Genomic DNA, 230,686 nt, shown 5'->3' with positions numbered 1-230,686 from the left:
CCACCCAGCGAGCCACCGGCGATGATCGCCTTTAAACGTGCCGAAGGATTGGCCATGCTTACTCTCCTGCGTCAATGGATGCCCGATCGATGGCCGGATGTGCTTCGGCCAGACCGGTGAGTTCTTCGGCGGGGAAATTCAGTTCGATGGTCACGCCGGACGGGTCCTCGATGAACACCTGATGCAGGCCAAGGCTCGGCACCGTGCGATCGCGCCAGGCGACGCCTTCGGCTTGCAAGGTTTTCCACATGTCTTCGACACCCGTCGCAAGAAATGCGATGTGGTCGACCGTGCCGGTCCCGCTGGCGGGGAGTGCCTTGTCGCCGAGATAGGCGGTGAGTCCGGCGGGATTGTCTGGATCGACGCCAATGATGTGGACGGTGCCGAAGTCGGCCTCATCGCCGCCCTTGTAAAGCCACGCGCCGGGAAAATCGAAGGGCGGGCGGTAGCCCCGCTTGAAACCGAGAATCCGCTCGTAGAAACGACAGGATTTCTCGAGGTCCATGGTGCGGATCGAGTAGTGCGCAAGTTTTGACACGGGCATAAGGAACTCCTGACATGCTATTTATCGATCGATTAGTGATCGATGGATAAATTGTAGGCGAACGCGTCGGCAGGAGAAAGCGGCGTAGCGACGGTGTTTACCCTGAAAAACGCACAGGAGGCTGCGCGATGGGCGATGAAGCGAGCGGCCGGCTGTGATTCCGGCCGGCGTCAGGCTTTGGCTTTGCTGGACGCTTTCGTTGCGTGCTTGAGCGCGTCAGGCACGCCATTGAGGAAGGCGTCGACCTGGCGCGCGATGTGGTCTTCGACGTTGTCGCTGACCGGTAGCCCGTAGATCCATTTCCGGACGCCGAGATAGAAGATGCTGGCGTGCAGGCTCCAGATCAGCTCCAGATCGATGTCGCGCTGCTTCGTGCTGGACGATGCCGGGAGGTCATAGGCCAAACGGATTTCCGCCATGACGGGCAGGAACACGCGTTCGCGCAGCCGCGACAGATATTTGGAGTTGATGCCTTCGCGCGTCAACCCGGCGAAGATGAAAATCCGGATCCATTCGCGCCGCAGAATCACGCTGGCGTACGACGAGTAGAACCTGACCATCCGTTCCTGGATCGGCACGGAGCGGTCCTTGATCAGGCTTTCCCAACGCGTGTCCCATTGATAGACCTCTTCGTACACACGGTCGATCAAGGCTTCCTTGCTCGGAAAGTAGCGGTAGAGAAGCGGTTGAGTCACGCCGAGTTGGCGCGCGAGTTCGCGGGTGCTGCCGGAGAATCCGTGGGTGGCGAAGTGGTCGACGGCCTTCAGCACGATCTGGCGCTCCCGCACTTCGGGGGCAAGGCGTCGCGTGATGCCCTTCTCGATGTCATGCACCTCGCTCGTCGACGCTGCGCCGACCGTCCGTACTTTTCTCGGCATGGTGTGTTCGGTACCCAGGATGTTGGGACGCATCATACAAAGATTACCCCGGTCTGGCTAGGCGAAGGCGCCTTGCGGCCGCGCTTGTCGAGCATGCCCGATGCGGGCGATCGTCGAAGGAAGAGCGACGAGACTGTCGAACTGGCACGAGCCACGTACGCTGGCCGCACGCAGAACTGACGAGTAGCTCACGGCCATGGTTTCGTGCGTCATCGTCATGATGCACCGCGTAAGCGGTCACTGAGGGCGGCCGGCCAGTTCGGACACGAAATCGATAAACGCATTGACTCTTCGCGACCCCCGCTGATTGGGCAGATACAGTGCGCTCACGACAGCCCGTGCGTCGTTCGGTCCCGCCTCGAACTCGGCAAACAGCCGGGTGAGGGCGCCTGACTGAACATCCGACGCCACCAGCCAGTCGGGAAGCAACGCGATGCCCATACCGTCCAATGCCGCTTCGCGCAACACTTCGGAACTGTTCGCCTTGAGTCTGCCCGTCACCGGCACGCGTTTTTCTTCCTTGTCACGCGAAAACGTCCAGACTTGAGGTTCTGTCGTGTAGGTGAATCGAAGGCATTCATGGTCGATCAATTCGTCAGGAGACGCGGGATAGCCTGCCCGATCGAGATATTCGCTGCTCGCGACAAGATAACGAGTGAAGATGCCGACGCGCTTGCTGACGACGTCGGCCATGGCAGCGACCTCACCAAGGCGAATAGCGACGTCTATGCGCTCGCTCACCAGATCGACAAAGGCATCGCTAAGTTTGACGTCCAACTCCAGCTTTGGATATTTTTGCAGGAACACCGTGAGGGACGGTGCGATCCGTCGGGATCCGAATGCGACGGGCACGGACACGCGCAGTGGGCCTGACGGTTCGCCGCTTCTGTCCGAAACCGATGCATCGGCGTCGGCCAGATCTTCGAGCAGCTTTTTCGCCTTGGCGTAGTAGGCGGTCCCTGCGTCGGATAAGGTCACCTGGCGGGTGGTCCGATTCAGGAGTACCGCGCCCAGTTCCTTCTCAAGCGAATCGACAGAGCGCATGACCGAGGATGTTGCCAGATCGAGGCGTCGTGCCGCACTCGAAAAACCGCCTGCCTCAGCGACTTCCACGAACGCCCGAAGCGACAATAGCTTGTCCATAACCTTGGCCCATACAGTTTCGGGTTTGCGGTGGGCGCGCCATGCGGCGAGCGCGGTCATCGTTCCCAATGTATCAGAACCATTAATTATCATATGAATAATTGTGGTCAAACCGACGCCCGGCAATTGCAGGCAGTTTTTTGACTTGGGGGATTACCCGGATTGGCCCACCGCTTCTAAGTATCGATCTCCAGCAGCGCTACCGCTGGGCTCCGTATCGAGGACCTTCACCTTTCCGGTCAGGCACTCGCGGCGAAGCATTCACAATGCGCTCACTCGTGGTGTGCCGAGCGGCGAAAAGCGGCTCCGTGCGCGAGATGAGTTGTTCCAGGCAGACTACGCCGTTCGCCCCATCTCATTGCATGCCACGCAAAAGAACGTTGCCTCGCGTTGCCATTCCGATCGGCCGGTGGCCGCGCTATCGTTTGTTGTGCAAACAATCCCTTTTGGAGAAGGTCGATGAATGCGCTGAATATCGAGGTCACATACGATTTCATTTGTCCCTGGTGCTGGAATTCAACCATGCGCTGGCGAAGCGCACGCCGAACACGCTCGCCGCGCATCGGCTTGTATGGGTGTTGCAGCAAAGGCATGATGTAACGGCGCTAGTGGAGGCGATCTTCCATGCGTATTTTTCCGCTGGCCGCGATATTGGAGACGTCGCCGTGTTGACGGAGATCGCTGCGGCGACGTGTTTCAAGAAAGACAAGGTCGAAGCGTTTTTTGCGTCGGACAGGGGTGTAGACGAAGTGCGCGCGCTTGAAGCTCGGGCGATCGAGCGTGGCGTGAACTCGGTACCGTCGGTGAAGATTGGCGACGAAATTATCAGCGGCGCACAGTCTGTCGCGCTATTTCGGGCAACCCTTGAGAACGCCCTGAAACCCAGCGCCACCGTGGCGTAAGCAGAGCCGCGCTGACTATGGGCTGCTTCGGCTGCTCGCCTCGAAGCTGGGGTGGCAGCCCGGCTCGCGCTGCGCATAGCGGCGTCAATGCCCATGCCCCCCATGGCTGCCGCCACTGCTCCACGATTCGCCGCCGTTGCCGTGGGAGCCGCCACCACCGCCGTGCCAGCCGCCTCCGTGCCACCCTCCGCCATGCCACCCGCCGCCGTGCCAATACCCGCCATGCCCATGGTAGTAATAACAGCACGGGCCACCACCCCAACCGCCCCAGATGTCGACCGTACCGTAAGCCGGTCCATACACCGGCCCGTAGGCATAACCGTAGCCGGGGTAATAGGGTTGCGCGTAGGTGTAGTCGTAGCCCGGCGCAACCACGCAGCCGGTGAGACCTGCCGCCACGGCCAACATCGCGACTGATGCAATGAGCCTGCTCACGATTTTCTCCCACGTATGAGAATGAGAAAAACGGCGTGCCCGGGAGTTCAGCAGGATTTGTGTCCGCAAATTACGGGGCGGATGCGCCATCGCGCCTGCCTGACACCGCCGTGGCGATCCAACGCCATAGCGGCCGCGCATTGCGACGGTCTTCCGAATCATGACGGAATCATGGCGGTGTAATAGTTCGTTAAATTTTCGAAGCATAACTGTAAGGCGCGCCTGATAGTTTCCCGTCAGACAATTTCCCTTTGAATCGAGACCGATGCTTGTGCTGACGCTGGACGAAGAAGAGCGCATGCGACATTGCCGGGCCGCCCGGTGCGAAGCCTGAAAAGAACCTGGCCGTCAATGAAGCACGATCCACAGCCTGCGACCGCATCAGAATGGCGCGCCGAAGGCGACGCCTGCGCCGCTCGCGGCGAACTTGAGGCCGCACTCCAGTGTTTCGAAGCAGCGCGTGTGCTCGATCCGGTCGACGCCGTCGTCCTTGAACGCCTCGCCGCGACGCTCGCCGCGCTGAACCATTTTTCCGAAGCCGTCGTCCGCTATCATGAAGCAACCATGTTCGATCCGCGGAACGCCGATTTGCACCACGGCCTCGGCTGGTCGCTCGAGCAGATGCATCGGCTCGAGCAGGCGGTAGACGCCTATCGCGAGGCGGTCCGGCTCAATCCGAAAGCCGACGGCTCGTACAACAACATGGGCAACTGTCTGCAGGCACTCGGTCGTTTCGACGAGTCGCACGAAGCCTATCGCCGCGCGATCGAGGCGGCCCCGCAGGTGCCGCTGTATTACCGCAACTTCGTTCAGTCCAAGCGCCTTACCGCCGACGATCCGGTGTTCGTCGCGCTCGAGCAACTCGCCGGCGTTGCCGCTTCGCTCACACTCGTCGATCAGGCGGAGATGCACTTCGCGTATGGCCAGGCGCTGTCCGATGTGGGCCGCAACGATGCGTCGTTCGATCACTTCCTGAAGGCCAACGCATTGCATCGCACCGGCGTGCGTTATGACGAAGCCGCGTCGCTCAGTCTGTTCGCCCATTTGCCTGAGGTACTGACGTCAGAGGAGCTGGCGGCCAAACGTGGTCTGGGCGACCCGTCGGCTGCACCGATTTTTATCGTCGGGATGCCGCGCTCCGGTTCGACCCTGATCGAACAGATTCTCGCGAGTCATCCGCACGTTTTCGGCGCGGGTGAGCGCACGGAGTTCGGCGAGGCACTGGTGAATTGCATCGGCCACCATGTAGACGACCCGTTGCGCATCGATATCGAAGCATTGCAGGGCGTCGGTGCAACGCAATTGCGCGCGCTCGGCGCCGATTATTTGCGCCGCATGCGCATGTCGCTGCCGGAAATACCAAGCGGAGCGCCGGGTTACACGCACTTCACCGACAAGTATCCGTTCAATTTCATCAACGTCGGGCTGATTCATCTGGCGTTGCCGAATGCGCGCTTCATTCATAGCAGCCGCTCGCCGTTGCAAAGCTGCCTGTCGATCTTCTCGCGAATTTTTCACGACGTGCCGTTCAGTTACGATCTCGGTGAGCTGGGTCGCTACTATCGCGCGTACGACGCGCTGATGGCACATTGGCAACGCGCGTTGCCCGAGGGTACGATGATCCAAATCAAATACGAAGAGCTGGTCGAAGATCTCGAAGGCAATGTCCGGCGTTTGCTCGCGCATTGCGGACTCGACTGGGACGCGCGCTGCCTATCGTTTCACCAGACCACGCGGCAGGTGAACACGGCAAGCGCGGCGCAGGTGCGCCGCCCGCTCTACAAGACGTCGGTGCAGCGCTGGCAGCCGCGGCAGGTGTTGTTGCAACCCTTGTTCGACGGCCTGGGACCGGAGTTGGCGCCGGCTGACAGCGTCGGCGCGCAGCAGCGTGCACCTCTGGCAGATGCCGACGCGGCGGCTGCGGGCACGGAGCGGAAGTCATGAGCGCTATCCGCGGGGCCGTCATATGGATGACCGGTTTGTCCGGCGCCGGTAAATCGACCTTGGCCGACGCGTTGCACCAGCGTCTGAAACAAGCCGGGCATGCTTCGATCGTGCTCGACGGCGACGTGCTGCGACGGGGCCTGACCGCCGGCCTCGGCTTCACACCCGAAGACCGCGCCGAGAATCTGCGGCGGGTCGCGCACGTCGCGGCGCTGGTCATGCAACAGGGTTTCATTGCGATTGCCGCGGTGATCTCGCCGGAGCATCAGCATCGGCGCATGGCTCGCGAGATCGTTGGCGGCGGGTTCGTCGAAGTATTCGTGAAGGCGCCGCTGACGGTGTGCGAAGCGCGCGATGTCAAAGGCCTCTACGCGCGTGCACGGCGCGGCGAGATTCCCCATTTCACCGGTATTTCGGGGCCGTTCGATGTGCCGCTCGACCCCGATGTCATGATCGAAACCGATCGGGTGTCGATCGACGAGGCAGTAGACCGCTTGCTCGTGCATCTGCGCGCCATGGGTTGCCTGCCCAGGGAACGCGGGCTCGGCAAGCCTCGTCTCGCGAAATAGTTAGCGCTTGCGCAAAGGCTCGATCAGCGACGACAAGCCGTTGTGATCGATCTCGTGCATCAAAGCCAGCAGGCGGCCGATTTCGCCCGGCGGAAAGCCCTGGCTCGCAAACCAGTTCAGATAGTGACCGGGCAGGTCTGCGATCAGCCGGCCCTTGTATTTTCCGTAAGGCATCACGCGCGTGACCAGGAGTTCGAGGTGTTCGGGATTCATCGCAGACGGGGTGACGGAAAATTCATTGAGCGCGCTGGTGCGAGCGCCTGCTAAAGCAGCATTTTAGCCGCGCTGCAGGCATTGCGCCGGCATGGTAACGTCAGCGCTTTCCGTTTACACACAACAGGACAGGTTCGATGGAATACCGCAGACTCGGCGACTCGGATGTGAAGGTTAGCCTGATCGGTCTGGGCACCATGACATGGGGCGAGCAGAACACCGAGCAGGAAGCGCACGCACAGATCGATTACGCGCTCGACCGCGGCGTCAATCTGATCGACGCCGCGGAAATGTACCCGGTGCCGCCGCGTCCCGAGACGCAAGGCTCGACCGAACGCTATATCGGGTCATGGATCGCGCAGCATCGCAGCGCACGCGAGAAGATCGTGCTGGCCACCAAGATCGCCGGCCCGGCGCGCCAGCCGCACAATCCGCGCCATATTCGCGGCGAGGGCAACCAGTTCGACCGCAAGAATCTGACCGAAGCGTTGAACGATAGTCTGAAGCGCCTGCAAACGGACTATGTCGATCTGTACCAGTTGCACTGGCCGGATCGCAGCACGATGACGTTCGGCCGTCCCGCCTATCCGTGGGTCGACGACGCGTACACGGTGCCGATCGAAGAAACGTTGTCGGTGCTCGCCGAATTCGTCAAGGCGGGCAAGATCCGCCATATCGGCGTGTCGAACGAAACGCCGTGGGGTATGGCGCAGTTTCTGCGCGCCGCGGAAAACCTCGGCTTGCCGCGCATCGTTAGCATCCAGAATCCGTATAGTCTGTTGAACCGCACGTACGAAGTGGGTCTGTCCGAGTACGCGCATCGCGACAACATCGGCTTGCTGGCGTATTCGCCGCTGGCCTTCGGCTGGTTGTCGGGCAAGTATGAAGGCGGCGCGCGTCCGGCAGGCGCCCGCATTTCGCTGTTCGAGCGCTTTCAACGCTACAGCAAGCCGCAAGCGGTTCAGGCAACCACGCGCTACGTGGAACTGGCGAAGCGTCACGGGTTGTCGCCCGCGCAGTTCGCGCTGGCCTTCGTCAACAGCCGGCCGTTTTTGACCAGCAATCTGATTGGCGCCACGTCGCTCGATCAGCTGAAGGAAAACATCGCCAGCGTCGAGGTGAAACTCTCGCCGGAAGCGCTAGCGGACATCGACAAGCTGCATGAGCTGCAGCCCAATCCGGCGCCTTGACGCGGTTGCGCTTGCGCGCGGTGAGTTCTCGCCGAGATCCCGGAACAGTCCCGCCATGATCTGCAGACCCTCGCGTACCACCGGCCCGAGCAGATGCTCGTTCGGCGCGTGCTGCGAGCACGCCGACGACGGCTTCGTCGCGATACCGCTGACGCACCCGCAGATGCGTCAGCACAGCATCCAGGTGCTGACGATGGCCGGACTGGCGTTGCCGCCGTCGGTGAAGGCGTTCCGCGACCATTTGATTGCAGAGATTGGCGGCGCGAAACCTTCGGATGCTGCGGCGCCGAAGCCGGCTCGAAAGTGCGGCCAGACGCATTGATTGCATTGAACAGCAAATCTCTCTGCCGGACGGCGAATCACGTCCTAAACTGTGGGGACGGAGCGGGCTGGACGGCCTCCAGTGCGTGGCTCGCGTTGCCGCGGCCCATACCAGTGGTAGGATTCAGCCCGAAAAATGGAGAGCGGTACGCGCTGAATGGGCGTGCCGTTCACAACAGAGCGATAGGACTCAGGACATCGAATGGCGCAACAAAAAACAAACCCAAAACTTGAGCAGGCGCTGACGCGCGGGGATCTTGCAATTCGCCAGGCCAACTCGGCTCGGGCGACGGCGTTGCTGCGCGCGTTGGGCAAGATGATCGTCGATGCGTCGGCGACGATCGGCGTGGAGGCCTTCACGCTGATTCCGGACGGCGACAAGATTTACGATCCCACCGACGGGCTGTGGCCACAGGAATTGCAGGTTTCGCTCGACGGCCCGGTCGAGGAGGCCGATCCGGATGAAGTTCGAACTGTGCGATTGATTGCTGATGATCCGGGCACGGTGTTCAGGGTCGAATGGCAGCGGGCAGATGGAAAGATCGGGCGTCAGGATGGGGGGCCGTTTGCAACGGTGGCTTTTATTTCCGATGTGGATATTCCCTGGACGGATGATGAGGATTGAAAAGGGTTTTGGCCTTTCCATGAATTGATATTGGATGATTGGCGTCGCCCCTGTGCGGGGCGGGCAGCTGTTTTTGTTCGCCTGCCGCAAAGAAGAGCGCGGTACGCATACTGGAAAAGTCCAACGCCACAGGCGCACAAAAGAACACCACCGCCAAAGGCAAAAACCCCACCACCGCCAAAGGCAAAAAAACCACCATAACGCCAGGCCGCCACCGGCCACCACGATCGACCGCTACAATATTCTTTTAACCTGCGGCTTCGAGACCCAAAGATGTCCACCCCAACGCCCCGCGCTCCGATGCTCTCCACCGCCGAAGCGTTGACGACTCTGCTCAGCGCGGCGACCCCGATCACCGGAACGGAATCGATCCCCACACTAGACGCGCTCAACCGGGTGCTATCGGCAGACGTCATTTCGCCGCTGGACGTCCCTCCCATGAACACCAGTTCAATGGACGGCTACGCGATCCGCACTGAAGATCTGACAACCGATGGCAACCGCCGCCTGCCGGTCTCGCAACGCATTCCAGCCGGTCACGCGCCCGAGCCGTTAGAGCGAGGCACGGCCGCCCGCATCTTCACCGGCGCCACGGTGCCGCCGGGCGCCGACGCCATCGTGATGCAGGAGCAAACCGAGGCCGCCGGCAACGAAGTCACAATCCTCCACAGCCCGGCATCCGGCGAATGGATCACGGGCCAAGGCGCGGACATCCGTAGCGGCTCGATCATTCTTCCCGCGGGCACGCGGCTGACGCCGCAAGCATTGGGGCTCGCCGCCTCGGTCGGTTGCGCCGAACTCCAGGTGCGCCGCCGCGCAAAGGTTGCCGTGTTCTTCACCGGCGACGAACTGACCATGCCTGGCGAACCGCTGAAACCGGGCGCAATCTACAACTCGAACCGTTTCACGCTGCGCGGGCTGCTGGAAAAATTAGGCTGCGACGTCACCGACTACGGCATCGTCCCCGATAAGCTTGACGCCACCCGAACAACACTGCGCGAAGCCGCGCAGGCACACGATCTGATCCTGACTTGCGGCGGCGTGTCGGTCGGCGAGGAAGATCACGTCAAGCCGGCGGTCGAGGCCGAAGGGCGCCTGTCGATGTGGCAGATCGCGATGAAACCGGGTAAGCCGCTCGCGTTCGGCGCAGTGCGCCGCGCCGCTCAGCAGGCAGATGCGGCTGCATCAGACGAAACCTTTTTCATCGGCCTGCCGGGCAACCCTGTTTCCAGTTTCGTGACATTTCTACTGTTCGTGCGTCCGTTCGTCCTGCGTCTGGCCGGCATGCAGACGGTGGCGCCGCGCGCGCTGTCGCTGCGCGCGGATTTCACGCAGAACAAGGCCGACCGCCGCAACGAATTCCTGCGCGCGCGCGTCAATGCGGCCGGCGGCCTCGATCTGTTTCCCAATCAGAGCTCCGCTGTACTGACATCGACCGTATGGGGCGACGGCCTGATCGACAATCCGCCGAACCACGCAATCAGCGTCGGCGAGACCGTGCGTTTCATCCCCTTTTCCGAATTGCTGAACTGAGGCCGGCAACAGCCGGCAGCTTCCCGATGAAGATTCAACTCCGATATTTTGCAAGCGTGCGCGAAGCGCTTGAAACCGCCGACGAAACGGTCGATTTGCCCGACGGCATCGCGACCGTCGGCGACGTGCGCGCCTGGTTGCGCGTGCGCGGCGGCGTCTGGGCCGATACCCTCGCCGAAGGCCGCGCGCTGCGCATGGCCTGCAACCACGTGATGACCGATGCTGGCACGCGCATCACCGAAGATTGCGAAGTCGCGTTCTTTCCGCCCGTCACTGGCGGGTGAGCCGCCCCGACGGCCGCAAAAAGCCGCGCTAAAGCACGCCAACCGGCTAAGCCGCGCTGAGCCGCACTAACCCGCACAGGAGCCAGAGATGCCCGTTCGCGTCCAGACGGAAGATTTCGACCTCACCGCCGAGGTTGCCGCGTTACGCGCGCGCAATCCGAAGATCGGCGCGGTGGCCTGTTTTGTCGGCACCGTGCGCGATCTGAACGACGGCAGCGCGGTCGAAACAATGGAGCTCGAACACTATCCGGGCATGACGGAGAAGTCGCTGGAAGCGATCGTCGTGAGCGCGCGCGAGCGCTGGCCGGGGATCGAGGTGCTGATCGTGCATCGGGTCGGCAAGCTTTATCCGCTCGACCAGATCGTGCTGGTGGCGACCACCGCCGCACATCGGGGCGAGGCTTTCGCGTCGTGCGAGTTCGTGATGGACTACCTGAAGACCCAGGCGCCGTTCTGGAAGAAAGAGAAGACCGAAGAAGGCGAGCGCTGGGTCGATGCCCGCGTCACCGACGACGCGGCGCTGGCCAGATGGGGCATCGAATCGGATAACCAGGACGCGGATTAGGGCGCGCGCTTCTCAAGCGCCCGCGTCAATCGTCGTTCGCTTTCCCGATGATCCGCGTCGGAAACGGTTCACCAGGCGGCCGTGTCGGGGCGACCCCGGCGTGCTCGTCGTCGCGCGGACGCCGCTTCGGTGCGACGCGCTCCAGCAACGCCTGTTGTTCCTCCGGAATCTTGTAATTCCAGCCGAAGCGGCTCAATTGCAAACTCTGCGCGATACGCAGCGCCGGTTCCATGAAGCGGACCGCCGCCGCCGGCTGATAGCGCGACTCCACCGTATCCAGAAACAGATACAGCCAGCGGCTGAAATGCTGCGGCTCGACACCCTCGAGCGGCTGATGCGCCTGCTGCACATTGCCGCGGTATTGCTTCGCGCCCAGCACAAGACTACCCCAGAACGTGCACATCTTGGGCAAGTGGTCGTCCCAACGGCCCGCAAGCGTCGCGTCGAACACGGGGCCCAGCAGCGGATCGGCGCGCACGCGGTCGTAAAAGCCGTAGACGAGCTCGCGAATATTCGCCTCGGTAGGCTCGGCGGCGCGCTCGACAACCGGTGCGGCAGGGAAAGACGGATTCATGCAAATTCCAGATAATGCAGTGATTCATTGTGGATCGTCGCGCGGTGCCACAGACGGTCGGGAATGGCCTCAAACTGTGTCCAAACGAAAGGAAGTAGGCTGCGAATGCCCCGCTTTTCGGATGAATGGCCTATGCGGGAGACGTTACCATTGCTGCCGAAAGACAAACACCGCCTGTCAGCGCAGAATGACAAAATATGCGCGGCGCCTGCATCTTAGGGCGAAGCGACGGCCCCTCGCAACCCTTGCATCGACGCGGTTATCCCCGGATCGCGGCTTGCGCTCATCGTGACACCTGCACTTATGAGACTGACCGACTATACGGATTACGCATTACGCGTCCTGTTATACCTCGCCGTCCGTGGCGAAGGCTTATCGACCATCCAGGACATCTCGGACGCGTACGGGATATCCAAGAACCATTTGATGAAGGTGGTGCAGCAACTCGGCGAACTCGGCTGGGTCGAGACCGTGCGCGGCCGTAACGGCGGCCTGCGGCTCGCCGAACAAACCAACGCGTTGACCGTGGGCGAGATCGTGCGGGCCACGGAAACCGACTTTGCACTGGTCGGCTGCTTCCCGGACCCGCAGGGTGAGCGCCGGGCCTGTGTCATTACACCGCAATGCCGTATTCGCGGCGCGCTCGAGGCAGCACGCAACGCGTTCCTCGCCGAACTCGACCGCTACACGATCGGCGAGGTTGCGAAGCCGCACCGCCCGCTGGCTGCGCTGCTTGGTTTAAGCACCATCATTCCGATTGTGCCGGTCGCACCTGCTGGCGGCGAAGCCGGGCCGCCATCCTGAAATCCGCCGGCAAGTTCTCGTGCGTCAAATGTTAAATAGTTGTTGCTGATGCAAAAAAACGCTTGAAACCTGCGTAAAACGCCTCAATTTGGTGGTAATCGAAAATTGGAGGTCTCTTGATGAGAATCGACAAACTTACCACTAAATTTCAGGAAGCACTGGCCGACGCACAGAGTCTTGCCGTCGGTCATGACAATCAATACATCGAACCGGTTCATGTCCTGTCGGCGCTCATCGCCCAGCAGGACGGTTCGGCGCGTTCGCTGCTCTCGCGTGCCGGCGTCCATGTGCAGGCACTGCAAACCGCGCTGAACGATGCCATCACGCGCCTGCCGCAAGTGCAGGGCACCGACGGCAATGTGCAGATCGGCCGCGAACTGACCGGCTTGCTGAACCAGGCGGACAAGGAAGCACAAAAACTCGACGACACGTTTATCGCGAGCGAGATGTTTCTGCTTGCGGTCGCCGACGATAAAGGCGAGGCCGGCCGTCTCGCGCGTCAGCACGGTCTGTCGCGCAAGTCACTGGAAAGCGCGATCGCGGCGGTGCGCGGCGGTTCGCAGGTGCATAGCCAGGACGCCGAAAGCCAGCGCGAAGCGCTGAAAAAGTACACCGTCGATCTGACCGAGCGTGCGCGGGCGGGCAAGCTCGACCCCGTGATCGGCCGCGACGACGAAATCCGCCGTTCGATCCAGATCCTGCAGCGCCGCACCAAGAACAATCCGGTGCTGATCGGCGAACCGGGCGTGGGTAAGACCGCGATCGTCGAAGGGCTCGCGCAGCGGATCGTCAACGGCGAAGTGCCGGAAACGCTCAAGGGCAAGCGCGTGCTGTCTTTGGACATGGCGGCGTTGCTGGCCGGCGCCAAATACCGCGGCGAGTTCGAAGAACGCCTGAAGGCCGTGCTGCACGACATCGCGAAGGACGAAGGCCAGACCATCGTCTTCATCGACGAAATCCATACGATGGTTGGCGCGGGCAAGGCCGAAGGCGCGATGGACGCAGGCAATATGCTCAAGCCGGCGCTCTCGCGCGGCGAACTGCATTGCGTCGGCGCCACCACGCTCGACGAATATCGCAAGTACATCGAAAAGGACGCCGCGCTCGAACGCCGCTTCCAGAAGGTGCTGGTCGACGAACCGTCGGTCGAGGCAACCATCGCGATCCTGCGCGGCTTGCAGGAGAAGTACGAACTGCATCACGGCGTCGATATCACCGACCCGGCGATCGTCGCCGCAGCCGAATTGTCGCATCGCTACATCACGGATCGTTTCCTGCCGGACAAGGCCATCGATCTGATCGACGAAGCTGCTTCGAAGATCAAGATGGAAATCGACTCCAAGCCGGAAGAGATGGATCGGCTCGACCGTCGATTGATCCAGTTGAAGATCGAGCGCGAAGCCGTCAAGAAGGAAAAGGACGAAGCGTCGCAAAAGCGTTTGCAACTGATCGAAGAGGAAATCGAGCGCCTCGACCGCGAATATTCGGATCTCGAAGAAATCTGGACCGCGGAAAAAGCGGCGGTGCAGGGCAGCGCGCAGTTGAAGGAAGACATCGAGAAAACGCGCGCGGAAATCACACGCTTGCAGCGCGAAGGCAAGCTCGAGAAGGTTGCCGAGTTGCAGTACGGCAAGCTGCCGGGTCTCGAGGCGCAGTTGAAGGAAGTGACCAAGGCCGAAGCGAACGAGCAGAACAACCCGACCCGGCCGCGTCTGTTGCGCACTCAGGTGGGCGCAGAGGAAATCGCAGAAGTCGTCTCGCGTTCCACTGGCATCCCGGTGTCGCGCATGATGCAAGGCGAGCGCGAAAAGCTGCTGCAGATCGAAGAGAAACTGCACGACCGCGTGGTCGGTCAGGACGAGGCGATCACCGCGGTGGCGGATGCGATTCGCCGCTCGCGTGCGGGTCTGGCGGATCCGAACCGGCCGTACGGCTCGTTCCTGTTCCTCGGGCCGACCGGTGTGGGTAAAACCGAACTGTGTAAGGCGCTGGCGTCGTTCCTGTTCGATTCGGAAGATCATCTGATCCGCATCGACATGAGCGAATTCGTGGAGAAGCATAGCGTCGCGCGGTTGATCGGCGCGCCGCCGGGCTACGTCGGTTACGAGGAAGGCGGTTATCTGACCGAAGCCGTGCGCCGCAAGCCGTACAGCGTGATCCTGCTCGACGAAATCGAGAAGGCGCATCCGGACGTGTTCAACGTCCTGCTGCAGGTGCTCGACGACGGCCGTATGACTGATGGCCAGGGTCGTACCGTGGACTTCAAGAACACGGTGATCGTGATGACGTCAAACCTCGGCTCGCAGGTGATTCAGGCGATGGTCGGCGAACCGCAGGAAGTGGTGAAGGACGCGGTCTGGGAAGAAGTGAAACTGCATTTCCGGCCCGAGTTCCTGAACCGGATCGACGACGTCGTGGTGTTCCATGCACTCGATCGTTCGAACATCCAGTCGATCGCGCGGATTCAGCTGCAACGTCTGCAAGAACGGCTTGCCAAGCTCGACATGCAACTGCTGGTGTCGGACGCGGCGCTCGAGCACGTCGGCAAGGTCGGCTACGATCCGCAGTTTGGGGCGCGGCCATTGAAGCGTGCGATCCAGCAGGAGATCGAGAACCCGGTCGCCAAACTGATACTCGCCGGGAAGTTCGGTCCGAAGGATGTGATTCCGGTCGAAGTGGAAGACGGCAGGCTGGTATTCGACCGCGTCGTGCACTAAGCGACAGGCGTTCGGCAGACCTTAGGTAGACCTTAGGTAGGAAGTGGCTGCGGTACAAGCCGAGCCTCCCAAACGCATTTGCCAAACGCGTCTGCCAAAAATCAGAAGCGGCAACGAAGATGACTTCGTTGCCGCTTTTTTTTCGCCTTTTGGCGGGTGCTCAGGACATCTGACGAGGCCGCTTACGCGTTGCCCTTGCCGAACAGTGCCGACAGACCGCCAAGCGCGCCGAGCACAGTCGTCGAATTCAGTGTGCCTTCGGCGGGCACTTCGCCTTCCGGCGTCGCTGCGTTGACGACGTGCGGCAGAATCTGCGACAACAGGCCCGTGACCTGATCCGGCTGCACGCCAGCTTTCGCCGCGAGGCTGGCGACAGCATCCGAGCCGAGCACGCTATGGAGTGCATCGGGTGTGATCGGCTGGTTCTCACCGTTACCGACCCACGACGACACAACGTCGCCGAGCCCCTTTTCCCTGAAGCTGCTGATCAGGCCGTTCAGGCCGCCCGGCTGGCTGTTGACGAATTCGAGTGCGGCGGAAACCAGGGCTTGCTGGCCGCCGTCTTCGGGCGATTTGCCAACCAGGGAACCGATAGTGTCGAGTAGGCTCATGACGGACTCTCTTGAATGCCGACGCGTGCTTGACGGGTCGGCGGGTGAAAACGCTGCGCGGTTGCGCGGCGTTGGGGAGGCGGGACGGACGGCGACGGGGCGGCTTATATGCGCCATCGCGCGATCATCGCGCTGCCGATGCTCAAGCCAAATATTACGCGCCGGAGGCTGCGGCAGCCGATGCAGCCTTGCTCGTCTTCGCCTTCTTCTTCGAGGCCTTGGTGCCGGACGCGTCGGCCGGCGTGCTGGCTGCGGCGGCCGTGGCCGGTGCCGAAGCGGCAGCCGCGTCGGACGCCGCGGCCTTGCTCTTCTTCTTCGATTTCGATGCCTTTGTGCCTGACGCTTCGGCCGGCGCTGCGGTCGCCGTCGGGGCCGGTGTCGCGGCCGGCGTGGTGGCAGCGGGTGCCGCCGCCGGTGCCGCCTTGGTGCTCGCGGCGCCGGTCGACTTCGCGGCTGCCTTGGCGCCGGTCGGCGGTGTGGACGAGCCGTTGACGGTCAAACCCGCCGCTTCGAGATTAGCCACTGATTTGGTGCCGAGGCCTTTGACGCGAGTAGAGAGATCGTCAGCATCCTTGAACGGGCCGTTCTTGGTGCGTTCGTCGATGATCGCTTTCGCATGCACCGGGCCGATACCCTTGACCGATTCGAGCGCGGCCTGATCGGCGGAATTCACTTCGACGGCAGCCGCAAATCCGGCCGACAGCGACAAAGCCAAAGCAACGCAAAGCATCAAAAGCTTCTTCAGCATGGCAAGCACTCCATTGAGGGCGAAAAAGTTGGCCGCAAAGGGAAAAACTCGGGACGACGCAGCCTGTCAGCAGGCGCTGCGCTTAAGCATAGAACAAATTGCGCGCCCTTATTTGCAAACGCCGACGATTTATACCGATCGATTCATGACAAGTAAATCAGGCTGGACAATATTTAAAGCTTTTGCCTGGCGATTAAGCAGTATTGAGTTTATCGATCAACGCAGCGAGTCGTAAAAATGACAGTCCGGACAAATGACAGCGTCTTCCACTTGACTTAGAGTGCACTCGAAGTCCCAACCTGAGTTCCGTCATGTCGAAAATGTCAAAGGCACTCACCATCGGCGAGGTCGCCGGGACGATCGGCGTCTCCACCCACACGCTGCGCTACTACGAACAGGCCGGCCTGATTCGGGCGGTTGGGCGCACGCAGGCGGGGCATCGCCTGTATTCGCCGGCCGAGCTGGGCTTTCCACGAAGGGGGCAATTTTGCGGCGATCTCCGTCGCGTCAAACCGCCGAATCCACCCTGACCACCGGCTCGGCGCGCAAATACCGCTTGCTCACGCCACGCCAGTACAACAGCAAACCGATGCCGGCAATCGCCAGGCTCGCCGTATTGGCGACCCAAAAGCCGCGCGCGCCGGTCAGCCATTCCGGCGTGGTGCCGGAGACATTGAAGCCGAGCAGATATCCGCCGCCGAGTCCCACGCCCCACAGCGCAACCGCATAGATGACGGTTGGCACGACCGCCACCTTGTACGCGCGCAGCACGAACGCGGTGGTGATCTGCAAGGCATCGAACAGGTGATAGCAGACGACGATCAGCACCAGCGGCATCGCTGCCGCCGCGACCTGCGCATTCGGCGTATAGCCTTCGATCACATACGGCCGCAGCACCAGCACGATCGCGCCGTAACAGCAGGCGATCGCCACGGCCATCATGATGCCGTGCCGCGACAGCGTGCGCGCCGCTTCCGGGCGACGCGCGCCCAGTGCCTGAGCGACCAGCGTAGACGAAGCGATCCCGATCGACAGCGGCGTCATGTAGAGCACTGCGCCGATGTTGCCTGCGATCTGGTGTCCGGCGAGCGTCGTTGTGCCGAAGCGTGCAATGAAGAGCGCCATGAACGTGTACGAGGTGACTTCGATCAGGTAAGACAGACCCATCGGAATGCCCAGGCGCAGCTGCGCCGCCTGCCGGCGCCAGACCGGCCAGCAGAAGTGCGCAAAGATCGCGAACGGCTTGAAAACGTAGACGCGTGTCAGCAGCAGCATCCCAACCACGGCCAGCCCCCAGTTGATCGCGGTGCTGGCAAGCGCGCAGCCCGGGCCGCCGAGCGCCGGCACGCCGAGTCCGCCAAAGATGAACCATGTGTTGAGCGGAAACTTGAGCAGCAGCGCGCCGATCTGCAGGATCATCACGAGCCGCGGTTTGCCGACCGCATTGGTGATCGAGCTGTAGACGCGAAAGGCGAGGCCGGCCGGCAAGCCGAATGCCAGAATCTGCAGGTAGGCGACCGTGCGCTCATGCAGCGCTTCGGGCACACGAGCCAACTGCAGCACCGGCCCTGGAAAATAGAGAATCAGAAAGCCGATCACGGTCAACGCGAGCGCGAGCCACAAAGCCTGGCGCACTTCTTCGCCGATCTCGACGTACCGGCGCGCGCCATAGAGTTGCGCGGTGATCGGTTGCAGCGCGGTGAGGATGCCGGTCAGACCGATGTAGACGGAAATATAGATCGACGAGCCGAGGCCGAGTGCGGCGAGATCGACGGCCGAATAGCGGCCGACCATCGCCGTGTCGATTACGCCGAACGCGATGATCGCCAGCTGGCCGATCAGCACAGGCCATGCGAGCCCGGCGATTTTTCGCACGTCGGCGAACATGATCAGTCTGGCTTTTTATGCCAGCTGCGGCGTTTGACGACTGGCGGCTTCGGACGGTCGATCCGCACATACAGGCGGAAGCGTTCGTCGCGGTCGGCCACGCGGCGGCCTTCCCACACCAGCTTCCACATGAAGTCCGACATCGCGCTCGGATCGCCGAAGTCCTGGGTGTCCTGACGCAGGATCACGTCGCAGTCCTCGTTGAACGAGAAATGCATATCGCCGAAATAGGCGAAAGTCGCGATCTGCGCGTTACCGAGGCGCACCGGCGAGATACAGGTGTAGTCATCCGGCAGATGGCTTGCGATCTGCTGGGCGACGTCCTTATAGGTCCGGCTGTAGTTGACGACCGGCAGCCACAGCGTCATCAGCAGCACCCACATCAGCGTCGTGCCGGCGCTCGAGAGCACCACGCTGCGCCACAGAACTTTCGGATGACGGGCGAGGCGCCATTGCACTAGCACGAACCAGCAGATCGTCACGGCGACCGCGCACATGAACGACAGGATCTTGAACTGCGGCGCAAAACCCGGGGCGAGACGCGCGAGGTTGCGCGCGAGCGGATGCGGGAAGCCGGTCAGCCCGGCGATGTACACCAGCCAGACGAAGCTGCCGAGGATCGTGAAGCTCAACAGTGCGAACCAGTCGATCGCATTGATCGCGCCGCGTTTGAGCGTGGGCAGCGCGAAGGTGGCCAGCACTGCGAGCGGCGGCAGCAACAGCATGTAAAGCCGGTTCGACTGATGGCTCTGCAACACGACCAGAGCCAGCAGCGGCCCGATCACCGACAGCGGAATCGCCACGTGCGGTGCGCGCCGCAGGCCCGACCAGCTGAACCACGCCCAGAGCGCGAGCGGCCAGGCCGGCCACGTGAAGAGCGGGAGATTCTTGAGCGCGTAGGCGGCCACCGAGCCGGGCGGCCCGGCGAATGACGACAGGCTGACGTGCACCCACTGGTTCAGATACCAGACGGCGTCATCGGGATAGGCGGCGAGCGCGGCGATCGGCCACGCAACCGACAGCAGGAGCGCCACTGGCAAACCGGCCAGCAGCAGCCAGCGCGTACGCGCGTTGCGCACGATCAGCGCCATCGCGAGGGTGCCGAGCAACAGCGCGCCGACCAGCACGGGGGTGCTGGAGAGCGCAACCAGACCGAGCGCCAGGCCCCAGATCAGCGCGCCCTGGATCGGCTTGTCGATCATCCGCACGAGCCCATAGACGAGCATGGCGATGCCGAAGAACTGCGCCAGTTGCGGCGTGGTTTCGTGGCCGCGCTCGGCAAGGCCGAAGCAGGCGAGCAGGATCAGCAGCGCGCCATCGGCGAGGGTGCGGCCGTAGTCGCGCGGTTCCGGCTCGCCGCCGAACGCGTATTTGAACGGCTGCACTTCGGCGCGCCGGCCGAGCAGATAAGCCGCATACCAGACGAATGCACAGGCCGCGCAAAACAGCAGGCCCGTAAACACGCGTGAGGCATTGCTCGCGTCGACCCACGGCGCGAGCGCGCGGATCGCGCTGGCGCCGAGCCAGTAACCGAACGGCCCGTCTTCCGTCATGTACTTGCCGACCAGGTTCGGCAACAGCCAGTCGTGCGTGCCGCCGTTCGCCATCGTCCACATGACGCCGAAGCCGGCTGCGTCCTCGTTCTTCCACGGATCCCGGCCAAACAGGCCAAAGAAGGCATAGACGATACAGATGGTCAGCAGCAGCCAGCGCGGCAACGCACTGGTCGCGGAGGCAGTGAGGCGAACGGCAGGTCTCATGCGGTGTGTGGATATCGGATAAGCGGTGCAGCCGGGACCAGACGGAAAGTCCGGCGGGAATGGCCAATTTGGAGCATCCGGCATTGTAGTCGTGCCGTGCGCTGCGCGTCACGGCCGGTAACGGCTGGCAACGTGAATGGGATGCCTGTAACACGGCGCCGCAACGGGCGACGAATCGCCGGGCGACGCTTCGCATCCGGGCGTCCAGAGTCGGCGACAAAAAAAGGCGACAAAAAAGGGCAGCGTGAGCTGCCCTTTTTCGCTGCTGCTTCGTTGCAGGCCAAGGCCGGCGACGAAGCGGGTATTACTTCGCTGCTGCCTTGCCGGTAGCGCGCGTGCCGAACTTCTTGTTGAACTTCTCGACGCGGCCTGCCGTGTCCATGATCTTTTGTTGGCCGGTGTAGAACGGATGCGATTCCGACGACACTTCGATCTTGGCGAGCGGGTAGGTCTTGCCGTTGAATTCGGCGGTTTCACGCGTCTGGATGGTCGAGCGCGTCACAAACTTGAAGTCGATCGACATGTCGACGAACAGGACTTCGCGGTAATCCGGGTGAATGCCTTCTTTCATGGTCTTTCCTTTAATCTGGCGGTAGCCAACCCGCGTGCAGCCGCTATGAAGGCGGACAGCATCTAGGCGCGAGCCACTTGCCTATGGTCGAAAAACGGCGATTATGCCAGAAAATCAGTCGCTTGACGACCTTTCTACGACCTTTTTGCCCGTCTTTTGCCGCGTTTTCGCCGCCTTTGCGCCGGTTGTTTCTCGCCGGCTGGTGCGTGGCTGGAGTGGCGCCCCTCCACCGGCACGCCCTTGCGTGGTGGCGCGGCAGACCTCTCAGGCCGGCGGGAAAGTCAACCCGGCCCGCGCCGGATCCTGGCGGTAATACCGCGCCAGCAAGCGGTATAGCTCGGGATATTCCGCCTCGAAGGCGTGCGGCTGGACGAACAACGCTTCGCTGCAAACGGCAAAAAATTCCGACGGATGGTCCGCCGCATACGGATCGATCAGCGAATCGCGCTCGAAACGTGCCCAGCGCCGATCCGGCACCGCGTCCACTTTGGCGCAGAACTGGTCGTAGGCATGGTCGAAAATGTCGGCCCATGCCTGTGAATCGAGCGGTGCATGCCAGCGGCGCATGAGCGGTGGATGGCCGTCCGCCTCGCCGGTCAGCATGTCGATCTTGTGCGCGAATTCGTGAATCACAACGTTATAGGCGTCCGTGCCGCCGGTCATCTGCGCGTCTTCCCACGACAACACCACCGGGCCGCCTTCCCACGCTTCGCCGCTCGCGTCGTGCTCGACCTCGTGCACCACGCCGTCTTCGTCCTCGACCGTCTTGCGGATCACGAACTCGCCCGGATAGACGATCACGCCGACCCAGCCGCGATACAGGTCGAGGCTCAGGTTCAGCACCGGCAAACACGCTTGCGCGGCGATCGCCACGGTCATGGCGTCGGTTAGCTCGAGGTCGTGCGCGGTTGAAAATTCCTTTTGCGCGATAAAAAGGCTGGTCAGCTCGCGCAGACGCACGCGATCCGGCGCGTCGAGGTGGGCGAGGAACGGCAGGCCGTCGAGCGTGGCCTGCCAGAGGGCGTCCTCGATCGCGTAGTCGCGCAGCGCGCGGTCGCGGCGGCGCGTGCCGAACCATTGGGTGAGTTTCGAGAGCATGGCCTGATGAAACCTTTAGTCGATCTGTTTTTGCCGCGCGGCGAACATGCCGCCGCATATCGCAATGCCGATCAGAAAGTAGAAGCCGTCCAGCGATGTCAGGAAGCTAGCCTGCTGCGTCACCGTCCGGCTGATTTCGACCAGCGCAAGCGCATGTGCCTCGGACGGCGAGCCGCCGGCTGCGCTCAAGCCACTGGTCAGCGCCGCAAGCGAATTCTGGAACAACGGATTGTACGGATTCACGAACTTCGCGAGGCGAGCTTGATGCAGTGCCTGCCGATGTTGTTCGACGATGATCACCGAGGCCGTCGCGAACGAGATCGTCAGTTGCCGCACGATGTTTTTCAGCCGGTAGCCGTGCGTGAATTCTTCAATAGCGAAGATTCTAAACGTCAGATTGGCGACCGGCAGCACGATGAACAGCAGCAAGCCACGCAGCAGCATGGGCGCGATCAGCGCGGCCTGGCCGACGCCCGGCGACATGCGCGTCATCCACAACGGTGCGCGAGAGGATGTGGCGCTCATGCGGAGTTCGCCGGCATTTGAATCGGGCGGCAGTGGTTTGTCGTTGCACATGCCGCGGACGAAAAAAAACCGCTCGTTTGCAGCGAGCGGCTTTCTTCTGCGATGCGGGTAGTTGCTCCCGGCGCAGCGTTGCGGCTTAAGCGTTAGCTGCCGCCGCCACGACGCATCATGTCGAAGAACTCGGAGTTGCTCTTCGTCTGGCGAATCTTGTCGAGCAGGAATTCCATCGACTCGACTTCGTCCATGTCGTGAATGAACTTGCGCAGCACCCAGATCTTTTGCAGCACTTCGGGCTTGATCAGCAGTTCTTCACGGCGCGTGCCGGACTTGTTCAGGTTGATCGACGGATAGACGCGCTTTTCAGCAAGGCGACGCTCCAGGTGCACTTCCATGTTGCCGGTGCCCTTGAATTCTTCGTAGATCACGTCGTCCATGCGGCTGCCGGTTTCGATCAGCGCCGTACCGATGATGGTCAGCGAACCGCCTTCCTCGATATTGCGCGCCGCGCCGAAGAAGCGCTTCGGACGTTGCAGCGCGTTCGCGTCGACACCACCCGTCAGCACCTTGCCCGAGGCCGGCACGACTGTGTTGTACGCACGCGCAAGACGCGTGATCGAGTCGAGCAGAATCACCACGTCGTTCTTCATTTCGACGAGGCGCTTGGCTTTTTCGATCACCATTTCGGCGACCTGGACGTGACGCGCAGCCGGTTCGTCGAACGTGGAGGCGATCACTTCGCCGGCCACCGAACGCTGCATTTCGGTCACTTCTTCCGGGCGTTCGTCGATCAGCAGCACGAACAGCACGACATCCGGATGGTTTTGCTTAATGGCGTGCGCGATGTGCTGCAGCATCACGGTCTTACCGGACTTCGGCGACGCAACCAGCAGACCGCGCTGGCCTTTGCCGATCGGCGCGATCATGTCGATGATGCGGCCCGTGACGTTTTCTTCGCCACGCATTTCACGTTCGAGCAGCAGCACCTTGTTCGGGTGCAGCGGCGTCAGGTTTTCGAACATGATCTTGTGCTTCGAGGCTTCCGGCGGCTGGCCGTTGACCTTGTCCACCTTCACCAGCGCGAAATAGCGTTCGCCGTCTTTCGGCGTACGCACTTCGCCTTCGATCGTGTCGCCCGTGTGCAGGTTGAAGCGGCGGATTTGCGACGGGCTGATGTAAATATCGTCCGTGCTGGCGAGATACGAGGTTTCCGGCGAACGCAGGAAGCCGAAGCCGTCCGGCAGCACTTCGAGCGTGCCGTCGCCGAAGATCGTGTCGCCCGTTTTGGCTCGTTTTTTTAGAATGGCAAACATCAATTCCTGCTTGCGCAGGCGGTTTGCACTTTCGATCTCGAGGCCATTGGCCATCTCGATCAATTCGGACACGTGCAGAGTCTTAAGCTCGGATAAATGCATACGGAGAACCCGCAGGAGAAGGTGCGACGAAATGAAATCTGGGAGGAGGGTGAGCGGAACCGCTCAAGGACTTACACGTCTTTTCGACGTTTTGCGGATTCTAGCATAGCACACGCCAATTTCCGCCAGTGCGACGGCATGGCATCTTTCTTATTTATCAGGCGTGTTGTCGCTGGACAACACGCCTAAGACAGCGCGCCTATAGGTCTCAAGGGAATCAGGAGCACCCCGACGCGCCGGGCGCCGCTTTACAGGTTGCCGTCGAGGAACGCGGTGAGTTGCGACTTCGACAGTGCGCCGACCTTCTGCGCGGCGACAGCGCCGTTCTTGAAGAGGATCAGCGTGGGGATGCCGCGCACGCCGAACTTGACCGGCGTCGATTGATGTTCGTCGACGTTGATCTTGGCGATCTGCAGGCGATCGGCGTAATCCTTGGCGACTTCGTCGAGGATCGGCGCGATCATCTTGCAGGGACCGCACCATTCAGCCCAGAAATCGAGCAGCACGGGTTTATCGGATTTCACGACGTCCTGTTCGAACGATGCGTCGCTAATATGCTTGATTGATTCGCTCATTGTATGAATACCTCTATCGGTTCGAGGCCCGCCTGAATTGCTCGCCACGATACGTCAAAATCTAGGGAAACTTCCATTCGCTTTGCCGCAACCGGAGCCTTGCCGGCACACCCCTGAAAAGGTCGAAAGACCCTGTCCGGAATGTGTGGAAAGCTCGCGCTTGCGGGTCATCCGTATGGCAGTTTAGCTTAATTCGCTATGCGTTGCCGGTGGTGATAGTACTCATCAAGGGCAGTGGGGCCAATGGCCGCCGGTGCCGTGTCACCCCGTTTTAACAACCGCGACGCAGTCTATCTGGAGACAGGCAGCGCAAACTCAAGTACCCGAACGCGTACTGCCGGGCTGCTGCCTATATAGTGCGAAGCGCCTGATTCGGCGCGTCGATGTCGGTTTGGCCGTATTAACAGTCGCGCGACGGCCCAAGCGGTGATAGAATGTTTCGTGACGGGCCTCCTCGCATGGAGGGATGGTCAACCTGGTCAGGTCGGGAACGAAGCAGCCACAGCCGTTTTCCACCAGTGCCGAGGGTCAGGCTCGTCACCTTCCTTTTTTTTGTCCGCATTTTCGTCGCATTTTCGTCAGTAGCACCTCCCATCTCCTGTTTTGCCTTAGGCATGCCTCACAGGCGCTGCAGCGGCATTCCCCGCGCGCTTCATCTATTTTTTTCTATCGGTCCGTTAGCCAGTTTCAATGAAGCGGCAACACGCGTTCGTGCGCCGTCTCGATTCGGTTTTGCGCGCCATCGTTACTGATACAATTTCCGGATGACCTATCAAGTTCTCGCACGCAAATGGCGGCCGAAGGATTTCGCTTCGCTCGTCGGACAGGAGCACGTGGTGCGCGCGCTCACGCACGCGCTCGACGGTGGCCGTCTGCATCACGCCTATCTGTTTACCGGCACCCGCGGCGTCGGTAAGACCACGCTGTCGCGCATCTTCGCCAAGGCGCTGAATTGCGAAACCGGCGTGACCTCCACGCCGTGCGGCGTGTGCCGCGCGTGCCGCGAAATCGATGAGGGCCGCTTTGTCGATTATGTCGAGATGGACGCGGCGAGTAACCGCGGTGTCGACGAAATGGCGGCGCTGCTGGAGCGCGCGGTTTACGCACCGGTCGACGCGCGCTTCAAGGTCTACATGATCGACGAAGTGCACATGCTGACCAACCACGCCTTCAACGCGATGTTGAAGACGCTGGAAGAGCCGCCTTCGCACGTCAAATTCATTCTTGCTACTACCGATCCGCAGAAGATTCCGGTCACGGTGCTGTCGCGCTGTCTGCAGTTCAACTTGAAGCAGATGCCGGCCGGGCACATCGTGTCGCATCTCGAGCACATTCTCGGTGAAGAGAAGGTGCCGTTCGACGCCCAGGCATTGCGCCTGCTCGCGCGCGCGGCCGACGGCTCGATGCGCGACGCGCTCTCGCTCACCGATCAGGCGATCGCCTATTCGGCCAATCAGGTGAATGAAGAAGCGGTGCGCGGCATGCTCGGCGCGCTCGATCAAAGCTATCTGATTCGACTGCTCGACGCGCTGGCCGATGGCGACGGCGCCGCCGTGCTGGCGGTCGCGGACGAGATGGCGTTGCGCAGCCTGTCGTTTTCGACGGCGTTGCAGGATCTGGCGAGCCTGTTGCACCGAATCGCGTGGGCGCAGTTCGCGCCGTCGTCGGTGTTGGACGAGTGGCCGGAAGCGGGGGAGCTGCGTCGTTTCGCCGAAGCGTTGAGCGCCGAGCAGGTGCAGTTGTTCTATCAGATTGCGACCATCGGCCGTAGCGAACTGGGTCTCGCGCCCGACGAATATGCCGGTTTTACGATGACGCTGCTGCGCATGCTGGCGTTCGAACCGGCGCCCATCGGCGGTGGCGGCGCGACTGCCGCGCGTCCGGCAGGGCCGGCGGGGGTGGGTGGCGCTAAACGCGCTGGCTCGCCGGCGGTCGCTGCGCAACAGGCGGTGGCGCCGTCGCGTGCGGTTGAAGCTGCTGCTGCCGTGCCGGTACGCTCGCCTAATCCGCTGGCGGAAACGAAGCCCGCCACGGCCGATTCGCGGCACCTGGCGTCGGCGGGGGCTGCTGAAAATGCTGACACGCCGAAGGCATCTACTGGTGAAGCAGCAATCGTTTCCAGGTCCGTAGCTGTATCCGAATCGGCCTCTGGCGAAGCGAGCGCGGCGCCTGCGCCCAAGGCGGCCGACGTCATCGTCGCACCGGCTTTAGCGCCGTGGCAGGAAGAGGCTTCCGCCGAACCGATTCCGAGCGATCCGATGTCGGCACCTACGGACGCGAGCGCGCCCCGAGGGGCCCCGATGCCCGAAGCAACGCCCCTGGCGTCGGCAGTCGTGACGACCGAACCGATCGCAGCACCGAAAGTAGCGACCGCGCCGGCTTTGGCACCGTGGGACGACGCACCCACCGAGCCAGTCCCGAATGAATCACCCGCTGCGGCCGCTTCTCAGGAATCGGCGCCCGCGTCTTCGCTCGCTGCTCCGGCCGCAGCCGCGTTCGCACAGGCAGAAGAGGCCGCACCCGCGCCGGCATCGCAAGAATCGCCGCCCGCGGCCAACATTCCGCTCCGCCGTGCAGGCGGCGCGGCCGACGCGCTCAATGTATTGCGCAGCGCCGGCTTGAAAGTGTCGTCGGACCGTGGCCGCGCCACGGCGGCAGCCACCGCCAAGCCGGCAGCAGCCCCGGCTACGCCGAAGCCTGCCGCACCGCGCGTTGTCGTCAATGTGCCGACGCCGGGCGCGCCGCAACAAGACGCAGCTGCGGGCGCGCGTGCGCCGTCGGCGCAGGCCCAGGAGCAGACCGGCTCGTCGAGCGCGCCGTGGGACGACATGCCGCCCGACGAATACATGCCGCTCACGGCAGCGGACGAGGGCTACTACGGCCTGCCGGACGACAACTACGTGCCGGTGTTCGACAGCGGACCCGACGACGTCCGCGTAAACGCGGCGCCTGCGTCCACACCTGCACCAGCGGTCGACAAGCGGCCGTTGCCGCCCGCCGTGCCGCTCGATCCGCTGGGTTTTCAGGGCGACTGGCCCGCGCTCGCCGTCGACCTGCCGCTCAAGGGTATTTCGTATCAACTCGCGTTCAACAGCGAACTGATGGCACTCGAAGGCGGCACGCTCAAACTGAACGTGCCGGTGCCCCAGTACGCGGAAGCCTCGCAGGTCGCTAAACTGAAAGCCGCGCTCGCTGACAGGCTCGGCCAGACCGTCGACGTATTGGTCGAAGTCGGCCCGGCGCGCCGCACGGCGGCCGCGCACGACGCCGCCATGCGCGCCCAGCGCCAGCAGGAAGCGGAGCGCGAAATCGGCGCCGATCCGTTCGTGCAGTCGCTGATCCGCGAGTTCGGCGCGAGCATCGTGCCCGGCTCGATTCGGCCGATTACGCAGGACGCCGGCCCGAACGGCGCGCCGTCCGTCCACTGATTCGCCGCGCCCTGTGGCGCACCCGATTTCCGGATTTCACGCTATCAAGAAGGAGCATGTCCATGATGAAAGGCCAACTCGCCGGGCTGATGAAGCAGGCCCAGCAGATGCAGGAAAACATGAAGAAGATGCAGGAGCAGCTTGCATTGATCGAAGTCGAGGGGCAGTCGGGCGCCGGTCTCGTCAAGGTGACGATGACCTGCAAGAACGACGTGCGCCGCGTGTCGATCGATCCGAGCCTGCTCGCCGACGACAAGGACATGCTGGAAGACCTGGTCGCCGCTGCGTTCAACGACGCCGTGCGCAAGGCCGAAGCCACCGCTCAGGAAAAGATGGGCGGTATGACTTCGGGTCTGCCGTTGCCGCCGGGCTTCAAGCTGCCGTTCTGAGCGACGTCGCTGCAAGAAGAAGGAGAAGGACTCACGCCGCTGCGTTGACCGCGGCGTGATAACCGCATCGCCACCCGCGTACCGGACCCTACCAGGCAACACCCACTTCGACACCGCCGATCCGCATGAAACAACCTTCCGCCTTGTCGGCGCTCGTCGAAGCGCTGCGCGTGCTGCCCGGTGTCGGGCCTAAGTCCGCGCAACGCATGGCGTACCACCTGATGCAGCACGACCGCGACGGCGCCGAAAAACTCGGCCGCTCGTTGCTGTTCGCGACTGAACATCTGCAGCACTGCGAGAAGTGCAACACCTTTACCGAAGCGCAGATCTGCGAGGTCTGTCTCGACGAGGAGCGCGATCCGGCGCTGTTGTGCGTCGTCGAGACGCCCGCCGACCAGATCATGCTCGAACAGACGATGACCTATCGCGGCCTCTATTTCGTTCTGATGGGGCGGCTCAGTCCGCTCGACGGCATCGGTCCGAAGGAAATCCATTTCGACCGGCTGGTCAAACGCGCTTCGGACGGCATCGTCAAGGAAGTTGTGCTCGCAACCAATTTCACCAATGAAGGCGAGGCCACCGCGCATTACCTCGGGCAGACGCTCAAGGCGCGCGGTCTTGCCGTGACGCGCCTCGCGCGCGGCGTGCCGGTGGGCGGTGAACTCGAGTATGTCGACGCCGGCACCATCGCCCGTGCGATGCTCGACCGGCGCTCGATGTAGCGCGACGTCACGGAAAGCGCCACGTCGCGGCGCCTGCCATGTCTGAGCGAGCCGCGCGAGACCGGTCCGCATCGCCTCGCGCCGCGCGCCGCCTTGGCAAGAACAGAACACAGAGGAGACACATGAGCGTCAACCCCGATCCCAGCGCCACCGCCACGCCGAAAGGCCCGCTTGCCGGCGTCAAGGTGCTCGAACTCGGCACGCTGATCGCCGGCCCGTTCGCCGCGCGCTTTCTCGGCGAGTTTGGCGCCGACGTCATCAAGATCGAAGATCCCAAAGGCGGCGACCCGCTGCGCAAGTGGCGCAAGCTCTATCCGGAAGTCGGTGGCACGTCGCTGTGGTGGGCCGTTCAGGCGCGCAACAAGAAATCCGTCACGATCAATCTGAAAGCCGAGGAGGGCAAGGAGATCGTGCGGCGTCTGGCGAAAGAAGCCGATATCGTCGTCGAAAATTTCCGGCCGGGTTTGTTGGAGAAGCTCGGTCTCGGTTATGACGTCTTGTCGGCGGAGAACCCGGGGCTCGTGATGGTGCGTCTGTCCGGCTATGGCCAGAGCGGGCCGTATCGCGACCGGCCTGGATTCGGAGCGATCGCCGAATCGATGGGCGGTTTGCGCCACATCACCGGCTACCCGGATTTGCCGCCGCCGCGCATCGGCATTTCGATCGGCGATTCGATTGCCGCGCTGCACGGCGTAATCGGCGCATTGATGGCGCTGCATCACAAGCAGGTGAACGGCGGCAAAGGGCAGGTCGTCGACGTCGCGCTGTACGAGGCGGTCTTCAACATGATGGAGAGCGTGGTGCCGGAGTACGGCGTGTACGGCATGGTGCGCGAGCGTACCGGCGCGTCGCTGCCGGGCATCGTGCCGTCGAACACATATCCTTGCCGCGACGGCAGCATCGTGATCGGCGGCAATAGCGACCCGATCTTCAGGCGCTTGATGATCGCCATCGAACGAGAAGATCTGGCGAACGATCCCGCGTTGGCGCACAACGACGGCCGCGTGCCGCGCACGCAGGAAATCGACGGTGCGATCGCTGCGTGGCTCGCCACGCGCACCATCGACGAGGCGCTCGCCGTGCTGAACGCCGCCGACGTGCCGGTCGGCCGTATTTACAGCGTCGCGGACATGTTCACCGATCCGCAATTCATGGCGCGCCAGATGATCCAGCGCTTCAGGTGGCAGGACGGTCAGGAAATCACGCTTCCCGCGGTGACGCCGAAGCTCTCGGAAACACCCGGCGAAACGCGCTGGCTAGGCCCGGAACTGGGTGAACATACCGATGAAGTCCTGCAATCGCTAGGTTATGATTCTGACCACATTGCAAGGTTGCGTGCGCAACTGATTGTGTAAGTGAGCGCGCTGCAAAAAAGACAACAAAAGTTTGGAGACAACAGACCATGCAACGCAGAACCTTCCTCGCCGGTACCGCCGCACTCGCGGGCGCCACGTTCGCTGCCACGCCGCTCGCCTTCGCGCAGGGCAAACCTGAAACCACCAAGGTGGCGATCGCCGTCGGCGGCAAGAATCTGTTCTATTACTTGCCGCTCACGATTGCCGAGCGCCGCAATTACTTCAAGGACGAAGGGCTCGACGTCGAAATCTCGGATTTCGCCGGCGGCTCGCAAGCGCTGAAGGCGGCAGTGGGCGGCAGTGCGGATGTGGTCTCCGGCGCGTTCGAACACACCTTGCTGCTGCAGGCGCAAAAGCAGGCGTTCCGCGAATTCGTGCTGCAAGGGCGTGCGCCGCAGATCGTACTCGCGGTCTCGAAGAAGGCGATGCCGAACTATAAGTCGATCGCCGATCTGAAGGGCAAGAAAATCGGCGTGACCGCGCCGGGTTCGTCGACCTCGATCATGGCGAGTTTCGTGCTGGCGAAAGCCGGGCTGACCGCGAAAGACGTCGCGTTCATCGGTGTGGGCGCAGGGGCGGGGGCGATCGCGGCGCTGCAGTCGGGCCAGATCGACGCCATCGCCAATCTCGACCCGGTGATGACGAAGCTCGAACGCAGCGGCGAGATTCGCGTCGTATCGGACACGCGGACCTTGGCCGACACGCGCAGCGTGTTTGGCGGCGACATGCCGGCGGGGTGCCTGTACGCGTCGCAGAGCTTCATCACGAAGAATCCGAACACCACCCAGGCGCTGACCAATGCGATGGTGCGCGCACTCAAGTGGTTGCAAACGGCGACCGGCAGCGCGCTGATCGACACGGTGCCGGAAGGCTATCTGCTCGGCGACCGCGCGGTGTATCTGGACGCGTGGCAGCACGTGAAGGAAGCGATGTCTCCGGATGGCCTGATGCCCGCCGACGGCCCGGCCACGTCGCTGAAGACCTTGCAGGCATTCGATCCGAACGTGCAGGGCAAGCCGATCGATTTGTCGAAGACGTGGACCAACGACTTCGTCAAGAAAGCACTGGCGACGGTCAAGGCCTGAGCGCCGTAAGTGTGGAGCCGGGGGCGGTACGTGCCGCGCTTGCCTCAACCATCGCCGTCATGACGGCATGACAAACCGAAACCGATCTTCGAAGCGAGTCGAACGATGACCGTTGCCGCCCTGGCGCTCGACAACATCACCTGCACGTTCGCTGCGCGGGACAACCGCGCGCAGCGCTATACGGCGGTCAAGGACACGACCTTGCGCATCGCGCCGGGCGAATTCGTCTCGGTGGTCGGCCCGACCGGTTGCGGCAAATCCACCTTGCTGAACGTCGGCGCGGGTTTGCTGGGGCCGTCGTCGGGCACGGTCAGTGTATTCGGCGAGCCGCTCAAGGGGATCAACCGGCGCGCCGGCTATATGTTCCAGGCTGACGCACTGATGCCGTGGCGCTCGGCCATCGACAACGTGATGGCCGGCCTGGCATTCCGCGGCGTGCCGCCGGCCGAAGCGCGCAGCAAAGCCGACGAATGGTTGAAGCGCGTGGGCCTCGGCGGTTTCGGCGACCGCTATCCGCATCAACTGTCGGGCGGCATGCGCAAGCGCGTCGCGATGGCACAGACGCTGATCCTCGATCCGGACATCATCCTGATGGACGAGCCGTTTTCCGCGCTCGATATCCAGACGCGTCAGTTGATGGAGAACGAGTTGCTCGACCTGTGGGCCGCCAAACGCAAAGCGGTGCTATTCATCACGCACGATCTCGACGAAGCGATCTCGATGTCCGACCGCGTGGTGGTGCTGTCGGCGGGGCCGGGCACGCATCCGATCGGCGAATTCACGATCGATCTGCCGCGTCCGCGCGACGTCGCCGAGATCCGCGCGCATCCGCGTTTCGTCGAATTGCATGCGCAGATCTGGAGCGTGCTGCGCGATGAGGTGCTCAAGGGCTACCAGCAGCAACTGACGGCCGTTTAATCGCGGCTCACGGTCGGGTCTCGCAGTTGGGTGACACATTTGCGTCTTGCTGTTGCGTTCGCAAGTTACGTTCGGCAGTAGCGTCGATCAATCGTCTAAGGCAAACCGAGTCATGTGGAAGACGTTACGCCCGAACCGGGCGAACCTGGTGATCTGGCAGTGGCTGCTGCTCGTACTGTGCTTCGTGCTCTGGTACGTGCTGACCAGTCCGACACTGCTGCCGCCGTTCTATTTCGACGACCCGAACAAGGCCGCGTTCTTCTTCGGCGAGCCGCAGAACGTACTGCAGCGCATCTGGGAGTGGTTCACGGGCGGCGAAATCTATCTGCACCTGTGGATCACCCTCGTCGAAACGGTGCTCGCGTTCGCGCTCGGCACCGCGCTCGGACTCGGCGTCGGTCTGTGGCTTGCGCTGTCGCCGCTCGCGAGCGCGCTATTCGATCCCTATATCAAGGCGGCCAACTCGATGCCGCGGGTGATTCTTGCGCCGATCTTCGGCGTGTGGTTTGGCCTCGGCATCTGGTCGAAGGTGGCGCTAGGCGTCACGCTGGTGTTCTTTATCGTGTTCTTTAACGTCTACCAGGGCGTGAAGGAAGTGAGCCCGGTTGTGCTCGCCAACGCGCGTATGCTCGGCGCCAACCGCAAGCAGTTGCTGCGTTTCGTCTATCTGCCAAGCGCGATGAGCTGGGTGTTTTCGAGCTTGCATACATCGGTGGGCCTGGCGTTCGTCGGCTCGGTGGTGGGGGAATATCTCGGCTCGGCGCGCGGCGTCGGCTATCTGATTCTGCAAGCCGAGGGCACTTTCGATATCAATACCGTGTTCGCCGGCATTCTGGTGTTGACGGCGTTCGCGCTGATTCTCGATGCCATCGTCGGGCTGGGCGAGCGGCGGCTGATGAAGTGGCAGCCAAAGTCGGGTGATACGGAAAAGCTGTAGGCACACGAGCGCTGGGCGCAGCAAAAACGGCGCGCGGTTTTAAAACCTCGCGCCGTTTTCATTTGTCGCTCGATGAAGCGCACGTTGAGCGCGCGACGGCTAACGGTTAAGGCGTAATCACTACCTTCCCGATCACGCGCCGCTCGGCCATGTCGCGCAACGCGCGGCCGGTGTCTTCGAGCGAATAACGTTCCGATACATAGGGCTTGAGCTTGCCTTCGCCAATCCAGCCGGTCATTTGCTGGAACGCGGCGTGATTGTGCTGCGGCTCGCGTTTCGCAAAGTCTCCCCAGAACACACCGACCAGACTTGCGCCTTTGAGCAGCGTCAGGTTGAGCGGCAACTTCGGGATCTCGCCATTTGCAAAGCCGACCACCAGATAACGACCGCGCCAGCCGATGCTGCGAAACGCCGGTTCCGCATACACGCCGCCGACCGGATCGTAGATCACGTCCGGACCCTTGCCATCGGTCAGCGCCTTGATGCGCTCGCGCAGATCTTCGGTGCTGTAGTTGATGGTCGCGTCCGCGCCATGCTTCACGCAGGTGGCGAGCTTCTCGTCGCTCGACGCCGCCGCGATCACGCGCGCACCGAGCGCCTTGCCGATCTCGACCGCGGCAAGCCCGACGCCGCCCGCCGCGCCCAACACCAGCATCGTTTCACCGGCCTTCAACTGGCCGCGGTCGACCACTGCGTGATGCGACGTGCCATAGGCGAGCGTGAACGCGGCGGCCAGTTCGAATTCGACGCCGTCCGCCAGCGGCACGCACGCCTCGACAGGCGCCAGGGCCTGCTCGGCAAACCCGCCTGAGCCGGTGAACGCGACCACCCGCGAGCCCGGCCTGAACTGCGTCACCCCGGCGCCGACCGCGCGCACGACGCCCGCGACTTCCGAGCCGGGCGTAAAGGGCAGGGGCGGTTTGAACTGGTACTTGTTCTCGATGATCAGCACATCGGGAAAGTTGACCGCCGCCGCTTTGACGTCGATCACGACGTGGCCGGGTGGCGGCTCGAGGTCAGGCAGATTTTCGACGACCAGGCTCTCCGGCGGCCCGTATTGATTGCAGCGAATCGCGCGCATCGTGTCTCCATATCGATCAGGGTTCCCCAAGGGACTTCCTTCGGGGCATCGCAACTATTCTGAGTGTAAAACAATCAGCACGACCGTGCGTTTTTATTGCTCGAAGCCGGCTGCCTGTGCGCTCGATACCCGTCGCCGCGAGGCCCGGCGCGCGCGCTTTGCATGGGATGCGCGCAGCGCCTGCCGTGTCGTTCGCGTGCCTTCTTTCCTCGGTTACAATCGCCGCATGCGAATCCTACTCAGCAATGACGACGGCTATCTGGCGCCAGGCCTTGCGGCGCTTTACGAAGCGCTCAAGCCGATCGCGGACGTCACCGTGATGGCCCCCGAGCAGAACTGCAGCGGCGCGTCGAATTCCTTGACGCTGTCGCGCCCGCTTTCGGTGCTGCGCTCGGCGAACGGCTTCTACTACGTCAACGGCACGCCAACCGATTCGGTGCACATCGCGCTGACCGGTATGCTGGACCACACGCCCGACCTCGTCGTCTCAGGCATCAACAACGGCCAGAACATGGGCGAAGACACGCTCTATTCGGGTACCGTCGCCGCCGCCACCGAAGGCATCATGTTCGGTGTGCCGGCCATCGCCTTTTCGCTGGTCGACAAAGACTGGGTGCACCTCGAAGATGCTGCGCGCGTGGCCGCCGAGATCGTCGCGCACTACCTCGAGCACCCGTTGCCGGGGCATCCGCTTCTGAACGTCAATATTCCGAACCTGCCGTATGAGCAAATCGGCGGCTGGCATATCACGCGTCTTGGCAAGCGGCATCCGTCGCAGCCGGTGATCCGCCAGACCAACCCGCGCGGCGAACCGATCTACTGGATCGGTCCGTCTGGCAGCGCGCGCGACGCGAGCGAAGGCACCGATTTTCACGCCGTCGCCAACGGCCTGGTGTCGATCACGCCGTTGCAACTCGACCTGACCCACACGCAGATGCTGCCCGCGGCGCGCGACTGGGCGCGCGCCGGCAGCGGCACCTCATGACCAGCGAGCGCGCAAAGCGCTTTCCGCTCGGCCTCGAGGACCTGGTGCGCGAACCGCGCCGGACTGAAGGACGTCCGGGCGAAATGCGCGCGGCGGCACTCGCCGCGAGCGCGGCGCTGAACGCACGCCAGCAACCGGCGAAGAACCCGGCACCTGGCTCCGCGGGGAAAATCCAGGCGAAGCCGCCGGCGAGGGCACAGGCCCAAGCGCAGGCGCCGTCGCTTGCAAAGCCGCAAGAAAAGCCGCAAGCGAAGGCGTCGGCGAGCCCGCCGGTCAATGCCCAAGCCAAGTCGCAAGCCAAACCACCCGCAACAGCCGTCGCGCAAAGTGCGGCGGTGCGCGCCGCGCCAAAACCGGCGCCGGTGAACAAGCCAGTGGCCAAACTCAACGAGCGGACCGCCGTGCCGAATGTCGCGTTGAACGGCGCTTTGGCACTGACTTCGGAACGGGTTCGCGAACGGATGGTCGAACGGCTGCGTGCGAACGGTGTGACCGATCAGCGCGTGTTGAACGCGATGTCGGTGGTGCCGCGTCACATGTTCGTCGACCCGGGCCTCGCGGCCCAGGCCTATGAAGATGCCGCGCTGCCGATCGGCCATCACCAGACGATTTCCAAGCCCTCTGTGGTCGCGCGGATGATCGAACTGGCGGCCGCCGGCCGCGCATTGAACAACGTGCTCGAAATCGGCACAGGTTGCGGCTATCAGGCAGCGGTACTGAGCCAGGTCGCGCGGGATGTTTATTCGATCGAGCGCATCAAGCCGCTATCCGAGCGCGCGAAGACAAACTTGCGTCCGCTGCGCATTCCGAACATTCGGCTGCACTACGGCGATGGCCGTCTGGGGCTGCCGTCGGCAGCGCCGTTCGATGCGATCGTGATCGCCGCGGCCGGACTCGACGTACCGCAAGCATTACTTGAACAACTCGCGATCGGCGGCCGTCTGGTCGCGCCGGTCGGCTCGCAGGAAGGCCAGAACCAGGTGCTGACCCTGGTCGAACGCCTCGGACCCGCGCAGTGGCGCGAGTCGCGGCTTGATCGCGTTTTCTTTGTACCCTTAAAATCCGGAGTGATTTGACACCGATGAGTATGTTGCGCGCGATGCAAAGAACCAGACTGACTACCCCCATGACCGTAACCCAGCGTAGCGTGTGCGTGCTCGCCTTGTCCCTGTTGATGTCGGCCTGTGCGACCCGCTTCGATCAGGCGCCGGTCGTCGACCGTTCCGGCAGCGGTGCGCTCGGCACGCAAGCCGCGCAACAGCCGGCCGTGCCGCTCGGACCGCCGCCGCCGGGCTACTACCGCGTGAAGCCGGGCGATACGCTGTACCGGATCGCGTTGGAGAACGGTCAGAACTACCGCGATATCTCGACGTGGAACAATCTCACGAACCCGAATCAGATTGAAGTCGATCAGTTGCTGCGCGTCGTGCCGCCGGGTGCGAACACCGCCGCCCTGACGCCGGGCGTGTCGACGGCGCCGATCGGCGGTGGCGCGGTGCAGAGCGCGCCGCTTGGCAGCACGCCACCGTCGGGCGGTGCCGCAGCAGGCGTCGCGGCACCGCCGATCTATGGTTCGGGTGCGAACAACGCGTCGCTGACGGCACCGGCCAACCCGGCTGGCGCGAGCGATTCGAGCACCGGCGCGTCCGGCAACGTTGCGTTCGCATGGCCGGTGCGGGGGCCGATGCTCGGCACGTTCAACGATTCGACCAACAAGGGCATCAATATCGGTGGCGCGGCTGGCGATCCAGTTAAGGCTTCGGCGGATGGACGCGTGGTTTATGCCGGAAATGGGCTGCGTGGTTACGGTAATCTCATTATCATCAAGCATGATGCAACTTATCTCACGGCGTACGCACACAACCGCTCTTTGATGGTAAAAGAGGGGGATGCGGTGACCAAAGGGCAGAAGATCGCCGAGATGGGCAATAGCGATTCCGACCGCGTGATGTTGCATTTCGAAGTTCGCCGGCAGGGTAAACCTGTCGACCCACTGAAGTATTTGCCGCCGCAATAAGCGATACGACCATGCCGAAATCGAAGCGCCGCCTGCCGCAAGCCGAGTCTGAGACGATTAGCCGCGTCACGTCCGCTTCGGTGGAGGAGGGCGGCGCTTCGGAAGCGGAAGACGAGATCGTCGAGGAGCGCGATCTCGACGAACGCCAGGGCAGCATGGAAGAAGCTGGCGAGGCCCGCGAAGGCGCGAGCGAAGCGCCGCCCGACGTAGACGATTTCCGCGCGTTGCTGCAAGCCGAGCTGACGGCCGACACGATTCAGCATTACCTGAACCGCATCAGCGTCAAGCCGCTTCTGACCGTCGAGGAAGAGCAGAAGTATTCGCGCCTGGCGAAGGCGGGCGAGTTCGAAGCGCGGCAAGTGATGATCGAACGTAATCTGCGGCTCGTCGTCAGCATCGCGAAGGGGTACCTGAACCGCGGCGTGCCGCTGCTCGATCTGATCGAAGAGGGCAACCTCGGCCTGATGCACGCCATCGAGAAATTCGATCCCACGCGTGGCTTCCGTTTCTCCACGTATGCCACCTGGTGGATCCGCCAGAGCATCGAGCGCGCGATCATGAACCAGGCGCGCACGGTGCGTTTGCCGGTGCACGTGATCCGTGAGCTCAACCAGGTGCTGCGCGCAAAGCGCCATCTGGAAAAGAATTCGATGAATTCCGGCGAAGCAGCCGAGCGCCGCGACGCCAGCATCGACGACATCGCCTATCTGACCGGCAAGACCACCGACGAAGTCACCGACATTCTCGCGCTGAACGAACACACCGCATCGCTCGATGCGCCGCTCGATCTCGACCCGGCGAGCAGCCTGCTCGATCTGCTGTCCGACGACCAAAGCCAGTCGCCGGACGCCGAAGTGCAGCATCGCGAGCTGGAAACGCTTACACGCGCATGGCTCGCGCGCCTGTCGGACAAACATCGTCATGTGATCGAGCGCCGCTTCGGGCTGAACCACATCGAGCCCGCCACGCTTGAAGAGCTGGCCGACGAAATGGGCCTCACGCGCGAGCGTGTACGCCAGATCCAACAGGAAGCGCTGGTGCGGCTAAAGCGCTTCTTTGCCTCCAACGGTGTTCGGAAGGACGCCGTTCTATAACCTGATGACACCGATTCTTGTTTTCGACATCGAGACGATTCCCGATGTCGCCGGCATTCGCCGCCTCGAAGATCTGCCTGCCACGCTGAGCGACGCCGAAGTCGCCGAGCACGCTTTTGCGGCGCGCCGCGAAAAGACCGGCAGCGATTTCCTGCCGCACCACCTGCAACGGATCGCGGCGATTTCCTGTGTGTTCCGCGACCACAACGGCTTCCGCGTGCGCTCGCTCGGCACGCTGGAAGACGGCGAGGCGGCGCTCGTGCAGTCGTTTTATCGCGTGATCGAAAAGTACACGCCGCAGCTCGTGTCGTGGAACGGCGGCGGATTCGACCTGCCGGTGCTGAACTACCGCGCGCTGGTCAACGGCATTCCGGCCTCCCGTTTCTGGGACCTCGGCGAGGACGACCGCGAGTTCAAGTGGAACAACTACATCAGCCGGTATCACGCGCGTCACACCGATCTGATGGACGTGCTGGCGATGTATCAGGCGCGCGCCAACGCGCCCCTCGACGCGCTCGCCAAGATGTGCGGCTTCCCCGGCAAGATGGGGATGGACGGCAGCCAGGTGTGGCACGCGTACCAGCAAGGGCGCATCGAGGAAATCCGCAATTATTGCGAGACCGACGTCGTCAATACGTACCTGCTGTATTGCCGCTTCCAGCTGATCCGCGGCGCGTTTTCGGCCGAAGAGTATGCTGACGAGATCAACCTGGTCAAGAATGCGTTAGCGCTGGAAACGGCGCCGCAATGGGCGGAGTATCTGGCCGCATTCGATCAATAGGTCGCAGTATTGTGATAACGAAGCGGTTCGCCGCACGCGAATCGGCTACGGCGCGGGTAGGCAGGCGCTAGCCGCCGCAGCTGCGCCAAATCGTTGGCGACAGCGGCGCTTCGTCTACAATCTCGCCTTTCCCCAAGTTTGTCAGGAAGTCGCAGGTGTCCCGAACTGCCCCCCACCGTCGCTCGCCCAAGCACCAGAAGGCGCCCGCTCCGGTCAAAGCGCACGTCATTACCGGCAATGAGCCGATCATCGAAATCGTTTCGCTCGATATGGAAGCGCGCGGCGTGGGCCGCATCGAGAGCGAAGACGGCACGCCCGGCAAGGTGATTTTTGTCGAAGGCGCGTTGCCCGGCGAACGTGTCAGCTACTCGACGCATCGCAGCAAGCCGAAATTCGAGCAGGCCGAGGTTGTCCAGGTGTTCCGCGAAAGCGTGCTTCGCACCAAACCGAAATGCACCTACTTCGATATCTGCGGCGGTTGTTCGATGCAGCATCTCGACATCCGCGCCCAGATCGCCGTCAAGCAGCGCGTGCTCGAAGACAATTTCCAGCATCTGGCGAAGCTGCGCCCGGAGACGGTGTTCCGGCCCATTCACGGGCCGGCCTGGGGTTACCGCTACCGCGCGCGTCTGGCTGTGCGTTATCTGCCGGAAAAGGGCGGCATGCGGATCGGCTTCCACGAGAAGAAGAGCAGCTACATCGCCGATATGAAGACCTGCGAGGTGCTGCCGCCGCACATTTCGGCGATGCTGATGCCGCTGCGTTTCATGGTCCGCAAGCTGTCGATTTACGATCGTATGCCGCAAATCGAGCTCGCGGTCGGCTCCTCGGTCACCGCGCTGGTGCTGCGCAATCTCGCGCCGATCACCGCCGCCGACGAGCAGGTGCTGCGCGATTTCGCGGACGAACACAAGATCCAGTGGTGGTTGCAGCCGGGCGGTCCTGACACGGTCACGCCGTTCTATCCGCTCGACATGCAGCTCGACTACACGCTGCCGGAATTCAACATCCGGATGCCGTTCAAGCCGACCGATTTCACCCAGGTGAATCACGCCATCAATCGCGTGCTGGTGAGCCGCGCGCTGCGTCTGCTCGCCCCGGCCAGCACCGACCGCGTGCTCGATCTGTTCTGCGGAATCGGCAACTTCACGCTGCCGCTCGCGCGGATTTCGAAGGAAGTGGTGGGCATCGAAGGCAGTGACGTGCTGACTTCGCGTGCGCTTGCCAATGCCGAGCTGAACGGCGTAGCGGGCCATACGTCGTTTGCTTGCCGCAACCTGTTCGAAGTCACCGCCGACGACATGCGCGCGCTCGGCCATTTCGACAAGTTCCTCATCGACCCGCCGCGCGAAGGCGCGCTGGCCGTCGCCAAGGCACTCGCGGAGATCGCGCAGAGCGGCAATGGGCCGCTGCCCAGGCGGATCGTCTACGTGTCGTGCAACCCGGCGACGCTCGCACGCGATTCAGGTCTGCTGGTGCATGAGGCCGGCTATCGGCTGGTAGGCGCGGGCGTGGTGAACATGTTCCCGCATACGTCGCATGTGGAGTCGATTGCGATGTTCGAGCGGGACTGAGCGCACCTGCCTGATATCCGCTTGTGATGCATAGCTGGCGATGCTGTCCAAACAAAAACGCCACGACCGAAGTCGTGGCGTTTTTGTTTGCAGCGGATTCTCAGTGCGTGGTGCGGCTTAGAACTGCCACCACGACTTTTCCTTACCCGGCCTTGCATGGCCCGTGATGTACGGGCTGTCGGGGAAGGTGCCTGCCAGAATGCGCTTCGTGTCGTCGGCCAGTTGCGGCTGATTCAGCTTCTCGTACGAGAGCATCATGATGTGCAGTGCGTCTTCGATAGCCGGCGCGTTTTTGTATTCCCTCAACGCCAGTTGCGCGCGGTTGATCGCGGCGACGTAGGCGCCACGGCGGTAGTAATAATCCGCCGCGTGGACTTCGTGCGACGCCAGCGCGTTCACGATATAGCGCATGCGTTGCGCGGCGTCCGGCGCATACTTGCTGTTCGGGTACTTGTCGACCACGACCTTGAACGCGTCATACGACTCGCGCAGCGACTTCGGATCGCGCTCGCTCATGTCCTGGCCGGAGAAGCGGCCGAACAGACCGAGGTCGTCGTTGAAGTGGATCATGCCTTTCAGGTAGTAGGCGTAGGCGATGTCCGGGTGATCCGGGTGCAACTGGATGAAGCGGTCGATCGCCTGGTCGGCGGCGGCGTTTTCGTTATCTTTCCAGTTGCAATACGCGACGTTGATCTGCGCTTGCTGGGCAAAGTGGCCGAACGGATCGCGGCCTTCGAGCATCTCGAAATACTTGGCGCACTTGCCGAAATCACCACCGGTCAGAGCGTCGTTCGCCTCCGTATATAATTTGTTGTTGTTCCACGTAGCCGTCTCGTCGGTTTTTTCCGGCAGGCCGTGACAAGCCGCAATAATGGCGACGGCTGCGGCGCACGCAATGTATCCGGCCACTTTCCGGGCCGCCTTCTTGATGGCCGCCAAATTGAGCGCCGTTTTAGTGATGGTGTTCAAGGCTCGCATTTTCCAGTCTAGCTTTACGTCCAGGTGACCCAGACTCAATGACCCGCTCAAATACTCCAGGCGCCGCAACCGGTGCCGGGAATAGCAACAAAGATTATAGCGTAAGCGCTGACCCCTCCGACGCGTTGGGCGTCGATTCACTCGACGACGATCTCGGCAGCGACGCGCTCGCCGCCGTCGGCCCGCAAAGCAGGGTGCCGACGGTGGCGAGCCGTGTGGCGGACGAGTCGCCGCGCAGCGTCGTCGTGCCCGACGAACTGGCCGGCGAACGGCTCGACAAGGTGCTCGCCCGGGTCTTTCCGGAGTTTTCACGTAACCGGCTGCAAAGCTGGATCGAGTCGGAGCGGGTGCGCATCGACGGCAAGCCGGCGAAGATCCGCCAGCCGGTGCCGCTTGGCGCGACCATCGAGCTCGTGCCCGATCTGCTGCCGGAGCAGCTCGCGTTCACACCCGAGCCGGTGCCGCTCGAGATTGTCTACGAGGACGACACGCTCGTGGTCATCAACAAGCCGGCTGGCATGGTCGTGCATCCGGCCGCCGGCAACTGGAGCGGCACCGTTCTGAACGGTCTGCTGTACCGCTATGGCGACGCTGCGGCCGGCCTGCCGCGTGCGGGTATCGTCCATCGGCTCGATAAGGAAACGTCCGGTCTGATGGTGGTGGCGCGCACGCTCGAGGCGCAGACCGATCTGGTGCGCCAGCTCCAGGCACGCACGGTGAAGCGCCGCTATCTCGCGCTGGTGTGGGGCAACATGCCCGAAGAGGGCACCATCGACGCGCCGATCGGCCGCGATCCGCGCGAACGCACGCGCATGGCGGTGGTGACGAGCGCATCGGGCAAAGCGGCACGCACGCATTTCCGGCGCGTGGACACCGCGATCTGGCAGCGTCAGCCGGTCACCGCGATTCATTGCGATCTGGAAACCGGCCGCACCCATCAGATTCGCGTGCATTGCGCGCACATCGGCCATCCGCTGCTCGGCGATCCGGTTTATGGGCGCGCGCGCGGCAAGCGCTCGGTGACGCCGTTGCCAGACGGTTTCGCACGCCAGGCGCTGCATGCGTGGCGCCTCGGCCTGATCCACCCGCAAACCGGCCGCACCATGCAATGGCGTGCCGATGCACCGGAAGACATGCAGGTGCTGTCGGCGGCGCTCGGCCTCGGGCGTGACGACGCGGGCGAGTTCGACGAGACATACTACGAGGAAGACGATTACGACGCCTCGCCGGGCGACGCCTCGCCGGGCGACGCTTCGCTGGACGACTACGCCGACGAAGACGAAGCACACGGTGGCGGCGATTACGACGAAGGCGACGAAGACGACAATCGCGCCGAGCACGACGAACCCAACGAGGACGGTCACGCATGAGCTTGCCCGCGCTGAGCTTTGCCGATGTCGTGCAACCGGCATGGAACGTGTCGCCACGGGTGCGTGCGCTCGTCACCACGCGCAACGGCGGCGTGAGCGAGCCGCCGTTCGGCCGCTGGCAGGATGGCGTGGACCAGCCCGGCGGCCTGAATCTGGGGATGAAAGCGGGCGACGATCCCGCCGCGGTCGCAACCAATCGCGCGCGGCTGCTGAGTCTGGCAGGCGTAGGCGAGGCCGCGTGGCTCGAACAGATTCACGGCGCCGGCATCGTGCGGGCTGAAGATGCGCTTGCTCAGGCTCACGCCAGCGGCGCGCCGACACGAGCGGACGCCAGTGTCACCGATCGGGCCGGCACGGTGTGTGTCGTGATGGTCGCCGATTGCATGCCGGTGCTGTTATGCGACGAAGCAGGGCGTGCGGTCGGTGCGGCCCATGCCGGCTGGCGTGGCCTGGCAGCGGGCATCGTCGAACAAACCGCAGAGCGCGTCGCCGGTCTCGCCGGCGTGGAGGCCGCATCGTTGCACGCCTATCTCGGCCCGGCGATCGGGCCGGGCGCCTTCGAGGTGGGTGCAGATGTGCGTGACGCCTTCATGAATGGCGTGGACGGCGCGCAACGCGAGGCCACCGCGGATGCATTCGTTACGCATCCGCAAAACCCGGGCAAATATCTTGCCGATCTCGCGGCGCTGGCGCGTTTGCGCTTGCAGCGGCTCGGCGTCACGCGCATTGTCGGCGGCGATCTGTGCACGGTCACGCAACATGAGCGTTTCTATTCCTATCGCCGCGATCGCGAGACTGGGCGCATGGCCGCGCTGATCTGGCTGGACGATCAGGCGCAGACGATCGCGGAATAGGCTGACCGCTCCGGCGCCCGCTACGGTGGGCGCGACGCCTTCCAGCGAGCACGCGTATGAGGGTTTATTCGGGGGCGCGGCACGCTTTTTTGCTGCGCTGCCGGAATTCGCCGCGCAGGCATAAATCTGCCGCCGGAAATGTTCGTTTGCGAACGGCAAAATGTACATAAACCCATGCATTATGGGCGTTTTTTCGCTTGCGCCGGCACTTGTCAACTCAGGTCCCAAAAGCGCGATCTACCACACAGGGAAAACGATAATTAAAAAACTATCGCACTGCGGCAAAATCGGGAACAAGCATTGACATGCCTTGCGATGGGGAGCAAGAATGTTCCTCACAGCTCCTCGTACATGGGACAGGGCGTGACGAGGTCGCGAGCAATCGCCCACGTGCGCATGAACCTGCCTCTCAACCCGTCCGCAAGGACTTACCGGTCAAAAGCAGGTATGGCAGCTTCACATTCTTCAACCTCCCCCAACACTGACTCCTCGACGGAGCACACGCAGCAGGCTAGTACGAGCGGCGCAACGCCGGCCGCAGGCATGCAGCAGTTACTCGACGCCTGGACGAACGCGTGGCGTTCGCTCGGCGCGTCGCCAGGCGGCAATGGCATGCCTTTCCCGATGCCGCAGATGCCACAGATGCCGCACATGGGCTTGCCGCAGATGCCGTCGTTTCCGGGCATGCCCGACTTCAGCAAACTGGCTGCGGGATCCCTGCCGCCAATGCCTTCATTCGCCGGACTCAATGTTCCGGGCGCCGCGATTCCAACGGAGCGTCTGCAAAAACTGCAAGCCGATTATTCGCGCGAGGCGATGGAGTTGATCCAGCAGGCGGCCACTTCCACGACGAAAGCCCCCGAACTCAAGGACCGCCGCTTCAGTTCCGACGCGTGGAGCGCGGCGCCCGCCTACGCATTTACCGCGGCGTGGTATCTGTTGAACGCGCGCTATCTGCAGGAAATGGTCGACGCGCTCGAAACGGAACCGAAGATGCGCGAGCGCGTCCGTTTCGCCGTTCAGCAATGGACCGCGGCGGCGTCGCCCAGCAACTTCTTCGCATTGAATCCGGAAGCGCAAAAGACCTTGGTGGATAGCCAGGGCGAGAGCTTGCGGCAGGGCGTGATGAATCTGCTGGGCGACCTGCAGCGCGGCAAGATTTCGCAGACGGACGAATCGCGTTTCGTGGTCGGCGAAAATCTCGCGACTACCGAAGGCTCGGTCGTGTTCGAGAACGACCTGATGCAGTTGATCCAGTACAAGCCGCGCACGGCCACCGTGCGTGAGCGGCCGCTGCTGATCGTGCCGCCTTGCATCAACAAGTTCTACATTCTCGATCTGCAGCCGGAGAACTCGCTGGTCGCGCACGGGCTCGATTCGGGTCATCAGGTGTTCCTGATTTCGTGGCGTAATGCGGATGCATCGGTCGCCAGCAAGACGTGGGACGACTACATCGGCGAGGGCGTCCTCGAGGCGATCGACACGGTCAGCAAGATCAGCGGCCGCGAGCAGATCAACACGCTGGGTTTCTGCGTGGGCGGCACCATGCTGGCCACGGCGCTGGCGGTGGCGGCAGCGCGCGGCCAGCATCCGGCCGCGTCGATGACCTTGCTCACCGCAATGCTCGACTTCTCCGACACGGGCGTGCTCGACGTGTTCGTCGACGAGGCGCATGTGCAGATGCGCGAGCAGACCATCGGCGGCAAGAACGGCAGCGTTCCCGGCTTGATGCGCGGCATCGAATTCGCCAACACCTTCTCGTTCCTGCGGCCGAACGATCTGGTGTGGAACTACGTCGTCGACAATTACCTCAAGGGGCGCACGCCGGTGCCGTTCGATCTGCTGTACTGGAACAGCGATTCGACCAGTCTGCCGGGCCCGATGTATGTCTGGTATCTGCGTAACACGTATCTCGAGAATCGTCTGCGCGAGCCGGGTGCGTTGACCACCTGCGGCGAGCCGATCGACCTCTCGAAGATCGATGTGCCCACCTTCATCTACGGTTCACGCGAAGACCATATCGTGCCGTGGCAAACCGCCTATGCGTCGGTGCCGCTGCTCACCGGGCCGCTGAAGTTCGTGCTCGGCGCGTCGGGTCATATCGCAGGGGTGATCAATCCGCCGGCGAAGAAAAAGCGCAACTACTGGACCCTGGAAGGCGACGTCAGGACGTTGCCGGAAAGTCCGGACGAATGGCTCGACCAGGCGGCCGAAGTGCCTGGCAGCTGGTGGCCCGAATGGACCACGTGGCTCGACCAGTATGGCGGCAAGAAGGTGAAGCCGCGCACCGAAGCCGGCTCCGCGGAATTCCCGGTGATCGAGCCCGCGCCTGGGCGGTATGTGCGGCAACGGGAGTAGGCTGTAGCGCGCCTGAAGGCGCGGATCGTTTGGCGGTATGAATGCGCGTCCGGATAGGCAAGGGCGCATGAGCAACAAGATTTTTAACTTGACGGGCTGCGGCGGATTCGGCCGAGGTGCCCGGAGGACATGGAAATGACTGATGTTGTGATCGTATCGGCCGCCCGTACGGCAGTTGGCAAATTCGGTGGGGCGCTGGCGAAGATCGCCGCGCCCGAACTCGGCGCGACGGTGATTCGCGCCGTGCTCGAACGGTCTGGTCTGAAGCCTGAGCAGGTCAGCGAAGTTATCCTGGGGCAGGTGCTGACGGCAGGTTCGGGCCAGAACCCGGCGCGTCAGTCGCTGATCAAGGCGGGGCTGCCAACGGCCGTGCCCGGCATGACGATCAACGTGGTGTGCGGCTCGGGCCTGAAGGCTGTGATGCTGGCGGCCAACGCGATCATCGCGGGCGATGCCGACATCGTGATTGCCGGTGGTCAGGAAAACATGAGCGCGGCGCCGCACGTGCTGCCGGGCTCGCGCGACGGTTTCCGCATGGGCGACGCGAAGCTGATCGACTCGATGATCGTCGACGGCCTGTGGGACGTCTACAACCAGTACCACATGGGCGTGACGGCGGAGAACGTCGCCAAGGAATACGGCATTACGCGCGAGCAGCAGGACGCGTTCGCGGCGCTGTCGCAGAACAAGGCGGAAGCCGCGCAGAAGTCGGGCCGCTTCAACGACGAAATCGTGCCGGTCGAGATTCCGCAACGCAAGGGCGAGCCGCTGCGTTTCGCAACCGACGAGTTCGTGCGTCACGGCGTGACGGCTGAATCGCTGGCGGGTCTGAAGCCGGCTTTCTCGAAGGAAGGCACGGTCACGGCGGCCAACGCGTCGGGCCTGAACGACGGCGCGGCGGCCGTGCTGGTGATGTCGGCGAAGAAGGCCGAAGCGCTCGGCCTCACGCCGCTCGCGCGCATCAAGGCTTATGCCACCTCGGGTCTGGATCCGAAGGTGATGGGCATGGGCCCGGTTCCTGCGTCGCGCCGCTGTCTCGAGCGCGCGGGCTGGACGCCGGCCGATCTCGACCTGATGGAAATCAACGAAGCGTTCGCTGCGCAGGCGGTAGCCGTGAATCAGCAGATGGGCTGGGACGCGTCGAAGATCAACGTGAACGGCGGCGCGATTGCGATCGGCCACCCGATCGGCGCGTCCGGTTGCCGGATTCTCGTCACGCTGCTGCACGAAATGCAGAAGCGCGATGCGAAGAAGGGTCTGGCGTCGTTGTGTATCGGCGGCGGCATGGGCGTGGCGCTGGCGCTCGAGCGCGCTTGACGAGCCTCAAATCCGAGCCTCAAATCCGAGCCTCGAGCAGGCTCAAGTGGGCTCGGTAGGTTTTAGCAGGCGCTAAAGCAGGGTTGCCGCGCGTCACCTGGCAACAGGTGGTGCGCGGCGAGCAATGGCCTCGTCGGCCGGTCGCCCGGCGGCAGTGGAGATGATCCACCAGGCGAGGGAAGAGGCAGCCGGTCGGCGCCTCGAAAACGAAAAACGGAGTGTAGTTTATGACACAGCGAATTGCGTACGTAACGGGCGGGATGGGCGGTATCGGCACGAGCATTTGCCAACGGCTGCACAAAGAGGGTTTCAAGGTCGTTGCAGGTTGTGGCCCGAACTCGCCGCGCCGCGTGAAGTGGCTCGAAGAGCAGAAGGCGCTCGGCTACGATTTCATTGCGTCCGAAGGCAATGTCGGTGACTGGGAATCGACCAAGGCGGCGTTCGACAAGGTCAAGGCCGAAGTCGGCGAGATCGATGTACTGGTGAACAACGCCGGGATTACGCGCGACGTCGTGTTCCGCAAGATGACACACGAAGACTGGACGGCGGTGATCGACACTAACCTGACCAGCCTGTTCAACGTCACCAAGCAGGTGATCGACGGCATGGTCGAGCGCGGCTTCGGGCGAGTCATCAACATTTCGTCGGTGAATGGCCAGAAGGGCCAGTTCGGCCAGACCAACTACTCGACCGCGAAGGCCGGCATTCACGGCTTCACGATGTCGCTGGCGCAGGAAGTGGCCACCAAAGGCGTGACGGTGAACACCGTGTCGCCGGGCTACATTGGTACGGATATGGTCAAGTCGATCCGCCCGGATGTGCTGGAAAAGATCGTCGCGACGATTCCGGTGCGCCGTCTCGGCCAGCCGGGTGAAATCGGTTCGATCGTGGCATGGCTCGCCTCGGACGAATCGGGTTTCTCCACGGGCGCGGATTTTTCGCTGAATGGCGGTTTGCATATGGGCTGAGTCATCGGCGCGCCGCTCACAAGGCGGCGTGCTTCTGCTCAGATGGTTCCGGCGGCGTCTCGACTGTGCGATTGCCCGATTGCGCAGTCGGTATGACGCCGTTTCCGCGCTCAACTTGCGCTCAAAGGCGTTACATGACTACTACTACAAAGAAAACAGCCGAACGATTGATCAAGAAGTATCCGAATCGTCGACTCTACGATACCGAGACAAGCACGTACATCACGCTGACGGACGTTAAGCAGCTCGTGCTGGATCAGGAGGATTTCAAGGTCATCGATGCGAAGAGCAACGAGGATCTGACGCGCGCCATCCTGTTGCAGATCATTCTCGAAGAGGAAAGCGGCGGCTTGCCGATGTTTTCGTCGTCGATGCTGTCGCAGATCATCCGTTTCTACGGCCATGCGATGCAGGGCATGATGGGCACGTATCTGGAAAAGAACATCCAGGCCTTCATCGACATTCAGGCGAAGCTCGCCGACCAGTCGAAGAACCTGTACGAAGGCAAGGCGATGAACCCCGAAGTCTGGTCGCAGTTCATGAACATGCAGGCGCCGATGATGCAGGGCATGATGACCAGCTATATCGAGCAGTCGAAGAACATGTTCGTGCAGATGCAGGAGCAGATGCAGAACCAGGCGAAATCGATGTTCGCCACCTTCCCGTTCACGCCGGGTGGCCCGGTGAATGCGGCCGGCGCGCCGGTCACGCCGGCTACTAATCCGCAAAGCAACCCGGAACCGGAGAAGAAGTAACCCGCAGCACGGCGCCGACGCGACGAGCGCGTCTTGGCGAGTCCGCCTCACGGACCGTGGCGGCGGCCGGGTGTGCACGTCGCGCCGGGCGGTGCCGGGTGCGACCCCGGTGGCCCGCGCGCCGGGCGCAAGCGGACGGTCGCGGGCACGGTACAATCGCGGGTTGCGTGCGCTTGTCGCGGGGCGCGGATCTCATGATCCTGTCACCTCTTAGCCCTTGCCGCACCGTCCCCATTTGCCGCTGTCGCCACCGCTGTATGTCCGCCCCATCTATGTCGCAGACCCGTTTTCCTATCTCGCCTACGCCTTCGATTCCGAGGGCCGGATTTGTCAGCCTTGGTTGACCGTAAGATTCGCAAAAGCAGCTTAGGCGTCGTTCTCGCATGAGCCAGCTGTTTCTTGCGCCCATGGAAGGGCTTGCGGACTACGTATTGCGCGACGTGCTGACCAGCACGGGCGGATTCGACGGGTGCGTGTCCGAATTCGTCAGGGTGACGGGCTCGGTGCTTCCCGAGCGAGTCTACGAGAGGGATACGCCCGAAGTCCTTCACGGAGGCCGTACACCCAGCGGCACGCCGATGGTGATCCAGTTGCTCGGCAGCGACCCTGAATGGATGGCGCTGAATGCGGCCCAGGCGGCTAGTTTGTCGCCGCATGGACTCGATCTGAACTTCGGTTGTCCCGCCAAAGTCGTCAACCGGCACGGTGGCGGCGCGATGCTGCTGGCTCACCCTGAGCAGCTGAACCGGATCGTTTCGTCCGTTCGCGCCGCGGTGGCCGCCGACATCGCCGTAACAGCAAAAATGCGGCTCGGCGTGTCCGATACCGCGCTCGCGATCGACTGCGCCACGGCGCTAGCGGAAGGTGGCGCGGCCTCGATCGTCGTGCATGCCAGAACGCGTGACCATGGCTACCGGCCGCCGGCCCACTGGGAGTGGATCGCGCGGATCGACGCCGCCGTGGACGTGCCGGTCATTGCCAACGGAGAAGTCTGGACGGTGGACGACTGGGAGCGGTGCAGGGCGGTCAGCGGCTGCGCTGACGTGATGATCGGGCGCGGCGCCGTGTCGGATCCTTTCCTGGCCTTGCGCATACGCGGGCTGATGGACCGGACGCCTTCCGGCGAGGAATGGCCGGCCGTGCTGGGGCAGCTCGCCGGCTACCTGAAAAAACTGCAAGCCCGTGTCGCGGGGCGCCATGAGCACGGACGCGTCAAAATGTGGCTCAGCTATCTGAAGCGGACGTGGCCGCAGGCCGCCGAGCTGCATGCAGCTATCCGGCGCCTGCATGATTCGCGCGAAATTCTTGAAGTGATCCAGCGCGCCCCGGCACTCAACGACTTGATACCGGCATATCAATGCGCGGCCGTCGGCCTGCCCGGTCCGGCAACGCCTCGCCACTTGACCGGCTGCACGGTCGTCGGCGCGGTACAATAAAGGGTTGCGTGCGCGGGACACTGTCCGGGCTGTGGGCTTTATGATTTATGGCCAACGGACCCATGAGCCTTGCCGCACCGTCCCCATTTGTCGCATCGTCACCGCTATACGCCGGACCCATCTATGTCGCAGACCATTTCCTCCGCCGTGCCGACCCCTTCGACTCCGAAGGTCGGATTCGTCAGCCTCGGCTGCCCTAAAGCGCTAGTCGATTCCGAACAGATCATTACGCAGCTGCGCGCCGAGGGATACGAGATCTCCGGCACGTACGACGGCGCGGACCTCGTCGTCGTCAACACTTGCGGCTTCATCGACGAAGCGGTGCAGGAAAGCCTCGACGCGATCGGTGAAGCGCTCAGCGAAAACGGCAAGGTGATCGTCACGGGCTGCCTGGGTGCCAAGCAGAGTGCGAGCGGCTCGAACCTGATCGAAGAAGTGCATCCGAAGGTGCTGGCCGTGACTGGCCCGCATGCGCTCGGCGAAGTGATGCAGGCGGTCCACAATCATCTGCCGAAGCCGCACGATCCGTTCATCGATCTGGTGCCGGCTGCCGGCGTGAAGCTCACGCCGCGCCACTATGCGTACCTGAAAATTTCCGAAGGCTGCAACCACCGCTGCACGTTCTGCATCATCCCGTCGATGCGCGGCGACCTCGTGTCGCGCCCGGTCGCCGAAGTGATGCTCGAAGCGGAGAACCTGTTCAAGTCCGGCGTGAAAGAACTGCTGGTGATTTCGCAGGACACGAGCGCCTATGGCGTCGACGTCAAATACCGCACCGGTTTCTGGAACGGCAAGCCGATCAAGACGCGCATGACCGATCTGGTCGGCGCGCTCGGCGAACTCGCGGCGCAATACGGCGCATGGGTGCGCTTGCATTACGTGTATCCGTATCCGAGCGTCGATGAAGTCATTCCGATGATGGCCGAAGGTCCGTTCAAGGGCCACGTGCTGCCGTATCTGGATGTGCCGTTCCAGCACGCGCATCCAGAAGTGCTGAAGCGCATGAAGCGTCCGGCCAACGCCGAGAAAGTGATGGAGCGCGTGAAGGCGTGGCGCGAAATATGTCCCGATCTGACGATCCGCAGCACGTTCATCGCCGGCTTCCCGGGCGAGACTGAAGAGCAATTCCAGACGCTGCTCGATTTCATCCGCGAGGCGGAACTGGATCGGGTCGGCTGCTTTGCTTACTCGCCAGTCGAAGGCGCGAGCGCCAACGAACTCGACGGCGCATTGCCCGACGAAGTGCGCGAAGAACGCCGCGCGCGTTTCATGGAAGTGGCCGAAGAAGTGTCGGCCAAACGGATCGCGAAGAAGGTCGGCAAGACGCTGAAAGTGCTGGTCGACGAGATCAATGCCGACGGCGGCATCGGCCGCACGGCGGCGGATGCGCCCGAGATCGACGGCGTCGTGTATATCGCACCGGCCACCAAGGCGTCCAAGCGTTACAAGGTCGGCGATTTCGTCTCGGTGAAGATCACCGGCGCCGACGGCCACGACCTGTGGGGCGAGGTCTAAGCGATGACGGTGAGCATGGCTGACGCGCCAGACGGCCGGCCTTCGGCAGCCCGGCCCGCGGACCGCCGCCCCCCGGCAGCCCGGCGCCCGGAAGGCCGCCCCCCGGAAGGCCGGCCCCCGGCAGCCCGGCGCCCGGAAATCCTCGCGCTCGGCGAGGCAATGATCGAGTTCAACCAGTCGGCTAAAGATCAGCCGAACTAAGCGGCGCGTTATGCGAACGTGGCTGCGGCCCTGTCCACGCAAGGTTACGGCGCGGTTGCGCCGATCCCTTCGCGGGCGACGGTCGAACATAGTCTGGGCGGCTGATCACAACGCGCAGCGAGGCGCGCCCCGCAGCCCGGCAAGGCAGATTCATCTTGAGACACGAAAGAGAGGAGCGAGCGATGCAACGGGACGTAGTGGTGGTAAGCGGTGTGCGGACGGCAATCGGTGCTTTTGGCGGCAGTCTGAAGGATTTTCCGCCGACGGATCTTGGCGCACGTGTCGTGCGTGAAGCGCTGGCGCGCGCGAACGTGTCGGGCGACGAGGTCGGACACGTGGTGTTCGGCAACGTCGTGCATACCGAACCGAAAGACATGTATCTGGCCCGCGTGGCGGCGATCAACGGCGGTGTCGCGCAACATGCGCCCGCGTTGACGGTCAACCGCCTGTGCGGCTCGGGCCTGCAGGCCATCGTCTCGGCCGCGCAAAGCGTGCTGCTCGGCGACGCCGACATCGCGATCGGCGGCGGCGCGGAAAACATGAGCCGCGCGCCGTATTCCATGCCGGCTGCGCGCTTCGGTCAGCGCATGGGCGATGCGCGCCTTGTCGACATGCTGGTCGGCGCGCTGAACGACCCGTTCCAGCAGATCCATATGGGCGTGACGGCGGAGAACGTCGCGCGCAAATACGAGATCTCGCGCGAAACGCAGGATGCGCTCGCGCTCGAATCGCATCGGCGCGCGGCCAACGCGATTGCGAATGGCTACTTCAAGGACCAGATCCTGCCGATCACGATTCCGTCGAAGAAGGGCGACGTCGTGTTCGATACGGATGAGCACGCGCGCATGAACGCAACGGCGGAAGACTTCTCCAAGTTGAAGCCGGTGTTCGCGAAGGAAAACGGCACGGTGACAGCCGGTAACGCGTCGGGCATCAACGATGCCGCCGCGGCGGTCGTGCTGATGGAGCGCAGCGTCGCTGAAAAGCGCGGCATCAAGCCGCTGGCACGGCTGGTTTCGTACGCGCATGCTGGCGTCGATCCGGCCTACATGGGCATCGGCCCGGTGCCGGCGACGCGCAAGGCGCTCGAGCGCGCCGGCCTGACGGTCGCCGATCTGGATGTGATCGAAGCGAACGAGGCGTTTGCCGCTCAGGCGTGCGCGGTCAGCAAGGAACTCGGCTTCGATCCGGCCAAGGTCAATCCGAACGGCTCGGGCATTTCGCTCGGCCACCCGATCGGCGCGACCGGCGCACTGATCACCGTCAAGGCGCTGTATGAATTGCAGCGGGTCGGCGGCCGCTATGCGCTCGTGACGATGTGTATCGGCGGCGGGCAGGGCATCGCGGCGATCTTCGAGCGGATCTGAGGCCGAGGCGGGGCAACGCGACGCAGCGCAGCACGCCGGCTTTCCCCGCTGCACGAAGCTAGGCAGCAAGCAGGTAGCAAACCAGTATCGAGCAGTATCGGGCAATAAGGAAAGAACGGATGCAGGAATCGAAAGCGATGAAGGGTGCGATGCGTCAGCGCGGTTGGGCAGTTCCCCGGAGGGACTTCCTTCGGGGCGTAGTGGGCGCGGCCGCATTGCTGTGTGCCGGCGCCGGGGCTCTGCTGCCCACGCAGGGGTGGGCGGAAAGCGACGCAGTGAAGCAACTGGCGGCGCCTCCGCCGATTCAGTTGCCGCTCAAGCCGAGCCCCGAATTCGCGAAGTTTCCGCGCTACGCCGGCATGCTGGGCGCGCGTCAGATCGTGCTGCGGCTCGGCGCGAAAACCGGCGACCCCGCCGACGATTCCGCCGGCGTGCACGGCGAGTATCAGTACACCGATACCGGCGAGGTGATCCTGATCGCGGGCGACCGCGACGGCGATACGCTCGAAGTCGAGGAATCGAACGACGGCACGCATATCACCGGCAACTGGGTGGGCAAGTTTGCCGCCGACGGTTCGGTGGCGGGCGACCGGATGAACGTCGATGATTCGGACCCGCAGCCGTTCGATCTGAAACCACTGGCAGCGGGGCAGGCCGTGCCGGCTGCGTCAGCGGGTGCCAGTGCGGCGGCCGGTAAGGCGGCCGCCGCGCCGCAGCCGTCCGCCGGCAGCGCTGCAGCGCCCGCCTCGGCGACGAGCAGCGGTCACGCCGTCGGTGGAGTTAGCAATCTGCAAATCGGCGAATGAAGCCTACATACACCATGACCCAATCCAAACTCAAACGCGGCCTGCAAACCCGCATCGTGCGTGCCGAAGATCAGCTCACACCAGGCTTCGAGTCGTTCTCGATGCCGGTCACGCGCGCTTCGACGGTCGTATTCCCCGATCTCGCGACGATGCGCGCGCTCGACTGGAAAAACGACGCGCAATGGCGCTATGGCCTGCACGCCACGCCGACTTCGCTCGCACTGGCGCAGCGGCTTGCCACCATCGAAGGTGGCAATCACGCGTTGTTGCAGCCTTCGGGGTTATCGTCGATTTCGAACGTGTACTTCGGCCTCGTGAAGGCCGGCGACGACGTGCTGATTCCCGATAATGTCTACTCGCCGAACCGCGATCACGGCGACTGGCTGGCACGCGATTTCGGTATTGCCGCGCGCTACTACGATCCGATGATCGGTGCGGGGATCGCGGATCTGATCCAGCCGAATACGCGCCTGATCTGGATCGAGGCACCAGGTTCGGTCACGATGGAAGTGCCCGACGTGCCCGCCATCACCGCGGTGGCGCGCGCGCGCAACGTCGTCACGGCAATCGACAATACCTGGTCCGCGGGGCTTGGTTTCCGGCCGTTCGAGCACGGCGTCGATATCTCGGTGCAGGCGTTGACCAAGTACCAGTCGGGTGGCGGCGACGTGCTGATGGGCGCGACGATCACCGTCGATCGCGAGTTGCATCTGAAGCTGAAGGCGGCGCGCATGCGCATGGGTATCGGCGTGTCGTCGGATGACTGTTCGCTGATTCTGCGCAGTCTGCCGACCATGCAACTGCGCTTCGAACAGCATGACCGCGCGGCGCTCGGCCTCGCCACCTGGCTGAAGACCCGTCCGGAAATCGCCGCGGTCTTGCACCCGGCATTTCCCGACTGTCCGGGGCATGAGTTTTTCAAACGCGACTTTACGGGGGCGGGCGGACTGTTCTCAGTGGTGTTCGACGCACGTTACAGCGCGGCGCAAATCGACACGTTCTGCGAGTCGCTCGAGCTGTTTTCGCTCGGCTGGAGCTGGGGCGGCGCGCACAGTCTCGCAATGCCGTACGACGTCGCCTCGATGCGCACGGAAGGTCAATGGCCGTACCGCGGTACGCTGGTGCGGTTCTATATCGGTCTGGAAGCGGAGGCCGATTTGCGCGCGGATATCGAACAGTGTCTGGTGGCGCTGGGTTAAGCGCCTGAGCGCCGATTGCGGATTGCTGAAGGCAGATTGCTGAAGGTTGGATAAGCCCATTGGGACGCGTTTCCGATGGGCTTTTTTCTTGTCAAGACAGCCAGTAAGCCTAACCATTCGGCCGAATGGTCGTCCCCGGATCTCGACGCTACGATGGTGCACATCCCGACTAACGGTTACTGCGCAATGGTGAGCTTCGATGAATCTATTTTTCTGAATGTTGCTGAATCTTGGCGTGCCGATTGTCGGCCCGATCTTTACGCTAGCGCTCGTCGCACCCACGCACGGCTGGCGCGTCGCGAAGACGTTGATCGCCGTATCGGTGAAAGACGGCCAACTGTTCTGGTGTGCGATCGGGCTATGTGCGGCCGCGGTTTATGAAGCGGTGACCGCGCTGGAGCGCGGAAGTGGCGCGGCGCCGACCTTGGCGTTCGCCATTGTTGGATTTTGCATGCTGGCGTTTTCCTGTTCCAATATCGTGATGTCGGCCTCGGTCAATGCACATCATGACCGGGCGGCTCCAATCGCCTGCAATAGGCAGACACCGTTCGTTTCCGGTTCATTGTCGCCCGTAGCAATCGGCGCTTCGATTTTTACAACGTCCGTCGCTGCAGTTCTGTTTGCAATCCTACACGTGTGCTTGATTTAGTTTTTTTAGATAGCGCAGCAATTATACTGGTCAGCTTACGGGAGGAACTCATGCACAAACTATTTGCGTTTCTGGAATCTGACGAAAATTTCGCTCGTGTTGTGAAGTGGACGAACGTCGTGGTAGGCACCGTTGGGATCTGCATGTTGGGCGTGTTCCTGATAGCGTTTCTGAACAAGTAACCCTCGTGCCAGCGCTGGCCACCGTTGCGCAGGCCAGCGCAAATTTAAGACTTCAGAACAACCGCAGCAACCCATCCAGCCCAACGTGGTTGAACGCCACGCTGGCTGCTTCGCGCACCACTGGCTTCGCGCGGAATGCTACGGAAAGTCCCGCAGCGGCCATCATTTTCAGATCGTTCGAACCATCACCCATCGCAATCGCGCGGGTCGGCGCGATGCCCAGTTGGGCGCACGTCTCGCGAAGTGTGCGTGCTTTGACGTCGGCGCTGACGATCTCGCCGATTACATTGCCGGTCAACTTGCCATCAACGATTTCGAGCGTGTTCGCGAGCGTGAAATCGAGGCCGAGCCGGGCCTTCAGTTTTTCGGTGAAGAACGTGAATCCGCCGGACACCAGCAGCGTTTTCAACCCTGCCGCTTTCGCGCCGGCCAGCATCTGTTCGGCGCCCGGCGAGAGTTGCAGCCGCTCTTCATAAACGCGTTCGAGCGCGCCGGCGTCGAGTCCCTTGAGCAGCGCCACGCGGCGCGTCAGACTCTCGTTGAAGTCCTTGATTTCGCCGCGCATCGACGCTTCGGTGATCGCGGCGACTTCGGCTTTCAAGCCGCAGAAGTCGGCGATTTCATCAATGCATTCGATCGTGATCAGCGTCGAATCCATGTCCATCGCGACGAGCCCAAAGTCACGCAGCTGGCGGCCGGCTTCGACAAACGCGTAGTCCAGTTGATGCGTGCCGCAATAGACCTCGAGGTCGGCGCGTTGCGCAATGTTCGCCTCGGCGATGCGAATCGCGTTCGCGTCGACGACGGCGGCGTGCGAACCACGGGCGAGCGCAACGAGCGTTTTGTGATGGTCGGCGGAAAGGGGCGCGGTGCTTTGGATGACGAGGTTCATGGACGACGCATTGACGCAGAAAAGGGCGGCCGCGCGGCGCGCGCGGAAAACTCCGCCATTGTAACGGTTCGGCGGCACGCAGCCGGTCGGGCAGCCTGCAACCGGATAGCCGGCAAGCCGCTAGCAGACGAAGGAGCAGCGGACGACAGCTGGCCAGGCGTTCCGCCAGCAACCCGCCGCGTGCTTCGTCAGGCAATCCGCAGTGCAATCATCAGGTGCCCGCGTCATACTGGCGCTTCGAACGACGCCCCGCAGCCCATCGAGCCTGTCGATCCCGCCGCGCCTGTGAGGCGGCGTGTGCCACACCGCACGCGGCACCCATTGGCACCAGCGACGAGGCGCGCCACCACGGAGACAAGTCATGCCCCCCGCGACCGCCAGCGACGCGCTCACCCTTGCGCGCGACTTCGATCTGCGCCATCTGAGCCCTGCGTTCTATGCCGATCCGTACCCGGTCTACCATGCGCTGCGCGCCCACGAGCCGGTCAAACGCATGCCGGACGGTTCGCTGTTTCTGACGCGTTTTCGCGACGTGCAGGCGGTCTACCGCGACCCGAAAACGTTCAGTTCCGACAAGGCCGTCGAATTCAAGCCGAAGTACGGCGACTCGCCGCTCTACGCGCATCACACCACCAGTCTCGTCTTCAACGATCCGCCGCGTCACACGCGGGTTCGCAAACTGATCGCCGGCGCGCTGACGGCGCGCGCGATCGCGGCCATGGAGCCGGGGCTGATCCGCCTCGTCGATGGCTTGCTCGATGCTGCCGCGGCGCGTGGCCGGATCGATCTGATTGGCGAGTTCGCGTCGGCGATCCCGGTCGAAATCATCGGCAATCTGCTGGCTGTGCCGCACGCTGAGCGCGCGCCGTTGCGCGGCTGGTCGCTGGCGATACTTGGCGCGCTCGAACCCTCGCTGAACGAGGCGCAGCTCGAACGGGGAAACCGCGCGGTCAGCGAATTTGTCGACTATTTGCGCGCTCTGGTGGCGCAGCGCCGGCGTGAACCCGGCGATCCTCAGCATGACGTATTGACGCGCCTGATCCAGGGCGAGCAGGGAGAACAGGGCGGCGAGCAATTGTCGGAAGCCGAGCTTCTGCAAAACTGCATCTTCATTCTGAACGCCGGTCATGAGACCACCACGAATCTGATCGGCAACGGTCTCGTTACGCTCGCCGACTGGCCGGAGCAGCGCGCCGCATTACTGCGCGAGCCGTCGCTGATCGAATCGGCGATCGAAGAGTGTTTGCGATTCGAGAGCTCGAATCAGCTAGGCAACCGGATGGCAACTGTCGACACGGAAGTCGGCGGTGTCGCGGTGGCACGCGGTACGCCCGTCACGTTGTGCATCGGCGCGGCCAATCGCGATCCCGAACAGTTCGCAGATCCGGACCGCTTCGACATGCGCCGCGATCCGAACCGGCATCTGGCGTTCGGCTTCGGCATTCACCAGTGTGTGGGGTTGTCGCTTGCGCGACTCGAGGCGCGCATCGCCATCGGACGCTTCGTGCGGCGCTTTCCGGCATATCGGCTCGACGGCGAACCGACGCGCGGCGGACGCGTGCGGTTTCGCGGCTTCGCAGCGGTGCCGGTCGAACTCGAGCCGGCGAGCGCGGACTGACGCCGGCGGCCAGGCAAGGCCGCGACGCATGCCGCACAGACCGCATGCTTGCGCAACGCTCGGCCTCCGTATCTTTTGCCGACATGACGCAAGACTTACAGCCGATGCCGGTGGCAGCCAGCACGGCGCCGCGCCAGTCATAGCGCCAAAACCGTGGCACGCTTGCTGCTTCATCGAATGAAGGTCTGGGGCTCTGGAGAGCGCGCGATGGCACACATGATTTGGAAGGGCGCAATCAGCTTCGGCCTTGTCCACGTACCGGTGCAGTTGTATCCGGCGACTCAGTCGCAGAAAGTCGGCTTCAATCTGCTGGACAAGCGCACGATCGATCCGATCGGCTACAAGCAGATCAACAAGCGCACCGGCAAGGACGTGGCGCGCGAGAACATCGTGCGCGGCTTCGAGTACGAAAAGGACAAGTACGTCGTACTTTCGGACGAGGAGATTCGCGCGGCCAATCCCGAGTCGACGCAGACGGTCGATATCCTCGCATTCGTCGACGCACCGGACATTTCGTTCCTCTATCTCGACACGCCGTACTTTCTGACGCCCGATCGCAAGGGCGAAAAGGTGTACGCGCTGCTGCGCGAAGCAATGAAGGCATCGGGCAAGATCGGCGTGGCGAGCGTCGTGCTGCACAACAAGCAGCATCTCGCGGCGCTGATTCCGGTTGGGCAGATGCTCGCGTTGAACACCCTGCGCTGGGCCGGCGAGGTTCGCGACTTCGACGAATTCAAGCTGCCGCCCGAAAGTATGAAGGCAGCCGGCGTTACCGCGCGCGAACTCGACATGGCGAAAAAGCTGATCAGCGACATGAGCGACAAGTGGGATCCATCGCAGTATCACGACACATTCCACGACGACATCATGGCGCTGGTCGACCGAAAGATTCGCTCGGGTAAGACCGAGGAAATTACCGAAGTCGAGACGCCGCACGAATCGCGTCGATCCGCCGACATTCTTGATCTCTCCGACCTGCTCAAGCGCAGCCTTGGCCGCGGCAAAGCCAGGCCGGCGGCCGGTGCGCGCAAGCATGCAGTGGGTGATGACGACGAGGCCACCGATACCAATACCGAGCCAACTGCGCCAGCCCATAAGAAGCCGCGCTCGGCGCGCTCGGTGGGTACGCGCCGCAGCGGGGGCAGGAGCGGAGGCGCCAGTGCCAAGGCGGCGCCGGCTGCACGCAAACGGCGTGCGGCCGCCTGAGTGCTCATTTGATCGATAGCGCCGCGCTCGCTCGACCCACGACGAGGTCACCTCGATGAACGACAGGCTCGATCCCTACAACCGCAAGCGCCGCTTCGACGAAACACCGGAGCCGTCGGGGGCGGCTGCGCGTAAGCAAGCCGGCCGCGGGACGGCGGCGCGTGACGCGGCGCGCGCATCGAATGGAGCGCTGTCGTATGTGATCCAGGAGCACGACGCGCGGCGCTTGCATTACGACTTCCGGCTCGAACTGAACGGCACGTTACTGTCGTGGGCGGTGCCCAAGGGGCCGAGCCTCGACCCGTCGGTGAAACGGCTTGCGGTGCATGTGGAAGATCATCCTGTCGAATATGGCTCGTTCGAAGGCGAGATCCCGCCTGGCAACTACGGCGCGGGAACGGTGATCGTGTGGGACCGTGGCACGTGGGAGCCGGTCGGCGGCGCGGCGGAGGCGGCCAGATCGTATCAAGCGGGCAAGCTCAAATTCCGGCTCTTCGGCGAAAAGCTGCACGGCGGCTGGACGCTGGTACGCAGTCGTATGCGTGGCAGCGGCGACAAGGAGCAGTGGCTGCTGATCAAGGAGCGTGACGACGAAGCCCGCAAGGAGAGCGAATACGACGTCCTGAAGGAGCGCCCAGGCAGTGTGCTGGATGGCAGTGTGCCGACCGGCAGGGGCGCAGGGTCTACGAGGCGCGCGACGGGAAAGACCGCGAGCGGGTCTACACACGGGAGCGCAAGCGCAAAGAGGGTGGCGAGCACCACGCAGGCGTTTGCCGCATCCCCCTCGATCAAAGGCGCGCTCAAAGCCGCGTTGCCCGCTACCTTCAAGCCGCAACTGGCGACGCTCGTCGACGCCGCGCCACCTGGCGATGAATGGGTGTACGAAATCAAGTTCGACGGCTATCGCGTGCTGGTCCGCATCGATCGAAAGGCAAAGGGCCGCGCGGTCAAGGTGTTCACGCGCTCGGGCAACGATTGGACCGCGAAGTTCGGCAAGCAGGTGAAGGCGCTTGAACAACTCGACGTCGAAAGCGCGTGGCTTGACGGCGAAGCCGTGGTGCTCGATGAAAACGGCGTGCCAGGTTTTCAGGCGCTGCAAAACGCGTTCGACTCGAACCGCCCGCAGGACATTGTCATCTATCTGTTCGACATTCCGTTTCTTAACGGCTATGACTTGCGCGGCGTGCCGCTCGAACAACGCCGCACGATCTTGCGTGCGCTGATTGACGGGAACGACGAGGATGGGCACGACGACAGCGTTTTGCGCTTCTCCAGCGACTTCGCGTTCAGTGCAGGCGAACTATTGAAGAGCGCGTGCGATATGGCGCTCGAAGGGATCATCGGCAAACGGCGTGATAGCGGTTACGCATCGGGACGCTCGTCCGCGTGGATCAAATTGAAGTGCCGGCGGCGCCAGGAGTTCGTGATCGGCGGCTATTCGGAGCCGTCCGGCAGCCGCGCGGCGTTCGGTGCGCTGTTGCTTGGCGTCTACGACGACACCGGCAAACTGCAATACGCCGGACGGGTCGGCACGGGTTTCGACGCCGCGTCGCTGCGCTCAGTCAAGAAGGAACTCGGCGCGCACGAGATCGAGCACATGCCGTTCGCCAGCGCGCCGCGCGAGCGCAGCCGCACGGCGGTGCATTGGGTCGAACCGGTACTCGTCTGCGAATGCAATTTCGCCGAATGGACGAGCGATGGCATCGTGCGACAGGCGTCGTTCGTGAGTCTGCGCAACGACAAACCGGCGCGGCAGATCATCAGGGAAGCAGCCCGCAAAGGAGCCGACGTGCAACAGCAAACCGATACCGCTTCCGACGACGTGCCGAAAAAGCGCACGACGAGAAAGGCCGTCGAGGCTCTCGCAGCCGAGCCCGCTAAAAAAAGCGCGACGAAATCGAAAACTGCCGCGACGCCGGCCGAAGTCGCCGGCGTCCGCGTATCCCATCCCGACCGCATCATCGACAAGCGCACCGGCACGCGCAAAATCAATCTCGTGCGGTACTACGAAGCGGTCGCCGACTGGATGCTGCCATATCTGCGGGACCGGCCGGTGTCGCTGGTGCGCGCGCCCGAGGACATCGGCGGCGAGCTGTTTTTCCAGAGGCACAGTCAGAAGCTGTCGATTCCCAACGTCACGCAACATCCCGGACTGGACCCGGGGCATCCGCCGCTGATCACCGTCGATACGCTGAAGGCTGTGGTCGGCGCCGCGCAAATGGGCACCGTCGAATTTCATACATGGAATGCCGTGGTGTCGAACATAGAAAAACCCGATCGCATGGTGTTCGATCTCGACCCCGATGCGTCGCTCGCCTGGGAGCGGATGATCGAGGCTGCGCAACTGACGCGCTCGCTGCTCGAGGAACTTGGCCTGACCTCGTTCTGCAAGACGAGCGGAGGTAAAGGGTTCCACGTGGTGGTGCCGCTCGCGAAGCACGCCGGCTGGGACGAAGTGAAAGCGTTTTCGCAAGCGGTCGCGCAGCATATGGCGGCAACGCTGCCCAGGTACTTTAGCGCGAAGATGGGCGCGCAGAATCGCAAGCGGAAGATCTTCGTCGATTACCTGCGCAACAACCGTGGCTCGAGCACGGTGGCCGCATTTTCGGCACGCGCCAGGCCGGGCCTGGGCGTTTCGGTACCCCTCTCGTGGGACGAAGTCGCCACCACGACGAGCGGCGATCAATGGACCATCGAAAATGTGCACGAGCGTCTCCAGGATCTTAAGCGCGACCCGTGGGCGGGCTACGCGAAGACGCGGCAGCGCATTACCGCGGCAATGAAAAAACGTCTGGATGAAGCGCACACGAACGTCAATTCCGATGGCGAGGCACCGGGTGGCGGCCGCCGCGGCACGCACTGACGGCGCGCTGGGCGTGAGGACCGGCCCGGACACGGCGGTCGCTTCAGGATCTGCGGCCTTCAGTCCGGCTGATTCCGGCTGATTCCGGCTGATTCCGGCTGATTCCGGCTGATTCCGGCTGATTCCGGCTCAGCGTCCCAATAAGGCGGATCGCCGAAATGTGCAGCAAGGAACTCGATAAACGCGAGCGCTCTCGGCGGCACGAACGCACGGCTGGGATAGACCGCCCAGATCGCCACCTTCTCCGCGAGCGGATAGGTATCGAGCACGCTTACCAGTTCGCCGCTGCGCAGATACGGCGCTACGTCCCAGGTCGATTTGAGCGCGATGCCGAAACCGGCCAGCAAGGCGTCGCGAATCACTTCACCGTTGTCGACGACGAGGCGTCCGCTCACGCGTACCTCGAGCGAACCGGCGGGCGTGACGAAGGCCCAGTCGCGCTGGTCTGACAGGATTATGCATTCGTGCTGCGCGAGGTCCGCAGGATGATGCGGCGTTCCACGCGCGGCGAGGTAAGCGGGCGCGGCGCACAGCACGCGGCGGTTCACAGCCAGGCGCCGCGCCACCAGCGACGAATCCTTGAGCACGCCGACGCGGATCGCCACGTCGATACCCGCATCGACCAGGTCGATCACCTGATCCGTCAGTCGCAGATCGACGCTCACGCCGGGATAGCGGCGCAGAAATTCGCTGATCACCGGCGATATGTGCTGCCGCCCGAACGACGACGGCATGGATACCCGCAAGCGCCCCTGCGGCTCGGCCTGCGCGCGGCCCACCGAGGCGCGTGCGGCATCGGCCGCGTCGAGCAGCGCCTCGGCGTGTGTCATGAACACTTCGCCGTCCTGCGTAAGACTGATGCGCCGGGTGGTCCGATGCAGCAGGCGCGCGCCGAGGCGCTTTTCCAGCTGTGCGATGCGCGAGCTCGCCACCGCCGCCGACAGGCCGAATTCGCGACCGGCTGCCGACACATTGGCGAGCAGGGCGGCCCGCACGAACAGGGCGACGTCGAGCAGATCGAGTCGCTCCCGCTCGCCGGACGAGGGCTTGTCAGCGGGCTTTGCAGCGGCTGTTTCGGGATCGGCAGGATGGTCCATTCTTCTGAAATTCAAAAAGATGTTTCAGTCATTATGATGGTTTTATGAGAATAAGATCCGCCTTAGGATGACACCAATACGATCGATTGGCCCGCATGGCGCGAGGCGCCGTCCGCATCGATCGCCAGTCTCTCAACCTCATCTGAAAGAACAGGAGCTGTGATGAAAGCTGTAGGCCTCCATCGCTATTTGCCGATCGATCAAGCCGAGTCCCTGGTCGACGTCGACATTCCCCAACCCGAAGCCACCGGCCGCGACCTGCTGGTGAAGGTCGAAGCCATCTCCGTCAACCCGGTCGACACCAAGGTGCGTGCCCCGAAAGACACCGTCGAGAAAGCGCCGCGTGTGCTCGGCTGGGACGCCGCCGGCACCGTGGTGGCGGTCGGCCCGGACGTTACGCTGTTCAGGGTCGGCGACCCGGTTTTCTATGCGGGCAGCATCACGCGGCCGGGCGCGAATAGCGAGTTCCATCTGGTCGACGAACGCATTGTCGGGCGCAAGCCGGCGTCGCTCGATTTCACGCACGCAGCCGCATTGCCGTTGACCGCGATCACGGCCTGGGAGGCGCTCTTCGACCGCCTCGGCGTGTCGCCGCAAGGCGCGGACGAAGGCCGCACGGTGCTGATCGTCGGCGGGGCGGGCGGGGTCGGCTCGATCGGCATCCAGCTGGCCAAACAACTAGCGAAACTGACTGTGATTGCGACCGCCTCGCGTCCCGAATCGGCGAAGTGGGCGACGGCGCTGGGCGCGGATCATATCGTCGATCACTTCGGCGATATGCCCGCGCAGTTGAAAAAGCTCGGCATCGACCAGGTCGACTACGTGCTGATCTTCAACGATACCGACCGGAATTTCCCGGCGGCCGCCGAAGTGATCAAGCCGCAAGGCGGCATTTGCACAATCGTCGAAAACAGTCAGCCGCTGCCGGTCGAACTATTGAAGGCGAAAAGCGCCGCGTTCCATTGGGAGTTCATGTTCACGCGCTCGATGTTCGAAACGCCGGACATGATCGAGCAGCATAAGCTGCTAACCGAGGTGGCGCGTCTCGTCGATGCGGGCACGTTGCGCACGACGGTCGGCCAGGATCTCGGCAAGATCAACGCCGAAAATTTGCGCCGGGCGCATCGACTGCTCGAAGACGGCCGCGCGATTGGCAAGCTGGTCCTGACGGGGTTCTAAACCGTGCAGGGTGTGCACAGGGTCTGGCGGGTCTGTTATATCGCACACGCAGAAAACGCCTCCTTGCAAGCGGGGTAACACCCGATTCGTATGAGGCGCGCAGAGCGCTGCTTGGCGGTAGACTGGTGGGGCATCATGCCAAAACAGTTGCGTGTCTCGCGGCTCGTCTGGGCAGGCCTCAACCCGGTATTAATCAGGCATCAGTCAGGCATCGACCAGACTTCGCTCAGACGGCGCATTGGCAGTAACGCTTAAGCGAGTACGCAGCGGCACAACAACGAGGTGACAGTATGAGCTCCAGCTTCAAACTTTCCGCCGTTTCAGTTGTCGCTTCTCTCGCCTGCGCGCTCGCGCCCGGCATGCTCGTCACGGCGGCGCACGCAGCCACGCCGATCACGGTGACGTCGCAGTCCGCCCTCGACGGTCCGATCCGCTACACGGTCCGCGTCACGTCGAAACAGTTCGGCAATTCACAGGAAACGCGCACGATCCGCTCCGGCGAATCGGACGACTTCACGTGGAAAACCGTGCCGCCGGGCGGCCCCGTGCCCGCAGCGGATGCCTGCCCGAATTATGCGTCGCTGCCGACCGATACCAACGGCGCAATGATTCGTCAGACACAGATCCGCTTTGCGCCGGTCGTCGCTGCTGACGGCACCGCGTCCGTGCAACTGAGCTTTCAGGCGCAGACGCCGCACGGCGTGAAGACGGTGACGAGCGGCGGCAAAACGCTCAAGTGTCCGAACGACGTGAGCGTCAGCCAGATTCTGCGTTTTACGATGCCGACCAACGGCAGCACGAAAACGCTGACGCTCAATGACGGCACCGAAGTGGCGGTCACAGCGAAACGTTGAGGGTTGCGCGCGCGAAGTCAGCCAGATGGCCGCCGCATGGCGCCGCAGCGGCAGGGCGGCTATTTGCCGGCAGCGGCCAGCCAGCTTCGCGCATTGCTCGTCCCACGCTATCGCACCTGTGGCGTGTGGCCGATGAGATAGACCGCGAACAGGCGACGCAAGTCGCGCTGCGCATCCGCGTGCCCTCTCAACGCTGCGCCGCCGCCCGCTCCACCAGCCGCGCCGACAGAAACCGGTGCTCCGCCGAGAAGAGCCGCCGATACGTGAGCAGCACCGCGCCCACCGTCCCCAAGGCGGACGCCGCCGCGATCAGGAACATGATCACGATCTGATAGCGCACCGCCTGCAACGGCGACTGACCGGCCAGCACCTGCCCGGTCATCATGCCGGGCAAACTCACCACGCCGACCACGGCCATCTGATTGAGCATGGGCATCATGCCCGCGCGCACCGCCTGGCGCGCCGGCGCCTGCGCCGCTTCCCAACGGGTCGCGCCGAGCGCGAGCGCCATGTCCACACGGTCACGCCGCGCGGTCAATTCCTCGGTCATCCGTTCGATGCCGAGCGACACGCCTGTCAGCGTATTGCCGAGGATCATGCCGAGAATCGGAATCGCGTACTGCGGCTCGTACCACGGGTGAATGCGGATCACGACGAAGAGCCCAACCGCGGCCACCAGCCACGAACTGACCCAGATCGACAGCACGCTATCCGCACGCTGGCCGGCATAGGTGCGGCTGCCGCGCTGCGCGCCCGCGAAGCCGGCGATCAGCGTCATCACGACCATCAAGGGCAGCACCACGAACCAGTGGGCGTATCGGAACACCCAGCCGAGCACATAGCCGATCGCCAGCAACTGCACGACGGTGCGTACCGCTGCCCACGCGAGCTTGCGTTCGAGGTCCAGCTTGAGCGCCACCGACACCACGCCGTTCACCACGATCAGCAACGCGGCGATCGCGACGTCCCAGAGACTCAGGTTCTGCAGTGTCATGGGTCGATCTCCTGAGGCGCGGGCGCCGCCACGGATTCGTCGAGCACACCGGCGCGCATCGTGAGGTGCCGGGCGCTCATGCGCGCCGCTTGCGCCGGATCGTGCGATACCCACATCGACGCATGCCGCCCAGGGTCGTCCGCGAACCACGCGTGCACCAGCGCCTCGATCGCGCGCGACGATTCCGGATCGAGCGACGCAGTGGGTTCATCCAGCAGCAGCACTTCGGGTGCGAGTTGCAATACGCGAATCAGCGCGGTGATCTGCGCTTCTCCGCCGGACAACTCGCTCGCACGCTTGTCGAGAAAGTCGCTGCCGCGGCCGGCCTGCGCGGCGAGACTTGCCGCGCGCGCGCGATCGAAGCGCACGTCGCGGTAGGCGTGCAATTCGAACGGGTAGCGCAGATTGTCTTCGACGCTGCCGTCGAGCAGCGCGGGCCGCTGGCGGATATACGCGACGTTGCGGCGGTAACGCGGAATGGCGGCGCGTTCGACCGGCGCGCCGTGCCACATGATGCGTCCCGCATCGAGCGGATCGAGCAGGGCGAGAGCGCGCAGAAACACGCTCTTGCCCGAACCCGACGGCCCGGTGACAGCGACGCGGTCGCTGGCGCCGAGGGCGAAGGTGGTCGGTTGCAGCAATGTCTGCCCGCGCAATGCATCGCGCCGGGCGATGCCGTCGGCGAGGACGAAGGGAACATCGGTCATGAGTGGGTTCGCGGTGGATTTTTGCGTGGATTCGGGGGCCGCCATGACATTCCCTTACGTTTCCATGGAAGAGAACCCTGTGCCCAAACTGTGCGGCATGATAAAACGCCTCCTATTGGACAATACTACCGGGCACGCTGCGTGCTGCCCCATGCACAACGAAGAACAAAGGCGGAGTTTCTCAATGGCGGTGTCGAGCACGATTGGAAGGCGGCTAGGAAAAATCATCGCATGGCTGGTGGCGATCATCGTCATTCTGATTGTCGCGCTGACAATTTTCATTTTGACCTTTGACTGGAACCGGGCCCGGCCTTACATCAACGACAAGGTCACGCAGGCGATCGGCCGGCCGTTCGCGATCAACGGCGATCTGAAAGTAGGGTGGCAGCACCCGGTCGGCGAGACCGGCTGGCGCGGCTGGGTGCCCTGGCCGCGTTTTTCGGCGGCCAATATCACGGTAGGCAATCCCGACTGGACCCAACAGCCGCACTTCGCGGCGCTCGATGAAATCGACTTCGAGGTCAAGGTGCTGCCGCTGCTCGCGCACGACATTGTGATTCCCGCGATCAATCTCGTGAATCCCTCGGTCGACCTTGAACGGCTGCTCGATGGCCGTGATAACTGGACTTTCAAGCTGGCATCGTCCGGTGGACCTTCCGAATGGAGGCTCGATTTGCACGACATCGCATTTGCGAAGGGCAATATCGCGCTGTCCGATCAGCAGAAGAAGCTTGAGATGCAGGTGGCCATCGACACGCTCGGCCAGCCGATTCCGATCGGCGAGGCGATGAAGGAGCAGGAGGCGGCGTCGCGCAGCGCGTCGGCGGAGGCGGTCGGCAAGGCCGGCGCGAGCAAGCTTGCCGCACAGGCTAACGCGCAGGCCGCATCGGAAACCGCAGCCGCGGCTTCCGGCTCTTCGTCGACGGAGATCACCGCTTCGGGCGCGACAGCGGCGAATGGCGCGTCGGGTGCGCTGCTTGCCAGTGGAGCGAACGGTGCAAGCGAGGGCGCAAGCGGAGCAGCGGTGGCCTCGGCGTCGAGCGCCAGCGAGGCAGGCACGGCGAACGGTACGAAACCCGGGATCCCTCCTTACGCGATCGGTTGGACCGTCAAAGGTATCTACAACAAGACGCCGGTGTCCGGCAGCGGCAAGGTAGGCGGCGTGCTGGCGTTGCAGGACGCGAACCGGCCGTTCCCGGTGCAGGCCGATGTGAAAGCTGGCGATCTGCGCGTCGGGCTCGTGGGCACGCTCATCGATCCGGCGCATCTTGCCGCAGTCGATTTGCGCCTCTGGCTGCAAGGCAACAGCCTGGCGCGGCTGTATTCGCTGACGGGCGTGACCTTGCCCGACACGCCGCCGTATGCGACCGAGGGGCGCCTCATTGGTCAGTTCAAGTCCGGCGGCAGCGTATTCAAGTATGAAAATTTTACGGGCCGGGTGGGCGGCAGCGATCTGAATGGCTCGCTGACCTACACGGCCCGTGAGCCGCGTCCGCTGTTGCAGGGCGAACTGGTGTCGCATCTGCTGCAGTTCGCCGATCTGGCGCCGGTCATCGGCGCGGACTCGAAAGCCAGCAAGGCGAAGCGCGGCGACGCGACGGCGCAGCCGGCCAATAAAGCGTTGCCAGTGGAAGAGTTCCGCACCGACCGCTGGAAGGCAATCGACGCCGACGTGAAGTTCACGGGGCGCCGCATCGTCAAGGACACCAACCTGCCGATCACGGACCTGTACACGCACGTCGTGATGACCGACGGCGTGCTGTCGCTCGAGCCGCTGAAGTTCGGCGTGGCGGGTGGCTCGCTGTCGTCGGATATTCATCTGGACGGCAGCACGACGCCGCTGAAGGGCCGCTTCGCGACGTCGGCGCGGCATCTGAAGCTCAAGCAGTTGTTCCCGGACTTCAAGTCGATGCAGAACGCGCTCGGCGAAATCAACGGCGACGCCGCGCTGACCGCGACCGGCAATTCGCCGGCGGCGTTAGCGGCGACCTCGAACGGCGAGCTGAAGGCCTTGATCACGGACGGGACGGTGAGCCGCCTGCTGATGGAAGCTGCGGGACTGAACGTGGCGAACGTGGTCTATGAAAAGCTGTTTGGCAATCGCGACGTGAAGATCAATTGCGCGGCGGCGGATTTTGTCGCGACGAACGGCGTGCTGGATTCGCGCGTCTTCGCGCTCGACACGGACGACGCGGTGATCAATATCGACGGCAATGTGAATCTGCGCGACGAATCGATGGATCTTGGCGTGCATCCGCATACCAAGGGCTTCCGGGTGTTTTCGCTGCGCTCGCCGCTGTATGTGAAGGGGACCTTCAAGGACCCGCACGTGGGGGTGAATGCCGCCGCGCTGGCGCTGCGAGGCGGCGCCGTGATCGGGCTCGGATTGATCAATCCGTTTGCCGCGCTGATTCCGCTGCTTGCGCCTAGCAATAACAAACCGCTGCCGTGCGGGCAGTTGCTGTCGCAGGCTCGTCAGGCGCCGAGCGCGCCGCCGCCGGGCGTGAAGCAGCAGCCTAAGCCGGCCATTTCCCTCAACGGTGCGCCGGTGAACAAATAACGAAAAGGAAAGAAACGAACTACCTCAACGAGCGCGGAGCGGCGTCCCCCGCCGCATCCTGCCTGCGAACCCCTCGCCGGGCGCCGCCAATGCGGGTGGCGCCAAACTCCATCAGAATCTTGCCTCGAGCCCGGCTGGCAAAGACCAGGAAGCCAAACCCATCGGCTTCATACCAATACCCGCCGTTCTCGAGCCCATCGAGCGGCTGCTCCAATGCATTGGTAATGGATTCGATACAACGCCGCCGCAATTCGGCGGGCGCGGGATAGGGTGGCTGCGCGCCGCGTACGCTGCATAGGAGAACGTCGAGCCCGGGCAGCACATGTGCATAGAGCACCGGTTCGTCCTGCGCGCGAGCGCGCGCAATTTTGGTGTCGAGCTGACTGAACGGCTTGAAATGCCGTAGGACCGCGAGGAACGACTCATCGCCGTCCACCTTCGCGCGTCTACGCTTTTTCGGGAAGGACATAAAAATTCGCCTGAAAAAGAATTGCAAGAAACGCAGCGTCCTCATGCGACAACTCCCGGCTTCGCGCGCCGCACGTCGATCTTTTATAGCATACGACAAGGCCGGATTCACGGTGATTCGGCGCCTGCGCCTTCCCACCGCCTCCCGCACGAATCATGCCGAACCGCCTCGCCGCGCGCTTTCGCTTCCCAGCACATCTGTCTCCATCATAGACGCACGCGCCGCCGAAAAAACATCCCGTAGCAATAAAAAAGTCATTTTTATGTGGGCGAGCGCATCTTGCCGCTACGTTGAAATATCTCACGTTCACGTCGATAATGGCCCGTCCGGCAGCACCGCGGTGTGCTTTCCAGTCCTGCGCCGCGACGGGCCGTCCGCGTGGTGAGGCGAGGGGCGCGGGCCGTGCCGGACTGGCAAGCACGCCGCGGCTTGAACGACCCTTCGGGCGAACATGAAACTATTCACCAAGGGTCTGCTGCTGATTGCAGTGCCGAGCGCGGTCGAGCTGGCGCTTCTGGGCGTCGTCTTCGATACCCAGGAGCAAACGGCGCAGGCCGCGCAGTGGGTCAGCAACAGCAAGCAGATCCTTTACCAGTCGTCGGCCATGGTCGATCCGCTGCTGCGTCAGGCCGCACGGGTCCGTACGGGTATGGTCGTCGGCGATCCGTTGTTTATCGACCGCCACACGGTATGGGTCGACCTCGGCGACCGGCTTTCGAACCTCGAAGCGCTGGTGGCCGATACGCCGCAACAGGTCGGGCGCGTGCGCAAGATGCAACAGGCGATCGAGGCGTATCGCGCGCAGGCTGCCAGGATCTCGCAGGCGCTGCACGCAGGACGCAACCTGAATTCGTTTGCCGCCCAGGATACGGGCGCGCTCCCTCAGCAGATCGCGCTGTTCCGCGATCAGCTCGCTGAATTTGGTAGCGAGGCCTCGCGGCTCGACGCCGAGCGCGGCGCGGCTCTGGCGCGGCGCCACGAACGCCAGCAATATGCGCTGATCGCCGCGGTGTTGGGGTCGATGCTGATCTGGGCGGTCACCGCCGTGGTGTTTGCGCGCAGCATCGGCCAGCGTCTGGAAGTGTTGACGGGCAACGCCGAACGTCTGGGCCGCGGGCGGGAGCTCGCAGCGCCGCTGTCCGGCAGCGACGAAATTGCCGCGCTCGACGCGGTGCTGCATCAGACGGGCGCGCGCCTGCGCGAGGCCGACGGCGAACAGGCCATGCTGAAAGCGCGGCTCGAAGCGCGCGCGCGGGAACTGGCGGGCGTCAACGAAGAACTGCGCCAGGAGACGCAAGACAACGAAATGTTCATCTATAGCGTGTCGCACGATCTGCGCTCGCCGCTGGTGAATCTGCAAGGCTTTTCGAAAGAATTGCAGGTGTCATGCGACGAACTGGGCAGCATCGTCGAGGCGGCGAGACTGCCGGAGGCGGAGCATCGGCGCATGGTGCATATCCTCGACGGCGACGTGCGCGAGTCTCTGCAATATCTACGCGCAGCGGTGACGCAGGCGGCGGCGATCATCGACGCGCTATTGCGGATTTCGCGCGCCGGCCGGCGCGAATACCAGTGGCAGCGGGTGAGTGTCGGACGGGTGGTGAGCCGCGTGGTCGACGCGCTGCAAGGCGCGATCAGGCAGCGTGCGGCGGTGGTCACCGTGCGCGAGTTGCCGCCCGCATGGGGCGACCCGGGTGCGATCGAGCAGATTTTCAGCAACCTGGTCGGTAACGCGCTCAATTATCTCGATCCGGCGCGCAATGGGCGCATCGAGATCGGCGTGCTGGCGCCGGAGCCGGAACCGGTCGACGAGACGGAGCCGCGCGCGTTGCGCACGCGCACTTATTATGTGCGCGACAACGGCCTCGGGATTCCAGCGGCGTATATGTCGAAGGTGTTCCGCGCGTTTCAGCGTTTGCACGGCGACGTCGCGAACGGCGACGGCATTGGCCTCGCGGTGGTGCGCCGTATGGTCGAACGGCATGGCGGCCGCGTTTGGGTCGAGTCGGCGGAAGGCGCGGGCTCGACGTTTTTCGTCGTGTTGCCGGAACAGCCGGCGCGTCATTGAGCCGGGACAGTCACGAGGAGAAACGGTGGGGACAATTAAAAGCACGATGCAAAAATGGATCGTCGGCACGGAGGGCATATGAGTCACGGGGAAACGGTCAGTATCGTGCTGATCGAAGACGACGACGGCCACGCGACGCTGGTCGAGCGCAATCTGCGCCGTGCCGGCATTTCGAACGGTTTCGTACGCTTTCGAGATGGCCAGCAGGCGCTCGATTACTTCTTCGGGCCGGTGCCGGCGGACTCGGCGGCCAGCCCTTACCCGCCTCGTGAAGATCTGACGAATTTCGTCGTGCTGCTCGATCTGAAAATGCCGCGCGTGGATGGTTTCGAGGTATTGCGGCGTTTGAAGGATTCGCCGCAGACAGCCGCGGTGCCCGTGATCGTGCTGACCACGACCGACGATCCGCGCGAAATCGCACGTTGTTACGAACTCGGCTGCAACGTCTATATCACCAAGCCGGTCGAATACGACGCGTTCATCGAAGCCGTGCGCCGTCTCGGCTTCTTCCTGCAGGTGGTCAAGCTGCCGCCGGGCCACCGGCTGGCCCCGCCGTGACGGAAACTTCATGTGAAGGCGCTCCGAAAGCGGCCCATGACAAGATAGCCACACCAGATCTAGCCAAAGAAGACTCTGCATGACCGAAGAAGTGTCCCCGCAGCCTGCCGCTTATGTGCTGGTCGTCGACGACGACGAAGGCATCTTGCGGCTTGCGCGCAAGTCGCTCGAGCGCGCCGGCTGCCGGGTTGCAATCTGCGCCGGTGTCGAAGCCGCCCGCGAGCGGCTCGCTGCGGGCGCGCCCGATCTGCTCGTGCTCGACTACCAGCTCAGCGGGCCGGAGACCGGCCTCGACTTCTTTCGCCGCTTGCGGGCGGAAGGCGTGCGGATTCCCGCCATCCTCGTGACCGGTTTCACCGACGAATCCCGCGTAATCGAAGCGTTGCGCGCGGGCGTATCCGATGTGGTGCCGAAATCCGGCGACTACCTTGATTACTTGCCCGAAGCGGTGGACCGGGTGCTGTCCCAGGTGCGTTTGCAGAAAGCCTCGGACGAAGCCTTGTTGCTGCGCGATCGCGAACAGCATTACCGCACCTTGTCAGAGGCGTTGCCGCACCTCGTGCTGACCTGCAACGCCGCGGGCGATTGCGATTTCCTGTCGAAGCAGTGGTTCGACTACACGGGGTTGGCGGAAAGCAGTTCGTACGGTCTTGCGTGGCTCGCCGCGGTCCATCCCGACGATCGTGAAGAGATTCGCCGCACCTGGCTCAAGGCGGTGACGAGCGGCGCCGCCGATTATCGGCACGAACTGCGGATTCGCCGCCACGACGGCGAATATCGCTGGTTCGACGTCCGCGCGGTCGCCATGCGCGATCCCGAGGGCAATGTCAGCAAATGGTTCGGCAGTTGCACGGATATTCATCCCCAGCGCGCGGCGATCGAGGAGCGCGAGCGGCTGCTCGCCTCGGAGCAGGGCGCCCGCCAGACCGCTGAAGAAGCCAATCGTGCGAAAGACCGCTTCCTCGCCATGCTGTCGCACGAATTGCGCACGCCGCTCACGCCTGTACTGGCGGGCGCCAGCGTTCTGGAGATGATCCCGGATCTGCCCGATCAGGCACGCGCGAGCGTGCGCATGATCCGTCGCAACGTCGAACTCGAAGCGCGCTTGATCGACGATCTCCTCGATCTCACGCGCGTGGCGAACGGCAAGCTGCGTTTGTCGCTCGAAACCGTCGACGTGCATGAGGTGATGGACAGCGTGCTCGAACTCTTTCGCAGCGAGATCCAGGTCAAGCAGCAGGACGTGCATGTCCACAAGAACGCGCAACACCATTACGTGCTCGCCGACCGCGCACGGCTGCAACAGATGCTGTGGAACCTGATACGCAACGCCGCCAAGTTCACGCCGGACGGCGGCCATATCTACGTGCGCACGCATGATGAACGCATGCACGTGCAGATCTCGGTCGAGGATACGGGCATCGGCATCGAGCCCGGGCAGATCGGCAAACTGTTCAACGCGTTCGAGCAGGGCAACCAGAACATGACGCGGCAATTCGGCGGCTTGGGCCTGGGTCTCGCGATCACCAAGGCACTGACCGATGTGCACGGCGGCACGGTGATCGCACAGAGCCCGGGCGCGCACTGCGGCGCGACTTTCACGATCACGCTGCCGACCGCCGCCGCGCCTGCGGAATCGACGCCCGTTGCAGCGCCTGATGAGGTGCGTCCGCCCGGCCTGTTGACCATTTTGCTGATCGAAGACCATGTGGATACCGCCGAGGTGATGGCGCAGCTGATTCGCAGCCTCGGGCACGAGGTGACCACGGTAGGCCGTGTGGACGAGGCATTGGCCGCCACCGAGTCGCAGACCTTCGATCTGGTGATTAGCGATGTGGGCTTGCCCGATGGCACCGGCCTTGATTTCATCAAAGCGTTTCGCGAGCATTCGGATGCGCCGGCGGTTGCGTTGACCGGTTTCGGTACTGACGAAGATGTGCGGCGTTGCCTGAGCGCGGGCTTTACTTCGCATCTGACCAAGCCTGTCAATTTCGGACAGCTCGAAACGATGATCGAAAGCGCGCTGAGTCAGAAGGCGGAAAAGGACGCTTAATGAGTTCGCAGCGTCAACTGGGCCGGCGTAATTTGCACGCGCCATGAAAAAGGCCTGTGGGGATTTTCTCGGCGATTTTCTCGCAACAGGCCTTTTTTATTCGCGCCGGCTAATGTGCTGGTGCGAATGCGTAACGCGGTGAAAGTGGCTTAACGCGGGTGGCTTACCACGGGCGCCTTAACGCGGCGATGAGTTCTTCAGCGAATCGCGAATCTCACGCAGCAGCACGACTTCTTCGGGCGTCGGCGGCGGCTCTGCCGGCGCGGCTTCAGCCGGCTTGCGCAGATTGTTGATGAACTTGACCATCAGGAAAATGATGAACGCGAGGATCACGAAGTTGATGGCCACGGTGATGAACGAGCCATAACCGAACACCGCCACGCCTGCCGTCTGCAAGTCTTTATACGACTCGGGACTGCCTTTGAAGCTCGCGGGAATATCGCCGAGGCGAACGAATTTGTTGGAGAAATCGAGGCCGCCGGTGGCAACGCCGACAACCGGCATGATCAGGTCTTTAACAATTGAATTGACGATGGTGGAAAATGCGCCGCCGATAATCACCCCGACGGCGAGATCCATCACGTTGCCTTTAAGGGCAAATTCCTTGAATTCCTTAATCATGCTCATATACGTTCCTCCCAGAAGTCGATATTCGAATCATACCAATCCAAGAAGGATAGGCTAGTTTTGTGCCCTGGAAAGAGCAGCTTGGCTTTATTCTGGAAACTGTGACTGGCTATGGCGCGCCCGTTCGATATGCGCGGCAAAACTGACCGGGTCGGTATTGGTGCCGCACAGCAGCACGCCTACGCGTTTGCCTTGCAGCGTTTCGCGCAGCGGTCCCAGCAGCGCCGCCGTAGCTGCGGCGCAGGCCGGTTCCACGGCTAGCTTAAGTTGTCCGAACAAGGTCAGCATGGCCGCGCGCAACTGGTCGTCGGATACGGTGACGAGCTGGTCGATATGACGGCGGCACAACTCGTAGCTGTATTCCTCGGTATGCGGCGACGCCAATGAATCGGCAATGGTGTGCATGTGGCCCAGCTTGACCGTGTGATTGGCGGCAAAGCTTTTGCCCATCGCATCCGATCCTTCCGGTTCGACGCCGTACACATGCACCCGCGGATTCGCGAGCCGCATGGCGGTGGCCACACCGGCAGCGAGACCGCCACCGCCGATTGGCACGATCACCGCTTCGAGGTCGGGCGTTTGCGTGACCCATTCATAGCCGAGCGTGGCCGAGCCCAGCACAGTGCGATAACCGTTGAACGGGTGTACGAAGTAGCGGCCTTCCTCCGCCTCGATACGGCGCACCAGTTCGAATGCTTCGGCAATGTTCTCCGCGAACACGATGTCGGCGCGATATTGCCGGCACAAGGCGACGCGTGCCGGATTGGCCGCCCGGAACAGCACGACCTTCGCGCTGATACCGAGACGCATCGCTGCGTACGCGACCGCCACGGCGTGATTGCCGCCCGACACACAGGTGACGCCCGCGCTGCGTTGCGCTTCGTCGAGCGCAAGCAGGTTGGTGAACGCGCCGCGCGCCTTGAAGCTGCCGCCCGCTTGCAACAACTCGAACTTGAAGTTCACGACCGTGCCTTCCAGCGACGGAAAGTCGAGCCGGTCGAACACCGGCGTTCGCGTGACCCACGGCGTCAACGCAAAGTGCTGCGTGGCGATGTCGTCGAGTGTGGGGATCGGCTCGCCGTCGATCGTATGGTCGGTATGCTGCGGCGTGGCGCTTGACATGGCGTGGGCGTGTTGTTTCTCGATATGGCTAAGACTGTTTTTGCAGCGGTCAGTTTCAGTGCGCGTGTGCGTCCCTCCTGTGCGAAAGGGGACTTCCTACGAAGCGTCAACCGACATGCTGTGAATGAATTTTTGCAGGAAACGTTCGCACGCCACGAGCTGATCCAGCGCCACGAACTCGTTGGCTTTGTGCGCCTGCTGGATATCGCCGGGGCCGCACACAATGCTCGGAATGCCCGCCAGCGAGAACAGCCCGGCTTCGGTGCCGTACGCGACCTTGCGCTTGTCCTGATCGGCGGTCAGCGCGCGCACGAGTTGCGTGATCGCGGCTTGTTCAGACGAATCGAGGCCTGGCGCGGCAGCGATCTTCGTAATCTCGATCGCCGCAGATGGATGCTCGCGCAACATTTTCGGCAGCAGTGTTTCGCGTGCATATTGGTCGATGCGCGCGAAGATCGGCTCGGGGTCGAGCGTCGGCAGATTGCGGAATTCGAACTGGAACGTGCATTCGGCCGGCACGGTATTGAGCGCATTGCCACCCATGATCGTGCTGGTTTGCGCCGTGGTGAAGGGCACGTCATACAGTTCGTCGAACGGGCCTTGCGCGCGGAATTGATCGGCCATATCGCGGATGTAGCAAATCAAACGCGCGGCGTATTCGATGGCATTCAAGCCCTTCGGCGTGAGCGACGAATGCGCGGCCTGCCCGCGCACGCAGCACTGATACGCGTTGATGCCTTTGTGCGCGACGATCGGGCGCATGCTGGTCGGTTCGCCGACAATGCAGCCGTCCGGCTTCACGCCGCGCTTCATCAGATCGGCGATCAGGAGCGGTGCGCCGGCACAGCCCACTTCCTCGTCGAACGACAAGGCGAAGTGAATCGGCTTGGCGAGCCTGGTGCGCTGCATGTCGGGCACGAGTGTCAGCGCCGCGCCGATGAAGCCTTTCATGTCGCAGGTGCCGCGGCCGTACAGTTTATCGCCGCGAATTTCCGGCTTGAACGGATCGCTGTCCCATTGCTGACCGTCCACAGGCACGACGTCTGTATGGCCCGACAGCACGACGCCGCCGTTCGTCTCGCCGTTGTGCGCGGGAATCGTTGCGAACAGATTGGCCCATTTGCCGCTTTCGTCGTGAGTGAGCGTGGCTTCGATGCCGACCGCGCGCAATTCGTCGCGCACGGTTTCGATCAGGCCGAGATTCGGATTGCGGCTTACCGTGTCCATCGACACGAGACGGGTTACCCAGGGAAGTGAGGCAGGCGAGGAAGTATTCGATTCAGAGGCGGACGCTTGCGGGGACTGCGCTGATTCAGCGACGTGAGACATGACAAGACTCCGGCATTTGAGTCTTTCGATCATACCCAAAAAAACCGCACCCGTATGCTGCGGTGCGCGTTTGCGCACCGCAGCATGAGCGCACAGCGCCGAGACGTACCCGTTTTTTTGGGGCCCGGGATAGGTGCCAGCGCGGGTGCCGGTGCGGGTGCCAATAGCGGCGCCGATGTTGACGCGATACCGGCGCGTTAGCACGCAACGGCGCGACACGTTAGCGCGCAGCAACCGTGGCCGCCGTGCCGCGACTGGGCGATCCCAATGCGCGCAAGGTCTCTTTCACCGTCGCCACACGCACGGCCAGATCCGGGCTGCGCGTTTCAATACGCAGCTTGTCCTGGCCCGCGAGCTTGATGTGCTTGTGCTTCTGCACCATCTCGATGATCCGCATTGCATCGATCGGCGGGTTGGGGATGAACTGCAAGCCGATCACGGATTCGCCCGCATCGATTTTCGAAATGCCCAAAGGCTTGGCCGCCAACCGCAGACGATGCGTCTCGACAAGCGCATGCGCTTGCGGCGGCAACTTGCCGAAGCGATCGATCAGCTCTTCCTGAATGCCGTCGATCGAATCGTTGTGTTCGCAATTAGCCAGGCGCTTGTAGAGCGACAGACGTTCCTGCACGTCGCCGCAATAGTCCGCGGGCAGAATCGCGGGCGCGTGCAGGTTGATCTCGGTGGTTGCGGCGAGCGGCGCGGTGAGGTCCGGCTCCTTGCCTTCCTTGAGCGCCTTCACGGCATCGTTCAGCATGTCGGTATAGAGCTGGAAACCGATCTCCTGAATCTCGCCCGATTGCTTGTCGCCGAGCACTTCACCCGTGCCGCGAATCTCGAGGTCGTGCATCGCGAGATAGAAGCCCGAACCGAGTTCCTCCATCTGCTGGATCGCTTCGAGACGGCGCTGCGCCTGCTTGGTCAGTCCTTGCGGGTCATGCACCAGCAGATACGAGTACGCCTGGTGATGCGAACGGCCGACGCGGCCACGCAACTGGTGCAACTGCGCGAGGCCGAACTTGTCGGAGCGGTGAATCAGAATCGTGTTGGCACTCGGCACGTCGATGCCGGTTTCGATAATCGTCGTGCACAGCAGAACGTTCGCGCGTTGGGCAACGAAATCACGCATCACGCGTTCGAGTTCGCGCTCATGCATCTGTCCATGCGCGACGGCGATACGCGCTTCGGGCACGAGCGCTTCAAGCATGTGCCGACGATTCTCGATCGTCTCGACTTCGTTATGCAGGAAGTACACCTGGCCGCCACGTTTCAATTCGCGCAACATCGCTTCGCGAATCACGCCGTCTTCTTCGCGACGCACGAAGGTTTTGATCGCGAGGCGCTTTTGCGGCGCGGTGGCGATCACGGAGAAATCGCGCAGACCTTCGAGCGCCATGCCGAGCGTACGTGGGATCGGCGTGGCGGTCAGCGTGAGCACGTCGACCTCGGCGCGCAACGCTTTCAACGCCTCTTTCTGACGCACACCGAAACGGTGTTCCTCGTCGATGATCACGAGCCCCAGCCGTTTGAACTGCACGTCCGACGACAGCAGCTTGTGCGTGCCGATCACGATATCGACCGTGCCTTCGTTGATCTGCTGGATTGCCGCGTTGACTTCCTTGGTCGACTTGAAGCGCGACAATTCGGCGATGCGCACCGGCCAATCGGAGAAACGGTCAGTGAAGGTTTGCGTGTGCTGTTCGGCGAGCAGCGTGGTGGGCGAGAGCAGCGCAACCTGCTTGCCGCCCATCACCGCAATGAACGCCGCGCGCAATGCCACTTCGGTCTTGCCGAAACCGACGTCGCCGCACACGAGGCGGTCCATCGGCTTGCCGCTCGTCATGTCGCCGATCACAGCGGCAATCGCCGCGGCCTGGTCCGGGGTTTCCTCGAAGCCGAAGCTCTCGGCGAACTTCACATAGTCTTTCGGTTCAAGCGCGAACGCATGGCCTTCGCGCAGGGCGCGACGCGCATACAGGTTCAGCAGTTCTGCCGCGGTGTCGCGAATCTGCTGCGCGGCCTTGCGTTTGGCCTTTTCCCACTGGCCTGATCCGAGGGAATGCAACGGCGCGCTTTCCGGATCCGCGCCGCTGTAGCGCGAGATCACATGCAACTGCGCGACCGGCACGTAGAGCTTGCTGTCGCTCGCGTATTCGAGGTGCAGGAATTCGGTCTCGCCTTCGCCGAGATCCATCGTGACGAGGCCCATATAGCGGCCGATGCCGTGCTGCGAATGCACGACCGGATCGCCGATCTTCAACTCGGACAGATCGCGCACCATCGAATCGACGTTGCTCGCCTGTTCCTGACGGCGGCGTCCCGCGCGGCGCGCGAGCGGGCCGTAAAGCTCCGTCTCGGTGATGATCGCGATGCCGTCGACCGGAACCGCAAAACCGTTGGCCAGCGGTGCGACGCCAAGCGAGAAACGTGTGTCGCCCGTGAGCCAGCTTTGGAACGTGTCGCTCGACGCCGGCTTCAGATGATTGTCGGCGAGCAACTGCAACAGCGTTTCGCGCCGGCCGGCCGACTCAGTGGCAAAGAGCACGCGGTTCGGCGTGGTGTCGAGATAGGCGCGTAAGGCCGAGAGCGGATCCTCCGCGTGACGGTCGATCGCAAGATTCGGCAATGGGGTTGACCAGCCGCCGCCCGCGTTGGCGGGCAAGGCGAGCCGCGCGAACGGCTTGGCGAACGTGAAGAAATCCTCGTCCGACAGGAACAGACGCTGCGGCTCCAGAATCGGCCGGTCGCGATCGTGCGACAGGAAGTTGTAGCGTTGTTTGGTGTCGTTGGTGAAGCGCCGGATCGCCGCGTCCAGATCGCCCACGAACGCCAGTTGCGCACCTTCGGGGAGATAGTGGAAGAGCGTCGCCGTCTCGTCGAAGAAGAGCGGCAGATAGTATTCGATGCCTGCTGAGGGCACGCCGTTGCCAATGTCCTTATAAATCGACGCGCGGCTCGGATCGCCCTCGAAGGTTTCGCGCCAGCGGCTGCGGAAGGCGGTGCGGGCGGCCTCGTCGAACGGGAATTCGCGGCCGGGCAGCAGGCGCACGTCCTTCACGGGATAGAGGCTGCGCTGCGTGTCCGGATCGAATGCACGGATCGAGTCGACCTGGTCGTCGAACAGGTCGATCCGGTATGGCAGCGGCGAACCCATCGGAAAGAGGTCGAGCAGCGAGCCGCGCACGCAGTATTCGCCCGGACGCACCACCTGGCTCACATGCTCGTAGCCGGCCAGCGTCAACTGCGCTTTGAGCCTGGCCTCGTCAAGGCGCTCGCCTTGCGAGAAGGAGAACGTGTAGCCCGCCATGAACGAGGCAGGCGGCATCCGGTACAAAGCGGTGGTGGCCGGCACCAGCAGGATGTCGCAGCGGCCGTCGCCGAGATCGTGCAGCGTGGCGAGGCGCTCGGAGACCAGATCCTGGTGGGGCGAAAAGGTATCGTAAGGCAGCGTTTCCCAGTCGGGCAGCAAACGCACGCGTGCCTCGGGCGCGAAAAAGCCGATTTCCTGCGACAGCCGCTGCGCGTCGACAGCGTTTTCGCAGACGACCGCGAGGAGCGGCACCTTCTCGCGATAGGCCAGATGGTAGCGGGCGATCAGCAGCGCGTCGGACGAGCCGTGCGTGCCGTCGAAGGCGAAACGCTGGCCGGGCTTGACGAGCGCGACGGGCGGGGCGTACTGCGATGATGCGGCAATGTCTGGCATAGAAGAGAAAAGGCGGCCTCGGGCTCACACGTAATCGGCAAGTTTACGCGTGTCGGGGCGTAGATGCGAAGGAGGTATTATAAAATCCGTCCTTTACTTTAACTTCGCGGCTTCCGCACTCGTGACTTCCCGTCTATTTGCCCTGATTCCGTGCGCAGGCATCGGCAGCCGTTCCGGCGCCGCGATGCCCAAACAATATCGCACTGTCGCCGGCCGCGACATGTTGCATTACTCGCTGGCGGCTTTCGACGCCTGCAGCGAGTTTGCGCAAACCCTTGTCGTGATTGCCCCCGAAGACCAGCACTTCGACGCCCGCCGCTTCAGCGGCTTGCGTTTCGCCGTGCGCCGCTCTGGCGGGGCGTCGCGCCAGGCGTCGGTGCTGAACGGACTGCATGCGCTGGCCGAGTTTGGCGCGCACGACGACGACTGGGTACTCGTGCACGACGCCGCGCGGCCCGGCATCACGCCTGGCTTGATCCGCACGCTGATCGCCTCGCTGAAGGACGACGCGGTGGGCGGCATCATGGCGTTGCCGGTGGCGGATACCTTGAAGCGGATCGACTCGGGTTCGTCCGACGGGCGGATTGCCCGCACCGAAGCGCGCGACGGCTTGTGGCAGGCGCAGACGCCGCAGATGTTCCGCATCGGCATGTTGCGCGAGGCGATTTTGCGCGCGCAGGCGGACGGTCACGACCTGACCGACGAAGCGAGCGCGCTCGAGTGGCTGGGGCACGCGCCCAGGTTGGTGCAGGGGAGTTTGCGTAACTTCAAGGTCACTTATCCGGAAGACTTCGATTTGGCCGAGGCGATTTTGTGCCGGCCGTCGTCGGCTTCCTGAATGGATAAATCAGATTTAAATTAACGGACTTGACGGATATGGATTTCAGAATTGGGCAGGGTTATGACGTGCATGCGCTGGTGCCGGGGCGTCCGTTGATTATCGGCGGCGTGACGATTCCCTACGAGCGCGGGTTGCTCGGGCATTCGGATGCGGATGTGCTGCTGCATGCGATTACCGATGCTATTTTCGGCGCGGCCGCGATGGGCGATATCGGGCGGCATTTCTCCGATACCGATGCCAGATTTGCTGGCGCGGATAGCCGGGTTTTGCTGCGTGAGTGTTTCGCTCGCGTTAGAGCTGCGGGGTTTTCCGTTGCTAATGTGGATAGCAGTGTGGTTGCTCAGGCGCCTAAGCTGGCGCCGCATATCGAGGGGATGCGGGCTAATATCGCTGCGGATCTTAACCTGCCGGTTGAGCGGGTTAATGTTAAGGCCAAGACTAATGAGAAGCTGGGTTACCTTGGGCGAGGCGAAGGCATTGAAGCGCAGGCTGCGGTTTTGTTGATCAAGAATTGATATTAGGTTTTTTGCCTGCGCAGCGAAAAAACCTTAACCCTGCTGCGCTCGCAAAAAAACTATTTCCTTCAGCAGCAATACACTGCGCAGCAGCGTTATCCACTGCCGCAATGCGGCCAACATCCCGCAATTGCGCAGATTCAGCCGAATGTCCTTGGCGTAGTCAGGTACATGTGCCTTAATCGAAGGCAAGAATTCCATTGAAATATTCTATCGGCTTGTCGACAAAAAAGCCCGCTGCCGTTTTCAAGCGTAGCGGGCTTCTGACAGCGTGGCTTACAGCGTTGCGCCGCCGACCGCCCAGTTGCAAGGACACGGTTCGTCCGTTTGCAGGCCGTCGAGAATACGCAGCACTTCTTTCGGGTTGCGGCCGACGTTCAGGTTGTTCACTGAAACGTGTTGAATCGTATTGTCCGGATCGACAATGAACGTTGCGCGCAGCGCCACGCCGGCTTCCTTGTCGCGCACGCCGAGCTGGTCGATCAACTCGCCCTTCACGTCACCAAACGAATAGTGGTTGAGCTTGCTCAGGTCCTTGTGCTCGCGGCGCCAGGCCAGCTTGACGAATTCATTGTCCACGCTGCCGCCGAGCAATACCGCGTCGCGCTCCTCGAAATCCTTGGCCAGCTTGCCGAACTCGACGATTTCCGTCGGGCACACGAACGTGAAATCCTTCGGGTAGAAATAGATGATCTTCCACTTGCCCGGAAACGACTGTTCCGTGATCTCCTCGAACGCCGATACGCCGTTTTCTTCATGGTTGTTGAAGCCCGGCTTGGCCGCAGTGACGGTGAACGCTTCGACTTTATCGCCAACGGTTTTCATGCAAGTGCTCCTTCGTTTGACGGAAAAACAGCATGTTGAGGCTATCAGCTCGTCGTAACGAGCACGTTACACGGTTTCGAATATGGCAATATCAAACTATTCGCTCAATAGTTTTATCCTAACCCCTTGGGGAGTTTTTATTCAACGCGGCCGGCGGTCGCACTGGCAGGGCAATGCCCCTTTGGTCAGGCGCCTTTTGCCAGCGGAAACTCGATCGTGACCTCGAGCCCCGGGCCTGGCGTGCGATTGCGCAGGCGCAACGCGCCGCGATAACGGCCTACCAGCCGCTGCACAATGGCCATGCCGAGGCCGGTGCCGTTCGCCTGGGTGCGCGCAGAGTTCACGCGATAGAACGGTCGTGTGACAAGAGCCAGTTGGTCTTCGGGAATTCCGGGCCCTTCGTCGACCACCGACAATTCGACCCGTGAGTGTGATACCCGCGTTTCCAGAATCACATGCGGTATGCCGTCGGCGTCGCTCAAACCATACTTGCGCGCGTTCTCCAGCAGATTGCCGACCACGCGACGCATGTCGGTTTCATCCGCCTCGATCACCGCAGACGGCGCGAGGCGTGTGATCAGGCGCATGCTGTCTTCGCTCTGCATGCGCGCGGCAAGCTCACCTGCGATCACCGACAGATCGACGGGCTCCGGCACCCGCTGCACCGGACGAGCGTAATCGAGGAACCGGCCGATGATCATGTCCATCTGCTCGATGTCGTCGACCATCGCATCTTTGGTGGCCTGGTCGGACGGGCTCATTTCGGTTTCGAGCCGCAGCCGCGCAAGCGGGGTGCGCAGATCGTGCGAAATGCCGGCGAGCATCAGCGCGCGGTCGGCCTCGAGCTGTTCGAGGTCCTGCACCATCTGGTTGAAGCTGCGATTGGTCTCGGCGGCCACGCCCATGCCGCGCTCGGGCAGCGGCTCCGGTAACTGGCCGGAGCCGACTTTGCGCGCGGCCATGGCGAGCCGGGCGAACGGACGGTTCACGAGACTGGTGATGAAGGCCGCGCCGAACAGCGACAGCGCCAGCGCAAACACGCCCCAACCGGCCCACTGCAAGCCCGTCGCGTTGTCCAGTTGATCGCGGTCGAGCGCCACCCAGTAGTCGTCGTCGTCGATCTTGAAGCTGATCCAGACGCCGGGGATGTCGTTGACGCTCTGTGCAATCACCGTGTCGTCGCCGAGGCGGCCGCGAATGTCATGTTCGATCAGCCGATTCAGCGACTCGTTGGGCTGGAGTCTGTACTTGTCGGTGGTTTCGCGAGGGTACACGCGCACCCCTTCATTGCTCTCCAGATCCTGCAGCAGGGCGCGCCGCAGGTCGGGATCGGAATAGAGGAGTGCAGTGCGCGTGAGCTTGACGATGGCGACCAGTTGCAACGCCACGCGCTGTGCGCGCGGCTCGCGTTCGATCACCCGAAAGCTCTGGAACCACGCGGCGAGACTGACTGCGATCAACAGCGCGATCAACAGAAAGGTCCGCCAGAAAAGGCCACCGAACGCGAGCGTCAGGAGGCGCCGGTCGATCCGCATGGGCCCTTCTTATCTGGAACTATCTTGCATGGAACCAGAGTAAGCGCTTTGCATGGGACCAGAGTAATCGCGCTGAAGCGCGAATTCTGGTCGACAGCTAAAGAGCCAACTCTGGCCGACTGCTTTGCATGGGACCAGAGATAAGGCGCTAAAGCGCCAACTCTGGTCGACTGCTTTGCATGGGACCAGAGATAAGGCGCTAAAGCGCCAACTCTGGTCGACCGCTTTGCATGGGACCAGAGGTAAGGCGCTAAAGCGCCAACTCTGGTCGACCGCTTTGCATGGGACCAGAGATAAGGCGCTAAAGCGCCAACTCTGGTCGACACATAACGTGAGGGCAAACTCAGGCTGCACCGTCAGGAATGAACACGTAGCCAAGACCCCAGACGGTTTGAATGAAACGCGGGCTGCCCGGATCAGGTTCGATCAGCTTGCGCAGACGCGAAATCTGCACGTCGAGACTGCGGTCGAAGACTTCATATTCACGGCCACGCGCCAATTCCATCAGCTTTTCACGCGACAGCGGCTGACGCGGGTGACGCGCAAACACCTTCAGCACCGAAAACTCACCCGTGGTCAGCGGAATTTCCTGGCCGGCCTTGGTGAGTGTGCGGGTGGCGAGATTCAGCGCGAACTCGCCGAACTCGAACACTTCGGTGGTTTCGGACGGCGCGCCCGGCAACTCCGACGGCGACTGGCGGCGCAGCACCGCGTGAATCCGCGCGACCAGTTCGCGCGGGTTGAACGGCTTGGGCAGATAGTCGTCGGCGCCCATTTCGAGCCCGACGATACGATCGACGTCTTCACCCTTTGCCGTCAGCATGATGATCGGCGTGCGGTCGTTGCTGCCGCGCAAGCGGCGGCAAATCGACAGGCCGTCTTCGCCGGGCAGCATCAGATCGAGCACCAGCAAGTCGAAGCGCTCACGCACCCAGAGCTTGTTCATGGACGGCGCGTTCTCGGCAACATAGACATTAAAGCCCTGTTCACCGAGGTAGCGGCGCAGCAGATCGCGCAGGCGCGGATCGTCGTCGACGACGAGGATTTTCGAAGGGTTTTTGGTTTCCATGGTCGGCATCTTAGCGCGATTAGAAAGTGGTGCGCGGTTGCATCGTTTACCGGGTTACAGTCAGTTACAAAATTTACCCGCACTGTGGCACGACGTAAAGCACGGGCAGGTAGACTCCTTTACTGAATGCGGCTGTTCGGTGGATACTTCACTCGACTAAAACTCTCGCACCCGGCTCGCTACCGGGGTCTGTATACGCATTTAAGGTAGCCGGTTGCCGCGCCACGAAGGGAACAACATGAAGGGAGGGGTTTGGCCGAATGTGCGCCTAAGCGTAATTGTACTGGCGGTAGCCGGGACGCTTGCAGGCACACTGGGACCAACGCTCGCCCACGCCCAGCCTTCGGCCGACAGAGCGGTGACCGAACGCGTGCCCAAGCCGGCTAATTTCAGGGCGAATCGCCGTAACTCCAACCCTGGCAGCGACCGCCCTGCGTCAGACGTGATATTGCGCACTGCAGTTCCCCCCGATCTTGATCAACGCCGTCGTGATGGCCATATGACGCCCGACGAGCGGCGTCTCTTACGGCAGCACATCGAAGACGCTGTGCGCGAGCTCTACAAGCGGTAGCTATTTCCGTGCCCGCTCGCGGCACGCCAGTCGCGCTTTCTCCGCGCGCGAAAGATTTCGTTGCACTTCCCTGGTCAATTTTTTCCTTTCATCTGCCGTTGAGCCGCCAGAGCACAGCGGCTTTTGCATGCGCGAATGCCTTTTCGTGACGCCCCGCAACCGGATGGTCGACGATGAAAGTGACAGGCGGTAAGGGTGGGCGCTGGCTGGCAGTCACAGCCACTGCGCTCGTCGTCGTGACGTGGTGTGCGCCGGCACCGGCCGTGCAGCAAGGCGCTGCTCATGCTCCCCACAACAAGCATCGCGCGCCGTCTGCCGCGTCTGCTGTTTCCGCAGCCGACCAGGACATCCTCGACGCCGACGACGCGCGTTTCTTCCTGACGCGCGTCGGCTTTGCGCCCGACAGTGGCGAGGTCGCGCAATACCTTGGACTCACGCGCGAGCAGGCCGTCGACAAAGTGCTGGCCACAGCCCGAACCGAAACCGTCACGCCACTGCCGGACTGGGTGCTCGAACCAATCCCGACACGCGAAATCCGCAAGACGTGGACGGACGATCAACGCCGCAAAGAGCAGGGGCTGCGTGGCCAGCGTTACGAAATATTACGTGCATGGTGGGTACGCGAGATGTTGAGCACGCCGTCGCCACTGACCGAACGCATGACGCTCTTCTGGCATAACCACTTCGCGTCGGGGCAGGACAAAGTCCAGTATCCGCAGCAGATGGCGCAGCAGAACATGCTGTTGCGCCGTGACGCGCTCGGCAACTTCGGCGAGCTGTTGCACGGCGTCGCGAAAGATCCGGCGATGCTCCAATACCTGGATGGCGCGAGCAATCGCAAGGGCAAGCCCAATGAAAACTTCGCGCGTGAAGTGATGGAGTTGTTCACGCTCGGCGAAGGGCACTACACGCAGCGCGACGTATCGGAAGCCGCGCGTGCCTACACAGGGTGGAGCCTCGATCCCGACACGCAGACGTATGTGTGGCGTGCCACCCAGCACGATGACGGCGACAAGACCGTACTCGGTCAAACCGGTCCGTTCGACGGCGATGGGGTGCTCGACATCCTGCTAGCGCGGCCGGAAACGGCGACCTTCGTCACGTCCAGACTGTGGCGCGAGTTTGTCTCCGACACACCGGACCCCGCCCGCATCGCACCGATCGCCGCGCAGTTTCGCGCGAGTCACTACGATATCAAGGTCGCATTGCGCGGCCTCTTCATGAGCGACGCGTTCTGGGACGACGACGATCGCGGCGTCCTTGTGAAATCGCCGGTGGAGTTCGTCGTCGGGACACTGCGTGCGTTCGATATCGGTTATGACGACACGGCACCGTTCGCCGCGCAGATCCGCACGCTTGGCGAGAACCTGTTCTACCCGCCGAACGTCAAAGGATGGCCGGGCGGCACGATATGGATCAATAGTTCGACACTGCTTGCCCGCAAGCAATTCGTCGAGCAACTGTTTCGCGCGTCTGAAACCGCCGGTCAGCGGCGTATGAACAATCCAACGAGTGCAAAGCTCGCGGCGAGCGGGACACCGGGCACTATGCAGGCGAATCCGCCAATGCAGCGCGCGATGGCGCGAGTCGGCCAGACGGGCCAAGGTGGCGTACGCTTTGACATCGACACGTGGCTTGCGCAATACAACACCGCGCCGACGGCGAAGCCGGGGCTGTCGGTGGAGCTTCAACTGCAGCACGCGGTTTTGCCGCTCGCGCCGGTTGACGCGATCGAAACCGATTCGACCGCCAGTGCTTATCTGGAGGCGTTGCTGATGGACCCGGCGTATCAGTTGAAGTGAGCAACCGGGTGATCTGTTGAGGTGAGCGACTGACGTGAGCGGCTGCGACGGGCGACGGAATCGAGCCGTTCAACCGTTTAAGTCAGATCGGCCGCGCCAATGAGCGGTCCGTCGACGGCGGCAAGACAGGCGTCATGGCAATCGAACGAGGTGAAGGATGAAACGACGCAGCTTTCTGTCGATCAGTGCAGCCGCCGGCGCGACGCTCTGGTTGCCACGCGCGTTCGGTGCGCAGGCGGCAACTCCCGGCGGTTCAACGAATCCCCGCTATAGCAACCTGCTGATCCTCGTCGAGTTGAAGGGCGGTAACGACGGTTTGAATACCGTGATTCCGTTTGCCGATCCCACTTACTATCAGCTGCGTAAAAACATTGGCATCAAACGCGAGCAGGCGATTCAGCTCGACGAGCGCACCGCGCTGCACCCGTCGTTGCAACCGCTGATGCCGCTTTGGCAGAGCCAGCAACTGGCGATCGTTCAGGGCGTCAGCTATGCGCAACCGAACCTGTCGCATTTCCGCTCGATCGAGATCTGGGATACCGCGTCGCGTTCGGATCAATACTTGCGCGAGGGCTGGCTCACACGCGCATTTGCGCAAGCTCCGGTGCCGGCCGGTTTTGCCGCCGACGGCGTGGTGATCGGCAGCGCCGAAATGGGGCCGCTCGCCAACGGCGCGCGCGCGATCGCGCTGGTCAACCCGGCGCAGTTCGTCAAGGCCTCGCGTCTCGCCACACCGGTGTCGCTGCACGAGCGTAATCCGGAACTGGCGCACATTCTCGACGTCGAGAACGAGATCGTGAAAGCCGCCGACCGCCTACGTCCCATACAAGGTCAGCCGCAATTGAAGACGGTGTTTCCCGGCGGTGCATTCGGCAGTTCGATCAAGACCGCGATGCAGGTGCTCGCCGCTGGCGACGCCCCCCAAGGAAGTCCCCTTGGCGGGCGCCCCCCAGGAAGTCCCCTTGGGGAACACGCCGCGAGGGCAGCCGAAGCGCGGCCCGGGCGTCGCGGTGATCCGTTTGACGCTGAACGGTTTCGATACGCATCAGAACCAGCCTGGTCAGCAGGCAGCGCTGCTCAAGCAGCTGGCCGAAGGGTTTGCGTCGATGAAGTCGGCGCTGGTGGAACTCGGCCGCTGGAATGAGACGCTGGTGATGACCTACGCCGAATTCGGCCGGCGCCCGAGTGGGAATCAGAGCAACGGTACCGACCACGGCACAGTGGCGCCGCATTTCGTCATGGGCGGGCGAGTGCAGGGCGGCTTGTATGGCGTGCCGCCGGTGCTCACGCGGCTAGACAGCAACGGCAACTTGCCGGTGGGCGTCGATTTCCAGCAACTCTACGCGACCGTGCTTGGACCCTGGTGGGGGCTCGACGCGCCCGCGATCCTGCAGCAGCGGTTCGAGCCGCTGCCCCTCCTACGCGTCTGATAGTGGACTGCGCTTTCTTCTCTGCATAAGGTGGCGGCCGGCGTGCCGCCCGCTTATCTGGCGCGCCACGCGATCCAGAGTTTGCGGATCGGCGTCAACGCGATGCGTTGATGCAGCACGTGATAGCCGTCACGTTCGATTTCATCCAGCAGCGCCAGGGCAAGTGCCGCCTGCGCCACCAGCGTGCGCTGCGAGCGGCGCTCATGCACGGGCATGGCGGCGAGCGCCGCTTGCAACGCATCGCGGGCCCGCTTGGTCTCGAAGCGCATCAGCTCGGTAAACGCGTCGGAATATTTTCGATTGATCAGATCCGCAGCAGTGACATTAAAGCGCTGCATTTCGTCGATCGGAATATAGATGCGGCCGTGACGCGCATCATTGCCGGTTTCGACGACGAACTGCGCAAGCTGCAGCGCCTCGCCGAGCGGCCCGGACCAGTTCGACGCCTGTGCGCTGTCTTTCGCCGTAGCACGCGCGAGCAGCGACGCGAAGGTGCCGCCCACGCCCTGCACGTAGCGCCGCAGATTCGGATAGTCGAGGTAGCGCGCCTGGTCGAGGTCCATTTCGAAACCGGCGAGCAGCGCCTGTAATGCCGGATACGCGGTCTGCACGTCGGGCAAATAAGCCGCCAGCGCCTTTGAAACCGGATGCGACGGCGAGCCCGAAGCCAGCGCGGCGATCTCGTTTTGCCACCACGCGAGTTTGGTGCGGCCGATGGCCGGATCGCTGGTTTCTTTTACGGTTTCCTCGAACTCGCGGCGCAGGGCAAACAGCGCGGTCAGGAGCGGCTGGCTTGCCGCGGGCGCCTGCCGAAGCGCATAGTAAGTGCTCGATCCGGGCGGCGCCGCTTTCTGCTGGCAATATTCGTCGAAATTCACGGGATTGGAATGTGGGGAAGGGCAGGCGAAGAGGGGCACGGCGTGCGTGCCTTTGGCCGAAAATTGTAGCATCCACGCTCCTCGGGCAGATGCATGAGCAAATGCAGACAAGTGCGAATCAATCGGTTAGAATCTCGCGCTTACACTTTCGGGCGCGGGGTTTTACGCGGCCGTGAGCAGGCAGGACATCGGGCAGAACGCGTAGCGGCTTTGCCCGGCTGCGAGGGTGGCGAAATTGGTAGACGCACCAGGTTTAGGTCCTGACGCCCGCAAGGGTGTAGGGGTTCGAGTCCCCTCCCTCGCACCATCCCTATGTAGCAGAGAACCCCGTTAAGTCTTCGGACTGACGGGGTTTTTTGTTTTCCGTGTGACTTGCGCCGGGCCGCGCGTGCCCGGCAGCGCTCAGGCGTCCGGTGCGGGCGATTGCTGTTCGGCTTGTGCGCCCGGCAACTCGGCTTGTGCGGCGCCTTCGAGAAAGCGGCGGGTCGATCCGAATGCCTGCAGCATCGGATCGGGCCATGGCGTTTGCAGCATGACCGCCTGGTGGTTTTCGAACGCCGACGACAACAATTTTGCCAGTTCAGGCGAGCGCAGATGACGCAGCAGCACACTGACGGCGATCGCCGTCGCCTGGCTTGCGCCGGCGGTTTGAAGTTCTGAGGCGGTGAGGGCCGCTAGCTGTTTGTTGATGTCCACTGAAACTTCCCTGGGTGAAATGTGGGTGACTGAGGTGGTGACTGAAGGCCCGGTGGCCGATCCCGAATTTTGACATGGTTGACGGGTTGCCGTGAACGCGGCGGCCTGGCCGGCTCCGCCGTGCTCGAAGCGTGACGAAGGTGTTCAGCGCAGTTACTCTATTAAACGTCGTTGACGCAATACTCGCGGATTAATACGTGCGACAAACGGATCTCGCAACAGAAGACAATAAAAGAGGGATGCGATGAACGTGATATTTGCCGTGATCGGCGCGATCGTCGGGGTGTTGGCCGCCTTGTCGAACGATTTCCCGATCGGCTACGGTGCGCTGATGGGCGGGGTGGCCGGCTTTGCGCTCGCACGTCTGCTGCAAAAGAAGTCCTTGGGTGCCGCGAACGAACCCGCGTCCAAACCGGCGGCGACCGATAGCGGGAGTCCAATCCGCAGCCCATCCAGCGAACTGGCCGCGCGCGTCGAGCGACTCGAGCGCGAGATCGTCGTTCTGCGCGGCGAGATCCGCGAATGGCGGGCCAGCGTCACGGGGGCATCGGCGACCGGGAGCGTGGATGGCGAGCCGGCAGCGTTCAAACTGCGTCCGGCCGATGATGTGCCGCATCCCTACGCGATGCCAGCCGCGACAGAGCAGAAGCCGCCGCGCGAGCCTGCGGCAACGCCGGCGCAACCGGCCGCCATACACCTGACGGTGAGCGCCAGTGCGGTCAGGCCGTCCGCGTCGGCCGGTGCGCTTTCATCGAGCGAACCGCTGCCAGCGCAGACCCCGTCCGCACCACCGTCTCCGCCCGTACCGCCGCGCGGCGCCGGTCCCGATCTCGCCGAGCGCCTCCTCAAACGCGGACGCGACTGGCTATACGGCGGCAACACGGTCGTGCGGGCCGGCGTCGTCGTGTTGTTCTTCGGCATTGCGTTCCTGCTCAAATACGCCGCCGACAACAGCCTGCTGCCGATCGAATTCCGCCTCGCCGGTGTGGCGCTTGCCGCGACCGTCCTGATCGGGCTCGGGTGGCGCATCGGCGAGCGTCGCGGCGCGTACGGGCTGATCTTGCAGGGCGGCGGCGTCGGTGCGCTCTATCTGACCGTGTTCGCCGCCACCAGGCTCTACCATTTGCTGCCGGCGGCCGCCGCCTTGCCGCTGATGCTCGCGATCTGCGGCTTGAGCGCCTTTCTGGCGGTGCGGCAGAACGCGTCGTCGCTGGCCTTCATGGGCAGCGCGGGCGGCTTCCTCGCGACGGTGCTCCTGTCGACGGGCGGCGGCAATCACGTGATGCTGTTCAGCTACTACGCGCTGCTCAACGCGGGCATTTTCGCGATCGCGTGGTTCAAGGCGTGGCGGCCGCTGAATCTGCTTGGCTTTGTGTTCACGTTTTCGATCGGCGCTGTGTGGGGCGTAACGGCTTACCGGCCTGAGTTGCTTGCCAGCACCGAGCCGTTCCTGATTCTGTTCTTCCTGATGTATGTCGGCATCGCGTTGCTCTACGCGGTGCGCCGCGAGGTCGCGCTCAAGCATTACGTCGACGGCACGCTGGTGTTCGGCACGCCGCTCGTCGCGATCGGTCTGCAAGCGGCGCTGATGAAGGGCACCGAGTTCGGTCTGGCGTGGAGCGCGGTGGCGCTGGCGGCGCTCTACCTCGCGATCGCGGGCTGGCTGGCGCGGCGGCACGCGCGCCTTGGCATGATGTTCGAGGCCATGCTCGCGCTGGCCGTGATCTTCGTCACGCTCGCTGTGCCGCTCGCTTTCACCGGACCGACCACGAGCGCGGCCTGGGCAATTGAAGGCGCCGCGATCACCTGGCTCGCTGTGCGTCAGCGGCGCCTGATCGCGTTTGGCTTCGGCTTGCTGATGCAACTGGCCGCGGCGGGCGCGTATGTTGTCGGCATGCTCGCGCAGATCGATGGCGCGCATGCGTGGCCGGTCCTGAACGGCGCGTACATCGCGACCGTGCTGATCGCGATCGCGGGCATCTTCACGGGATGGCGGTTGCATGGGCGCAGCGAAGCGGGCGCGTGGCACGCATGGATGCCGCAGATCGGCCTCGTCGCCAGCGTGTGGGGGCTGTCGTGGTGGATATCGGGCGGTCTCCACGAGATCCACGCCTACGTGCAGGCGCATCTTGCGTATGGCCATGATCGTTTCGAAACCGCCGTCGTCGCGCTGTTCGCCGTTCTAACAGCATGGCTCGCGCACGGCGCGCGCCGCGAGCTGCGTTGGCCGCTCGCCGAACTGCCGGCACTGGCGCTCGTGCCGGTCCTCGCTCTGCTGACCTTGAGTCTATTCATGCTGAGCATGGTCCCGGTCAGCAGTTACGGTTGGCTGGCTTGCACGGTCGTCGCAGCGTCCACCTACCTGCTGCTTTGGCGTCAGCAGTGCGACGTCGGCGATCGTGTGCTCGCGCCCCTGCATACGCTGATGTTCTGGACGGCCGGCGCGCTCGTCGCGCTCGAAGGCTACTGGGGCTTGCGCGCCTACGTGCCGGAAGGCGCATGGAGCTGGAGCGCGTGGGCTTATGGCGTCGGCATTCTGCTGCTATTGGTGGCGGGCGTCGGGCATCGTTTGCGCTGGCCGGTCGCGCGCTTCGTAGAGGCCTATCAGGTGTGGGCCACGGCGCCGCTCGCCGCCTTGCTCTGGATCTGGAGCATCGCGAGCGTGACGAGCGACGGCAGCGCCGCGCCCCTTTTCTGGCTGCCGATCGCGAATCCGCTGGATGTGGCGCAGATCCTTGCGTTTATCGCCTGCGCCGTGTGGCTGCGGCGCCTGCGCGCACTGGGCGTGCACGGGCGTCCGCGGGCTTTCGACTACGCGGTGCTCGCGACCTTGTTCCTGTGGTTCAACGCGTTGCTGCTGCGCACACTGCATCATTGGATCGGCGTGCCGTACCAGCTCGACGAAATGTCACACTCGATGCTGGTGCAGGCTTCGGTATCGGTGTTCTGGACGGTCTGCGCGTTGGCTGTGATGATCTGGGCGACTCGGCGGGCCAGCCGGATATTCTGGTTCATCGGCGGCGGCCTGCTGGCGGCGACCGTCGTCAAACTATTCCTGTTCGACCTGTCGCACGTGACCGGTATCGAGCGGATTGTGTCGTTCATCGGTATCGGCCTGATGTTGCTCCTGATTGGCTACTTCTCGCCGTTGCCGCCTAAAGCGGCTGTTCTGGAAACTGAGCAATGAAGCGTGTCTTGATAGTGACGGGGTGGTGTCTTGCGATCTCGTCCGTATGGGTGTCGACGGCGGCCGTAGCGGCCGATCGGTTTGCGCAGCGCTTTGCGCTCGAACTCGAGAGCGGCGCCGCCTATTACAGCGTGACGCTTCCGGCTGCCGTCTACGCCGCCAGCCAGCGCGGGGATCTCGGCGACGTGCGCGTGTTCAATGGCGCCGGCGAACCGGTGCCGTATTCGCTCGAGGCGCCGCGCGAGCCTTCCAGCGCACCGGCCGCCTTGCGTCCGGTGCGCTGGTTTCCGTTGCCGTCCGCCGCTTCCGGCAGCAGTAGCGGCGCGCCACTCGGCGTGACGATTGCCGCCGACGGATCGCTGCGTGCAACGTCAGCGCCACCGGACCGCGCGCAACATGACGCCGACCTGATCGACGTCGCGCGCGAGACGCGAGGGGAGGCTCAGATCGACGCATTGGTCGTCCATGTGCGTGACGACAATTATCAGGGGCGAGTCAGCGTCGAATCGAGTGACGATTTGCGCAACTGGCAACCCGCCGGCGAGGCGCAACTGCTCAAGGTGAGCTACAACGGCAGCACGCTGAGCCAGGACCGTATCGAGTTCAACGGCATGCGCGCACGTTACCTGCGTTTGCATTGGCTCGACGGCGAGCCGTACATCGAGTCGATCGACGCTCAGGTGCAGGCGGCCAGCGCCGGCAATGCACAGCGCGCGGATACCCAGCGGGAATGGCGCGAAGGCATCGTCGCCCACGCGGGTCCGAAAGCCGGCGAGTATTTCTTCGAGACCGGCGGCCCTTATCCCATCGATCGTTTGCGCCTGAATCTGCCGCAGCCGAATACTGTGGCGCCCGCTGTCGTCTACTCGCGTGCGGGACTGGAGTCGGCCTGGAGAGAAGTATCGAGCGCGATGCTCTTCCGGTTGCACAACGGCACGGTGGAGCAAAGCAATCCATCGCTTGAAATGGCGCTCGACACCGATCGTCAGTGGCGCGTGGTGGTCGATACGCGCAATGGCGGTTTGGGAAGCGGCACGTTGACTGTCGCAGCGGGCTGGCGTCCGGCGGCACTCACTTTCGTCGCGCGCGGGGCCGCGCCATTCACGCTGGCGGTGGGGAGTGCGGCCGCGGTGTCGTCAGCGGTGAGCCGGGCGGATCTGCTGATGGGCGCTTCGTCGGTCGCCGTCACGGCGCGGCTGGGCGAGGCGTTGCCCGTTGGGCTGGAGGGCGATGCGCAGTCGCCGGGCAAAGACCACGATGCAATGCGGCGCTATATGTTGTGGGCGGCGTTGTTGCTGGCTGTCGGCTTGCTCGGTGCGATCGCCTGGCGGCTTGCGCGTGGCGCTCAGGTGCAGGCCGGAGCCCAGGCTGGCGGTGTGGCTGGAGGAGTGGCCGATGGCGGCGCAGGAGCGGGCGGCGCTGGCGGATCGGCAGGTGGTGCGCCCAGCGGGTCAGGTGCAGCAAGCGCTACAGCTAACGATGCAGGCGCGGCTGGCGCTGATGGTCAAAACACCGGAAAGCGCTGACTTCGGCGCGGGCGTATTCCGACGTGGGGGATTGCACAGAGCCGGAAGATTGGGACGCGCCGAGGGATTGCACTGCGCGGGCACCTGGCGCTGGCGCGTCGTTACTTACTCCTCGCGCTCCGACATCGAATTGATGATCTTGTCGAGCGCCTGGCCGAACGCGAGCTTCTCCTGCTCGTCGAGGCAGTCGAACATATCCCCGTTCCACTTACGCGCGATCGGCATCACCTTGCGATAGAGCGCGCGGCCTTCAGGGGTCAGCGACACCAGCACGACGCGGCCGTCTTCAGCGCTCGGCTCGCGTTTCACGAGTCCTTGCTTGATCAACGCCTCGGCCGCACGGCTCGCCTGACTCTTGTCGAGGTTGGCGTGCCGCGCCAGTTCCATGATCGAAAACGGTCCGAACGAGCCCACCGACGCAATCACCCGTGCTTCAGGCAATGTCACGCCCAATTTGTCCTGATAGCGCACGCCGATGCCACGCTCCGCGAGTTTGTTCAGGACATGCAGACGGTACGTCAAGAACTGTTCGAGTCCGGTTTTGGCGGAGGCCTTCATGCTCTTCCCGTGATGAGTGGCGCGGTCGCGGCGCTGTGATTGTTGCCGCAACCGTCCTGCCGGTCAACGCGCGCCGTATTTCAGGCGCGTCAACTGTTCGGCTGCGTCGGCCAAAAGACGCGCCGCGTCGCGAATTGCAACATCGAGGGTGATCGGCCCGGGGGCCGGCGAGAAGCAGCCACTGAAGTATTCGGCAAGGCGCGGTAGCGCCGCGGAGTCGACCGCACCGGAGAGCAGCGTGGCCGGCACGCCCGCTGCCTGCGCATGACGGCAAGCGATGAACGGCGCTTTGCCGTGCAGCGTTTGCACGTCCGAGCGGCCTTCGCCGGTGATCAGCCAGTTCGCGCCTCCAAGCGCCGCGTCCAGGCCGATCTGCCGTGCGACGGTTTCCGCCCCCGGCTCGAACTGCGCGTCCAGCATGTGCAGCGCGAAGCCGAGACCGCCGGCCGCACCCGCGCCGGGTTGGTTGCGTGCGGAGCGCCCCAGCGCCGCCTCGAGCAGATCGGCGAAGCGGGTGAGGGCGGCGTCGATGGGGGCAACCTGTTCCGGCTTCACCCCCTTTTGCGGTCCGAACACAGCGGTCGCGCCGTGCTCGCCGGTCAGCGGGTTGTCCACATCCGACATGCCGACGAACTGCGTGTCCGCGAGACGGGCGTCCAGTTGCGAGACGTCGAGGCGCGCGACGCGAGCGAGTTGTTCGGGCGTGGCGTCAAGTTCCTTGCCTTCCGCGTCGAAAAATTTCAGGCCGAGACCGGCCAGCAAGCCGGCGCCGCCGTCGTTCGTGCTGCTGCCGCCGAGCGCGACGAAAAAGCGCCGCACGCCCGCGTCGAGCAGTGCGCGAATCGCTTCGCCCATACCGCGGGTGCTGCGCGCCTCGACCGGCACGCCCATGCCGACCGGATCGGTAATGCCGACGATTTCCGCTGTTTCGATGATCGCGCTGCCATCCGCAAGCAGGCCAGTGAGTGCCTCGCGCACTGGACCGGCCGCGCCGCGCACGCTCAGCGTGCGGCGTTCGCCGCCGCTTGTGAGCATGGCGTCGAGCGTGCCTTCGCCGCCATCGGCCATCGGGCAGATGCGCACAGTGGCGTCCGGCCGGGCGCGCTGGATGCCGGACGCAATCGCCTGCGCGACCTGTTCCGCGCTGAGCGAACCTTTGAAGGAATCGGGAGCAATGACGACGACAGGCGAGGACGGCAGGTTCGGCATGGTGTCTCTGAATGGTTGGAGTCGTTGCTAGGGCGGGTGGCATAAACAGATAGAGGCGCAGCCCCGAGCGCGTCCACTAGCTTATCAGCATGGGCGCACCGACTGAATATGTCGAATGGCATAGCCGGGATTGTCCGCCGGAAGGCGTGTGGGAATCATGAGTGGAAACGCGAGCGGCAAGCGCGGCATTGTCGGCCACGCAGGTCCTTCTGGCGGATTCGGCACCGGTGAAAGGGGCCGCTAAACTGCCACAAGCACCGCCGCAAGCAGGCTGGAAACTGGCAGGGAGTGGGCGCAAGGCAGGGCCACCAGGCAGCCGCCAAGCGAGCCGCAAAGAGGTGAAAAACAGTGCGGAAAGCGGCTTGAACCCCGATAAAAACGCGCGCAATCATCGAATCCCGGCTAGGCGCGCAAATAGTTTGCTAAAATATTCGGCTCTTTAGACCCAAACCGTGCTGCCGGTGGCCTGCAAGGCCGCGGCGCAGGCGCTGAATCGATCAGACGCGCGATGCGAAGCGACATCGAAAAGCGGCACGTAGAAGATAACTGATTCGCTCGAATAATTTTAGGACGATTGAAGCCATGGCTAACGTTGTTGAAAACCTCGGCAAGCTCGAACGCCGCGTCACGATTTCCCTGCCGAAGGACGCCGTGCAGAAGGAAGTGGACTCGCGTATCCGCCAACTCGCGAAGAACGTGCGCATGCCGGGTTTTCGCCCGGGCAAGGTGCCGCTCAAGATGGTCACCCAACAGTATTCGGGCCAGGTGGAAGCCGAAGTCCTGAGCGACAAGGTCGGCAAGGAGTTTTTCGACATCAGCCGCGCCGAAAACCTGCGCGTTGCCGGCCAGCCGAGCTTCGCGCCGAAGGCCGACGTTGCTGAAGGCGACTACGCGTTCGACGCGACCTTCGAGGTGTATCCGGAAGTGAAGCTGGGCGACGTCGCCACGGCTGAAATCGAACGCACCACGACCACCATCAGCGAAGCGGAAATCGACCGCACGCTGGACATCCTGCGCAAGCAGCGCGTGCACTTCCACGCTCGCGGCGACTCTGGCGAACACGGCGACGGCGGCGCGGACACGGCGGCTAAAGACGGCGACCGCGTGACGGTCGACTTCGTCGGCAAGATCGACGGTGAAGTGTTCCAGGGCGGCAGCGCAGAAGACTTCGCATTCGTGCTGGGCGAAGGCCGCATGCTGCCGGAATTCGAAAAGGCGGCGCTCGGCCTGAAGGGCGGCGAGTCGAAGGAATTCGACCTGGCTTTCCCGGCTGACTATCACGGCAAGGATGTCGCGGGCAAGACCGCGCAATTCACGATCACGATGAAGAAGATCGAGTGGCCGCATCTGCCGGACATCGACGCCGAGTTCGCGAAATCGCTCGGTATCGAAGACGGCGATCTGGTCAAGATGCGCGCTGAGATCAAAGACAATCTCGAGCGCGAAGCGAAGCGCCGCACGCAAGCTATTGTCAAGAACCAGGTCATGGACGCGCTCCTGAAGATTTCGGAACTCGACGTGCCGAATGCGCTGATCGAACAGGATCAGGAGCGTCTGGTCGGCATGGCGCGTCAGGACCTCGAGCAACGTGGCGTGCCGAACGCTGCCGACGCACCGATCCCGGCTGAAATGTTCAAGGAACAGGCTGAGCGTCGCGTGAAGCTGGGCCTCGTGCTGGCCGAGCTGGTCAAGGCTAACGAGCTGCAAGCCAAGCCGGAGCAGATTCGTGCCGAAGTCGACGAATTCGCGAAAAGCTACGAAGACCCGAAGGAAGTCGTCCGCTGGTATTATTCCAATCAGCAACGTCTTGCCGAAATGGAAGCGTACGTCGTTGAAGCCAACGTCGTCGATTTCGTCCTCAGCAAGGCCAAGGTGACGGACAAGGAAGTAAGCTTCGAAGAACTGGCAAGCGCAACGGCGCAAGCATAAGCGTCGCTGCAACGGCGTGCCGGCTGTCGGAGCGACGGCTCGCACGCCGTTTTTTTGTGCTGTGAAAGTACGTGCGTTTTGCACGGCGTGTTTCGCCCAGCGCCGCACACCGCGTTTGTGCTGATCGCGCACTTGAATATGGGCTCGTCGACTACACCTGTCTAGCATCTAATATTTAGAATATCTCCAGACAAGGATCCATTGCATGACCTTTCGCGCCCAAATGCTGGACACGTTGACCTCCCAGTCGTCGCGGGATCTCGAAGCGCAGGCGCTCGGACTGGTGCCGATCGTCGTGGAAACGAGCGGCCGCGGCGAGCGCTCGTATGACATCTATTCACGTCTGCTGAAGGAACGCATCGTGTTCCTGGTCGGCGAAGTGAACGACCAGACGGCCAACCTCGTCGTCGCGCAAATGTTGTTCCTTGAAAGCGAAAATCCGGACAAGGACATCAGCTTCTACATCAACAGCCCGGGCGGTTCCGTCTCGGCTGGGATGGCAATCTACGACACGATGCAGTTCATCAAGCCGGACGTGTCGACGCTGTGCATGGGCCTCGCGGCCAGTATGGGCGCGTTCCTGCTGGCGGCCGGCGCAAAGGGCAAGCGTTTTGCGCTGCCGAATTCGCGCGTGATGATTCACCAGCCGCTGGGCGGCGCGCGCGGTCAGGCGTCGGACATTGAAATCCAGGCGCGCGAAATCCTGTACCTGAAGGAAAGGCTGAATCATCTGCTCGCGCATCACACTGGCCAACCTGTCGAGCGTATCGCCCGTGACACCGACCGGGACAATTTCATGTCTGGCGATGACGCGCAAGCTTACGGTCTGGTTGACCAGGTGGCGCACAAGCGTCCTTGAAGTGTCCTTGAATCGCCGGTGCGGTCTTGCCCCAAAACGGGACGAGGCCGTCATCGGACCGGTTGTGAAATAATCAAGACTCGTCCGAGCGCCTGCGGCAAACGCCGTCACCTTGGCTCAAGCCCTGCCGCGCCCAAACTGCGAGGCCGGGGCAAACGGCGTATCATGTAATCGAGTGTCCGGAGGCTCACACATCTATGGCGGACAAGAAAGGTTCTAACAGCGAAAAGCTGTTGTATTGCTCGTTCTGCGGCAAGAGCCAGCATGAAGTCAAAAAGCTGATTGCAGGCCCGTCGGTGTTCATCTGTGATGAATGTATCGACCTGTGCAACGAAATCATTCGCGATGAAGCTGCAGGCGCGGGCATTGAGGCGGGCTTGTCCAAGTCCGATCTGCCGAGTCCGCAGGAAATCCGTGAAATCCTCGACCAGTACGTGATCGGTCAGGAGCGCGCGAAGAAGATTCTCGCGGTTGCGGTGTACAACCACTACAAGCGCCTCAAGCATCTCGACAAGAAAGACGAGATCGAACTGTCCAAGAGCAACATCCTGCTGATCGGCCCGACCGGTTCCGGCAAGACCTTGCTCGCGCAGACGCTCGCGCGTCTTCTGAACGTCCCGTTCGTCATTGCGGATGCAACGACGCTGACGGAAGCCGGCTACGTCGGCGAAGACGTCGAGAACATCATCCAGAAGCTGCTGCAGAACTGCAATTACGAAGTCGACAAGGCCCAGCGCGGCATTGTCTACATCGACGAAATCGACAAGATCAGCCGCAAGTCCGACAACCCGTCGATCACCCGCGATGTGTCGGGCGAAGGCGTGCAACAGGCTTTGCTGAAACTGGTTGAAGGCACGATGGCGTCGGTGCCGCCGCAGGGTGGCCGTAAGCATCCGAATCAGGACTTTATCCAGGTCGACACCACCAATATTCTGTTCATTTGCGGTGGCGCATTCGACGGTCTCGAGAAGGTCATTGTCGACCGTACCGAGAAGACCGGCATCGGCTTCGGCGCGAGCGTGAAGAGCAAGCAGGACCGCGACGCCGGCGAAGTGCTGCGCGAAGTGGAGCCGGAAGATCTGATCAAGTTCGGCCTGATTCCGGAACTGATCGGTCGTCTGCCGGTGGTGGCGACGCTCGGCAAGCTCGACGAAACGGCGCTGATGAAGATCCTCGTCGAACCGAAGAATGCCTTGGTGAAGCAATACCACAAGCTGTTCAACATGGAACGCGTCGAACTCGAAATTCGCCCGGCTGCGCTGCAGGCTGTTGCGCGTAAGGCGATTCGTCGCAAGACAGGCGCCCGGGGGCTGCGTTCGATCCTGGAGCAGGCGCTGCTTGATGTCATGTACGACTTGCCGCAAATGAAAGGCGTTAGCAAGGTCATCATCGACGACAACGTAATTGACGGCGACGGCAAACCGTTACTGATCTACGAAGACGCGCCAAAAGTGGCGGGTTCGAACTGATCGGCTTTCGGGTTCTGCAAAAAAAGCCGTTCATGGCGACGTGAACGGCTTTTTTCGTTTATCGTGTGGTCAGGATGGTTGTTTTCACTATGGAGTCACTGAACCTTCGGAGTCACTGAACTTTTCCCACACGCGGAGGCTTGCAATCTTTTCTGCTGGCCTCACCTATCGAACGAACTGATTCCACTCATGGGGAAATGAAATGTCAGGAACCCAACTCCTTCCGCCGGAACGCATTACGCTCCCGCTGCTCCCGCTGCGTGACGTAGTCGTCTTCCCGCACATGGTGATTCCGCTCTTCGTAGGCCGCCCGAAGTCGATCAAGGCTCTCGAAGCAGCGATGGAAGGCGGCAAGCACATCATGCTCGTCGCCCAGAAAACGGCTGCGAAAGATGAGCCGACCGAAAAGGACATGTACGAAGTAGGGTGTGTTGCCAACATCCTGCAAATGCTGAAGCTGCCCGACGGCACCGTTAAGGTGCTCGTCGAAGGCTTGCAGCGCGCAAAAACGCTTTCCATCGAAGAACAGGAAACGCAGTTTTCGTGCGAAGTCATGCCGCTCGAACCCGACCACGCCGACAGCGCTGAAACTGAAGCGCTGCGCCGCGCGATCGTGTCGCAGTTCGACCAGTATGTGAAACTGAACAAGAAGATTCCGCCGGAGATCCTGACGTCGCTGTCGGGCATCGACGAGGCTGGGCGTCTGGCCGATACGATCGCGGCGCATCTGCCGCTCAAGCTCGACCAGAAGCAGCACATCCTCGAAATGTTCCCGGTGATCGAGCGCCTCGAGCATCTGCTCGCGCAACTCGAAGCCGAGATCGACATCCTGCAGGTCGAAAAGCGCATCCGTGGGCGTGTGAAACGCCAGATGGAGAAGAGTCAGCGCGAGTACTACCTGAACGAACAGGTCAAGGCGATCCAGAAGGAACTGGGCGAAGGCGAAGAAGGTGCGGATCTCGAGGAACTCGAGAAGCGCATCACGGCTGCCCGCATGCCGAAGGAAGCGAAGAAGAAGGCCGACGCCGAGCTGAAGAAACTCAAGCTGATGTCACCGATGTCGGCTGAAGCAACGGTCGTGCGCAACTACATCGATACGCTGATCGGCTTGCCGTGGCGCAAGAAGAGCAAGGTCAACAACGACCTCTCGAATGCGGAACGCGTGCTCGACGAAGACCACTTCGGTCTCGAGAAAGTGAAGGAACGCATTCTCGAGTATCTCGCGGTCCAGCAACGTGTCGACAAGGTGAAAGCGCCGATCCTGTGTCTCGTTGGGCCTCCGGGTGTTGGTAAGACGTCGCTGGGTCAGTCGATCGCTCGCGCTACGAACCGCAAGTTCGTGCGTATGGCGCTCGGCGGCGTGCGCGACGAAGCCGAGATTCGCGGTCACCGTCGTACGTACATCGGTTCGATGCCCGGCAAGATCCTGCAAAGCCTGACCAAGGTCGGCGTGCGCAATCCGCTCTTCCTGCTCGACGAAGTCGACAAGATGGGCCAGGATTTCCGCGGCGATCCGTCCTCGGCTCTGCTGGAAGTGCTCGATCCGGAACAGAACCATACGTTCGCCGATCACTACGTCGAAGTCGACTTCGATCTGTCGGACGTGATGTTCGTGGCGACGTCGAACTCGCTGAACATACCGCCGCCGCTGCTCGACCGGATGGAAGTGATCCGTCTGTCGGGTTACACGGAAGACGAGAAGGTCAGCATCGCGCAACGTTATCTTTTGCCCAAGCAGAAGAAGAACAACGGCCTCAAGGATGGCGAGGTCGATGTGACGGAAACCGCGATCCGCGACATCATTCGTTACTACACGCGTGAAGCGGGCGTCCGTTCGCTCGAGCGTGAAATTTCGAAGATCTGTCGCAAGGTCGTGAAGATGCTTCTGCTGAAGAAGGCGGCAGGCGCGGTGACGGTCGACGGCAGCAATATCGACACCTTCCTCGGCGTGCGCAAGTACGACTTCGGTCTGGCCGCGAAGGAAAATCAGGTTGGCCAGGTCACGGGTCTTGCGTGGACAGAAGTGGGCGGCGATCTGCTGACCATCGAAGCCGCGGTGATGCCGGGTAAGGGCAATGTGATCCGCACGGGTTCGCTCGGCGACGTGATGAAGGAATCCGTCGAAGCTGCGCGCTCGGTGGTCCGCTCGCGTTCGCGCCGTCTGGGCGTCAAGGACGAAGCGTTCGAGAAGCAGGACATTCACATCCACGTGCCGGAAGGCGCGACGCCGAAAGACGGTCCGTCGGCCGGTATCGCGATGACAACCGCGCTGGTGTCGGTGTTGACCGGTATTCCGGTTCGTGCCGATGTCGCGATGACGGGCGAAATCACGTTGCGTGGCGAAGTCCTGCCGATCGGCGGCCTGAAGGAAAAACTGCTGGCAGCGCATCGCGGCGGTATCAAGCTGGTGCTGATTCCGGAAGAAAACGTCAAAGACTTGACGGAAATTCCGGACAACGTGAAGAACGCAATCGAAATCGTGCCGGTCCGGTGGATCGACAAGGTGCTCGAGTTGGCGCTGGAGCGCGTGCCTCAGGCATTGCCGGAAGAAGAGCCGAAGCCGGCTGCGCCTGTCGCAGCGGCTGAGCCAGGCAAGGAAGCCGGTGCGACGGAAGTCGTGAAGCACTAAGTTAGCCAGCGGCGAAAGCTGTTTGCTGCAAAGAACCCGCGATCTGAACGGTCGCGGGTTTTTTATTGCCGGCGAGATATAGAAAGACACGTCTGAAACGCACGCAATCCCACCTTTTGAGCAAAGAGCGCTCTCAGCCGCAGACTGGTTGTGCGCGCATCGATTTGCGGCAAGATCGGGTTATAAGCAGCGTCATCCAGAGCCGCTCGAATCAGGCTCAACCCCGCTTGACACAAGGGTTTCGGCCAATTCTAATGAGTCGGCTTGGCGTTGGCCGCCAGCCGCGTGATACTAGGTGCTGTAGAGCACCGTCACGATTGCCATAAACATTCTCGGGGGTTGGAATGAATAAAACGGAATTGATCGATCACATTGCGCAGCAAGCCGATATTTCGAAGGCCGCTGCAGGCCGTGCACTGGATGCGGTGATCGGTGGGGTCAAAGGTGCGTTGAAGCAAGGCGGTTCGGTGACTTTGGTCGGTTTCGGTACGTTTGCCGTGGGCAAGCGTACTGCGCGTACAGGACGCAATCCGCGCACCGGCGCTGCCATCAAGATCAAGGCAGCGAAGATTCCTAAATTTAGGCCTGGCAAAGCTCTGAAGGATGCGCTAAACTAATGGGCTTGCTGCTTGAGGAGCTGCGGATTCGTTAGAAAGAAGTGCGGCGAATTCTGTGTGACTTGCTCCAGGTGATGCGCAATTGCATGAGTTAGGGTGCAAGTTGATAAATCGGGCAGCAAATGCAGGAGCACGGTGAATCGCGAAACGGGTGCTTAGCTCAGTTGGTAGAGCGGCGCCCTTACAAGGCGTAGGTCGGGAGTTCGAGCCTCTCAGCACCCACCATTTCCGTTTCGTGAGGACGTCCATAAGCGTCCATAGATGTCCGGAGCAATCCGCTGAAACCCGCATGGCTAATGGCTCTGCGGGTTTTTTATTGCCTGTCGCCAATTAAAAGACGAAATGGCTGGTCACGGCTTTCGTGCAACTGGTCGTGCCCTTATTCGAGAGCGCCTTGGGTATGCCAAAGAAATCGTCGAGCGACATCTTGCCCACGGCCGTGACGAGGAACTTGGGGATGCATACGATCGAGCCCAGTTCCCGGAAATCGCCCAATCTATTACACATTCTCTTGAATACGGCGGAGCGATCCAAACGCTTTCCCGCTCCTGTATCGAGCAATATGACGAAACAGGGAATCACCATGCTGAAATTATCAAAAAAATTTCTATCGCACATATTGCTCGCTGAGCAAAGACCGCATTAGGATGGGGCACCCTGGTGCGCGGTGAAATAGCGGCAAGTGCCCCGGTTCCCGGATAGGTGCACGGGCTTTCTTCCTCTTCCCGATGGAGCAAGGTCCGAGTGAAAGTGAACGGCCATTGCAGCGACTGGTCATTCCGCACTGCTTGATGTTGTCCGTAAGCAGTGTATGCACCCAGAAGGCCGACGGAATTAGCCTCGGCCAGATGATTGAAGTGCAGTCTCGAAAAAAGCTCCGAATACGGCTAGTTGCTCAGTTTCGGATGCACAAGGCTGGTGGCCGATGCTGCGAGGACGCGTAGGGAGAAACTACATGTTCCCGAGATTCAGATCAGGCGTCCCTGTCTTTCTTCTGATGCTCGTCGCCTTGGGCAGTACGGCATCCGAATCAATGGCGCAAACCGCCCGGCAACTGGTCACCCAGGTCATTGACGAGCGCCAAACCGTCGAACTGGCCGGCAAGACCCGCCCCGAGGTGAGCGCTGGGGGTGATCGCGAACGCGTCGAAGACACGCTCATTCTTGAGCGCATGCAGCTCCTCCTGAAGCGTCCGGCCGAGAGGGAAGCCGCACTCGTTCGCTTCATCGACCAGCTCCACGATTCGAAGTCACCCTATTTCCAAGCTATTCGAAGGCCTACGGCACCGGTGCGGGTTGGAACTTTGCCACCGGTATCGGCGCGGCCAACGTCACCAATCTGGTGAACGCGCGGCCGCGTTGACAAGGATCCCGAGGTCCAGGAAGACCTGGATGAGATGGGTGACTTCGTTCCGGTTCTGATAATCATGCTGGAGTGGATAGCCCCCGTCACTTCGTCGTCTGAGCTTGTGCTTGTTGCGCAGCCAACGGTCTTCGCCCTGCGGGCCGATCCCATTGGCCACGTAACGGGTCCGTATATTCATCAGGGTCGCGGTTTCGGTAAATTTGTCTTACGATAATCGTGCGCCGACGACCATCGATATCAGTTCCGGATGCGGGCAGTTCCCCCTCACTTTGGGTTGCCATGTCAGAGATCTCGAAATCTGCCAGCCTCTCGCTGCCCGCTGGGGCCAGCGGCCCGGTGCCGATATGGAGCGGGATCGGGCCGCGTCTGTCGCTACTCGTCGCAACCGGCGGCAGCGCTCTTGTCCTGGTAGCCGCGGTTCTGTTCGGGGAGTACGGTGCGACTCGCGCGCTGGCGGCCCATGAGCGGCTGATCGGCAACGATCTGGTCGCGTCCGTCGACCGTATATTGAACGACGTCAGGGCGCGCCGGCGGACCGAACTGGTAGCTCTCGTGGGACGACCGTGTGGCGATGTCCGACGTCCCCTGGCGCAGTTGCAGACATATGTGCGGTACGTTCGTGGTCTGAATCTTGTGGTCGACGGGCGGGTTTATTGTTCCTCCGGCCTGGGACAGATCGACGTTCCGCTGTCGGTCTATGTCAGGTCGACCGCGACGGGCACCAGTATCAACCTGCTGCCGCAGACCCCGTTCCATCCAGGCGATCCGGTCCTCACGATGTTCGATGCGACCGGCCAGGGCACCGGCATCCTGTACCTGATCGCGGGCACCTATATTGCGGATGCGCTCGCGCACGGAGTGAGATTCAGTGCACAGCATGTCGCCCTGTCGATAGCTGGCGTCGGGCTTCTGACGGACAACGACGGGTTCGTGCCGGTCGCGAAATCCGCGCCGTCTTACACGACAAATGTAACTTCTGGCGCGTGGCCGTTTTCCATCACGTTGTCCTCGTCGCCCGAATTCGCTTCCCAGCTGCGCTGGCAGTACCGGCTATATTCTGGCGCTGCGGGCGTCCTGCTGGACATGCTCATCATCACCCTGTATCTGCTCGCGTTTGCTCCAGACCGTCTGCTCCTGAACGCGGTTCGCCGCGGGTTACGGCAACACGAGTTTCACGTCGTTTATCAACCCATCGTCGACGTCGCCAGTCGGGACACGGTCGGCGTGGAGGCCCTGTTACGCTGGGATCATCCGAAGAAGGGGCCTATCGGTCCGTCCTTTTTCATGGCCGAGGTCGAGACCAGTTCGCTTCTTGCCGTGGTGACGGGATTCGTGCTGCGCACCGCAGTGGCGGAGATGAGCCGTCACGCGCCAACGCTGCCGTTGCGCGTAGCGGTCAATATCGCACCAGGGGACCTGGAGAGAAAGGGTTTTGCAGCGGAAGTGTTGGCCGTGAGCAGAACGCTGCCGGGAGGCATCAGTCTGGTCCTGGAGCTGACTGAACGGTTCCTTCTGAACGAAAGCGCCCATACCATGGCTGCCTTCAGGGCACTCAAGGCAGGCGGTGTCAGATTCGCTATCGATGACTTCGGGACGCACCATAGCAACCTTGATCTCCTCAGCCGGTTTCCTTTCGACTACGTGAAGATCGACCGTCAGTTTGTGAGTCAGGCCGATACAGGTGGCGCCGGGCTGATCAAGGCCGTCGTGTCCGTTGCGCATCATTTCGGCTTGCAGGTCATCGCCGAAGGTGTGGAAACCGAGGAGCAGCATCGGGCGTTGCGAGCCGTAGGCGTGTCGCTCGGTCAGGGTTATCTCTATCAGAGACCCCTGCGAGCGGAACAACTCGTAAGGCAGAAGGAACGCCGGTAAGCGGTGCGGCGAGTGTCGTACCGAACTGCATGTACCGGCCGGCCCGCTTGTTCCGGCCCGCAGGCGTGTCCACGCAGGGAAGAGCTTCACCGTCTACCGCATGTCCCATAACGCGCGGCCGACGGCGACACGTATTGCACCCCAGCCTTGACATTGACTCAAATTTATTGATCATAAAGTATGAACACGATGCGGTCAGCCTGGGCCTCGATACGACATGAAGACTGAAACCTTACCGCGCTGGTCGAAGGCGTCGGTGGCGGCAATGCCGCCGGTCTGGCTGATATTCGTGTTGCCTACGGCCTATTTCCTGGCCGCGTTCATTTCCATTTCCTTTTTTGGCACCGATACGCCGATCTGGGCGTCCAACGCCTTCGCGGTAGCGGCCCTGCTGCGCAACCCACGCCGAACCTGGCCGGTTCTGTTGGCGCTGGCGGCCTGCGCTGACTATCTCGCCCTCGCCATTACCGGTACGCCGGTCATCGCCTTCGGGATCATTCTGTGTGATGCCTTCGAAATATCATCGGTCGCCTTCCTGGTGCAACTCACCGGCGCGTCAGCGTTGAGCGAAAGCATGTGGGCCATGGCAAAACTCGCGGCGATCTGCACGCTGGTGCCGCTCATCAGTTCGACGGGCGGCGCGCTGCTGGTGGCCCTGAGCTTCGGCGCGCCATTCGTCGCCACCTGGCTCACCTGGTATCTATCCGTCACCTGCGGGCTGATCACGGTCACTCCGCTGCTGCTGGCCTGGACCGACAAACGGTTGTGGCAGGAGGAGCGCAAGTCGTGGCAGGCCATCCTGCAGGTCCTGACCATCGCGCTGGCCGTGGGCGCACTGGGCTATCTCGATTTCCGCTACCACGTCACCGGGATGGACCTGTCCGTGCCGTTTCTCCTTCTGGCAACATTTGGTGGCGGGCTGCTCGGCGCCACCACCGCATCCGCGGCGCTGGCCATTGCGACGATCCTGGTTACGATGGCGGGCCACGGGCCCATAGCGGTCTCCGCGGGGACCGACACCATCAAGGAAATTCAGGGTATCCAGATTTTCATCGCCTACATTCTGCTAATCGCGCTGCCCGTGGGCGCGATTCTGGAGCAGCGCCAGCGCATGAACGTGCAGCTGCGGGAGCGGCAGCGCGATGTGCAAAGAGCCGCGCAGGCCAAGTCCGATTTCCTGGCTGTCATGAGCCATGAGATCCGCACGCCGCTGACCAGCGTGCTGGGGGTCGCGGATCTCTTGTACCAGGACGACCTGTCCCCGCAGCACCGGACCTATGTGAAACAGATCCAATCCTCCGGCCGCTATCTCCTCTCCGTTATCAACGACATCCTCGACTTCTCCCGTCTTGACGCCGGCAAGATGGAGGTCGAGACGATCGACTTCGAGCTACCGCGGATGATCGAGCCTGTGCGCTCGCAGATGGCGCCCCTGGCCACGGAGCGGCATCTGGCGCTGCACTTCGAGCTGGACAACGTGCCGCCGCTGAAGGGGGATCCGACCAAGCTGCGTCAGATTCTCACCAATCTCATCGCCAACGCGATCAAGTTTACCTCGCAAGGGGTCGTGACCGTTACCGGCGTTTGGCAGCCCACAGGCGCAGAGCGTGGAATATGCCGGTTCGAAGTGCGCGATACGGGAATCGGCATCCCGGTGGAAAAGCAGGCTCACCTGTTCGACGCCTTCAGTCAGGCCGATACCTCGACGACGCGCCGCTACGGCGGCAGCGGCCTTGGCCTTGCCATCTGTAAGCGTCTCGTTGAGGCACTGGGCGGAACGATAGGTGTGGAAAGTCTCTCGGGTGTGGGCAGCCGGTTCTGGTTCGAGGTGCCAATGACACTGGGCAAACCCACCGGGTTGGAGGAGTCGGAAAAATTGGGCATGATGACACGCAGCCCGCAACGCGTGCTCCTGGCAGAGGATGTGGAGACCAACAGGATGCTGGTCACAAGAATGCTGCGCACGCAGGGCTATCAGCTGGTGGCGGTGGAAACGGGCGAGCAGGCGCTGGCGGCGGCCACGGACGAGGATTTCGACCTGATCCTGATGGATGTGAACATGCCGGTCATGGACGGGATGGAGGCGACGCGGCGCATTCGCACCCTGCCGGCGCCGCGCGGCAGGGTGCCCATTCTGGCACTGACGGCCAACGTTTTGCCGGAAGACCTGCTGCGCTACCAGGCCGCCGGCATGACCACGACGATCACGAAACCGATCGACTGGCAGCGGCTGTTCGACGCCATGGCCCGCTATGGCCAGAACGGCCGGGGGGCGGACGCGCCGCACACTGGCCTGTCCGCCGTCGGACAGGAACTGCGCGAGCAGCTGCACCGGCTTGACGACGGTACGGGCGCGGGCATGAGGGACATTGCCCGCCTGTTCATTCAAGACACGCAGCGGCGCCTCTCGGAGCTTGGCCCGACGCTGGAAGCGGCCGACGCCGACGGGGTCGCCAGGTTGGCGCATGCGATCAAGGGCAGCGCGGGGAATCTCGGCCTGCGGCGTCTGGCGAGCCTGTGCGACGAGATCGAGACCGCGGCTCGCACCGCCGAGCTTGAGGCCGTGCCCGTACGCCTGGATGATGCCGAAGCCGAATTCGCCGGAATTTGCGAGGCTCTCGCGCAACTCAACACTGAACCGCTCCCGCCATGCGCGTCCTGATTGCCGAAGACGACGCTTCCTCGCGCTTGATCCTGGAAATCCAGATGCGGCGGCTGAAGCATGAGCTCGTGTCCGCCAGCGCCGGTGAGGAGGCGTGGCGACTATTCCAGGACAACGATGTCGATGTCGTCATCAGCGACCGGGAAATGCCCGGCATGGATGGGCTGGAACTTTGCCGGCGGATCCGCGCCTCCACCCGGCTGGAAAAATATGTTTACTTCATCTTCATTACGTCGTCGGGCAGCAAAGTCAATATCCTCGACGGAATGCAGGCCGGCGCGGACGATTATCTCGCCAAACCACTCGACCCCGACCAGTTGGCCATACGTCTTCTGGTGGCGCACAGGATTACCGCGCTGCACAGGCAACTCGCCACCCAGCAGAGGGAGCTGGAGCATTTCAATGCGCGGCTGTTCGAGCTGGCGCGCACCGACCCGCTGACGGAACTGTATAACCGCCTCAGGCTCCGCGAGGATCTCAGCCTGTTTCCGGCATGGGCTCCCAGCGGGCCGCACGGGTTCTGCGCCATCATGCTCGACGTCGATTATTTCAAAGCGTACAACGACCATTGCGGGCATTTCGCCGGTGACGCGGTGCTCAAAGCTGTGGCCGGTGTGTTGCACCAGAACATGCGCCCGGGCGGGCGCGGCTACCGTTTCGGCGGCGAGGAATTTCTCGTTATCCTGCCGGCGCAATCGTTGCGCGATGGCTGTCAGGCGGCGGAGAATTTTCGCGAGACGGTCGCGGCAATGGCGCTGCCGCACATGGGAAGTCCCAGCGGAGTGCTTACTGTTTCTGCGGGCGTGGCCGAGTGGCCGCGCGACGGCATGATGGTGAACGCGTGGCTGAAGCGGGCGGATGAAGCGCTGTACCTGGCAAAGGCGCAGGGCCGGAATCGGGTTCATCCGGCGCCCGATGATCCGCAAGCGTAGGGCCTATCCATTCTTAACGACCGCCTTAACGGATATGCGACAGATTGATGCGCGGTCGAAACGCCTTGAGGGTGCAGGGGCCGCTCCCTGCGGCGATTACAGGAACGATTCAAGTGTCACTCGAGGGCCTTGAGCGTTAACAAGTCCGCCTCCCACGCGGCGATTTTCTCTGCCCATTCCCGCGCCTGTTTGTCATGCTTGTCGGCGGCTTCCTGACCATCCCTATATTCTCCCGCGACGTACCCATACCAAATGGCGGCAGCAAGCAGCGCCGGAAGGACCCCGGGCCCGAGCCGGTACGCAAGCACGAACACCAAAAACGTCGTGGCCGCCCGGAAGGCCGTATTGTATGTGGACCTCGCCATCGGTTGCGCGTTCGGCGCGCTGCAGGAGATGCTTGCTTCTAACAACCGTATTGCTCTCGCTCGGTACTGGCTGCGGATGCCGGTGTCCCGAATCAGCTTCGCCGTCTGGGAAAAGTCCATCCAGTTCAGTTCGGCATCCAACCTGCCGAGCCGCGGTTTGACGATGGTTGCGAAATACTCGCTGAACGCTTTCTGCGCTAACGCGAACTGTTCGTGCTGGTTGCACGTGCTTGTCGCCATGGCTTCTCCCGAATCCTCACGCCTTGCGGCCCTTGGTGCAGCACGACGGCTGCATGACATCGATACCCCCTAACGCCCTTGCGTGGCGAAGTGCCGTGATCGCCCATTGCTCGGGCTTGGCTACAACCGTCCACTGACGCCTGCCGATGCCGCTGTCGAGCGCGGCATGCCGTGATGCGGCCGCTCGAGCTCGGAAAGGCTTTGGTCCGCCGACCCGGCCCACACCGCCGCCTGCGCGGCTAGCTCAGCCAGGTTAGGGGTGGTCGGGGACGCGATCTGCTCGGCGATGCAATCGAACCGGTCCCAATTGCCGAGCTCCAGCGCTTCGATGGCACTCAAGAGCGTTCCGAGCACGCCCTCGCGACGCAATAGGGCCGCGCGAACCGTGTCCGACACGGGAAAGTCCCGGATCGTGTGATCGAGGGAGTCTCCCGAGGCCGCCTCCACCAGGGAAAGCACGCCGGTGAGAAATGCGCATTCGGCGTCGTCAGCGTCGACATCTGGCATTCGGTCAACGGCCAGTTCCATGAAACGGGCCCGCGTCAAGGCGAGCTGAGCGAGCGGATTGTGCTCGAGCGAGGCGATGCTGTCGTCCGCGTAGAGTAGTAATTGAGCCCAGCGTCCCAGACGGCTCGTGCCAATCGCACTGATGGCGTCGCGCAGCGTTGTCGATGATGTGGGACCGTGCCGGCACGCCTGCAGGTTGGCCATGCGCATCACGTGCGTGGTGAGCGCCGGGACCCGCTTCAATTCCGCTTCAATCTCGGTCAGGGATGGGTCCAGTTCGATCAACCGCAACAGCCGAAGCAATGAATGACGCGGTGTATGGACGCGGCGCGTCGTCAGGATCTCGGGGTGGGCAAAGAAGTACCCCTGAAACAGGTCGAATCCGCACTTGCGCGTTGCTTCAAATGCGGCCATCGTTTCCACTTTCAGGGCAATCAGTGTCTTTCCTCTTGCCTTCAATGCACGCACGAGGACCGTTTGCGTTTCCGGGTGGCAACGGCTGACATCAATCTTGATCGCCTCCGCGAAAGGCAGAAGCAGCGCGAAGGTCTCATCCGGCCGCGTGATTGCGTCCAGCACGAACCGATAACGCTTGGCGCGCAACTCGGCGAGCCGCTGCAGCAACGTTTCGTCGACGTGCAGATCCGGCGGCAGCTCCAGCATGAAACGGTCGGGCGCAACAACGTCGAACGAATCGCTCAACAATATCTCGCGACTCACGTTCAAGTATCCGACGTGCTTGCCCAGCACGCTTTCTATCCCGATTTCGCCGATAACGCGTTTGATGACTCTCGCCGTGGCGGCTCGCAAGTCGTCGATGGCCGCGTAGTTGGAGGCGTCTTCGCGCACGAGCAATTCGTATCCGCAAAGATTGCCCTCCCGATCGAGCAGCGGCTGTCGGGCGAGATAGGTGCGGTCAGGGGCTGATGCGGCCTCGGCGCGTGCTGGCATTGGGTGTCCCTCATGCAGTAACAAAAGGCTGGCCAAAGTTCGAGCAAATCGTGTGCCAATGCAGGCGACGTGAGACCGGGCGCGAGTTCGAACCGCGCGTTCGCGACGCGTGAAAACTGCGCGACTATGTGCGGCGTGCCGTTTGGCCCTTCCGTGCGGGACCTGGCAGATCCGAGGGGGTGCGTTCGCGCATTGGCTACGTTCAAGCGCGGGCTCTGGCATTACGTAACAAATGACGCGGCGTTCCCGAGCATCCGTAACATGGCCGCAGGCGCAGACCCGACAGATGTCGCGACAGCGTGTCACGACGCCGAACCATCTGTGGCTGGCGCGCTCAGCAGGGACGAGCCGCATAATTCCCGCAGTTACGGGAGTCGCGGAACAGGGGCAAGGTCACTTTGCCAGGTTGCGAGTAGCATAAGAGGCGCGATGCCTTCAGGTTAGCTGCACGGCCAGATTTCCGTTGCCAAGTAGCTACATTTGCGGCAGAATCCCGGATCGTTGTATTTTTCGTTGTATCCGCTGGATCGAATTGCGTGGGCGTTTTACCCCATAAGGCTTTGCTGGGTGTTTTCGAGCCCATCGGCATTTCAGATTCGGCTAAGTGTTTCAGCTCAGTTGCAGTATAAGGAGTGGTAGTTCAGTCGGTTAGAATACCGGCCTGTCACGCCGGGGGTCGCGGGTTCGAGTCCCGTCCACTCCGCCAGCATCCACGAAAGGCGAACTCCGGTTCGCCTTTTTTATTGCCCGCTGTTGTAAGATCGGGCGTTCTGTTTTGGGCACTCCTTACGCATGCTCGATTTTTTCCGCAATCACAAACGCCTGATGATGTTCATGCTCATCCTCGTCATTGTGCCGGGGTTGGGTTTTGTAGGTATTCAAGGCTTCCGCGGCTTCTTTGACGAAAGTGCAAACGTCGCCAGCGTCAACGGTCACAAGATCACGCGCGCAGAGTATGACGACGCGACGCGTCAGCAACTCGACCGCGCCCGTCAGATGCTCGGCGCGCAGTTCGACATGAAGTCGTTCGACACGCCTGAGCGCCGTCGCGAAATGCTCGACGGTCTGATCGAGCAGCGTGTGCTGGCCGACGAAACACAGCGCCTGCATCTGACCGCATCTGACGACGCCGTGCGCCGCGTGCTGCTGAACGATCCGGTGATCTCGTCGCTGAAGAATCCTGACGGCTCGATCGACGTCGACCGCTACAAGCAGTTGCTCGCGATGCAGGGCATGACGCCCGATCAATACGACGAACGTGTGCGCTACAGCCTCGCCACGCAGCAGTTGCCTGCGAGCATTCAAGGCAGCGCCTTCACGTCGAAGACCCTCGCACAGCATTTGACCGAGCTCGCCGAACAGCAGCGCGAAGTGCAGGGCATCGCGTTCCATCCGCGTGACTATGCAGCCAAGGTGCAGCCGACGGATGCGCAACTGCAGGCGTACTACGACGCGCATCGCAACGACTTCGCCACGCCGGCCACGGCGACGATCCAGTATCTGGTGATGTCGCCGGCAACCTTGTCTGCAGCCGTGCAGCCGAGCGACGCCGACCTGAAGAAGTACTACGACGACAACATCGCGCATTACCGCACGGACGGCCAGGTGCGCGCGAGCCACATCCTGATTGCCGCGCCGAAAGATGCCAGCGCGGCTGACAAGGCCAAGGCGAAGCAGAAGGCCGAAGAGTTGCTCGCGCAGATCAAGGCGCATCCGGACCAGTTCGCGCAAATCGCGCAGCAGAACTCGCAGGATCCGGGTTCGGCGTCGAAGGGCGGCGACCTGGGCTACTTCGGCCGCGGCATGATCGCAGGCGGCCAGGTGTTCGACGACGCCGTGTTCGGCCTCAAGAAAGACGAAGTCAGCGGCATCGTGCAAACCGACTTCGGCTATCACATCGTCAAGGTCACGGACGTGAAGCCGGCCGTCACAAAACCGTTCGACGAAGTGAAAGATCAGATCGCAAAAGACCTGAAGACACAGCTGGCAAGCAAGGCATTCAGCGACGACTCGGAAGGCTTCACGTCGGTCGTCTACGAGAAGGCGAAGAGCCTGCAGCCTGCCGCCGACAAGTACAAGCTGCAACTGCAAACGGCCACCGTGACGCCGCAGCCGGATCCGAAGCTGCCGCCTGACAGCCCGCTGAACAATGCGAAGTTACTGGCTGCGGTCTTCGCAAACGATGCGGTCACTGCACGCAACAACACGCAAGCGATCGACGTCGGCAGTAACACGCTGATCGCGGCACGCGTGACCGATTACAAGGCTGCAGCCGTGCCGGCGCTCGACGCCGTCAAGGACGCAGTGCGTCAGAAAGTGATTGCGGCTCAGTCGAACGATGCAGCTCACAAGGACGGCATCGCGAAGCTGGCTGAGTTCGACAAGTCGAAGGCCACGACAGGCTTCTCGTCGCCACTGAAAGTTTCGCGCAACGACGCGCAAGGCGTGCCACCGGCTGCATTGAGTGCAATCTACAAAGCGGACGCACAAAAGTTACCCGCCTACGTCGGTGTGGATCTGGGTGACGACGGCTATGCGATCTATCGCGTGAACGCAGTTGTTGCCGGTGCCTCGATCGATCCGAAGCGTTTGGCTGCCGCGCAGCAGCAGATTGCGCAAGTCGACGCTCAGTCCGAAGCAGAGGCGTACGTCGAGGCGCTGCGCGCGCGTTCGAAGGTGAAGTTCTATGGCTCGCTCGACAGCAGCAATGCTCAGGCGAGCGGCGAATAAGATCCAGCTTCAACTCCTGCACGCAAGCAAGTAAAGCGCGCAGATGCAAAAAAGCCCCGCAAATTTTGCGGGGCTTTTTCAATTGACGCGCGCAAAGCGCGTCAATTGGTTTGCCTGAGTGCGCGGCTTATTATGCCGTCAGCCGCTTACAGGCAAGCGCTGATCGAGCTGGTGGCATCGCTCCCCGCAGCGCCATTGGCGCGGAACCCGACCCATGAACCCGGGCCGGTATAGGAGGGCCGTACGACGGCGGCGGCGCCGTCAGGCGGCTGCTGACCCGGCACATAGACATCCATTGCCTGATCGTTAGCCAGGATGTCTTGCGACACGACTTGCTGTTGCGAACTATCGGCCCACTTGTGCGCAATGCACGTCGCGACGACCTTCGGCGGCTGCTGGCTTTGGCCCACGGATTGGACGCCGGTAGGCGGTTGAGCGGCGCCTGCAGAAATTGCCACGGTCAAAGCGATTAACGGTAAATATTTCACGTTATCTCCTCAAAAGTCGCTCAGAATCGAGCCGGGTTACACGGGATTACGAAAGTGCCGGATCGACTTCATCGATCCGCTTACCGATCCGCGTTCCCCAATTACCGGAAACAAGTTGCTAGCGAGCTTTTCAGTGCGGCGAACTTGTGCGAAGGAGTGGCTTGACAGCTGGCCACACGTTATTGAGTAGCACTGGCTGTGCCTGCTGCGTGGGATGGATCTGGTCCGCCTGAAACATGTCCGGTTTGTCGGCGATACCGGCCAGCAGGAAGGGCACCAGCGGCACGCGCAATTGCTTCGAGAGTTCGCCGTACAGGCCGTGGAACTTTTGCGTGTAGTCGGGGCCGTAATTGGGTGGCACATACATGCCAATCAGCACGACCTTCGCGTGACTCTGTTGAGCCTGCTCGATGATCGTACGCAGGTTGTCTTCGGTCGTTGCGAGCGGCACGCCGCGCAACGCATCGTTGGCACCGAGCTCGACGATCACGATGCTCGGCTTGAGCCGCTGCAGGAGCGCCGGCAAGCGGGCCCGGCCACCGCTCGTAGTGTCGCCGCTGATGCTCGCATTGGCGACGCTATAATCGATTCGCTCATCGGTGAGGCGCTGGCGCATCAAGGCAACCCAGCCAGTGTCGCGGGGCAAGCCGTATTCGGCGGAGATGCTGTCGCCGAGTACGACGATCACCGGCTTGGCCTGTTCGGGTGCGTTGGCCGCACGGGCTGGGAAGGCCAGCGAAAACAGGGTGGCGGCCAGCACGGCCGAGCCGAATGCCGTAGTCAGCGCCAGCGCGCGAGGCGCTACGGCGCGCACTTTCAACCTACGCTTCACCATGCTAAACAAAACTGATCCAGTCATTGCAGTGCGGGGTTTGTGCAAGAAGGTTAAGGATGCAACGGGTGAACTGACGATTCTCGAAGACATCGATCTTGCTATCGATGCCGGCAGCAGTGTGGCGATCGTCGGTGCATCCGGGTCGGGCAAGTCTACGCTGCTCGGCTTGCTCGCAGGATTGGACAGCGCGAGCTCCGGCTCGGTTCGGCTGCTCGGTCGCGAACTCACCGAACTGAACGAAGACGAGCGCGCCGCGTTGCGCAGCGGCTCGGTCGGTTTCGTGTTCCAGTCGTTTCAATTGATGCCGCATTTGACGGCGCTTGAAAACGTCACCTTGCCGCTCGAACTGCAAGGCGGCATCGGGACGCGTGAGGCTGCGGCGCGTGCGCGCGGCTTGCTGGAGCAGGTAGGACTCGCTCAGCGCACGGGGCACTATCCGAAGCTGCTGTCGGGCGGCGAACAGCAGCGGGTTGCGCTTGCGCGCGCGTTTGTTACGCATCCGGCGATCCTGTTCGCCGACGAGCCGACCGGCAGTCTTGATGCAGCCACTGGTCACGCAGTGATCGATCTGATGTTCGAGATGAACCGTGCGAACGGCGCCACGCTGATCCTCGTCACGCACGACGTCGAGCTGGCGCGCCGCTGCGATACGACGGTGACCATCGAAGCGGGGCGTCTGGCCTGAGCGTGCGAGCAACACATCGCTCGTTCGTACAAAGCAAAGCGGACCACAAGAGCCCGCTTTGCTTTCCATCTGATGCAACTCGATAACACAAAGCCGCTAACCAGGCGCGCGTGAACAATCAGCGCATGCGGCACGAACAAGCGCGTCGCTCACGCTCAGCGCTTCAATGCAGCACGCGCCCGCGCGATCAACGCCGACGTCGAGGAGTCGTGCTTCTTTTCATCGACGCTGGCCGACGTCAGATCCGCCTCGACCACCTTGCCGAGGATCTTGCCCAACTCGACGCCCCATTGATCGAACGGATTGATGTCCCATACCGATGCCTGCACCAGCACCTTGTGCTCGTACAACGCGATCAATGCGCCAAGCGAACGCGCCGTGAGGGCATCGACCAGCAGCGTCGAGGTCGGACGGTTGCCCGGAAACACCAGGTGCGGCGCCAGTTCAGGCTTGTCCGCACCGGCAACCTTCTTCGCTTCTTCGAGCGTGCGTCCCAGCATCAGCGCTTCGCTTTGCGCGAAGCAGTTCGCCAGCAGCTTCGGATGATGACTGACAAGCGGATGCTCCGGCGTCAACACTGCGATGAAGTCGATCGGCACGATGGTCGGACCCTGGTGCAGCATCTGGAAGAACGCATGCTGTCCGTTCGTACCCGGTTCACCCCACGTCACCGCAGAGGTCGGATAGTCGACCATCACGCCATCCAGGCGCGCCGACTTGCCGTTGCTCTCCATTTCGAGTTGTTGCAGATACGACGGCAGGAAATGCAGCGCTTCCGAATACGGCGCGACCAGATAGCTTTGCGAGCCGAAGAAGTTGCGATACCAGATGCCGATCATGCCGAGCAGCACCGGCAAATTCTTGTCGAGCGGGGCGTCGCGGAAATGCTGATCCATCTCGTTGGCGCCGGCCAGCAGTTCGCCGAACTGTTGCGGGCCGATCGCGATCATGATCGATAGACCCACCGCCGACCACAGCGAATACCGCCCGCCGACCCAGTCCCACATCTCGAACACGTTCTCTTTCGCGATGCCGAACTTGACTACCTCAGCCGGGTTCGCCGACACGCCGACGAAGTGCTTCGCCAGTGCGCTTTCCGGGCAGCCTTTCTCGATGAACCAGTCACGCAGCGAGCGCGCGTTGGTCATCGTTTCGAGCGTGGTGAAGGTCTTGGAGACGATGATCGCGAGTGTCTCTTCGGGATCGATCATCTGCATCACGTTGTACAGATCCGCGCCGTCCACATTCGACACGAAATGCGTGGTGATCTCGGGCGCGGCCAGATGATGCAGCGCATGCACGACCATCTTCGGCCCGAGATCCGAGCCGCCGATGCCGATGTTCACGACGTAGCGAATCCGCTTGCCCGTATAGCCGGTCCACTCGCCGCTGCGGACCTTGTCGGCGAACGCGGCCATCCTGGCGCGTTCGGCCTGGATTTGTGCATGGAACGGCGCCTTCGGATCGGTGGCGCGCAGCGCGGTGTGCAAGGCGGCGCGGCCTTCGGTCGGGTTGACGATTGCGCCCGCGAACATCGCGTCGCGGCGTTTCTCGACGCCGGCTTCGCGCGCGAGTTGCACCAGCAGTTTCAGGGTTTCGTCGGTGATGCGGTTCTTCGAGAAATCGGCCGCGAGACCGCCGCCCGCGAACGCCAAGCGCTCAGCACGGGTAGGGGCGGGATCGTTCTCGGGGGCGAACCAGTCGCGCATGTGCGCATCGCGAATCTTCTCGTAATGCGTTTGCAGCGAGGACCAGGAGGGGAGCGAGTTCTGGGTCATAGCGTCCGTCTAACGAAGGGGCACGAAGAATGGCGCACGCGTGAAGCGCTGCCGGGGATGATGCAACGATGCTGTTAGAGCGATGCCGCGCGGCCGGGTTCGCGGTGGGTTGCCGCGAGCCTTCGCAAGCCTGCCTGGAGGTCGAACCGGCTCGCTGAAGGTTCGCTGCAACCCGCGACGACCCGGCGCGCGGCGCAGTCGATCAGTATAGCGGCGTTGCATGACAGGTGGCAGCGGTTTGGACGTCCCGGTCACACTGTGGGATGGGTGGGTTCATTCAGCCGCTGCGGGATAGAACATGCGGTTTAGCAAAGTCCGCACCATCGGGGCGAGTTCGCCCGCCGTCAAACCTGCCGGGCCGTGGCCTTGCGCGCTCAGCGTGTCGGCGGCGAGGCCGTGCAGGTAGACGCCTGCTAGCGCGGCTTCGTAACGCGGCACATGCTGGGCGAGCAATGCACCGATGATGCCGCCGAGCACATCGCCTGTGCCGCCCGTCGCGAGTGCGGCATTGCCGGTCGGATTGATCGCGACGCGGCCGTCCGGCGCGGCGATGACGGTGCCCGTGCCTTTCAGCACGACCACGGCGGCAAAGCGCGCAGCCAGTGCGCGCGCGGCGGCGAGGCGGTCGCGTTGCACGCCCGGCGCGTCGGTGCCGAGCAGGCGCGCGGCTTCGAGCGGGTGCGGCGTCAGCACGCACGGGTCGCCTTGCACGCCGCGCGCGGTGACTTCGGCCGCGAGCGACGGGTCTGTCGAAATCAGATTGAGCGCGTCGGCGTCGAACAGTTTGGGCATGTCGAGCGGCAACACGTCGTGCATGACACGCGTGGCACGATCGCGCAGACCCATGCCGCAACCGATGGCGAGTGCGTCCATCTTGTCGAGCGGCAGATCGTCAATGGCATGCAGCATCAGTTCGGGGTGCGGCGGATCGTAGGGTGGGGCGCCGTCGCCGAGCAAGGCGACGTGCACTTTACCCGCACCGGTGTAGAGCGCCGCGCGCGAGGCAAGGATCGGCGCGCCGCACATGCCGGTGTCGCCGCCGACCACGGCAAGGCTGCCGAAGGTGCCCTTGTTGGTGGCGAAGTCACGCGGCGGCAGGAAGGCGGCGAACAGTCCGGGCGCGTTGAGTTGGGCAGCCGCGCGGGTGGTGCTGTCGATGCCGATCGGCGCCACGATCACCCTGCCGGCGAGATCGCGGCCCTGTGCGGTGAAGAGGCCGGGTTTCGCGCCGATGAAGGTAATCGTGTGGGTGGCGTGGACCGCGAGGCCATGGCTCTGATTTTCGCTTCGTCCTTTGCCTTGATCCAACCCTTCGCCGACTACCGTGCCGGTGTCGCCGTCGAGACCGCTTGGCGTGTCGAGTGCCAGAACGCCGCCTCTTCCGGGCTTTGCTTTCGTGCGCTGCGAGAGTTGCCGGGCGATGGTGGCAAAGATGCCTTCCAGCGGGCGGGTCAGGCCGATGCCGAACATGCCGTCCACCAGCCACGTGTAGCTGTCCAGCGAGGCCGGCGGTGCGGTGGTGATGGCTACGCCCGCCGCGCGGGCTGTGTCGAGCGCCCAGCGGGCGTCGTCCGGCTTGACTTCAAGCGGCATGCACAGCTCTACGGCGATGCCGGACCGATGCAGCTCCGCGGCCATGATCAATGCGTCGCCGCCGTTGTTGCCGGGGCCCGCCACGACCCATACCTTGTGCTTCGCTTTTTCGGTCGATGTGTCGCGGGCGATCTGTTCTTGCAGGTAGCTGGCGGCGGCTTTGCCGGCGCGGGACATCAGCGTGTGCTGAGGCAGTGTTGCCGCTGCCTGGGTCTCGAGGATTCGCAGGTCGGTTAGCGTGAGCAGCGGCAAGGCCCGGTTGCGCGGGCTGATTAACGTCGGGAGCGTGGATTCGGGTGCAGTCATGGCGAGGCTTGACGTTCACCTTGGGCAAGGCGAGGAAGCTTTGGGAGCCACTATGGTAGTGCCGATAGGCTCCGGGCGGGTCTGCCGTTTACTGGAATCGGTCCGCGCGCAGCGCAGCCAGGGTGTCTGCGGGGACGTCGGGGGTCTTGCCCGAGATCAGGTCGGCGATCAGTTTGCCCGAACCGCATGCGAGGCCCCAGCCGGCAGGCCCGTGCCCAGCGTTGACGAACAGACGCGGATGAAGCGCATTGCCGATCACCGGCAAACCGTCTGGCGACAGCAGTTTTACGCCTTCCCATGGCAAGGCCGCGGAGATCCGGGCCGCGCCCGGGATCCAGTCGTGCGTCGCTTGGCCCAGCAGCGCCAGCGCTTCCTTCGTCAATGCCTCGCCGAGCGGCTTGTCGATCTGTCCGGCGCTCTGCAGGACCGCACCGCCCGCAACCCGCAGGCGATGATTCATGCGGCTGACCGTAATCCGCTTGACCGCATCCACTATTGCGACGTGCGGCGCGCATTCCTCATGTGCAATCGGCGCCACCAGGTTATGCAGGCGCAGCGGGTGCAGCGGCAGCCGCAGGCCCAGGCGTTCGAGCAGCGCGAGGCTGCCGTAACCCGCGGCGACGACAATCGCGTCGGCGTTGATCACGTCGACTTCGCGTGAGCGCGCTGCGGTGGCGCTGGCGCCCGGCCGTCGCGCCAGTTCCACCGCGGCGCGCTGACCTTCGAGACGGATCGCCGAGACTTCGCAGCCCAGCATGAATTGCACGCCGCCCTGCGTATCGAGGCTCTGCTTGATCAGTTTCGCGAAAAGCGGGCAATTGGCCGTGCGCTCATGGTCGAACAGCACGCCGCCGGCGAATTCCGGCTCGGTCCGCACGGAATGCTCGAACGCGGCGCATTCGGCCGGCGTCAGCACGTGATGCGGGACTTCGTATTGGCGCAGCAGATCGAGCGCAGTCTGTGTCTGCCGCCACTCCTGCTCGGAACGCACCAGATAGAGCAGGCCGCTTGCCTGTTCGAATTCCAGGCCGAAGCGCGCTTCGATATCGGCCATCGCGTCACGCGATGCTTCGATCAGCGGACGCAGCCGCGCGTACTGGCGGCTGAACGCCTCGGGCTCCTGCAAAGCGGCCAGCTGCTTGATGAACTGGCGTGCCGCGCCGTTAAAGCCGGCCTTGCTGATCACGCCGTTTTTGGCGCCCTGACGGCTCGCCATGAAGGTCGGGCCAAACCAGACGTCGAGCGGGGTCGGCAGCACGCTGCCGCCGTGCCCATAAGTCGCGCCTTGCGCGACCGTAGCGTGGCGTTCGACGACGCATACCCGGTGGCCGGCCGCGCGCAGTTGATAAGCGGTGGCGACGCCCGCAATCCCGCCGCCGATGACGATGACATCCATGATCTGATTCGATTTGCCGGCGGGACGCCGAAACGCCGCGGTCCCGTTAAGCGTGGCATGCGGCGCGTTGCCCGGCATTGCTCGGGCGGCTCGCGCCGATTTGGTGAAAGGGCGAATGATAGCAGTCAAACGGATGGCTCCGCCACGCGAGCGCCACGCCGGAGCGCCGCAGCGGCGCGCCCGAGCCGCCATGCGGAGCGCGCCAAAACCCTGGTGCGAAGCCCGCTGGAAGCCCGTTCCCGGGGTATAATCCCGGACTTCCTTTCCGCCTCACGTCGCCTTCACGCGCGACTCATCGGCATCACTCATCGGCATCATTAGCGACGCAACGTCAAGTCCATGGCCCACTTCTCGTGTTTCCCCGGCGCTTCGGCCCTTTCCGATTTCCGTCAAACCCGCCTGCTCGAAACGCTTACGCGCATCGACCCCAACATCACGGGCGTGCGCGGCCAGTATCTGCACTTCGTCAACGCGCAAACCCCGTTGTCCGCGGAAGACAACGCGAAGATCGAAGCGCTGATGCACTACGGCGATCCGCTCGAAGAAACCAAAGAGCGCGGCACGGCCGAAACCTTCCTCGTGGTGCCGCGCTTCGGCACAGTGTCGCCATGGGCCAGCAAGGCAACCGATATTGCCCACCTCTGCGGCCTCGCGCAGGTGCGCCGCATCGAGCGCGGCGTCGAATACACGGTCACGCTGAAGAGCGGCCTGCTGGGCGGCAAGAAGGCGCTCTCGGACGAAGCCCGCGCGGCCGTCGCCGCGGCGCTGCACGACCGTATGACCGAGAGCGTGTCGCCCTCGCGTGACCATGCGATGCATCTGTTCGACGAACTGCCGGCCAAGCCGCTGCAAACCGTCGACGTGCTGAGCAACGGCCGCGGCGCGCTGGAAGCGGCGAACACGGAACTGGGCCTCGCGCTCGCCGACGACGAAATCGACTACCTCGTCGACGCCTTCACGAAACTCGGCCGCAACCCGACCGACGTCGAACTGATGATGTTCGCGCAGGCCAACAGCGAACACTGCCGTCACAAGATCTTCAACGCGGAATGGACGATCGACGGCGAGAAGCAGGACATCTCGCTGTTCAACATGATCCGCAACACGGAGAAGCTGAACCCGCAGGGCACCATCGTCGCGTATTCGGACAACTCGGCGATCATGGCGGGCGGCGTGGCCGAGCGCTGGTTCCCGCACACGCCGGCTGAACCCGGCGCGCTGCCCGAACACTACCGCCGCAACGTCGAACTGACGCACACCTTGATGAAGGTGGAGACGCACAACCACCCAACCGCGATCTCGCCGTTCCCGGGCGCCTCGACCGGCGCGGGCGGTGAAATCCGCGACGAAGGCGCGACCGGCCGCGGCGCGCGTCCGAAGGCGGGTCTGGCGGGCTTCACGGTGTCGAATCTGGAATTGCCGGACGGCGTCGAAGCATGGGAAAACGCGCGCGACGCCGCTCAGCCGTTGGCGCACCGGAACCCGGACGACAAGCACGAAGCGTATGGCCGTCCTGACCGCATCGCGTCGCCGCTGCAAATCATGATCGACGGCCCGCTCGGCGGCGCCGCGTTCAATAACGAATTCGGCCGGCCGAATCTGGGTGGCTATTTCCGCGCTTACGAGCAGAACGTCGCGGGTCTGGTGCGTGGTTATCACAAGCCCATCATGATCGCTGGCGGCATCGGCAATATCTCCGACCAGCACACGCACAAGCACGATCTGCCGGAAGGGTCGCTGCTGATCCAGATCGGCGGCCCGGGTATGCGCATCGGCATGGGCGGCGGCGCCGCCAGCTCGATGGCGACCGGCACCAACACGGCCGAACTCGACTTCGACTCGGTCCAGCGCGGCAATCCGGAAATCGAGCGCCGTGCGCAGGAAGTGATCAACGCGTGCTGGCAGCTTGGCGAGAAGAACCCGATTCTGAGCATTCACGACGTGGGCGCGGGCGGTCTGTCGAACGCGTTCCCGGAAGTGGTGGACGGCGCCAGCAAGGGCGCGATCTTCGATCTGCGCAAAATCCAGCTGGAAGAGAGCGGTTTGTCGCCGCGCGAAATCTGGTCGAACGAAGCGCAGGAGCGTTACGTGCTGGCGATTGCGCCGGCCGATCTGCCGGCCTTCGAAGCGATGTGCAAGCGCGAGCGCTGCCCGTTCGCGGTGGTCGGCACGGCCACGGCCGAGCGTCAACTGAAAGTGATCGATTCTGAGTCGAACGACAACGTCGCGCACGAGCCTGTCGACATGCCGATGGAAGTGCTGCTAGGCAAGGCGCCACGCATGCATCGCGACGTGAAGCGCGTCGAGCAGAAACTCGAACCGGTGGACGTCACCGGCATCGCGTTGTCGGAAGTCGCGGTCAGCGTGCTGCGTCACCCTACGGTTGCCAGCAAGTCGTTCCTGATCACGATCGGCGACCGCTCGGTCGGCGGCACGACCGCGCGCGACCAGATGGTCGGCCCGTGGCAAGTGCCGGTGGCCGACGTCGCCATCACGACGATGGATTACGCGGGCTTCCGCGGCGAAGCGATGACCATGGCCGAGCGTACGCCGCTCGCCGTGATCAACGCGCCGGCCTCGGGCCGCATGGCGGTCGGCGAGGCAGTCACGAACATTGCGGCGGCGCCGATTGCGTCGCTCGATAAGCTCAAGCTGTCGGCCAACTGGATGGCCGCGTGCGGCGCAGCGGGCGAAGACGCCGCGCTGTACGACACGGTCAAGGCCATCGGCATGGAGTTGTGCCCCGCGCTCGGCATCAGCATTCCGGTCGGCAAGGATTCGCTGTCCATGCGCACCAAGTGGGAAGACCGTGGCGTGGCGAAGGAAGTGGTCGCGCCGGTCTCGCTGATCATCTCGGCATTCGCGCCGGTCGAAGACGTGCGCAAACACCTCACGCCGCAACTGCGCCGCGCGAGCGAGGTGGGCGATTCCGTGCTGATCGCGATCGACCTTGGCCGCGCCAGGCATCGCCTGGGCGGCAGTATTCTCGCGCAAGTCACGCAGCAGGTCGGCGACACGGTGCCGGACGTCGACGACCCTGAGGATCTGAAGCGTTTCTTCACTGCGATCCAGTCGCTCAATAGCGACGGCAAGCTGCTCGCCTACCACGACCGTTCGGATGGCGGCCTGTGGGCGACGGTTTGCGAAATGGCGTTTGCGGGTCACGTTGGCGTGTCGCTGAATGTCGACATGCTGGTGCTCGATCCGAACCACGAATCCGATTACGGCGACGCGAAAGACTGGGCGAAGCAGACCAGCGGCCGTCGTGAAGACCGCACGATCCGCGCGCTCTTCAGCGAGGAGCTTGGCGCGGTGATTCAGGTGCGCGCGACGGATCGCGACCCGGTGCTGGGCGCGTTGCGCGAACACGGTCTGTCGGCATGCTCGCATGTGATCGGCAAGACCAACGAGCGCGACACGATCGAAATCTATCGCGACGCGAAGAAGATCTACGAGGCACCGCGTACCGAATTGCATCGCGCGTGGAGCGAAGTGAGCTGGCGTATTTCGCGTCTGCGCGACAACCCCGCTTGTGCCGATGCCGAATACGATGCGCTCTCCGACGCCGCCGATCCGGGCATTTCGCCGATCCTCACGTTCGATCCGAAGGAAGACGTCGCCGCGCCGTTCATCAACACGAGTGCACGCCCGCGTGTCGCGATCCTGCGTGAGCAGGGCGTGAACTCGCACCTCGAAACGGCTTATGCCTTCGACCGCGCCGGCTTCGACGCGCACGACGTGCACATGAGCGACCTGCTGGCCGGCCGCGCCAACCTGGCGGATTTCGCCGGTGCGGTGGCGTGCGGCGGCTTCTCGTACGGCGATACGCTGGGCGCCGGTGAAGGCTGGGCGAAGGCGATCCGCTTCAACTCGCAACTGGCCGATATGTTCGCCGCGTTCTTCGGCCGCGAAGACACGTTTGCGCTGGGCATCTGCAATGGCTGCCAGATGATGAGCAGCCTCGCGTCGATGATTCCGGGCGCCGAAGCCTGGCCGAAGTTCACGCGTAACAAGTCGGAGAAATTCGAAGCGCGCTTCTCGCTGGTCGAAGTGCAGGCTTCGCCGTCGATTTTCTTTGCCGGCATGGAAGGCTCGCGCATTCCGGTGGCGATTGCGCACGGCGAGGGTTACGCGGACTTCTCGCAGCAGGGCGATGCGTCGAAGGTGGCCGTGGCGATGCGTTACGTCGATCACCGTGGTCAGGCAACGGAGCAGTATCCGTTCAACCCGAACGGTTCGCCGGACGGCATCACGTCGGTTACGACAGCCGATGGCCGCTTCACGGTGCTGATGCCGCACACCGAGCGCGTGCACCGTGCGGTGCAGATGAGCTGGCATCCGGAAGGCTGGGGCGAAGGCAGCACGGACGCGAGTCCGTGGCTGCGCGTGTTCCAGAACGCACGCCGCTGGCTGGGGTGATGATGTAGTACAGGCTGCCGCGTTATCCACGCGCGGCAGCTTGCCGGTGCTACGGCTGCGATGTCGCGGTCGAAAACCGCCGATAGATAGCACCCGAAGCGCCGACCCGAAGCGGACGCAGAAACAAAAAACCGCCCGAGGGCGGTTTCTTTTTTAGGGCAGCGAAAAACGCCTACTGAATCTTCGCGTTCTTACGCAGACCTTCTTCGAACGCCTGCAGCTTCTCCTGCTGGATCTGCTGCACGATCTGCGGGCGCACTTGCTCGAGCGGCGGCGGTGTGATGTTGCGCACGTCGTCGACACGGATGATGTGCCAGCCGAACTGCGTATGAACCGGTGCGTCGGTCATCTGGCCTTTCTGCAGATGCGTGGCCGCGTCCGCGAATTCAGGCACGTAGGCCTTCGGGTCCGACCAGTCCAGGTCGCCGCCGTTCTTGCCCGATCCCGGGTCCTTCGAGTATTGCTTGGCGAGATCTTCGAAGCTAGCGCCAGCCTTGATCTTGGCGATCAGATCCTTGGCTTGCTCTTCGTTGTCCACCAGGATGTGGTGCAGGTGATATTCCTTGCCGCCCGCGTCCTTGATCAGCGAGTTGTAGCGCGCAGTGATTTCGGCATCGGTTGGCGCGTTGTTCTTCACGAAGTCTTCGATCAGCGCGCGCAGCACGACCGTTTGCTGTGCAACGGCGATTTGCGCCTTGATGTCCGGACGATTCGGCAGGCCGCGGCGCAGCGCTTCCTGCATCAGGATTTCGCGGTTCACCAGCTCTTCGCGCACGGCCATTTGCAACTGCGGCGTGTTTTGCTGGCCTTGATGAACCAGTTGATCGACCAGTGCGTCGGCGCGCGCTTTCGGAATCGGCGTACCGTTCACGACAGCGATGTTCTGTGCAAATGCAGGTGCGGCAGCAAATGCAGCCAGCAATACCCAAAGGTGGGTTTTCTTCAAGGTCATCAGAAATTTTCCTAGCGGGGCAACAAAGCGAATTCTTCGGGCGTGTACGCCGTGATTGCAAGGGCGTGAATGCCGCGCTGCATGGCATCGGCCAGCGCATCATACACCATGCGATGCCGCGCCACGCGGGCCTTGCCGGCGAATGCGGCCGCCACGATCGTGACAGTGAAATGACCGCCAGCCGAGGCGCCGGCGTGGCCTGCGTGCTGCGCGCTGTCATCCGTGATCTGGATCGAGGCAACCGGCGCGAGCGCCGCGGTGAGGCGCGCCTCGATCAGCGCGGCGCGCTCGGCGGTGGTGGCGTGCATGAACACATCGCTTGTCATGTCATTCTTCCTTCATATACTTCGACAGCCACAAACTCTGTCCGACGATGAATACCACGAGGCACCCGGTCGCGCCGAACAGCTTGAAATTGACCCACTGGTCGGTCGTGTAGTGATACGCGACGAACAGGTTCACCAGCCCCAGCAGCACGAAGAAAATCGCCCAAACGATATTCAGCTTGCCCCAGATCGCGTGCGGCAGCGTGATCTGCTTGCCCATCATCGCTTCGATCAGGTTCTTGCTGAAGGCCAGTTGCGAGATGATCAAAGCGACCGAAAACGCCCAGTACAGCACGGTCGGCTTCCATTTGATAAAGGTGTCGTTGTGCAGCACGAGCGTCGCTCCGCCAAAGACGGTGACGACACCGAGGCTCACCCACAGCATCGGATCGACCTTGCGGTGGCGGAACGCCACCCACGCGATCTGCACCAGGGTGGCAACGATCGCCACAGCCGTCGCCGTGAAAATGCCCCATAGCTTGAAGGCGACGAAAAACAGGATGATCGGGAACAGATCGAACAGGAATTTCATTATCTGGTCGGGAATTCGGAGAGTAGGTCGGAGAGTTTGAGAAACAGGGACGCGGCGCGCCCGGTGGCATGGAGGCGGCAGAAACCCGACACGGCAGCCGGGAACTGCGCGTTGCGCCATTCGTCGCCTGATTGCCGCGCCGGGTTGACCGCTGGCTTGGCCGCTGGCTTGGCCGCTGCCTTGACCGGTTTGCAAGCCGGATGAAGGGTGTCGCGGCCAACAGGCGCCTTACGACAGCCGCCGGCCGGCCATGCGCCGAACTCCGCGCTGCGTTACTTGGGCTCGAATTGTAACGCAGCCGAATTGATGCAGTAACGCAGGCCGGTCGGCGCCGGTCCGTCTTCGAACACGTGGCCCAGATGCGCGCCGCAGTTCTTGCACTGCACCTCGATGCGCAGCATGCCGTGCGTGCGGTCGGTTTTCTCGGCGATCACTTCGCCGTTGATCGGCTTGAAGTAGCTCGGCCAGCCGCAACCGGCGTCGAACTTGGTGTCCGATTCGAACAGTGGCGTACCGCAGCAGACGCAGTCATAGATGCCGCGGTCCCAGTGGTCGTGGTAGCGGCCAGTGAAGGGGCGCTCCGTGGCCGCGTGGCGTGTCACCTGGTATTCGATGTCGGAGAGTCGCTTGCGCCATTCGGCGTCGTCTTTCTGCACGGCGGGGGCGTCGGTATTGAGGTCGTCGGGCTTGTTCATGGTCGGGGTTCCTGTCTCGAGATTGTTTTGGGGGCTCGTCACGAAGAGCAACTCACTTCCAGCGAGCTGGCCCAATCCGGCGGCAGCCCCGCATACGCTTCGTGTTCCGGCTGCTCGTCGAACGGACGGCGCAGGACTGCGGCCAGACGCTCCACTTCGGAGAAGTCCTTCTCTTTCGCACGCCGGATTGCCGTTTCCGCCAGATGATTACGAAGTACGAATTTGGGGTTCACACGGTTCATTGCAATGGCGCGCGCGGCGTTGTCGCGTGTTTCTTCGGACAGGCGCGCGCGGTAGTCGTTCACCCACGCATCGAACGCGGCGCGGTCGAGAAACAGGTCGCGCACCGGCGTGTCGCCGCTCGCATCGTGCTTCGAAATGCGCGCCAGATTGCGGAACGTCAGCGTGAAATCCGCACGGTTGGCATGCATCACTTCGAACAGGCGGTTGACCAACGTATCGTCTCCCTCGCGCTCGCTTTCCAGGCCGAGTTTCGCACGCATGCGTTTTTCCAACGCCGGTGCGAAACGCTCTTTGAAGCCGCCGAGCACGCGCTGGGCGTCTTCGATCGCCTTGTCGCCGCGCACGCTTTCGTCATGTTGTTCACCCAATAGCGGCAGCAGGCCTTGCGCGAGGCAAAAGAGATTCCAGTACGCGATCTGTGGCTGCATCTTGTACGCGTAGCGGCCTTGCGAGTCAGAGTGATTGCAGATGTAGCCGGCGTCGAAGCCGTCCATGAAACCGAACGGGCCGTAGTCGATCGTGAGACCGAGGATTGACATGTTGTCGGTATTCATCACGCCGTGGCAGAAACCGACGGCTTGCCATTCGACCATTAGATCGGCCGTCGACATCACCGCTTCATTCAGCAGCGCGAGATACGGATCGTCGGCTTCGCGGCAATGCGGATAGAAGCGTTCGATCACGTGATCGGCGAGCGCGCGCAGCGCATCGACGCGATCGTTCGAATAGAAATGCTCGAAGTGTCCGAAGCGCACGAAACTCGGCGCCACGCGTGTGACGACCGCTGCGGTTTCGACTTCCTCGCGGCGCACCGGCTGGTCGGAGCCGATCACGCACAGCGCGCGCGTGGTTGGAATGCCGAGGTGATGCATCGCCTCCGAACACAGATATTCGCGGATCGACGAACGCAGCACGGCGCGGCCGTCGCCCATGCGCGAATAGGGCGTGCGGCCCGCGCCTTTGAGCTGCAGCTCGAAGCGCTGGCCATTGTGTGCGACTTCGCCGAGACCGAGCGCGCGGCCGTCGCCGAGCTGGCCGGCCCACACGCCGAACTGATGCCCCGAATATACCGACGCATACGGCAGCGCTTCGGAGGGCCATTCACGCGTGGCGTTGCCGGAGAACAGTTCGGCGAAGCCCGGATCATTCTGGAGCCCATGCTCTAAACCGAGCAACGCAGCGGTTGCTTCGGAGAACCCGACCACGTACGGCGCGCTCAGCGGCGCGGCGGGCAGCCGCGTCAGAAATGCGCTGCCGAGGCGCGCAAACGCGCTTTCGGGCAAGGTGACAAGTGCGTTGGAAAGAGCCGACAAAGGCCCGGATAACCCTGCAATGCTTGGGGAAAACGACATGTTGAGCGCCTCTGGATTAACCGATATTGTAAGTCCGCACCCGCGGAACTGCTGGGCGGCCCTTAGCCCAAGGTTTAGCCCGACACGCGCCTGCGTGCCGGGCGTCTCCTGCCGGAGCGCACCGCGCCGTCTCGGAGCACGCCGCGCGGACCCGCCGGAGCGTTTCGCGCGACTCCTTCGCGCGACTCAAGCAGAGCGCCCCGCGCGGCCCCGAACTACAACCCCAATGACGCAAACAAGGCGAGGAGACCTCTCTTTATGACGACGCCGCTGCTTGGACAGATGATGGACGTGCCGCTCACTGTGCCCTCGTTGCTCGCGCATGCCGCGCGGCATTTCGGCGACACCGAGATCGTGTCGCGGCGCATCGAAGGCGACGTGCATCGCTATACCTACCGCGACTGCGAAAAACGCGCGAAGCAGTTGGCGCAGGCGCTGATCGCGCTTGGCGTCGAGCCTGGCGAGCGGGTGGCCACGCTGGCCTGGAACGGCTACCGGCACCTGGAAGCGTATTACGGCACGACGGGCTTCGGCGCTGTGTGCCACACGATCAATCCGCGCCTGTTTACCGACCAGATCGCCTACATCGTCAACCACGCCGACGACGCCTACGTGCTGTTCGACACCACGTTCGCACCACTCGTCGATGCGCTCGCGCCGCAGTGCCCAAAAGTGCGCGGCTGGATCGCACTGGCCGACGAAACCCATCTGCCGAAGATGCAAACGCCGGTGCTGAGCTACGAAACCCTGGTCGAAGCGCAGGATGGCGCTTACGAATGGCCGGCCATCGACGAACGGCAGGCGTCTTACCTCTGCTATACGTCGGGCACCACAGGCAACCCGAAAGGCGCGCTGTACTCACACCGCTCGACCGTGCTGCACGCGTTCGGCGCGTCGCTGCCCGATGCGATGAGTCTGTCCGCGCGCGACTCCGTGCTGCCGGTCGTGCCGATGTTCCATGTGAACGCCTGGGGCATCCCGCACGCCGCGCCACTGACCGGCGCGAAGCTGGTCTTTCCCGGCAAGGATCTCGACGGCAAATCGCTCCATGAGCTAATGGAAAGCGAACGCGTCACGTATTCGGCCGGCGTGCCGACCGTGTGGCTCGGCTTGCTCAACTACCTGCGCGAGGCCGGGGTGCGCTTCTCTTCGCTGAATCGCACGGTGATCGGCGGGTCAGCCTGTCCGCCGGCCATGCTGCGCGCCTTCGAGGACGAGTACGGTGTGCAGGTGATCCATGCATGGGGCATGACGGAAATGTCGCCGCTCGGCACCTTGTCGAAGCTGACGTGGGAGCAGAGTCAGCGTCCGTTGGCAGAGCAGCGCAAACTGCTCGAAAAGCAGGGCCATGCGCTGTACGGCGTCGATATGAAGATCGTCGGCGAAGACGGGCGCGATCTGCCGTGGGACGGGGTGGCATTCGGCGATCTGCACGTGCGCGGCCCTTGGGTGATCGACCGGTATTTCCGCAAGGACGATTCGCCGCTGGTCGATGGCTGGTTCCCGACTGGCGACGTCGCCACCATTGACCGCGACAGCTTCCTGCACATCACGGATCGCTCGAAAGACGTGATCAAGTCCGGCGGCGAGTGGATCAGTTCGATCGACATCGAGAACGTCGCGATCGCGCATCCGGCGGTGGCCGAAGCCGCGTGCATCGCCTGCGCGCATCCGAAGTGGACCGAGCGGCCGCTGCTGGTGGTCGTCAAGCGGGCGGGTTTCGACGTGACGCGCGAAGAACTGCTCGCGTTCTACGACGGCAAGGTCGCCAAATGGTGGATTCCCGACGACGTCGTCTTCGTCGACGAGCTCCCGCATACGGCCACCGGCAAGCTGCAGAAGCTCAAACTGCGCGATATCTTTCGCGACCACATCCTGCCGTCCGCGCTCGAAGACGAAAAGGATTGCCTCCTTACTTCGCTTGCCAGGGGAAACCCCATCTAACGATAAATTGAACGAGCGTGCTTTTTTGTGTATTCTGCCTGCTGACTCCGGGAACATCGGAGAGAAAGTCGGTCAACGAGCCGGCTCGATCAACCGGACGGGCGGCGCGTCATGCGCCGCCTCATCGCATGGAGGCTGGCAGATGGCAGTGGACTACACAACTCATGACGGCGTGGCCGTCATCACGCTGAACAATCCCCCCGTAAACGGTCTCGGCCTCTCGACGCGGGCCGGTATCGTCGAAGGGGTCGAGCGCGCGCAGAACGATCCGGCCATCAAGGCGATCGTGCTGACGGGCGCCGGCAAAGCCTTCTCGGGCGGTGCCGATATCACGGAATTCAACACGCCGAAGGCGACCCAGGAGCCGACGCTCGCCACGGTCATCAAAACCGTCGAGTCAAGCGCCAAGCCGGTTATCGCCGCGATTCATAGCGTCGCCATGGGCGGCGGGCTTGAGTTGGCGCTCGGCGCGCATTACCGCATCGCCGCCTCCGGCGCGCAGATCGCGCTGCCGGAAGTGAAGCTCGGCATCCTGCCAGGCGCGGGCGGCACGCAGCGTCTGCCGCGTGCAATCGGTCTTGAAGCCGCGCTCAACATGATCGTCTCGGGTGCGCCGGTGATGTCGGAGAAGCTGGCCGACTCTGGCCTCTTCGACGAAGTCGTGGAGGGCGATCTGGCAGAAGCCGCGCTCGCGTTTGCCCGCAAGGTCGGCGCGAAAGCGGGTCCGCATCCGAAGGTGCGCGACCGCAAGATCGAGCATCCGAATGCTGCCGGTTTCATTCAGTTCGCGCGCAATAGCGTCGCGGCTGTCGCGAAGAATTTCCCGGCGCCGCAGAAATGTATCGACGCAGTGGAAGCGGGCGTGCAGAACGGTTTCGATAAGGGCCTCGCATTCGAACGCGAATGCTTCATCGCGCTCGTGCAGACGCCCGAAAGCCATGCGCTGCGTCATGCGTTCTTTGGCGAACGCGCGGCAAGCAAGATTCCCGATGTGCCGTCGGACACTGTTGCTCGCGAGATCAGGCAGGTGGCCGTGATCGGCGCCGGCACGATGGGCGGCGGTATCGCGATGAACTTTATCAACGCGGGCATTCCGGTCACGCTGCTGGAAACCAAACAGGAAGCGTTGGACCGCGGCATCGCCACGATCCGCAAGAATTACGAAGCCACCGTCAAGAAAGGTAAGCTCAAGCCCGAAGCGCTGGAACAGCGCATGGCGCTGATCACGCCTACGCTCTCCTACGACAACCTGAAAAACGCCGACCTGATCGTCGAAGCGGTGTTCGAAGAACTCGGCGTCAAGAAGCAGGTATTCAAGCAGCTCGACGAAGTGGCGAAGCCCGGCGCGATCCTCGCATCGAACACGTCCACGCTGGACGTCGACAAGATCGCCGCTTTCACGAAGCGTCCGCAGGACGTGGTCGGCATGCACTTCTTCAGCCCGGCTAACGTGATGAAGCTGCTCGAAGTCGTGCGCGGCAAGGAAACGGCGAAAGACGTGCTCGCCACCGTCATGAAACTCGCCAGGAAGATCAAAAAGACCGCCGTGGTCTCGGGCGTGTGCGACGGCTTCATCGGCAACCGGATGATCGAGCAGTACATCCGTCAAGCGCTCTTCATGCTTGAAGAAGGCGCGTTGCCCGCGCAAGTGGACAAGGCTATCGAGAAGTTCGGCTTCGCGATGGGCCCGTTCCGCATGAGCGATCTGGCGGGCAACGACATCGGCTGGGCGATCCGCAAGCGCCGCTATCAGGAACATCCGGACATGCACTACTCGAAGATCGCCGATCGTCTCTGCGAGATGGGGCGCTTCGGCCAGAAGACCGGTGGCGGCTGGTACGACTACAAGGCGGGCGACCGCACCGCGTATCCGTCGAAAGTGGTCGACGAGATGATCGCGGCGTTCTCGAAGGAAACCGACGCCGAGCGCCGCAAGATCAGCGACGAGGAAATCGTCGAGCGCCTCGTGTTCGCGCTCGTGAACGAAGGCGCGAAGATTCTCGAGGAAGGCATTGCGTCGAAGGCGTCGGACATCGACATGGTTTATCTGACCGGCTACGGCTTCCCGCTCTATCGCGGCGGTCCGATGCTGTACGCGGATACGGTCGGCCTCTACAACGTCGAGCGTGCGATTCGCCGCTATGCGTCGCGGCCGAATGGCGACGCGTGGCAACTGGCGCCGAGCATCGCGGAGCTGGCGGCGAAGGGCCGTGGGTTCAACGGCTGAATCGCCGCTGCCTGGGCGAAACGAGTGGAATGAGTGAAGTGGGGCGACTGTGCGATCCGCCAGCGCGCCCACCATCAACGTCTGGAAGTACCAGCCAACTTGCATGGGACCGGAGTAAGCGCTAAAGCGCTAACTCCGGTCGACACAGGAGAGATGCATGACTGATGCCGTAATCGTATCGACCGCCCGTACGGGCCTCGCCAAATCATGGCGCGGCGGTTTCAACATGACGCACGGCGCGACGCTAGGCGGCCATGCGACGCAGGCCGCTGTCGAGCGCGCAAAGCTGGACCCGGCGCGCATCGAAGACGTGATCATGGGCTGCGCGAATCCGGAAGGCGCAACGGGCATGAACATCGCGCGCCAGATCGCACTGCGCGCCGGTTTGCCGGTTAGCGTGCCGGGTATGACGGTGAACCGTTTCTGCTCGTCGGGTTTGCAGACCATCGCACTGGCCGCGCAGCGCGTGATCGCCGGTGAGGGCGATGTGTTCGTCGCGGGGGGCGTGGAGTCGATCTCGTGCGTGCAGAACGAGATGAACGACCACATGATGACCGAAGGCTGGCTCAGCAAGAACAAGCCGGAAATCTACTGGTCGATGTTGCAGACCGCAGAGAACGTTGCGAAGCGCTACTCGATCTCGAAGGAGCGTCAGGACGAATACGGCGTGCGCTCGCAACAGCGTGCCGCGGCCGCACTCGAAGCCGGCAAGTTCAAGGACGAGATCGTGCCGCTGACGGTGTTGGCCGGCGTCGCCGACAAAGCGACCGGCCGTCTCTACACGAAGGAAGTGACCGTCAGCGCCGACGAGGGCATTCGTGCCGACACGACGCTCGAAGGCGTGTCGAAGATTCGTACTGCGATGCCGGGCGGCGTGATCACCGCAGGTAATGCGAGCCAGTTTTCGGACGGCGCGTCGGCTTGCGTCGTGATGAACGCGAAAGTCGCGGAGCGCGAAGGTCTGCAACCGCTCGGCATTTTCCGCGGCTTTGCGGTGGCCGGCTGCGAGCCGGACGAGATGGGCATCGGCCCGGTGTTCGCCGTGCCGAAGCTGCTCAAGCAGGCAGGCCTGAAAGTCGAAGATATCGACCTGTGGGAGTTGAACGAAGCGTTTGCGGTGCAGGTGCTGTATTGCGCCGACAAGCTCGGCATTCCGCACGACCGCCTGAACGTGAACGGCGGCGCGATTGCGGTGGGCCATCCGTATGGGGTGTCGGGCGCGCGTTTGACCGGCCATGCGCTGATCGAAGGCAAGCGGCGCGGTGCGAAGCTAGTCGTCGTGACGATGTGTATCGGCGGTGGCCAAGGTGCGGCGGGCCTGTTCGAAGTGGTTTGATCAGGCGCGAATCGGCGGCATCGACTGGCGGCGCAGACCGGGGTCAGGGCAAAGCCATGCCGAGTGCCGGCAGGCTCAACGTGCCTTGATAGACGAAGCGGGTCGTGCCTGTCAGGCCGCCGGCGAGCTTGCCGCGCAAGATGTACGGAATCTGTCCCGCCTGCACGGCGCCCGCAAAGGCGAAAGCCTGGCGAACTGCGGCGAAGGCGGGCACCGTCAACGGCACATTGACGACCGTTTCGCCAAAGCGCGGCACGCTGCCGCTCTGATCGCTGACACCGCTGGCGAACGGCTTGCCGTTCAGTTCGAGATCGAGCGACACGCCGTCGAAGTTGACAGCGGATTCATTGGGATTCTGGATACGCAGTTTGACGTTGAAGCGCATCTCCAGGCCCTGAGCGTCGACCGGTTCGATGCCGGCCACGTTGACGCGCAAAGGGTCGCCGCCGAACAGACCTGCGCAGCCGTTGAGCGTCAGCGTGACGACGGCGAGGATCGCGGCCAGACGGGCGTGACGGCGGGACAGCAGTACGCGAAAGAAGGACATGACCGGCACCTCGAGGGAAGCGGCGTGGATCATGCATTGTAGCGGGCCGTTCTGCGGCGGTAGAGACGTTTCAGGTGGCGCATGCACGAACGCTATAGCGGTTATCATTTGCGATTGCGCGCGTGCGCCGTTTCAGCGGACGCAAAGCCCCAGTTCAATGAATTGACTCGAACAAGGTAATCCCGTGATCCGTCATATTGTGATGTGGAAGCTCAGAGAGCACGCAGAAGGTGCCTCGCGTGCTGAGAACGCCCTGAAGCTGAAGGACAAGCTCGAAGGCTGCCGCGACATCGTTCCCGGCATCCTCAAACTCGAAGTTGGCATCGCGGCAGCGGGCCTCGAATCGACCTATGACATCGTGCTGGTGTCGGACTTTACCGACAAAGCCGCGCTCGACGCCTACCAGGTCCATCCGACGCACACGGCACTGAAGGGCTTCGTGGGTGCGGTGCGCGAATCGCGTGAATGTGTCGACTACGAAATCTGAAATCAGCAATGACCGATTCACCCTCATTTAAAACGGGCAACGCGTCGTTGCCTGAAAGTCCCTTCGCCGACCGGCTTGGCGCGCAACTCGTGTCGGCGGGCGACGGCATCAGCGAAGTCGTGCTGCCGTTGCAGTCCGATCACATGAACGCGTGGGATGTCGCGCACGGCGGCGTGACCATGACGCTCGCCGACGTCGCACTCGCGATGGCCGCGCGCAGTCTGGCCGGCGACGGCGTCGGCGTGGTCACCATCGAGATGAAGGTCAACTTCATGCAACCGGGCCGCGGCGAACTGCGCGCCACCGGCCGCGTGCTGCACCGCTCGACCACCATGGCCTATTGCGAAGGCGAGATCCGCGACAGCGAAGGCCACTTCGTCGCCAAAGCGCTCGGCACCTTCAAATACATGCGGCGTCTCGCCGTGGGCCGCGACGTGACGCAACAGCGTCTGCGCAGCGATCCTTCGGCGAAACCCGGCCCAAGCGACGGCTAATCACCGGATGACCCGCGCGCGCGTTGAGTGCCTCGCGCGCCGGATCCTGTTGTTGCAAATACCGTTCGTTCAAACTATTCGCCGATCACATCGGTAACCCATGGAGACGATCGTCATGCCCCAGATCAACCGTCAACTCGTGCTGGCTTCGCGTCCGCAAGGCGCTGTTACGTCCGATAACTTCAAGCTCGTCGAAACGCCGCTTGCGCCGCTGGCCGATGGCGAAGTGCGCGTGCGCAATCACTTCCTGTCGCTGGATCCGTACATGCGCGGCCGCATGAACGACAGCAAGTCGTATGCGGCGCCGCAGCCGCTGAACGAGGTGATGATCGGCGGCACGGTGGGCGAAGTGGTGGAGTCGAAGAATCCGAAATTCGCGCTCGGCGACAAGGTCGTCGCGATGTTCGGCTGGCAGGAGTACGGCACCTCGAACGGTGCGGGCGTGCAGAAGGTCGACGCTACGCACGTGCCGCTGTCGGCGTATCTCGGCTCGGTCGGCATGCCCGGCGTGACGGCCTGGTATGGCCTGAACAAAATTATCGTACCGAAAGCAGGCGAGACGGTGGTGGTCAGCGCGGCGAGCGGCGCCGTGGGCAGCGTAGTCGGGCAACTGGCGAAGCTGGCCGGCGCACGCGCGGTCGGCATCGCGGGCGGCGCGGATAAGTGCCGCTACGTGGTCGAGACGCTCGGCTTCGACGCCTGCGTCGACTACAAGGCCGGCAATCTGTATCAGGACCTCAAAGCCGTGACGCCGGATGGCGTCGATGGCTACTTCGAGAACGTCGGCGGCGAAGTGCTCGACGCAACGCTCGCACGCATGAACGCGTTCGGCCGCATTGCGTTGTGTGGATTTATTGCCGGCTACGACGGCCAGCCGCTGCCGCTCAAGTATCCGTCGCTAATGCTCACGCAGCGGTTGCTGGTGCAGGGCTTCATCGTCAGCGAGCATATGGACGTGTGGCCCGAAGCGCTCACGCAACTCGGCACCCTGGTCGCGCAGAAGAAGCTGCAATATCGCGAGACCATCGCGCAAGGGCTCGATGCGACGCCCGAGGCGTTCATCGGTCTCCTGAAGGGCAAGAACTTCGGCAAGCAGCTCGTCAAGCTGATCTGAGCACGGCGGCTGTCGAACCGCGCATGTGGTAGATGTCGATGAAGCCCAGCCGATAAACGTATCGGCTGGCGGCTCTCGGCCGATCATCCCGAGCTGATCAACCCAGGAGAGAAACGATGTTCGAATTCGCCGGCAAGGTGGCGGTGATCACCGGTGCCGCAAGCGGTTTCGGCCGGGCGTTCGCGGAGAAGGGTGCCTCGCTCGGCATGAAGCTCGTGCTCGCCGACGTGAATCCCGAGGCGCTTCTTCAAACCGTCGGCGCATTGCGCGCCGGCGGCGCCGAGGCAATCGGCGTGCCGACGGACGTGTCTGACGCCGCCCAGGTCGAAGCGCTCGCGCAAGCGGCGCTCGGCGCCTTCGGCAAGGTGCATCTTCTGTTCAACAACGCGGGCGTGGGCTCGGGCGGCTTCCTCTGGGAAAGCTCGGCGAACGACTGGGCGTGGGTGTTCAACGTCAACGTGATGGGCGTCGCGCACGGCGTGCGCGCCTTCACGCCAATCATGCTGCGGCAGAACGAGCCTGCGCATATCGTCAACACGGCGTCGGTGGCGGGTTTGCTGTCGCCGCCCGCGATGGGCATCTACAACGCCTCGAAGCACGCCGTGGTGTCGCTGACCGAGACGCTCTATCACGACCTGCAACTCGCACAGGCGGCGGGGGGCGGCGAGGTCGGCTGTTCGCTGTTATGTCCGGCCTTCGTGCCGACCGGCATCGCCGACGCGGAACGCGCACGGCCCGCGGAACTGCGCAACGATAGCGGGCCGACCCGCTCGCAGATCGCCGCCGGCAAACAACTGCAACGCGCGGTGCAATCGGGCAAGCTGAGCGCGGCCGACGTCGCCGACATCACGTTCGAAGCGATTGCCGCGCGGCGCTTTTACATCGTCACGCACCCGGGCATCATGGCGTCGGTGAAACTGCGTCACGAGGATATCGAGCAGTTGCGCAACCCGACTGATCCGATGTCGCTGAAGCCCGAAGTGAAGAATGTGAGCTAGGGGCTGCTTACCCATTTTTTGACCCACTAATTGTCGGCGCCCACGCGCCACCAGAAGCCCAATGCCGCTGAATCCGAAGATCGAGCAGGTGCTCGACATGATCGCGCGCGCGAAACGCCCGCAACTTCACGAGTTGAGCCCGCAAGCGGCGCGAGCGTCCTACGAGAAAAGCGCGCCGATTCTGGAGATCGCGAGCGCGCCCATGTTCGCGGTCGAAGACCTGCAGGTGCCGACGCGCGACGGCGCGACAATTCGCGCGCGTCTTTATCAGCCTGTCGAGCCGAGCTGGGCCGAGCCTGCGCCGGCGGTAGTGTATTACCACGGCGGCGGCTTCACGGTCGGCAGTGTCGATACGCACGATGCGTTGTGCCGGATGTTCGCGCGCGATGGCAAGTGCACGGTGTTGTCGGTCGATTATCGGCTCGCGCCGGAGTACAAATTTCCCACCGCCGTTGACGACGCGTTCGATGCGCTGACCTGGCTGCACGCGCATGCCGCGGAATACGGCGTCGATGCAGAGCGGCTGGCGGTGGGTGGCGATAGCGCGGGCGGCACACTGGCAACGGTGTGCGCGGTGCTGGCACGCGACGCGGGTATCAAACTCGTGCTGCAACTGTTGATCTACCCGGGCGCCACGGGCCATCAGCAAACCGATTCGCACTCGCGCCTCGCCGATGGTTTCCTGCTGTCGGGCGACACGATTCAATGGTTCTTCGAGCAATACGTGCGGGACAAGAGCGACCGCGACGACTGGCGTTTCGCGCCGCTCGATGGTCCCCGCGGCGCGCCCGATTTCCGCGGCCTCGCGCCAGGATGGATCGCGACCGCCGAATACGATCCTTTAAGCGACGAGGGCGATGCGTATGCGGAGAAACTGCGTGCGGCGGGCAATCAGGTCACGCTGCAACGCTATCCAGGCATGATTCACGAGTTCTTCAAGATGGGCGGCTACGTGCCCGACGTTGCGCAGGCACATGAGGATGCCGCCGCGGCATTGCGGGCGGCGTTCGGCGTTGAGTAATCGCCGCTGCCCGCGGCTCGTCAGGCAATCTCGCGTTCAACGTTGAACGCAAAACTACGCTCGAAGTCGCCGGGTCGCACGATCCGGTGCGAGCCGTTGTCGTCGCTGCGCTCGGCGGCTGCTACGCTGATGACCTCGCCATGCGCGACCACGCGCACCGCGGTCGTGCCGCGCGTGCCGTACTCCGGCGTTTCGATAAACGCCGCCGACAACGACCGCTCGCGTTCGAGCGGAATGCCGGTGGACGGCAATTCGTCGTCGCGCGCGAGGCGCGGATCGCGCATCAGATCGATCAGGCGTTCGAGCGGCGGCATCGCCTCACGTGTGAGCATGGCGCCCAGTTCCGCGCGCTTTTTAACCAGCTTTGGCCAGGCGGTATCGAGCACCGCATTCGAGATACCGTGCGTACCGGGCGTAAGCAGCGTGGGCGCAATGTTCGACCGGTTGCAGTACCACCCGAGTTCACGGCGCGTCCAGTCGCCGATAATCAGATTGAAGCCGTTATAGATATCACCGGTTCGCGCGACATGTTGCAGATAGTCGAGCGGCGTTTCGTGCTGGCCATTGTCCGGGCCGCTTGCGGAGCCGCTGAGCCAATCGCTGACAAGCGTGCCGCGGGTCGGCGCATCGGCGCGCATTTCATGCGGTGCGCGGTAGTTGGTCAGCGCGGCGAAGCGGCCATCGCGCGACATGCCGAGCCACGTGCCGCCACCCAGCAGATCGCGGCCGGCCAGCACGGTCGGCGCGTCATGCCACCAGCTGATCGGCTCGGCGGTACGGCGAAAGAATTCGTCGCGATTCGCGGCGAGCGTGAAGAGCGGTCCGTCGACCGCATCGGGTCGCCAATCGAAGACGATCAGGCACATCGGGGGAGTCTCCCGGGAGGTAGTTAGAGTGCCGGCACCGACTGGGCAGCGAATGGATTGCGGATCTTTATGGAGCAGCGGAGTGTTTAAACCTCAGCCGGCAACCCATACGGCAACGCCAGGAACGTCAGCGCCGGACCGTCTGCTGCGCCCAGATGCACCGAGCCGCCTTCGAGCGCAGCCAGCTTGATCTCCACCAGCACATCGACGCCACCCTCCGGCGCCGACGCCGCGTTCACCACCATCCCGCATGGCTGGCCCGGATCGTCCGAGTGAAACAGTTCCGCGCCGGCCTTGACCGTTTCCAGTTCGCCCGCCACGTTCGCGAGCGAGGTGCGCCGCTTGATCGTGCCGCGATACTGGCTGCGCGCCACCACTTCCTGACCCGGATAGCAGCCTTTGCGGAAATTGACCGCGCCGAGTACGTCGAAATTGACCATTTGCGGCACGAACTGCTCGACCACCGGTTGCGTGATGCGGGGTTCGCCCGCGCGAATGTCGAGCCAATCCCATACCGCCGGCGACACGCGCTTGAGCTTTCCATCGAGCAGGGGCAACTGCGCCTCGATCGCGGCCTTCGGACCCACCCACAGATAGCGCAGCCGGCCGAGCGCGTCCGGAACGCGAATCAGCGAACCCGCCGTGCCGTCCACCTGCACATGCACGCCGTCGGGCAAAGCATCGAACACGCCGGAAAGCGCTTTGCGCACGTCGCCGGCGAGGCCCACCACCGCCAGTTCGCCGCTCGCATCCACGAGCCTGGCCTTGGCGCGCAGAACGAACATGGACAGCCGCTTTTGCACGGCGGCCTGCACGTCTTTCGACACCAGCAGGCGGATCCTGTCGCTCGTGCGCCACGTCAGAAACGACGCCAGCAATCGGCCCTTCGCCGAACAGTAGCCCGCAAGGCGCGCATTGGCGGCGTCGAGATGCTGGGTGTCGTTGGTCAACTGGCCATGCAGGAAGCTCGCCGCGTCGTCGCCGGTGACGTCGATCACGCCGAACTGGGTCAGCGGCATGTAGGCGCCGTGTTGAATGACGGCGTCGAATTCATCAGCGGCGGGGCGCGGCAAGACAGGGAGTCTGACGGGCGCGGAGGCCTGTGCCGCGGCAGCCGTGCCCGTGTGAGCAACTGCGGGCGCAACTGAAGGGGTGCCTGAAGCGGTAGCGAGCGGTGTGTTCATGGATTCCGAGAACAGTCAATTCTGACTTTAGCTAAGGCAAACAAGTATTATATGAGGTCCAACCCAGCCACGTTTCGCATGTCCCTTCTGAAGAAATGTTTCGTCGCCGGCTCAATCGTCGTTGTGCTGGCCGCAGCCGCCATCGCAGGCGGCTATCACTGGGCCACCAGCCCACTTGATTTAACCCCCGCGCAACTCGATGTCACCGTCAAACCGCACAGCAGCTTGCGCAGCGTCACGCTGCAGCTCAACCGTGGCGGCGTGCCGGTCCAGCCTGAACTGTTCGTCATCATGACGCGCTTGCTCGGGCTGCAAGGCAATCTCAAATCCGGCAACTACGAGTTCAAGACAGGCATCACGCCGTACGAAGTGCTGCAGAAAATCGCGCTCGGCGACGTCAATGAATACGTGGCGACCATCATCGAAGGGTGGACGTTCAAGCGCATGCGCGCCGAACTGGATGCCAATCCGGCGCTCAAGCACGACTCGATCGGCATGAGCGATACCGATCTGATGAACGCGATCGGCGCACCGGAAGCGTCGATCGGCAATGGCGAGGGGCTGTTTTTCCCGGACACCTATCTGTTCGACAAGGACACCAGCGATCTGGACATCTATCGCCGCGCCTACCGGCTGATGCGCGTGCGTCTCGATGAGGCGTGGATTGCCCGCGCGTCGAACCTGCCGTACAAGACCCCGTACGATGCATTGACGATGGCATCGATCATCGAAAAGGAAACTGGCAAGCCATCGGACCGGTCAATGGTGGCGGCCGTGTTCGCGAACCGTTTGCGGGTGGGCATGCCGCTGCAAACCGACCCGACCGTGATCTACGGCATGGGCGATGGCTACACCGGCCACATCAGGAAGAAAGACCTGCAGACCGACACTCCCTACAATACCTACACCCGGATGGGGCTTCCGCCAACCCCCATCTCGCTGCCCGGTGTCGCATCGCTGCAGGCGGCGATGAACCCGGCGCAATCCACCGCGCTGTACTTCGTGTCGCGCGGCGACGGCAGCAGTATCTTTTCTGACACCCTCGGCGATCACAACAAAGCCGTGGACAAATACATTCGAGGGCAATGATGGCGCGGGGCAAATTCATCACGTTTGAGGGCATCGACGGTGCCGGCAAGACCACCCACCTGGGCTGGTTTCGCGAACGCCTCGAAGAGAAGGTCGCGAGCACCGGCCGCTCGGTTGTCATGACGCGCGAGCCGGGCGGCACATCGCTCGGCGAACAGATTCGCGAGATCGTGCTGCATCAGAAGATGGACCTCGAAACCGAAGCGTTGCTCATGTTCGCGCTGCGCCGTCAGCATCTGGCCGAAGTGATCGAGCCGGCGCTGGCGCGCGGCGACTGGGTGCTGTCCGACCGTTTTACCGACGCGACCTTCGCCTACCAGGGCGGCGGCCGCGGCCTGCCGCGCGACAAGCTGGAAACACTCGAACGCTGGGTGCAGGGCGGTTTTCAGCCGGAGCTAACGGTGCTGTTCGACCTCGCGCCGGAAATCGCTAGCGAACGGCGCAGCGCCGCGCGCGATCCGGACCGGTTCGAAAGCGAGTCGGAGGCATTTTTCAACCGCACCCGCGCCGAATATCTGCGCCGCGCGGAAGAAGCCCCGTACCGGTTCGCTATCATTGACTCTTCGCAGAGCATCGCACGAATTCAGAAGCAACTCGAAGAACTGATCGCAGTTCTTTGATTCTTAAAGAATATAATCCTGAATTATAACGGCGGCAGAGTTCGCTTGGTGTCTCATCAAGTGTCGTCAACCGATTGATTTAAAAGAGAAACGATGATTTATCCGTGGCAAGCCGATGACTGGAATCGCCTGCAGCAGTTGCGTGGGCACTGGCCGCACGCCTTGCTGCTGCATGGCCAAGCGGGGATCGGCAAGCTGCGCTTCGCGCAGCACCTCGCGCAAGGGCTTTTGTGCGAGGCCCAGCAGGCCAACGGCGAGCCCTGCGGCGCGTGCGTGGCGTGCAACTGGTTCACGCAGGGCAATCATCCGGACTATCGGATCGTTGTGCCCGAAGCGCTGGCCGCCGAAGCCGGCCTCGGTAACGCCGCCGCGGACGAAAAAGCCGAGAAGGCCGAGGGCGACGAAGGCAAGAAGAGCCGCGCGCCCAGCAAGGAAATCAAGATCGAGCAGATTCGCGGCCTGCTCGATTTCGTCGGCGTCGGTTCGCACCGTGGCGGCGCGCGCGTGGTCGTGCTGTATCCCGCCGAGGGGCTCAACATCGCCGCAGCCAACGCACTCCTGAAAACGCTGGAGGAACCGCCGGCGGGCGTGGTGTTTTTGATGGTGTCGGCGCGCATCGACCGCCTGCTGCCCACCATTATCAGCCGCTGCCGCCAGTGGCCGATGACGATGCCCGCGCCAGAGGTCGCCACGAAATGGCTGGCCGCGCAAGGTGTCGCCGAAGCGCCCGCGCTGCTCGCCGAGGCCGGCGGTGCGCCGCTCACGGCCCTCGCACTGGCGAGCGACGAGAACCGCACGCTGCGTGACTGGACCCTCAAGCAACTCGCCGCCGGCGCCGAGTGCGACGCCTTTGCTTGCGGCGAGGCGCTGCAGAAGCTGCCGGTGCCGCTCGTGCTCGGCTGGCTGCAGCGCTGGATGTACGATTTGCTGGCACAGCGCACGGCCGGCGTGCCGCGCTATTTTCCGCAGGCGTCGACCGCATTGACGCGCTGTGCAGCGCAAGCCGACGCCAGCGCGTTCGCGCGCTTCATGCGCACCGTGACACGCCAGCGCGCCGTCGAGAACCATCCGCTGAACGCGCGGTTGGTGTTCGAAGAACTGTTTATCGGCTATCGCGAGCTGTTTGCGTAGTCTGCAGATGGCGGCCGGTCCGGCCCGGGGCTGGCGTGCCTTACCGCGCCGCGCCCACCGGTGAGTGCGTCCGCTGATTCATCTTCCATCTCACGTTCAAAGCACCATGAGCCTTTCCTACCGCGATGCCACGCTCGACGATCTGCCCGCGATCGTCGCCATCTACAACTCGACCGTGCCGTCGCGGCAAGTCACCGCAGATCTCGAACCGGTGAGCGTCGAAAGCCGTCTGGCGTGGTTTCACGCGCACGGCCCGCAAAAGCGCCCGCTGTGGGTGGTGGAAGATCCGCAGCAGCCCGGCCGGGTGATCGCGTGGCTGAGCTTCTCGGACTTCTACGGCCGCCCGGCCTATCTGCGCACCGCCGAAGTCAGCATCTATCTGGACGAAAGCGCGCGCGGCAAGGGGCTCGGCAAGCAACTGCTGGCGGCCTCGCTCGCGGCGGCGCCGGCGCTCGGCATCGACACGGTGCTGGGCTTTATCTTCGGCCACAATGACGCGAGCCTGCGCCTGTTCCGCGCGTTCGGTTTCGACACGTGGGGGTCGCTGCCGCGCGTCGCGGTGCTGGACGGCGTGGAGCGCGATCTGGTGATTGTCGGCAAGCGGCTCGACGCGGCCGCCGTCTGACTGGCAAGCGGATTCACCGCCTGTTCGGCGGCCAGATTCACACCCAGCTATTTATCAGCAGGACACCATCATGTTTGTCGATTCGCACTGCCATATCAACTTCGAAGGACTCGCCGACCGCCTGCCTCAGGTGCTCGAGAACATGCGCAGCCATTCGGTCACGCATGCGCTGTGCGTCTCGGTCGACCTGGAGACGCTGCCCTCTGTCCTCGCGATCGCCAGCCAGCACGAGAACGTGTTTGCATCGGTCGGGGTGCATCCGGATCACGAGGACATGCGCGAGCCGAGCCTCGCCGAACTCGTCGAACTGGCCGCGCATCCGAAGGTGGTCGCGATCGGCGAGACCGGCCTCGACTACTATCGCCTGGAAGGCCGCACGATCGCCGATATGGAATGGCAGCGGGAGCGCTTCCGCACCCATATCCGCGCGGCGCACGCCACGAAGAAGCCGCTGATCATTCACACGCGTTCATCGGCGGAAGACACGCTGCGCATCATGGCCGAGGAGCGCGCGAGCGAGCCGGGCGGCGTGATGCACTGCTTCACCGAACCGTGGGCGATTGCCGAACAGGCGCTGGCGCAGAATTTTTACATTTCGCTGTCGGGCATCGTCACGTTCAAGAGCGCGACCGACGTGCAGGACGTCGCGCGGCGCGTGCCGCTCGAGCGCTTGCTGATCGAAACCGACTCGCCGTATCTCGCGCCCGTGCCGTATCGCGGCAAGCCTAATGAACCTGCGTACGTAAGTTATGTCGGACGCTTCATCGCGCAGCAACGCGACATACCGGAGACGGCGCTGGGCGCCGCGACGACACAAAACTTCTTCCGGCTCTTCAAGATCCCCACGCCAGCTGGCATGTGATTGGCAAAGCCGATAAATATCAAAAGGATAGGGACGTTTCCTAAAGTAAGACATGACAAATTATTCGACTTCGGCCGCAGCGTTGCAAGAGACTTCGGCGGTGCAAACCGCCTTCGGTTCGGCACGCCGCGGCGCATCGCGCCTCGCGCTGGCCGCCACGCTCGCCTGCGCCGCATTGACTTCGCTGCTCGCCTCGCCGGTTCAGGCCGCGCCGATCGACTCGCTGATCAAGTCGGTTAAATTCGACGACGTCGACAGCGTCAACAAGCTGCTCGCCAAGGGCATGGACCCGAACAGCGTCGACAACCAGGGCTTCCCGCTGCTGGTGATCGCCGCGCGCGAGAAGTCGGACAAGGTGGGCGCCGCGCTGCTCGCCAATCCGAAGACCAACATTGAGATCCAGGATAGGGCCGGCGAGAACGCGATGATGATGGCCGCGCTGACCGGCGACCTCGATTTCGTCAACCTGCTGATCGCGAAGGACGCCGAAGTCAACAAGAAGGGCTGGGCACCGCTGCACTACGCGGCTGCGAACGGCAACGACGCTATCGTCAAGGTGCTGCTCGATCATTCGGCCTACGTCGACGCCGGCTCGCCGAACGGCACCACGCCGTTGATGATGGCCGCGCGTGGCGGTCACGTGTCGACGGTGAAGCTCCTGCTCGACAACGGCGCGGATCTCACGGTGAAGAACCAGATCGGCATGACCGCGCTCGATTTCGCGAAGACCTACAAGGAACCGGACGTGGTCGAAGGACTCACCGCGCGCCTGCAGCAGATGCAGCAGAAGTGAACTGCGCGAAGAACCGGCGCATCGGCGGCCGGCGCGCTCGCCGCACGAGCGCGGGCCGCCGGATTGCTGGAACGCCGGCTGCCAGTTCACACATTTGCCCGCACATAGCGGTTGTCGGCATGCCTGCCGCTTCGCAAAACAGTGCAGAATGACGGCTTGGCGCGCTACGAGGTGCGCCGGTTCGATGCGGCGCAAGACCGCCTGATAAACGACCCTGGAAAGGAACACCATGCTGCGGGCTTTGATTTTCGCCAGCGCGCTTGCCGTACCGCTATCGGCAGCCGCGTTTACAGGGGGCGACCTCAACAAGCTGTGCACGAAGACCGATATTGCATCGCGTAGTGCGTGTGCCGCGTATATCGAAGGCGCTGCCGACGGTATCTTCAACACGATCGACGCAATCGGCGGCACCACCGGCCCGCGCGTCGGCCAGTACTACTGCCTGCCGGCGGACGCGCGCTCGGCGCAACTGACCGACGCGGTACGCAAGTACATCGCCGAGAACCCGATCGTTGCGGGCTATAACGCCAGTACGGCGATCTCGCTGGGACTCGGCAAGGCATTTCCTTGCAGAAGCGGCAACTGATCACGCACTAAAGCAGTCGAACCGTCGATCTGATCCACGAACCTGGCGTGGTTTTGTCTGCGCGGCCTGCTTCACCGGCTAGATTCCTCTGAGGCGTTGTCGTGCCGGAGCAGGCGAAGTGTTTACAGCACATCGGCCGCGCCGTGCGAACCAAGGAGGGCTGCCAACATGGGCCGACTGATCGTCGTGTCGAATCGCGTCGCAACACCGACGGAAACCAAAGGATCGGCGGGTGGCCTTGCGGTCGGCGTGTTCGGCGCGCTGAAGGATGCAGGAGGCGTGTGGTTCGGCTGGAGCGGCGACGTGGTGAGCGAGACCGTCGCCAACGCTGGTCCGACGCTGGAGCAGGACGGTGCCGTGACCTTCGCGACCGTCGGGCTGACGCGCAAGGACTACGACCAGTACTACCGCGGCTTTTCGAATGCGACGCTGTGGCCGGTATTCCACTATCGCAACGACCTCGCGCGTTACGAGCGCGAAGAGTACGCGGGCTACCGGCGCGTCAACGCGTGGCTCGCGCACAAGCTGATCAGGCTGCTCGAAGCCGATGACGTGCTCTGGATTCACGACTACCATCTGATCCCGTTCGCCGAAGCGCTGCGCTCCGAAGGCGTCACGAACCGCATCGGCTTTTTCCTGCACATTCCGTTTCCCGCGCCGCAGATTCTGCTCAACATTCCACCGCACGAAGAGTTGGTGAAATCGCTGTCGTGCTATGACCTGCTGGGCTTCCAGACCACGACCGATGAACTCGCTTTCCACGACTACGTGACACGCCACGCGCGCGGCACCGTCAGCGGCGGCAATCAGGTCGAAGCCTTCGGCCGCAAGTTGCGTACGGGCGTCTATCGGATCGGCGTATTCCCCGATGAAATCGCCGAACAGGCCAAGCGCTACGAAAGTCGCCAGCACGTACTCGATCTGAAGCAGAGTCTGGAGGGCCGCAAGCTGATCATGAGCGTCGACCGGCTCGATTACTCGAAGGGGCTCGTTGAACGGTTTCGTGCGTTCGAGCAGTTGCTGGAACGCTCGCCCGAATGGCGCGGCAACGTCACGCTTGTGCAGATTGCGCCGCCGACCCGGTCGGACGTCGCCACGTATCAGAAGATCCGCCAGGATCTTGAATACGAAGCGGGGCGCATCAACGGCCGTTATTCGGGCCTCGACTACACGCCGATCCGCTATCTGAATCAGCAGTACGACCGCTGGAAGCTGATGTCGCTGTTTCGCGAGTCGCAGATCGGCTTTGTGACGCCCTTGCACGACGGTATGAACCTGGTCGCGAAGGAGTACGTCGCCGCGCAAAATCCTGACGATCCGGGCGTGCTGGTGTTGTCGATCTTCGCGGGCGCGGCCGCGGAGCTGACCGGCGCGCTGCTGGTCAATCCGCACGATGCGATCGGCATGTGCGAGGCCTTGCAGCGTGCCTTGCAAATGCCGCTCGATGCGCGCCAGCAGCGTCACGAGATCAACATGGCGGCGCTGCGCAAGAACGATCTCGGCGTGTGGCGCGATACCTTCCTGAACGATTTGCGCAATGTGCCCGTGCAGAAGCCGGGCAAAGGCGGTGGGCATAAGTGATGGTGCGTTTGAACGATGTAGTGTCAGCGGGCGCCCGGTGGTGCGCGTCGGTTCGAAAGCCGTCTGCGTGCCGAGGGCGTTGGCCATTGCGGGGTATCGGTCGCTGCGCGAGTTGATCGTATCGCTCGGGCAGTTGAGATAGGGCCACCCGGTTCCTTCTCGACCATGTAAGCTGAATGTAACAGCGCACAGGAATTGCAAAGCCGAGGGCTTTTTTGTTGCGCCCTGGTGAATAATGCTTTGATGCGGATGGTGCAGGAGGACACCCGGCGTTCACTGCATCAATGGAGAGGGACCGGCGCTGTCATACGCAGCGCCGCTGACGTGCACCGCCATTGGCGCAAGCCGTCAGTTCACGGAGACAAAATATGAAGATTGCGCAGATCGCCCCTTTGACCGAATCGGTGCCGCCAAAGCTATACGGCGGCACAGAGCGCGTCGTGTCCTACATCACCGAGGCGCTGGTCGACCTCGGCCATGACGTTACGCTATTCGCGAGCGGCGATTCCGTCACGAGCGCAAAGCTCGAACCGGTATGGCCGCGCGCGCTGCGTCTGGATCCGGGGATCCGCGATCGCATCGCGCCCCATATGCTGTTGATGGAACTGGTGCGCCGCCAGGCCGAAAACTTCGACGTGCTGCATTTTCACCTCGACTACTACTCGTTTTCGGTCTTCAAGCGTCAGGAGACCCCCTTCGTCACGACGATGCATGGCCGCCTCGACTTGCCCGAGCAGCAGCCGGTATTCGACACTTTCAATACCGCGCCGGTGATCTCGATTTCGAATTCGCAGCGTCATCCGTTGCCGCAGGCCAAGTGGCTCACAACCGTCTATCACGGTCTGCCGGAGCAGCTCTACACGCCGCAGCCCGTCGAGCAGAAGTACCTCGCGTTTCTGGGCCGTATCTCGCCGGAAAAACGGGTCGATACCGCAATCCGGATTGCCGGGCGCTGCGGGATGCCGATTCGCATCGCCGCGAAGGTGGATGCCGCCGACCACGAATATTTCGAGCGTGAGATCCGGCCGTTGCTGGACTTGCCGCATGTCGAGTTCATCGGCGAGATCGCGGATAACCAGAAGGCCGAGTTTCTATCGGGCGCGCATGCGCTGCTCTTCCCGATCGACTGGCCGGAGCCGTTCGGCCTCGTGATGATCGAAGCGATGGCGTGCGGCACGCCGGTGATTGCGTTTAACCGCGGCTCGGTGCCGGAAGTGCTGGACGACGGTGTGACCGGCTTTATCGTCGAAGACGAGATCGGTGCGGTGGCGGCGGTCAATCGCCTGCATAAAGTGCCGCGGGCGGGTGTGCGGCAACGCTTCGAAGAGCGCTTCACGTCGCACCGGATGGCGCAGCAGTATGTTGACGCGTATCAGTCGGTGATTCGCGCGCAGAAGCGCTCGCGCTTCAAGGTGATCGATACGTCGGGGAGCTGAGCGCGTAGCGTCGCCTCACGCGGCAAAAGAGCGGCGTAGCGTCGCCTCACGCGGCAAAACGAAAAAGAACGGCGACGTGCCATGCGCATCGCCGTTTTTTATTGCTGCGGCGCTCAGGGCCGGCCAATGGAGCGCGGGCCTAGATTTTCAGGCGCGACACCTTGGTGCCCTGCAGCGAGATATCGGCCATCAGGCCGGAGTTGGTCAGCACGAATACTTCGACCGGGGCGGTTGCCGTGGTCGTGTCGATCGCGCCGTTGGCGCCCATCTTCACCAGCGCGACGGAGGCGTCGCCGCCCGCCGACCAGCCGTCGGCGTTGCGGAATGTGTCGAGCGAGTCCTGCGTCATGAACAGGAAGATGATGGCCTTCGACTGCGCGCCTGCCGTCAGACCGAGCGAGCCGGAAACCGTGCTGTAGTAACCCACTGTGCCGCCGCCGACGCGCAGCGCACCTTCGCCATACTGGCCGCCGACGATGAAGCCCGCTTGCAGCACCGACGGGAACACCAGTACGCCGCGCGCCTTGGAGACGAGTTCGCGCGAACCTTTCACGGTCGTGAACAGGCGCGAGATGGTGCCGTCGACGCTGGCATCGATCGACTGGCGTTTGGATGCATCAGTGGAGGGCGTGCTTGGACTGCTGCTGGTGGTCGTGCAACCGGTGAGGGCAAGGCCTCCGAAAGCGAGCGCAGCGGTCGTCTTCAACATGAAGTTTCGTCTTTGCATCGTTTTTCTCCGTCGTGGTTCCTGGGCACAACCTCATGGGTGTTGCCGGGTTGCCTTTAAGTTATATCACACGCAAGCGGGGAAGGCGTACTTCGCCGTTCGGCGAAAAGCCTTGTGTGGCGGGGGTTTGCGACCCATCGCAGGGCGGGTTGATGTAATTTTGACCGGCTGCGGGAGAGCGTTAAAACGACGCTCGGACAGGGCGTTCGAATGGGTCCCCGACGAATCGTGCCGGGCAGGGGCGGGCTCGCCGGCGGGTGCACTGGACCGTCTCAAGGACCCGTTTTTACCGATTTTTCGCGGTCACGATTCGCGTTGAAATCGAACTGAAAGTGTTGCCTTCGCGCTGCATCCGCATCCTCACCCGTGGTTCACCGGACTTTTGACAGGCGGGCGCCGCAGCGCGCGGCGAATCATCCCGATCAACACGCCGATCAGGAACAGCGTGATAGCCGGCACGATCCAGTAGCCAACGAACGCATGCCAGAGGTAAGCCATGAGCGTAGAGCGGCGCACGCCATATTCGTTGCGGGCGTCCTGCTGGCGCGGCGCATTGGCGGCCAGCACATCGGCCGGGCAGCCGGCGGATTGCGCCTCGTCAGGCTTGCCATGGCAGCGCGCGGGCGCGCCGGCGGCGCGTTGTGCGTCGGTGAAATTCCAGGTGGTCAGCGCGCGGTCGAGGTCGACGGCGTTGTACGCCATTTCCTCCCGGATCTCGCTGACCGCAACGATCGCCACGGGCACGGCCCAGAATATGATGACGACCAGCCACCGCCTCAACCAGCGGTTTTTATGCTTCGATACCATCCTTGCCTCCGATGGGTGCTCTGCAGCACCAACGACAAGATGGCGGCCCGTCTAATGTTGTGTGTGGGGGTGGGCCGTCTCCGCAGCCATCATAGAAGAAAAATGGCGCATTCGCGCGGATGGACAGCGAAGGAATCTGTGGCGCGAGAGCGGTTGCCGGGGAAATGAACTGCGAAGAAGAGCAGGAGTAAGGACCGAAGCAAGGACCGAAGCAAGGACCGAAGCAAGGACCGAAGAACGGCTGCCGCCGCGCCGGACAGCGGCGCGGCCCCGTTCGAGCAATGCGCCGTTGAACGCGCGGCGTGTGGGCTGCGCCGATTGCCTCGCGTTCAGTTAGCCGGCGCGGACGACAGGCAGGTCTTCATGAACGTCTTGCGGTCGTCGCCCTTCTTGTCGCCGGCTTGCGTGTTGCACGCCTTCATCTTGTCCTGCTGGCTCATCGGTGCTGCGGCAGCCGGCTTGGCGGACAGGCAGGTCTTCATGAACGCCTTGCGGTCGTCGCCTTTCTTGTCGCCGGCCTGCTTGTTACAGTCGGCCATTTTCGTTTGCTGGCTGTTCTGCGCGAACACCGGCGATACGAGGACAGCACCCAGCACCAGCGTAGCGATAGCGGATTGGATTTTCATGTGACACTCCATCGGTGGTGAAAACGTTTTTTTGGCGGCTCATGCGCACGGGCGTCAAGGGCGTCCAGGGCGCCTCGCGCACGTCCGTTATGGCAAATGCTGTCCAGGGCGCATCGGCACGTCCGTTATGGCAAATGCTGTCTGCCAGAACGGACAAAGGCGTGCTCCGGTTGACAAGCGCTCACGCTGGTTTTCACCTACACCGCAAGGATGGCGATGCTCCGGCGAATGAAACGGCTGAATCGCAGCAGTGCAGAAATATGATATGCAATCCGGAATAATTGGCGCGGCGCATGCCAATGAATTGGCTCACCGTCATTTGAAATAGGTGATCAAATATTAAGCATTAGATCCACATTGCTGCAGATGCAAATGAATAGGAAATCCGCGAAAAATACCATTGACTACCCTATGGGTAATCTTGACTCGAATTCCTGCGCCGATGCGCCGCCCACCGTCTTCGTCACGCGAACCAAAGGAGGCTCGCCATGCACTATCTGTTGATCTATGACCTCGTACCGGACTACCTCGAACGGCGTGGCGCGTATCGCGACGCCCATCTGACGCTCGCCTGGGCAGCAGCGGCGCGCGGTGAATTACAACTGGCCGGCGCGTTGACCGAGCCCGTGGACACTGCCGTGCTGCTCTTCGAAGGCGACTCTCCTGCAGCCGCCGAAGCTTTTGCCAGAGCCGATCCGTATGTGCTCGCGGGGCTCGTGGCGAACTGGCGCGTACGCCAATGGATGACTGTGGTGGGTGCGGGCGCGGCGAACCCGGTGCGCTAGAAGCAAGCCGCTCGGCCACGCTCGCGCGGCGCCGAGAGGAAGGCGAACAGCATGAAGAAGCGCCGCGTTCGCTTGCGCGGCCCGTGCGCCTCGATGCCAGTCAGGTGCTGGCCATCCGCTGCGCCCGCGCGCTTCCCGGCCGGGGAAAAATACGCCAAAAGCACATGAAAATGCATTGTGGATCAAATGCCTGTTTCGTAAAGACAATTCGCCGAATTTGTCGTGTCATTGTGCTGTGCAATAGTGTCTTTCGAAGCTGGAACCGACAGCCGTTCTGTTACAGCAATGCGTGAAATGACGCAGCAAAAAGGACAAGATTGTTTCCATCCGTAACACTTGTCTCAACGATATTCATGCAAACCCTGGTGATGGTATGCTTCGTGCACAAATTCTCCCACGCACGAGTGAGACCACGTTTTGTGCTTCGCAATAGGGACAAATCGCACTAAGTCAGTGCGATATTGACCAACAGACAGAACGTACAAAACATATTTGTGCAACCGAGGGCTGCACACGGATCGTGAAAGTTGAATCCGTGGCCGCCCAAAGCCGCGGCCCGGCCAGGCTGCGTGGAGAAAACCCCATGTTTTTTGATGAGCTAAGCAATGACGAATGGGCGCTGCTAGCAGCGCTTGTGTCCGATGAGCCGGCCGTTCGTCTGAACCGACGCGGACGGCCCCGCGCCGAACCGCGCATCGTGGCGAATGCCGTCCTGTGGATTTTGACAACTGGCGAACCCTGGTCGAAGCTGCCGGGGCGCTATCCGTCGGGCCCCACATGCCGGCGCCGTTTTGAAGAATGGCAGTTGAACGGCACCCTCCTCGAGATGGTTCGGCTGTTGTCGCAAACCGGGCGCACCTTCGCGTACGTCCCGCAACCGGCACCGCCCGTCACGGCCAAACCGGCAGCACCGGTAGCGGAAACCCCCAGCGTGCGCGACGAAAGTCTGCGTGGTGTGTCGTGGAAGAGCCCCGAATCGTGGCAAGCGCCCGGTGTCTCGAGCAGCCTGAGCAACTGGCGTCCGGCCGATCCGATCGCCGATATCACACGCCAGTTGTCCGGGCTGACGAACGTGCCGCCGGTGTCCCGTGCATCTTCGGCGTCTTCGTCGCCCTCGTCACTCGCAGCACGGCCTGCCGTGCGCGCCGGTGTGCAAGGCACGCACGAAGCGCGAGCGGTGGACGCGGCCATGCATAGTCTGGATTCGGCCATTGCTTCGGCACGCCGCACGCAACAGCTTGAGGAGCAGCGCAGCCCGCTGTCGATGAATCTCGCGCCGCGCGGCACGCAGGTCGCCGACCGGCGCGGCTATGTGATCTACGTTGCGGCGGAGCAGGTTCCCAACGCCATGTATCGCGCGTGGGCGGAGATCATGAAGGACGGCAAACGCGTCGAGCGTTCCGGCCTCGTCGGCCCGCGCTTTGAAGAGGCCGACGAAGCGGAGCGATACGCGCTCGAATGGGCGCGGCAGTGGATCGACCGCGAATGCCGCACACAGGCTGCAGCCGACGCCGCACCGGCAGTCAACGCGGCGGCGGCGCGCCCGTTGCCGGCCATGCGTCATGTACCGGCGCCGGTCACGGTGAATCACGGCGGCCCTTTGCACAGTCCTTTCAATGCGTTCCGTGGACCGCTGCGCCGTTACCCCAGCGAACCGGCAGCGCCTGCGACCGAAAGCAGTGAATCAGATCGTTTCCCGCTGTACCCGGAACTCATCTCCCAAGCGGGATGAGCACGGCTGTAAGCGCGGCGGCTAGCGCAGCAGCACCCCGCGGCCGTTAGGAGCAACCGCCGCAGGTTCCCGCTTCATCCGTTGTGAATCATTGACGTCCATACGTGTCGTCGAAGCGCACGATATCGTCTTCGCCGAGATACGAACCCGACTGCACCTCGATCATTTCGAGCGGCATCTTGCCCGGGTTCTCGAGACGGTGGGTGACGCCCAGCGGAATATAAGCCGATTCGTTTTCGGAGACGATGAAGCGCTCTTCACCCCGCGTGACGAGCGCGGTGCCGCGCACGACGATCCAGTGTTCCGCGCGGTGATGATGCATTTGCAACGAGAGCCGTGCACCGGGTTTCACGACGATGCGTTTCACCTGGAAGCGCTCGCCGGTGTCGACGGAATCGTAGTTGCCCCACGGGCGATGCACCTTGCGATGGTTGGCCGCCTCCAGCCCGCCATCGTTGCGAATCCGTCCGACAATCTTCTTGACGTCCTGCACGCGCGATTTGTCCGCGACCAGAATCGCATCGGCCGTTTCGACCACCACGAGATCCTGCGTGCCGACGCAGGCAATCAGGCGTCCTTCCGAATGCGCGAAGGTCGAAGCCGCCCCTTCGAACATCACGCGGCCGCGGCCCACGTTCTGGTGGGCGTCTTTCTCCGAGATGTCCCAGATCGCGTCCCACGAGCCCACGTCCGACCAGCCCGCCTGCAGTGGCACGACCACGCCGGACGCGGCGGTCTGATCGTTACCCAGTTGCTCCATCACCGCGTAGTCGATCGAATTCGACGGCGAGGCGCTGAACGCGTCGCGTTGCAGGCGGAAGAAATCGCCGTCCGCTTTGCCGCCTGCGAACGCCGCTTCGCAGGCTTCGTGAATCGCCGGCTGGAAGTGGCGGATCGCCTTCAGCCAGGTCGACGCGCGCATGATGAAAATGCCGCTGTTCCACCAGTACTCCTGCGATTCGATATAACGCTGCGCCAATTCCAGATGGGGCTTTTCGACGAAGCGATCGAGCTTGTGCGCGCCGATCTTGCCGGCTGCATCGGCGTCTGTTGCGCGAGCGTCGTTAGGCATGCAGAGCGCTGCGCCGATGCGGATGTAGCCATAGCCTGTTTCCGCACGCGTCGGCACGATGCCCATTGTCACGATATGGCCGGCAGCCGCATGCTGTACGCCGGCGGCCACTGCCGCATGAAAACCGTCGATATCGGTCACGGCGTGATCGGCGGGCATCACGACCATGATGCCGTCCTCGTCCTGCGCGGCGATCGAAAGGGCGGCCACCGTCAGCGCCGGCGCCGTGTCGCGCCCGGCGGGCTCGAGAATCAGCCGGGTCGGCTTGCCGCTCGTGCGCAATTGCTCGGCGGTGGTGAAACGCTGTTCCTCGTTGGCCACGACGACGAGCTGCTCCGCGAGCGGGTGGCCGGCTTCGAGCCCGTCGAGCCGACGAGTGGTCGACTGCAGCAGCGAGTCGTCGCCGAGCAGGCCAATCAGTTGTTTCGGATGCTGTTCGCGCGACATCGGCCACAACCGTGTACCGGAGCCGCCCGCCAGAATCACGGGATGAACCTTGAGTTTGACGTTAAGGGGCATAGCTTGCGTGGACCGGGTGTCGGCGGGAGTGGCCGTAACCGGAGCTGTCATGATGGACTCCTCGAGGCTGGGTGAATGCGTCGATTTTTATCACGAAGTAAGGAATCAATAAAAGCGCGTTAAATAGAAACTATATAAAACGTCCAATAAATTTAGCCGTTTCATGAAGGAAAAATGTCCGATTAATTTTTAAAAAAGAAAAATTACCCGAAAAAAATAGCGGGCAATTTTTTTCTCGATGGAACGATGGAAAATGGAGGCGAACGACGCGATGTAAGCTTCGTAGGAAAACAGGAAAATTGACTCACTGCCGCCTCCAGAAAGGCGATAAAAGGATATCTCAAACGCCAATTCGGTAACAATTGCCGTACAAAATTCAGAAAAAATACCGAAATTTTGACCGATACATTTTGAGATATTTTGCTGTCTTGCAGTCCGAATTTTAATGTCGCTTTATCTATACCTGTACAAGGGTATTCACTCATTCAGACACCTGATTTCCAAATCGCCAGTTCAGGAATTTTTTATCTGGAAGGTGGCAGGGCAATTAGCACCGGTTCAATCAGTTTCGCGTCGCGCATGTATCTGGCGGGCGCGAATACCGGCGTTGCGCCCCCGGCGGCAGGACTTGTGAGTGTGACGGGAATTCAATCAACCAACGGATGGCACTTGACTGACGAACTGAGGGGCACCGCATGCTGAGCGTTCTATCGAGAATCATCGACATCGCAATGGTCGCGCTAGGCGCCGCCATTGCGACGGCCGTGCACAGCGGGAAATTGGTGTGGCTGGACGACGTCCAAAGCGTGTCGCTCGCGTTCGACTGCTTGCTGGTGGTGGTGTTTTTTCCCGCGCTGGGGATCTATCAGTCGTGGCGCGGCAAGCCGCTCTACGACCTGCTGTGGCGCGTCGCGGGCGGTTGGGTGATGGTCGAAGTCACCGGCGTGCTGATCAGCTTCAGCCTGCACCGCTCGGACAGCCTGTCGCGGCTATGGCTCGTGTACTGGGCAGTCGCCACGATCGCGCTGCTGATCGTCACCAAGGTGATCGTCTATTCGATCCTGCGCGGACTGCGCCGCGAAGGCTTCAATCAGCGCGCGGTGGCGATCGTCGGCGGCGCACCGTACGGGCGGTTCCTGATCGAACAGATGCGCAGCCGTCCGGAAGCGGGCTTTAGTCCCGTCGTGGTGTTCGATGAGGACGGCACGATCAACCCTTACGAAGACCCCGACGCGAGTGACTCGATCGAAGGCGTGCCGGTGGAGCGCGATTACGCGCGGATGCTTCAACTGGTGCGTCAGCGCGCGATTCGCGAGCTGTGGCTCGCGCTGCCGATCTCGAAGGAGAAGGCGATCCACCGTTTCGTGATGGACCTGAAGAACGACTTCGTGAACATCCGCTTCATTCCGGACGTGCGCAGCCTCACGCTCTTCAATCAGCCGATGGTCGATCTGCTCGGTGTGCCGGCGATCAACCTGGCCGCCTCGCCGATCACCGATCTGCGCGTGCTGCCCAAGCGCGTGTTCGACCGTCTGTTCGCGCTGGCGGCATTGACCGCGCTGTCGCCGGCGATGCTGCTGATCGCGGTGATGGTGAAGCTGAGCTCGCCGGGCCCGGTGTTTTTCCGCCAGAAGCGCAAAGGTATCGACGGCAACCAGTTCGAGATCTACAAGTTTCGCTCGATGAAGATGCACAAGGAAGAGGCCGGCCGGATCACCCAGGCCACGCGGCGCGATCCGCGCATCACGGCGGTCGGCGCGTTCCTGCGGCGTACCAGCCTCGACGAATTGCCGCAATTCATCAACGTGCTGCGCGGCGAGATGTCCGTGGTCGGTCCGCGCCCCCACGCGCTCGAACACGACGACATCTACAAGGATCTGGTGAAGGGCTACATGCACCGTTACCGGATCAAGCCGGGCATCACCGGATGGGCGCAGATCAACGGCTATCGCGGCGAAACCGACCGCATCGAAAAGATGATGGGCCGCGTCAAGCTCGATCTGTACTACATGCAGCACTGGACCTTCTGGCTCGACATCAAGATCGTCGTGCTGACGCTGTGGAAGGGCTTTGTGGGCAGCAACGCTTACTGAGCGCCGTATTGACCGTTTATCGGGCAGTGGCTGCGCAACGCATCGCGCGACGGCTCTTCTGAATCAATTCCATTTTCCGAGGTGTAATAGATGAACCTGACGATCATCGGTAGTGGCTACGTAGGCCTCGTAACGGGCGCATGTCTGGCCGACATCGGCCACGACGTGTTCTGTCTCGACGTCGATCAGCGCAAGATCGACGTGCTCAACAACGGCGGCGTGCCGATCCATGAACCGGGTCTGCAGGAGATCATTGCGCGCAATCGCAAAGCAGGCCGTCTGACGTTTTCGACCGACATCAAGGCCGCGGTCGCGCACGGCGACATCCAGTTCATCGCGGTCGGGACGCCCTCCGACGAAGACGGCTCCGCCGACCTGCAATACGTGCTGGCCGCCGCACGCAACATCGGCCGCCATATGACGGGCTTCAAGGTGATCGTCGACAAATCGACGGTGCCGGTCGGCACGGCTTCGCGCGTGCGCGACGTAATCGCCGAGGAACTGGCTGCGCGCAACGCGAGCCACATGTTCTCCGTGGTGTCGAATCCGGAGTTCCTGAAAGAAGGCGCGGCCGTGGAAGATTTCACGCGGCCCGATCGCATCGTGCTCGGCTGCGACGAAGACGCGCCGGGCGAAAAAGCGCGCGAACTGATGAAGCGCCTCTATGCCCCGTTCAACCGCAATCGCGAGCGCACGCTGTACATGGACGTGCGCTCGGCCGAGTTCACCAAGTACGCGGCCAACGCGATGCTCGCCACACGTATCTCGTACATGAACGAACTCGCGAATCTCGCCGACCGCGTTGGCGCGGATATCGAAGCGGTGCGCCGCGGCATCGGTTCCGATCCACGGATCGGCTACGACTTCCTGTATGCCGGTTGCGGTTACGGCGGTTCGTGCTTCCCGAAAGACGTGCAGGCGCTGATTCGCACGGCAGCCGACCACAAGGCCAACTTGCGCATTCTCGAGGCGGTGGAAGCCGTCAACGACACGCAGAAAAAAATCCTCGCGCACAAGATCGTCGATCGTTTGGGCGAAGACCTGTCGGATCGCACCTTCGGCGTGTGGGGTCTCGCCTTCAAGCCGAACACGGACGACATGCGCGAAGCGCCGAGCCGTCCGCTGATCGCCGAACTGCTGCGCCGCGGCGCGCGCGTGAAGGCCTACGACCCGGTTGCGATCGACGAATCGAAGCGCGTGTTCGCACTCGATCTGAAAGACGTGCCGCAACAGCATGCGCGCCTGTCGTTCGTGAACGAGGAGATGGAAGCGGCAGAGGGCGCCGATGCACTGGTGATCCTCACCGAATGGAAGGCGTTCAAGAGTCCGGATTTCGATTCGCTCAAAGACAGCCTCAACACGCCGCTGATTTTCGACGGCCGCAATCTGTACGAGCCGGACGCGCTGCTCGAACTCGGTATCGAGTATCACGCGATCGGCCGTCAGCACGCGCTGCGCCATGCGCCGGCGAAGGTCGGCGCGAACGGTCTGCCGATCACGGCCGGGTCGGCCCGCTCGGCCCACCCGGTCGAGGCCGCCCAGTAAGTTGGCCCATACGCCGCTGCGCCGCCACGTCTCGTCAAGGAGCCCGCTATGTTCGCCAACGTTCTGATCGTCTGCCACGCCAACGTGTGCCGTTCGCCCGCCGCCGAAATGCTGTTCAAGTCCCGGCAGCGCGCGGCGTCGCGCTCGTCCTCGGCGCCGATCGCGTTTCATTCGGCGGGCCTGCGTGCCGTGAACGGCCACGGCATGGACCCGGTGATGCGGCGCCTGCTCGACGAGCAGGGCGTCGCCTCCGGGATCCACTATTCGCGGCGCCTCGACCGCCAGCTCGTGCGTTGCGCCGACCTGGTGCTCGTCACCGAGCGCACGCAGGTGGGCGCGGTCGAAGCGCTCGATCCTGCCGCGCGCGGCAAGGTCTACCCACTCGGCAAATGGGAAGCCGACTCCGACGTCGCCGATCCGCACGGCCACGTGGAAGCCGACTATAGGGAGAGTCTCGTGCTCATCGAACATCTGGTCATGGGATGGCTGAAAAAAATATGCTGATGAAAAAACTCACTGCACACACATTCGCGAACTGCAACTCGAAATTCGCCGCCACGCTTTTGCTGACATCCTTTCTGTCGGCCTGCGCTACCGCACCTGGCAATTACCTCGACACGTCCCGTCTGAAAGACGACGGTCAGCACCAGAGTCAACAAGCTAACGAAACCTATCCGGTCCATCTGATCGACGGCCCGCTGGTTGCGGCGCAAGCGCAGGCGCAAGCCTCCGCCGCGCAGGCGGCGTTGCCGGCTTCGCACTTTGCCGACCCATCGCAGTATGTGTACCGGCTCTCGCCGCAGGACATTCTCGGCATCACCGTGTGGGATCACCCTGAATTGACCACCCCGCAAGGCAGCACGCTGTCGGCGGGCGGCAACACCACGCAGAGTATCGGCGGCGCGTTGCAGCAGCCGTACACGGCCGCGCTGCCGGGCCAGGCCGATCCTTACGGCCAGACCATTGCCGCCGACGGCACGATCTTTTTCCCGTTCGTCGGCCGCATCAGGGCAGCGGGCAAGACCGTGGGCGAAGTGCGCGATCAGTTGAGCGCCGGCCTCGTGCGCTACATCCGCAATCCGCAGGTCGACGTGCGCGTGCTGTCGTACCGCGGCCAGAAAGTGCAGGTGACCGGCGATGTGAAGACGCCGGGCCCGCTCGCCATCAGCGACGTGCCGCTCACGCTGGTCGACGCGATCACGCGCTCGGGCGGCACGAACAGCGACGCCGACATCCAGCGTGTGCGCCTCACGCGCAACAACAAGCTGTACGTGCTCGACGCCAACCGCATGCTCGACCAGGGCGACACCACGCAGAACGTCATGCTGCAAAACGGCGATGTGATCAACATCCCGGATCGCAGCGACAGCCGCATCTTCGTGATGGGCGAAGTGAAGACGCCGATCCAGCTGCCGATGTTGAAGGGCCGCCTGACGATCGCCGACGCGCTCACCCAGGGAGGCGGCATTCTCGACACGGACGCCAATCCGCGCCAGATCTTCGTGATGCGCGGCATGCGCGAGCATCCGACCACGCCGGACGTGTACCGCCTCGACATGACACAGCCCGACGCGATCATGCTGTCGTCCCAGTTCCAGTTGCAACCGATGGACGTCGTGTATGTGGGCACCGCGGCTTCGACCACGTTCAACCGTGTGTTGCAGCAAGTCCTGCCGAGCGTACAGACGCTGTTCTACCTGAAGCAGTTGACGAGATAACCGTCTGAGCCGTCGACAGGCCCGCGCCGCTCTCAAAGGGCGCGGGACCGAAGCAAACGCCGAGGCAAACGCGCAAGCGCATGCCAAAGCACACGCTGAAGCCCACGCCGAAGCAACCGAAACGGGATCGAATTGTGAGCAACCAAATCTCTCCACACATGGCCGGTCCGATCAAGACCGAAGAAGAGGACGTCGTCCTCGGGCAACTGGTGCAGGTGATCCTCGACGACATCTGGTGGCTGATCGCGATCGCCGGCGTGATCGTCGCGCTGGCCGCCGCGTACTGTTTCCTCGCCAAGCCGATCTATTCGGCCGATGCGCACGTGCGGGTCGAGCAGTCCGACAACACCTCGCAGGCGCTCACGCAGACGCAAACGGGCGCGGCCATCACGACCGGCTCGACTTCGCTGCCGACCGACGCCGAAATCGAAATCATCAAGAGCCGCGGCGTAGTCGGCCCGGTGGTCCAGCAACTGAAGCTGAACTTCAGCGTCGTGCCGAAGACGATTCCGCTGCTTGGCAGCATTGCCGCGCACATGGCGACGCCGGGCCAGCTGGCGCAGCCGTGGCTGGGTCTGGCTTCATACGCCTGGGGCGGTGAAGACGCCGAGATCGATTCGCTCGACGTGGTGCCGGCGCTCGAAGGCGAGAAGCTGACGATGAAGGTGTTCGACGAACAGCACTACGAACTCTATGCAAAGAACGGCACGCTGCTGCTGCGCGGCCAGGTTGGCCAGCAGGAACAGGGCGGCGGCGTGACGATCCTCGTCAACAAGCTGGTGGCCCGGCCGGGTGAAGAGTTCACCGTGACGCGCTTTAACGACCTCGACGCGATCACCGCGTTCCAGTCGGCGATCACCGTGCAGGAGCAGGGCAAGCAAACCGGCGTGATCCAGATCTCGCTGGAAGACAAGAGTCCGGAGCACGCTGCTCTGGTGGCCAATGCGCTCGCGCAGTCGTATGTCCGTCAGCACGTGTCGAACAAACAGGTCGACGCCAGCAAGATGCTCGACTTCCTGAAGAGCGAAGAGCCGCGCCTGAAGTCCGATCTCGAACGCGCCGAAGCCGCGTTGACCGCTTACCAGCGTCAATCCGGTTCGATCAATGCGAGCGACGAAGCCAAGGTCTACCTCGAAGGCAGCGTGCAGTACGAGCAGCAGATCGCCGGTTTGCGTCTGCAGATGGCGCAGCTGACCGAACGCTACGGCGACGACCATCCGATGCTCGTGGCCGCGCGCCAGCAAATGGCCGAACTGGAGGCACAACGCGCCAAATACGCTGACCGCTTCCGCGATCTGCCGGCGACCGAAGTGAAGGCCGTGCAGTTGCAACGCGACGCCAAGGTGGCGGAAGACATCTACGTGCTGCTGCTCAACCGCGTGCAGGAATTGTCGGTGCAGAAGGCCGGTACCGGCGGCAATGTGCATATCGTCGACCAGGCAATGCGCCCGGGTGCGCCGGTCAAGCCGAAGAAGGTGCTGATCCTGTCGGCGGCGGTGATTCTGGGCCTGATCTGCGGCACCGGTTTCGTGTTCCTGCGCCGCAATATGTTCAAGGGCATCGACGACCCCGACCATATCGAGCGCGCGTTCCATCTGCCGGTGTACGGTCTCGTGCCCTTGAGCGCCGAACAGGCTGTGCTCGAAAGCGGTTTCCAGCGCGGCGGCGAACGCCTGCGCTCGGTGCTGGCGAATGCGCGGCCGAAGGACGTCACGATCGAAAGCCTGCGCAGCCTGCGCACCTCCATGCAGTTCACGATGATGGACGCGAAGAACCGCATCGTCATGCTGACAGGTCCCATGTCCGGCGTCGGCAAGAGCTTCCTGACGGTCAATCTGGCCGTGCTGCTCGCGAACTCGGGCAAACGCGTGCTGATGATCGACGGCGATATGCGTCGCGGCGTGCTCGAACGCTATATGGGCGGTGCGCAGGACAACGGCATGTCGGAATTGCTGAGCGGGCAGATCTCGCTCGAAGAAGCGATCCGCACCTCGAACATCGAAGGCTTGAGCTTCATCTCCTGCGGCCGCCGTCCGCCGAATCCGTCGGAACTGCTGATGTCGCCGCGTCTTCCGCAATACCTGGATGGCCTCGCCAAGCGCTACGACGTGATCCTGATCGACACGCCGCCGGTGCTGGCCGTGACCGATGCGTCGATCATCGGCGCCTATGCCGGTTCGACCTTCTTCGTGATTCGCTCGGGCGTGCACAACGAAGGCGAGATCGCGGAGGCACTGAAGCGCCTGCGCGCAGCCGGCGTGCACGTGCAGGGCGGCATCTTCAATGGGATGCCGGCGCGTTCGCGCGGCGGTTATACCCATGGCTATGCAGCGGTCGAGGAATATTTGAGTACCTGAGTCTGAGCATCTGAGCCCCAGGCTAAGCCCATTGTTCCGATCCCAGCGCAAACACGATAGAAGAGGACATCACGATGAAAGTGACGGTACTGGTTCCGACTTACCGCCGCCCGGCCGATCTGGCGCGCTGCCTCGCCGCGCTGCAACGGCAGTCGCGCGTGCCGGACGAAGTGGTGGTGGTCGCGCGCGCCGACGACGAAGCGACTCATGCCTGCCTGCGCGATCCCGCCGTGCCGGGCACGTTGCCGTTGCTCGTCGCGCCGGTGGACGTGCCCGGCCAGGTCGCCGCCCTGAATCGCGGACTGGATGCGGCCAACGGCGACGTGATCGCGATTACCGACGACGACGCCGCCCCGCATGTGGACTGGGTCGAACGGATTGCTGCTGCGTTCGAAAGCGATGCGCGCCTCGGTGCGCTGGGCGGCCGCGACTGGGTGCATGAAAAAGGCCGCGTGCTGGACGGCGAGCGGCCGCTGGTCGGCAAGGTCACGGCGCACGGCAAGATCATCGGCAATCACCACCTGGGTGTGGGCGGCGCACGCGAAGTCGACATTCTGAAGGGCGCCAACATGAGCTACCGGCGCGAGGCGGTGCGCACGATCCGTTTCGATCAGCGCCTGCGCGGCGCGGGCGCCCAGGTCCACAACGACATGGCTTTCAGCCTCGCCGTGAAGAACGCCGGCTGGAAGCTGATGTACGACCCGCGCGTGGCCGTCGACCATTTCCCGGCCGAACGTTTCGACGAAGACCGGCGCGACGCGCAAACCATGACGGCGTTGCGCAATGCCGCTTTCAATTTCCACCTGATCCTGCGCGACCAGTTGCCGCCGCTGCGCCGCGAAACCGCGTGGTGGTGGTGGACGCTGGTCGGCACGCGGGTGTATCCGGGCCTCACGCACGCCGCGCTCGCGCTGGTTTCGAAACAGGCGGGTCTGCGGCTGTCGCGCTGGCGTGCGGTGCGCACCGGCGCGCATGAAGCGCGCCGTGCACTGTCGCGGATCGCGTGACCCAATCGTCCTGCACGTTCGTGCATCGGCACTCGCGCCTGCTCGCGCATGCCGATGCTCCTTTCCACCGGCAGAGCGGAGTGTCTGCATGAGTACGAAAGTTCACGTTCATCTGTTTTACGGCGCCGACCCGCGCTTTTACCGGCCGGGCGACAACATCGGCTGTCTGTATGGGTATCACCATGCCGAATCCGATGCGTTCGCGCTGACCTATTCGCAGGACGCGCGCGAAAGCAAGCCGGTGCGGTTGCTGCGCCGCGCGCTGAAGGCGGCGCTCGGGTTCGACTTCATCCATACGTGGCGCAACCGCGACGAAATGCTGCGCTCGGACGTGATCTGGACGCATACCGAGCAGGAATGGCTGTCCGCCGCGCTGATGCTGCTGCTGAGCGGCCGCAAGGCCGGCCCTGGTGCAGCACCCTTGCTGTTGGCGCAAAACGTGTGGCTGCTCGATAAATGGCCTTCCTACGGGATTCTGCGCAGCTGGCTGTATCGCAAGCTGATGACCCGCGCCGACCAGCTAACCACCCTCGCCAGCGAAAACGCCGAACTGTGCCAGCGCTACTTCAATCGCGACGCGAAACCGCTCTTCTACGGCCTGAACACGCAGGACTTTCCCGTGAAGGCGCCGACCGAATGGACACCGCATACGCCGATCCGCATCGCCGCGATCGGCAACGATCGCGACCGCGATTGGGAAACGCTCATCAAGGCCTTCGGCAATGATGCGCGCTACACGGTGAAGCTCGCGACACGCCGGCGGATTCCCGCTTCATTGCGCGCGCCGAACGTCGAGATCGCATTGTTCTCGGGCATCAGGAAACAGCATGAACTCTACGACTGGGCCGACGTGATCGTGGTGCCGCTGCGTCCGAATTCGCATGCCTCGGGCATTACGGTGATGCTGGAAGCGGCGGCGGTCGGCAAGCCGATGGTGGTCACCAACGTCGGCGCGCTGCAGGATTATTTTCCGGCGGACGAGGCGGCTTATATCCCGCCGTTCGACCCACAGGCACTGCGCGAGGCGGTGGATCAGCTCGCCGCCGCTCCGCTGGATGCATTGCGCCAGGCACAGGCGGCGGCCGCCGGTTTGCTGTCGCGCGATCTGACCACGCAAAACTATGCCATGCAGCACGTGAGGGTCACGCAGGCGATGCTGCGGGCGCGTGCGGCGTCGCGGGGACGCGTGGCGGCAGGCACGGCCGATGCCGACGCCAACGTCGATGCCGTGGCAACGGCGCCGCGTGCCGCGGCGACCGCTGCCGCTGTGAACCAGCCAGCGCGAGTTCCCGCGGGCAGCCAGGGGCCGGGTCAACGCCCTGCGCACGAATCACGCGGGGGCCTCTAAACGATGTCGACGATTGCGCGAGGCGGCGATAACGCGGAGCGGGTACTGTCCGGCGCTCGCAAGGAGTGGCTGCCGGAGGCTTTACTGTGGCTGATCACGGCGATGCTGATCATCGCGCATCAGGGCACGGTGCTCACGCTCGGATTCCCGGTGCTCGCGATCCTGACGGGCCTGTGGCTCTATTTCAAGAGCCCGGCGCGCTACATCGGTTTCATGTGGTGGCTGTGGTTCCTGAGCCCGGAAGTGCGGCGTCTCGCCGACTGGTCCAAAGGCTCGTTCACGCCGACCAGCCTGATCCAGGTCGCGCCGCTCGCGGTGACGATGATCAGTGCGTTTTCCTTGCTCCGCTACTACAGGCTGCTGTCGCAGCGGCGCGGCCTGCCGGTGCTGCTGGTTCTGATGGGGCTCGCCTATGCGTTCATGATCGGCGTGATGTCGAGCGGGCCGCTCGCCGCGACCTATGACCTCGCGAACTGGCTCTATCCGATCCTGATCGGCTTTCACATCATGGCGCACACGCGTCAGTACCCGAAATATCGCGACACCATCGTGAGCACCTTCATCTGGGGCATGCTGGTGATGGGCGGCTACGGCCTGATCCAGTTCTTCATCATGCCGCCGTGGGACGCGCTGTGGATGCTCGGCTCGCAGATGAATTCGCAAGGCGATCCCGTGGCGATGGGCGTGCGCGTGTTCAGCACGATGAATTCCTCGGGACCGTTCGCGTTCGCGATGATGGGCGCGATGGTCTACGTGATGGCGGCCACGCATCGCGTGCGCTGGATCGCGGCGGCGCTAGGCTTCTTTTCGTTCGCGCTGAGCCTCGTGCGTTCGACGTGGGGCGGCTGGGTGATCGCGCTCCTGATCCAGCTGGTCAAGGCGAACAACAAGGTGCGCGTACGGATCGTTGCGAGTGCGGTGCTGCTTGCCGGTCTTTGCGTGCCGCTGCTCACGGTCGGCCCGGTCGCCGAGCGGATGCAGGCGCGCCTGAACACACTCGTCAACCTGAGCGACGACCAGAGCTACGCCGCGCGTAACGAGTTCTACGCGACCTTCGCGAAGACGGCCTTTACCGACGTCTCCGGCGAAGGCATGGGCGCGACCGGCACATCGACCAAGCTCTCGAACGACGGCGGCCAGCTCGGCCAGTACGGCAACTTCGACAGCGGCGTGATGAACATCCCGTTCGTGCTCGGCTGGCCCGGCACCTTGCTCTACATGTCCGGCATCGTGTGGCTGGTGGTGCGTGCGGCGCTCGCGTCGTTCAAGCTGCGCAACGACAAATTCGTTTCCGCCTGCCTGAGCCTCAGTCTCGCGACCTTCGCGATGCTGGTGTTCACCAATTCGCTGGTCGGCACTGGCGGGCTGCTGCTTTTCATGAGTGTTTTTTCGATCCTTTCTGCGGTGCACTACGACAAGATGAACCGCAGACGCACGCTATTTCTCCACGGAGGCACTGATTGAGAGTCGCCATTGTCACGCACGTCGTGCGCCATAACGACGGCCAGGGGCGCGTCAACCACGAGATTGCGCGCGCCGCCCTCGATGAGAACATCGCGGTCACACTGGTTGCATCGCACGTCGCGCCGGATTTGCTCGCGCATCCGAACGTACGCTGGGCGCCGATGAAAATCGGCCGCTGGTGGCCCACCAATCTGCTGCGCCAGCAGGTGTTCGCGTTCAAGAGCGCGATGTGGCTGCGCGCGCATCGCGGGGAATACGACGTGCTGCACGTGAACGGCTTCATCACGTGGATGCCCGCCGACGTCAACACCTCGCACTTCGTGCATAGCGGCTGGTTCGGCAGCAAGTACTACCCGTTCGGCCTCACCAAAGGCGTGTGGTCCGCGTATCAGTCGGTCTATACGCGCTGCAATGCGTTGCTCGAGCGCTGGGCTTACCGGCGCTCGAAAGTGATCACGGCGGTGTCGCAAAAGGTCGCCGATGAAATTCGCGCGATCGGGTTGACGCCTCATAACCGGGTCGACGTGATTTACAACGGTGTCGATACGCAAGGCTTCGCGGCCGCGACGGGCGACCGCGCGAAATTCGGTTTGCCTGCGGATGCCTTCCTGCTGCTGTTCGTGGGCGACTTGCGCACGCCGCGCAAAAACCTCGGCACGGTATTGCAGGCGCTCAAGCATCTGCCCGAGCACGTGCAGATCGCAGTGGCCGGGTTTCTGCCAGGCAGCCCGTATCCAGAAGAAGCGAAGGCGCTCGGCATTGCGCATCGCGTGCATTTTCTCGGTCTTGTCAAAGAAATGCCGGTGCTGATGCATTCGGTCGATGCATTCGTGTTCCCGTCGCGTTACGAGGCGATGAGCCTCTCGCTGCTCGAAGCGATGGCCGCAGGCCTGCCGGTGGTCACGGCGCGCACGGCGGGCGGCGCAGAAATCATCACGCCGGAATGCGGCATCGTGCTCGACGATCCGGACGATCCCAAGGCATTGGCCGGCGCAGTGGCGCGTCTTGCTGACAACGACGACGCGCGCCGCGCGATGGGCATCGCAGCCAACGAACTCGCGACCGGCTTCGGCTGGGCGCGGATGGCTGCGCAATATATCGCGCTGTACCGGCAACTGGCCGGGCAGCAGAAGGACCGTCGGCGTAGCGAAACAGAAGCTGCGACAGTGGCCAGGAGCGACGCGCTGACGCTGAACACGCTAGCCGGACAGACAATTCATCACCATTCTCAGAACGCACAGGGGCAACAGTCATGACGACGAGTTCAATCAAATCGCTGCAGATCGGGATGCACTGGTTTCCCGAGCGCGCGGGCGGCCTCGACCGCATGTATTACTCGCTGGTCGGCGCGCTGCCGGGCGCGGGCGTCGCGGTGCGCGGCGTGGTGGCCGGCTCGCCCAAAGTCGCCGCGGACACCGGCGGCGCGATCAACGGTTTCGGCTCCGCCGCGCAATCGCTGCCGCTGCGGCTGATGGCGGCACGCCGCGCGCTGCGCCAGGAGCTCAGCACCTCGCGCCCCGACGTGATTTCGTCGCACTTTGCGCTGTACACGTTTCCGGGGCTCGACGTGACGCGGGGCATTCCGCAGGTCTCGCATTTTCAGGGACCGTGGGCCGACGAGAGTCATGTGGAGGGCGCCGATTCGCTCGGCCAGCGCGCCAAGCGCTATCTGGAGCAATCGGTGTATGCGCGTTCGTCGCGGCTGATCGTGTTGTCGGAGGCGTTCGGCAAGATTCTGACTTCGCGCTATCGCATTTCACCGGATCGTGTACGCGTCGTGCCGGGCTGCGTGGATGTCGAGCAGTTCAATCTGCCGCTCACACCGGCCGAGGCGCGCCTGAAGCTGCAATTGCCGCAAGACCGGCCGATCGTGCTGGCCGTGCGGCGTCTGGTGCGCCGCATGGGCCTCGAAGATCTGATCGATGCGGTGAAACTGCTCAAGCGCACGGAACCCGATGTGCTGCTGCTGATCGCGGGCAAGGGGCGGCTCGAAGGCGAGCTGCAGGCGCGTATCACCGCGGCGGGTCTCGAGGACAATGTGAAGCTGTTGGGTTTCGTGCCCGATCAGCATCTGGCGGCGTTGTACCGTGCGGCAAATATCAGCGTGGTGCCCACGGTGGCGCTGGAGGGCTTCGGGCTGATTACCGTTGAATCGCTGGCTTCGGGCACGCCCGTGCTGGTGACGCCGGTGGGCGGTTTGCCGGAAGCGGTGGCGGGTTTGTCGCCGAATCTGGTGTTGCCGGAGACGGGCGCGAAGGCGATTGCGGAAGGTCTGGCAGGCGCGTTGAACGGCTCGCTAAAGTTGCCGGATGCCGAGGCTTGCCGCCGCTATGCACGCGAGAACTTCGATAACTCGGTGATCGCGAAGCGGGTGGCGTCGGTGTATGGCGAGGCGATTGCGGCGGGTGGGGTGCATTAAGTGGCCCATGCCGGGCCGCGCTCAAGTGGCCCGGCTGCCGTCGGCGTTGAGAAGCCGGAACTCGGCAGGGGACTCTTCGAATGCGTGAGCGACTCTCATGCTGGATATGAGGCTTGCAACGTCGGCGTAGTCGAATCCGGCGGACCAGTTGGCCATTCGAGACAGGGCGGTGATGAGTGGCTCCGGGCGCCCACTTTGCGTAAGGGCTCGCAGACAATCCACGAACTGCGGGTGGAAAAGTGTCGGGATGATGATGCGGCAGCGTTCGCCACGCGACAACTCAGCATTCATGACCAATCTGGACAGACGTCCATTGCCGTCCGCGAAGGGATGGACCTCGGCGACGAGGAAGAGGTAATAGATCGCCCTTGCCATACCTTCAGGAATTGACAGCGCAAGACGAGATCCTTCGGCAAGGGTTCCGCGCACGTGGGATGGCTGAACAAATTGGGTCGTGCCCGCGTAGTTCGCCTCGAGTTTGAGGTTGCCAGGGTCGACCTCCGGTCTGCGTTCAAGCATGATTCGATGGCGCTCCTGAAGCACATCGACGAAATCTTCCCCGGCGGGCGGCACCATCGCCCGGGTTTCGCTCCGATACGCGAGATTGAACACGCCGAGGATGTCATGCGAATCCTTAGGGCGTTGCGCGACAATCTGGTTGCGCAGCACGATGCCCTCGGCTTCCTCCACAGAGAACCGCGTGCCCTCGACGTAGTTGGAAAAGTACGATTCAAGGAAGGCGAAATGGATACGGCCGTTACCCTGATCGGCTATGTCGGCGATATCTGGTAGTACCGCCGTGCGTAGCGCTATGGCGAGCGAGTCGAAAAGACTCATGCGCTCCATGTCGATTGGGGTGCCCTGGGCGATGGCCAGCCCCGCTTTCGTTTTGAGTACACCCTTTGAATGCGTGCTCAGCAGCGCACCGATCAAACCATTGAGTGTGTCGTAACTGGTTTTCGCGCCGAGCGGTTCGACGAGTTCACGAGCACGGTCGCGAATTTGATTGAGTCCCGCCTCCTTGCTCGCGTTAAGGCAGGTAATCAGGCGTTCTTCGATGTCATCGCGTGCTGCCCGTGCCGTCGCTGACGCTCGACCCAGATTTTCGAGAAGCGCACGTTCTTGTGAGGCCCAGTAAAGGTCGAGCGAACCAAGACGCAGATCGCGAGGCTGCGGACCGGGGCCTTTCAGCAGCACCAGGGTGAGGCCCGGATAGCGAATGCGCCGGTTGAATCGTGTTGGATGAGACAGCACGACTTCAGCTGACGGCGTGATGCCGCCCCCGAATGCGCTGCGATGGGAGACAACGGCGCCGGGCACTGCATGCGCGGCGAGCTTCTGCCAGTTTCGCTGGATTCTGCCGGCGATTTCCTCATCGGTGCCCGACTGGACGTAGACGCCGGCGGCGACGCGTTTCAGATGGCCTTCTTTCGCGCTCCGCTGAAGGCTGCGGTCAGACGTCGGATCGCCGGTCGCAAACAGGATTTCGTCCGAAAGTCGTTTTTCCGCTAAGGAAAGGGGCATGTCGGTGCCTGAATGTCGCTATCGAGCTTAGATTCTACCTATTTTGTCGTTTTTCAGCTAAGTTTGCTTGGAGCGCTGGCGAACGGATTTGTCGCGAACGAGCTAAGTTTGCGGCGACGAATTTGATATTTGTCGTTTTTCAGCTAAATAACTCGACTTTTTGTCGTTTTTTAGCTTAAAAGCCAGACCATACAGTTCCAGTCGAGCTCGACACGAAAGAATCTCTGATTCGTTACCGGCCACGCACGCAAAGGCCTTTTCCACTATCGAAGAAAGCCCGAACGCCGTGGCGCGGCACAAAAGATCGCTCAGAACGTCTCGTGATGCTCGTTCCTTCCGAGATCCGCATGAACCATCATGTGGCACAGCTGTTCCAGCGTGGTTTCCGGCTTCCAGCCGAGCTTCTCGCGCGCCTTGTCGGCGCAACCGATCAGCAGGTCCACTTCCGCCGGGCGGTAGAACTTCGGGTTCACGCGCACCAGCGTCTTGCCGGTAGCCACGTCGATGCCAGTCTCGCGCTCTTCCTTCCCCGACCATTCGAGCTGATAACCCGCCGCGGCGAACGCCATGCGGACGAAGTCGCGTACCGTCTCGGTGCGGCCGGTCGCGAGCACGAAGGTGTCGGGTTCATCGGCTTGCAGCATGCGCCACATGCCTTCCACGTATTCGAGCGCGAAGCCCCAGTCGCGCTTGGCGCTCAGGTTGCCGAGTTCCAGCACGTCCTGCTTGCCGAGCTTGATCTTCGCAACCGTGTCCGTGATCTTGCGGGTCACGAATTCGCGGCCACGCAGCGGCGATTCGTGATTGAACAGAATGCCGCTGCTGGCGAACAGGTTATACGACTCGCGATAGTTGATGGTCGACCAGTGCGCGAACAGCTTGGCCACACCATACGGACTGCGCGGATAAAAGGGCGTGTCCTCGCGTTGCGGCACCGCTTGCACGAGGCCGAACATTTCCGAGGTCGACGCCTGGTAATAGCGCATCTTCGGATTCAGAATGCGGATGCCTTCGAGCAGATTCAGCGCGCCGATGCCGGTCACTTCGGCGGTCGTCACGGGCTGGTCGAACGAGACGCCCACGAAGCTCTGCGCGGCGAGGTTGTACAACTCGTCGGCCTGCGCGCCTTCGAGCAGGCGCAGCGTCGAACCCAGGTCGGTCAAATCGTGTTCGACGAGACGCAGATTCGGATGATCGAGCACGCCGAGCTCACGAATGCGCCAGAAGTTGACCGAACTCGTGCGCCGGTAGGTGCCGGTCACGTGGTAGCCCTTGTCGAGCAGCAGTTTGGTCAGATAGGCGCCGTCCTGTCCGGATACGCCGGTGATGATCGCTTTGCGTGGTTGGCTCATAGCTTGCCTTCGATATTGGTAAAAGAGAAAAGAAGCGCACTTGAAAAAAGAGCTTCAGAGCGTGCCGTCCAGCAGTCGCCGCACCAGCGGATCGACGACCTGAAAATCCTGCTCGGCCTTGAGCCGGTACAAGCCCGGCTTCGGATGCGCGCCGTCGGACATCAGCGTCTTCCAGTCCGGCAGATTGCTGACGTAAGCGAACTGATCGACGAGCGGCACCTGCTGTTCGGCAGCCACGCGGCGCGTCATCGCGACCATCGCGGCGAGCCGCGCGTTGAGGCGGTTGTCGGGCATCGGGTTCGAGGTCTGCAGCACTGCCTCTTTGCCGAGCGCACGGGCGGTTTTCACGAGCGTTGTTTCGGCCGCGTAAAACTGCTCGGGCGTCTGGTTCTGCATCACTTCGTTGATGCCGTAGTTGATCAACACGATCTGCGCGGACGAAGCAGCGAGCCGTTCCTGCCACGGCAGGCCGGCAGTCGGGCCGGCGCGGCGGTTGCCGGTGCCGTCGCGCAGCTGGGTGGCCGTTGTGCCGCCCACACCGTAGTTCGCGACGCGTACCCGTTGACCGTGCCGGGCTTGCAATTCATTCTGCAGATACGACACGGCGTTTTGCGCCTGGGGTCCGCAATGGCCGTTGCTGCAAGTAATGCCGAGTGTGGTCGAATCGCCGTAGGCGTCCACCAGCACCTGCGTTGCCGGGCTTCCGGCATGCGCATCCAGTGCCAGCGAAACCAGCACCGACGCAACGACCGACGCGCTCGCGGCGAGCCACGCGCGGCGTCTCATGCGCGGCTTTGCGGCGCTTGCGACGCGCCCCCCGAAAGGCTGCCGGCCGGCGTCCGGGCTTGGCCTGCCGAGCCGAAGATCAAACGCTTTTCGAACACGAACCACGTGATGCTGGCGTACGCGAGGGTGATCGCGAGCGCGAGCGCCGCGCTCAGATAGCGGTTCAGATGCAGCGGCCACAGCGTGTACAGCACGCTCAGGTGGATCAGATAAATCGTGTAGCTGATGGTGCCGATATAGACCAGCACGGGGTTGCACAGCAGCCGCTTGACGATGCCCTTGCTTTGCAGGGCGATGACCACGACGGAAGTGCAGAGCAGCAACGAAACGCTGTAGAGCGCGGCGTTCGAAAGCGGTGTATTCGCCGCGCGAAACCGCGGGTAGTGCAGATGCAGCCACGCAAGCACCGCCAGCGCGGCAAAGAAACCGAGTACGGCGAGGCCCTTGAACGGCTCGAGTGCATTGCGATCGCGCCGTACGGCGACCGCGAGCAGCGCGCCGGCCGCCAGCAGGTCCATGCGGAACGGCGTCAGGTAATAGATCGGCCAGAACGAATCGAACCAGGGCGTGGCGAGCGCCCGCAGTACCGGCACCAGAATGATCAACGCGGCCGCCACGTAGCCGAGCACGCGTTCGGGCAGCAACAGGATCACGAACGGCCAGACAATATAGAACTGCTCTTCGACCGCCAGCGACCACAGCACATTCAGGCTGTCGTGACCGCTTTGATTGAGCGCGTCGCCAATATTGGTCGCGAAGAACGCGTACCACTGCCAGTGCTGCGCCCAACCGAAGCCGAACAGAATCGACGACACCACCATCAGCAGCAAATAAGGCGGCAGGATGCGCCGCGCGCGGCGCGCATAGAAGTAGCCGAAATACGACTGCTGACGCGCCTTGCGTTCGAGCAGGATGCCGGTAATCAGAAAACCGCTCAAAACAAAAAACAGATCGACGCCCATCCACAGCGGCGCTTTCAGCGCGTGCTGGGCGAATACCGCGAGCACGGCGATGGCGCGCAAGCCGTCGAACTGCACGATGCGGCGTGAGTGGGAGGGCGCTAAGGGCAATGCGCTAGCAGTCATGAACCGTCCATGGTGTGAAGCGGATGAGCCTGGCGAAGGATCGCGCGAGCCTTTTCAAGTCAAGAACAGGGCCTAAGAAAACAGGGGCGCGGTCGCTTCGCGTCGCAACGGGAGTGCAATCGATTCTAGGCAAAAGAAATTGACGAAAAAACGGGAATGAAATGGATAAATGAATCAGATTGCAACAGGGTGTTTCGTTATCTATTCGCAATAGTTTTTTATGCTTGCGACCTGAAATTGTCGTAATGCGTAAGAAGTGCCGTCGGCATCAGAGTGCATCGGTAAAGATGGGTGTGCGGGCGCTACGGGATGCAGGGTTCCGTGTTTATTTTAATTTAATCAATTTTTAAATCACTTTCTTTCACAACGCTTAAAGCGTCGAATATTTTTGAATTATTTTCGATTTTCGTTGCGGCGTTTTTTCCGCGTAATGTGAGCCGTGCGGATTGGGCGGCCAGGGCGGGCGCGTGTGTCACGCGCTCAGTGCTCTCGGACCGGGTCGCGTTCGACCGGGTCGCGCTCGACCGGACTCGCGCTTGGTACTCGCGTTCGACCGGGTCGCGTTCGACCGGGCTCGCGGCCGAGTGACGGCTCTGCGGCGAGCCTTGCCTCAAAGCCTCGTCTTATATGTCGTGCCTGGCGTGAATCAGTCTCACGTTCTCGCGTCGCTTCTAGCGGTCTCTGCTGTCACTTCATTGGATTTTGCATCCGCGCGGGCTATGTGCCCGATCGCGGCACGGCCCGGATTGGAGGAATTACTTTGGCCCGTTTCACGTTCAAAACCTGGTTTGCTGTACTCGCCTGTGCGGCCGGCATGACGGCGGCATCGGTCAGCTTCACGGCATCCGCGGAAACCGTGTTGAACGCGAAAAATTCCTGGGTCGGCAACACCTTCGGTTTCGGCGACGGCACGTGGACGCAGATCAACATCACGGCGATTGCGGTCGCACCCGACGGCAAGGTTTATACGAACGCACCGTGGGACGAAAGCGGCGCCGAAGCGAGCGTCTACCAGAACGGCAAGATGCTGGGCTTCGCGGGCGGCACGCACGGTTGGGGCAACGGCGGCGGCAGCGCGATCGCGGTGAATCGCAAGTACGCCTTCGTGGCGATCGCGGTCGGCAACGAAAAGGGACGTCTGGTCGAGCAGGGTGTGTGGCCGGAAAAGGGCAAGCAATGGTTCGGTATTTCGCGCCGGCTGATCGCCGATCCGAAGCGCGCCGCGCCGTTCCAACCGGCCGCGAACGGCGCGGACCCGCATGCGCAACTGGCAGCCGGCTTTCTGATGATGAACGAAGTGCCGACCGGCACGAGTGCCGAAATCGGCGGTCTGGCGGCGAATGACACCACGCTTTACGCGGCGAACACCGCGCGCGATCGCATCGAGGTGTATGACGCGGAGTCGATGCAGCAGAAAACCACCTGGACCGTGCACGAACCGGGCCGCATTGCGCTCGCCCTCGACGGCACGCTCTGGGTATTGAGCGGTACGCGCAATGATAAGGCGCCCCATGTGGAGCACTACACCGCCGCCGGCAAGCGTATCGACGAAACCTTCACGCTGCCCGCCGATTCGGTCGCGGTCGATATCGCTGTCGATGGGCAAGGCCGCGTTCTGATCGCCGACAACGGTCCGCGTCAGCAAGTGCTGTTCTTCGGCAAGAGCAATGGCCGTTACGCGGAGTCGGGCTCGCTCGGCGAACGCGGCGGTATTTTCAGCGGCGTCCCCGGCAAGCCGGGACCGCAGCGCTTCAACGGTCTGACCGGCGTCGGCGTGGATGCGCACGGCAACGTCTATGTGTCGACCAACGGCATCGGACCGCGTTACGACCCGATCGGCGCGGGCCTCGGCGCCACGCTCGAAAGCTATGCACCGGACGGCAAACAGAACTGGCAGGTGCAAGGCTTGTTGTTCGTCGACGGCGCATGGATCGACCCGTCACGTCCGGATAGCGTCTACACGGGCAACAAACGCTTCGAACTCGATCTCTCGAAGCCTGCAGGTCAGGACTGGAAATACGCGGGTTTTCTGTCGAACCGCTTCAAGTATCCCGACGACCCTGTCTTTCACACCGACCAGTATCCCGGCTTGCCGATCGCCCGCAAGCTCAAGGGCCACACGTTCCTGTACCTGACCGACATGTACGCGGACCACCTGAAGATCTATCGCTTCGATGCGCAGCAGGACGGCGAAGTGGCGATTCCTTCGGGCTTCATCGCCGGGCGCGAGCGCGCCGTCGCCAAGGTGCCGAATGCGCCGCCGGGCGGCGACTGGATCTGGCGCGACGTGAACGGCGACGGCAAGTTCAACACGGACGAATTCACGCTCAATACGAGCGGCACGAAGCTCGCGGGCGGTTGGGGCTGGTGGGTCGATAGCGCCGGCGACATCTGGCGCACCCGCGATAACAAGGGCATCTACCGCTTCCGTTTCGGCGGCCTCGATGCGAAGGGCAACCCCATCTACTCGTATTCGAATCTCACGCAATACCCGGTGCCGCAACCGTTCACCGAACTGCATCGCGCGATCTACGACCCGGACACCGACACGATGTATGTGACCGGCTATACGCCCGATACGCCGGCCGATCGCGGCTTCTGGAAAGAAGTGGGCCGCGTGCTGGTGCGCTACGACAAATGGTCGAGCGGCAATCCGGTGCAGCGCTATTCGATCACGCTGCCGTGGACCACACAGACCCAACCCATCGCCACGATTATCGGTCTCACGCTCGAAGGGCAATACCTCTTCGGCGTCGAGCCGGTCGGCGCGGTGCACGTGTGGGACAAGGACAGCGGCCGCGAGGTCGGCGTGATCCGTCCAGGCCCGGAAGTAGGCCGCGCCTCGGGCTGGGTCGACGTGCCCAACGGCATCAGCGCCGCGAAACGCAGCAATGGCGAGTACCTCGTGTTCGTCGAAGAAGACGCGCGCGGGAAAGTAATGATGTATCGCTGGAAGCCGTGAGGCGCCGCACGGCATGAACGCTTTCTTCGTAATACCAGGCAAATGTAGTCAAACCCAAGGCATCCGATGGACAAAGGCATTCTCAAGAACGTAGCGATCAACTTCTTCGGGCTGGTACTGCCGACTTTCGTCTCGCTCGTGACCGTGCCGTCGTATATCAAGCTGCTCGGCGTCGAGCGCTACGGCGTGATCAGTCTCGTGTGGACGCTGATCGGCTACTTCGGGATTCTCGATCTCGGCATGAGCATGGCTGCGCAGAACCATATCTCGAAGGCACGCGCCTCGGGCGACGGGAGCGAGAGCGCACGCGTGTTCTGGAGCGCGACGTGGCTCAATCTCGCGACCGGCATCGTCGGTGGCCTGATCATTTATTTCGGCGCGTTTCTGTACACCGCGTACTTCACCAAGGTGTCGCCGGAATTGCAGCACGAGGTCTATATGGCGCTGCCGTGGCTCGCGGTGGCGATTCCGATTGCCAACGTGTCGTGGGTGTTCGCCGGCGCGATCAACGGCGCCGAACGCTTCGGCGTCTACAACACCAATCAGACCATCGGCACCTTCCTGTTCCAGTTGCTGCCGCTCGGCGCTGCGCTGTGGATGGGCGCGACCTTGCAGAACGTGCTGGCCGCCGCGGTGTTCGCACGGATTCTGGCGGCGATTCTGCTGGGCCGTTCCGCGCTGAAGGTGCTGGACATTCGCAGCATTCTTCCGCCGCAGCTCGGCGTGGCCAAGGGACTCTTCAACTTTGGCGGCTGGATGCTGATTGCGAGCGTCACCAACATGATCGCGGAATCGCTCGACCGCGTGATGCTCGGCACGAGTCTCGGCGCGCGTTTCGTTACCTATTACACGGTGCCGCAGAACCTCGTGACGCGATTGAATATCGTGCCGACCGCGCTGGTGCGCACGCTGTTTCCGCGCCTGTCTGCCGTGGGCCGCGCGGACGCGGACACCATCACGCAGCAGTCGCTCGAGTTTCTCAACGGCGTGTTCACGCCGGTCGCGCTGGTCGCCATGCTCGTACTCGAGCCGTTCCTGCATCTGTGGGTCGGCAATGAGATCGCCACCGTGGCGGCGCCGGTGGGCCGGATCCTGATTGTCGCCGTGTGGCTTGTCGGCCAGGCGAACGTGACACGGATTCTGATCCAGTCGCAGGTCAACCCGGCCACTGCCGCGCGCGTCGGCTTGTTCGAATTGCCCTTGTTTGCAGGGGCGATGTGGCTCGGCATCACCCATTTCGGCTTGACCGGCGCGGCGATGGCTGTGGCCGGCCGGGCACTGTTCGATTACGCCGTGCTGCTGCGCCTGTCGGCGATTCGCGCGCGCCAGATCGCGCTCGACATGCTCGCCCACCTCGCTTTTCTGCTGGCCGGCCTGTGGCTTGCCAGCTTCCTGCCGAGTCTCGCTTTGGCGATTGTCGCCGGCGTATTGATGGTCGGCGCGAACGTCGCCTGGTCAATCACGATGACACCCGCTTTGCGCGATCTTGCGCGTTCACTGCTGTTGCGACTGAATCCGAGGAAAAGCGCATGAACCACGAAGTCCTTGAAGAAGCCGTGCTGCAAGCCGCGACGCGCAGCGCACTGGCTGAACTCTCCACCGTTCCGGGCGTTCAGGCGCCGCCGCGCCACACGGCGTTGCGCCGCGACAAGACGGTGCGTGTCGCGATCGTGCACGACTGGCTCGTCACCTATGCGGGTGCCGAGAAGGTGCTCGAACAGATCGTCGCGTGCTTTCCGGACGCGGACCTGTTCAGCCTCGTCGATTTTCTCGACGATCGCAGCTTCCTGCGCGGCAAGCCGGTCACGACCTCGTTCATCCAGAAACTGCCGCTCGCACGCACCAAGTACCGCACGTATCTGCCGTTGATGCCGCTCGCGATCGAGCAGCTCGACGTGTCGGCCTACGACGTGGTGATTTCCAGCAGCCACGCAGTGGCGAAGGGCATTCTGACCGGTCCCGATCAGGTGCATATCAGCTACGTGCATTCACCGATCCGCTATGCGTGGGATCTGCAGCACCAGTACTTGCAGCAGTCGAAGCTGACCGCCGGGCCGAAGTCGGCGATGGCGCGGCTGATTCTGCATTACATCCGCAACTGGGATATCCGCACGTCGAATTCGGTGGACGGCTTTGTTGCGAACTCCGACTTCATCGCACGGCGAATCAAGAAGGTCTATCAGCGCGAAGCGCAGGTGATCTTTCCGCCCGTCGACGTCGAAGCGTTTTCGCTATATACCGAGAAGGATGATTTCTATCTGACCGCCTCGCGGATGGTGCCGTACAAGAAGATCGATCTGATTGTCGAAGCGTTCGCGCGGATGCCGGAGCGCAAGCTGGTAGTGATCGGCGACGGCCCCGACATGCAGAAGATCCGCGCGAAGGCGGGGCCCAATGTCGAGATCATGGGCTACCAGCCGTTCAAGGTACTCAAGGAAAAAATGAGCCGCGCGAAAGCGTTCGTGTTCGCCGCGGAAGAAGACTTCGGCATTTCAGTGGTCGAGGCGCAGGCGTGCGGCACGCCGGTGATCGCGTACGGCAAGGGCGGAGCGCTCGAAACCGTGCGCGATCTGTCCGAGTCGCGGCCCACCGGCATGTTCTTCGACGAGCAGAACACCGAGTCGATCATTGCGGCGGTCGAGCGTTTCGACGGCCACATGAAGCGTTTTTCGCCGGTGGATTGCCGCGCGAACGCCGAGCGGTTCTCCGCCGCCCATTTCCGCGAACGTTTCTTCGCCCATGTGCGAGATTCGGTGCCGGCAATGCGCTCGGCGACGCTGCCGCCGTACGTCCCCTATAAAGCCGACGCGGCTGCCAGCGCGCCCCGCATTCTCGCGGTCGACCAGAGTGGCGTGCTCGGCGGCGCCGAGTTGTCGCTGCTGGAGATCGTCAAAGCCTTGCGCGCGCGCATCGAAGTCGTGCTGTTCGACGACGGCCCATTCCGTAGCGCGCTTGCCAGGACCGGCGTGACCGTCAACGTGCTGGACGCCGGCGCATTGCGCAATGTCCGCAAGCGTGGCGGGTCATTGCCAAAGGGCCAGGCGCTCAAGGGCTTGATGTCGCTCGTGCGCGCCACGGTGAAACACGCGCGCAACGCCGAGGTGATCTACGCCAACACGCAGCGCGCGATGGTGATCGGCGCGATTGCCGGCAAGCTCGCGAGGCGGCCGGTGGTCTGGCATCTGCGCGATATCGTGAGTCCCGAGCATTTCGGCGGCAAGCAACTGGCGATCATCAAGTGGTGCGCGCGCCTCGGCCTCTCGCATGTGATCGCCAATTCGGCGGCTTCCGCTCGCGCCTTCGCGGAGCTCACGCAGTTCGACAAAAAGCGTATCGACGTGGTGTTCAACGGCATTTCCGCAGCACCGTTCGACGCGTTGCGCACAGTCCCGCAAGCGGCGCTGCGCCGGCGTCTGAACCTGCCGCAGGAGGTGTTTCTGGCTGGCTCGTTCAGCCGCCTCGCGCGCTGGAAGGGGCAACACGTGCTGCTCGAAGCAATGCTCCTCAATCCGCAGATGCATGCGGTGCTGGTGGGTGCCCCGTTGTTTGGCGAGGAGGCGTACGAGATCGACCTGCATGCCTTCGTTCACGCGCACAACCTCGGCGACCGGGTGCATTTTCTTGGCTTCCAGCATGACATTGCGGCTTGTATGTGCGCGGTCGATGCCGTCGTTCATACCTCGATCACGCCGGAGCCGTTCGGCCGCGTGATCGTCGAGGGGATGCTCGCGCAGCGGCCAGTGGTGGCGGCACGCGCGGGCGGCGTGCTGGAGATCGTCGACGACTACGAAAACGGCATGCTGTGCACGCCCGGCGACGCACACGGTCTCGCCGATACGCTCGCTGAATTGCGCTCGAACGACGAGCTGCGCAATAAGCTCGTCAGGAATGGGTATCAGACGGCGTTGAGCCGGTTTGGGACAGGAACCTATGTGGAGGGTGTTGCGCGGATTCTGAAGCGCGTGGCGGGGCGTTGAGGTGCTCGCGCGGGCGCTTGAGCGGATGGTTGGGCAAAAGGTGATTTAACGCGCGGGTGGGCAGGGACGTGGCCGATCCCTGTCGTTAGCGCAGCGGAGCGAAAGTCCTGAGGGCCTTCGCTCCGTTTTTTTATCGCGCCGTGCGCGGCTTGAAACTCGCCGACCACTTCATTGCCGGGAGTTCGACCAGCCGGTAGAACACGTACGCCACCGGCACCGCCACCAGCATGTAGCCGAACGACGGCCAGATCGACATTTGCAGCGACGAGCGGAACAGAATGGACGACAGCAGCACGAAGATCGGCAGATGGATCAGATACAGCGAGAAGCTGAAGTCGCCGAAGCGCGACAAAAGACGCACGCCTGGCGTATCCGCATTGCGGCGTTCCAGCGCCTTATACAGGTAGAACGCGAAACCGACCGCCCAGAACTGGAATGCGCCGTACTGCCCGAAATGGAACGCTGCGCAGCCGAGCGCGATGAACGCCGCGGCCAGCGCGTGGAGCCAGATCGACGAACGCGCATCCGGAGCGGCACGGGTCTTCGCATCGGCGATCCACGCACCGAGCGTCCACGAAAACCAATAGGACGTGAAGAACTGGATATCGTGGCGCTCGAGCACATAGGCGGACACCACGTTGATCGCCGCGACGATCGCCAGCACGGACGTCATGCCCAGCCGCCGGCGCAGCGCGAATAGCAGCGGATAGATCGCGTAGAACTGCACTTCGAGCGATAGCGTCCAGAGCGCGCCGTTCGATCCATACGTCTTGCCGGCCACGCCTTGCAGCGAAAACAGATTGACAAGGAACGCCTGCAGGCCGATCTCGCGGATCTTGTGATTGACCGGCGGCAACTGCAAGCTGAACCAGTCGAGCGCAAAAGTCAGCACGAGCGCCGCCAGCAGCACCGGATAAATGCGCGCAAAGCGGCGCACCCAGAAATTGCCGGTGTCGAGCCGGTAGTCGGGATTTTTCGCGAGGCGCAGCGCGCCGCCACGATGAATGCAGTAGCCGCTGATCACGAAGAAAATCGGCACACCGGCCGAGCCCCACGCAATCGGGAACGTCAGATACGCGGCAATCGTACTAAGACTGAATGAATGGCCGACGCTTTGGTGAAAGGTCTGCATGCCAACCCATTCGACCTGGCGGCAATGAAAATACGCGACCAGAAGCGCGGCGAAGCCCCGCATTGCGTCAATCACGTGTTCCTTGCCGGCGCTGTCGGCTAGCGTTTCGCTCTGCGCGCGCGGCGCGGCTGCCGGCCGTGACGGGGCGAGGGGCAGGGATGAGCCGGCGGCATTCAGGGCTGAGTCGCTCATGCGCGGTCCTTATTCTGAAGGAAGAAAAAGCTTATTGCCGGGCGCGCCGTACGCGCCCGTGGTGCATCACATGCTAGTGCACCACGGAGGCAAAAAATCCATAAAAAATTGCGTATCGAATCGAATTAAATGGCGATTTTGTGACGAATTGTAATTAGGCATAAGCACATGCTACAGCGAATTATTTGCCGGTTTTTTCGTGCTAATTTAAGGCACGGATTCTCTTGACCTGAGGTGAAGTCATGAACCTGCATTTACTCGCCGGCATTGCCGTGCTGCTGATCCTTGTCGCCGCCTCCGCCTACCGGGAGGCGCTGCGCAACGAGCCGATCCGCCGTTTTCGGATCAACCCAGGCAAGCTGCCTCAACTCGAAGAGCACGAGTGAGCGGCGCCCGGGAGCGCCTGAGCGGGTCCGCGATTCGCGTCCGGACCCGTTTGAGGCTCGCCGATATCCGCTTCGCCGAATACGTAAAATTTTCGGGATTTCCGGAAATAATTCGATCCCGCTACGTAATTGTTTCCTGATACAGGCCACGATCGGGAATGACGAAAGAGAATCGATTTATTTATTCGAATCGAAAAAATAACGCCAGAAATGAATTAATTTTTTGTTAGTCTTTTCGGCGACATCGAGTGGCCGCCAGGCCCGCGACACACTAATTTCTAACCGATGTGGGAATGCCTACCATGCTGAAAGTCACCAAAGCTGTGTTTCCCGTAGCGGGCCTCGGGACACGATTCCTGCCGGCTACCAAAGCAAGTCCCAAGGAAATGCTGCCGATCGTCGACAAGCCGCTGATCCAATACGCGGTTGAAGAGGCGATTGCCGCCGGCATCACCGAGATGATCTTCGTGACGGGCCGCAGCAAGCGCGCTATCGAAGATCATTTCGATAAATCCTACGAGATCGAAGCGGAACTCGAAGCGCGCAACAAGCAGAAGCTGCTCGACCTCGTGCGCAGCATCAAGCCGGCCAACGTCGACTGCTTCTATGTGCGTCAGGCCGAAGCGCTCGGTCTGGGCCATGCGGTGCTGTGCGCCGAAAAACTGGTGGGCGGCAGCCCGTTCGCCGTGATTCTGGCGGATGACTTGCTGCACAGCGAGAAGCCGGTGATGAGCCAACTCGTGGACACGTTCAACCACTATCACAGCTCGGTGATCGGCGTCGAAACCATCGCGCGTGAAGACAGCCGCTCGTACGGCGTCGTGGACGGCCGCGAGTGGGAAGACAATGTGATCAAGCTGTCGGGCATCGTCGAAAAGCCGGCACCGGACAAGGCGCCGTCGAACCTCGGCGTGGTGGGCCGCTATGTGCTGATGCCGACCATCTTCAAGCATATCCGTGCGCTCAAGCCGGGGGCCGGCGGTGAGCTGCAATTGACCGATGCGGTGCAATCGCTGCTGACTGAAGAGCAGGTTCTCGCGTACCGCTACTTCGGCACGCGCTTCGATTGCGGCAGCAAGCTGGGCTACCTGAAGGCGACGGTTGAATTCGCGCTGCGTCATCCGGAAGTGAAAGCGGATTTCGAAGCGTATCTGCAATCGTATCTGCAGGCGAATATGCAGGCCAGCGTGCCGGCGCAATATACGGCTGAAGCGGCTTAAGGATAAGAGGCCGCTTCAACAGCTTCTACAGCTTCAAGCAGCAGCAACGCGCAAATTAAAAAACGGGCGCCGCATTATCCGGCGCCCGCCTTTTTTTTCGGCCTGGTTTTCGGCTGCGACCCGGGCGGGCCCGAAAGATCGAGCCTTATACCCAAGCCACCGCCAAAGAAGCCTTTACTGCTCCTTCTTCACTTCCAGCCGGAACTTATGCAGCAACGGTTCCGTATAGCCGCTCGGCTGCTGGCGCCCCTCGAATACCAGCGCTTGCGCGGCCTTGAACGCCAGCGTGTCGAAGCCCGGCGCCATCGGCTTGTAGTGCGGATCGCCCGCGTTCTGCTCGTCGACCACCTTCGCCATACGCTTGAAAGTCTCGTCGACCAGCTCGCGCGTCACCACGCCGTGATGCAGCCAGTTAGCGATGTGCTGGCTGGAAATACGCAGCGTCGCCCGGTCTTCCATCAGGCCGACGTTGTGAATGTCCGGCACCTTTGAGCAGCCCACGCCCTGATCGATCCAACGCACCACGTAGCCGAGAATGCCTTGCGCGTTGTTCTCGATTTCGCTGCGAATCTCGTCCGCGTTCCACTTCGCCTCGGCGACGACCGGAATCGTCAGCAGGCCGTCGAGCAGTTCGTCGCGCACTGTCGAGTAGTCCGTGCGTTCGAGTTCCTGCTGAATCGCCTGCACGTCGATCTGGTGATAGTGCAGCGCGTGCAGCGTCGCGGCGGTCGGCGAGGGCACCCATGCGGTGTTCGCGCCGGCCTTCGGATGCACGATCTTCTGTTCGAGCATGGCATGCATCAGATCGGGCATCGCCCACATGCCCTTGCCGATCTGCGAGCGGCCACGCAGGCCCGCGCTCAAACCGACCAGCACGTTGCTGCGTTCGTACGCCGTAATCCATGCGCTCGACTTCATGTCGCCCTTGCGCATCATCGGGCCGGCTTCCATTGCCGAGTGCATTTCGTCGCCGGTGCGGTCGAGGAAACCCGTGTTGATAAACGCGACACGCTCGGACGCTTCGCCGATACAGGCGAGCAGATTGACGCTCGTGCGGCGCTCCTCATCCATGATGCCCATCTTGATCGTGTTGCGCGGCAGCTTGAGCAGGTCTTCGACGCGCGCGAACAGCTCGCTCGCGAACGCGACTTCGGCCGGGCCGTGCATTTTCGGCTTCACGATATAGATCGAGCCGGTGCGCGAATTCAGCTTGTGCTTGCGGTCGTGCAGCGCGCACAGCGTGGTGATGACGGCATCGAGAATGCCTTCCGGAATCTCGTGCCCGTCTTTGGTCAGCACGGCCGGGTTCGTCATCAAATGGCCGACGTTGCGGATGAACAGCAGCGAGCGGCCATGCAGCACGACCGGCGCTGTGCCGTTCGCGGCGGTGTACACGCGGTCGGCGTTCAGACGGCGCGTGAAGGTCTTGCCGCCCTTCGTGACTTCCTCCGCCAGGTCGCCATTCATCAGGCCGAGCCAGTTGCGATAGAGCTGGACCTTGTCGTCCGCGTCGACTGCTGCAACGGAGTCTTCGCAGTCGATGATCGTGCTCACCGCCGCTTCGACCAGCACGTCCTTCACATGCGCCGAATCGGATTTGCCGATCGAATCGTTCGCGTCGATCTGGATTTCGAAGTGCAGGCCGTTGTGCTTCAACAGCACGGCGGACGGTGCGCTCGCATCGCCCTGATAGCCGATGAATTGCGCCGGCGCTTTCAGTTCGGTCTTGCCGCTCTTCAGCGTGACGACGAGCTTGCCGCCTTCGACGCTAAAAAGCGTGGCGTCGGCGTGCGAGCCGTTCGTGAGCGGTGCGGCCTGATCGAGAAACTTGCGGGCATATGCGATCACCGCGGCGCCGCGCACCGGGTTAAAGGCCTTCTGCTTTTCGGCGCCGTTGGTTTCGGGGATCGCATCGGTGCCGTACAGCGCGTCGTACAGGCTGCCCCAGCGTGCGTTCGCTGCGTTCAGCGCATAGCGCTGATTCGACAGCGGCACGACGAGCTGCGGTCCGGCCTGTTCGGCGATTTCAGTGTCCACCTGGTCGGTCGTGGCTTTGACGCTCGCCGGCACCGGCACGATGTAGCCGATGCCTTCGAGGAAGGCGCGGTACGCGCGCAGATCGCGCACCGGGCCCGGATTGGCGCGATGCCAGGTGTCGAGTTCGGTTTGCAGGCGGTCGCGCTCGGCCAGCAGCGCACGGTTTTTGGGCGCCAGCTCGTGCACGAGGGCGTCGAAACCTGACCAGAATGCGGCGCTGTCGATACTGGTGCCGGGCAGGGCTTCGGTTTCGACGAACTGGTCGAGATTGGCGGCGACTTGCAGTCCACCGCGCGGGTTCATCTGAGTCATCGACTGCTCCATCTTTGAATGGGACCGATGAGGGGGCATCGGTCCGTGTTGTGCGTCGTTTTTATTGCCGTCGCTTTGAACGGATTTCGAGCGAAATGCGAACTTAAGCGGCGATTGCCTGAATACCCGCGCGGGCGATTTGCGCGTCCTGATCCGACTTCACGCCCGACACGCCGACCGCGCCGACCACCTGGCCGTCGACGATCACCGGCACGCCGCCTTCCAGCGTGCCTTGCAGCGGCGCGCTCAGGAATGCGGTGCGGCCGTTGTTGATCATGTCTTCGTATACCTTGGTTTCGCGGCGGCCGATCGCCGAAGTGCGGGCTTTTTCCGTCGCGATGTACGAACTGGCCGGCGAGCTGCCGTCCAGACGCAGCATGCCGAGCGGGTGACCGCCATCGTCGACCACCACGATGGCGACGGCCCACTGGTTCTTCTCGGCCTCCGCGCGGGCGGCTTCGAGGATTCGGGTCGTTTCGGCAACGGTCAACACGGGTTTGCTCAGCATAATCAATTTCCTGTTTCGGTTACGGTAGGGATGCTTCCAGGCAAACTTGCCAGCCTTGTTTTAGCCAGAGCGCTTCGCCTGGGGATTTTACGTCCAAGCGCGGCCGGAAGAAACGGCCGCATGGCCCAGCCGGTTTCAAGCAGCGCGCCGAATCCCGCCGGATTCGGGATCCCCCGGCGCAAACCCTCGCTCAGCAGGCGTGCCGAGGCAGGACGTTCAATGCGCCGCAGCGTTTTACAATCGGGCATCAACACAAGAAATCGCGTGTTCCTCACGCTCCACACCATGCCCACCATCAGCGAGCTTTTTGTCTATCCGATCAAATCCTGCGCCGGCATTGCGCTCAATGAAGCACGCCTGCTCGCCACCGGCCTCGAATACGACCGATACTGGATGGTCACCGACCCGGGCGGTGCGATGCTCACACAGCGCGCGTATCCCCGCATGGCGCTGATTCATGTCGAACTCGGCGAGCGTGACCTCGTGATTCGCGCGCCGGGCATGAGCGAGTTGCGCACGCCGCTCGACGCCGCCGGACTCAGCGCGCCGCAACCGGTGCAAACCGTGGTTTGGGACGACGCGGCCTACGGGCTTGACGCCGGCGAAGAAAGCGCCGCCTGGTTTTCAGCGTTTCTCGGCGTGCCGGCGCGGCTTCTGCGCTTCAATCCCGAGCGCGCGCGGATTGTCGATCCGGACTACACCGGCAGTGTCGGCGGCGCCACCACGCATTTCGCCGATGGTTTTCCGCTGCTGGTGATCGGCCAGGCCTCGCTCGACGATCTGAACCGGCGCCTGAACAGTAAGGGCGCTCCGTCGATTCCGATCGACCGGTTTCGCCCCAACGTCGTACTGACGGGACTCGATGCGTACGAAGAGGATTATGTCGAGAGCCTGAATGTCGACGCAGCCGGGGATCGGGCCGTGCAGTTGCAACTGGTCAAGCTGTGCTCGCGCTGCCCGATGCCGACCATCGATCAGGCGAAGGGCGCGCCCGATCCCGATTGGCCGAACGAGCCCACCGACACCATGAGCCTCTACCGGGCGAATCCGCAGCGAAATGGTGCGCTGACGTTCGGCAACAATGCAGTCGTTGCGCGCGGCGCCGGAACGTGGCTGCGCGTCGGGCAAGCGGTCGAGGCCGAATTGGGCTTTGGTGATTAGGCTGGGCTCAAGCACGCGCGCAGTGCTGCGTCGCACCACCCCTGTGCCTCGCTGCATCAAAACGTATTGCGCCCCGGACTGACGGCACGTCTGTGCCATTCGCCGCCGGGCCCCGTGCCACGGTGCTGCAGTGGGAATTTTGCACGGTTGGCACAAGCTTTGCATTAAGCCTGTCATCGGATCAACGTGGATCCGTCGCGAGCGCAACAACATGGCGCTCGCCGCAGCACAGGTCAGGACAACGGCGTCCCCCGAATTCAGTCATCGACTGGGTTCGCGGGACGCCGTTTTTATTTCCGGAATCGCTTTCGCGCAGCAGCCCTTCGGCAGCGATTCGAGCCCAGCACATTGAGGAAGCCGCGGTCATGAAAATCATCGTTATCGGTCACGGGATGGTCGGCCACAAACTGGTCGAATGCCTCGCACAAGACGCGGCGCACGGCCTCGATATCACCGTGCTGTGCGAAGAATCCCGCCCGGCGTACGACCGTGTGCATCTGTCCGAATTCTTCGCAGGCAAGACGGCGGACGATCTGTCGCTCGTCGAGCCGGGCTTCTTCGAACGCCAGAACGTCTTGCTGAAGCTGAATGCGAAAGCCGTGGCGATCGATCGCGACGCGCGCACCGTGACGGTATCGACCGGTGAGACGCTACCGTACGACAAGCTGGTGTTCGCCACGGGCTCCTATCCATTCGTGCCTCCCGTGCAAGGCCGTGAACGCGCCGACTGCTTCGTCTACCGCACCATCGACGACCTCGAAGCGATGCAGGAATGCGGCGCCCGCTCGAAGACCGGCACGGTGGTCGGCGGCGGCCTGCTCGGTCTTGAATGCGCGAAGGCACTGCGCGACATGGGCCTGCAAACGCACGTGGTCGAATTCGCGCCGCGCCTGATGGCGGTTCAGGTCGACGAAGGCGGCGGCCGCGTGCTGCGCACCAAGATCGAGGAACTCGGCGTGACGGTGCACACGCAGAAGAACACCTCGGCGATTGTCGACGGCGAAAACGGCACGCATCGCATGCAATTCGCCGACGGCAGCTTCCTCGACACGGACATGATCGTGTTCTCCGCGGGCATTCGTCCGCGTGACGACCTTGCACGCGAGAGCGGCCTCGCGCTCGGCGAACGCGGCGGCATCGTGATCGACAACGCGTGCCGCACCAGCGACCCGCACATCTATGCGATCGGCGAGTGCGCGTTGTGGAACGGTCAACTGTTCGGCCTCGTCGCGCCGGGTTATGACATGGCGCGCACGGTGGCGAAGCAACTGCTCGGCGACTCGGCGGAATTCGCCGGCGCCGACATGAGCACCAAGTTGAAGCTGATGGGCGTGGACGTCGCCAGCATCGGCGACGCGCACGGCAACACGCCGGGCAGCCGCGCGTATCAGTTCAGCGACGAACGCAAACAGGTCTACAAAAAGCTGGTGGTGTCCGAGTGCGGCAAGTATCTGCTCGGCGGCGTGATGGTCGGCGACGCGAGCGAATACGGCACGCTGCTGCAGATGATGTTGAACCGGATCGAGTTGCCGGCATCGCCCGAATTCCTGATCCTGCCGTCGTCCGACGGTCTGGCGAAACCCGCGCTCGGCGTCGAGGCATTGCCCGCCGGCGCGCAGATCTGCTCGTGCAACAACGTCTCGAAGGGCGACCTGTGCGCCGCCGTGTGCGCGGGCGCGACCGACATCGGCGCGTTGAAGTGCGCGACCCAGGCCGGCACCTCGTGCGGCGGCTGCGTGCCGCTCGTCACGCAGGTGATGAAAGCGGAGATGAAAAAGCAGGGCCTCGCGGTCAACAACCACCTGTGCGAACACTTCGCGTATTCGCGCCAGGAGTTGTATCACATCGTGCGCGTAGAGGGTTTGCGCAGCTTCGGCGAATTGCTGGAGAAGCACGGCCACGGCCTCGGCTGCGACATCTGCAAGCCGGCTGTGGCGAGCATCCTCGCCTCGTGCTGGAACGAATTCGTGCTGAAGAAAGAGCACGCTTCGCTCCAGGATACCAACGATTACTACCTCGCCAACATCCAGCGCGGCGGCACCTATTCCGTTGTGCCACGCATGGCAGGGGGTGAAGTGACGCCCGACGGTTTGATCGCGGTCGGTCAGGTGGCGAAGAAATACGGCCTCTATACGAAGATCACCGGTGGCCAGCGGGTCGACCTGTTCGGCGCGCGGGTCGAGCAACTGCCGTTCATCTGGGAAGAACTGATCGCGGCCGGCTTCGAATCGGGCCATGCGTATGGCAAATCGTTGCGCACGGTGAAGTCGTGTGTGGGTTCGACGTGGTGCCGCTACGGAGTCGGCGATTCGGTGGGCCTCGCGATCGAACTCGAGAACCGCTACAAAGGCTTGCGCACGCCGCACAAAATCAAGTTCGGCGTATCCGGCTGCACTCGCGAATGCGCGGAGGCGCAGGGCAAGGACGTCGGCATCATCGCCACCGAGAAGGGCTGGAATCTCTACGTCTGCGGCAACGGCGGCATGAAGCCGCGCCATGCCGAATTGCTTGCCTCGGATCTCGACAAGGAATCGCTGGTGCGCTACATCGACCGCTTCCTGATGTTCTACGTGCGCACGGCCGACCGTCTGCAACGCACCAGCGTGTGGCGCGACAACCTCGAAGGCGGGCTCGACTATCTGATCGACGTGGTCGTCAACGATCACCTCGGCGTGGCCGCGGAGCTCGAAGCGGAAATGCAGCACGTGGTCGAAACCTACGAATGCGAATGGAAGAAAGCCGTCACCGATCCTGAAACGCGCAAGCGCTTCCGTCACTTCGTCAACAGTGGCGAGCCGGACAGTAACGTCGCCTTCGTCGAGGAGCGCGGCCAGATCCGGCCCGCGACGACAGCCGAGCGGCGCTCGAAGCTCGCTTCGATTCCGGTGGTTGCCGAAACCGTCTGATTCTTTCCCGTGTCATTCACTGAGAACTTCATATTTGAGGATGCCTGATGAAAAACGTGATGAACTCCCTAAAAAGTGGGGACTGGCGCGCGCTAGTAGCGTGTTTTCTCTATTTCGACACCGGCTTCACCGTCTGGGTTCTGTATGGGCCGCTCGCGCCGTTCATCAGCAAGAGCGTTGCAATGACGCCTGCGCAGCAAGGTTTGCTGGTCGCCGTGCCGGTGCTGTCGGCGGCGATCCTGCGCGTGACGCTCGGTAACCTCTATCAATCGGCGCACGGCAAACGCATCGCGCTGATGGGCGTGTTGCTGTCGGCGGTGCCGACGATCGTGCTGCCGTTGTTGCCGTTCGTGCCGTCGTATACCTTGCTGCTGGTGCTCGGCGTGTTCCTCGGCGTGGGCGGTGCAAGCTTCGCGGTGGCGCTGCCGATGGCCGGCAGCAACTATCCGCCGAAAGTGCAGGGCCTGGTACTGGGTCTTGCCGCCGCGGGCAATATCGGCGCGGTGCTCGACGGCTTCCTGTTCCCGCAACTTGCGGCGCACTACGGATGGCAAATGGCGACTGCCGGCGCACTGCCGTTGCTCGCGATTGCTGCGATCACGCTGTACTTCTGGGCCAACGATTCCGGTATCAAATCGGGCAGCGTGTTGCGCGCGTTCGGCAGCTTTGCGGTAACGCTGGCCGGTTTGATCGTACTCGTGCTGCTGGTCGAAGCGGGCTTGTTCGGTTCGGGCAAGACCGGTGTGCTGCTGTTGCCGGTGGTCGGTGCGCTGCTGGCGATTGCGGTGCTGCCCAAGCGCTATCGCGCGGTGCTGGCCGAGCGCGACACGTGGGTGATCATGCTGGTGTACAGCATCACGTTCGGTGGGTTTGTCGGCATGTCGTCGTATGTTTCGCTGCTGCTGACCAACCTGTATCAGTTGTCGAAGATCGACGCGGGTCTGTTCATGGCGCTGCTTGCCGCAACCGGCGCGATGGTGCGGCCGCTCGGCGGCCTGATTGCCGACAAGGTGTCCGGCGTGCGCGCGTTGACCTTACTGCTCGCGATCATTTCGCTGTGTGATTTCGTCTTCGCCGCCGCGATGCCGTCGATGGTGGGCGGGATTGCGCTGCTGCTGTGCCTGTACGTGGCCTTCGGTCTGGGGAATGGCGCGACCTTCCAGTTGGTGCCGCATCGTTGGGCGGGCCGCACTGGGCTGATGTCGGGCATCGTCGGCGCAGCCGGCGGTGTAGGCGGCTTTTATCTGCCGGTCGTGATGGGTATCGCGAAGGAGAGCACGGGCAGCTATCAGATGGGCTTTGCGACCTTCGGTGCGCTGGCGGCTTGCGCGTTTCTCGCGATCGTCGCACTGCGCCGTCCGTGGATGGCGTGGTCGATGCACAGCAGCGTGATGCACGTCCACGCAACGGAGTAATGCAACAGGATTTGAACATTTATGCCCGCGGAGCCGCTGACGGGGCGGCTCCTGCCCTCCAAACCCTGACGCTCAGAACTTGTGCCGCAGCGCAACCCGCGCGACGACCTGATTCCCCGTCGATGACGGCGCCTGCACGCCCGGAATGAACGCGTTGTCGAGAATCGAGTGGGTCGAGTCGCCCGCGACCTTCTGATACTCGCCCTGCACATAAACATCCGTGCGTTTGGACAAGTTGTAATCCGCCATCAACCCGACCGAGTGAATCTTCGGCTTCACGCTGCCAGTCGACGCATCGTAGTTCTCCATCGTGTACACATACTGCACGCCGATAAAGAAGGCCGGCGTGAACTGGTATTTGCCGTTCACTTCGAAGTTCTGGTATTTCAGCGTGTTCAACCCGACGCCGGATGCCGCCAGCGGGATGCCGATATAGCCGTTGCCGGTCGGATCCTTATAGTTCGAGTTGGTGTAGGCAAAACCGGCGGTCGCCGAACCGAACGTGTAGTTGATGCCGCCGCCGAACACCCGCATGCGCCCGGCGATGAAGCTCGCATCGTTCGCGGTGATCGCGCCGGTGGAGCCGACGCCCGGATTGTTCGCCTGCAGGTACGCGGCCGCAATCAGCAGGCCGCCGTTCGCATACTGGCCACCGAAGCTGTAGGCGCGGTTGTTCGCGAAGTTCGTGTCGTTGCTGAAGCTGTACACGCCGCCGAACTGGAAGCCCGCGATCTCCGGGCTCGCGTATTTCACGCTGTTGCCGAGACGGAACGAGTTGTCCGTATTGTCGTTGTCGTACGGGTGTGCAAACAGGTAGCCGGCCCAGTTGCCGTTGGCCGTGGTCTGCGCGAGGTAGTCGACCACCGAGTCGTACTGGCGTCCGAGTGTGACCGTGCCGAACCGGCCGTCGCTCAAACCCACGTAAGCCTGGCGGCCGAACATGCGGCCGCCCTGGCCGAGCCGCCCCGAACTCACGTCGAAGCCGTTTTCCAGCTGGAACACCGCCTTCATGCCGCCACCCAGATCTTCCGAACCCTTCATGCCCCAGCGGCTGCCTTGCGCATAACCGCTTGCCATTTCCCACACCGCGCCGCGCCCGGCGTTGTTGGTGTAGTCGATGCCTTCGTCCAGCACCCCGTACAAGGTCACGCTGCTTTGCGCGAAGGCTGACGAGGCCGTCAGCGAGGCGAGTGCGGTGAAGGCTGCGGTGGCGATGACATTCTTTTTCATTGTGAGCTCCAGACATTGGTCATGAGCGGCCCCGTGGTTCGAAACAGGGTTCGACCAGCCGCGAAGGCCGCCGCTTATTGGCAAAGCCCGGATTCTGCTATTCGAGATGGGAGTCGCGTATGAGGCACATCCCTGGATAAACGTGATTTTTTCGAATGTTTGTCCCGCGAATTATTCGCTTGTGGGGCGCCGTGCCTCCGGAGAAAAATTCCGTTCGTGCACCTTCGGCATGAAGGCAATGCGCTACCGCAGCCGCTTTTTCAGGAGACGACATGCGACTCGATCGGAATTTTGCTAACGGCTGCTTCATCGATGCGGCAAGCGACGAGCTCATCGCCGTCACCAACCCCGCCACCGAAGCCGTAATTGCCCACGTCACGGGCGCTACCCGGGCCGAGGTCATCGCCGCGGTCGACGCCGCCGCAGCCGCGCAAAAGGGCTGGCGCAAGCTGCCTTCGGCCGAGCGCGCGGTCTATCTGCACAAGTTCGCCGATGCCCTCGCCGAATGCGCGCCCGCCATTGGCGCGGCGCTCGCGCTGGAGTCGGGAAAGAGCGTTGCCGACGCCACCAATGAAGCGATCTACGCTGGCCAGATCACCCGCTACCACGCCGAATGGGCGCGCCGCATCGAAGGCGAGGTGATCCCGAGCGACACGCCCGACGAAAACCTCGTGCTGCATCGGGAGCCGATCGGTGTAGTCGCTTGCCTGATCCCATTCAACTATCCGGTCTATACGTTCATGCGCAAGGTGGCGCCTGCGCTGATCGCCGGCAACACGGTGGTGGTGCGCCCGAGCAACAACACACCGACCTCGGCGTTCGAGATCGCTAAGGCGGTTGAGAAGGCAGGGCTGCCGGCCGGCGTCGTCAACATTCTCGCGATGAATCATGCAACCGCCGAGGCGCTCTGTACGCATCCCAAGGTCGGCATGATCACGCTGACCGGCAGCGTCGGCGCCGGCCGCAAGGTGCTCGAATACTGCAAGGCGAACATCGCCAGGCCGTCGCTCGAACTGGGCGGCAAGACGCCCGCCATCATCGAGGCGGATGCCGATCTCGAGCAGGCCGCGCGCGATCTGGTTGCGTCCAAAACCACTCACTGCGGGCAGCTTTGCACGGCGATCGAACGCGTCTACGTGCAGGAGAGCGTGCATGACCGTTTTGTCGCACTGCTGAAAAAGCACATGAGCGCGGTGGAAAGCGGCGATCGCAGCGAACAGCCTTTGCTGATGGGGCCCCTTGTCAACGACGCCTCGCGTCAGTCGATTCACGGCATGGTCGAGCGCGCGATTGCCGCGGGCGCCACGCTCGAAACCGGCGGCAGACTGCCGCAAGGCAAGGGCTTTTTCTATCCGGCTACGCTGCTCTCGAACTGCCGTCAGGACATGGAAATCATCCAGGAAGAAAGCTTCGGTCCGATCATGCCGGTCGTCAAATACCGCACGCTCGACGAAGCGCTGGAAATGGCCAACGACCATCAGTTTGGTTTGTCGTCGGTGCTCTACACCGAGAACTATCGCAGCGCGATGAAAATCGCCAACGGCATCGAGGCGGGCGAGTTGTATGTGAACCGTACGCCAGCCGATCCGTATCAAGGTTTCCACGCGGGCTGGAAACGTTCGGGGCTCGGCGGCGACGACGGCAAGCACGGCATGCTCGAATTCACGCAGACCCGTCTCGTGGTCATGAAGTACTGAAGCTGCAACCGGCGCGTGCTGCGCGATTCGGAGTAGACAGCACGCGTCGCCTTGAAACCCACAGAAACGCAGCAAACTCGCTGCACTTATAACAACAAATTAGAGATCCGGCGGACCGTTTGAGCGGCGCTGTGTCTATCAGGAGAACTCAAGTGTCATCTCAACCTGTTCAATCCACCGCGTCGCTCGCCTCAAGCGACGCAGAAGCCGCACTGCAAGACAGCAAGGCTCACCGCTATATCCAGCTCATGTTGCTGGTGCTGGCGGCCGGCGCGATTTACCCGATTCTGTATCTTCGGCAGGTCTATCAGCCGACGATGCTCGAAGTGTTTCACATCACCGATAGTCAGCTCGGCTATCTGTATTCGTCGCTCGGCACGATCTTTCTGCTGAGCTACCTGCCGAGCGGCTGGCTCGCCGACCGGATCGCGCCGCGCCTGTTGATCTGCTTTTCGCTGATTGCAACCGGCGTGCTCGGTCTGTGGTATTCGACCGCGCCGTCGTTCAACGTGCTGATGCTGATCTTCGGCGGCTGGGGCTTGACGACTGGATTGACGTTCTGGGCTGCCGTCATCAAGCGCGTGGCAATGATCGCCGGCACGCACGAGCAGGGTCGCTTCTTCGGTTTGCTCGACGGCGGACGCGGCTTGATCGAAGCCATGCTCGCGACCATTGCGATCACGCTGTTCGCCTGGTTCACCCAGACCAAGGGGGAGCCGGTGGCGGCCGGTTTCAAGCTGGTCGTCTACATGTACGCCTTTCTGTGCATCGCGCTCGGTGTGGTGCTCGCGCTCGTCAAAGACCCGCAAGGCACAAAAGACGCCGCTGCCAACCGCGCCACGCGCAAACGCAGCAACGTGCTGGCCGATCTGAAAACGCTCGCGTCGATTCCCGCGTTGTGGCTGGTCGCGGCCATTGTGTTCTGCGGCTACCAGGTGTTTTGGGCCACCTACAGTTTCTCCGCGTATCTGCATGAAGGCGAGATCGGCTTGACGGTGGTGATGGCCGGCACGATCACCACGCTCAAGCTGTGGATGCGGCCGATCGGCGGCATCGGCGGCGGCTTTCTCGGCGACCGTTATTCGAAGGTCTCGGTGCTGGTGATCGCGCTCTTCCTCGCGGCACTGTCGCTGCTGGGCCTGATGGCGGCGCCGCGCATCTCGAGCCATGTGCTGCTGGTGTTCCTCGTGCTTTTCATCGGCATTCTGACTTACGCGATTCGCGGTCTGTACTGGTCGCTGCTGGACCGCTGCAATATCCCGGTCGAAACGATGGGCCTCGCCATTGGCCTGATCTCCGTACTCGGGTATTCGCCCGACGTGTTCCTGCCGTTGATCAATGGCTATCTGACGCAGAACTTCCCGGGTGTCTTCGGTTACCAGCTTTACTTCGGCTATGTGGCCGGAATGGCGGCGCTCGGCGGCTTTGCCGGCCTGGCGCTGAGAAACATGCTTAATACGAAAGGGGTTGCGTAAATGAAGGTCGTCTCGCTCGAAACGCATATCGTCGCCGTACCGCCGCCGCACGTGGGCGGCATGTACTGGATCTTCGTCAAACTCAAGACTGATTGCGGCATTGAAGGCGTCGGCGAAATCTATTCGGCGACGTTCCATCCGAAGGCGATGACGCACATCATCGACGATGTATTCGGCCGCTACCTGCTCGATAAAGATCCGCACCATATCGAGCGGCTCTGGCGTGAAGCGTATTCGAGCGGTTTCACGCAACGCCCCGATCTGACGATGATGGGCGTGGTCAGCGGGCTGGAAATGGCGTGCTGGGACATCATCGGCAAGGCGGCGAACAAGCCGGTGTACGAGTTGCTCGGCGGCATGGTGAACCCGCGCTTGCGCTCGTACACGTACCTGTATCCGAAGAACAGCCGCGGCGAATACGACTACGACGATCCCGATCTCGCCGCCGAATGCGCCGCTGAAAACGTAAAGCGCGGCTTCACCGCGGTGAAGTTCGATCCGGCGGGGCCGTATACGGCTTATTCGGGCCATCAACTGTCGATGGAAGTGCTCGACCGTTGCGAGACCTTCTGCCGGCGCGTGCGCGAAGCCGTCGGCAGCAAGGCCGATCTGCTGTTCGGCACGCATGGGCAGATGGTGCCGTCCTCGGCAATCCGGCTTGCCAAACGTCTCGAGAAATACGATCCGCTGTGGTTCGAAGAACCGGTGCCGCCGGGCCAGGAAGGCGCGATGGCGCAAGTCGCGCAGCACACGAGCATTCCGATTGCCGCGGGCGAGCGCCTGACCACCAAGTATGAATTCTTCAAGCTGCTCGAAGCGGGTGCCGCGTCGATCCTGCAACTGAACGTGGCGCGTGTGGGCGGCCTGCTCGAAGCGAAGAAAGTCGCCGCGATCGCCGAGGTGTATTACGCGCAGATCGCGCCGCATCTGTACAACGGGCCGATCGGCGCGGCGGCCAGCATTCAGCTCGCAGCCTGCACGCCGAACTTCCTGATTCAGGAAAGCATCGGCACGTGGGACGGCTTCCATGCGGCCGTGTTGAAGAAGCCGATTCAATGGGAAGACGGCTACATCATTCCTTCGCGGGAACCGGGCTTGGGCGTGGAGTTGAACATGGACGTCGTGCGGCAGCACACGCCGTACACCGGCGAGCGTCTGCATCTGCAAATGGCCGCGCTTCCCGCCGACGTGAAAGATCTCGCGCCGGCCAAGGGTTGAACCCGGATTGAACCCGTCGGGTTCGACCTGCGGGAGTCGACCTGTGAGTTTCAACCCGATTTTCGCATTCAATGGACTGAGCGCCCTCGGGCGACATAGAGCATGAACTACGATTACATCATCGTCGGCGCGGGTTCGGCGGGCTGCATTCTCGCCAATCGCCTTTCGGCGTCAGGTCAATATTCGGTACTGCTGCTCGAAGCGGGCGGCAAGGACAGTTCGTTCTGGTTCAAGATCCCGGTGGGTTTCACCAGGACGTACTACAACGAAACCTATAACTGGATGTACTACAGCGAACCCGAAAAGGAACTCGACAACCGGCCGATCTATTGCCCGCGCGGCAAAGTACAGGGCGGTTCCGGTTCGATCAACGCCATGATCTATGTGCGTGGCCAGCCGCATGATTTTGACGACTGGGCCGCGGCCGGCAACCCGGGCTGGGCATTTCGCGACGTGCTGCCGTATTTCCGCAAGCTCGAATCGCATCCGCTCGGCAACACCGAGTATCATGGCGCGGACGGCCCGATCCGTATCTCGCCGATGAAGGATGAGGTCCATCCGATCTGCCGCGTGTTCCTGAAGGGCTGCGACCAGGCCGGCTATAAGCGCAGCGACGACTTCAACGGTGCACGATTCGAAGGCGCCGGCATCTACGACGTGAATACGCGCAACGGGCGGCGGTCGTCGAGCAGCTTCGAATACCTGCATCCGGTGCTGACGCGCAAGAATCTGAAGGTCGAGCGTGAGGTGCTGGCAAGCCGCGTGCTATTCGACGGGAACCAACGGGCAATTGGCGTGACCGTTACGCAGAACGGCACTACGCGTCAGTTCATGGCGACCCGTGAGGTGATTCTGTCGGCCGGTGCGGTCGATTCGCCCAAGCTGCTGCAACTCTCGGGCGTAGGCGATAGCGCATTGCTGGCGAAGCATCGCATTGCGATGGTCAAGGAACTGCCCGCTGTGGGGCAGAATCTGCAGGACCATCTGTGCGTGAGTTTCTACTATCGCGCGAACGTGAAGACGCTGAACGACGAGATGCGGCCGTTGCTCGGCAAGCTCAAGCTCGGCCTGCAGTATCTGCTGACACGCAAGGGGCCGCTCGCGATGAGCGTGAACCAGTCGGGCGGGTTCTTCAAGGGCAACGATCGGGAAGCACAGCCGAATTTGCAGCTTTACTTCAATCCGCTGTCGTATCGGATTCCGAAGAGTAATAAGGCGAATCTCGAACCCGAGCCGTATTCGGGCTTCCTGCTGGCATTCAATCCGTGCCGGCCGACGAGCCGCGGTTCGATCGAAATCGCGTCGAACCGTGCGGAAGACGCCGCGAAAATCCGCATCAACGCGTTAACCACGGAGAAGGACATCGACGAAGTGATCCAGGGTTGCGAGCTGGTGCGCAAGGTGATGGCATCGCCGGCGTTGAAGGAGATCACGGTCGAGGAAATTTCGCCGGGGCCGCAGGTTAATACGCGTGAAGGCTTTCTGCAGTATTTCCGCGAGCAATCAGGTTCGATCTATCACCTGTGCGGCTCGTGCGCGATGGGCGACGACCCGCGCACCTCGGTGGTGGATGCGCGTTTGCGGGTGCATGGCATTGCCGGCTTGCGCGTGGTCGATGCGTCGATCTTTCCGAATATCACGTCGGGCAATATCAATGCGCCGACGATGATGGTGGCGGAGAAGGGCGCCGAGATGATTCTTGAGGATGCCGCCATCGAAGCCACCTTTAGGCCCGAAGCGGCGGAACTGGCTGCTGCCGCCTGACGCTGCCCGAGGGTTGGCGGTGGAGCTTCAAAGCGGTAGAAAACTGCGCCGATGCGACGCCATCGGCGCGGTCTTTTATGTCAGGTAAACGCCGCATCTTGCACGCCGCAACGCGGAGCAATGATGCATGGCAAACATCAACCCTCTCAGCCTGACTGTGCCGACTCCGACGAATCGAGTGCGCGTTCGGTCAGCCAGATTTCCTGCTGCAGCCAGTCGCGGAACAGCGCGACGTGCGGCAACTCGTCCTGCTCTGCGCGCGTAACGAGCCAATACGACTGGTGGCCGTCGACGTGCACATTGAGCACTTGTACCAACTGCCCCTCCGCCAGCTCACGCCCGATCATGTGACGATCGGCGATCGTCACGCCAAGCCCGTCGATAGCGGCCCGGATCGCGTGATCGAGCAGATCGAACTCGTAGCCGCCGCGGGTGTCGACGTTTTCAATGCCGGCCGCCTTTAACCAATGCTGCCAGGTCAGATAGCGCTGATCGGCGCTCGCGAGCACGTGCAGCAGCGTGAACTGATTCAGGTCGATGGGCGCGCGGCCGGCCTGACGCGCAAGCAACGCGGGCGCGCAGACAGCGATGTGCCGTTCGTTCATCAGCAGACGGTTGTCGAAACCGTCCCACTCGCCGTTGCCGAAGCGGATGGCGCAGTCAAGCACGCCCGATTCGGCGAGATTGTCGTCGACGCGGGTCGACAGGCTGAGTTCGAGATGCGGGTGCGCATCACGCAAACGTCCGAGGCGCGGCATCAGCCAGCGGCTCGTGAAGGTGGGCGGCGCGTTGATACGCAGGCGGTTGCGGTGGGTTTTCTCTTGCAGGCTGCGGACCGTGAGCTCGATCCGGTCGAATGATTGTTGCAGTGCTTGCAGGAGGATGCGGCCGGCGGCCGAGAGCTCCAGATGGTGGTGGTGACGCTGGAGCAACGTCTCGCCGAGTTGGGCTTCCAGTTGCCGGACTTGCCGGCTGACCGCGCTTTGTGTCACGTTCAGCAGTTCCGCTGCGCGGGTAAAGCTGCCCGTGCGGCCAGCGACTTCGAAGGCTTTTAGCGCGTTCAGCGCAGGCATTTTGCGTTTCAAGTTTGGGCTCAGGGGGGCTTTGCGCGGCGGCGCGGGTGCTTTGCAGGGCGCGGTGTACAGCTTGCCGAAGCGGACGGCGGTCTATGCGGTGGTGATCGGGCAGAAAATCGGGCAGAAATCCTCAGGCGCCGGACTGGGGATCAATCCGTCGACGGGGCAAACGGAGAATCTGGCGCAGATTCCGAATATCGTCAATTCGGACACGGATAAACAGCTCTCGGTGATCGTCGGCCTGCGGCACAATTTTTAATCTGCCAGGCGCTTGTCCGCTAGCGCGTTCTGGCAATCCGTCAGCACCTGCTTCACCAGTCGCGCTTGCGGGTCAAGCTCGTCCGTATCGAGAATCTCCTCGACAGCATCCCGCGCCCAATCGGCCTCGACAAATTTCGCGTGCCGCCGCGCAATCTCCAGTGCGGTTGCCGACAACCTGGCGATACTCAGCCAGTCTGCTTCCCGGGACCGATGGTCGAGCCACTTATGGGCGGCCTGCACGTGAAACGCCGCGTCAGGCCAGTCCTCATTCAGGTAATAAGCGCCAAGGCAGCCGCATGTGAGCCAGCACAACAGCTCCAAACGGTCCCGTGGACTCAGATGATGGCGTACATCACTCATGGCGACGCTCGCTGCTGTAAATTGCGTTCCGGTGGGGACGGCAAGCCGCCCTCCGCTTACGTTACACAATATCACGCAGAATTCACGAGCGGCAATGCCTGACTGACCCTGGCGGCTCCGGCACCACAAATACTACGCGGCGGCAACCGGCAACCGGCGCGGCCCTGCTAGCGCGTAGCGACGATAAACAGCCGCGGGAACGGCAACAACACGGTGCCGTCGGCCAGGGCCGGATAAGCCTGCGCGATCGCATCCCGGTAACGCTCCAGAAAGGGGCCTTCTTCGCTGTCGTCGAGTTCGGCGAGGAACGGTCTCAGCGCGCTGCCCTTGAACCATTCGACCACCGCGTCCGCGCCGCCAGCGAGCGGGTGGTGGTAGACGGTGCGCCACACGTCGACCCGCGCGCACTGCGGTTTGAGCAGCTTGTAGTACCAGTCGACGCCGTGGCGCATGGTGCGTTCCACGCCCCTCAGTTTGTTGGCCCAAGGGCCGTCCGCCGCGATTTCGCGCAGCAGGCGGTGCGCGGGTTCGTCGAGGTTGTCCGGCATTTGCACGGCAAGACTGCCCCCCTGCGCAAGTTTCTTCACCAGTGACGGAAACAGCTGCTCATGATTCGGCACCCACTGCAGCACGGCATTGGCGAGGATCAGGTCGTAAGAGCCCGGCGCGGCCCAGTTCGAAATGTCGCTCACCTCGAACTGGAATTGCGGCAGGCGCTTCCTGGCCGCCGCGATCATGTCGGCGGAACTGTCCAGACCGCTGACCGCCGCGCCGGGCAGGCGGGCTGCCAGCACCTCGGTGGAGTTGCCGGGGCCGCAGCCGATGTCCACCGCCACTTGCCCATCCGTCGCCGGGACCGCTGCAAGCAGATCCCTGACTGGACGCGTGCGCTCGTTTTCGAACAACACGTACTGCTTTGCAACCCAATTTGTCGATGAATTCATCTCACGCTCCTTTGTCTCGATGGCTGGACCGTTTCCGCTGACATCCGCTCAATGCGTGCGATGTCAAAACGATCCAATCCGCTCATTCTGTGCGGTGGCGAAGGCGGAGTAAAATGAATTTATCATTCCAATTCCTTCATTTTTCTAATGAAAATCGACACGCTCGGCGTCCAGGCGTTCGTCGCGATCGCGGATCGCGGCAGCTTTCAAAGCGCCGCCGATTCACTGCACGTCACGCAAACGGCCATTACGCAACGTCTGCGTAAGCTCGAAACGTTTCTGGGCGTCACGCTGATCGAGCGGACCACCCGCTCCATGGCGCTGACGGAAATAGGGCGCAGTTTTCTACCGCAGGCGCGCCGCTTGTTGGGCGAGCTTGCCGACGCGCTGGTGGAGATTCGTGAGACGGGTGTGGCCCGTCGCGGCGACGTGTCGATCGCCTGCGTGCCGACCGTGGGCGTGCAGTATCTGCCGCGCATTTTGCAGGCGTACGCCGCGCGTTATCCGCATAACCGCATCAAGATTCTCGATCACGCGTCGTCAGCGGTGGAGGAGGCGGTGTTGCGCCGGGAGGTGGAGTTCGGCATCAATATCGCCGGTGAGCATCATCCGGATCTCGCCAGCGTGCCGTTGACGGAAGACCGCTACGTGCTGATTTGCCATGAAGATCATCCTCTGGCAAAACGGCGGCGCATCGCCTGGCCGCAACTGCAACCCTATCCGCTGATTTTTGCCGGCGAGGTCAGCGGCAATCGCGCATTGCTCGATGTTGCACTGGAAAAGAGCGAACTGGCGCTGCGTTCCTTTTATGAAGTGCAACGCAGTTCGACGGCTGTCGGCCTGGTCGCTCAAGGGGTGGGCGCGGCCGTCGTGCCGGCGCTCGCCATTCAGAAGGGTGCGTATCCGACGGTTCGCACCGTCGAGCTCACGCATCCGGTGGTCTCGCGCACGCTGGTCCTCGTGGCGCGCAAGACCGCTCAGTTATCGCCGGCGGCGCAGGCGCTCTACGACATGATTCTCGAACAGGCGACGCTGAAAGCGTGATCCCTACAAACATTGCTCCCGCAAACAACTCGCCGCATGGCTCAGGTCGTGCTCGATCGCGCGTCGCACGCCGGCCGCATCGCGCGCCTTCGCGGCGTTCAGCAATTCGTCGTGCGCATCGTTGAGCGTGCCGGCAAACTGCGCCTCGCCAAACAACAGATTCGAAATCGGCCCGACCTGCAGCCACACCGTTTCGATCAACTCGAGCAGAAGCGGCGAGCCGGCCGCGCGGTACAGAATCAGATGGAACGCTTCGTTGGCGTCGAGATAGGCCTTGGCGTCGGCAGTCCGCAGGGCCCGCGCCATCTCCTCGTTCAGTTTTTCCAGCGCTTCCAGATCGTGCGCACTGAGATGCGGTACGCCCAGTTCGGCGGCCTGGCCTTCGAGAATCAGGCGCACGCGCAGCACATCGTCGAATTGCTGTTTCGACAGACGGGGCACCGTCACGCCGCAATTAGGCACGTTCACCAGCGCCGATTCTGCTGCAAGGCGCTGCAAGGCGGAGCGCACCGGCATCTCGCCCACGCCGAGTTCGGCGGCGACGTGACGGATCTTGATGCGCTCGCCCGGCACGAAGCGCCCGATCGTCAGCCATTGCCGCAGCGTTTCGTAGGTCTGGTCCTGCAGCGTGTGATGGCGCGAAGTTTTCATAAAGCTCAGTGCGGCGACCGAAATAAAGCTGCAAAAAGGCTGCAAAAGAGGCTGCCCAAAGGCTGCAAAAAAGGCCGACAGTCTAGCGCCGGCCGCGCTCGATCAACCTCGATCCGAAAACACTCAGGTCAGTTCGGCAAGGCAGGCGTCGAACGTAGAAACCAGTCTGTCGACGTCGGCTGCCGACGTGTCGGGGCACACCAGGATCATGTTGTGAAACGGCGTGATCAGCACGCCGCGATTGAGCAGGTACAGGTGCACGATATGCTCCAGTTCCGGATCGAGCTGGCGGCCGGCCTCGGCGCCGTTGTGCGGCGGTGTCGGCGTGAACTGGAATTCGGTGCGGGCGCCGACGCGCGTCACGCACCACGCGAGGCCATGACGGGCGATCGCGCTTTTCAGGCCGGCTTCGATCCGCTCGGCGAGCGCGAACATATGATCGTAGGCGGCCTCGGTCATCACCTCGGCGAGCGTTGCGCGGATCGCGCTCATTGCCAGCATGTTCGCTGTAAGGGTGGTGCCGATGCCGGAGTGCCCAGGCGGTGCGCTGCGCTTGGCGTGCTGCGCGCGGGCTGCCAGCTCGGCGCTGAAACCATACACCGCGCACGGAAAGCCGCCACCCACCGGCTTGCCGAGGATGAACAGGTCGGGTTCGAGGCCGTACGCCGTCGAGTAACCACCCGGCCCGCAGCTGATGGTGTGGGTTTCGTCGATGGCGAGCAGCGTGCCGTAGCGGCGCATGAGCGCTTGCGCTTGCCGCCAGTAGTCCGGTTCAGGCAGCACCATGCCGATGTTGGTCATCGCGGGTTCGGCTAGCACACAGGCCACGTCGCCGTCCTTCAGCGCGTTCTCCAGCGCAGCCAGGTCGTTGAATTCGATCACGCGCGTGGTGTCGAGCAGGTCGTGCACCTGGCCGATCAGGCTGTCGCGCTGTTGCGGCTTGCCGTCGACGAGATCGACGAACACGTCGTCCACGGTGCCGTGATAGCAGCCGTTGAAAATCACAATCTGCCGGCGTCCGGTCGCGGCGCGCGCCCAGCGCAACGCAAAGCGGTTGGCGTCGCTCGCCGTCATCGCGAACTGCCAGTAGGGCAGTCCGAAACGGCGTGCGAGTTCTTCGCCGACCCACGCGGCATCCTCGCCCGGCAGCATGGTCGTCAAGCCGCGCTCAGCCTGGGCAGCCAGCGCGCGGGCTACCGGGGCGGGCGAGTGGCCGAACATCGCGCCCGTGTCGCCGAGGCAGAAGTCGGCGTAGCGATGACCGTCCACGTCGGTAAACGCGGCGCCGCGCGCTTGATCGACATAGAGCGAGAAGGGTGTCGACCAGTCGTTCATCCAGTGCAGCGGCACGCCGAACAACAGATGGCGCGCGGCGCGTTCGGATAGCGCGCGGGATTTCGGCATGGCCTCGGTAAACGCGCGGCGTTCGCGTTCGACGAGCGCCTGCGCACGCTCCCAGTTGATGCCGTGGCGGGTATTCAAATCCAGCTTCTCCAATGATGTTTTGATAAGCCGCCCGGGCTCAGACGAGCAGTTGCAGATGCTCGCGTTCCCACGCGGTAATGCCTTGCGAGAAGGTCTCGAACTCTTTTTCCTTCACCGCGCAATAGGCCTGCACGAAGTTGTCGCCGAGCACGTCCGCGAGTTCGGTGCACTTCAGGAGCGCCTTGAGCGCATCTTCGAGACCGCGCGGCAATTCGTATTCGAGGTCGTAGGCGCTTTCGACCATTGGCGCCGACGCTTCCAGCTGCTCCACCATGCCGAGATAGCCGCAGGCGAGGGTGGCCGCCATCGCCAGATACGGATTGACGTCGACGCCCGGCACGCGGTTTTCGAGCCGCCGGCCGTCCGGCCCGGAATTAGGCACGCGAATGCCGCAGGTGCGGTTGTCGTAACCCCAGCGCACGTTGATCGGCGCAGCGGTAAAGCGCGACAGGCGCCGGTACGAATTCACATAGGGCGCGAACATCGGCATGGCTTGTGGCATGTACTTCTGCAAGCCGCCGATATAGTTGAAAAACAGCGGACTCGCCGATCCGTCGGGCAAAGAAAAGATGTTCTCGCCGGTTTCACTATCGACGATGCTCTGATGAATATGCATCGCGCTGCCGGGCTCATGCTCCATCGGCTTGGCCATGAAGGTCGCGAAAATGCCATGACGGAAGGCGGTTTCTCGCACCGCGCGCTTGAACAGGAACACGCGGTCGGCGAGATCGAGCGCGTCGCCGTGCGAAAAGTTGATCTCCATTTGCCCTGCGCCGACTTCGTGCACGAGCGTTTCGACACCGAGATGCGTGGTCTCGCAGAAGCGCGACAGGTCCTGGAAGAACGGATCGAATTCGTTGACGGCGTCGATCGAGAACGACTGGCGGCCAGCCTCGCTGCGCCCCGCGCGGCCGAGCGGCGGGCGCAGCGGTTCATGCGGATTCTGATTCTGGGCGATCAGGTAGAACTCCATCTCCGGCGCGACCACGGGACGCCAGCCTTTTTCCTCATAGAGCTTCAGCACCCGCCGCAACACCGCGCGCGGCGAAATGCCGATCGGCTTGCCATCGAGTCCGACGCAATCGTGGATCACGACCGCGACCTGCTCGATGGCCCACGGTACCAGCCGTACCGTGTTGGGATCGGGGATGCAAACCATGTCGGGATCGCTCGGCCCGACAAAGCGTTCGAAATCTGCGAACTCGCCGTTGACGGTGATCATCAGGAGCGCGTTCGACATGTGCATCTTGCCTTCCGAGAGAAACAGGTTCTTCGGCACGATCTTGCCGCGCGCGACGCCCGTCATGTCCGGTATCACGCACTCCACTTCATGGATGTGGTGATGTTCCAGGAATTCACGCAGATCGTCGCGTAGGTCGCTTTGCAAGGTTGACTCCAGTCGGTTGATGAAGACGGCGCGAAGCGCGGCTGCAAACCGTGCGCGACGCGCTGCCTGTTCGGGGAAGCCGGGCGTTTTGCATGATGGGATTTGATCAAATCATCGCACGGATTTTTTCTTTTGGGAAATTTGATCAAATATCATCGGTTCATTGAGGGAACCCGAGAGCGGCCCATGACCGATGCACCGCGGGCGCGCGCGGCGCGTTCTCGTTGTGCCGCCCCCCCGGGCACCACGCTGCGGCGGACTATATGGGCGGCTACTGCTACATCAACAACGCGGCGGTGGCGGCGCAATCGTTCCTCGACGCGGGCGCGAAACGCGTGGCGATTCTCGACGTCGACTATCACCACGGCAACGGCACACAGAGCATCTTCTATCACCGTTCGGACGTATTGTTCGCGTCGCTGCATGGCGATCCGCGCACCGAGTATCCGTTCTTTCTCGGGCACGCCGACGAAACCGGCACGGGGGCGGGTCTCGGCTGCAACGCGAACTTCCCGCTGCAACCGGGCACGGCGTGGGCGGACTATACGGTGGCGCTCGACGCGGCTTGCGCGCGTGTCGCTGAATACGCGCCGGATGCGCTGGTGGTGTCGCTCGGTGTCGATACGTTCGAAGAGGACTCGATTTCGCAGTTCAAGCTGCGCAGCGCCGACTATCTGCGCATCGGCGAGGCGATCGGACGAGTGGGGAAGCCGACTCTGTTCGTGATGGAGGGCGGCTACGCGGTCGCGGCGATCGGGGTGAATGCGGTGAATGTGCTGATGGGTTTTGAGTCGGTTTAACCGATCCTTTGTCGTGACGCCGGCTGGCCCAGCGCGCAACGCGGGAAGTGTCCATGTCCGATTTATCCCGCTATCGATACGCTACGATTCGAGCCGGATTCCCGGTGAAATTATCCATAGCGATCGAACGAGCGACCCCATGCTTCAGATACTCGGCAAAGCCTCATCCATAAACGTCCGCAAAGTACTGTGGGCGTGTGCCGAACTCGACCTGCCGTTTGAACGGGAGGATTGGGGTTCCGGATTCAGGGCGACCGACGTGCCCGAATTCGTCGCGTTGAATCCCAACGCCATGGTTCCGGTGATCCGGGACGGCGAGTTCGTGCTGTGGGAATCCAACTCGATCATCCGTTACCTGGCCGGCCGCTATAACGGCGAGTCGTTCTATCCGGGCGATCCTTGCGAGCGCGCGAAGTGCGACCAATGGATCGACTGGCAGGCGAGCGAGTTGAACCGGGCATGGAGCTACGCGTTTCTTGCGCTGGTCCGGCATTCTCCGGCTCATCAGGACCGTCAGCAGATCGATCTGTCGTGTGCAAACTGGGCGAAGCATGTTGCAATTGTCGACAGGCAACTGGAGAAGACAGGCGCGTTCATCGCCGGGTCATCGTTCTCGCTGGCGGACATTCCGATCGCGCTGTCGGTCAACCGCTGGCTCGAGACGCCATTGCAACACGCCGATTTTCCCGCGCTGATGGCTTACATGGGGCGCCTTGCCACGCGCCCAGGCTACCTGGCGTACTGTCGCAACGGCACGCCGTAAGCAGCGCATTCGTGCTGCTTACGTGACTCATTACCGTGAGCGCGGTAACTCCGGCACAAAGGATCCGCATCGCGCCGGAATGCTTACAAAAATACGCGCCCAATGCTTACGGATTCCTGATCGACGAGCGCTTCTGCGCAGCATTCCCCGACTCGCCTACAATGGCGGCTTTTGCGACACAGATTGAAGGTTCAAGATGCGGGTATCGAAATTTGCACTGGCTTTGCTGACGGCCTGCTTTACGCTCAACGCAAGCGCCGAGATGACGGCCGCGCAATACAAACTCTGGGCGCATACCGATAACAACTCGGTCTACGCGGCTTACATTACGGGCACGATCAACGCGCTGGGGTGGGCGAACGGGGATCTGGTGTCGAAGAAGCGTCCGCCGCTGTTCTGCCCGCCGCAGAATCTCGCTATTGGCAACCAGAACGTCTATCCGCTGCTCGATCAGTTTTTCACCAACCATCCGGGTCTTTCAGACGACTTTCCGATCGGCCTCGCCATTCTGCGCACGCTTCAGGCGGCGTTTCCCTGCTGATACGGAAGCACCCGCGCGACATTTGAGTGATGCCGCGTGGCCGGGGATGGTTGAGCGCCCATGCGAGGTCGCCCGTCTTCAGCCCGAATGGGCCGCCGATGTTCTACAAACAGGCAACAGGCAGGCGGGGCGGCAGAGCCCCGCGAAGACTCAGACCTGTACCAGCCCAGGAATCTGCACGTCCGGATTGACGTCGGCTTCATAGTCCACGCCGGCGATCTCGAATCCAAACAGGCGCAGGAAGTCAGTCTTGTAGCCGCTGAAGTCGGTGAGCTCGTAAATATTGTCGTTGGTCACCTGAGTCCAGAGTTCCTGAACGCGGGCTTGCACTTCGGGATCGAGTTCCTTGTAGTCTGCGCGCAGACGGCCTTCTTCGTCGATGTGCGGTGCTGTGCCGTACATGCTGTCTTTGTAGAGACCGTAGACCTGCTCGATACAGCCTTCGTGCGTGCCTTTTTCCTTCATGACCTTGAAGAGCAGCGACAGGTACAGCGGCATCATCGGAATCGCGGAGCTCGCTTGCGTGACGACCGCCTTGAGCACCGAGACGCGTGCATCGCCGCCCTTGGCCGCGAGTTTTTCGCGGATACCGAGCACCTTCTGGTCGAGATCTTTCTTCGCCGCGCCGATCGAACCGTTCCAGTAGATGTCGTGCGTGATTTTTTCGCCGAGATAGGTGAACGCGGTCGTCTTCGCGCCATCGGCGAGCACGTTGGCCTCGATGAGGGCGTCGATCCACATCTGCCAGTCTTCGCCGCCCATCACCGCGACGGTGTTGTCGATTTCGGCTTGCGTGGCGGGTTCGAGGACGGTTTCCTTGACGACTTCCTTGTCGGTGTCGATGCCGCGCAGGTTGACGGCTTTGCCGACGGGCTTCAGGGTTGAGCTGAACACTTCACCGGTTTTCGGATGCGTGCGCTTGGGCGCCGCAAGACTGTAGACGACCAGGTCGACCTGACCGAGATCGCGCTTGATGACTTCGATGGTGCGTTGCTTGACTTCATCGGAGAAGGCGTCGCCGTTGATGCTTGTGGCGTACAGGCCTTTTTCCGCGGCGAATTTCTCGAAGGCGGCGGTGTTGTACCAGCCCGCGGTGCCGGCTTTGGTTTCGCTGCCGGCACGCTCGAAGAACACGCCGAGCGTGGCGGCGTCGGCGCCGAACGCGGCGCTGATGCGGGCAGCGAGGCCGTAGCCCGTGGAGGCGCCGATCACGAGCACTTTTTTCGGGCCATTGGCGATGGGACCGCGTGCCTTGACGTATTCGATCTGTTCTTTGACGTTGGCTTCGCAGCCAACCGGATGGGTCGATACACAGATGAAGCCACGCACGCGCGGTTTGATGATCATGAAGCACCTCTTGTCAGAATTGCCGACATTATAGTGGGCTTGGGTTTCTGCCTGTGCGCGGCGATTGGGTTTGCCTATCTGCGACGCAAAAATCGGCCGTCGCTCAGCATCTTGGTAGGATTCAGCCTTTCCCAGCAGACGGTAGCCCGTGTGAAGCGCCTGATCACCTCATTCCTACAGACCCTTGAAAAAGGGCTCATCCTGGCGAACCCGCTCATCATCCGGGCGCTGTGGCATCTGCGCCATCCCACACGCCGAGGCGTGGCATGGGCCTGCGCTGCAATCCCGGCGTTCTTCGTCGTGTATGTCCTGGCCCTGATCCCGTTCACACCCAGCATCGGCGACATCCGCAAGGCGAAAATCGAGCAGCCGGCCCAGATTCTCTCGGCCGACGGCAAACTGCTGGCCGAATTCAAGCCCTCGAACCGCGAGTGGGTGAAACTCAAGGACATCTCCCCGAACGTGGTGAACGCGCTGATCGCCACGGAAGACCACCGTTTCTACCAGCATTTCGGGCTGGATTGGCGCCGGACGGCTTCGGCCGCGCTGCACACCTTTTCCGGTGACCGCCAGGGCGGCTCGACCATCACCCAGCAACTCGCCCGCAATCTTTATCCGGACGAGATCGGCCGCGCGCCCACGCTGACCCGCAAGATCAAGGAGGCGATCACGGCCTTCAAGATCGAGGCGCTCTACACCAAGGACGAAATCCTCGAGACCTACCTCAACACGGTGCCGTTCCTCTACAACGCCTATGGCATCGAGATGGCGGCGCGAACCTATTTCGACAAATCGGCCGGCGACCTGAACGTGCTGGAAAGCGCGACGCTCACCGGCATGCTCAAGGGCAATAGCTACTACAACCCGGTGCTCAACCCGGAACGCGCCCTGCAGCGGCGCAACACGGTGCTGGCGCAAATGGTCAAGTACGGCAAGCTCACGCCCGCGGCCTATGCGACGCTCGTGCGCCGTCCCTTGCGTATCGATTTCGAGCGGCAAACCGAGCCGCCGGGGCCCGCGCCGCACTTCGCGCAGCAATTGCGCAAGTGGCTCGCAGCATGGGCCGATCGCAACGACTACAACATCTATTCCGACGGACTGGTGGTGCGCACCACCATCGATTCACGCTTGCAGACCATGGCCACTCAGGCCGTGACTTTGCAGGGCAACCAGTTGCAGGGCATTGCCAACTCCGCGTGGGGCACGCGCGCGGGTTGTGCGAACGGCCGCGACCTGCTGCAGACTTTCCTGCGCGAAACGCCTGACTATCGCGCCGCGAAAGACGCGGGCCTGACGGACGACGACGCGCTGAAGCGCGTTTCATCCGACCGCAACCTGGTGCAGGCAGTATGCGAATCCAAGACCCGGGTGCAGGCCGACTTTCTCGCGATGGACCCGCGTAACGGCCAGATCAAGGCATGGGTCGGCAGCCGCGACTTCAGCCAGGACCCGTTCGACCACGTCCAGCAGGCGCGGCGCCAACCGGGCTCGACCTTCAAGCCGTTCGTCTACGCCGCGGCCTTCGAAGACGGCGCCAAACCGTCCGACACGTTTATCGACAAGCCCGTCGAGATTCCGCTGGCCGGCGGCGAAGTCTGGCGGCCGAGCGACGAGGATGAGCCGAGCGAGCGCGCCATCAGCCTGCGCGACGGCCTCGCGTATTCCCGCAACCGGATCACCGCCCAGCTGATGGAAACGGTCGGTCCGAACAAGGTCGCGAGACTGGCGCGCGCCATGGGCGTGCGCGACAGCGAACTCGACCCGGTGCCGTCGCTCGCGCTCGGCACGAGTCCGGTGACGCTCAAGGAGATGGTCTCGGCCTACGGCACGATCGCCAACCTCGGCGGTTACGTGGAGCCGGTCATGGTCACGCGTATCGAAGACCGCAACGGCGAGGTGCTCGCCGAATTCGCACCGGTGCCGCCCAAACAGGAGTTGCCGGCCGGCGCCGCACGCACGCTCGTCGATGTGATGCGCGATGTGGTGACCCGGGGGACAGGTTCGAGCATTCGCAGCCGCTTTGGCGTGCGCGGCGATGTCGCCGGCAAGACGGGCACCACGCAGGGTAACGCCGACGGCTGGTTCATCCTGATCCAGCCGCAACTCGTGGCAGGCGCGTGGGTTGGCTTCAACGACAGCCGGGTGACCTTGCGCAGCGACTATTGGGGCCAGGGGGCGCACAGCGCGTTGCCGATTGTCGGCGACTTCTTCCAGCGCGCCCAAAGGTCGAAGCTGGTCGACAGCCACATCAGATTCGCGACCGACCAGGAGCCAGGCTGGTTTACGGAACGCTCGGGCAGATTGCGCGAATGGTTCCAGCATCTGTTCGCGGCGCCGCCCGCGAAGACCGAAGCGCCGGTTGTTACGCGCAATACGGTGCGACACGCGCCTGCTGTTGCAGTACCTGCGTCGGCATCTGTATCTGCGTCCGGTGCGAATGTTGAACCCAAGCCGCTCCCGACGCAGCCGCCGCTTCTTCAAGCGCCTGTGCCGACGAGCGGGGCGGTCGACGGTGAGACGCATGGCAGCGGCGAGCCGGCGTCGGCACCGACGCCCACGCCGGACGACATCGCGCTGCCGGACGCAGGCGGCAACGCCGCACGCCCGCCCCTGGGCGCATCGGGCGGGTTGCCGGCAGGGGAATAACCCCGCACCGATGCGCCTTAGAACCGATGCGTCACGCCCACTGTCGCAAGAATCTGCTTGGTTCCGGGTGCGGTCACGGTCACGCCCGGCCAGCTCACCGTGGCGGCACCGTTGTTCTTCATGTAGCCCGCCCGCATGTACAGACTCGTGCGTTTGGATATCGAATGATCGACGCCCACTTCGATGCTCGACGTATTGTCATGCACGCCACGCACGCTGCGCTGAACGCCGGCAATTGCGATCACGTCAGCCGGGGTTGCCTGGATCGTCGCGCCCAACTCCGCAATGCTCAGCGAATGGCCAGTGCCCAGGTGCGCGGCCAGCGACCCTGGCGCCGGGTCCTGCGCGCGGTTGTATGAATAGTTGAACTGGAAGTTCACGATGCCGATCCGGTAAGCGAGCGCGCCGATGAAGTGCTCGGTGCCGAGGAGGCTCAGCGAAGCAGGCAGGCCGGCGATGGTTACCTGTCCCGGATGCTGGTTCACATACGCAAGACCCGCGTAGAAACCGTAGCCCGAGTAAGTGGCTGCGACGTTCAGCATGTTGCCCGTCGTGGCCGGCACGGGCTGGCTTACCGTGGCGGCGAACGCATACATGCCGTAGAACTGCAGGCCTTTGAGATTCGGCGATTGATACATGATCGAATTGCTGGCGCGGCCGGAATCGTACTGTGTCGAGAGCGTGTTCCGACCGACTGCGAGGACGTTGGCCGAAAACGGCGACAGCATTTCGTTCGCGCGAAACGGGTCGGACGGGTAGATGACCCGGAAGCTCGGCTCGTACTGACGCCCCATGGTCACCGAACCGTATTTGTCGTCGCTCAGGCCGACCCATGCCTGACGGTAGAAGAGCGCCGAGGTGTCGACGAACAAGCCGCCGTTGTTCACGTTAAAACCCGTTTCGACGTTGAACTGCGCCTTCAGGCCGCCGCCCAGGTCTTCGGTGCCCTTCAGGCCGAACAGGGAGCCACTCGAACCGCCGCTCTTTGCGGCATACGAATGGACGCCGCCGTTGTCGAGATACTGGATATTCGCATCGACGATGCCGTACAAGGTCACGCTCGACTCGGCGGCCGCGGCGCCACCGGCGGCAAGAATCAGTGTGGCTCCGCAAACGCCATGATTGATAAAACGCATGCATGTCTCCTCTTTTTATATCCGCCTGTTGCGGACTTGATTGCACAGCCTTGCTGCTGGGCGAATTCGGTCTGGGTTCATCGACCCCGCCCGGCCGCAGCAAAATCGAATGACCGTGCTAATTTCAAGCCAACTGGAGGGATAAAGCCAGTGCATTGTTTTTATGAGAAGAATGCAGATATTGCATGAGCGAGAAAGGCCATGAAAATCTGGCCTAGGCCGACGGGATTACGCTGTTCGTCCCATCACGCCGCCGACTTGCGAAGTTCCGTCCCGGCACTGACTGCCAGCGATTATTCAGGCACATGCAACAGTGTTTTCGGATGACGAGGCTGATCTGGGGCGCTGGATTGCGCATAATTTCGAGATTGGTAAAACGGTCAAAAATGTAGGCGAATCATGTTGAACACTGTTTCAGATCACATGCCCGGTCAGGAGCGGGCATCCAGAACGCTGCAGCGTCGAAGCTCATTGTCCAACCAGGCGCGCGCGCTTGTCGCGGCGGTGGCGGCGTGTGCCGGCCTCGTGGGATGCGCTTCGGCGACCGACGTTGTCGCCACGGACAAACCCGGCACCTACACGGTAGCGGCGAGCGCGGCGGGCGGTAGAATGGCTTGGGCCCGCGCGCACGAAAGCGCGATAAGCGAGGCGCGCGACTATTGCGAACGCCGCGGCATGCAGAGCAGTGTGACGACTGAAACGGTCAGCGGTGTGGCGATGATGACCGTGCATGCATCGTCAGTGAATTTCGAATGTCATCCGAAGTTCTAGGGAAGAGGGCGGGCGCTCACTGCAAGTGTGGCGCACTCCAACGCATGTCCGCTTGCTCGGCTTGAACTTCGCGAAGCCAATACGCCGAAGCATCGTGCGTATCTGGAGACCAAGCCGATCGTTCTTGTCACATCCGGTCCGTTGGTGGACGACTCTGGCGAGAAGAAGATCGGCAATTTCTTTCTGGTGGAAGCGCAGACACGCGAGGAAGTCGAGGCATTCAATCGCAATGATCCGTTCTTCGCGCTGGGACTCTGGGATGAAGTCAGGATTCACCGTTTTCATCGCCGCATGGGCTGAACGGGATCTACTGCCACTTGCCGCCGCGACGTTGCTTAGGGACTGCCTGGTCAAGTCATGAGCAAAGAACATGACGAGCATGAAAATTGATCGATTGCCACGTATGCCCTGTGAAACAAGAATGCACAGACATACACATACTCCGAGACAAGTATGCCCGGCTACCGTCAATTTTCAGGCATCCACATGAATTCACCTGAAGTTGCTTCTCTCTTCGCCAATGCGGCTGGGCGCCCCACGCAGAAATTTGCCGCTGCGCAGACTTGTGGGGAGGCACTGGTAACGCTGCTCGAAGACTATGGCGTCGAACTGGTGTTCGGCATTCCCGGTGTCCATACCGTCGAACTCTATCGAGGTCTCGCGGCGTCAACGCTGCGTCACGTCACACCGCGCCATGAACAGGGCGCGGGTTTCATGGCTGACGGCTATGCACGCGTGACTGGCAAGCCGGGGGTATGTTTCATCATCACGGGGCCCGGTATGACGAATATCGCGACCGCGATGGCACAGGCCTATGCCGATTCGATCCCGATGCTGGTGATTTCCAGCGTGAATGCCACGCGCGAGCTCGGCGGCGGCAGCGGCCGGCTGCACGAACTGCCGTCGCAGCACGGCGTGTTCGCCGGTCTCACTGCGTTCTCTCATACGCTGCTGGATGCCGATGAGCTGCCGCAGGTGCTGGCCCGAGCTTTCGCGGTCTTTGCCAGCGAGCGGCCGCGTCCGGTCCATATCGAGATTCCGCTCGACGTGATCGTCGCCCCCGCGCGTACGATGACGTCCCGCGTGCCGACCCTTCCCGCGAGATCCGCCGGCGCACCAGGCGCGCTTGAGGAAGCCGCCGCTCTGCTGGCCAGTGCGCGACGCCCCCTGATACTTGCCGGAGGCGGGGCTAACGAAGGCGCTGCCGAATTGTGCGCACTGGCCGAGCGCCTGCAGGCGCCGGTGGCATTGACGATCAACGCCAAGGGCCTGTTGCCGCGCGGTCACGCGCTGTCGATCGGCTCGATCCAGTCGCTCCCCGCACCGCGCGCGATGGTGCGCGAGGCCGACGTGGTGCTGGCGGTCGGCACCGAACTCGGCGAAACCGACTACGACGTGGTGTTCGACGGCGGGTTCGCGATCGACGGGAAGCTGATTCGAATCGATATCGACGGCCAGCAGGCGATGCGCAACTTTGCGCCCGAGGTGGCGATCGTAGCCGATTCGCAGCTTGCGCTCGCTGCGCTCGACGCCAGCCTGGCAACGCGTCCGCTCCCGCCGCGCGATGGCCGCTGGGGAGCCCAGCGCGTGCGCGCCGTGCGCACGGCGGTCAATGCGGAATACGACGCACCGACCCGCTCGATGGCGGCGCTGTTCGATACCTTATCGGACACGCTGCCCGACGCGGTCATCGTGGGTGACTCAACGCGGCCGGTCTACGCGGGCAATTTCGTTTTCGAGGCGGCCGCCCCGAGGTCGTGGTTTAACTCTTCGACGGGCTACGGCACATTGGGTTATGGGCTGCCGGCTGCGATCGGTGCGCGGCTTGCAGTAGGGAACCGGCCCGTCATCTGCCTGGTCGGCGACGGCGGCCTGCAGTTCACGTTGCCCGAGCTGGGGAGTGCCGTCGAAGCGGCCGTGCCGGTGATCGTGCTGCTGTGGAACAACCGGGGCTATGCCGAAATCCGGAGGTACATGGTCGAGCGCGATATCGAGCCGATTGGCGTCGACATCTACACGCCGGACTTCATCGCTCTCGCTCGGGGTTTTGGCTGCTGCGCCGTCACGGCCGACAACCAGGCAACGCTCGCAAGTGAACTGAAACAGGCCGCCGGGCGCCGCGTACCCACGCTGATCGAAATTGACGAACAGAAGTGGTTTGACCAGGTACCAGGAGCGCGGGCATGAACGCACCGGAAAACAGGCTGTTTTTGGCGCAGCACTATATCGACAGGTATCGGATCGGCCGGCACGGCGCTGAATAGAGCAGTGGTTGTAGTGGCATAACGTTGACAGGTTAAAAGATGATTTCCATTAATAATGTTTCGAAGTGGTATGGCCAGTTTCAGGTGTTGACCCATTGCACCACCGAGGTGAAGAAAGGCGAAGTGGTCGTGGTGTGCGGACCGTCAGGCTCCGGCAAATCGACGCTCATCAAGACGGTGAACGGCCTCGAGCCATTCCAGCAGGGCGAGATTGCGATCAACGGTCAATCGGTCGGCGACAAGAAGACCAACCTTTCGAAGCTGCGCGCGAAAGTCGGCATGGTGTTCCAGCACTTTGAACTGTTCCCGCATCTGTCGATTACCGAAAACCTGACACTTGCGCAGATCAAGGTACTCGGCCGCTCAAAGGACGAAGCCGGGGAGAAGGCGCTGAAGCTGTTGCATCGCGTCGGCCTGCGCGCGCACGCGGATAAATTTCCTGCGCAATTGTCAGGCGGTCAGCAGCAGCGAGTGGCGATTGCGCGCGCGTTGTCAATGGACCCGATCGCAATGCTGTTCGATGAACCGACCTCGGCCCTCGACCCTGAAATGATCAATGAAGTGCTTGACGTGATGGTTGAACTTGCGCAGGAAGGCATGACGATGATGTGCGTCACACATGAAATGGGCTTTGCAAAGAAAGTCGCGCACCGCGTGATCTTCATGGACAAAGGTTTGATCGTGGAAGACGACTGCAAGGAGGACTTTTTCGCGAATCCGAAGTCCGATCGGGCCAAGGACTTTCTGGCGAAAATTTTGCACTAGCCGGAGCGTGTAGCCGAGGGGACGTGGCGGTTTAGGCGGCGAGGGGAAGGAAATCTGTTGCGGGACTCGGATGGCGCTTCCTGCGTTTGTAATTTGACATAAGATAAATTATCAACCTGACTGGTGTAAGAGCAAAGCTGTAATGTCGTACCTGGGCAAAGCTGAAACGTCGCATGTCATGCTGGCTGACCTTTGACGGGAGGCCTGCATGACGACGACATCCGGGACGATCACCATGACGATGCGCGAGGTTGACCGGCTCAGGACGATCCAGTCGGTGGTCGATGGCATGCTGATGACGTGGCAGGCCGCGGAGCGGCTCCATCTGAGCCGGCGTCAGGTTGAGCGGCTGACCGTGCGCTATCGCAGCCAGGGCGCTTCGGGGCTGCTCTCACGCCATCGTGGGCACCCGAGCAACTACCAGCTTGCAGACGGCGTGGCCGAGCGCGCGTTGAACCTGATCCGGGATCGCTACCCGGATTTTGGTCCGACGCTGGCCTGCGAGAAACTGCGTGAATGTCACGGGCTGGCGCTGTCCAAGGAAACCGTGCGGCACCTGATGACGGATGCCGGCCTGTGGATTCCGCGCCGGCAGCGGCCGCCGAAGCTCTACCAGCCGCGGGCACGGCGGTCGTGTCTGGGCGAGCTGGTGCAGATCGACGGCAGCGATCACCGCTGGTTCGAGGAACGGGCGCCGGCCTGCACGCTGCTGGTGTATGTCGACGACGCGACCAGCCGGCTGATGGCGCTGCACTTCACGGCGACCGAATCGACCTTCAGCTACTTTGAAGTGACCCGGGCGTATCTGGAACAGCATGGCAAGCCGGTGGCGTTCTATAGCGACAAGGCCAGCGTGTTCCGCTCGACGCAGACGGCAACGACCGGTGGCAAAGGCGTGACGCATTTCGGCCGGGCGATGTTCGAGCTGAACATTAATGGGCTGTGTGCGAATTCGAGTCAGGCCAAGGGGCGCGTCGAGCGCGCGAACCTGACGCTGCAGGACCGGCTCGTCAAGGAACTGCGGCTGCGTGGCATCGATACGCAGGAAGCGGCCAACGCCTATGCGCCCCGCTTCATCGCCGACTACAACACACGCTTTGGCAAGGCGCCACGGAGCGCCTTCAATGCGCACCGGCCGCTGCGTGAGGATGAGAATCTCGACACCATCCTGACATGGCGCGAACCGCGGCGCGTCACGCGTTCGCTGACGCTGCAGTACGACCGGGTAATCTACCTGCTCGATGACACAGAGGCGAACCGCAGGCTGGTGGGACGCTACATCGACGTGTATGAGTATCCGGATGGGCGCATCGAGATCCGCGCCGACGGTGTCGCCCTTCCCTGCAGGCCTTACGACCGGCTCTCCGAGATTGATCAGGGCGCCGTGGTTGATCACAAGCGGCTGGGTCATGTGCTGCAGGTCGCGCAGTTGATTCAGGCCGATCGCGATAACCGCCGCGCGTCAGGTTCGCCATCACGAACCAATCAGGGGCAGGCGCCGAAACCGAAGGAACGCAAGGCTGGCACAAAGAAGCAGCGGCAGATCACTGTTGAGGATCTGAACACCGCGATTGGCAGAACCACGGCCAGCCTCCAGGACCCTGTACTCAAAACCTCGTCAAAGAGATAACAAAGGCATAAGCCCCGACATTTCTACTTTGCTCCCCCTGCGACACTTCAGAATGGCCTCGACAACATGTGTCAGGGCTTTTTGGAAATGTCCGGTTCTGGCTCATTAGAAATGTCCGGTTTCACTCCCTGAGCCGTCGCCGTGTTATGCCTGCAACGCCTCGAGCACGAGCTGCGCATGGATGAAATGGGCTTCAAACGCGAGCCCGAACGTGAAGCGCCCACCGATCACCGACGCGACCCCGCCGCAAACGACGAGTCCTACGCACAACCCGGCACTCAGTCACCGCCATGCAACCATAAAAAAACCCGTCAGCGACGGGTTCTCTATCGGCATCCGGACACACTCACGCATCCGGCCAGAATCCCTCATCGAACACCTGCTCAACGGTATACGGCGAACTCGCCGGAAACGTGCTCTCAGGCAATCCAGTCTCGCGCTCAGCCTCAATCAACGCATACCCGTAAGCCGTCGCAAACGCCGACGGTAAAACCCCCTTCAAACTGGGATTGTCTTCCAGGTGTGCGACCACCTTGCGCCGCTGCTCGATCACCGTCAACTGCCAACTCCGCCCCCGGAAAGCAGACTGAAACTGCCACTTCAACAGATGCGTCAACAGGATCGTCAACCGGTTCACCAGCTCACGCTTTTCACTACGCCCCATGCTCTCAATTTCCTCCGCAATATGGCCGAGGTCGGCGTCAGCCAGTTTGCCCGAACGCAGCAACGCAGCCTGCTCGTTCGCCCAGGCGTAAAAATCCCGCTCGTAAAGCGCATCATGTGTCGCCACCATCAGATCACCCCATTCGTGCTACCGGAACACGAAAAAAGTATAACACCCGCTCATACAGTGTTCCCCGTCGCCATCCAGAACACGCCGATGCCCCGGTTCCAGAACAACTGCGCGTTACTGAAATCCGCCCTGTGCTCATCGACGCATGCATACGCCGCCGCCGCATCGCCACGCACAGAATCCGGCCCAAGATGCGCATAAGTAGTCGTCTCAGGCAACACGATTCCCTTGCTGGTCCAGTACCGCTTATTGTTGAATCCCACGTCATGCGCCCCCTTACCGACACCGACGTACTTGGCGATATACGTCGAGATCAGGTGCCGCATCGCACGACCCTTGCCACCGAGCTTGCGAAACACACAGAGCTTTTTAAAGCCCTGGATGCTGTCATTGACCGCGCCATCAGTTCCGGACTTACCAAGCACCGACAGCCAGATCGAGCGCAACAGCTTCCAGTTCTGCCGCCCATTTACCGCGATATGGATATGCCACACGCCCCGCTGCTGACGCTCAAGTACCGCGACATAGTGGAAGTCCTGAACACGGTTCGCACCGCAGCGGCACACCACGGCCCCACAAAGGCGGCTTGGCAGTGAGGGGTGGCCGCGCTCACCGCCCCCGCCTGCGTTCAACCTCAACGCCGATACCCGCTACTCGGTCCGGCAGGCCGCGCTAGCCGCGCGACACAAGCCACAACTCCGCAGATACGCCGCCGCGCTACGCCGCTCCGGTCACGTGCCAGACACTCCTGACGCTAGACGCCCAGCCTAAAAACGGGGCGACCATGACCAACAACGAGCGCTACAAGCCGACGCCAACACCTGCAAACCACCCTCTGGCGGCATGCGGCCTACCTCGCCCTATGGGATCGCCTACCCTACGGCCTGCAGATCCGCCTGTTCGAAATTGAGGCACGTCTCGACCGCACATTCAGACGACGCCTGAACGTCAAGCGCCGAGGCAACATGATCAACCTGCAACGGGTCGTGATCGCGTCCCTCATCGGCGCCGCCGTGCGCGGCCTGATATACCTGCTACACATGAAGCAGTGGTCAGATTTTCTGGACCTGCAAAAACAGCAGGATTTCAGTCTTGTTCGTTGACGCCGTATGCCCCGCCATCCAGCGCGGCAGGAACGATAGCCCGGAGCTCACACGCGTGTCCTGATCCTGCGTCAGGCCGCCAATCAGCAGCACGTCGCCATCGGCCACGCTGAACGAGCTTTCCACCTTGCGTGTGTTCTTCGTCGGCGAATTGTTCACGCCCGTTGTGGTGTTCACGAAGCTGCTGATCTCCTCAACCAGATGCAGGTCTATCGTGTCGCGCTTGACAGTCGGCTGCACCTGGAAGATCACGCCCGCATCCTGATACTGGACACTCTGCACGGGCGCTACCGTCGAGTTCGGATACGACACCGAGCCGATCACCGGCACCGACTCCCCGACGTTCAGACTGGCCGTATCGCCGGAGCGCACCCGCAGGTTCGGCGACGTCAGCACCTTGAATACAGAATATTTTCGATCGACATTGTCAGTTCCTTTTTGATGAATCAGATAACGACCGTAACCAGTAGCACCCCCGTGTTGCTTCAGTGCCCAGCGCTCTGACCGCCGTCGACGTGCAGAATTTCGCCCGTCACGAACGGCGCCGCATCCAGGTAAAGAATCGCGTTGACGATATCGCTCATCTCGCCCATGTGGCCCATAGGGTGGAGTGCGCCGAGTGCCGCGTGCGTTTCGGGGGCGTGCATCGGCGACTTGATGATGCCAGGGGCAACCGCGTTCGCGCGGATGCCGCGCTTCGCGTATTCGATTGCGAGTGACTTCGTGGCTGCGTTCAGACCGCCCTTCGTCAGCGACGCCAGCACCGACGGCACACCGTCGATGGCGTGGTCGATCAGGCTGGTCGTGATGCTGACCACATGGCCGCTGTTGTTCTTCTCCATTTCAGCAATCGCCAACTGCGTGATGTAGAAGAAACCGTTCAGATTCACGCCCGTCACCGCAGCGTAGTCTTCAGCCGTGTAACCGGTAAACGGCTTGGCGATGAAGACACCGGCGTTGTTGATCAGCGTGTCGATGCGGCCGAAGCGGGCCACGCCCTCGGCAATTACGCGACGCGCCGTCGCTGGGTCAGCGATGTCACCCGCCACCGTCACGATGTTGGGATCTTCGGACGGCTTGATGCGGCGTGCCGTTGCGACGATGCGGTAGTCAAGCTTGCGGAATGCTTTGACGGTCTCCGCGCCAATGCCTTGCGATGCACCAGTAATGACTACGACCTTTTGCGACGTGCTCATGGAATACCTCGAATATTGGATTGGGCTTTCTTGCCCACCGGGCCGGTGGCTCCGATAGGTGCCTAATCTAGGTGTATTCGCGCGCCGAGCAAACACCCGCTATGGACAAACTATTTTGCGCGAGAGGAACAAATGTCACCGTAAAGCCGGCCTGCGCTGCGGACCACATCAATACGTCGCCGTCCGTGATCACGCGGCAGATCAAGCTGCTGGAGGACGAGCTGGGTGCGACACTCTTCGAGCGTGAGGCGCGCAGCGTCAAGCCGACCGAGGCAGCGGCGCATCTGCTGGAGTTCTGGCTAAGGGCGAAGACGCCGTGCCGCTCGTCGGCACAGTCGATCATCAACAACCGCATTTCCATTTCGGCTGCTGCAGCAGCATTCCATGTTGCCCCTTGTACGCAGCGACGGATGGCGGCGCCCATCCATCGAGCATTTGCGGCGCCAGCCGGTAAATCTCGATGCCGAGTGGCCGGCACACCTCCAGCGGATCACGCGCGTTTGGCCCCCACATCGGCACCGAGAGATCGCCGCCCGGACAGGTCGACAGCGCGCACAGCAAGTCGATTTCGGCAAAGAATTCGAGGTAGTCGCCCTTCTTTGCCGGGCATGCTTTCATAAAATATTTGTCTTCCAGATTCAGGCCGGTGCACTGGAACACGTTGAGCACGTCGTGCACGTCGTATTCGGTCAATCCGTACGGAGCGATCGCGCGTGTGAGGTTGGAGTGGCAGTGAAAATGGAAATCCTCACCGGTCAGCATCCGGTTCACATAGGGATCGCACCGCGTACCGAGCAGATCGTGAACGCGGCCGCCATGCTCGTCGACGCCGTAGTCGGCGAGACTGTCGTCCGTGATCGTCACCATCGGACGCAGGAACGGCAGCGTCGACCACAGGCGGTCGAACGTGCTCACGTGCGCCTGTTGCAACTGGCGCGTGCGCGAGGCCCACATACGCTCGCGCGGGTTGTGCAGGCTCCAGATATTCAGGTCGGCCACCTGCGGACCTTCGATCGTCACGATGCGAAATATCTGGCCGGCTTCCACGGTCCACGCCTGACCCGAGCGGATCGGCACGACGATCGATTCGATCAGCGTACGGGTGTCGTGCTGTGAGGCGACGCGTTGATAGAACGCCTTGTCGACGTCGAGTGCGGAACCCTTGGTGGATTGATAGGCGGCAGGGTAGTTCAACATGCTGAATGCTCCTTCATGGGACTGGCGTCAAGACAGCACCAGCCGATGCACCCTTAGTGGTATCGACCTGTAACCCCGGGCGTTTGCCGATACACCGGCCTGGCAGGTCCGCACTCCTGTACAGCCCCCTGCCCTGTGCGCTTCACAACGGTACGCGTCGGTTTGATGTCGGGGAAGGCAGCGCGGTTCGAACTCGCCAGGTTCTGCGTCATATTTAAGGATTTTAAAATGACGCACGTTTGGCAGGGCCATCCTGAGGCCGACGAGGACAGGATGGAGACGGTAATATGGCGCAAAGGTTCTGCGCGTTGCCGGCGCTCGCGATTGCGGGGCCTGGCGTACGGAACATGATGAACTACTGCGTCACCGAGTTGCTATTCTTCGGCGTGGTGTGCAGGCCGGGCCTGCGTCTCTTCCAGCCGCTTGCAGAAGGAGGCACGACACATGGATGCTCACGAGACTGTCACGCGGCCGGCACAGCCTGTCCGCCGCCCGGTGCTGGTCTGGGACGCGCCGGTGCGACTGTTTCACTGGCTGGTGGTGGTGCTGGTCACGGCGGCCTATGTCACCTTGAAGCTGAACTGGATCGACTGGCACATCCGGGTCGGCGAGACGCTGCTCGCGTTGGTTGTTTCCAGGCTGCTATGGGGCTGCTTTGGCAGTGAGACCGCGCGCTTTCGCAGTTTCGTGGCGTCGCCCGCGGCTGCACTTCGCCATTTGCGCCACCTGTTTCGCCGCGAGCCGGATGTGCAGGTGGGCCACAATGCGGCCGGCGGCTGGATGGTCCTGCTGCTGCTCGCGTTGCTGCTGGTCGAGACACTGAGCGGGCTCTACGTCAACAACGACATTGCCGACGAAGGGCCGTTGAGCGAAGTGGTGCCCGCGTGGCTCGCCAACGCGATTTCGACACTGCACGGGCTTGTTTGGTACGTGCTGCTCGCTGCGGTGATGTTGCACGTGCTCGTGATCGCTCTCTATGCGGTAGCGAAGGGACACAACCTGCTGCGTCC

At 62.6% G+C, this 230,686-nt stretch carries 192 protein-coding genes, 3 tRNA genes, 1 other RNA gene and 8 pseudogenes (2 of these 204 running past the window's edge); 127 read left to right on the top strand and 77 right to left on the bottom strand.

Features of this window, described 5'->3' with window-relative positions; all coding sequences use genetic code 11:
• From P3T22_RS04485 to P3T22_RS04465, 5 genes are all read right to left on the bottom strand, one after another.
• A protein-coding gene (locus P3T22_RS04485; RefSeq protein WP_063496348.1) for an FAD binding domain-containing protein crosses the window boundary here: on the bottom strand, positions 1-56 show its start. The gene continues 1,168 nt to the left of window position 1, outside the view; only the first 56 of its 1,224 coding nucleotides appear in the window; the start codon lies at positions 54-56; the stop codon falls past the left edge of the window.
• Between the two features lie 2 nt (positions 57-58).
• The gene (locus P3T22_RS04480) at positions 59-544 is read right to left on the bottom strand and encodes a VOC family protein (RefSeq protein WP_063496347.1); all 486 of its coding nucleotides are present in this window, start codon (positions 542-544) and stop codon (positions 59-61) included.
• Between the two features lie 170 nt (positions 545-714).
• The gene (locus tag P3T22_RS04475; protein WP_063497966.1) at positions 715-1,422 is read right to left on the bottom strand and encodes a TetR/AcrR family transcriptional regulator; all 708 of its coding nucleotides are present in this window, start codon (positions 1,420-1,422) and stop codon (positions 715-717) included.
• Positions 1,423-1,479: 57 nt separating this feature from the next.
• On the bottom strand, positions 1,480-1,641 hold the full coding sequence (locus tag P3T22_RS04470) for a hypothetical protein (protein ID WP_158515275.1): 162 nt from the start codon (positions 1,639-1,641) through the stop codon (positions 1,480-1,482).
• 18 nt (positions 1,642-1,659) lie between these two features.
• Positions 1,660-2,565, bottom strand: coding sequence for a LysR family transcriptional regulator (locus P3T22_RS04465; RefSeq protein WP_063497965.1), 906 nt, complete (start codon positions 2,563-2,565; stop codon positions 1,660-1,662).
• Between the two features lie 317 nt (positions 2,566-2,882).
• Between P3T22_RS04465 and P3T22_RS04460 the strand changes: the two genes are divergently transcribed.
• Complete coding sequence (locus P3T22_RS04460) at positions 2,883-3,467, top strand: DsbA family protein (RefSeq protein WP_429324462.1); 585 nt, start codon at positions 2,883-2,885, stop codon at positions 3,465-3,467.
• A gap of 84 nt (positions 3,468-3,551) precedes the next feature.
• Here P3T22_RS04460 and P3T22_RS04455 read toward each other — a convergent pair whose 3' ends face one another.
• Entirely contained in the window at positions 3,552-3,902 is a 351-nt protein-coding gene (locus P3T22_RS04455) for a hypothetical protein (protein ID WP_429324312.1), read from the bottom strand.
• A 351-nt stretch (positions 3,903-4,253) separates the two neighbouring features.
• Between P3T22_RS04455 and P3T22_RS04450 the strand changes: the two genes are divergently transcribed.
• Together P3T22_RS04450 and cysC are read left to right on the top strand one after the other, a co-directional pair.
• Positions 4,254-5,846, top strand: a complete 1,593-nt coding sequence (locus tag P3T22_RS04450) for a sulfotransferase (RefSeq protein WP_429324311.1) — start codon at positions 4,254-4,256, stop codon at positions 5,844-5,846.
• Positions 5,843-6,415, top strand: coding sequence for an adenylyl-sulfate kinase (gene cysC, locus P3T22_RS04445; RefSeq protein ID WP_063496344.1), 573 nt, complete (start codon positions 5,843-5,845; stop codon positions 6,413-6,415). The genes P3T22_RS04450 and cysC overlap by 4 nt, the downstream gene beginning before the upstream one ends.
• On the opposite strand, the gene P3T22_RS04440 is transcribed toward cysC, so the two are convergent.
• Complete coding sequence (locus P3T22_RS04440) at positions 6,416-6,628, bottom strand: DUF3820 family protein (protein ID WP_006048800.1); 213 nt, start codon at positions 6,626-6,628, stop codon at positions 6,416-6,418. It abuts the gene before it with no gap.
• Positions 6,629-6,765: 137 nt separating this feature from the next.
• Between P3T22_RS04440 and P3T22_RS04435 the strand changes: the two genes are divergently transcribed.
• The 6 genes from P3T22_RS04435 to moaE all read left to right on the top strand — a co-directional run bounded on the left by P3T22_RS04435 (position 6,766) and on the right by moaE (position 11,146).
• Complete coding sequence (locus P3T22_RS04435) at positions 6,766-7,818, top strand: NADP(H)-dependent aldo-keto reductase (RefSeq protein ID WP_429324310.1); 1,053 nt, start codon at positions 6,766-6,768, stop codon at positions 7,816-7,818.
• A gap of 55 nt (positions 7,819-7,873) precedes the next feature.
• The gene (locus P3T22_RS04430; protein WP_429324309.1) at positions 7,874-8,140 is read left to right on the top strand and encodes a hypothetical protein; all 267 of its coding nucleotides are present in this window, start codon (positions 7,874-7,876) and stop codon (positions 8,138-8,140) included.
• A gap of 201 nt (positions 8,141-8,341) precedes the next feature.
• Entirely contained in the window at positions 8,342-8,764 is a 423-nt protein-coding gene (locus P3T22_RS04425) for a hypothetical protein (RefSeq protein ID WP_063496341.1), read from the top strand.
• Between the two features lie 300 nt (positions 8,765-9,064).
• Positions 9,065-10,297 carry a molybdopterin molybdotransferase MoeA gene (locus P3T22_RS04420; protein ID WP_429324461.1) on the top strand — a complete coding sequence of 411 codons (1,233 nt, stop codon included), beginning with the start codon at positions 9,065-9,067 and terminating at the stop codon, positions 10,295-10,297.
• Positions 10,298-10,323: 26 nt separating this feature from the next.
• Positions 10,324-10,581 carry a molybdopterin converting factor subunit 1 gene (gene moaD, locus P3T22_RS04415; protein ID WP_063496339.1) on the top strand — a complete coding sequence of 86 codons (258 nt, stop codon included), beginning with the start codon at positions 10,324-10,326 and terminating at the stop codon, positions 10,579-10,581.
• A gap of 88 nt (positions 10,582-10,669) precedes the next feature.
• Complete coding sequence (moaE, locus tag P3T22_RS04410; RefSeq protein ID WP_063496338.1) at positions 10,670-11,146, top strand: molybdopterin synthase catalytic subunit MoaE; 477 nt, start codon at positions 10,670-10,672, stop codon at positions 11,144-11,146.
• A 25-nt stretch (positions 11,147-11,171) separates the two neighbouring features.
• Here moaE and P3T22_RS04405 read toward each other — a convergent pair whose 3' ends face one another.
• On the bottom strand, positions 11,172-11,720 hold the full coding sequence (locus P3T22_RS04405; protein ID WP_063496337.1) for a group III truncated hemoglobin: 549 nt from the start codon (positions 11,718-11,720) through the stop codon (positions 11,172-11,174).
• A 303-nt stretch (positions 11,721-12,023) separates the two neighbouring features.
• On the opposite strand from P3T22_RS04405, the gene P3T22_RS04400 reads away from it, so the two are divergent.
• On the top strand, positions 12,024-12,524 hold the full coding sequence (locus P3T22_RS04400) for an Rrf2 family transcriptional regulator (protein WP_429324308.1): 501 nt from the start codon (positions 12,024-12,026) through the stop codon (positions 12,522-12,524).
• A gap of 119 nt (positions 12,525-12,643) precedes the next feature.
• Positions 12,644-15,241 carry an ATP-dependent chaperone ClpB gene (gene clpB / locus P3T22_RS04395; RefSeq protein WP_063496335.1) on the top strand — a complete coding sequence of 866 codons (2,598 nt, stop codon included), beginning with the start codon at positions 12,644-12,646 and terminating at the stop codon, positions 15,239-15,241.
• Between the two features lie 182 nt (positions 15,242-15,423).
• Here clpB and P3T22_RS04390 read toward each other — a convergent pair whose 3' ends face one another.
• Both P3T22_RS04390 and P3T22_RS04385 read right to left on the bottom strand, forming a co-directional pair.
• The gene (locus P3T22_RS04390; protein ID WP_420488448.1) at positions 15,424-15,969 is read right to left on the bottom strand and encodes a YidB family protein; all 546 of its coding nucleotides are present in this window, start codon (positions 15,967-15,969) and stop codon (positions 15,424-15,426) included.
• 37 nt (positions 15,970-16,006) lie between these two features.
• Positions 16,007-16,600, bottom strand: coding sequence for a ComEA family DNA-binding protein (locus P3T22_RS04385; RefSeq protein ID WP_429324307.1), 594 nt, complete (start codon positions 16,598-16,600; stop codon positions 16,007-16,009).
• Here P3T22_RS04385 and P3T22_RS04380 point away from each other — a divergent pair.
• A complete protein-coding gene (locus tag P3T22_RS04380) occupies positions 16,599-16,835 on the top strand; it encodes a hypothetical protein (RefSeq protein WP_148662161.1) in 237 nt (78 codons plus the stop codon). The two genes, P3T22_RS04385 and P3T22_RS04380, sit on opposite strands and share 2 nt — an antisense overlap.
• A gap of 76 nt (positions 16,836-16,911) precedes the next feature.
• Positions 16,912-17,076: pseudogene (locus P3T22_RS04375) on the top strand (MerR family DNA-binding transcriptional regulator); the annotation flags it as partial.
• Between the two features lie 31 nt (positions 17,077-17,107).
• On the opposite strand, the gene P3T22_RS04370 reads toward P3T22_RS04375, so the two are convergent.
• The 7 genes and pseudogenes from P3T22_RS04370 to trxA all read right to left on the bottom strand — a co-directional run bounded on the left by P3T22_RS04370 (position 17,108) and on the right by trxA (position 24,428).
• The gene (locus P3T22_RS04370) at positions 17,108-18,487 is read right to left on the bottom strand and encodes an MATE family efflux transporter (protein WP_429324306.1); all 1,380 of its coding nucleotides are present in this window, start codon (positions 18,485-18,487) and stop codon (positions 17,108-17,110) included.
• Between the two features lie 2 nt (positions 18,488-18,489).
• On the bottom strand, positions 18,490-20,247 hold the full coding sequence (locus P3T22_RS04365; RefSeq protein ID WP_063496331.1) for an ArnT family glycosyltransferase: 1,758 nt from the start codon (positions 20,245-20,247) through the stop codon (positions 18,490-18,492).
• A gap of 304 nt (positions 20,248-20,551) precedes the next feature.
• Positions 20,552-20,818, bottom strand: coding sequence for a type B 50S ribosomal protein L31 (locus P3T22_RS04360; RefSeq protein ID WP_028196650.1), 267 nt, complete (start codon positions 20,816-20,818; stop codon positions 20,552-20,554).
• Positions 20,819-21,082: 264 nt separating this feature from the next.
• Positions 21,083-21,916, bottom strand: coding sequence for a M90 family metallopeptidase (locus P3T22_RS04355; protein ID WP_063496330.1), 834 nt, complete (start codon positions 21,914-21,916; stop codon positions 21,083-21,085).
• A gap of 15 nt (positions 21,917-21,931) precedes the next feature.
• Positions 21,932-22,420 (bottom strand): annotated as a pseudogene (locus P3T22_RS04350) (MFS transporter); the annotation flags it as partial.
• A gap of 164 nt (positions 22,421-22,584) precedes the next feature.
• Positions 22,585-23,853: a transcription termination factor Rho gene (gene rho / locus P3T22_RS04345; protein WP_006048863.1), complete on the bottom strand. Its 1,269-nt coding sequence runs from the start codon at positions 23,851-23,853 to the stop codon at positions 22,585-22,587.
• Between the two features lie 248 nt (positions 23,854-24,101).
• Positions 24,102-24,428: a thioredoxin TrxA gene (trxA, locus tag P3T22_RS04340; RefSeq protein WP_054039468.1), complete on the bottom strand. Its 327-nt coding sequence runs from the start codon at positions 24,426-24,428 to the stop codon at positions 24,102-24,104.
• 443 nt (positions 24,429-24,871) lie between these two features.
• Here trxA and ffs point away from each other — a divergent pair.
• From ffs to P3T22_RS04300, 8 genes are all read left to right on the top strand, one after another.
• An RNA gene (gene ffs, locus P3T22_RS04335) (signal recognition particle sRNA small type) lies at positions 24,872-24,970 on the top strand.
• Between the two features lie 222 nt (positions 24,971-25,192).
• Positions 25,193-27,856 (top strand): DNA polymerase III subunit gamma/tau, encoded by a 2,664-nt coding sequence (locus P3T22_RS04330; protein ID WP_429324305.1) that lies wholly within the window; start codon positions 25,193-25,195, stop codon positions 27,854-27,856.
• A 62-nt stretch (positions 27,857-27,918) separates the two neighbouring features.
• Positions 27,919-28,245: a YbaB/EbfC family nucleoid-associated protein gene (locus P3T22_RS04325; RefSeq protein WP_007182071.1), complete on the top strand. Its 327-nt coding sequence runs from the start codon at positions 27,919-27,921 to the stop codon at positions 28,243-28,245.
• 125 nt (positions 28,246-28,370) lie between these two features.
• Positions 28,371-28,967 (top strand): recombination mediator RecR, encoded by a 597-nt coding sequence (gene recR, locus P3T22_RS04320; protein ID WP_063496327.1) that lies wholly within the window; start codon positions 28,371-28,373, stop codon positions 28,965-28,967.
• A gap of 122 nt (positions 28,968-29,089) precedes the next feature.
• Entirely contained in the window at positions 29,090-30,322 is a 1,233-nt protein-coding gene (locus P3T22_RS04315) for a CaiB/BaiF CoA transferase family protein (protein ID WP_429324304.1), read from the top strand.
• A gap of 47 nt (positions 30,323-30,369) precedes the next feature.
• Positions 30,370-31,407, top strand: coding sequence for an ABC transporter substrate-binding protein (locus P3T22_RS04310; protein ID WP_429324303.1), 1,038 nt, complete (start codon positions 30,370-30,372; stop codon positions 31,405-31,407).
• Between the two features lie 105 nt (positions 31,408-31,512).
• Positions 31,513-32,325 carry an ABC transporter ATP-binding protein gene (locus tag P3T22_RS04305; protein WP_169486465.1) on the top strand — a complete coding sequence of 271 codons (813 nt, stop codon included), beginning with the start codon at positions 31,513-31,515 and terminating at the stop codon, positions 32,323-32,325.
• Positions 32,326-32,437: 112 nt separating this feature from the next.
• Positions 32,438-33,262 carry an ABC transporter permease gene (locus P3T22_RS04300; RefSeq protein WP_429324302.1) on the top strand — a complete coding sequence of 275 codons (825 nt, stop codon included), beginning with the start codon at positions 32,438-32,440 and terminating at the stop codon, positions 33,260-33,262.
• Positions 33,263-33,368: 106 nt separating this feature from the next.
• On the opposite strand, the gene P3T22_RS04295 is transcribed toward P3T22_RS04300, so the two are convergent.
• Positions 33,369-34,343 (bottom strand): NADPH:quinone oxidoreductase family protein, encoded by a 975-nt coding sequence (locus P3T22_RS04295; protein ID WP_063496322.1) that lies wholly within the window; start codon positions 34,341-34,343, stop codon positions 33,369-33,371.
• A gap of 226 nt (positions 34,344-34,569) precedes the next feature.
• Here P3T22_RS04295 and surE point away from each other — a divergent pair, with 226 nt between their 5' ends.
• The 6 genes from surE (at position 34,570) to rlmD (ending at position 40,794) form a co-directional block, all read left to right on the top strand.
• A complete protein-coding gene (surE, locus tag P3T22_RS04290; protein ID WP_063497963.1) occupies positions 34,570-35,328 on the top strand; it encodes a 5'/3'-nucleotidase SurE in 759 nt (252 codons plus the stop codon).
• Positions 35,325-36,404 (top strand): protein-L-isoaspartate(D-aspartate) O-methyltransferase, encoded by a 1,080-nt coding sequence (locus P3T22_RS04285; RefSeq protein WP_429324301.1) that lies wholly within the window; start codon positions 35,325-35,327, stop codon positions 36,402-36,404. Before surE ends, P3T22_RS04285 begins: the two co-directional genes overlap by 4 nt.
• 5 nt (positions 36,405-36,409) lie before the next feature.
• On the top strand, positions 36,410-37,345 hold the full coding sequence (locus P3T22_RS04280) for a peptidoglycan DD-metalloendopeptidase family protein (protein ID WP_429324300.1): 936 nt from the start codon (positions 36,410-36,412) through the stop codon (positions 37,343-37,345).
• A gap of 11 nt (positions 37,346-37,356) precedes the next feature.
• Positions 37,357-38,439 carry an RNA polymerase sigma factor RpoS gene (rpoS, locus tag P3T22_RS04275; RefSeq protein WP_063496319.1) on the top strand — a complete coding sequence of 361 codons (1,083 nt, stop codon included), beginning with the start codon at positions 37,357-37,359 and terminating at the stop codon, positions 38,437-38,439.
• Positions 38,440-38,443: 4 nt separating this feature from the next.
• A complete protein-coding gene (locus P3T22_RS04270) occupies positions 38,444-39,220 on the top strand; it encodes a 3'-5' exonuclease (protein ID WP_063496318.1) in 777 nt (258 codons plus the stop codon).
• A 155-nt stretch (positions 39,221-39,375) separates the two neighbouring features.
• Positions 39,376-40,794: a 23S rRNA (uracil(1939)-C(5))-methyltransferase RlmD gene (gene rlmD / locus P3T22_RS04265; RefSeq protein ID WP_429324299.1), complete on the top strand. Its 1,419-nt coding sequence runs from the start codon at positions 39,376-39,378 to the stop codon at positions 40,792-40,794.
• A gap of 117 nt (positions 40,795-40,911) precedes the next feature.
• On the opposite strand, the gene P3T22_RS04260 is transcribed toward rlmD, so the two are convergent.
• Entirely contained in the window at positions 40,912-41,772 is an 861-nt protein-coding gene (locus tag P3T22_RS04260) for an outer membrane protein assembly factor BamD (protein WP_063496316.1), read from the bottom strand.
• A 38-nt stretch (positions 41,773-41,810) separates the two neighbouring features.
• Between P3T22_RS04260 and P3T22_RS04255 the strand changes: the two genes are divergently transcribed.
• From P3T22_RS04255 to P3T22_RS04190, 14 genes and pseudogenes are all read left to right on the top strand, one after another.
• Positions 41,811-43,142, top strand: coding sequence for an RluA family pseudouridine synthase (locus P3T22_RS04255; protein WP_429324298.1), 1,332 nt, complete (start codon positions 41,811-41,813; stop codon positions 43,140-43,142).
• The gene (gene pgeF / locus P3T22_RS04250; RefSeq protein WP_063496314.1) at positions 43,139-43,996 is read left to right on the top strand and encodes a peptidoglycan editing factor PgeF; all 858 of its coding nucleotides are present in this window, start codon (positions 43,139-43,141) and stop codon (positions 43,994-43,996) included. The genes P3T22_RS04255 and pgeF overlap by 4 nt, the downstream gene beginning before the upstream one ends.
• Before the next feature lie 543 nt (positions 43,997-44,539).
• Positions 44,540-46,354, top strand: coding sequence for a class I poly(R)-hydroxyalkanoic acid synthase (gene phaC, locus P3T22_RS04245; RefSeq protein WP_429324460.1), 1,815 nt, complete (start codon positions 44,540-44,542; stop codon positions 46,352-46,354).
• Between the two features lie 135 nt (positions 46,355-46,489).
• Positions 46,490-47,671, top strand: coding sequence for an acetyl-CoA C-acetyltransferase (locus tag P3T22_RS04240; protein WP_429324297.1), 1,182 nt, complete (start codon positions 46,490-46,492; stop codon positions 47,669-47,671).
• Positions 47,672-47,898: 227 nt separating this feature from the next.
• Positions 47,899-48,639, top strand: coding sequence for a 3-ketoacyl-ACP reductase (locus tag P3T22_RS04235; RefSeq protein ID WP_063496312.1), 741 nt, complete (start codon positions 47,899-47,901; stop codon positions 48,637-48,639).
• Positions 48,640-48,773: 134 nt separating this feature from the next.
• A complete protein-coding gene (phaR, locus tag P3T22_RS04230; protein WP_063496311.1) occupies positions 48,774-49,394 on the top strand; it encodes a polyhydroxyalkanoate synthesis repressor PhaR in 621 nt (206 codons plus the stop codon).
• Positions 49,395-49,777: 383 nt separating this feature from the next.
• Entirely contained in the window at positions 49,778-50,830 is a 1,053-nt protein-coding gene (locus P3T22_RS04225) for a tRNA dihydrouridine synthase (RefSeq protein ID WP_082855056.1), read from the top strand.
• Between the two features lie 123 nt (positions 50,831-50,953).
• The gene (gene rimO, locus P3T22_RS04220; RefSeq protein ID WP_063496310.1) at positions 50,954-52,345 is read left to right on the top strand and encodes a 30S ribosomal protein S12 methylthiotransferase RimO; all 1,392 of its coding nucleotides are present in this window, start codon (positions 50,954-50,956) and stop codon (positions 52,343-52,345) included.
• Between the two features lie 201 nt (positions 52,346-52,546).
• Positions 52,547-52,651: pseudogene (locus P3T22_RS04215) on the top strand (sugar kinase); the annotation flags it as partial.
• Positions 52,652-52,728: 77 nt separating this feature from the next.
• Positions 52,729-53,913, top strand: a complete 1,185-nt coding sequence (gene bktB / locus P3T22_RS04210; RefSeq protein WP_429324296.1) for a beta-ketothiolase BktB — start codon at positions 52,729-52,731, stop codon at positions 53,911-53,913.
• A 119-nt stretch (positions 53,914-54,032) separates the two neighbouring features.
• A complete protein-coding gene (locus tag P3T22_RS04205; protein WP_429324295.1) occupies positions 54,033-54,719 on the top strand; it encodes a hypothetical protein in 687 nt (228 codons plus the stop codon).
• A 14-nt stretch (positions 54,720-54,733) separates the two neighbouring features.
• The gene (locus P3T22_RS04200; protein ID WP_429324294.1) at positions 54,734-55,918 is read left to right on the top strand and encodes a cystathionine beta-lyase; all 1,185 of its coding nucleotides are present in this window, start codon (positions 54,734-54,736) and stop codon (positions 55,916-55,918) included.
• A 307-nt stretch (positions 55,919-56,225) separates the two neighbouring features.
• Positions 56,226-56,567 carry a hypothetical protein gene (locus tag P3T22_RS04195; RefSeq protein WP_429324293.1) on the top strand — a complete coding sequence of 114 codons (342 nt, stop codon included), beginning with the start codon at positions 56,226-56,228 and terminating at the stop codon, positions 56,565-56,567.
• A 50-nt stretch (positions 56,568-56,617) separates the two neighbouring features.
• A complete protein-coding gene (locus tag P3T22_RS04190) occupies positions 56,618-56,749 on the top strand; it encodes a hypothetical protein (protein ID WP_256390353.1) in 132 nt (43 codons plus the stop codon).
• 52 nt (positions 56,750-56,801) lie between these two features.
• Here P3T22_RS04190 and serB read toward each other — a convergent pair whose 3' ends face one another.
• The gene (gene serB, locus P3T22_RS04185; protein WP_429324292.1) at positions 56,802-57,641 is read right to left on the bottom strand and encodes a phosphoserine phosphatase SerB; all 840 of its coding nucleotides are present in this window, start codon (positions 57,639-57,641) and stop codon (positions 56,802-56,804) included.
• Between the two features lie 361 nt (positions 57,642-58,002).
• Here serB and P3T22_RS04180 point away from each other — a divergent pair, with 361 nt between their 5' ends.
• The 3 genes from P3T22_RS04180 to ligD all read left to right on the top strand — a co-directional run bounded on the left by P3T22_RS04180 (position 58,003) and on the right by ligD (position 63,328).
• Complete coding sequence (locus tag P3T22_RS04180) at positions 58,003-59,259, top strand: cytochrome P450 (protein ID WP_429324291.1); 1,257 nt, start codon at positions 58,003-58,005, stop codon at positions 59,257-59,259.
• 207 nt (positions 59,260-59,466) lie between these two features.
• Complete coding sequence (locus P3T22_RS04175) at positions 59,467-60,465, top strand: Ku protein (RefSeq protein WP_063496303.1); 999 nt, start codon at positions 59,467-59,469, stop codon at positions 60,463-60,465.
• A gap of 55 nt (positions 60,466-60,520) precedes the next feature.
• Complete coding sequence (gene ligD, locus P3T22_RS04170) at positions 60,521-63,328, top strand: DNA ligase D (protein ID WP_429324290.1); 2,808 nt, start codon at positions 60,521-60,523, stop codon at positions 63,326-63,328.
• Between the two features lie 59 nt (positions 63,329-63,387).
• Here ligD and P3T22_RS04165 read toward each other — a convergent pair whose 3' ends face one another.
• Positions 63,388-64,425 (bottom strand): LysR family transcriptional regulator, encoded by a 1,038-nt coding sequence (locus tag P3T22_RS04165; RefSeq protein ID WP_429324289.1) that lies wholly within the window; start codon positions 64,423-64,425, stop codon positions 63,388-63,390.
• A 162-nt stretch (positions 64,426-64,587) separates the two neighbouring features.
• Between P3T22_RS04165 and P3T22_RS04160 the strand changes: the two genes are divergently transcribed.
• Together P3T22_RS04160 and P3T22_RS04155 are read left to right on the top strand one after the other, a co-directional pair.
• Positions 64,588-65,604 (top strand): zinc-binding alcohol dehydrogenase family protein, encoded by a 1,017-nt coding sequence (locus P3T22_RS04160; protein ID WP_429324288.1) that lies wholly within the window; start codon positions 64,588-64,590, stop codon positions 65,602-65,604.
• 290 nt (positions 65,605-65,894) lie between these two features.
• The gene (locus P3T22_RS04155) at positions 65,895-66,458 is read left to right on the top strand and encodes a DUF6013 family protein (protein ID WP_063496299.1); all 564 of its coding nucleotides are present in this window, start codon (positions 65,895-65,897) and stop codon (positions 66,456-66,458) included.
• Between the two features lie 187 nt (positions 66,459-66,645).
• Here the strand turns inward: P3T22_RS04155 and P3T22_RS04150 are convergent, their stop codons facing one another.
• Together P3T22_RS04150 and P3T22_RS04145 are read right to left on the bottom strand one after the other, a co-directional pair.
• Positions 66,646-67,452, bottom strand: coding sequence for an ABC transporter permease (locus tag P3T22_RS04150; RefSeq protein WP_429324287.1), 807 nt, complete (start codon positions 67,450-67,452; stop codon positions 66,646-66,648).
• Entirely contained in the window at positions 67,449-68,159 is a 711-nt protein-coding gene (locus tag P3T22_RS04145; RefSeq protein ID WP_429324286.1) for an ABC transporter ATP-binding protein, read from the bottom strand. Before P3T22_RS04145 ends, P3T22_RS04150 begins: the two co-directional genes overlap by 4 nt.
• Before the next feature lie 184 nt (positions 68,160-68,343).
• On the opposite strand from P3T22_RS04145, the gene P3T22_RS04140 reads away from it, so the two are divergent.
• Complete coding sequence (locus P3T22_RS04140) at positions 68,344-70,719, top strand: AsmA family protein (protein ID WP_429324285.1); 2,376 nt, start codon at positions 68,344-68,346, stop codon at positions 70,717-70,719.
• A gap of 19 nt (positions 70,720-70,738) precedes the next feature.
• Here the strand turns inward: P3T22_RS04140 and P3T22_RS04135 are convergent, their stop codons facing one another.
• Positions 70,739-71,233 carry a hypothetical protein gene (locus tag P3T22_RS04135; protein WP_063496297.1) on the bottom strand — a complete coding sequence of 165 codons (495 nt, stop codon included), beginning with the start codon at positions 71,231-71,233 and terminating at the stop codon, positions 70,739-70,741.
• A 406-nt stretch (positions 71,234-71,639) separates the two neighbouring features.
• On the opposite strand from P3T22_RS04135, the gene P3T22_RS04130 reads away from it, so the two are divergent.
• The 3 genes from P3T22_RS04130 (at position 71,640) to P3T22_RS04120 (ending at position 75,867) form a co-directional block, all read left to right on the top strand.
• Positions 71,640-73,256 carry a sensor histidine kinase gene (locus P3T22_RS04130; protein ID WP_063496296.1) on the top strand — a complete coding sequence of 539 codons (1,617 nt, stop codon included), beginning with the start codon at positions 71,640-71,642 and terminating at the stop codon, positions 73,254-73,256.
• Between the two features lie 78 nt (positions 73,257-73,334).
• Entirely contained in the window at positions 73,335-73,814 is a 480-nt protein-coding gene (locus tag P3T22_RS04125; protein ID WP_429324284.1) for a response regulator, read from the top strand.
• Between the two features lie 79 nt (positions 73,815-73,893).
• Entirely contained in the window at positions 73,894-75,867 is a 1,974-nt protein-coding gene (locus P3T22_RS04120; protein WP_429324283.1) for a response regulator, read from the top strand.
• A 177-nt stretch (positions 75,868-76,044) separates the two neighbouring features.
• On the opposite strand, the gene mscL is transcribed toward P3T22_RS04120, so the two are convergent.
• From mscL to mfd, 4 genes are all read right to left on the bottom strand, one after another.
• Complete coding sequence (gene mscL / locus P3T22_RS04115; RefSeq protein WP_063496293.1) at positions 76,045-76,494, bottom strand: large conductance mechanosensitive channel protein MscL; 450 nt, start codon at positions 76,492-76,494, stop codon at positions 76,045-76,047.
• Between the two features lie 87 nt (positions 76,495-76,581).
• Complete coding sequence (locus P3T22_RS04110; RefSeq protein ID WP_063496292.1) at positions 76,582-77,616, bottom strand: threonine/serine dehydratase; 1,035 nt, start codon at positions 77,614-77,616, stop codon at positions 76,582-76,584.
• Positions 77,617-77,712: 96 nt separating this feature from the next.
• Positions 77,713-78,945: an acetylornithine deacetylase gene (gene argE, locus P3T22_RS04105; RefSeq protein ID WP_063496291.1), complete on the bottom strand. Its 1,233-nt coding sequence runs from the start codon at positions 78,943-78,945 to the stop codon at positions 77,713-77,715.
• A 220-nt stretch (positions 78,946-79,165) separates the two neighbouring features.
• Complete coding sequence (mfd, locus tag P3T22_RS04100; RefSeq protein ID WP_063496290.1) at positions 79,166-82,648, bottom strand: transcription-repair coupling factor; 3,483 nt, start codon at positions 82,646-82,648, stop codon at positions 79,166-79,168.
• A gap of 121 nt (positions 82,649-82,769) precedes the next feature.
• Here mfd and ispD point away from each other — a divergent pair, with 121 nt between their 5' ends.
• Both ispD and ispF read left to right on the top strand, forming a co-directional pair.
• A complete protein-coding gene (gene ispD, locus P3T22_RS04095) occupies positions 82,770-83,486 on the top strand; it encodes a 2-C-methyl-D-erythritol 4-phosphate cytidylyltransferase (protein ID WP_063496289.1) in 717 nt (238 codons plus the stop codon).
• Between the two features lie 38 nt (positions 83,487-83,524).
• Entirely contained in the window at positions 83,525-84,004 is a 480-nt protein-coding gene (gene ispF / locus P3T22_RS04090) for a 2-C-methyl-D-erythritol 2,4-cyclodiphosphate synthase (RefSeq protein ID WP_429324282.1), read from the top strand.
• A 64-nt stretch (positions 84,005-84,068) separates the two neighbouring features.
• On the opposite strand, the pseudogene P3T22_RS04085 reads toward ispF, so the two are convergent.
• The 4 genes and pseudogenes from P3T22_RS04085 to ompR all read right to left on the bottom strand — a co-directional run.
• Positions 84,069-84,140, bottom strand: a pseudogene (locus P3T22_RS04085) (carboxymuconolactone decarboxylase family protein); the annotation flags it as partial.
• Between the two features lie 140 nt (positions 84,141-84,280).
• Positions 84,281-84,829 (bottom strand): peroxiredoxin, encoded by a 549-nt coding sequence (locus P3T22_RS04080; protein ID WP_063496287.1) that lies wholly within the window; start codon positions 84,827-84,829, stop codon positions 84,281-84,283.
• Between the two features lie 185 nt (positions 84,830-85,014).
• The gene (locus P3T22_RS04075) at positions 85,015-86,364 is read right to left on the bottom strand and encodes an ATP-binding protein (RefSeq protein WP_429324281.1); all 1,350 of its coding nucleotides are present in this window, start codon (positions 86,362-86,364) and stop codon (positions 85,015-85,017) included.
• 343 nt (positions 86,365-86,707) lie between these two features.
• Positions 86,708-87,442 carry a two-component system response regulator OmpR gene (ompR, locus tag P3T22_RS04070; protein WP_006048917.1) on the bottom strand — a complete coding sequence of 245 codons (735 nt, stop codon included), beginning with the start codon at positions 87,440-87,442 and terminating at the stop codon, positions 86,708-86,710.
• Positions 87,443-87,671: 229 nt separating this feature from the next.
• On the opposite strand from ompR, the gene P3T22_RS04065 reads away from it, so the two are divergent.
• From P3T22_RS04065 to P3T22_RS04055, 3 genes and pseudogenes are all read left to right on the top strand, one after another.
• Complete coding sequence (locus tag P3T22_RS04065; protein ID WP_082855053.1) at positions 87,672-88,004, top strand: hypothetical protein; 333 nt, start codon at positions 87,672-87,674, stop codon at positions 88,002-88,004.
• Positions 88,005-88,177: 173 nt separating this feature from the next.
• Complete coding sequence (locus tag P3T22_RS04060; RefSeq protein WP_429324280.1) at positions 88,178-89,806, top strand: DUF1800 domain-containing protein; 1,629 nt, start codon at positions 88,178-88,180, stop codon at positions 89,804-89,806.
• A gap of 157 nt (positions 89,807-89,963) precedes the next feature.
• Positions 89,964-91,236: pseudogene (locus P3T22_RS04055) on the top strand (DUF1501 domain-containing protein).
• Between the two features lie 53 nt (positions 91,237-91,289).
• Here P3T22_RS04055 and P3T22_RS04050 read toward each other — a convergent pair.
• Positions 91,290-92,114 (bottom strand): squalene/phytoene synthase family protein, encoded by an 825-nt coding sequence (locus tag P3T22_RS04050; protein ID WP_063497959.1) that lies wholly within the window; start codon positions 92,112-92,114, stop codon positions 91,290-91,292.
• Positions 92,115-92,334: 220 nt separating this feature from the next.
• On the opposite strand from P3T22_RS04050, the gene P3T22_RS04045 reads away from it, so the two are divergent.
• Positions 92,335-92,421 (top strand) — tRNA-Leu (locus P3T22_RS04045).
• Between the two features lie 95 nt (positions 92,422-92,516).
• On the opposite strand, the gene P3T22_RS04040 is transcribed toward P3T22_RS04045, so the two are convergent.
• Positions 92,517-92,810: a hypothetical protein gene (locus P3T22_RS04040; RefSeq protein ID WP_063496284.1), complete on the bottom strand. Its 294-nt coding sequence runs from the start codon at positions 92,808-92,810 to the stop codon at positions 92,517-92,519.
• A gap of 244 nt (positions 92,811-93,054) precedes the next feature.
• On the opposite strand from P3T22_RS04040, the gene P3T22_RS04035 reads away from it, so the two are divergent.
• Together P3T22_RS04035 and P3T22_RS04030 are read left to right on the top strand one after the other, a co-directional pair.
• On the top strand, positions 93,055-95,997 hold the full coding sequence (locus P3T22_RS04035; RefSeq protein WP_429324279.1) for a DUF2339 domain-containing protein: 2,943 nt from the start codon (positions 93,055-93,057) through the stop codon (positions 95,995-95,997).
• Positions 95,994-97,523: a DUF3999 domain-containing protein gene (locus tag P3T22_RS04030; RefSeq protein WP_429324278.1), complete on the top strand. Its 1,530-nt coding sequence runs from the start codon at positions 95,994-95,996 to the stop codon at positions 97,521-97,523. The genes P3T22_RS04035 and P3T22_RS04030 overlap by 4 nt, the downstream gene beginning before the upstream one ends.
• A gap of 105 nt (positions 97,524-97,628) precedes the next feature.
• On the opposite strand, the gene P3T22_RS04025 is transcribed toward P3T22_RS04030, so the two are convergent.
• On the bottom strand, positions 97,629-98,081 hold the full coding sequence (locus P3T22_RS04025) for a MarR family winged helix-turn-helix transcriptional regulator (protein WP_063496281.1): 453 nt from the start codon (positions 98,079-98,081) through the stop codon (positions 97,629-97,631).
• A 63-nt stretch (positions 98,082-98,144) separates the two neighbouring features.
• Positions 98,145-99,290 carry a glycerate kinase gene (locus P3T22_RS04020; RefSeq protein WP_429324277.1) on the bottom strand — a complete coding sequence of 382 codons (1,146 nt, stop codon included), beginning with the start codon at positions 99,288-99,290 and terminating at the stop codon, positions 98,145-98,147.
• A gap of 582 nt (positions 99,291-99,872) precedes the next feature.
• Here P3T22_RS04020 and tig point away from each other — a divergent pair.
• The 7 genes from tig (at position 99,873) to P3T22_RS03985 (ending at position 107,423) form a co-directional block, all read left to right on the top strand.
• Positions 99,873-101,219, top strand: a complete 1,347-nt coding sequence (tig, locus tag P3T22_RS04015; protein WP_429324276.1) for a trigger factor — start codon at positions 99,873-99,875, stop codon at positions 101,217-101,219.
• Between the two features lie 205 nt (positions 101,220-101,424).
• The gene (gene clpP / locus P3T22_RS04010; RefSeq protein WP_007182010.1) at positions 101,425-102,078 is read left to right on the top strand and encodes an ATP-dependent Clp endopeptidase proteolytic subunit ClpP; all 654 of its coding nucleotides are present in this window, start codon (positions 101,425-101,427) and stop codon (positions 102,076-102,078) included.
• A 197-nt stretch (positions 102,079-102,275) separates the two neighbouring features.
• Positions 102,276-103,547, top strand: coding sequence for an ATP-dependent Clp protease ATP-binding subunit ClpX (gene clpX, locus P3T22_RS04005; RefSeq protein WP_020065906.1), 1,272 nt, complete (start codon positions 102,276-102,278; stop codon positions 103,545-103,547).
• A 202-nt stretch (positions 103,548-103,749) separates the two neighbouring features.
• Positions 103,750-106,176, top strand: a complete 2,427-nt coding sequence (lon, locus tag P3T22_RS04000) for an endopeptidase La (protein ID WP_063496278.1) — start codon at positions 103,750-103,752, stop codon at positions 106,174-106,176.
• A 344-nt stretch (positions 106,177-106,520) separates the two neighbouring features.
• Positions 106,521-106,793, top strand: coding sequence for an HU family DNA-binding protein (locus P3T22_RS03995; RefSeq protein ID WP_063496277.1), 273 nt, complete (start codon positions 106,521-106,523; stop codon positions 106,791-106,793).
• A gap of 149 nt (positions 106,794-106,942) precedes the next feature.
• Positions 106,943-107,018: transfer RNA gene (locus P3T22_RS03990), tRNA-Val, on the top strand.
• Between the two features lie 117 nt (positions 107,019-107,135).
• Positions 107,136-107,423 (top strand): hypothetical protein, encoded by a 288-nt coding sequence (locus P3T22_RS03985; RefSeq protein WP_148662159.1) that lies wholly within the window; start codon positions 107,136-107,138, stop codon positions 107,421-107,423.
• 400 nt (positions 107,424-107,823) lie between these two features.
• Here the strand turns inward: P3T22_RS03985 and P3T22_RS03980 are convergent, their stop codons facing one another.
• The gene (locus P3T22_RS03980) at positions 107,824-108,033 is read right to left on the bottom strand and encodes a hypothetical protein (protein WP_063496275.1); all 210 of its coding nucleotides are present in this window, start codon (positions 108,031-108,033) and stop codon (positions 107,824-107,826) included.
• Positions 108,034-108,437: 404 nt separating this feature from the next.
• Here P3T22_RS03980 and P3T22_RS03975 point away from each other — a divergent pair, with 404 nt between their 5' ends.
• The 3 genes from P3T22_RS03975 to P3T22_RS03965 all read left to right on the top strand — a co-directional run bounded on the left by P3T22_RS03975 (position 108,438) and on the right by P3T22_RS03965 (position 113,624).
• Complete coding sequence (locus P3T22_RS03975; protein WP_429324275.1) at positions 108,438-110,030, top strand: EAL domain-containing protein; 1,593 nt, start codon at positions 108,438-108,440, stop codon at positions 110,028-110,030.
• Positions 110,031-110,247: 217 nt separating this feature from the next.
• A complete protein-coding gene (locus P3T22_RS03970) occupies positions 110,248-112,692 on the top strand; it encodes an ATP-binding protein (protein WP_429324274.1) in 2,445 nt (814 codons plus the stop codon).
• Positions 112,680-113,624 carry a GGDEF domain-containing protein gene (locus tag P3T22_RS03965; RefSeq protein WP_429324273.1) on the top strand — a complete coding sequence of 315 codons (945 nt, stop codon included), beginning with the start codon at positions 112,680-112,682 and terminating at the stop codon, positions 113,622-113,624. Before P3T22_RS03970 ends, P3T22_RS03965 begins: the two co-directional genes overlap by 13 nt.
• A gap of 116 nt (positions 113,625-113,740) precedes the next feature.
• Here the strand turns inward: P3T22_RS03965 and P3T22_RS03960 are convergent, their stop codons facing one another.
• Together P3T22_RS03960 and P3T22_RS03955 are read right to left on the bottom strand one after the other, a co-directional pair.
• Positions 113,741-114,229, bottom strand: a complete 489-nt coding sequence (locus P3T22_RS03960) for a hypothetical protein (RefSeq protein WP_063496271.1) — start codon at positions 114,227-114,229, stop codon at positions 113,741-113,743.
• A gap of 120 nt (positions 114,230-114,349) precedes the next feature.
• Positions 114,350-115,687: an EAL and HDOD domain-containing protein gene (locus P3T22_RS03955; protein ID WP_063496270.1), complete on the bottom strand. Its 1,338-nt coding sequence runs from the start codon at positions 115,685-115,687 to the stop codon at positions 114,350-114,352.
• A 629-nt stretch (positions 115,688-116,316) separates the two neighbouring features.
• Between P3T22_RS03955 and P3T22_RS03950 the strand changes: the two genes are divergently transcribed.
• Positions 116,317-116,393 (top strand) — tRNA-Asp (locus P3T22_RS03950).
• An 86-nt stretch (positions 116,394-116,479) separates the two neighbouring features.
• A complete protein-coding gene (locus P3T22_RS03945; RefSeq protein ID WP_429324272.1) occupies positions 116,480-118,417 on the top strand; it encodes a SurA N-terminal domain-containing protein in 1,938 nt (645 codons plus the stop codon).
• A gap of 146 nt (positions 118,418-118,563) precedes the next feature.
• On the opposite strand, the gene P3T22_RS03940 is transcribed toward P3T22_RS03945, so the two are convergent.
• Together P3T22_RS03940 and P3T22_RS03935 are read right to left on the bottom strand one after the other, a co-directional pair.
• Positions 118,564-118,905, bottom strand: coding sequence for a hypothetical protein (locus P3T22_RS03940; RefSeq protein WP_063496268.1), 342 nt, complete (start codon positions 118,903-118,905; stop codon positions 118,564-118,566).
• Between the two features lie 130 nt (positions 118,906-119,035).
• The gene (locus P3T22_RS03935; protein ID WP_063496267.1) at positions 119,036-119,740 is read right to left on the bottom strand and encodes an arylesterase; all 705 of its coding nucleotides are present in this window, start codon (positions 119,738-119,740) and stop codon (positions 119,036-119,038) included.
• Between P3T22_RS03935 and P3T22_RS03930 the strand changes: the two genes are divergently transcribed.
• Positions 119,739-120,425 (top strand): ABC transporter ATP-binding protein, encoded by a 687-nt coding sequence (locus P3T22_RS03930; RefSeq protein WP_063496266.1) that lies wholly within the window; start codon positions 119,739-119,741, stop codon positions 120,423-120,425. The genes P3T22_RS03935 and P3T22_RS03930 overlap by 2 nt on opposite strands.
• A 155-nt stretch (positions 120,426-120,580) precedes the next feature.
• On the opposite strand, the gene pgi is transcribed toward P3T22_RS03930, so the two are convergent.
• The 3 genes from pgi to P3T22_RS03915 all read right to left on the bottom strand — a co-directional run bounded on the left by pgi (position 120,581) and on the right by P3T22_RS03915 (position 125,498).
• Positions 120,581-122,203, bottom strand: a complete 1,623-nt coding sequence (gene pgi, locus P3T22_RS03925; protein WP_429324271.1) for a glucose-6-phosphate isomerase — start codon at positions 122,201-122,203, stop codon at positions 120,581-120,583.
• A gap of 273 nt (positions 122,204-122,476) precedes the next feature.
• Positions 122,477-124,102: an NAD(P)H-hydrate dehydratase gene (locus P3T22_RS03920; RefSeq protein WP_429324270.1), complete on the bottom strand. Its 1,626-nt coding sequence runs from the start codon at positions 124,100-124,102 to the stop codon at positions 122,477-122,479.
• 88 nt (positions 124,103-124,190) lie between these two features.
• Positions 124,191-125,498 carry an FAD-dependent oxidoreductase gene (locus tag P3T22_RS03915; protein ID WP_429324269.1) on the bottom strand — a complete coding sequence of 436 codons (1,308 nt, stop codon included), beginning with the start codon at positions 125,496-125,498 and terminating at the stop codon, positions 124,191-124,193.
• A gap of 339 nt (positions 125,499-125,837) precedes the next feature.
• Between P3T22_RS03915 and purL the strand changes: the two genes are divergently transcribed.
• Positions 125,838-129,917, top strand: a complete 4,080-nt coding sequence (purL, locus tag P3T22_RS03910) for a phosphoribosylformylglycinamidine synthase (protein WP_429324268.1) — start codon at positions 125,838-125,840, stop codon at positions 129,915-129,917.
• Between the two features lie 172 nt (positions 129,918-130,089).
• Here purL and P3T22_RS03905 read toward each other — a convergent pair whose 3' ends face one another.
• The 5 genes from P3T22_RS03905 to P3T22_RS03885 all read right to left on the bottom strand — a co-directional run bounded on the left by P3T22_RS03905 (position 130,090) and on the right by P3T22_RS03885 (position 134,017).
• Positions 130,090-130,869, bottom strand: coding sequence for a peptidylprolyl isomerase (locus P3T22_RS03905; RefSeq protein ID WP_429324267.1), 780 nt, complete (start codon positions 130,867-130,869; stop codon positions 130,090-130,092).
• An 11-nt stretch (positions 130,870-130,880) separates the two neighbouring features.
• The gene (locus P3T22_RS03900) at positions 130,881-131,195 is read right to left on the bottom strand and encodes a BolA family protein (RefSeq protein ID WP_028196576.1); all 315 of its coding nucleotides are present in this window, start codon (positions 131,193-131,195) and stop codon (positions 130,881-130,883) included.
• A gap of 1 nt (position 131,196) precedes the next feature.
• Complete coding sequence (locus P3T22_RS03895) at positions 131,197-131,727, bottom strand: septation protein A (RefSeq protein ID WP_063496260.1); 531 nt, start codon at positions 131,725-131,727, stop codon at positions 131,197-131,199.
• Between the two features lie 272 nt (positions 131,728-131,999).
• Complete coding sequence (gene msrB, locus P3T22_RS03890) at positions 132,000-132,422, bottom strand: peptide-methionine (R)-S-oxide reductase MsrB (RefSeq protein WP_429324266.1); 423 nt, start codon at positions 132,420-132,422, stop codon at positions 132,000-132,002.
• Between the two features lie 38 nt (positions 132,423-132,460).
• Positions 132,461-134,017, bottom strand: a complete 1,557-nt coding sequence (locus P3T22_RS03885; protein WP_063496258.1) for a protein adenylyltransferase SelO — start codon at positions 134,015-134,017, stop codon at positions 132,461-132,463.
• 258 nt (positions 134,018-134,275) lie between these two features.
• On the opposite strand from P3T22_RS03885, the gene P3T22_RS03880 reads away from it, so the two are divergent.
• From P3T22_RS03880 to P3T22_RS03870, 3 genes are all read left to right on the top strand, one after another.
• Positions 134,276-135,961: a 3-(methylthio)propionyl-CoA ligase gene (locus tag P3T22_RS03880; protein WP_063496257.1), complete on the top strand. Its 1,686-nt coding sequence runs from the start codon at positions 134,276-134,278 to the stop codon at positions 135,959-135,961.
• A gap of 142 nt (positions 135,962-136,103) precedes the next feature.
• Positions 136,104-138,188 (top strand): 3-hydroxyacyl-CoA dehydrogenase NAD-binding domain-containing protein, encoded by a 2,085-nt coding sequence (locus tag P3T22_RS03875; RefSeq protein ID WP_429324265.1) that lies wholly within the window; start codon positions 136,104-136,106, stop codon positions 138,186-138,188.
• A 157-nt stretch (positions 138,189-138,345) separates the two neighbouring features.
• Positions 138,346-139,524 carry an acetyl-CoA C-acyltransferase gene (locus P3T22_RS03870; RefSeq protein ID WP_063496255.1) on the top strand — a complete coding sequence of 393 codons (1,179 nt, stop codon included), beginning with the start codon at positions 138,346-138,348 and terminating at the stop codon, positions 139,522-139,524.
• Between the two features lie 43 nt (positions 139,525-139,567).
• On the opposite strand, the gene P3T22_RS03865 is transcribed toward P3T22_RS03870, so the two are convergent.
• Entirely contained in the window at positions 139,568-140,071 is a 504-nt protein-coding gene (locus tag P3T22_RS03865; RefSeq protein WP_063496254.1) for an LEA type 2 family protein, read from the bottom strand.
• Between the two features lie 184 nt (positions 140,072-140,255).
• On the opposite strand from P3T22_RS03865, the gene P3T22_RS03860 reads away from it, so the two are divergent.
• The 5 genes from P3T22_RS03860 to P3T22_RS03840 all read left to right on the top strand — a co-directional run bounded on the left by P3T22_RS03860 (position 140,256) and on the right by P3T22_RS03840 (position 144,185).
• Positions 140,256-140,558: a Dabb family protein gene (locus P3T22_RS03860; RefSeq protein ID WP_063496253.1), complete on the top strand. Its 303-nt coding sequence runs from the start codon at positions 140,256-140,258 to the stop codon at positions 140,556-140,558.
• Between the two features lie 8 nt (positions 140,559-140,566).
• Positions 140,567-141,052: a PaaI family thioesterase gene (locus P3T22_RS03855; RefSeq protein WP_063496252.1), complete on the top strand. Its 486-nt coding sequence runs from the start codon at positions 140,567-140,569 to the stop codon at positions 141,050-141,052.
• A gap of 115 nt (positions 141,053-141,167) precedes the next feature.
• Entirely contained in the window at positions 141,168-142,166 is a 999-nt protein-coding gene (locus P3T22_RS03850) for an NADP-dependent oxidoreductase (RefSeq protein ID WP_429324264.1), read from the top strand.
• 116 nt (positions 142,167-142,282) lie between these two features.
• The gene (locus P3T22_RS03845; protein WP_429324263.1) at positions 142,283-143,164 is read left to right on the top strand and encodes an SDR family oxidoreductase; all 882 of its coding nucleotides are present in this window, start codon (positions 142,283-142,285) and stop codon (positions 143,162-143,164) included.
• 61 nt (positions 143,165-143,225) lie between these two features.
• Positions 143,226-144,185: an alpha/beta hydrolase gene (locus P3T22_RS03840; protein WP_429324262.1), complete on the top strand. Its 960-nt coding sequence runs from the start codon at positions 143,226-143,228 to the stop codon at positions 144,183-144,185.
• A gap of 20 nt (positions 144,186-144,205) precedes the next feature.
• Here the strand turns inward: P3T22_RS03840 and P3T22_RS03835 are convergent, their stop codons facing one another.
• Entirely contained in the window at positions 144,206-145,051 is an 846-nt protein-coding gene (locus P3T22_RS03835) for an NRDE family protein (protein ID WP_429324261.1), read from the bottom strand.
• Between the two features lie 86 nt (positions 145,052-145,137).
• Entirely contained in the window at positions 145,138-146,235 is a 1,098-nt protein-coding gene (locus tag P3T22_RS03830) for a YgfZ/GcvT domain-containing protein (RefSeq protein WP_429324260.1), read from the bottom strand.
• Between the two features lie 78 nt (positions 146,236-146,313).
• Here P3T22_RS03830 and mltG point away from each other — a divergent pair, with 78 nt between their 5' ends.
• The 9 genes from mltG to P3T22_RS03785 all read left to right on the top strand — a co-directional run bounded on the left by mltG (position 146,314) and on the right by P3T22_RS03785 (position 154,958).
• Positions 146,314-147,324, top strand: coding sequence for an endolytic transglycosylase MltG (gene mltG / locus P3T22_RS03825; protein ID WP_063496246.1), 1,011 nt, complete (start codon positions 146,314-146,316; stop codon positions 147,322-147,324).
• A complete protein-coding gene (tmk, locus tag P3T22_RS03820) occupies positions 147,324-147,944 on the top strand; it encodes a dTMP kinase (protein WP_063496245.1) in 621 nt (206 codons plus the stop codon). Before mltG ends, tmk begins: the two co-directional genes overlap by 1 nt.
• A 93-nt stretch (positions 147,945-148,037) precedes the next feature.
• Positions 148,038-149,075 (top strand): DNA polymerase III subunit delta', encoded by a 1,038-nt coding sequence (locus P3T22_RS03815; RefSeq protein ID WP_429324259.1) that lies wholly within the window; start codon positions 148,038-148,040, stop codon positions 149,073-149,075.
• Between the two features lie 106 nt (positions 149,076-149,181).
• Entirely contained in the window at positions 149,182-149,700 is a 519-nt protein-coding gene (locus tag P3T22_RS03810; RefSeq protein WP_063496243.1) for a GNAT family N-acetyltransferase, read from the top strand.
• Between the two features lie 70 nt (positions 149,701-149,770).
• Entirely contained in the window at positions 149,771-150,562 is a 792-nt protein-coding gene (locus P3T22_RS03805; RefSeq protein WP_063496242.1) for a TatD family hydrolase, read from the top strand.
• 52 nt (positions 150,563-150,614) lie between these two features.
• On the top strand, positions 150,615-151,355 hold the full coding sequence (locus tag P3T22_RS03800) for an ankyrin repeat domain-containing protein (protein ID WP_429324258.1): 741 nt from the start codon (positions 150,615-150,617) through the stop codon (positions 151,353-151,355).
• A 229-nt stretch (positions 151,356-151,584) separates the two neighbouring features.
• Complete coding sequence (locus P3T22_RS03795; RefSeq protein ID WP_063496240.1) at positions 151,585-151,941, top strand: Rap1a/Tai family immunity protein; 357 nt, start codon at positions 151,585-151,587, stop codon at positions 151,939-151,941.
• A 168-nt stretch (positions 151,942-152,109) separates the two neighbouring features.
• Entirely contained in the window at positions 152,110-153,522 is a 1,413-nt protein-coding gene (otsA, locus tag P3T22_RS03790; protein ID WP_429324257.1) for an alpha,alpha-trehalose-phosphate synthase (UDP-forming), read from the top strand.
• A 368-nt stretch (positions 153,523-153,890) separates the two neighbouring features.
• A complete protein-coding gene (locus P3T22_RS03785) occupies positions 153,891-154,958 on the top strand; it encodes a glycosyltransferase family 4 protein (RefSeq protein ID WP_063496238.1) in 1,068 nt (355 codons plus the stop codon).
• 139 nt (positions 154,959-155,097) lie between these two features.
• Here the strand turns inward: P3T22_RS03785 and P3T22_RS03780 are convergent, their stop codons facing one another.
• The 3 genes from P3T22_RS03780 to P3T22_RS03770 all read right to left on the bottom strand — a co-directional run bounded on the left by P3T22_RS03780 (position 155,098) and on the right by P3T22_RS03770 (position 157,118).
• The gene (locus P3T22_RS03780) at positions 155,098-155,685 is read right to left on the bottom strand and encodes a BPSL1445 family SYLF domain-containing lipoprotein (RefSeq protein WP_063496237.1); all 588 of its coding nucleotides are present in this window, start codon (positions 155,683-155,685) and stop codon (positions 155,098-155,100) included.
• 360 nt (positions 155,686-156,045) lie between these two features.
• Positions 156,046-156,492 carry a hypothetical protein gene (locus P3T22_RS03775; RefSeq protein ID WP_429324256.1) on the bottom strand — a complete coding sequence of 149 codons (447 nt, stop codon included), beginning with the start codon at positions 156,490-156,492 and terminating at the stop codon, positions 156,046-156,048.
• Positions 156,493-156,821: 329 nt separating this feature from the next.
• Positions 156,822-157,118, bottom strand: a complete 297-nt coding sequence (locus tag P3T22_RS03770) for a PsiF family protein (RefSeq protein WP_063496235.1) — start codon at positions 157,116-157,118, stop codon at positions 156,822-156,824.
• A gap of 488 nt (positions 157,119-157,606) precedes the next feature.
• Between P3T22_RS03770 and P3T22_RS03765 the strand changes: the two genes are divergently transcribed.
• Positions 157,607-157,903 carry a YciI-like protein gene (locus P3T22_RS03765; RefSeq protein ID WP_063496234.1) on the top strand — a complete coding sequence of 99 codons (297 nt, stop codon included), beginning with the start codon at positions 157,607-157,609 and terminating at the stop codon, positions 157,901-157,903.
• 583 nt (positions 157,904-158,486) lie between these two features.
• The gene (locus P3T22_RS03760; protein WP_063496232.1) at positions 158,487-159,635 is read left to right on the top strand and encodes a DUF6566 family protein; all 1,149 of its coding nucleotides are present in this window, start codon (positions 158,487-158,489) and stop codon (positions 159,633-159,635) included.
• Positions 159,636-159,723: 88 nt separating this feature from the next.
• On the opposite strand, the gene P3T22_RS03755 is transcribed toward P3T22_RS03760, so the two are convergent.
• Entirely contained in the window at positions 159,724-161,277 is a 1,554-nt protein-coding gene (locus P3T22_RS03755; protein ID WP_063496231.1) for a mannose-1-phosphate guanylyltransferase/mannose-6-phosphate isomerase, read from the bottom strand.
• A 644-nt stretch (positions 161,278-161,921) separates the two neighbouring features.
• Here P3T22_RS03755 and P3T22_RS03750 point away from each other — a divergent pair.
• The 10 genes from P3T22_RS03750 to P3T22_RS03705 all read left to right on the top strand — a co-directional run bounded on the left by P3T22_RS03750 (position 161,922) and on the right by P3T22_RS03705 (position 175,177).
• Complete coding sequence (locus tag P3T22_RS03750; RefSeq protein WP_063496230.1) at positions 161,922-163,319, top strand: undecaprenyl-phosphate glucose phosphotransferase; 1,398 nt, start codon at positions 161,922-161,924, stop codon at positions 163,317-163,319.
• Positions 163,320-163,409: 90 nt separating this feature from the next.
• Entirely contained in the window at positions 163,410-164,864 is a 1,455-nt protein-coding gene (locus P3T22_RS03745) for a UDP-glucose dehydrogenase family protein (RefSeq protein ID WP_429324255.1), read from the top strand.
• 48 nt (positions 164,865-164,912) lie between these two features.
• Positions 164,913-165,368 (top strand): exopolysaccharide biosynthesis protein, encoded by a 456-nt coding sequence (locus tag P3T22_RS03740; RefSeq protein WP_063496228.1) that lies wholly within the window; start codon positions 164,913-164,915, stop codon positions 165,366-165,368.
• Positions 165,362-166,582 carry a polysaccharide biosynthesis/export family protein gene (locus tag P3T22_RS03735; RefSeq protein ID WP_429324254.1) on the top strand — a complete coding sequence of 407 codons (1,221 nt, stop codon included), beginning with the start codon at positions 165,362-165,364 and terminating at the stop codon, positions 166,580-166,582. The genes P3T22_RS03740 and P3T22_RS03735 overlap by 7 nt, the downstream gene beginning before the upstream one ends.
• A gap of 158 nt (positions 166,583-166,740) precedes the next feature.
• On the top strand, positions 166,741-168,939 hold the full coding sequence (locus P3T22_RS03730; RefSeq protein WP_429324459.1) for a polysaccharide biosynthesis tyrosine autokinase: 2,199 nt from the start codon (positions 166,741-166,743) through the stop codon (positions 168,937-168,939).
• 74 nt (positions 168,940-169,013) lie between these two features.
• On the top strand, positions 169,014-169,946 hold the full coding sequence (locus P3T22_RS03725; protein WP_063496225.1) for a glycosyltransferase family 2 protein: 933 nt from the start codon (positions 169,014-169,016) through the stop codon (positions 169,944-169,946).
• An 88-nt stretch (positions 169,947-170,034) separates the two neighbouring features.
• Positions 170,035-171,294 (top strand): glycosyltransferase, encoded by a 1,260-nt coding sequence (locus tag P3T22_RS03720; RefSeq protein WP_429324253.1) that lies wholly within the window; start codon positions 170,035-170,037, stop codon positions 171,292-171,294.
• A 3-nt stretch (positions 171,295-171,297) separates the two neighbouring features.
• The gene (locus P3T22_RS03715) at positions 171,298-172,758 is read left to right on the top strand and encodes a glucose-6-phosphate isomerase (protein ID WP_429324252.1); all 1,461 of its coding nucleotides are present in this window, start codon (positions 171,298-171,300) and stop codon (positions 172,756-172,758) included.
• Positions 172,755-174,014 (top strand): glycosyltransferase family 4 protein, encoded by a 1,260-nt coding sequence (locus tag P3T22_RS03710; protein ID WP_429324251.1) that lies wholly within the window; start codon positions 172,755-172,757, stop codon positions 174,012-174,014. The genes P3T22_RS03715 and P3T22_RS03710 overlap by 4 nt, the downstream gene beginning before the upstream one ends.
• Positions 174,011-175,177 (top strand): glycosyltransferase family 4 protein, encoded by a 1,167-nt coding sequence (locus P3T22_RS03705; RefSeq protein WP_063496221.1) that lies wholly within the window; start codon positions 174,011-174,013, stop codon positions 175,175-175,177. The genes P3T22_RS03710 and P3T22_RS03705 overlap by 4 nt, the downstream gene beginning before the upstream one ends.
• Positions 175,178-175,198: 21 nt before the next feature.
• On the opposite strand, the gene P3T22_RS03700 is transcribed toward P3T22_RS03705, so the two are convergent.
• The 4 genes from P3T22_RS03700 to P3T22_RS03685 form a co-directional block, all read right to left on the bottom strand.
• Positions 175,199-176,701 (bottom strand): Fic family protein, encoded by a 1,503-nt coding sequence (locus P3T22_RS03700; protein WP_429324250.1) that lies wholly within the window; start codon positions 176,699-176,701, stop codon positions 175,199-175,201.
• A 308-nt stretch (positions 176,702-177,009) separates the two neighbouring features.
• Positions 177,010-178,053, bottom strand: a complete 1,044-nt coding sequence (gmd, locus tag P3T22_RS03695; protein WP_063496219.1) for a GDP-mannose 4,6-dehydratase — start codon at positions 178,051-178,053, stop codon at positions 177,010-177,012.
• A gap of 54 nt (positions 178,054-178,107) precedes the next feature.
• Entirely contained in the window at positions 178,108-178,839 is a 732-nt protein-coding gene (locus P3T22_RS03690) for an SGNH/GDSL hydrolase family protein (RefSeq protein WP_429324249.1), read from the bottom strand.
• Positions 178,836-179,924, bottom strand: a complete 1,089-nt coding sequence (locus tag P3T22_RS03685; RefSeq protein WP_429324248.1) for an acyltransferase family protein — start codon at positions 179,922-179,924, stop codon at positions 178,836-178,838. The genes P3T22_RS03690 and P3T22_RS03685 overlap by 4 nt, the downstream gene beginning before the upstream one ends.
• Before the next feature lie 760 nt (positions 179,925-180,684).
• Between P3T22_RS03685 and P3T22_RS03680 the strand changes: the two genes are divergently transcribed.
• From P3T22_RS03680 to P3T22_RS03670, 3 genes are all read left to right on the top strand, one after another.
• Positions 180,685-182,886: a hypothetical protein gene (locus P3T22_RS03680; protein ID WP_429324247.1), complete on the top strand. Its 2,202-nt coding sequence runs from the start codon at positions 180,685-180,687 to the stop codon at positions 182,884-182,886.
• Between the two features lie 66 nt (positions 182,887-182,952).
• Positions 182,953-184,419: a flippase gene (locus P3T22_RS03675; protein WP_429324246.1), complete on the top strand. Its 1,467-nt coding sequence runs from the start codon at positions 182,953-182,955 to the stop codon at positions 184,417-184,419.
• A complete protein-coding gene (locus P3T22_RS03670) occupies positions 184,416-186,863 on the top strand; it encodes a glycosyltransferase family 4 protein (protein ID WP_429324245.1) in 2,448 nt (815 codons plus the stop codon). Before P3T22_RS03675 ends, P3T22_RS03670 begins: the two co-directional genes overlap by 4 nt.
• 130 nt (positions 186,864-186,993) lie before the next feature.
• On the opposite strand, the gene P3T22_RS03665 is transcribed toward P3T22_RS03670, so the two are convergent.
• Positions 186,994-188,187, bottom strand: a complete 1,194-nt coding sequence (locus P3T22_RS03665) for an acyltransferase family protein (protein WP_429324244.1) — start codon at positions 188,185-188,187, stop codon at positions 186,994-186,996.
• A gap of 242 nt (positions 188,188-188,429) precedes the next feature.
• Here P3T22_RS03665 and P3T22_RS03660 point away from each other — a divergent pair, with 242 nt between their 5' ends.
• Positions 188,430-188,573, top strand: coding sequence for a hypothetical protein (locus tag P3T22_RS03660; RefSeq protein ID WP_181448365.1), 144 nt, complete (start codon positions 188,430-188,432; stop codon positions 188,571-188,573).
• A 302-nt stretch (positions 188,574-188,875) separates the two neighbouring features.
• Positions 188,876-189,793: a UTP--glucose-1-phosphate uridylyltransferase GalU gene (gene galU, locus P3T22_RS03655; RefSeq protein WP_063496212.1), complete on the top strand. Its 918-nt coding sequence runs from the start codon at positions 188,876-188,878 to the stop codon at positions 189,791-189,793.
• A gap of 174 nt (positions 189,794-189,967) precedes the next feature.
• Here galU and P3T22_RS03650 read toward each other — a convergent pair whose 3' ends face one another.
• Positions 189,968-192,142 (bottom strand): malate synthase G, encoded by a 2,175-nt coding sequence (locus P3T22_RS03650; RefSeq protein ID WP_063496211.1) that lies wholly within the window; start codon positions 192,140-192,142, stop codon positions 189,968-189,970.
• 103 nt (positions 192,143-192,245) lie between these two features.
• A complete protein-coding gene (locus tag P3T22_RS03645) occupies positions 192,246-192,650 on the bottom strand; it encodes a heme-binding protein (protein WP_063496210.1) in 405 nt (134 codons plus the stop codon).
• A gap of 285 nt (positions 192,651-192,935) precedes the next feature.
• On the opposite strand from P3T22_RS03645, the gene P3T22_RS03640 reads away from it, so the two are divergent.
• The 3 genes from P3T22_RS03640 (at position 192,936) to P3T22_RS03630 (ending at position 198,132) form a co-directional block, all read left to right on the top strand.
• Complete coding sequence (locus P3T22_RS03640; protein ID WP_063496209.1) at positions 192,936-193,811, top strand: MOSC domain-containing protein; 876 nt, start codon at positions 192,936-192,938, stop codon at positions 193,809-193,811.
• 365 nt (positions 193,812-194,176) lie between these two features.
• Positions 194,177-196,717, top strand: coding sequence for a nitrite reductase large subunit NirB (gene nirB / locus P3T22_RS03635; RefSeq protein ID WP_063496208.1), 2,541 nt, complete (start codon positions 194,177-194,179; stop codon positions 196,715-196,717).
• A 47-nt stretch (positions 196,718-196,764) separates the two neighbouring features.
• On the top strand, positions 196,765-198,132 hold the full coding sequence (locus P3T22_RS03630; RefSeq protein ID WP_063496207.1) for an MFS transporter: 1,368 nt from the start codon (positions 196,765-196,767) through the stop codon (positions 198,130-198,132).
• A gap of 72 nt (positions 198,133-198,204) precedes the next feature.
• Here P3T22_RS03630 and P3T22_RS03625 read toward each other — a convergent pair whose 3' ends face one another.
• Positions 198,205-199,362, bottom strand: a complete 1,158-nt coding sequence (locus tag P3T22_RS03625; RefSeq protein ID WP_063496206.1) for a porin — start codon at positions 199,360-199,362, stop codon at positions 198,205-198,207.
• Positions 199,363-199,634: 272 nt separating this feature from the next.
• Here P3T22_RS03625 and aldA point away from each other — a divergent pair, with 272 nt between their 5' ends.
• The 4 genes from aldA (at position 199,635) to P3T22_RS03605 (ending at position 205,516) form a co-directional block, all read left to right on the top strand.
• Positions 199,635-201,059 (top strand): aldehyde dehydrogenase, encoded by a 1,425-nt coding sequence (gene aldA, locus P3T22_RS03620; protein ID WP_429324243.1) that lies wholly within the window; start codon positions 199,635-199,637, stop codon positions 201,057-201,059.
• Between the two features lie 152 nt (positions 201,060-201,211).
• On the top strand, positions 201,212-202,534 hold the full coding sequence (locus P3T22_RS03615) for an MFS transporter (RefSeq protein ID WP_063496204.1): 1,323 nt from the start codon (positions 201,212-201,214) through the stop codon (positions 202,532-202,534).
• Positions 202,535-203,752, top strand: coding sequence for a mandelate racemase/muconate lactonizing enzyme family protein (locus P3T22_RS03610; protein WP_429324242.1), 1,218 nt, complete (start codon positions 202,535-202,537; stop codon positions 203,750-203,752).
• 102 nt (positions 203,753-203,854) lie between these two features.
• Positions 203,855-205,516 (top strand): GMC family oxidoreductase, encoded by a 1,662-nt coding sequence (locus P3T22_RS03605; RefSeq protein ID WP_429324241.1) that lies wholly within the window; start codon positions 203,855-203,857, stop codon positions 205,514-205,516.
• A gap of 146 nt (positions 205,517-205,662) precedes the next feature.
• On the opposite strand, the gene P3T22_RS03600 is transcribed toward P3T22_RS03605, so the two are convergent.
• Positions 205,663-206,589: a LysR substrate-binding domain-containing protein gene (locus P3T22_RS03600; RefSeq protein ID WP_429324240.1), complete on the bottom strand. Its 927-nt coding sequence runs from the start codon at positions 206,587-206,589 to the stop codon at positions 205,663-205,665.
• A 1-nt stretch (position 206,590) separates the two neighbouring features.
• On the opposite strand from P3T22_RS03600, the gene P3T22_RS03595 reads away from it, so the two are divergent.
• Entirely contained in the window at positions 206,591-206,851 is a 261-nt protein-coding gene (locus P3T22_RS03595) for a hypothetical protein (protein ID WP_063496200.1), read from the top strand.
• Here the strand turns inward: P3T22_RS03595 and P3T22_RS03590 are convergent.
• Positions 206,848-207,213, bottom strand: a complete 366-nt coding sequence (locus tag P3T22_RS03590) for a hypothetical protein (protein ID WP_063496199.1) — start codon at positions 207,211-207,213, stop codon at positions 206,848-206,850. The genes P3T22_RS03595 and P3T22_RS03590 overlap by 4 nt on opposite strands.
• Positions 207,214-207,380: 167 nt before the next feature.
• Complete coding sequence (gene tam, locus P3T22_RS03585; RefSeq protein ID WP_063496198.1) at positions 207,381-208,157, bottom strand: trans-aconitate 2-methyltransferase; 777 nt, start codon at positions 208,155-208,157, stop codon at positions 207,381-207,383.
• 147 nt (positions 208,158-208,304) lie between these two features.
• Between tam and P3T22_RS03580 the strand changes: the two genes are divergently transcribed.
• Positions 208,305-209,201: a LysR family transcriptional regulator gene (locus P3T22_RS03580; protein ID WP_063496197.1), complete on the top strand. Its 897-nt coding sequence runs from the start codon at positions 208,305-208,307 to the stop codon at positions 209,199-209,201.
• A gap of 3 nt (positions 209,202-209,204) precedes the next feature.
• On the opposite strand, the gene P3T22_RS03575 is transcribed toward P3T22_RS03580, so the two are convergent.
• The 3 genes from P3T22_RS03575 to P3T22_RS03565 all read right to left on the bottom strand — a co-directional run bounded on the left by P3T22_RS03575 (position 209,205) and on the right by P3T22_RS03565 (position 212,724).
• Positions 209,205-209,852: a GntR family transcriptional regulator gene (locus P3T22_RS03575; protein ID WP_063496196.1), complete on the bottom strand. Its 648-nt coding sequence runs from the start codon at positions 209,850-209,852 to the stop codon at positions 209,205-209,207.
• Between the two features lie 123 nt (positions 209,853-209,975).
• A complete protein-coding gene (locus P3T22_RS03570) occupies positions 209,976-211,334 on the bottom strand; it encodes an aspartate aminotransferase family protein (protein WP_429324239.1) in 1,359 nt (452 codons plus the stop codon).
• A 40-nt stretch (positions 211,335-211,374) separates the two neighbouring features.
• The gene (locus tag P3T22_RS03565) at positions 211,375-212,724 is read right to left on the bottom strand and encodes a glutamine synthetase family protein (protein ID WP_063496194.1); all 1,350 of its coding nucleotides are present in this window, start codon (positions 212,722-212,724) and stop codon (positions 211,375-211,377) included.
• Positions 212,725-212,924: 200 nt separating this feature from the next.
• Between P3T22_RS03565 and P3T22_RS03560 the strand changes: the two are divergent.
• The 3 genes and pseudogenes from P3T22_RS03560 to P3T22_RS03550 all read left to right on the top strand — a co-directional run.
• Positions 212,925-213,524: pseudogene (locus P3T22_RS03560) on the top strand (histone deacetylase family protein); the annotation flags it as partial.
• A 139-nt stretch (positions 213,525-213,663) separates the two neighbouring features.
• On the top strand, positions 213,664-214,287 hold the full coding sequence (locus P3T22_RS03555; RefSeq protein WP_063496192.1) for a glutathione S-transferase family protein: 624 nt from the start codon (positions 213,664-213,666) through the stop codon (positions 214,285-214,287).
• 196 nt (positions 214,288-214,483) lie between these two features.
• Positions 214,484-214,828: a hypothetical protein gene (locus tag P3T22_RS03550; RefSeq protein ID WP_063496191.1), complete on the top strand. Its 345-nt coding sequence runs from the start codon at positions 214,484-214,486 to the stop codon at positions 214,826-214,828.
• A 150-nt stretch (positions 214,829-214,978) separates the two neighbouring features.
• Here P3T22_RS03550 and fabV read toward each other — a convergent pair whose 3' ends face one another.
• The gene (fabV, locus tag P3T22_RS03545; protein ID WP_429324238.1) at positions 214,979-216,175 is read right to left on the bottom strand and encodes an enoyl-ACP reductase FabV; all 1,197 of its coding nucleotides are present in this window, start codon (positions 216,173-216,175) and stop codon (positions 214,979-214,981) included.
• A gap of 150 nt (positions 216,176-216,325) precedes the next feature.
• Between fabV and P3T22_RS03540 the strand changes: the two genes are divergently transcribed.
• Positions 216,326-218,821, top strand: coding sequence for a penicillin-binding protein 1A (locus P3T22_RS03540; protein WP_063497956.1), 2,496 nt, complete (start codon positions 216,326-216,328; stop codon positions 218,819-218,821).
• 17 nt (positions 218,822-218,838) lie between these two features.
• On the opposite strand, the gene P3T22_RS03535 is transcribed toward P3T22_RS03540, so the two are convergent.
• Positions 218,839-219,957 (bottom strand): porin, encoded by a 1,119-nt coding sequence (locus P3T22_RS03535; protein ID WP_063496189.1) that lies wholly within the window; start codon positions 219,955-219,957, stop codon positions 218,839-218,841.
• Between the two features lie 399 nt (positions 219,958-220,356).
• Here P3T22_RS03535 and P3T22_RS03530 point away from each other — a divergent pair, with 399 nt between their 5' ends.
• The 5 genes from P3T22_RS03530 to P3T22_RS03510 all read left to right on the top strand — a co-directional run bounded on the left by P3T22_RS03530 (position 220,357) and on the right by P3T22_RS03510 (position 225,387).
• Positions 220,357-220,728 (top strand): hypothetical protein, encoded by a 372-nt coding sequence (locus P3T22_RS03530; protein ID WP_429324237.1) that lies wholly within the window; start codon positions 220,357-220,359, stop codon positions 220,726-220,728.
• 27 nt (positions 220,729-220,755) lie between these two features.
• The gene (locus tag P3T22_RS03525) at positions 220,756-221,028 is read left to right on the top strand and encodes a YciI family protein (protein WP_063496188.1); all 273 of its coding nucleotides are present in this window, start codon (positions 220,756-220,758) and stop codon (positions 221,026-221,028) included.
• A 186-nt stretch (positions 221,029-221,214) separates the two neighbouring features.
• Complete coding sequence (locus P3T22_RS03520; RefSeq protein WP_063497954.1) at positions 221,215-222,915, top strand: 5-guanidino-2-oxopentanoate decarboxylase; 1,701 nt, start codon at positions 221,215-221,217, stop codon at positions 222,913-222,915.
• Between the two features lie 116 nt (positions 222,916-223,031).
• The gene (locus P3T22_RS03515) at positions 223,032-223,757 is read left to right on the top strand and encodes an amino acid ABC transporter ATP-binding protein (RefSeq protein ID WP_063496187.1); all 726 of its coding nucleotides are present in this window, start codon (positions 223,032-223,034) and stop codon (positions 223,755-223,757) included.
• Between the two features lie 208 nt (positions 223,758-223,965).
• Positions 223,966-225,387 (top strand): ISNCY family transposase, encoded by a 1,422-nt coding sequence (locus P3T22_RS03510; RefSeq protein WP_429324236.1) that lies wholly within the window; start codon positions 223,966-223,968, stop codon positions 225,385-225,387.
• A gap of 346 nt (positions 225,388-225,733) precedes the next feature.
• On the opposite strand, the gene P3T22_RS03505 is transcribed toward P3T22_RS03510, so the two are convergent.
• From P3T22_RS03505 to P3T22_RS03490, 4 genes are all read right to left on the bottom strand, one after another.
• Positions 225,734-226,180: a DUF29 domain-containing protein gene (locus P3T22_RS03505; RefSeq protein WP_429324235.1), complete on the bottom strand. Its 447-nt coding sequence runs from the start codon at positions 226,178-226,180 to the stop codon at positions 225,734-225,736.
• 50 nt (positions 226,181-226,230) lie between these two features.
• Positions 226,231-226,674: a hypothetical protein gene (locus tag P3T22_RS03500; protein WP_429324234.1), complete on the bottom strand. Its 444-nt coding sequence runs from the start codon at positions 226,672-226,674 to the stop codon at positions 226,231-226,233.
• 558 nt (positions 226,675-227,232) lie between these two features.
• Positions 227,233-227,679, bottom strand: coding sequence for a type II secretion system protein GspD (locus P3T22_RS03495; protein WP_429324233.1), 447 nt, complete (start codon positions 227,677-227,679; stop codon positions 227,233-227,235).
• 89 nt (positions 227,680-227,768) lie between these two features.
• Positions 227,769-228,479: an SDR family NAD(P)-dependent oxidoreductase gene (locus tag P3T22_RS03490; protein WP_429324232.1), complete on the bottom strand. Its 711-nt coding sequence runs from the start codon at positions 228,477-228,479 to the stop codon at positions 227,769-227,771.
• 155 nt (positions 228,480-228,634) lie between these two features.
• Between P3T22_RS03490 and P3T22_RS03485 the strand changes: the two are divergent.
• Positions 228,635-228,778: pseudogene (locus P3T22_RS03485) on the top strand (LysR family transcriptional regulator); the annotation flags it as partial.
• A gap of 43 nt (positions 228,779-228,821) precedes the next feature.
• On the opposite strand, the gene P3T22_RS03480 reads toward P3T22_RS03485, so the two are convergent.
• The gene (locus P3T22_RS03480) at positions 228,822-229,676 is read right to left on the bottom strand and encodes an urea carboxylase-associated family protein (RefSeq protein ID WP_429324231.1); all 855 of its coding nucleotides are present in this window, start codon (positions 229,674-229,676) and stop codon (positions 228,822-228,824) included.
• Between the two features lie 284 nt (positions 229,677-229,960).
• On the opposite strand from P3T22_RS03480, the pseudogene P3T22_RS03475 reads away from it, so the two are divergent.
• Positions 229,961-230,092, top strand: a pseudogene (locus P3T22_RS03475) (TIGR00366 family protein); the annotation flags it as partial.
• Positions 230,093-230,120: 28 nt separating this feature from the next.
• Positions 230,121-230,686, top strand: partial view of a cytochrome b/b6 domain-containing protein gene (locus P3T22_RS03470; protein WP_063496031.1) — the 5' portion only. It continues 127 nt past the right edge of the window; only the first 566 of its 693 coding nucleotides appear in the window; its start codon is at positions 230,121-230,123; its stop codon lies off the right edge, out of view.

The sequence above is a fragment of the Paraburkholderia sp. GAS348 genome (assembly GCF_050434205.1).
Taxonomy (GTDB): domain Bacteria; phylum Pseudomonadota; class Gammaproteobacteria; order Burkholderiales; family Burkholderiaceae; genus Paraburkholderia.
Note: the sequence above shows the minus strand (reverse complement) of the source record. Positions and strands in the feature narration are given on the sequence as shown.

Coding starts and splice junctions, on each gene's coding strand:
- P3T22_RS04480 (WP_063496347.1), bottom strand. CDS start 544: ATGCCCGTGTCAAAACTTGCGCACTACTCGATCCGCACCATGGACCTC.
- P3T22_RS04475 (WP_063497966.1), bottom strand. CDS start 1,422: ATGCCGAGAAAAGTACGGACGGTCGGCGCAGCGTCGACGAGCGAGGTG.
- P3T22_RS04470 (WP_158515275.1), bottom strand. CDS start 1,641: ATGACGATGACGCACGAAACCATGGCCGTGAGCTACTCGTCAGTTCTG.
- P3T22_RS04465 (WP_063497965.1), bottom strand. CDS start 2,565: ATGGACAAGCTATTGTCGCTTCGGGCGTTCGTGGAAGTCGCTGAGGCA.
- P3T22_RS04460 (WP_429324462.1), top strand. CDS start 2,883: ATGAGTTGTTCCAGGCAGACTACGCCGTTCGCCCCATCTCATTGCATG.
- P3T22_RS04450 (WP_429324311.1), top strand. CDS start 4,254: ATGAAGCACGATCCACAGCCTGCGACCGCATCAGAATGGCGCGCCGAA.
- cysC (WP_063496344.1), top strand. CDS start 5,843: ATGAGCGCTATCCGCGGGGCCGTCATATGGATGACCGGTTTGTCCGGC.
- P3T22_RS04440 (WP_006048800.1), bottom strand. CDS start 6,628: ATGAATCCCGAACACCTCGAACTCCTGGTCACGCGCGTGATGCCTTAC.
- P3T22_RS04435 (WP_429324310.1), top strand. CDS start 6,766: ATGGAATACCGCAGACTCGGCGACTCGGATGTGAAGGTTAGCCTGATC.
- P3T22_RS04430 (WP_429324309.1), top strand. CDS start 7,874: ATGATCTGCAGACCCTCGCGTACCACCGGCCCGAGCAGATGCTCGTTC.
- P3T22_RS04425 (WP_063496341.1), top strand. CDS start 8,342: ATGGCGCAACAAAAAACAAACCCAAAACTTGAGCAGGCGCTGACGCGC.
- P3T22_RS04420 (WP_429324461.1), top strand. CDS start 9,065: ATGCTCTCCACCGCCGAAGCGTTGACGACTCTGCTCAGCGCGGCGACC.
- moaD (WP_063496339.1), top strand. CDS start 10,324: ATGAAGATTCAACTCCGATATTTTGCAAGCGTGCGCGAAGCGCTTGAA.
- moaE (WP_063496338.1), top strand. CDS start 10,670: ATGCCCGTTCGCGTCCAGACGGAAGATTTCGACCTCACCGCCGAGGTT.
- P3T22_RS04405 (WP_063496337.1), bottom strand. CDS start 11,720: ATGAATCCGTCTTTCCCTGCCGCACCGGTTGTCGAGCGCGCCGCCGAG.
- P3T22_RS04400 (WP_429324308.1), top strand. CDS start 12,024: ATGAGACTGACCGACTATACGGATTACGCATTACGCGTCCTGTTATAC.
- clpB (WP_063496335.1), top strand. CDS start 12,644: ATGAGAATCGACAAACTTACCACTAAATTTCAGGAAGCACTGGCCGAC.
- P3T22_RS04390 (WP_420488448.1), bottom strand. CDS start 15,969: ATGGCGCATATAAGCCGCCCCGTCGCCGTCCGTCCCGCCTCCCCAACG.
- P3T22_RS04380 (WP_148662161.1), top strand. CDS start 16,599: ATGGCAAGCACTCCATTGAGGGCGAAAAAGTTGGCCGCAAAGGGAAAA.
- P3T22_RS04385 (WP_429324307.1), bottom strand. CDS start 16,600: ATGCTGAAGAAGCTTTTGATGCTTTGCGTTGCTTTGGCTTTGTCGCTG.
- P3T22_RS04370 (WP_429324306.1), bottom strand. CDS start 18,487: ATGTTCGCCGACGTGCGAAAAATCGCCGGGCTCGCATGGCCTGTGCTG.
- P3T22_RS04365 (WP_063496331.1), bottom strand. CDS start 20,247: ATGAGACCTGCCGTTCGCCTCACTGCCTCCGCGACCAGTGCGTTGCCG.
- P3T22_RS04360 (WP_028196650.1), bottom strand. CDS start 20,818: ATGAAAGAAGGCATTCACCCGGATTACCGCGAAGTCCTGTTCGTCGAC.
- P3T22_RS04355 (WP_063496330.1), bottom strand. CDS start 21,916: ATGCTCTCGAAACTCACCCAATGGTTCGGCACGCGCCGCCGCGACCGC.
- rho (WP_006048863.1), bottom strand. CDS start 23,853: ATGCATTTATCCGAGCTTAAGACTCTGCACGTGTCCGAATTGATCGAG.
- trxA (WP_054039468.1), bottom strand. CDS start 24,428: ATGAGCGAATCAATCAAGCATATTAGCGACGCATCGTTCGAACAGGAC.
- P3T22_RS04330 (WP_429324305.1), top strand. CDS start 25,193: ATGACCTATCAAGTTCTCGCACGCAAATGGCGGCCGAAGGATTTCGCT.
- P3T22_RS04325 (WP_007182071.1), top strand. CDS start 27,919: ATGATGAAAGGCCAACTCGCCGGGCTGATGAAGCAGGCCCAGCAGATG.
- recR (WP_063496327.1), top strand. CDS start 28,371: ATGAAACAACCTTCCGCCTTGTCGGCGCTCGTCGAAGCGCTGCGCGTG.
- P3T22_RS04315 (WP_429324304.1), top strand. CDS start 29,090: ATGAGCGTCAACCCCGATCCCAGCGCCACCGCCACGCCGAAAGGCCCG.
- P3T22_RS04310 (WP_429324303.1), top strand. CDS start 30,370: ATGCAACGCAGAACCTTCCTCGCCGGTACCGCCGCACTCGCGGGCGCC.
- P3T22_RS04305 (WP_169486465.1), top strand. CDS start 31,513: ATGACCGTTGCCGCCCTGGCGCTCGACAACATCACCTGCACGTTCGCT.
- P3T22_RS04300 (WP_429324302.1), top strand. CDS start 32,438: ATGTGGAAGACGTTACGCCCGAACCGGGCGAACCTGGTGATCTGGCAG.
- P3T22_RS04295 (WP_063496322.1), bottom strand. CDS start 34,343: ATGCGCGCGATTCGCTGCAATCAATACGGGCCGCCGGAGAGCCTGGTC.
- surE (WP_063497963.1), top strand. CDS start 34,570: ATGCGAATCCTACTCAGCAATGACGACGGCTATCTGGCGCCAGGCCTT.
- P3T22_RS04285 (WP_429324301.1), top strand. CDS start 35,325: ATGACCAGCGAGCGCGCAAAGCGCTTTCCGCTCGGCCTCGAGGACCTG.
- P3T22_RS04280 (WP_429324300.1), top strand. CDS start 36,410: ATGAGTATGTTGCGCGCGATGCAAAGAACCAGACTGACTACCCCCATG.
- rpoS (WP_063496319.1), top strand. CDS start 37,357: ATGCCGAAATCGAAGCGCCGCCTGCCGCAAGCCGAGTCTGAGACGATT.
- P3T22_RS04270 (WP_063496318.1), top strand. CDS start 38,444: ATGACACCGATTCTTGTTTTCGACATCGAGACGATTCCCGATGTCGCC.
- P3T22_RS04260 (WP_063496316.1), bottom strand. CDS start 41,772: ATGCGAGCCTTGAACACCATCACTAAAACGGCGCTCAATTTGGCGGCC.
- P3T22_RS04255 (WP_429324298.1), top strand. CDS start 41,811: ATGACCCGCTCAAATACTCCAGGCGCCGCAACCGGTGCCGGGAATAGC.
- pgeF (WP_063496314.1), top strand. CDS start 43,139: ATGAGCTTGCCCGCGCTGAGCTTTGCCGATGTCGTGCAACCGGCATGG.
- phaC (WP_429324460.1), top strand. CDS start 44,540: ATGCAGCAGTTACTCGACGCCTGGACGAACGCGTGGCGTTCGCTCGGC.
- P3T22_RS04240 (WP_429324297.1), top strand. CDS start 46,490: ATGACTGATGTTGTGATCGTATCGGCCGCCCGTACGGCAGTTGGCAAA.
- P3T22_RS04235 (WP_063496312.1), top strand. CDS start 47,899: ATGACACAGCGAATTGCGTACGTAACGGGCGGGATGGGCGGTATCGGC.
- phaR (WP_063496311.1), top strand. CDS start 48,774: ATGACTACTACTACAAAGAAAACAGCCGAACGATTGATCAAGAAGTAT.
- P3T22_RS04225 (WP_082855056.1), top strand. CDS start 49,778: ATGAGCCAGCTGTTTCTTGCGCCCATGGAAGGGCTTGCGGACTACGTA.
- rimO (WP_063496310.1), top strand. CDS start 50,954: ATGTCGCAGACCATTTCCTCCGCCGTGCCGACCCCTTCGACTCCGAAG.
- bktB (WP_429324296.1), top strand. CDS start 52,729: ATGCAACGGGACGTAGTGGTGGTAAGCGGTGTGCGGACGGCAATCGGT.
- P3T22_RS04205 (WP_429324295.1), top strand. CDS start 54,033: ATGCAGGAATCGAAAGCGATGAAGGGTGCGATGCGTCAGCGCGGTTGG.
- P3T22_RS04200 (WP_429324294.1), top strand. CDS start 54,734: ATGACCCAATCCAAACTCAAACGCGGCCTGCAAACCCGCATCGTGCGT.
- P3T22_RS04190 (WP_256390353.1), top strand. CDS start 56,618: ATGCACAAACTATTTGCGTTTCTGGAATCTGACGAAAATTTCGCTCGT.
- serB (WP_429324292.1), bottom strand. CDS start 57,641: ATGAACCTCGTCATCCAAAGCACCGCGCCCCTTTCCGCCGACCATCAC.
- P3T22_RS04180 (WP_429324291.1), top strand. CDS start 58,003: ATGCCCCCCGCGACCGCCAGCGACGCGCTCACCCTTGCGCGCGACTTC.
- P3T22_RS04175 (WP_063496303.1), top strand. CDS start 59,467: ATGGCACACATGATTTGGAAGGGCGCAATCAGCTTCGGCCTTGTCCAC.
- ligD (WP_429324290.1), top strand. CDS start 60,521: ATGAACGACAGGCTCGATCCCTACAACCGCAAGCGCCGCTTCGACGAA.
- P3T22_RS04165 (WP_429324289.1), bottom strand. CDS start 64,425: ATGGACCATCCTGCCGATCCCGAAACAGCCGCTGCAAAGCCCGCTGAC.
- P3T22_RS04160 (WP_429324288.1), top strand. CDS start 64,588: ATGAAAGCTGTAGGCCTCCATCGCTATTTGCCGATCGATCAAGCCGAG.
- P3T22_RS04155 (WP_063496299.1), top strand. CDS start 65,895: ATGAGCTCCAGCTTCAAACTTTCCGCCGTTTCAGTTGTCGCTTCTCTC.
- P3T22_RS04150 (WP_429324287.1), bottom strand. CDS start 67,452: ATGACACTGCAGAACCTGAGTCTCTGGGACGTCGCGATCGCCGCGTTG.
- P3T22_RS04145 (WP_429324286.1), bottom strand. CDS start 68,159: ATGACCGATGTTCCCTTCGTCCTCGCCGACGGCATCGCCCGGCGCGAT.
- P3T22_RS04140 (WP_429324285.1), top strand. CDS start 68,344: ATGGCGGTGTCGAGCACGATTGGAAGGCGGCTAGGAAAAATCATCGCA.
- P3T22_RS04135 (WP_063496297.1), bottom strand. CDS start 71,233: ATGAGGACGCTGCGTTTCTTGCAATTCTTTTTCAGGCGAATTTTTATG.
- P3T22_RS04130 (WP_063496296.1), top strand. CDS start 71,640: ATGAAACTATTCACCAAGGGTCTGCTGCTGATTGCAGTGCCGAGCGCG.
- P3T22_RS04125 (WP_429324284.1), top strand. CDS start 73,335: ATGAGTCACGGGGAAACGGTCAGTATCGTGCTGATCGAAGACGACGAC.
- P3T22_RS04120 (WP_429324283.1), top strand. CDS start 73,894: ATGACCGAAGAAGTGTCCCCGCAGCCTGCCGCTTATGTGCTGGTCGTC.
- mscL (WP_063496293.1), bottom strand. CDS start 76,494: ATGAGCATGATTAAGGAATTCAAGGAATTTGCCCTTAAAGGCAACGTG.
- P3T22_RS04110 (WP_063496292.1), bottom strand. CDS start 77,616: ATGTCAAGCGCCACGCCGCAGCATACCGACCATACGATCGACGGCGAG.
- argE (WP_063496291.1), bottom strand. CDS start 78,945: ATGTCTCACGTCGCTGAATCAGCGCAGTCCCCGCAAGCGTCCGCCTCT.
- mfd (WP_063496290.1), bottom strand. CDS start 82,648: ATGCCAGACATTGCCGCATCATCGCAGTACGCCCCGCCCGTCGCGCTC.
- ispF (WP_429324282.1), top strand. CDS start 83,525: ATGGATTTCAGAATTGGGCAGGGTTATGACGTGCATGCGCTGGTGCCG.
- P3T22_RS04080 (WP_063496287.1), bottom strand. CDS start 84,829: ATGAAAACCGTTGGCGATAAAGTCGAAGCGTTCACCGTCACTGCGGCC.
- P3T22_RS04075 (WP_429324281.1), bottom strand. CDS start 86,364: ATGCGGATCGACCGGCGCCTCCTGACGCTCGCGTTCGGTGGCCTTTTC.
- ompR (WP_006048917.1), bottom strand. CDS start 87,442: ATGCCGACCATGGAAACCAAAAACCCTTCGAAAATCCTCGTCGTCGAC.
- P3T22_RS04065 (WP_082855053.1), top strand. CDS start 87,672: ATGAAGGGAGGGGTTTGGCCGAATGTGCGCCTAAGCGTAATTGTACTG.
- P3T22_RS04060 (WP_429324280.1), top strand. CDS start 88,178: ATGAAAGTGACAGGCGGTAAGGGTGGGCGCTGGCTGGCAGTCACAGCC.
- P3T22_RS04035 (WP_429324279.1), top strand. CDS start 93,055: ATGAACGTGATATTTGCCGTGATCGGCGCGATCGTCGGGGTGTTGGCC.
- P3T22_RS04030 (WP_429324278.1), top strand. CDS start 95,994: ATGAAGCGTGTCTTGATAGTGACGGGGTGGTGTCTTGCGATCTCGTCC.
- P3T22_RS04025 (WP_063496281.1), bottom strand. CDS start 98,081: ATGAAGGCCTCCGCCAAAACCGGACTCGAACAGTTCTTGACGTACCGT.
- P3T22_RS04020 (WP_429324277.1), bottom strand. CDS start 99,290: ATGCCGAACCTGCCGTCCTCGCCTGTCGTCGTCATTGCTCCCGATTCC.
- tig (WP_429324276.1), top strand. CDS start 99,873: ATGGCTAACGTTGTTGAAAACCTCGGCAAGCTCGAACGCCGCGTCACG.
- clpP (WP_007182010.1), top strand. CDS start 101,425: ATGACCTTTCGCGCCCAAATGCTGGACACGTTGACCTCCCAGTCGTCG.
- clpX (WP_020065906.1), top strand. CDS start 102,276: ATGGCGGACAAGAAAGGTTCTAACAGCGAAAAGCTGTTGTATTGCTCG.
- lon (WP_063496278.1), top strand. CDS start 103,750: ATGTCAGGAACCCAACTCCTTCCGCCGGAACGCATTACGCTCCCGCTG.
- P3T22_RS03995 (WP_063496277.1), top strand. CDS start 106,521: ATGAATAAAACGGAATTGATCGATCACATTGCGCAGCAAGCCGATATT.
- P3T22_RS03985 (WP_148662159.1), top strand. CDS start 107,136: ATGGCTGGTCACGGCTTTCGTGCAACTGGTCGTGCCCTTATTCGAGAG.
- P3T22_RS03975 (WP_429324275.1), top strand. CDS start 108,438: ATGTCAGAGATCTCGAAATCTGCCAGCCTCTCGCTGCCCGCTGGGGCC.
- P3T22_RS03970 (WP_429324274.1), top strand. CDS start 110,248: ATGAAGACTGAAACCTTACCGCGCTGGTCGAAGGCGTCGGTGGCGGCA.
- P3T22_RS03965 (WP_429324273.1), top strand. CDS start 112,680: ATGCGCGTCCTGATTGCCGAAGACGACGCTTCCTCGCGCTTGATCCTG.
- P3T22_RS03960 (WP_063496271.1), bottom strand. CDS start 114,229: ATGGCGACAAGCACGTGCAACCAGCACGAACAGTTCGCGTTAGCGCAG.
- P3T22_RS03955 (WP_063496270.1), bottom strand. CDS start 115,687: ATGCCAGCACGCGCCGAGGCCGCATCAGCCCCTGACCGCACCTATCTC.
- P3T22_RS03945 (WP_429324272.1), top strand. CDS start 116,480: ATGCTCGATTTTTTCCGCAATCACAAACGCCTGATGATGTTCATGCTC.
- P3T22_RS03930 (WP_063496266.1), top strand. CDS start 119,739: ATGCTAAACAAAACTGATCCAGTCATTGCAGTGCGGGGTTTGTGCAAG.
- P3T22_RS03935 (WP_063496267.1), bottom strand. CDS start 119,740: ATGGTGAAGCGTAGGTTGAAAGTGCGCGCCGTAGCGCCTCGCGCGCTG.
- pgi (WP_429324271.1), bottom strand. CDS start 122,203: ATGACCCAGAACTCGCTCCCCTCCTGGTCCTCGCTGCAAACGCATTAC.
- P3T22_RS03920 (WP_429324270.1), bottom strand. CDS start 124,102: ATGACTGCACCCGAATCCACGCTCCCGACGTTAATCAGCCCGCGCAAC.
- P3T22_RS03915 (WP_429324269.1), bottom strand. CDS start 125,498: ATGGATGTCATCGTCATCGGCGGCGGGATTGCGGGCGTCGCCACCGCT.
- purL (WP_429324268.1), top strand. CDS start 125,838: ATGGCCCACTTCTCGTGTTTCCCCGGCGCTTCGGCCCTTTCCGATTTC.
- P3T22_RS03905 (WP_429324267.1), bottom strand. CDS start 130,869: ATGACCTTGAAGAAAACCCACCTTTGGGTATTGCTGGCTGCATTTGCT.
- P3T22_RS03900 (WP_028196576.1), bottom strand. CDS start 131,195: ATGACAAGCGATGTGTTCATGCACGCCACCACCGCCGAGCGCGCCGCG.
- P3T22_RS03895 (WP_063496260.1), bottom strand. CDS start 131,727: ATGAAATTCCTGTTCGATCTGTTCCCGATCATCCTGTTTTTCGTCGCC.
- msrB (WP_429324266.1), bottom strand. CDS start 132,422: ATGAACAAGCCCGACGACCTCAATACCGACGCCCCCGCCGTGCAGAAA.
- P3T22_RS03885 (WP_063496258.1), bottom strand. CDS start 134,017: ATGTCGTTTTCCCCAAGCATTGCAGGGTTATCCGGGCCTTTGTCGGCT.
- P3T22_RS03880 (WP_063496257.1), top strand. CDS start 134,276: ATGACGACGCCGCTGCTTGGACAGATGATGGACGTGCCGCTCACTGTG.
- P3T22_RS03875 (WP_429324265.1), top strand. CDS start 136,104: ATGGCAGTGGACTACACAACTCATGACGGCGTGGCCGTCATCACGCTG.
- P3T22_RS03870 (WP_063496255.1), top strand. CDS start 138,346: ATGACTGATGCCGTAATCGTATCGACCGCCCGTACGGGCCTCGCCAAA.
- P3T22_RS03865 (WP_063496254.1), bottom strand. CDS start 140,071: ATGTCCTTCTTTCGCGTACTGCTGTCCCGCCGTCACGCCCGTCTGGCC.
- P3T22_RS03855 (WP_063496252.1), top strand. CDS start 140,567: ATGACCGATTCACCCTCATTTAAAACGGGCAACGCGTCGTTGCCTGAA.
- P3T22_RS03850 (WP_429324264.1), top strand. CDS start 141,168: ATGCCCCAGATCAACCGTCAACTCGTGCTGGCTTCGCGTCCGCAAGGC.
- P3T22_RS03845 (WP_429324263.1), top strand. CDS start 142,283: ATGTTCGAATTCGCCGGCAAGGTGGCGGTGATCACCGGTGCCGCAAGC.
- P3T22_RS03840 (WP_429324262.1), top strand. CDS start 143,226: ATGCCGCTGAATCCGAAGATCGAGCAGGTGCTCGACATGATCGCGCGC.
- P3T22_RS03835 (WP_429324261.1), bottom strand. CDS start 145,051: ATGTGCCTGATCGTCTTCGATTGGCGACCCGATGCGGTCGACGGACCG.
- P3T22_RS03830 (WP_429324260.1), bottom strand. CDS start 146,235: ATGAACACACCGCTCGCTACCGCTTCAGGCACCCCTTCAGTTGCGCCC.
- mltG (WP_063496246.1), top strand. CDS start 146,314: ATGTCCCTTCTGAAGAAATGTTTCGTCGCCGGCTCAATCGTCGTTGTG.
- tmk (WP_063496245.1), top strand. CDS start 147,324: ATGGCGCGGGGCAAATTCATCACGTTTGAGGGCATCGACGGTGCCGGC.
- P3T22_RS03815 (WP_429324259.1), top strand. CDS start 148,038: ATGATTTATCCGTGGCAAGCCGATGACTGGAATCGCCTGCAGCAGTTG.
- P3T22_RS03810 (WP_063496243.1), top strand. CDS start 149,182: ATGAGCCTTTCCTACCGCGATGCCACGCTCGACGATCTGCCCGCGATC.
- P3T22_RS03805 (WP_063496242.1), top strand. CDS start 149,771: ATGTTTGTCGATTCGCACTGCCATATCAACTTCGAAGGACTCGCCGAC.
- P3T22_RS03800 (WP_429324258.1), top strand. CDS start 150,615: ATGACAAATTATTCGACTTCGGCCGCAGCGTTGCAAGAGACTTCGGCG.
- P3T22_RS03795 (WP_063496240.1), top strand. CDS start 151,585: ATGCTGCGGGCTTTGATTTTCGCCAGCGCGCTTGCCGTACCGCTATCG.
- otsA (WP_429324257.1), top strand. CDS start 152,110: ATGGGCCGACTGATCGTCGTGTCGAATCGCGTCGCAACACCGACGGAA.
- P3T22_RS03785 (WP_063496238.1), top strand. CDS start 153,891: ATGAAGATTGCGCAGATCGCCCCTTTGACCGAATCGGTGCCGCCAAAG.
- P3T22_RS03780 (WP_063496237.1), bottom strand. CDS start 155,685: ATGCAAAGACGAAACTTCATGTTGAAGACGACCGCTGCGCTCGCTTTC.
- P3T22_RS03775 (WP_429324256.1), bottom strand. CDS start 156,492: ATGGTATCGAAGCATAAAAACCGCTGGTTGAGGCGGTGGCTGGTCGTC.
- P3T22_RS03770 (WP_063496235.1), bottom strand. CDS start 157,118: ATGAAAATCCAATCCGCTATCGCTACGCTGGTGCTGGGTGCTGTCCTC.
- P3T22_RS03765 (WP_063496234.1), top strand. CDS start 157,607: ATGCACTATCTGTTGATCTATGACCTCGTACCGGACTACCTCGAACGG.
- P3T22_RS03760 (WP_063496232.1), top strand. CDS start 158,487: ATGTTTTTTGATGAGCTAAGCAATGACGAATGGGCGCTGCTAGCAGCG.
- P3T22_RS03755 (WP_063496231.1), bottom strand. CDS start 161,277: ATGACAGCTCCGGTTACGGCCACTCCCGCCGACACCCGGTCCACGCAA.
- P3T22_RS03750 (WP_063496230.1), top strand. CDS start 161,922: ATGCTGAGCGTTCTATCGAGAATCATCGACATCGCAATGGTCGCGCTA.
- P3T22_RS03745 (WP_429324255.1), top strand. CDS start 163,410: ATGAACCTGACGATCATCGGTAGTGGCTACGTAGGCCTCGTAACGGGC.
- P3T22_RS03740 (WP_063496228.1), top strand. CDS start 164,913: ATGTTCGCCAACGTTCTGATCGTCTGCCACGCCAACGTGTGCCGTTCG.
- P3T22_RS03735 (WP_429324254.1), top strand. CDS start 165,362: ATGCTGATGAAAAAACTCACTGCACACACATTCGCGAACTGCAACTCG.
- P3T22_RS03730 (WP_429324459.1), top strand. CDS start 166,741: ATGGCCGGTCCGATCAAGACCGAAGAAGAGGACGTCGTCCTCGGGCAA.
- P3T22_RS03725 (WP_063496225.1), top strand. CDS start 169,014: ATGAAAGTGACGGTACTGGTTCCGACTTACCGCCGCCCGGCCGATCTG.
- P3T22_RS03720 (WP_429324253.1), top strand. CDS start 170,035: ATGAGTACGAAAGTTCACGTTCATCTGTTTTACGGCGCCGACCCGCGC.
- P3T22_RS03715 (WP_429324252.1), top strand. CDS start 171,298: ATGTCGACGATTGCGCGAGGCGGCGATAACGCGGAGCGGGTACTGTCC.
- P3T22_RS03705 (WP_063496221.1), top strand. CDS start 174,011: ATGACGACGAGTTCAATCAAATCGCTGCAGATCGGGATGCACTGGTTT.
- P3T22_RS03700 (WP_429324250.1), bottom strand. CDS start 176,701: ATGCCCCTTTCCTTAGCGGAAAAACGACTTTCGGACGAAATCCTGTTT.
- gmd (WP_063496219.1), bottom strand. CDS start 178,053: ATGAGCCAACCACGCAAAGCGATCATCACCGGCGTATCCGGACAGGAC.
- P3T22_RS03690 (WP_429324249.1), bottom strand. CDS start 178,839: ATGAGACGCCGCGCGTGGCTCGCCGCGAGCGCGTCGGTCGTTGCGTCG.
- P3T22_RS03685 (WP_429324248.1), bottom strand. CDS start 179,924: ATGACTGCTAGCGCATTGCCCTTAGCGCCCTCCCACTCACGCCGCATC.
- P3T22_RS03675 (WP_429324246.1), top strand. CDS start 182,953: ATGGACAAAGGCATTCTCAAGAACGTAGCGATCAACTTCTTCGGGCTG.
- P3T22_RS03670 (WP_429324245.1), top strand. CDS start 184,416: ATGAACCACGAAGTCCTTGAAGAAGCCGTGCTGCAAGCCGCGACGCGC.
- P3T22_RS03665 (WP_429324244.1), bottom strand. CDS start 188,187: ATGAGCGACTCAGCCCTGAATGCCGCCGGCTCATCCCTGCCCCTCGCC.
- P3T22_RS03660 (WP_181448365.1), top strand. CDS start 188,430: ATGAACCTGCATTTACTCGCCGGCATTGCCGTGCTGCTGATCCTTGTC.
- galU (WP_063496212.1), top strand. CDS start 188,876: ATGCTGAAAGTCACCAAAGCTGTGTTTCCCGTAGCGGGCCTCGGGACA.
- P3T22_RS03650 (WP_063496211.1), bottom strand. CDS start 192,142: ATGACTCAGATGAACCCGCGCGGTGGACTGCAAGTCGCCGCCAATCTC.
- P3T22_RS03645 (WP_063496210.1), bottom strand. CDS start 192,650: ATGCTGAGCAAACCCGTGTTGACCGTTGCCGAAACGACCCGAATCCTC.
- P3T22_RS03640 (WP_063496209.1), top strand. CDS start 192,936: ATGCCCACCATCAGCGAGCTTTTTGTCTATCCGATCAAATCCTGCGCC.
- nirB (WP_063496208.1), top strand. CDS start 194,177: ATGAAAATCATCGTTATCGGTCACGGGATGGTCGGCCACAAACTGGTC.
- P3T22_RS03630 (WP_063496207.1), top strand. CDS start 196,765: ATGAAAAACGTGATGAACTCCCTAAAAAGTGGGGACTGGCGCGCGCTA.
- P3T22_RS03625 (WP_063496206.1), bottom strand. CDS start 199,362: ATGAAAAAGAATGTCATCGCCACCGCAGCCTTCACCGCACTCGCCTCG.
- aldA (WP_429324243.1), top strand. CDS start 199,635: ATGCGACTCGATCGGAATTTTGCTAACGGCTGCTTCATCGATGCGGCA.
- P3T22_RS03610 (WP_429324242.1), top strand. CDS start 202,535: ATGAAGGTCGTCTCGCTCGAAACGCATATCGTCGCCGTACCGCCGCCG.
- P3T22_RS03605 (WP_429324241.1), top strand. CDS start 203,855: ATGAACTACGATTACATCATCGTCGGCGCGGGTTCGGCGGGCTGCATT.
- P3T22_RS03600 (WP_429324240.1), bottom strand. CDS start 206,589: ATGCCTGCGCTGAACGCGCTAAAAGCCTTCGAAGTCGCTGGCCGCACG.
- P3T22_RS03590 (WP_063496199.1), bottom strand. CDS start 207,213: ATGAGTGATGTACGCCATCATCTGAGTCCACGGGACCGTTTGGAGCTG.
- tam (WP_063496198.1), bottom strand. CDS start 208,157: ATGAATTCATCGACAAATTGGGTTGCAAAGCAGTACGTGTTGTTCGAA.
- P3T22_RS03580 (WP_063496197.1), top strand. CDS start 208,305: ATGAAAATCGACACGCTCGGCGTCCAGGCGTTCGTCGCGATCGCGGAT.
- P3T22_RS03575 (WP_063496196.1), bottom strand. CDS start 209,852: ATGAAAACTTCGCGCCATCACACGCTGCAGGACCAGACCTACGAAACG.
- P3T22_RS03555 (WP_063496192.1), top strand. CDS start 213,664: ATGCTTCAGATACTCGGCAAAGCCTCATCCATAAACGTCCGCAAAGTA.
- P3T22_RS03550 (WP_063496191.1), top strand. CDS start 214,484: ATGCGGGTATCGAAATTTGCACTGGCTTTGCTGACGGCCTGCTTTACG.
- fabV (WP_429324238.1), bottom strand. CDS start 216,175: ATGATCATCAAACCGCGCGTGCGTGGCTTCATCTGTGTATCGACCCAT.
- P3T22_RS03535 (WP_063496189.1), bottom strand. CDS start 219,957: ATGCGTTTTATCAATCATGGCGTTTGCGGAGCCACACTGATTCTTGCC.
- P3T22_RS03530 (WP_429324237.1), top strand. CDS start 220,357: ATGTTGAACACTGTTTCAGATCACATGCCCGGTCAGGAGCGGGCATCC.
- P3T22_RS03520 (WP_063497954.1), top strand. CDS start 221,215: ATGAATTCACCTGAAGTTGCTTCTCTCTTCGCCAATGCGGCTGGGCGC.
- P3T22_RS03515 (WP_063496187.1), top strand. CDS start 223,032: ATGATTTCCATTAATAATGTTTCGAAGTGGTATGGCCAGTTTCAGGTG.
- P3T22_RS03510 (WP_429324236.1), top strand. CDS start 223,966: ATGACGACGACATCCGGGACGATCACCATGACGATGCGCGAGGTTGAC.
- P3T22_RS03505 (WP_429324235.1), bottom strand. CDS start 226,180: ATGGTGGCGACACATGATGCGCTTTACGAGCGGGATTTTTACGCCTGG.
- P3T22_RS03490 (WP_429324232.1), bottom strand. CDS start 228,479: ATGAGCACGTCGCAAAAGGTCGTAGTCATTACTGGTGCATCGCAAGGC.
- P3T22_RS03480 (WP_429324231.1), bottom strand. CDS start 229,676: ATGTTGAACTACCCTGCCGCCTATCAATCCACCAAGGGTTCCGCACTC.